This is a genomic window from Sporomusa aerivorans (assembly GCF_041428895.1).
GTDB classification, from domain to species: domain Bacteria; phylum Bacillota; class Negativicutes; order Sporomusales; family Sporomusaceae; genus Sporomusa; species Sporomusa aerivorans.
In genome coordinates this window covers 995,243-1,225,928 of record NZ_CP156926.1, presented here as the reverse complement: position 1 = coordinate 1,225,928, position 230,686 = coordinate 995,243, and the positions used below count along the sequence as shown (strand labels likewise).

Below are 230,686 nucleotides of genomic sequence, written 5' to 3'. Positions count from 1 at the left end.
TCATTCTGCACCCGGGCTACGGCTGCATACAGGCCGAACCTGTCAAGAATTTGCGCTGTTAAAATACCTTCCTCCGGATTCATAGTCCCAACAAGAGTACAGGCTGCTTCATGCAGACAGGATATTCCCTCGCGTTCTACCCTATGTACTCCGGTCACTGCCGCATCCAGCAGACTGCCGAGAAAGTCGCGCCGCAGTAAGTTAACTTCATCTATATAGAGGATCCGGTTATTTGCCCTGGCAAGTATCCCTGGCAGAAAACGGCGTTCACCGCATTCAATAGCATGCTGCATATCCAATCCGCCGAAAACCATATCCTCGGTGGCATTAAGCGGCAGTTCTATAAGCTGAGTTTCGCCGGTAACTTCAGCCAAGGAGCGAACCAGTGTGGATTTGGCGGTTCCCTTTTCGCCGGCAACTAAAATACCGCCTGCCCTGGGATTAACAACGGCAATCAAAAGGGCTTGCTTGACGTCTTCCTGACCGACAACAGCCGCAAAAGGAAAAACCTGGTGCTGCATTCATCATTCCTCCTGACGCTCATTGCTGCGTAAACACAGCCTCTACTTTGTCCCAGTCCAAAGTCCCGTCTTCAAACGGGCGCCGTCGCATCCGGTGAGGCAACGCCAGGCGCGCGGCTTTTTTTATATCCTCCGCCAGAGCCTGCCTGCGTCCATCCAGAGCAGCCAGCGTCATAGCCGTCTTAATTACAGTAATATCGGCCCGGTGGCCGTCGACTTCGAGAATAATAGCCAATTTGGCAACAAGGAGGAGAAGCTCGTCAGAAATAGTTACCTCCGGCAGCAGCCGGCGCGCCTGCATAATACTTGCGGCCAGCTTTTCCTGCTCTTCCTGGTATTGCCTGGCGAAACTGCAGCTGTCCTGTTCATAAGCCAAACGGCGTTTAATAACCTCCACCCGCCATTCGGGCTGATTTTCCCCCGCCACCGCCACCGACAAACCGAAGCGGTCCAAAAGCTGCGGCCGGATATCGCCTTCTTCCGGGTTCATAGTGCCTACCAGCACAAACCGTGCCGGATGGGAATAGGATACGCCCTCGCGTTCCACTGTGTTAACCCCCATGGCGGCGGCATCCAAAAGCACGTCAACAACATGGTCGTCTAAGAGGTTGATCTCATCCACATACAAAATATTACGGTTGGCCTGGGCTAAAATACCGGGATCAAATTTCTTTTCCCCATGCTTGATGGCATGCTCAATGTCCAGCGTGCCGACAACCCGGTCCTCCGTTGCACTTACCGGCAGCTCCACCACCCGCATCTTGACTGACTGGACAGACAAATCCTGGCCCTGACCGGTTTTGTCCCGGCAACTGTCGCACAAATGCGCAGCATCAGACGGATCACAGTGGAACGGACAATTTTTACTTACCTTCATCGCCGGCAATAAATCAGCCAGAGCTCTGACGGCTGTTGACTTGGCCGTACCCTTTTCTCCTTTAATCAATACCCCGCCCAGCAACGGATTGACTACATTTAGTATAAGTGCCAGTTTCATGTCTTCCTGGCCGACTATGGCCGTAAACGGATATACAGCAGTATGTTGCAAAATCCTCTCATCTCCTCGTTATGTAATGGTCAAAAATTGTAAAGAGGCCCCTCTCACATAGTAAGGAAGGCCTCTCTTCTTGCCGTCAATTATTAAATATCGTCCTGCAAATAATCTCCTCCCCATGCCCCGTGGGTAAAACGGCGACCGATAGTCAGGCTACGCCCTCACGGGCGCCTAACCCTGTCAGTATTCTGTTCAGTGCAATATTTATGATTACCTTCCAAGAATGGAATTATTGTAAAAGGGAGGGCTTTCGCCCCGGCGCAAGACGCGCACAAGTAGTAAGGAGTGTTTAAAACATGCAATTTATCCTGTGACCAACCCGCGCTAAGACTCCTGCCTCCTGTAAGCGGAAGTTAAAAACGGACAAGTCCCCGGATAAGGGCAACTGACCTTCATTGGGGTAAAACCCACCTGAAGATAAGTTTGCTTTATAGAAAACTCCCGCTTGCTTAAAAGCAACCGGGAGTGTCCTAACAGTAAGCCAATAAAAAACTCCTGATAGAAACTATCAGGAGTGAATTAAGCCAAAATCGCATACTTTCTGAGACTGCCCCAGAAGATACGCTTAACTGTAATCCCCTCCCCATACCGCGTGGGTGAAAAAACGGTGATTGTCAGCTAGGTAGTTCTCCTGGCTCCGGATCATAACTTGCTTAAACCTTCCCAGAACAATGGTTCCAGTGGCATATCTTAAGCTTGCTCCCCGTTACAGTGGCGGGACCGCGCCGGTGTTTCACCGGTCTTCCCTATTAAGCCTTGCGGCGCCTAACTCAATAATATTAACTTTACCAGTACTTGTATATCATACTACAAAAAAACAGGTAATTTGTCAATAGCGAATTACCTGGCCCGCTTCAGCAGGCTGATTTCAGCCTCCTGCGCAAGCAGCCGGTTGTTGAGAATATCTATTTTAGCTTCAATGCGCGGTATGGCGTCGGTTTTCTCCCCCAGGAGCTGAACCATGCCGGTCAACCCGGCAAAACCGCGGTCCACTTTGCACTCCAGACTGTCCAGCCTGATCTTCAGGCTGCTTACTTCCGTTTCCAGTGTGCCTACCCTTGCGTCCAGGCTGTCTACCTTAGTTTCCAGAATGCTTACCTTGGCTTCCAGGCGATCTACCTTAGCTTCCAGATTATCTACCTTGGTTTCCAGACGATCCATCCGCTGACACAACTCTTCGGTAACAGCATTATTGTGCCCTACCATGTGAATAAGCTGTTCCAGCATTCTTTCCAGACTGTCAAACCGCTCCTGACTCATCTATCGTTACCTCCGGTACAAATTCATTCCGGTTTGCTTGTACGCTGTTACCTGTATGTTATATGTCATTATTTTAGGTTAAGCAATGCACAATCCCTCTGTACCACCGCTGTATAGGTACATGCCCTCAGCTTGTCCTGAGGCCGGGCAGGGAATCAGCACATCCGCAAAGCCATATCAAAAATTGGGGTCGTCTTGTTGCGGTGCTCCAAACAGGATTTTCATGTAGTCCCGTCTGCCATAGAGAATACGCACGACATAAATGTTTTCGCCCTCATGCCTGTAAAATACAAGATAACTGTTGCTCACCAAAAAGCGGTAATCGGTTTTCATATCTACAAGGGCTGACAAGGGTGCCCCGCTATTAGGAAAATCCTTAAGCCTGCGAATGGCCTGTATTATCTTGGAAACTGTATCAAGGGCGGCCATAGGATGGTCAAGTTCCATGGCAATATAGTTTTTAATGTCCTGTAAATCATACTGTGCTTCAGGTGATATCCGGACCTTCATGTTACACCCCTAAAGATTTCTCAACTTCCTCAATAGTGAGCCAGCCTTTTTCGCGGCCGGACTTTTCACCCTCAGCCAACTGTGACATGAGCTTAATAGTGGCCTGTGTTTTTTCATAATCGGCAATATCAACAAGCGCGTAGCGTCCCCTGCCGTTCTTTGTCAAAAAGACCGGCGCGCCAACAGCCACATCCCGTAGCACTTCATTGTAATTTCGCAAGTCTGAAACCGGTTTAATGTTCGGCATAAAAATCGCGCTCCTTCGCTTTGTTGATATTATTATAGGCTAATTATTCGTAAAATACAACAGCATTTAACCTCCAGTACATTCCCTTGCCGCCCGGATGCCGCCGGCAACAATTTTAGTCCCCTATACCGAACAGGGGAACCTGCCCCGAGTCTTAACCGGACTCTCCGGCATTTTTTCAAATAGTCAGCCGGTAGAAAATTTGGTATACTGGTAAAAAGTCCCTGAAAAGACAGAGTAAAAGGAAGCATGCAACAAATGACAGTAAACGAATGGGAAGAATTAAGACAAGGCCTGCGGCAGCAAGGCTATATTGCCGACAACAATACGGCGATGCTGCTGCAGATATCGGTATTGCTGAACAAACCCGTATTGATCGAAGGACCTGCCGGCGCCGGCAAGACGGAATTGGCCAAGGCCTGGAGCCAATACCTAAAGCGTAAGCTCATCCGCTTGCAATGCTATGAAGGCATTGACGAAGCAAAAGCCCTATATGACTGGAATTATCAAAAACAATTGCTGTACATCCAGGCCCAGGGGACTGCACCAAAGAACTGGTCGGATACGAGCCAAAGTATCTACGCTAAGGAATTCCTGCTGACAAGACCTTTATTGGCAGCTATCACCAGTCAAGCTCCATCGGTTCTTCTTATTGATGAAATCGACAAAAGCGATGAGGAATTTGAAAGCTTCCTGCTGGAGATACTTTCCGACTGGCAAATATCCATTCCCGAGACCGGAACCGTGACAGCCGCCAGTATACCCTCAGTCATCCTGACCAGTAACAATACTCGCAGCCTGAGCCATGCACTGCGCCGGCGATGCTTATATCTATACCTGGATTATCCCAGCGAGCAAAGTGAACTCGATATACTGAAGCTGTATTTCCCCCAGCTTAACGAAGCAATGGGAAAGCAAGCGGTCGCCTTTGTCAGACGGGTGCGGCTGGAAAAATGCAAGAAACACCCCAGCATCAGTGAAGTCATTGACTGGGTAAATGTGCTAAACCGTCTGGAAGTGCCGGAATTGTCCGCCGATATTGTGATTTCTACTGTAAATATCCTTTTGAAGTACCGGGAAGACTGTCTTAATATTATCGAAAAAGTCAAGCAAAAGGACTGGTTTACATGGACTACCTGATCTTTGACCTCGCCCGGCTGCTCCGCAAGTCGGGTTTCGCTGTCAGTACCCGTGAAATAGCTGACTGCGTTCAGGCGCTAAACGTATTGAGTGCAAATAAGCTCACTAAGTATGACGTTTATAAACTAATGAATGCCACCCTGCTGAAAACCGAATGGGGCGCGGCCTATATCCAGCAGCTTGCGGAGCTTTTTTTGGAGCCAGACCCTGAGATCCTGGCAGATCACGCCGGTGTACTGTCGCCCACTAATTCTTCATCCCGGGAAACAGGTGAAGGCGAATCAGGCTGTGGCCGGGCGGGCAGCGGAGCCGCTATGTCGCTGCTGACCGGCGCAGTATTGAACCAAGACCTTGACTTGCTTTACGCCCTGATAAGACGCCATGCGCTAAGTCTCAGTCTGCTCTGCGAAGACCGGGAGACGGCGCTGCTGGATTTCAAGCTGCAAAGCGGCTGGTTGCAGGTGGCCGCTATCATAGAAGAAAAATATCGCTTGGGCGAAATTCTCCCGGCTGATTATCACAGCGCTCTGACAAGCCTTAGCCAATGGGAGAATTTTCTCAAAGAAGAGTCTGAACGCCTGCAAGTGAGAAATATGAGCCGGGATTATTTGAGTCAGCTAATGAAACAGCATAACCCCAGATATCTCAAATTTCTGGACGTGGATGACGCTGATATTTCCGTCATATCCCGGGAATTGGCGAAGCTGGCCAGAAAACTGGCTGTAAGAAAAGGGCGCCGCCGGCAAGAAGCGAAGCAAGGCCGGATCGACATCAGCCGGAGCATACGGCGCGCCATGCCAACCGGCGGTGTCCTCCTCAAGCTGGCAAAGATGGCGAGAAAGCAGGCTAAGCCCGATCTTTGCCTGTTATGCGACATGTCCAATTCCGTCAGGAAATTCAGCTACTTCATGCTGTTATTTGTCTACACCTTGCAGACACGCTATTCCCATATCCGCTCATTTTTGTTTGTCGATCAATTGCTGGAGACCGCCGACTATTTCAAAGAGCGGGATGTAGACAGCGCCTTGGGAAACATCGGCAGTCTAAAAGGATTTAATCTGTCCGGCTTCTCGCATTACGGCAATGTAATCCACCAGTTTACCGCTCATTACCTTAATGTAATACATAGGAACACAACCGTCCTGATCCTGGGTGATGCGAAAAATAACTGGAATACAGTGGACGGCAGCGAAGTTTTGCCTAAAATCAGCGAGCAGGCCAAGGCACTGTACTGGCTTAATCCCGTGGAGCAGGAGCTATGGAACCGGAATGACTGTATCATGGAAAAATACCGGCCAAGCTGCACCGGTGTCTACCCCTGCGCCAACCTCGAGCAATTAGAGCGGTTTGTTATTGAGGCCCTGTAATACTAAAGCGTACTTCCCCGGCAGCCGGCCTAGGCGATTTCTCCCTGATCAATCATTACCAGAATCCGGCCGGCAAGGTCGGCATCAGCCAGCTTAGCGGCAAAAAGCGGCGCTATCTGCTTCCATACCTCCGCCGGGTTGATTGCCAGCGCCCGGCCGTTCAGCCACTCGCCGTCCGCGCCGGGCAGGCCCTTCCACTTGCCCTGGAGGGAAAGACGCTCTTCATACTCGGCTTTGAGTGCGGCCGCTACCCGGGTTTTGTCCACATAAGTCAGATCATCGGACTTAAAGACGGCCAGCATCCCGGCCCGGATGACGGCGTCACCCGCAGTTCTGTCGCTCATGCCTTTTTCAATGGCGGTGTAGAGCAAACTGTTATATTCAGTAAAGTAGCGGAAATCATCCCGGTACAGCGCCGCTTCCACGCTGAACAGCATATAGTCGTAGCCGGTGAGCGGCTTGGCCGATGCCAGATCATCGCCGGAACAGAGCTGCGAGTTCTTCACAACCAGTTTTTCCGGGTTGAATTTGCCGGCTTCGGCGGCGATAACGGCGAAATAGCCGCTCTCCAGCGATACGCCGCCCAACTGGTCCGAGCCGGCGTATTCATTGTGATAGACCAGCCGGACTTCCTTGTCGCCGCTGTCCAAGAGGTCCTGCAGGGCGCCGGCCGCACTGTCGGCCACCTTGAGGGCGGCGGACAGCTGGCCGCTGGTCAGCAGGCTGGAAACGCTGTTAGCCAGCGACAGGAAAGACGCAAAATAGTCTTTGCTAACATAAGCCAGCAAGGCGGCGTCGATGGATATCGTACCGCCGCGGTACGGCACCAGGTTCGTCAGCGAATAATTGAGCTGCACGCCTTTTCCCAGGGCGCTTTCATTCAGGTTCAGCGCCAGCGGCCCGGCCACGTTGGGCAGCTGCTGCGCGGCATTGTCGCCGAAACTCAGGCTGACGACCGAGGAAACCACCGGCACCAGCTTGCGGAAGAGCTTCCGGTCATCTTTTAAAAACATTTCCGCCAGGCGCAGGCGGAAATAATGCTGCCCCTCCTGGAACACCAGCTTTTCCACATCGGACGCTACCGGCGAAAAAACATAATGCTTGGCTTCTTTCACAAACAAATTGGCAAACCAGTCAATAAGACTCATACTGTCCCTCCTGCTGCCCGGCGGTAAAGCTCTTGCCGCCGGCATTGCTATTTTTTCGGTTCGATTTTGAAAAAAGCATTATAGTTGGCAACTACCTGGTTGGCGCTTTCAATGGCGGCGTTTCTTTCCCGGATCACCAGATTGGCGTCGTTGGTGGCCGCGTCGATAAACTGCTGCGCGGCTTTTAAGTAGGCGTCCACAGCGGCGATATAGGCGGCGGTGGCTTTGGCGTCGGTCAGCGAAGCCGGCGGCGCCGGCACCGGCGGCAGCTTTTCTTTTACTGCCGGATAAGCCGCGGCAAAATTGGTGGCGGCTGCGTCAGCGGGGGCCGTCAGCTGTTCCTCCGCCGCATAAACCATAGTCGCCGCAGTTAAACAAAATAGGCTCATAGCCAAACAGATCATTTTCTTCACAGTCTTTCCTCCTTAACGATTGCAAACACAGTTCCTGTCCCCATGTTTTTTTGCCATATTTTTTCCAGCCGTTGCATATTTACCTGCGTAAATGTATAATATAAAAAGGCTGACGTGCTCGACACGCCAGCCCGGCAGGCTGCCTAACCGGAAAACGGTTAGCCCACAGCTGAACGGTATCGGAAAATAACCGCATCCTTGGCCGGGGCGGTTATTTCCGGTTTATAACGAGTACAATCAGTGATGCAAATGCAATCATGAGATACATCGCCTCAAAGATCGACATCCCTACCACCTCCTCCCCTGAAAGGAAGAAGCTAACCGTCTTCTGCGCAGCCTATGCGACTATTATATCACGTTTTCCACATAAAGGAAATTGCCCTTTTTCGCTTAACAGCAACCAGCAGACCGCCCACGCAAAGGGCGGTTTTTTTTTGTCCTGCCGGCCCTGGCTACATGCCGAACTGGTCGGTGGCGATCCACTCCATATTGAGGAGCGACCAGAAATCGGCCGCCAGCTTATTAAGGACATACTCGTACGGCAGCCAGCCGTAGCCGGCTTCGCCCCAGGAAGCGCCCCAGGAGTTGCGGATGAGAAGCGCGCCGGTGGTTTCCCGGTTGTAGCGGGTATTGGTGATTTTGAGGGTATCATCATAGCCCACAGCGGCCACGGCGTGACCCCACCGGGCCTTTTCGTCCGGGCCGGGAGCGGGAATGCCGCCGGAGACATCGGCAGCGCAAAATGAGGCGAAGCCGTAAAAGCCGAACATGGCGGGCACGCCGGCCGCCAGGTATTTTTTTACGCTGCAGAGGACCTCGGCGGGCGCCGGATTTACAGCGGCCGCGTCATGGCAGAAGTACTGCAGCGCCTCGTAGTTGTCGGCAATGGCATAGACAAAGGCGTTCGGCTCCCGGTCAAAGTCCGGGGCCTGATCGGTATAGGGCCAGTATTTTTCCGGCGGCACGCCGCACAGGGCCAGGGCGCCCATGATATCACGGATGTAGGAACCGCTGTCGCCGGTCACGCCCTGCAGGCTGCGGGCATTTTTGTAGATAAAGAGCCGCGAGGCGGTGAAATGCCGGCCAAAAGCCCGGTTCTGAAAGTATTCGATAATGGCGGCCGCCGCATGGGCGGTGCAGGCGCCCAGCTGGCCCTGCTCCGGCACCGGCGTGCTGCACCACTCGCGCAGATCGGCCTTGTCCGGCAGCGGCGCGGTGTCGTCGATCCCCAGCTGTTTGATGGCTGCCTGCAGGCTGGGATGGCATTCGGTGTAATCGCGCAGATCAGGCAACGGCGGCCGCCAGCCGGTGCCTACCGTGCGCTTGTCCGGTAAGATTACCTGCAGTTTCATGTGATAATCCCTCCTTCAGTGGAAGCAGGAGAACCATCCCCCGCTTCCTTAATATGATTCCGGGAAAATATCAGAATGGTGGAGGGGAGAATTCCCCTCCACGGAAAACCGGGTGTTAGGACTTGGCTTTGGCTGCCGCCACTTCCTTGATAAACCTTTCCCGTTCGAAGAGGGCCTGCGCCGAATTGGAGGCGAAGGCCGGCGCGACATAGCTCTTGAGGGTAGTCACAGTGGCCGTCTCGCCCTCGTAGATGGTGGCGAAGTTGAGGCCGTCTGCAACGCTAGTGAAGGTGCTGAGGGCGGTGATGCCGCCGGCGCTGACAATGGAGCCTCCCATATCGTAAACGGCAAGATCATTGCCCTGGGCCATCCAGGTCTTACCGGTGCCGTTGGAGAACCACAGCGCCCAATAATAGCCGTCTTCCCCCACCGTGGAAGACACTTCCGATACCTTACCAGCCGCAACCAGACTGCTTAACAAAACATTGCTGGCACCGGTAAGGGTGGCCATGCTGGTCGCATAGAGATACCAGTCCATGACCCAACTGGAATTGAACGTGCCAATCAGGATGTACGCCGTGCTGCCGTCGCTACTGAAGCTGAGCGCGCGGAAGTCATATTTGTCCGAAGCAGGATCACTGGCACTTTGCGCCGCTTTGAGCAGATTGGTTACGGCCAGTGTGCTCTGGTTTACTTTCTGGATGCGGGAAGCGGTGTTCCATTGCCCGCTGGTTGTGCCGCCATGCTGCGGGCCGCCCACGGCCGTCAGGATCAGATCGCTGCCATAGGCCTGAATGCTGAAGGCGTTGGGGGCTGGCCAGCCTGAGCCTGTCAGCGAGGTATAGGGGCCGATATAAGCTACCGGCGTGGTGCTGAGCGCGAAGTCCAGCTTCACCACCGTGCTGTCCACGTAGGCGGCGGTAGGCGCCCCGGCCGACAGGTTCTTGCCGTTGATGAACAGGGCGTACACATATTCGCCGGTGATCTCCAGGTCCACGCCATAGGACTCATTGTCGTCGGTCAGGTCCGGGAACACATAGGCGCCGGACTGGACGGTGTAGGTATCGCCGTTGGTGCCGCTGCTGCGCACGCGGAAGACAAACTTACCGTCATAGTCGATGCCGTAAATGTCCACAACACCGCTGCTGACCTCTCTGGTCCTAATGCAATAAGGGTTGGTAACGGTTTTTGTGCCGACCGTCAGGGTGACCGGCCCGGCTACGGGATCGCCCCAGGTATTGGGCGAGGTGTTGTCTGCATCGGCGGCATAGAACAGCCAGGTGCAGGTCGCTGTGGTACCTGACCATACAAGCGAAGCCACCGCGGCCCGGTTGAGGCCGGCGCCGTTCTTGAAAAACAGGGGTTTGGGATCAGGGCCGATCGGGGTGCTATTGGTGCTGCTGTAGGTCGTCCTTACCCCCTTGTGCACGGTAAGGGAAGAGGCGGAGTCGTCAAATGCAACCGTGCCGATATCGCCGCTGGCGGGAATTATCGAATAACTGTACGTACCATACATCAGTTTGCTGTCAATCGCCATTACAAATCACACTCCCATTTTTTTATTCTGCTTTACCCTGCGACCGTCAGCAGCCTGCGGGCTGCTGAGGCCGGTTCCTTGCTGACCATGGGAAAACGCCTCACCTCCTTGTCGAATTTTCCTTATCCTTTAGAAGAAGTACTGGGCAGTCATGTAGTAAGTCCGGCCTTGCTGCGGATACTGGACATTGCCGGAACCGGTTACAATATAAGACCCCGTTGATCCTGAGCGATAGCCCCAGCTGTGCCATAGCTGGTTGGGTCCTTTATTAAACAGGTCGTTGACACCGGCAGTCAGCTTAATCCGGCTGCTCAGGTCATACTTCAGACCAACATTGGTGATGCCCAGCGCATCATACGTGGTGGAGTTTTCGTCGCCGATGCCGAATTGCGCCACTTTCCCCAGATAATGGTATTCAGTAAAGGCGCTGAGTCTGTCGCCGGGGAAGCGATAGCCGAGGCGGACATTGTACTCCCACTCCGGTATCCAGGGGAAGGTCGATCCGGCCCGCCAGGACGGCCCGGTCACCAGCGAGGCTTTGGAGCCGCTGGCGGTGATGACCGAATCATTCCAGGTGGCGGCCAGGAGGAGATCCCAGCGTTTCCACCTCATTTTACTTTCCAGCTCCAGACCCTGAATGTTGCCGGCGGCCAGGTTAGTATAGTAGCCCCAGCCGTAGAAATCAATCGAATAGCTTGATAGATTCTTCGCGCGGCGGTTGAAATAGGTCAGCGTCACATCGGTGTCGGCCGCAAGCGCCTTGCCCTGCCAGTTGGCGCTGACGTCCCAGCTGGTACCGCGTTCGACAAAGCTATTCAGCAGATACTGGGGCTGGCCTGCAATATTCCGGTACATTTCCCAGCGGGATTTGACATTGACGCCGTCGCCGAAAAGCTCATACCAGTTGGGGAATTTGTAGTAGGTGCCGTAGGTGCCGCGGAAGGTCCAGTGCTCGTTCTGCACTTTTTTCAGTCCTAAGCCGTAGGAATACTTCCAGGAACCGAGATCAGGATCGCCCAGATCAACATCCATATCCATCTTCTGCGCCCGCAAAATCGGGGTGAAGAACAGGCTGCCGCTCTTGTTGAGCGTCATAGTATCCTGCACCTGCAGATGATAGTTGTTGGTCTGGTAATGCTCTTTAAAATATTTTTTGTAAAAATCCCCGTCATTGCCCACGCTGGAAACCTTAGGCGGCCATCTATCTAGATTATGGGTATCGACATCCATGGTTTCGCGGGAACCCTTGAGTAAAAATTCCACCAGATGATTGTCCCCCGCTTGCCAGCTCCCATCGATAGTGCCTTCGTAGCGGCGATTGCGGAAATCGTTGTCGGCGGTCAGGAACCAGGCGCCGTTGGCCGATTTGGTCTGCGAGCTGGCGGCGCGTTTGAGCTGATAGGAGGTATCCAGCTTCCAGCCCCACTCCAGATTGCCGTCCGTCTGCCGCCGGCCGAACTGGAATTCGGTCGTGGTGGTATTGAGCTGCCGCTGACGGTATTTATTATAGATACCGCCAAAGGGAAGACCCTCATCAATAAGTTCCTGCAAGGGCACGTCGGCATATTGAGTATAGGTCGATTCCGGGAAGCTGGTTTTATTCTCTTTCCAGGTCAGTTTGGCAAACCAGTTGTCATCCTGCCATTTAAGAAGGGCGTCGGTGTTCTGGTAGTCGTTGTACAGGCGATGGCGGTCCTGGGTGGCGGGGTCGTATGCCTGCAGCGCGTGCAGATTCTTATAGCGAAAATCGCCTCTGGCCTGGTCGCGGTTGAGGGCGAACAGCAGGCTGCCGCTGCCGGCGGGCGCCGTCAGTTCCAGGTTGCCGGTGTAGCCGCCGAAGGAGCGCACGCCCTGGGTGATGCTGCCGCTGGCGTCCTGCGGCTTTTTGGTGACGATGTTGATGGCGCCGCCAATGGGGGCGCCGGCGAAACGGGCCGGCACATAACCACGGTAGACCTCGATGCGTTCGACGTTCTCCACCGGGATGGTGGCCAGGTCGACGGCCACGTCGGCGTTGGAGTTGACCAGCACGCCGTCAATGTAGATGTTGACCTGACCGCCGGTTGAGCCGCGGACGCGGGCCACGGTGTAGTGGCCGGTGCCCTGCAGGCGCTGCACATAGACGCCGGGCACGGTCTGCAGGAGGTCGGGCAAATTCTTCATCTCACCCTTGTAGTCGGGCACATGGATAACCGAGACGGTGCCGGGTGAGAGCTTTTTCTCCCATTCGGGGCGTTTGGCCTCGACGACCAGCGGGGCCAGGGCGTAGCTGCCCGGCTCACTGTCAGCGGGCACGTCCCGGGCCACGGCCGGTGAACCGGCAGGCTCCGTTGCCGGCTGAACCGGGCTTTGGTCCGTTGCCGTCGCCGCCGGGCTGTCCCCGGCAGTATCCGGTTCGGCAGCAGGAGCCGTACCGGCTGCCGCTGCGGCTTGGCCGGCCTGGACCGACGGCTGGGCGGAGCTGTTTATGGCAGCAGCCGCCGCCGTGACAGCAGCGGCCGTTTCCGGCCGGCCGGCTGCCAGGTTCCGCTCTGCCGCGGCCGCGCCGGTATCCGCCGCCGGGGCGGCTGCGTCCGTGGTTTTCCTGCCGATCACGGTCTTAGCGGCCAGCGCTTGCTCCCAGTCTGTCAGACTGCCTGCCGGGGGCGCGCCGCGGGCTTTCTCCGGCCCGTTGAACCGCCAGGCCATGCCGGCGTTGACCTGCCAGTCGGTGTTGACCTTGCCGCCGGCCGTCTTGGTCAGCTCGACAAAGGCGTTCTGGTCCCGGCCGGTCTCAAGATTGGCCCCTACGGCGAATTCATACCAGGTGTCCTTGCCGTTCAGGGTGTTGACCGGCAGGCTGGTCACCGCATGATATGTACCGCTGCTGTCCCACGCGCCGGCGTCGGCGCTGGCGCTGCCGCCGTCCTTGAAGTCGTGGTTGACGGCGGCCTTGGCGTACAGTACGCCCTTTTTGCCGTCGCTGGCGAATTTGCGGCCGGCGGTGACGCCGAAGCGGCCAATCAGCATGTCCATCTTGTCCTGATTATAGCGCATGCCGTTGTCCTGGATGTAGCTGTAGCTTTTCATGGTGCCGTAGCTCAGGCCGGCCTGGGGCTCCAGGTACCAGCCGCCTGCCAGCTCTTTCTGCAGGCCGTAGCGGAGACCGGCGCCGTAGGTCCAGGTGCCGTAGTCGTTGGCAAAGAGATTGCCGTCCGAGTCAGAGAATTTATACTTGTTGCTCAGCTTGGAGCCGCGGACGGTGACATCAAGATAATGGCCCTTGTCCCCCAGCCAGCTGGTGTAGAGGCCGAGTCCGCCGCTTTTCAAGTCGCCGCCGGCGCTGCTGTACAGGCCGTCAGCCGTCCGGTGGAAGTCGGCGTTGGAGTTGAGCTGGCTGAGGAAGAGGCCGGTGTAGAGCCTGCCGCCGTAGAACTTACCCTCACGCTGCTTGTCATAACCGACCTGGATGCCGTTATAGCTCTGGGCGAAATCAGACCCGTAGGCGCCGGCGAAATCATATTGGCCGCGCCAGACCTGCGCCCAGGCCCCGTCGGCACCGCCCGCTTTGCTATGCTGGCCCAGTTGGCTGGCGGCACGCAACGTTTCGCCCCGCTTCCAAAACAGGCCGTCCTCCATCCGCCACAGGTTGCGCATCGCCAGCTGGGCGTTGGCGGCGCTAAACACGCCCTGGGAGACAAACTCACTGCGGGTGGCCGTCCAGTCGATGCTATAGTATTTCGTGGTGTTGTCGGTAATGACCCCGGTAGCGGCATCGGTGGTGGTGGTAGTGCTGGATGTTGAATTCAATACCGGCACAAAGTAGTACTTGTTCAGTGAGCTGTCAATATAGTACGGCTGGTCGGCGGTAAAGGCAAGACTGCTGGCCGGGCTGGTGGTCAGGACGGTCCCGTCCGCCGCCGTGGTGGAGATAATATTGTATACGTTGACAACATTGTTGATGGTTCCCGTCACCACCGGTGCGGTGGTAAGCGCCCAAACATCGGTGGAAGAGAGCGCGTTTGTCGCATTCAAACCGCCGCCGGTATTTTTGTTGTAGCGGATCTGCAGCAGCACCGTGGCCACGCCGTCCGGCAGTTGTATCTTATCGCCATAAAACGTGACCTTATCGCTTTGCAAGGTATCAGTTCTTACGCCTGTATCACTATTTATGGCATACTTGCCGCCGCCCACATTCAGACGAATGATGGCGCCATTGTGCAAAATGGCCTCGCCTACGGTCAAATTCCGCACATAGGCTCTTGCGCCATTGTTATTAACCGTCCAGTAGGTGGCGCCGGCCGGGTAGGTGCTGCTGTCGCCCAGCGCCTCCCCGTATTTATAGGACAGATCCAGGATGGCGCCGGATTCCAGTTCCAAACTTGTTACCCCAATGCTACCACTTACCGCATCCATCGGCCGCCAGATGCCACCGCTGAGCACAACAATTGTACCGCTATAGGTGACATTCAGCGGGATGCTGGTAGTAGTGGAACTGGTATCGCTGTTCTGGTATTTCAGCGCATAGGTGGTCAGGGTCGAATAGTCCTGACCGGGGCCGATGGTAAAGCTTCCGCCGGCCATGGAATTTTTGTCCACAGTCTCGCCGGTTATTTTCGGCGAAGCCTGCACCGGCGCCGCGGCCAGGAGCGCGGCCGAGACGCAGGCCACTAACAAAGCGCGCCGCTTGTTGCCCGCGGCGCCTGATTTCTTTCTTTTGCTCTTGCGCAAAACTTTCTCTCCCTCACTGCATAAACGATAAACTAAATACGATTCCGGGAAAATATCAAAATGGTGGAGGGGAGAATTCCCCTCCACGGAAAGCTAAAGTTAGGACTTGGCTTTGGCTGCCGCCACTTCTTTGATAAACCGTTCCCGTTCGAAGAGGGCCTGCGCCGAATTGGAGGCGAAGGCCGGTGCGACATAACCCTTGAGGGTAGTCACAGTGGCTGTCTCGCCCTCGTAGATGGTGGCGAAGTTGAGGCCCGGATATTGTCCCGAGGTAAAGGTGCTGAGGGCGGTAATGCCGCCGGCGTTGACGATGGAGCCGCCCGTATCGTAAACGGCAAGATCATTGCCCTGGGCCATCCAGGTCTTGCCGGTGCCGTTGGAGAACCACAGCGCCCAGTAGTAGCCATCCTCGCTAGCCGTGTCGGCCACCGGCGATGCCTTACCTGCCGTAACCAGACTGCTTAACAAAACATTGCCAGCGCCGGTAAGGGTGGTCATGCTGGTCGTATAGAGATGCCAGTCCATAACCCAACTGGAATTGAACGTGCCAATCAGGATGTACGCCGTGCTGCCGTCGCTACTGAAGCTGAGCGCGCGGAAGTCATATTTGTCCGAAGCAGGATCACCGGCACTTTGCGCCGCTTTGAGCAGATCGGTTACGGCCAGCGTGCTCTGGTTTACCTTCTGGATGCGGGAAGCGGTGTTCCATTGCCCGCCGGTTGTGCCGCCATGCTGCGGGCCGCCCGCGGCCGTCAGGATCAGATCGCTGCCATAGGCCTGAATGCTGAAGGCGTTGGGGGCCGGCCAGCCTGAGCCTATCAGCGAGGTATAGGGGCCGATATAAGCTACCGGCGTGGTGCTGAGCGCGAAGTCCAGCTTCACCACCGTGCTGTCCAGGTAGGCGGCGGTAGGCGCCCCGGCCGACAGGTTCTTGCCGTTGATGAACAGGGCGTACACATATTCGCCGGTGATCTCCAGGTCCACGCCATAGGACTCATTGTCGTCGGTCAGGTCCGGGAACACATAGGCGCCGGACTGGACGGTGTAGGTATCGCCGTTGGTGCCGCTGCTGCGCACGCGGAAGACAAACTTACCGTCATAGTCGATGCCGTAAATGTCCACAACACCGCTGCTGACCTCTCTGGTCCTAATGCAATAAGGGTTGGTAACGGTTTTTGTGCCGACCGTCAGGGTGACCGGCCCGGCTACGGGATCGCCCCAGGTATTGGGCGAGGTGTTGTCCGCATCGGCGGCATAGAACAGCCAGGTGCAGGTCGCGGTGGTGCCTGACCATACAAGCGAAGCCACCGCGGCCCGGTTGAGGCCGGCGCCGTTCTTGAAAAACAGGGGTTTGGGATCAGGGCCGATCGGGGTGCTATCGGTACTGCTGTAGGTCGTCCTTACCCCCTTGTGCACGGTAAGGGAAGAGGCGGAGTCGTCAAATGCAACCGTGCCGATATCGCCGCTGGCAGGACTTACCGAATAACTATACGTACCATACATCAGTTTGCTGTCAATCGCCATTACAAATCACACTCCAATTTTTTATTCTACTTTACCCTGCGACCGTCAACAACCAGACGGCTGCTGAGGCCGGTTCCTTGCTGACCATGGGGAAACGCCTCACCTCCTTGTCGGATTTTCCTTATCGCAGCCTGGCCGGGCGCCGTTATCGCGTCCGGTCAGGACGAACAGGCTCTATTATGCTGTCGCCGCTGCTGCTTATGGTTTTAGTTTCGCAATTACGTCGGCGGTAATGTCGGTGCCGCCGTAGGCCACACTTGCTGCGTCAATAACGGCTGCCAGTCCCTTGTCTGCAGCCACGGCCTGGATGGCCGCGCCGATTTTATCGCTGACAGGCTGCATGAGGGCGTCTTCTTTTTGCGCTTCCGTGCGGGCGATTTTATCATTCAGGGCTTGCCTGGCCTCGGCCGGCAGGTCTTTGGACTGTTCGTCGTACTCTTTTTGCGCCGCCTGGCGCAGGGTCTGAAGCTGTTGCATAAGCTCCTCAATGCCGGGATAGGCGGCGAATACCTGCTGCCGGTTGACGTAGCCGATGCCAGCCTCCTGCTTGTCCTTGGCTTTGGCGGCCAGCGCCGGCGCGGGCGCTGCCAGGCCGCATACGAAAACGGCAGCGGCAATGAGGGAAATCATTCTTATGGCTTTTGCGATTTTTTGCATGTGTCTGTTCCTTTTTCCATATTTTTATAGATTTTCGGGGACAACCGGGCTTGTACGCCGGCCAGCCGGTACATACAGCCGGATTGTATACGATAATGCCAATAAAGAAAACACGGCTTGCGTCGAGCCTTTGGCGAAAGTTATACTTTCTATCAGGACAAAAAAACTCCCGTGACGGGAGTGTTACGGCAGCCTGGGAAGAACCTTTCCCGGCCGTGCGTAATCCCCTCCCTGTCTCTCGCAGGTACGATTGGTGATTGCCGGACAGGCAGTTCTCCTGACTTGCGGATCATGGCAGTTGCCGCGCCTTCCCAAAGCCCAGGCTCCAGTGGCGTATTGCGGGACTGCTCCCCGTTACAGTGGCGGGACCGTGCTGGCTTTGCACCAGACTTCCCTATTAAGCCCCGAAGGGCACCTATCCCTTACCCTATGCGGTTGTGTTATGCCTATTGCCAGCCTATGCCGGCTGTCATAAAAATATAACGATAATATAGCGCTAATTATTTGCCCGTCATTCTACACTTGACGCCAAACGCCAGGTATTCTTCGAGCGCCTCAATGATGACATTCTCCTGTGAGTCGCCTGCAACGGCGCTCTCCAGGGCTTCGCTGACAATGTGCCTGATCTGCTCGGCGTGATAGCCGCAATCCAGCAATTTGCCGGTTAACGTTTCAATCTTTTGCTGTTTCATCCTCTACCCCTTCAACCGGACAGCAGAGCCTCACTTCCTTCTCCCTGTCTTATGCGTAATGCTTTCGGCCTGGCGCTTGGCTTTTTTCCTGTTCTTGGCCGGCCAAGCGCCAGTATCTCAGGCTGCTGTCTTCCCCACCCTCCTTTTCGCTCTGCTTGCACTGTGCCGATAAAGAAATACACAGCATGGGCGCTGCCGCTATGCGCCTGAACATAACGGCCACCGCGCAATCTTCTCCCTGTCAACCGCAGTTCATCAAAAGATTGTCGGTACAGGCAGTTCTCCTGGCTCCAGATCCTCCTCAGCCCGGTCTTCCCGGCAGGTTGTCTACCTCTATCGCCTGCCAGTGACATGGTCGGACTGAATCCCTGTTACAGTGGCGGGACCGCGCCGGCATTTAACCGGTCTTCCCTATTAAGCCTTGCATGGAAGGCACCTGTACCCGCTATTTACAACCACCCGGCTAAAACCGCGTTTTGACACAATTGTGTCGAAACGCAACTAAGTTAGGTGTAAAAAATCCGTTCTCCTTGAAAAGTTCTCTATTGTACGCTCACAACCGGCAAATTAAAAAGAAGCCTCCTGTGATAACAACACAAGGAGGCTTCCGCTTGAATTCCCAAAGATACCGTCGGAAAACACGCATCGAATCCCCTCCCCATACCTCGCAGGTCAACGGTGATTGTCATACAGGCAGTTCTCCTGGCTCTGGATCGTCACTCGGCCAAACCTTCCCAGGATTGTATCCCAGTGGTATTTCATGGCTCTGCTCCCCATTACAGTGGCGGGACCGCGCCGGCTTTGAACCGGACTTCCCTATTAAGCCCCGTAGGGCACCTGCACCAAAGTATTAAATTTTTCCTTTGTTTGACATTATCGTAGCACAAATATTCCCGCTTGTCACACTTTTTCGCTCGTCTTATTTTGACATTTTTCACTGTTTTTCCGCATAAAAAATAGCGGCATGACAGCCACTATTCCTCATCAAAGCCTGTTGGTCTGTTGCATATTTTACAGTCTATGGGTATAATATAAGAAAAGGACTGACGTGCGCTAACACGCCAGCCCCACAGGCTGTCTAACCGGAAAACGGTTAGCCCAAATTCGTTGTTATTTAAGAAATAATCGCCGCTATTTGAGCACAGGGGCGGTTATTTCTTTTTGGTCGTGACCAATACCATGAGCGCGGCAAATGCAACCGCAAATTTCAATGCCTCATAGATACTCATCTTACCACCCCCCTTCCTTAAAAGGAAGGGGCTAACCGTTACCCCGGGCAGCCTGTACTCTTAGTATACCGTATTTTCCCAGAACGAAAAAGAGATTCTTGATACTACGCGCCGCCTCTATGCAGGCGGCCTTTTGCTTTCCCGCCGCCGGGGCACTGCGGCACTGGTTACAGCCACTTCTCCATATGGACAAGCTCAGCGCTGCCACCTTCGTCAAGGGTTATGACAAAGCCCTCTTTTTTCCAGAAGTTGAAGCCGCCCGGTAAAAATCTATGAGTATGCAGGTACATGATGGCATATCCCTGTTCCCGGCAAAAGGCTGTCATTTCTGCCAGCAGTTTAGCGCCCAGCCCCTGCCGCCGCAGGCGCTGATCAATATAGCACCGCCCTACTTCCGCCGTTACCGGCAGGTTATAGCGGCCTTTCAGCAGGGCAATCCGGTCATTGTACGTACAAATTGCGGCCGTCCCGGCAACTTCGCCTGCCGGGGTGAATATTCCCCACATATTGCAGTTTGCCGGCTCTACATACCGTTTCTCCAGCCCCCAGACATCCTCGGTCATAGCCGGCTGGCCTTCCTGGGAGAATAGTTCTTTAAGCTGCCGCAGTAAAAAGCTTTGCACAGCCTTAATATCTGCCGGGCGAATAGGACGGATAACCAGGTCTTCTTTGTTCATGGCGAACAACGCTCCTTTCAGATGCGAATCCTGTTCAAACAAACGGGAAATATGTCGAATTTTTTTCAGCGCTGCACGCCTGCGCTGTCAGTTCATAATTGGTGGCGGCTATGCCGCGCAGTCATAGGCTTTAGTCGCTGTCAGCCTACAATTTGACGGCGGCGGACAGCCTGTCCACAGATTTATTCAGTCCCGGCAAATACAGCCATAAAAACAGCGACCGCCCCAGGCTGAAAACAATAAAGGCCAGCCATACGCCGTGGTTGCCCAGGCCGGGCACACCTGCCCACAGGCAGATAAAGTAGGCGGCGAGAGAGTACAGCATGGAGTTTCTGACCGGACCGGCTGTCGTGGCGCCCGTAAAGATGCCGTACAGTTGCAGTCCCCAAAACGCGGTCAGCGGAAATACGGCGATCCAGGGCATATACTGCTGCGCCGCCTGCCGAACCTCCGGGATCGTGGTAAACAACCGGATGACCGGGTCCCCGAGGAAACTGGCGCTCAGGGCCAGCAGCGCTGCCGTCAGCCCGCCCCAGAAAGCCGTCAGCGTAATGGTTTTGCGGTAGAGCGGCCGGTTTTTCTCGCCAATGGCCTGTCCCACAAACACAGTGCCGGCATTGGCGATGCCGCCGAGTAAGTTGGCCATGACAAAATGGAGCTGCATAAGCACGGCATTGGCCGCTAAGACCGTGTCTCCGTAGCGGATGCCATAAACGGCGACAAGGTTATATACGGTAAGCAGGCAAGCCGTCCGGATGAACAGGTCCCGGTTGACTTTCATCATAGTCAGGAAGGCGTCCGGGTCAAATAACATCGCTGGCGTAAGCCCGTCCAGGCTGACCACATGCAGGTTGCGTATCAGCACAAAGCCGATACAGGCGGTTGCCATTTCCGCCAGCAGAGTCGCCGCCGCCACGCCGTCGGCATCCAGGCCGAAGCCGATAACCAGCAGCAGCGCCAGCAGGATATTCAACACGTTCATCAGCACCTGCAGAAAGAGGGAAAGCTTGACTTTGGCCATGCCCAGCAGCCAGCCGTTCATTACATAATTGGCCAGCACAAACGGCGCTCCCCAGATCCTGATATCGTAGTAGGCGCCGGCCAGAGCGCCCACGGTTTCACCGGGGGACAGCAGGGCAAACGCCACGGTTTTGATCGGCCACTGCAATAGTACCAGCAGCACGCCAAGCAACAGGGCAATAAGCATTGGTCTGACAAGCGCCAGCGTAATGGCCTGCTTGTCGCCGCGACCGCATGCCTGGGCGCTGAACCCGGAGGTGCTGACGCGCAGAAATCCCAGCAGCCAGTATAATGTGTTAAAAATCAGCACGGCAACGGCAACGCCGCCAATATAGGCGGCCTGGGGAAAGCGCCCCATGATTGCCGTATCGGCCACCCCCAGGAGCGGCGTGGAAATATAAGAAATGATAAGCGGTATGGCTAAACCCAGAAATTTTTTATGATCCTGCCAGTTGATGCTTGTAATGGACTGTTGCATTATCGCCTCCGTGAAGTATTGTAAACCGGGAAATCGTATATTCCGGCAAGGTTTTAGAAACTCTCTATTGACTTTTCTATCAATCAACTAAGCTCTTTGGCATAATACAAGCGGGAAACTTTTTGTATGTAGTCTATAAACTGTTCACAAAGCCAGGGATCAAGCTGTGACCCGGCCAGACGCCCGATTTCCGTTAGCGCCTGCTGACCGTCCAGGTTATCTTGCTGCTTCTGGCGGTTTGTAATTTCATCAAATACGTCACATATGGCGATCATTCTGCTTAAAAAAGGGATTGCCGCTTCTTTCAGACCTTGCGGATAACCGGCCCCGTCATACCGTTCGTGGTGGTACAGTACAAACGGGCTTATTTCCGCCAGGCCAAAGGCCTTGAGGATGGTTTCGCCATATGCCGCATGAAGCTCAAACACCTCGTGCTCCTGCTCCGACAATGCTCCCGCTTTATTTAGCAGTACAGTCGGCAGGCAGTATTTGCCGATATCATGCACCATTCCACAGACAAAGGCCTTATTCATTTCCGTTGTAGAAAAATCCATGCAGGCCGACCACTCGAACATATGCATGGCCACACTGTGACAATGCCTGAGCGTAGCGGGATGATGCCTGCCCAGCAGCGGCAGCAAGTAATCAATGCCTTTCATAATATTACTAATACCTCCGTTTCTAGAGACTCTTGGCAACCTAATTCGTCCCCCGAAGGGCAGGCGGAGTGTATCCAGCCGTTATAAAGAAAACACGGCTTGTGCCGAGCCTTTGGCGAAAGCGGAAGCCGATGTTGCCCTTATCCAGGCGAAAGTTATACTTTCTATCAGGACAAATAAAAACTCCCGGTATGAACCGGGAGTGTAGTGCAGTATGCCACCTTTGTAATGGAAAATATCCAGCAGAGCAGTAAACTGTAATCCCCTCCCCATGCCTCGTGGGTAAAACGGCGACTGTCAGCTAGGCAGTTCTCCTGGCTCCGGATCATGGCTTGCTTAAACCTTCCCAGGACAATTAATCCCAGTGGCATATCTTAAGCTTGCTCCCCGTTACAGTGGCGGGACCGCGCCGGCTTTTAACCGGACTTCCCTATTAAGCCCCGTAGGGCACCTAACTCATGGTATGTAATTGTTGCCAATTAAAATATATACTGGATTCACCGGGAAGTCAATAGCTCTAACTTTCCTTCTTATTTGCTTCCAATATTTCAGAAAGCCTTTCCAGTCCCTTTGTCATGAAATTTTTTTGTTGGTGTAATCCCCTCAACCGTCTTTTTGCTTTTCCTATTCTTTTAATACTTCACAAATCTTATCAATGCACTTTTCAAAAATGGCTATTTCCTGAGCCGTTAGCCGGGTGCTGAGTTTATCATAAAATTGTTGATTTAACTGTTCATGCGCCAGATAAGCCTGTCTGCCCTTTTCAGTCAGCGAAGCCAGCGTCGCCCGGCTGTCAGTGGCATGCGACGTGCGCTGAACGCAGTCCTTAGCCTCCAGACGGCAGACGAGCTGGGTTACCGCTCCCTTAGTAACCCCCAAGTGCGCCGCCAGTTCACTCATCAAAATCCGGCCGTCAGCACCAATCTCATCAATGATATTTATTTCACTGGGCGTTAAGCAGCCCGCGGCGCCAAACTGGTACGAGTGCCGGTTAAGGCGCTTGAGCTGCATAATAAGCCGGCCGATACGGGCGCTTCCCTGCCTGGAATCACAGCTTTCCGACTGTGGCTGCATTGTCCTGACCTCCCCAAATAGTTTAAAATATAAACTATTTGCTGCAAATTACATTTTTATCCTGTAACTAGCCCGCACTAAGGCTCCCGCTTCTATAAGCGGGAGATAAGGGCGGCTAAGTTCCCGGATAAGGGCGACTAAACTTCAGGTGGGGTTAAAACCCCAGCTGAAGCTAAGTCTGCTTTAGCCGGAACTGCCCATAAGAACGGACAGTTCTGGATCCTTACTAGAAACTCCAGCGCATGCCTGCGTCAAGACGCCATTCTGTAGCCACATCCCCGCCTACGCTCTTTTCCAGGTTGGCGTATGCATAGGCGTTGTTGCTTACTTTTGTGCTGCCGCCCAGTTGGAATACGGCCCAGCTGCCGCCCAGGTCCACACGGCTCTTTTTGGCTTCCTCGGCTATAAAACGGCTGCTGAAATCCCCGCTGAATTCATGCGCCAAAAAGGCTTTGGCGTAGATGCTGCTTTTCTCGGTCAGACGGCCCACGCCTACACCGATCCGCCCTACCAGGCTGGTAAAGCCGTCCTGGCTGATGTTCATGGTCCGGTAGTTGCCGGCCCCATCTTTTACGTCACTGGTGGCTGTGTAGTCTTTGCCCTGCAGACGGCCCCAGCTTAGCTGCATCTGCGGTTCTACGTACAGGCCCTTGCCGTATTCGATCCGCCGCCCGTATTCCGCGCTCACGGACAGGCCGTTGGTTTTGTAGTCGCCTTCTACTTTATGACCCATCTCGTTATAGACGGTGAAGTCATTTTTTATCTGACCGCCTTTTAGGACGATGTCGCTGTAGTGGCCTTTGTCTCCCTGCCAGCTGCCGTATAATGACAGGCTGGTGGCCGTGTTGTCGCCCCGGCCTCCCAGGATGTAGTCGCTGTCGCCGTCGGTGTGGCTTACGGCCGCGCCTACCCGCCAGCCACTATTTACTTCTTTGTCATAGCCGATCTGGACGGCTTTATAGCTGGTGCTGTACCGGGTGTTGTTCTGGTCGTATTTGGATTTCCCGCCGTAGACGTTGGCCCAGATGCCGCCGTTCTCCGGCGACAGACGCAGTTCGCCCAGCCGTTTTTGCAGGTCGTTGTTTTCGGTACGCCACAGCATGGCTGACGATACCATGGCCGATTTGGCGCCGCTCATGACCATGGTTTCATACTGGCCGTATTCGATGGGGTTGTCCGGGGTGATTACGGAGCCGGACGCCAGGCTGCCGGTCGCGCTGTTAAACTCGATATCGCCCACTTTCCACAGGATGCCGGGCGCGGTCAGGCCTTCGCCGATGGCCACTTTGCCGGTCAGGTTGGCTTTGGCGGTCTGGTAGCCGTCGTAGGTCAGTTTGCCGGCCAGGGCGTTCAGTACTTCGTTGACGGTATTCTCTTCGGCGACGTTGATGCCGCTGCTGTCGGTCATGAGCGTGATGGCCGAACCGGTCGCCGCTTTTTCGATGCGGAGACCGCCGCCAATGATTTCTGCGGGGTTCTGGCTGTTATGGCCGTAGATGACCATGGTGTTGCCGCTGTAGTTGTCGATAGCGATGCCGGTATTGCTCTTTTGCTGGATGATGCCCCGGGTCGCGTCGCTGTCGCCGCCGGTGAAGCTGGTGACATGGCTGATGTTGTCAAAGACGCCCTGCAGGACTCCCGCATTGGTCTGATTATAGGTTTTTCCCTGGGAATCATTAATCCATAGCGCGCCGTTCTTTAAATACAGGTTGAAGGTGCCCAGCTTGTCGGCGCCGGCGTTGTCGGCAACGCCTTTCCAGTAGGATTCACCGGTGGTCAGGGCCATGTTAACCGTACCGTCGAGCAGATTGTTGCTGGTAGCCGAGGTGGCGGTATTTTTCATGGTCAGGATGTTGCCTTCGACTTCGACTTTGGTGTTGCCGGGAGTCAGGGCGGCCGCAGCCAGGGCCTGTGCGGCCAGGGTTTGCGGCTGCCCGGTTGTCATATTCAGGTTGACGGCGCCGCTATAGGCTGTCAGCGCATGGTTGTTGACCGCCTCATTTTTGGTGGTAAGAATTCGTCCGCCTTTTAAGTTAATCACGCCGCTGGCATCAACCGGGCAGTCGGCGATCACACCGGTGCCGTTGATATGGAAATCCACCAGACCGTTGATATTGATAATGCTGCCGTTGGCCTCTTTGTTTAAGATGCCGGCAACTTTTTCTGCCCGGGGAGTTGACGCTAAACCGGCAACACCCGGCGGGTAATCAATGTCCATAGCCAGATTACCATTAATAGTGGCAATTGCTTGTGCCCCGGCTACATTGCCTTTCAAATCCTGCACAATACCCACGATCCGGGTAGAATTCGACTCGTTAATCAGATCAATGTCGACATTGCCGTCGATGGTAAGTTCTGTGCCGTTGCCGCTGTAGATGCCGGCCTTGGTACCAAGATTAGTGATTGGGGTACCATCGATCCGCAGGCCGTTTTTAGCCTCAATATTTACTTGCTTATAAGGCCCTTGCGCTGTTGACGTATAGGTTTGAACAGCAATCATATTGAAAGCATCACTGGTAGACTTTGCGCCTAACTTAATGACGGTAGCTTTATCAAACACATATTTGCCGTCAATAAGGGTACCGGCCTTTCTATAGGCCTTATCCAAATCACCGGTAATCGACACATCAAAGCTTGTTTCCATTTGCCCCAGAGGATTGGCGGATACTCTGCCAACACCGGTGTTTTCATCAAAAATGATGGACTGCTGCTGAAAGATTTTTGATGAAGTCAGACCTTCGGCAATTTCCGCATAACCGGTCAGGCTGCGTTCTCCGGTCATATAATTGGTGTAGCTGAGTCGACTGGCCAAATTATCCAGGACTTTGGTTACCAGGGCCTTATCCTCAACATTGATGCCGCTGTTATCGGTACGCAGGGTGATGACCGCATTGTCATTGCCGGTTTTTACGGCCGAAGTAATTTCCAGATAGCCCCCGAGGATTTTCGCCGGGTCGGTGGCATCATGTTCATAGTAGGCCAGCGCATGGCCCTGGTAGTTGTCAATGGTAAGCGTACCGGTTTGCTTCTGAGCAATCAGGCCGCGGCCGGCTTCGCTGTTCCCGCCGTAGAAATTGGTCACACGGCTTTCGGCATCATTACCCAGGGAAACGCCGGCACCATAGCTGAAACCGCCGTCCCGATTGATCCAGGTGGCCCCGTTCTGCAGAAACAGGTTGATGGTGCCGCCAGCAGCGGTGTTGTCCGCCAGGCCGGCCAGATAGGATTTGCTGTTGGTCAGGGCCACATTGATATGACCGGGCGAGCCGGCGCCTACCCACTGTCCGGTTGCTTTCAGGTTGCCTTCGATTATGACGTCGTTGCTGCCGGCTGCCAGTGTATCGCCGCTGCCGCTGACATTGATATTGACGGTACCGTCGCCGTAAGCATCAATCGAAGGATAATTCCGGGATACGATCCGGCCGCCGCCAAGGTTGATATAGCCGTCGTTGCCAATGGCGCTCAGGCACCAGGCGCCGTAGGATTCGAGATCGACCAGGCCTTTAATGACAATATGGCCATGCTGAAAGGCTTTCATTGCAGTCCAGTTGATATTGAAGATACTGCCGGAGCCTACGCCGCCCATGCCCATCACGCCCCTGATGCGAACGGCATGGTCCCAGCTGTTATCATTATTGATGGTCACTTCACACGGATAGTTATCCGTAATGTTTTGCTTGCCAGCGGCAATCCCGCCGGCGTAATAGGACTGGGAATAGGTACTCAGATCAATAGCACCGGGGTTGTTGATGGTGATCGAGGTATCGCTGTTCAACGCATAGAGGACGGCCGAGGTGGACTGGGCCATCTTCCCTTGCCCGATATTGTTTTTAATGGTCAGGTTATGGCCGTTCATATTCAGCACAATATCTTTTGTGGCATCCGGAGTGACTGCAACCGCGTATTTCATATTGCCCGGATCGGGGGTGGCGCCTTCGATGTCAACCGAGTTGTTGATAATGGTGTCCTGCGTAAAGTTGTAGGTGGAGGTATTGCCGCTCACGCTCAAAACGCCGCGGTCTACGAATGCTTTATCCTTGACGCTGTCACCGGTAATAACGGCGTTAAACGGTGCAAGCCCGGCATTAGTTACGCCGCCGGCGCCGGTGGCTTTATTGAAGGTAATTTCGCTGACTCTATAGGAAAGAGCGCCGGCCGTCAGGCCTTCGGCGATCTCCGCATAGCCGGCCAGATTGGTTTCGCCGGTTATATAGGCGCTGTAGGTCAGCTTTTGCGCCAGGCTGTTCAACACGTTTTTCACAACGGCGTCATTGGCAAGGTCAATCCCGGCACTGTCGGTCCGCAGGGTAATGGCGGCATCTTTGTCAGCCGCTTTGATGGTTACCCTGCCGCCCTGGATGTTGGTGGGATTGGCGGCGTCATGGGTATAGTACACGGCCGCCATGCCGCTGTACTTGTCGATGGTCAGATCAGCGGCGCCACTGGTAATGCTGCCCTTCAGCCCGTCGATAGTAGCGCCGGTAAAGCTTTTGAGCGTTGCCTCCTTATCGCCGGTATTCACCCAGTTGGAACGCCCGCTCAGGGTAAGCTTGCCGGCCGCTTGCATGGCGCCGGTCCATTTTACTTTGTCCAGCAGCACCAGGCTTGCTCCGTCCCTGACAATATTGCCATCCCAGCTGCCGCTGGCAACGCTTAACGTGCCGTCGCTGTCAAACCGGCCTTGCCAGGCTTGCGCCGGTTTGACAAGATCCACATTCACATGGCCGATGGCGTTGCCGTTCCAGGTTCCGGGATACGCGCCATAGCCCAGCGTAATGTCAATGCTGCTGCCGTCGCCTTCCGCCACCGCGTCCCCGTTGATTAGCCCGGCGCCGGTAAAGGTAATTTTACCGCCGTCTTTGGCATACAGCGCCACTTTTCCGTTCGCATTGATGGCACTGTCGGCCCTCTGTGACAGATTAAGATTGACCACGCCGCCGTTTTCAGCGACAACGCCATAGCCACCGTCTGTGACGATATTCAGGATAGCGGCGCTGTTAATTACCCCGTTCTTAATCGCCTTAATGCCGGCAAAATCACTGCCTGTACCATTGACATTCAGGGTGGTAACATTTAAATTTACGGTGCTGGCGCCCTGCCCATTGGCATTGCCGGCAAAGACCCCGCCGGCATATGTACCGTCAGTGGTGCCGACGATGTTCAGACCGCCATAGCAATATACATCCGTGCCTGCAGCCTGATTATTATAGATGCCGTACACTTTGCCGCCGTTGGTTTTAATACCGGTCAGATCCAGGGTAAGCAGGGTATTGCCGGAACTGCCGGAATTAACAAAGAACTCCTTACCGGCCGCCGGCATAATGGCGGCAAAATTGCCGCCGGCTGCCGTACTGGTCACAGCAGGCGCGATCGTGGTGTAGCCTTCTACAACATATTCAACTTGCCGGAAATCCGTGGTACTATCCGGATTCTTTTTGATATACAATTTATATTGGGTATCTTTTTGTTCGTCACCGGTGAGGACGGTGGTAAAATTGTTATACCCGATAGGCGTACCTGCGACTCTGCCCACACCGGTAGCAGTTTCAAAACTCAGGGTCCCCTTGCGCATAGTGAGAGACGCCTGGGTCAGGCCTTCGGCAATCTCAACAGCACCAGTCAGATTCCTTTCGTTGCCATTCACTTTCACATAGTTCTTATAGGTCAGTTTTTGCGCTAAGGCATTCAAGACTGCACTAACCGTAGTTTTATCGCCAAAATTAATGCCGCTGCTGTCGGTGCGCAGCGTAACAAAAGCCTGTTGACCGGCTGCGTCTTTCCCCGCCGAAACAATGGTAAGTTTGCCGCCATATATAGTGGCTGGGTTGGCACTATCGTGCGTGTAAACATATACGCCGGCAGTGCCGGTATATTTATCAACGGTGATGTCTGCCGAATTTTTGTCCATGAGGACAAAGCCCGGGCTGTCACTGCTTACCGCCGCAACGGTTGTCATTAGACTCCGGTTTTGAAAATACGGCAGCGCAGGGTCAGTCTGTTCCTTGCCGCCGCTGATAGAAATTGCAAACTGCTCAGCCGCTTCTGCCTGGTCGGCAGCCAGGGCCGAGCCCCAGGGAGCAACGCTGCAACTAAGCGCAACTGCCACCATTAAGGCCAGATTACGGGTTTTGCGGGTGAACTTCTTTCTTTTCACCTGTTTACCACCTCTTTCTAGTGCCCTAAGGCATCTCTGACTCTTCCCTGCTGAATAAAGCCAGGGTTACTTTTAAAATTACCTTACACCAAACAAAAGAAGTCTCTCTGTGATGATCCCCAGAGAGACTTCTGCGTTCCTATGGCAAAACTGCCTGTGTACATCTTCTCCCTGTCTGTTGCAGGTTGAATAGCGGCGATTGTATTTTATTCTTTATTTTGCTACTTCAGTAATTACTGCCTCAGTCAGGTCTTTACCGCCAAACACTATCGTGCTGCTGTCTAAAACCGTCCCAATCCCCTGTGCTTTGGCAACTTTTACAATTGCTTCGCTAATCTTTTTCTGAATGGGTCCCAGCATTTCTTTTTCCTTGCTGTTAACCTGTTCCGACAGCTTTTTGTTCAAATCGGCTTTGCCGTTGTCGTCCAGAGATGCACTCTGTTCATTAAACTGTTTTTGTGCGTTTTGACGTTCTAAATCAATTGCCGAAATAGCCGACCTTACATCCGGATAATTATTAAATACTTTTTGCACATTAACATAACCGATCTGTTCAGCAGCCAGAGCCTCGCTCGGTGCGGCCATACCGCACACGCCAAATAATGCCAGTACGAAAAACAGGGAAGCAAGCAACTTCTTTTTCATTGTTTTTCTCTCCTTATAAAGAAACTAAGTCTTCTTTTTTGATTAGCCCAAATTTGAGTTCAGACGTTACTCCGTCCAAATTTTACGCATAAAGTTAGGATATTCCTCATTCAAATGCTGCAGGATCTGATCCAAAATCCCGATAACCAGCTTCGGCTCAAAGTTATCATGATCGGATGCCACACAACAGCTTAGAGCAAGGTTTCCTTCCGGTGTCACCTGATATTTCAGCATCCGGTAAGTCTGATTCAATTCATTGGCATATATGGCCAGTTCCTGCGGAGATTTGCCGCTGGCGGCGCCGCTTACCGCCTGTATCTGAATCATGGTATAGACACTGTCGTCAATGATAACGGCGACCGGCAAGTTTTGCCCCTTAACAGCCAGATTACTGTGAAAAACCACGCTGTTTAACTGATCGGTTACCGCCCTGGAGGCAAATCCTTCTACCTTGTTATCAATAAGATACTTTTCAAAGGCTGTAACTTTTACGTTTTCTTTTACTGTTTCTTTTACGCTTTCTTGATTTTCTGTCATTAATCCTCATCCTCTTCTTTACTATATTTACGTGTTATGATGCATAAGCTGCCGTATATGATTATCTTGCAGAACCCACCACCGGGCACTTCCTTAGAAACTCCAGCGCATGCCTGCGTCAAGACGCCATTCTGTAGCCACATCCCCGCCTACGCTCTTTTCCAGGTTGGCGTATGCATAGGCGTTGTTGCTTACTTTTGTGCTGCCGCCCAGTTGGAATACGGCCCAGCTGCCGCCCAGGTCCACACGGCTCTTTTTGGCTTCCTCGGCTATAAAACGGCTGCTGAAATCCCCGCTGAATTCATGCGCCAAAAAGGCTTTGGCGTAGATGCTGCTTTTCTCGGTCAGACGGCCCACGCCTACACCGATCCGCCCTACCAGGCTGGTAAAGCCGTCCTGGCTGATGTTCATGGTCCGGTAGTTGCCGGCCCCATCTTTTACGTCACTGGTGGCTGTGTAGTCTTTGCCCTGCAGACGGCCCCAGCTTAGCTGCATCTGCGGTTCTACGTACAGGCCCTTGCCGTATTCGATCCGCCGCCCGTATTCCGCGCTCACGGACAGGCCGTTGGTTTTGTAGTCGCCTTCTACTTTATGACCCATCTCGTTATAGACGGTGAAGTCATTTTTTATCTGACCGCCTTTTAGGACGATGTCGCTGTAGTGGCCTTTGTCTCCCTGCCAGCTGCCGTATAATGACAGGCTGGTGGCCGTGTTGTCGCCCCGGCCTCCCAGGATGTAGTCGCTGTCGCCGTCGGTGTGGCTTACGGCCGCGCCTACCCGCCAGCCACTATTTACTTCTTTGTCATAGCCGATCTGGACGGCTTTATAGCTGGTGCTGTACCGGGTGTTGTTCTGGTCGTATTTGGATTTCCCGCCGTAGACGTTGGCCCAGATGCCGCCGTTCTCCGGCGACAGACGCAGTTCGCCCAGCCGTTTTTGCAGGTCGTTGTTTTCGGTACGCCACAGCATGGCTGACGATACCATGGCCGATTTGGCGCCGCTCATGACCATGGTTTCATACTGGCCGTATTCGATGGGGTTGTCCGGGGTGATTACGGAGCCGGACGCCAGGCTGCCGGTCGCGCTGTTAAACTCGATATCGCCCACTTTCCACAGGATGCCGGGCGCGGTCAGGCCTTCGCCGATGGCCACTTTGCCGGTCAGGTTGGCTTTGGCGGTCTGGTAGCCGTCGTAGGTCAGTTTGCCGGCCAGGGCGTTCAGTACTTCGTTGACGGTATTCTCTTCGGCGACGTTGATGCCGCTGCTGTCGGTCATGAGCGTGATGGCCGAACCGGTCGCCGCTTTTTCGATGCGGAGACCGCCGCCAATGATTTCTGCGGGGTTCTGGCTGTTATGGCCGTAGATGACCATGGTGTTGCCGCTGTAGTTGTCGATAGCGATGCCGGTATTGCTCTTTTGCTGGATGATGCCCCGGGTCGCGTCGCTGTCGCCGCCGGTGAAGCTGGTGACATGGCTGATGTTGTCAAAGACGCCCTGCAGGACTCCCGCATTGGTCTGATTATAGGTTTTTCCCTGGGAATCATTAATCCATAGCGCGCCGTTCTTTAAATACAGGTTGAAGGTGCCCAGCTTGTCGGCGCCGGCGTTGTCGGCAACGCCTTTCCAGTAGGATTCACCGGTGGTCAGGGCCATGTTAACCGTACCGTCGAGCAGATTGTTGCTGGTAGCCGAGGTGGCGGTATTTTTCATGGTCAGGATGTTGCCTTCGACTTCGACTTTGGTGTTGCCGGGAGTCAAAGCCACCGCTGCCATAGTCTTGGCCGCCGGTGCCGGATTCATATTCAGGTTGATGGTGCCGCTGTAGGCTGTCAGGGCATGGTTGTTGATGTCCTGATTTTCGTTGGTAATGATCCTCCCGCCTTTTAAATTAATCACGCCGGTGGCGTCGGTTGGGCTGTCGGCCATCACGCCGGTACCGTTGACGGTTAGATCCAGCAGGCCATTGATATTGATCTCGCTGCCGTTAGACTCTCTGTTTAAAATGCCGACAACATACTCGGTCCGCGGGGTAAGCGGCTGAATCACAGCATCGTCAGCCCGTTCCTGTTTGATGTCCATTGCCACATTGCCGTTGATGGTAATCGTTGCTTTTGCACCGGCTTGCCAGTTCTGGAGATCCTGCAAGATACCAACTGTCGTCCCGTAACTGGGTTTGCTAATCAGCTCCATGCCGATATTCCCGTTAACGGTAAGTGCGCTGCCGTTACCGCTGTATATGCCGGCATTACTCGTATTGGCCTTCGTGCCATCAATCTTTAAGCCGTTTTTGGCCTCGATAGTTACTTGCTTATAAGGCCCTTCATTATTACCTGCTACCGGTGTATAGGCTTGAATACCGGTAGCATTATAGGCATAGCCGCCTTTGGCTGAATTTTCGCCTATGGCAATGACTGTGGCTTTTTCAAATACATATTTGTTGTTAATAATGGTACCGGCTTTGCGGTATTGCTCGTCCACCGCCGAATCACCGGTAAGAGACGATGTAAATTTCGTGACGATCTGTCCCAGGGGTTCTGCCGATATCCGGCCGGCGCCGCTGTTGTCGTCAAAAATGATTTTTTCCTGCCGGACTACCTTCGACGAAGTCAGGCCTTCGGCGATTTCCGCATAACCGGTCAGGTTGCGCTCACCGGTCAGGTAGTTGGTGTAACTGAGTTTACTGGCCAGATTATCCAGGACTTTGGTTACCAGGTCTTTATCATTTACATTGATGCCGCTGTTATCGGTGCGCAGGCTGATGACCGCATTGTCGCCGCCGTTTTTCACGGCTGAGGTAATTTCGAGATCGCCGCCTATAATTTTTATTGGATCGGCGGCATCATGTTCATAATAGGCTAAGGCATGGCCCTGGTAGTTAGCCAGCATAATTTTGCCGGTTTGTTTCTGGATGATGATGCCGCGATTGGCCTCGCTGTCACCGCCGTAGAAATGAGTGACCAGGCTCTTGCCATTATCATCAAAAACAGAATTGTTGCCATAGCGGAAACCGCCGTCCCTATTGGTCCAGGTGGCCCCGTTTTTAAGGAACAGGTTGACTGTGCCGCCGGCCGGGTTGTCCGCCAAACCAATTAGATAGGAGTTTTTATTAACCAAGGCCACATTGATATTACCGCCGCTGCCGGCGCCCACCCACTGGCCGGTTGCTCTCAGGTTGCCTTCGATCACGACATCATGGTTGCCGGCTTGTAGACTATTGCCGCTGCCGCTGACATTGACATTAACGGTACCGTTATTATAAGAATCAAGCGCAGAATAATCCTTGGACACGATCCGGCCGCCGCCAACATTAATGTAGCCGTCACTGCCAATCGCACTCAGGCCCCAGGCGCCGTAGGACTCGATATCCACCAGTCCTTTAATGTCGATATGACCATGATCGAATACTTTCATACCCGTCCAGTTGATATTAAAAATACTGTCCGAACTGACGCCGCCCATGCCCATAACGCCTCTGATTTTTACGGCATGCTCCCAGCTGTTGTCATTGTTGATAATGACTTCACAGGCTTTAGCGTCTGTGGCAAATCTGCTGCCGGCGGAAATCCCGCCTGCGTAATAGGCTTGTGAAAACGTACTGAGATCAATGGCTCCCGGGTTATTGATGGTTACCGAGGTATCACTGTTAAGCGCATAGATCACTGCCGATGTCGACTGGGCCATTTGTCCCTGGCCGATATTGTTGCGAATGATGAGGTCATGGCCGTTCATATTCAGAACAACATGCTTATTGGCATCCGGATTGATCGCAACGGCATATTTCATATTGGTTGGATCAGGCGTAGCGCCTTCCACGTTGATGGTATTATTAATAATGGTATCCTGTGTAAAACTGTAGGTGGAGGTATTACCGGCCACGGTAAGAACTCCGCGGTCGGCGAAAGCTTTATCTTTTGTACTGTCACCGGTAATGACGGCATTAAACGGTTTAAGGCCGGCATCGGCCACGCTGCCCGCACCCGTGGTTTTGTCAAAGCGAATGGTGCCAATTTTCTGAGCCAGGGATCCAGCCGTCAGACCTTCGGCGATTTCCGCATAACCGTCCAGATTGTTTTCACCGGTTACATAAGCACTGTAGGTAAGCTTTTGCGCCATACTGTTCAGTACATTTTTCACGACCGTGTCATTGGTAAGATCAATCCCGGAATTATCTGTCCGCAAGGTAATGGCGGCATCTTTATCCGCCGATTTGATGGTTACCTTCCCCCCCTGAATATTAGTGGGATTGGCGGCATCATGGGTAAAATATACGGCCGCCTGACCGCTGTATTTATCAATGGTAAGATCGGCGGCACTGGTAATGCTGCCTTTTAAGCCGTCGATGTTCGCACCGGAAAAGCTTTGGAGGATTGTTGCCTTATTACCGGTATTAACCCAGTTGGAGCGGCCCATCAAGGTAAGATTACCCGTCTTTTCCATTACCCCGTTCCAAATTGCTCTGTCCAATAACAGTACGTTTGCTTTGTCTCTGGCGGCATTTCCTTCCCATTTGGCGGCAGTAATGGCCAGGGTGCCATCGCTGTCAAAATTGCCTTTCCAGCCTTCCGACATATTGTTTAGCTTTACATTAACATGGCCAACAGCATTACCGATCCAGCTGCCACTGCCTACAGCAAGGTCAATGCTGCTGCCTTCGCCTTCCGCCACAGCATCCCCATTGATTGTTTTAGCGCCAAGGAAAGTGATTTTACCGCCGTCTTTCGCATACAAAGCCACTTTCCCGTTCGTATTGATGATACTTTTCGTGTCTGCTTTGTTAAAGTTAACAACACCGCCGTTTTCGGCAACGACGCCATAGCCGCCGTCAGTTACGATATTTACCCAGGTGTTGCTGTTGATTACGCCGTTCTTAACCGCCTTGATACCGGCAAAATTTTGACCGCCGCCACTTATATTCAGAGAATTGTCATTATATATCTCGTCAATTTCAACGGCGCTGGTACCTGTGCCATTGGCGTTACCGGCAAAGATACCGCCTGCATACGTGCCGTCGGTTGTGCCAATGATATTCAGACCGCCGTAGCCATATACCTTCACGGCGGCAGCCTGATCATTATAGATGCCGTACACTTTGCCGCCGTTGGTTTTAATACCGGTCAAATCCAAAGTAAGTGATTGATTGGAAGAGCCGCCGCTGGTAACAAAAAACTCTTTACCGGCTGCCGGCATAATAGCGGCAAAATTACCACCGGTGGCCGTACTGGTCACAGCAGGAGCGATGGTAGTACTGCCTTTAAAATTATATATAACCTTACGGAAAGGATCGGGATTAGCAGGATCTTTCTGAATATAATCTTTGTAATCGGTATCTTTTGCTTCGTCACCGGTAAGGACAGCATTAACTTTGTTAAAAGAATTAAAATAGTAGACGGTTCCCTGACCGGTTTCCCAGTCAAAAAAGAGGTCACCCTGTTTCTTTACAAAAGACCCCTGTGTCAGCCCTTCGGCGATTTCCGCATAACCGCTCAGGTTGGATTCACTGGCGTAGTTACTATAAGTCAGTTTTTGCGCTAACGCATTCAAAACTCCCAAAACAACACTGTCATCCTTGACCAGGTCAATACCGCTGCTATCGGTGCGCAACCTGACAAAAGCGTTTTTACCGTTTGCATCTTTGTCTGCCGAAACAATGGTAATTTTGCCGCCATAAATAGTTTTGGGATTTGCTGCATCATGGGTGTAAACATAGACACCGGATGTGCCGGTGTATTTATCAATGGTAATGTCAGCAGAATCTTTGGCCATGGTGACAAATCCAGGACTGCTGCCGGCCGCCGCCAGCGTTGCTAAAAGGTTCCGGTTTTGGAAATACGGCAGCGTAGGATCGGCCTGTTCCTTGTCGCCGCTGATGGAAATTGCAAACTGCTCAGCCGTCTCCGCCTGTTCGGCAGCCAGAGCCAGGCCCCAGGGTGAAACGCTGCAACCAAGCGCTACAGCCACCACTAATGCCAGATTACGTGTTTTGCGTGTGAATTTTTTTCTTTTCACCTGTTTACCACCTTTCCCATATTGCCCCTAAGGGGCATCTCTGACTCCATTCTGCTGAATAGAGTCAGAGATTTTTCCGCTACGTTAGAACGTCCAGCGCAGACCGGCGTTTGCTTTCCATTTGACGTCAATATCACCGCCAACGGTTTTCGTAAGATCTGCATACAAATACGTGTTTTTACCGATCATCCGGTTACCGCCGATATTGAATTCCCACCAGGTATCGCCAAAGTCCTGAGATACGCTGCTCGTCGGTTCATTCACTGCCGAGAAGGCCGTCGTCATATCGCCACAGAATTCATGAGCCAGTGATACTTTCGCATACAGTCCGCTCCGGTCGCTATTTTTGCCGATACCTATACCCAGACGTCCTACCAGGCTGTTCATGCCGCCTTGTTCCACATGCATGTCCTTGCCGCCGCCAAAATCGCTGTGCGCATTGTAGCCGGCGGAATTCAGCCGCGCATAGGTTAACTGAGCCTGCGGTTCAACGTAGAAGCCATTGTTGCGGCTGATTCTTTTGCCGTATTCCACACTGAGCGAAGTGCCCCAATTATCATAATCGCCTGCCAGTTTATGTCTCATATCGTTATAAACGGTGTACTCATTCTTCAGCTTGCTGCCTTTTAAGACCAGGTCTAAATACTCTCCGCCGTCGCCAAGCCATGTTCCGTACAGCGCCAGGCTGTAAGCTTTGTTGTCGCCCCGGCCGCCCAGTTCATATTTGCTGTCACCATCCATGTAGCTGAGAGCGCCGCCGGCATGCCAGCCGCTATTGCCGACCGGCCGGTCATAACCGATCTGCACCGTTTTGAAGTTGTTACTGTAATTGGTATTATCTTTGTCGTATTTGTTTTCACCGCTGTAAACACGTGCCCAAATCCCATCTTGATCCGCGGTTTTGCGCAAATCACCGAGGCGTTCGCCCAAATCACTGTTTTCGGCACGCCAGGCCAGTATCGAGGAGGTCATGGCCGTTTTAGCGCCGCGCATCATCGCTGTTTCTTTAGAACCATAGATAATTTCCGGATCGGAAGGCTGCGCCGGCGAAATAATTGAGCCGTTTTTCAAGCTGCCGGTGCTGCTGTCGGCAAAGATGACAGTGCCGCGTTTTGCAACCGCTGCCGAAGTTAACCCTTCGGCAATTTCCACGGATCCGGCCAGCCTTTGGTCCGTATAGTTTGTATAGTTCAGTTTGTTCGCCAAAGCTGCCAGTACAGCTTCAACCTTGTCGCTGTCGGCGGTATTAATACCGTCATTATCAACCCGCAGGGTCATACTGGCATCCTTGCCGTTTGTCCGCTCGGCAGATTCAATCGTAATAGCTCCGCCAATAATCTTAGTCGGGTCGCCGGCATCATGTCCGAATACGGCGAGTGTGTGACCGCTGTAGCTGCCAATAGAGAGACTGCTATTATCTTTCTGGATAATGACCCCCCTGTTGCTGTCACTGTCACCGCCAATCAGTTTGTTGATTCTGCTGCCGGTTAAACCGCTGTTTACGGCTTGGTTAGTCCAGGCTGCGCCTTTGTCAAGTATCAGGTTAATTACACCGCCCTGCTGATCAGCTGCGCCGGTCCATGAGGAATCTTTGCCGGACAAGCCCAGATTAACCGTGCCGGCGCCGGCGGCAGCGGCGGCTCTGGCCAGCGTATTGTTCTGAAGCAGGATATCACCGTTGACAACCACTTTGTTACCGGCGGTCTTCATATCGTCACCGCTGCCGGTAACATTGATATTGACTGAGCCGCTGCCGGCTACACGGATTGCGGTTCCGTGAGCGGACGATAACGTACCGCCGCCGATGGAAACAGAACCTGAGTCTGCGTGAATTGCTTCAGCAGCAGTAATATCTACCAGTCCGGTTACGGTAACGCTGCCGCCGTCAGACGCTTTAATCCCGGTATACTGGTTGTTCTTGGCGCTGCCTGTAATAGTTACCGCTTTGGCCGCCGCATTATCGTTATTGATGGCAATGCTGCTATTGGCGCCGCTTGCATACAGGCCGGCCGCTTCGCCGTCGCTGTTTTGGGCGTTTATTGCGACTGCGCCGGCATTGTTGACTACAATCCGGTGGCCGGCTGTGGCGGCCATCCCGCTAACAGCTGTATCCGCTGCCGCAAATTTGTTGTTAATAACCAGTTTGTTTTTGCCCATATCAATTGTAACGGCGTTATCTTTCGCCAATACGGCCGCTTCGCCCGCAGATTCCAGGCTGATTGAAGTTTGCTGCTTGGTGAATTTGTACGTGCCGTCACTTTGCAGGACGCCATTTCGCTTATATTCCTTATCGGTTTGCGCATTGCCGGTGATGGCGCTGGTAAAGGTTTCTTTGGACTGCTCGCCCGGATACGTGTAGCCCGGCTGGAGCGAGCCCTCCTTAAGATTGCCTGTCCCGTCCGTCTCACTGAAGGCGATATCGCCGGTCTGCTTTGCCGCCGACTGGGCCGTCAGCCCTTCGGCAATCTGTACGTAGCCGTTCAGATTGCGTTCGCCCTGCGTATAGCTAGTATAGGTCAGCTTGCCGGCCAACGCGTCCAGAACGGCAGTAACCGCATCTTCGTCCGCCGTATTGATGCCGGTATTATCTGTCCGCAATGTTATAACGGCATTGGCGCCGTTTATTTTATCAGCCGAGGTGATGGTGATGCCGCCGCCGCTGATGCTGGTGGGCGTAGTTTCATCATGTTTGTAAAGAACAGTAGTACTGCCACTATAGTTATCAATTACAACATTGCCTGCACCGATCGTTGTCATATCAATATAACCAGTCTTGCCAGTACCAGTGCTGCCAATAAAATATTTTATCTTACTGTTATCAGCTGTAGTGTTTGTATTGTACCAGATAGCGCCATCACTCAAATTCAAAGCGAAGTTATCACCAATGTTATAACCGTTCCAGGTTGCACCACTGGCCATAGTTACATTCATCGTGCCCTTAGTGTAGCCGGTCCAGTTAGCTCCGTTCGACATAAACAAGTTAACATTGCCTAATTGTCCTGGCGTTACGCCATAACCGGTAACGTCGGTATAATCACCTTTCCAGTAGGAATCTGCCGTACTCAGGCCGATGCTGACCCTGCCCTTTGTACCCATACCGCCATTGGTAACAATATTCCCCTCAATAACGGTCTTGTTTTTCCCGGCGCCGATAACATTGCCGCCGCTATCTTTGACAACATTAACATTAACCGTACCGTAATTATTGGAAACGAACTCGCCATAAGCGCGGATAGCGCACCAGGCGTCATTAATAGCCTTGATGCTGCCGCCGCCAATATCAATTGTTGAGGCCACCGCGCTGATCGCTTCGTTGGCTCCTTTGCCGTCAGTAGTGTCACCATCGGCTATCACGTCCACCAGTCCGTCAATTATGATGCTGGATTCCTTGCCGCTGACCCCGTTCATTGCTTTAATAACCGCGCCATTGGCTTTTGCCGTAGTATCGGCTCTTAAAGTAAGGACCTTGTCCCCGGGATTGTCACCACCGTTATGGATAACGATATGTCCGCCGCCGTTCGCATACAGGGCGGCTGTCTGTCCGCCGCTCGTACTCTCGGCCTGAATGGTAATCTTGCCGGCATTATTAATTTCCACCTGGCCGTCGCCAATAGCCGTAATGCCGGTAGTATGGGTATCAGTAACCGTATTGATGGTCAGTTCCTTGTTATTCAGATTGATGCTGACGGATTTATCCGCCGTACTGCCGGATATGGCCGAACTGATTTGAGGCATCCAGGCGCCAGCGGCAATCAGATGTTTGGCCGGTGTAAGCGTAGTCTTGTCTGCAGTGAACACATAGCTGCCGTTGTCTTTCTTTACGCCGGCAGCCACATATTCTGCATCTGCTGTCCTCTCGCCGGTAATAGCCGTTATAAATTTGATCTTATTCTGGGAATCAGGAATATCTATCGCCGGTGTATACTCATATTGCCCCTGGCCCCCCTCCCTGTAGGTAAGGGTTTCGGTCCGGCTGGCCGACTGGGAAGTAAGCCCTTCGGCAATTTCCACCTTCCCCGTCAGATTCCCCTCTGTTTTGTAACCGGTGTAATACAGCTTGCTCGCCAGGGCGTTCAGCGTTTCGCTGACCTTGTTCTTATCCGCCGCGGCTGTCGAAGACGTATTCAACCCGCCGTTATCCGTCCGCAGTGTGATAGCTGACCCTGCCGCCGCACTGCTGATCCGGAGATCTCCACCCTTGATATTTGTCGGGTTTGCTGCTTCATGGTCATACCAGACACTGGTATAGCCGCTATACTTATCAATGGTGATGTCACGGCTGTCTTTCTGATAGATATAGCCCTGTCCCCCGGCGGATGAGCCGCCGGCCAGGCTTGCCAGGTGGCTTCCCTGGAAGGTTTGCAGTTGATCCGAGGTTCCGGACTGTACTTCATTCGTCCACATAGCGCCGTTCTGCAGATACAGATTGAAAGTCCCCGCATCGTGGGCCGTAAACCCGCCTGTGCCGTAATCACTCCGGTCGGCCACATACGTGGCCGCGCCGGTCCAGAAAGAATCCTTGCCAGTAAGGGCCACATTAAGGACGCCCTTGTTGTCAAAGTCTACCAGCTGCCCGCCGCTATACTCTACCACCTTCTGACCGTATTCACGGGTTACATAGAGGTCGCCGGTCAGTTTGACCGTCTTTTCGCCCGCCTTGTCCCCGTTCATGTTAATATTGATAGTCCCCTTATCGGCCCGGGCCGCATAGTACTGCTTGGTATGATCCGCATCCGCCGCCGCCGTGATAGTGCCGCCGCCCACGGAAATTTCCGTATCCGCCCCGACGGTATACAGACCGCTGCCTTTAATGCCGGTGATATCCACTGCATCATTGACGATCACTTTGGAGGCGTCGGCCGTCACTCGGATGCCGGCGGCATTGATGCCATTCCCGCGTCCTCTTTCCGCTGTGATATTTTTGATAGTAAGAGGTCCGTTAATAGTCACTTCGCTGCCTGCTCCGCCGCCGGCGCTGCCCGCGCCCTGAATAGCGATCCCCGCGACGCTGTCGCCCTTGGTATATATACCGTCAATCTCTACAGGACCGGCAATAGAGAGGTGCGCGTTGCCGCTGACATAGATTCCGTTCGCCGCACGGGTATCTTCACTGTGCGCGGCATGGATAACCAGCTTTTTATCCGCCTGGGTATTCTTTATTTCAATATACTGGTTTGTTCCGGCATAAAGACCGGCCAGGATGGCTTGGTCGCCAGCGGCATTCAAAGTCAGGTTGTGCCCGTTCAGGTCGACCACCATGGGATTGGTCCTGGAAGTATTGGCGTCACTGTACAGTGCGCTGACAAGCAGGCTGCTGGAAGGGCCCTGCGCGTTCTTCTCTGTTGCTTCCGCAAGGCGGTCTTCCGTAAGCACGGTATTCTTGGTTATAGCGCCTTTTTCCGGTTCGACAGCCGGAGTGAACTCATACTGTCCCTGGCCGCCCTCCTTGTAGGTGATAGTTTCCGTCCGGCTGGCCGACTGGGCTGTGAGTCCTTCGGCAATTTCCACCTTCCCTGTCAGATTGCCCTCAGTTTTATAGCCGGTGTAGTAAAGCTTGTTCGCCAGGGCGTTCAGCGTTTCGCTGACTTTGTTCTTGTCCGCCGCTGCTGTCGAAGATGTATTCAGCCCGCCGTTGTCCGTCCGCAGCGTGATGGCTGACCCGGCCGCCGCACTGGTGATCCGGAGATTGCCGCCCTTGATAGCTGTTGGGTTTGCCGCCTCGTGGTCGTACCAGACGCTGGCATAGCCGCTGTATTTATCAATGGTGATATCATTGCTGTCTTGCTGATAGATATAGCCCTGTCCCCCGGCGGAAGAGCCGCCGGCCAGACTGCTGATGCGGCTGCCGCCAAAAGCAAGCATGGAGGAGGTTGCCTTATTGGTCCAGGTCCCGCCGTTTTTTAAGTATAGATTGACCGCACCGCCGTCATAGTTGTCCACCACACCGGTAAAGGAAGAACCGGCACTGCCCAAACCCAGATTTACTTTGCCGTCTTTCAGGACATAGACTTCGCCTGTCACGGCAACATTTTTCCCGCTCACATCCGTATCGCCGTCATTCATGCCCATATTGAAGGTACCTGCGGCAATACTTAATGCTTTAAAATCATCTGTTGAGCTTTCAGGTGTGATAATGCTGCCGCCGCCAATTGTGACCTTGTTGTTCTTGCTGCCCCGCATATCCACGCCGGTGCCCTTAACGGCAATATCGGCATTGCCGGTAACGAGCAATTCCGCCCCGGCGGTGTCATAAATGTAGATACCCTTCGCCTGCCAGACCGGCGTACCGTATCCCCCCTTGCTTGCTGAGATAATGCCGTACGCATCGTCCCCGGTGCCGTTGCCTTTCATCGTCAGGTCGCCGTGAATAGTCAGTTTTGAACCGCTGTTGTACAGATATATCCCGGTTGCCGACCCGGCGCCGGTATGACGGGCCTGGATAGAGACATTGCCGGTAATATCGCCCTGGCCGCCATCCTGGAGGAAAATCCCATAGGCCGTCTGGCCGGCGGACGTACTGGCGATACGCACATCCTTCGCCGTCAGCTTCAGGTTTTTGTTCGCGTAGATGCCGATCGCCTGGTTGGAGCTGCCCGTACTGGCAGCAGTAATTCCCAGCGTTTTGTCTGCGGCATTGACCGTGATGTCATTGCCGCTGCCCAGGATACCGGCGACTGCTTTGTAATAACCGATGTTGCCGGCCGTGACGTCACCGTCATCGGTGGTAATGGTGCTGTCCTTGGTGAAGGCATAGGCATTGTCCTTCAGTACGCCGCCATTTTCGTATTCCGTATCCTTGGCTTTCACCCCGGTCAGCGTCGTGGTAAATTCAGTCTTCGTCTGCCCCGTGGGCGGCTCCGGCGCTCCGGTGCCGTAGCTTCCCTTGCCGCTCGCGCTGTCGAAGGCCACAGTGCCCGTGAATTTTACCGCTGACTGAGCCGTCAGCCCTTCGGCTATTTCCACCTTGCCGTCAAGGTACCGTTCCCCGTTTTTATAATTGGTATAGGTCAATTTGCCGGACAGGGCATTCAGAACATTGCTGACCACACTGGTATCAGCCGTATTAATGCCGGCATTGTCCGTCCGCAGCGTCATTACCGCGTTTTGCCCGTTGGTTTGTCCGGCCGAAGTAATCGTTATGCTGCCGCCCTTGATTTTTGTCGGGTCAGAGGTGTCATGTTCATAAATGGCCAGCAGGTTGCCGGTATATTTATCAATGGTGATGCCCTTGTCATTTTCCGGAAAGATCACGCCTCTGCCGGCACTGCTGCTGCCGCCGTACAGGTTGGTAATGTGGCTGGCGCCATTAGAACCGATATCCTCATTGTCATCAGTGTAACGGGTGTTTTGCGCCCTGTCCGTCCAGGTCGCGCCGTTTTGCAGCCACATATTGACGGTGCCGCCGTTATCCACGATGCCTTTTAAATAAGAGTTTGCCGTAGTCAGGCCAACATTGACCGTGCCGGTTTTGAGCGCAAAAATATCACCGTCCAGCCGCACATCTTCTGTACCCGGAAGGTTACCGGCATCACCCGTATTCATATTGATAGTTCCCAGATAAGAGGCCAATGTATAATAACCGTAATTTTTGCCGGACGGCACGGCGATATGCCCGCCGTCAACCGTAATTTTACTGTCCTTGGCAACAGTGGCAATACCATTACCGTAAACAGTAAGATCTACCTTACCGTTCACATCAATTTCACTGTTATCAACGGAAGTATATAAGCCGGCCGAATTAAAACGTGAATACACATTCTGTGAATTTAAAGGTACGCCCCAGCTGCCGTCAGTGCCGGCGATCGTTACATCGCCATTGATAGTAATCCTGGATTTAGCGGTAGCTTCCGCGCTGCCTTCTCCCCAGCGGTCTTTTTTGGTGACGGCAATGCCGTTGCCGCCCTGTCCGCCGGCCATAGTAATATGTACCGGGGCATTGATGGTAATACTGCTGGCGGTATCTTTGGCGGCGTCATTCCAAATGGCGTTAGTCACCATTTCGCCGTTAGCGTAAGTGGCGGTATTAATATTGAGCTGTCCCGCATTCACTGTGACATTCTTACCGTTGCCGGCGTAAATTCCGGTAGGATTACCGGCATTATTCTCCACATTCAGCGTTAAAGCGTGAGTGCCCGCATCTACCGTGATATCCTGTCCATAACGGGCAAAGACCGCTGCCAGGATATTGGTTTTGTAATCACCTTCGGCACTGGCCTTTAAACCGAGAATGGTATCCTTGTTAAACTTGTAGGTTTTGAAATCAGTTGTAACGCCTTTGGTCTGATATTCGGTATCCGTATATTCAATGCCGGTACCGTTATTATATTGCTGCAGCCCCATGATCCGGGTTGTATAGTCCGGTGTGCCGCTGATGGCATTAGTGCCATTGGACGAAGCATCCAGTTCAGGCAGAATGATGGTTTTGGAAATTGTCGCCGTAGGCGAGGTTAAGCCCTCGTTCACCTCTAGCTGCATGGTTTTGCTGTTGCCATTGGCCACACTGTCAGGGGTAATGAAGGCAAAGCCCCAGGAGTTGAACTGGTTCAAGCCTTCTTTAGTCGCAAACTGGGAAGCGGCAAATTCCAGCGGCTTTGTGCTGCCGTCCTGATAGATTTGCAGCTTGTTGCCGGCCAAAAACCATAGACGCCGCGGATTGGACTCAACTTCTATATCCCAGTTGAACCCGGGCCAGTCGTTTATTTCAATCACTTTTTCCCAGGCAACCGGTTTATCTGCCAGCAGATTGGTTACCGTTGTTTTATAAACGTTGCCGATAATTCCGCCATAGCTCGCATCATAATAACCGCCAAAAACATAGGCCGTACCGTCATTGGTAATCGCCATATCCCGGTACTCGCCTTTTACACCGGCAGGAATAGTAATTTTGCGGGAGGAGTTCAGGTTACCGTTATTAATATTGACGGCATGAATGGCTGTCTCCGCATTGGGGTAGCCCATTTGCTGATAACCGCCTGAGGAACAGGTAAACAGCGTATCATTGAAAGGATGAACATTAAAAGTATTTTTGCCAATGCGCTGCGCATCCACGGCTACCAGACTGCCATCACTTTTAATTACATATTGCAGCAAATAACCGTCGTCATATTTATCATAGCCACCGTCAAGGTTTACACTGGTGATAGCATAGAGATAATTATCTTTAACCACCAGTCCTTCGCCATGAAAAGTAGTTTTATCATCATAATGTATGCCGGTTACCTTGGCAGCATCTTCCTTTAAACTATGATGCTCATTTTCACTCAGAATGGCTTTGCTTAAATTGGCAACAGCAATATTGCCAAAATCGTAGTCTGTAGCATAGAGATAATCCCCATAAGTAGCGGCAGCATGGATATTAGGCACACTTTTTAGTTCGCCGGTATTTACATAATCAATCCAATTCGTTTTGACAGGGTTGATAACGGTGACTGCCTTCAACTCTGTTGTGCTATACGTATACTGCCGCAGCAGCAGCCGGCTTTGCCCGTTGTAATTGATGGCAAATACGGAGGGATCCCGGTTGAGTTCGTCAATTTTCATGGTTGCCGAAGCCGGATCAATATAAGCCGTGACTCTGGAACCGCTCAAAATCCCGAGCTGGCTGTTATGAAAGTCCGACGGCACTACGGCGGCCAGCTCAGCCCCCAGCACCTGATTGCTGCTGAGCAAACAGCTTAATAAAACAGCTGCCGCTAAATTCTTCTTGGTATAGCGTTTTTTATGACGATGTACCATTTGGTCTTGACACTCCTTTCAAGTATCCTGGCTTTATATACTAAAATTCATAACGTACCGTGGCATAATAAGTCCTGCCCTGAATAGGAAATTCCGGATTAATATAGCCATCCACCGCAAAAGCCGACGGACTGTAAATTTTCATCTGCGGACCTTTATTAAAAATATCATTGCAGCCGATGGTTACCTGCACGGTTGTATTGGGTTTCCATTTAATCCCGGCATCCACCGTGGTTAATGAATCCACCGGCTTGCCGGACAGGTAGGATGCTTCGCCGCCAAGCTTGCTTTTTGAATAATCGGTAAAATATTGATCGACGTATTTGACTTGGCCAAATATGGCCAGCTGGGCGGTGGGATGGTAGGTCAGACGCGCCGAGCCTTCCCATTCCGGTGCATAAGTCGGCCAGACGTTACGCCAGGGTCCGATTTCGCCGTAATCGGCAAAAGTGCTGTTGCGCCGCTGCAGCTGTACCTTGGTATAAGTAGCCTGCAGGTCGAAGGATACCTTCTGCCAGTTCAGCCCGGTCTGTATTTCCACACCGTGGGCTTTACCGCGATTGTCGTTAAAGTAGGACCAGTAATCCAGTCCCCGGCGCGCCAGCTGCAGCATATTATCGGAATCCCGCCAGAAATAAGTCAGCGTCAGGTTGGCGTCGGCGTTTAGCGCTTTACCGCTCAGCAACGCGCTGATATCAAACTGTTTCCCCTCTTCCGGCAGGGGAAAAGCGGTGCCGGTTGCGGCGGCGCCGCGCGGCGGCGGCAGAATGCCGGCTCCGTCGCCGGCTATTTCATACAGATTCAATAACCGGTAATAGGTGCCGCCGGTCATACGCATGGTAAAATTGTCGGTAAACTGCTTTTTCAAAGCCAATTGCCAGGTAGCCTTACCGTTGGTCTGGTCATCCTCTTTTCCGAACCATTGATGGGCGTCTTCCTTCTGCAGGCGTGTACTGCGTCCCACAATGCGGGATTGATTGTAACGGCCGCTTGCCGTCAGCCATAACGTCTCCTCCTGGTCCATGGTGAAGGTATCCTGGATTTGGACATTCAGCAGTTCCTGCCTGTAATAATTGCGGAATCTGGCCATCAGACTATCTACCGGCTGGCCTGTGTCGCCCTTGGAGTAATCATCCATCCCGGAGCCGCGGACTTTCATTTTTTCACTGGAAAAGTTCGACTGAAACTCAAGCAGCTGATGGTCTGTCAGCTTATAGCTGCCGTCCAGCTGGGCATTGTATTTATTTGACTTATAATTGCTCCATAACCGCAGAGGCGTTTTCCAGTTTATCGAATCCAAGTCGTACGCCTTTTCCGTATTGTATTTCTTATCCTGATGCAGGTAGTCGAGCATCCAGCCCCATTCCAGTTTTCCTGCCGTATCCCGCCGCTGCACTAAAAATTCCTTGGCATCAAGCACCTGTCTGCGGCTTTCCGCATAGTAGATATCCTTGGCATCCACATAACTGCCAAGCTCCACCGCTGTACCGGCACCTTCGACCCACAAGCTGTCCGGCAAGTGACGGTCAATTTTCTTCCAGCTGGCTTTGATCATCCAGTTATCATCCTGCCACTTGATCAGCGCGTCGGTATTTTTGAAATCGTTGTACCGGCGGTGCCGTTCATCTTCTTCCAGCATTTGTATCTTCTTTTTCCATTCCGTTAACTCTTTACTTTTCCCGGCCATATCAGAATTCGTTTGCGGGTCGGCTTTACTGACTGCATACTCTGCCTCGGCCTGGGCATAATCACGATAGACCTCAGCCTTGGCGGCTGCATCGGCGCTTGCAAAGAAATTTTTAAAATCAGACGCTTGGGAGAACCTTCCTGCCCATTTCTCCGTATCTTTGATAGAAGCCCATAGGATGGTCGCATTTTGCCCCGGGGCGGCTGCATAACTTCCTGCATACGCCCGGCTGTAAAAGTTATCCTGACCGGCCGTATCGTCCCGAACAAAGTTCAGCCATTGATCGGTATTGGCCTTAAAGGTTGCTTTCTCAGTTGCCGTTAAGCTGACATTATACCGCTGACCGGCATTATCAATCATATCGCCGTTAAAATTATCAAATTCCGCCTGGTAACCGTCACGCATTTTAGCGGCATACTGCAGATTGCGTTCGGCGGCATAGTTCTTATAGGGAAAATCACCGTCGCTCTGCTCACGGTTGAGCCCCACCATCAGGCTGCCGCTGCCTAACGGCGTATCTATCTGCATGGAGTAGGTCGCACCGCCGTAAGCGGCCCGTCCTGCCTCAGCAGACACATTGGCTTTGGTAGGCCGTTTAGTGACAATATTGATGACGCCACCCATATAGGTACCGCCAAACCGGCTGGGAATATAGCCGCGGTAAACTTCAATGCGTTCTACATTTTTGACCGGTATTGTCGAAATATCCACAGCAGCGTCGCCGCCGAGATTGGTAAGCACACCGTCGATAAAAATACCGACCTGGGCAGCTGTTGACCCCCGGATGCTGACCGTAGTATATTGACCTTTGCCACCTACCTCGCGCACATGAACGCCAGGGACATTTTTCAGTAAATCAGGCAATGTTTTTTGTTCGCCTTTATAATCATCGGGACGGATAACCGTAACCGAACCCGGCGATAATTTGCTTTCCCAATCAGGCCTTTTAGCCTCAACGGTAACTCCTTCCAGGGTAAAGTCCGGATTATCCGCATTCGCGCTTTCTTCGGCTTGCACCGTCTGCAAGCACACACCCAGGGATATCGCCACTGCCAATGCCAGGCTCAGCCTTTGTCCGGAGGGAAAGTTATTGCTTCCAGCTGCCTTTTTACTTTTTTTCATAATATCTCTCCACCAACAAATTTCGGTACAACAGTACAGTTCTCGCGCAACGGCACACGCTTTCATTTTCGGCTTACAGGTAGCATCATTTTTGCACAGACAGACGCTACACAGGCAAGCCAGCACTCATTCTCATCACATTTTCAAATAAAAAAACCCCCTTCCGGGAGTTGGACGCTTACGTCAGCAATCAGATGGTGTATCCTTTCGCTTGCCGTAATCTCCTCCCCGTCGCTCGCAGGTCCAAATGGTGATTGTTGGATAGGTAGTTCTCCTGACTCCGGTTCATTGCGTTCCTGCGCCTTCCCAAAGCATATGCTCCAGTGGCATTTTCGCAGGCTTGCTCCCCGTTACAGTGGCGGGACCGTGTTGGTTTTGCACCAATCTTCCCTATTAAGCCCCTAAGGGCACCTATCCCTCGCTATTCACTTGTGACAAACATCTCGGCCTTACTTAAATACGAATAAATTTTCAGTGATTTTAAAAAATCCATTTACACCGGTGAATATATTCACAAGGAAAACTTATTTAAACTAAAAAACCGCTATAATCATTAGCTTATTTGAAAAAATCGATTTACTTTATGTTTTTGGCCCGTGTTTTTGCCAGCTTTCGTGCCCTTATCCAGGCAATTAGCAGTAGTTTATGATGGATAATGTTTCCTCTTAGAATATATTGCATAACTCCTATACCGTAAATCCCCCAGGTGAGGTATTTTGCAAGAGCTGCATTTTCACTATTTCCCGCGCAAAACCGTACGAAATAAACACAGCTTGCGCTGGGCTTTAGCAAAAGTGGCAGCCGAGGTTGCCCTTATCCAGGCGATAGTTATCCTTTCTGTCAGGATAAAAAAAGAAGCCTCTCCGGATGTGTTGTTCTCATCCGGAGAGGCTTCTTTTTTCGACAAAACCGCCTGAGTAAATGCCACAAATACATATAAATCCCCTTCTATCACTCGCTAGGTATAGCAGTAATTGCTGTTCAGGGAGGTTTTTAGCGCTCTTGTTATAGTGAATATGTTTACAATTCATTCTAATTTAAAAATATTCTCATTTTATCAGGATATAAATGCCTCATTTGAGGTATCGGGGAAGAATTTTTTTTACAAGATATATTCGCCTGAGCACCATACTGCTCTATTTTTACTACATTATTTAGGCGAATTATGGCAGCGAATAGCAAAATCGACATACCCCTGCAAGGTTTCCAGTAACTCATTATTTTGCGCAATTGTAAGATTAGATAGATCCAAAGTGCCTACTGTCTCTTCAATTATTCTATTGAGTTGATACTGATTGTATCCCAGACTGTTAAGCTGGTTAATCAAATCCTTAAATTTCGCGTCCTCGACCATGGCTTAGCAACCCCACTTTCTAAAACTACCAATTCAAATTATCCACCGGCCTTATCCACCCATGATGCTCTGCCATCACAGCGGGAATATTGAAGTTTTCCGATCAGTTCAACCCGGGAACTTGTGCCTGTCTTAGCAAATAAATTGCGAATGTGAGATTTTACTGTTTCCAAACCAATACACAACATCTTGCTTATCTCTTTATTTGTCTTTCCCATCGCCATAATTTGTACAATTTCCCGTTCCCGGGGAGTAAGAACTATGTCAGTGGCGATTTCGCTTTCCAGCAAAGGAACAAAATCAAAAATAATAAAAAAACTCGTTCTTTCCGCTTCGCCAAGCCGCAGGCAGCTAAAACTAGCAGTGCCCGGTAAATAGTGAAGTGTCCCGCTATAGCTAATCAAAGGATTATCGACGTCATTATGAATTCCACTAAAATTTTTACAGATTTTAATGAATTTGGGGAATAATTCGGGACATTTTTCTTCAAAAATCTCTTTGGCACTCTCATTTTGATATTTTTTTTTGAATTGCCAGTTTAAAATGCAGATCCCTTGATACAGTTGGTGTACTGGCCGAAAAACATGTTGGGGCATCATTTTTAGCACCTTCAGCCTTTAATGTTTTTAATAATTGATTCCGCACTTGAATATAAAAAGCTCTCTGTGGACAAGAGAGCATATACGTTATACTGCCAATAGGAATAAAAGTCTATTCACAGGTTGCGTAACCTCCTTCCCATCATTCGCAGGTCAATCGGCGATTGTCAGATAGGCAGTTCTCCTGGCTCCGGCTCTTCGCTCCTCCGCGTCTTCCCAAAGCTAAGCTTCAGTGACATCTATGCGGATTCACTCCCCGTTACAGTGGCGGGACCGCGCCGGCTTTTAACCGGCTTCTCTTTTAGCCTTCAATAGCGCTGAAGATACTTACGCATTTTCCAGCCAAGTATCTTCAGATCATTCTCATTAGGCACCTATCCCAGCAATATTATTTTATTAGGTCACCGATTGATCTTTAACCAGCAGTATTGTCTCTATTTAAGATTAGGCTAAGCAGGGTAAGGCGTAAATACCTCATATGAGGTATTTTGTAAAAAATTCCTTTATATAAATCTGCAAATTTTGTATATTTTTAGGGAAACAAAGTCCCTGTCCCCGTGTTTTAGCCCTGTTGTCAGGGCATGCTTTGCGCGAATTTTTCTTTTATGGCTGCGCCGTTTTCATTCCACTGGAGGGTAGATCCGGCGGGGAATTCTTTATGGGTGCCGTCTTCGGCCAGCAGGGTGACCGCATCCTTGACCGTACCTGCGGTCAGTTCGCCCGTTTCGTTAAAGATGGCGTTTTTACCTTTGCTGAATTTTATGTACCCGGCGGCATCATTGCCTGTAAGCAGCTTTTGCCAGCCAACCGGTCGCAGGTAAGTATCCTCATCCAGAGTGCCGGTCAAGACTGCCCCTGAATTGTAAAAGCGCAGCACGGTATCTTCCTTGAAGGTTACGTAGCCGTATTTACCCTCTATTAGCCGCAGGGTAGCCTTATGGGCTATGGTCCCCGAGACAACTTCGCCCTGTTCGCTAAAAGTCACCACTGTGCCGCCTTTATACAGCAAATGGCCGTAACCGGGGATGGCGACAGGATAGTTCCGGCCGAAAAACGGGCGGGTCCCAAAGCGGCCAAAATAGGGGCCGGTGCCATCGTAGACCGTGGCAAAGTAATAATCATCAATAACCCGGCTCCAGCCACGCGGCGCTAGCAGCGTATCCTTGTCCAGCGTCCCGGTAACGACTTCCTCCTGGTCATTACAATTGACAACGGTATTTTTTCTGAATTGGACAGGATCACCGGCAGCCCAACCCTGCGGATGAAGTTTTGTGTCTTTCGGCAGCACTCTGGTTGTAGCCCAGGCATCGGGCATTGCCACTGCAAATGTTGATCCCCACACAATTATGCCTACCAATATACGAACAATAAAGCGAACCGTCATACTTTATCATCCCCCTTGTAATCTTTTCCTATAGTATAGCAAATTGCTGGCTAAATAACATTACTATGACGCGTTAGCACCTTGCCTGTTCCGCCAGTTTTTTCCTGACAATCGCCAGTATTAAAGTGTGCCAGGCTTTCAGGCAGGAATCGACGCCGGTGCCGGTAATAACCGGCGCTTCCATCCGGTATTTAGCCGCCGCCGCGGTTAACAGCTCGTTGCCTGCCTGGCGCACCTCGACGCCTGACAGCAATTCCCATTGCAGCTCATCCAGCAGATGCACATAGGAGGCAGCATAAGTCACCAGGTAATTATCACCGTCCAACTGGTAGAGTGCATCCATGAATTTAGGCTTAAGCAGTGTCTTCTCGCTGCTTTCCGTATAGACCTGCCACAAACTTTCTTCGGTAATGCCATACCGTTTGATGCGGCGCAGCATACTGTGCTGCTGGCGTGGCGACAGACCGGTCTGCTTATACAGTGCTTCCTTGACAGCCGGCAATACCGTCCGGCCGATGAGTTCGCCGAGCTTGGAATGCTTGCCGGCGCTTTCCAGGTACAGTGCCGATTGAGGATTGGCTATGACAATGGTCTGATCGGTACCCGAGCCGGTTGCCAGTCCTGTCGAATAGTTGCTGCCGGCCATAAGTTCCTGCAACGCTGCGGTCTTAGCCTCCGTGCAGGTTACCAGGGCACGGTTCAAGATGCCTGGCGGCAAGTCAGCGTCGATAACCAGAATAATGTTGATGGTACCGGGTTTTTCAATAGAATTCTTGTCAATAGGCTGGAAATAGTCTGCCGGATCGCCGGCCCGGCCGCCGTTGACCTCAACTCCGCCGGTCACAATAGCCGTTACGGTCAGGCTCTCATAGCTTTGCGTATGTATGGCTACATTCTCCATGGAAGCTGCTGTTCCCATTCCAGCCGTCGTCGCGGGATCAAGACCGATTTCCTCCGTAATGAGCCGCATATGCTCCTGATAGGTGGGGGCCCGCATGACGCAGGCCATCCCGGCCCCGGGATTGCAGTCATTATTAAATACCGCCGTCAGGTCTTCCCTGTACCCGCCATTAACGATGGCGGTGCTGGCTACCTTACGGGGCTGCTCAAACGGAATAACAATGCTTTTATAATAACGATAAACTGAATCACCGGTACTTAAAGTACTTAATTTCAAGGCTTGTTCCCTCCCTTGTAACCAACTGCTCATATTCTCATCCTCTTTTCAAAAGCTGATCATAATTTCTCGACACGAAACGAATTAGATGGGGTGCACTGCTCCTTAAAGTCCCAGTCAAACAAGAGTACGGCCGGCTTTCCGCTGTATTCGAGCCGCATCTCACCGCCGACGATGACGGTGCTCAGCGCCTGGGAAAAGTCCAGGCGTTCCTGTTTGCCGGTCTGATTACATACCCATAGCGGCCTGCCGCTGACAGCCGAAGCTTTTTTCCAGGCGTTTTCCGGTGGATCGTCGCAGCCACCCGGCGGCCAGGCCGCCGGCACAACAATGACCTCTGCGCCTTTATCCGCCATAGCGATTGCATTTTCTTCATACCAGGTATCGGCGCAAATCAATACTCCCGCTGTGATATCGCCGCACTGGATTGGTTCCAGGTGCTCACCTTTACTGGCCCAGCCTTCGGATACACCGCTATGAGCCTGTTTTTTCCGGTGCCGTCCCAACACCTGGCCATCAGGTCCAATCACCAGGCAGCTGTTATAGTATTTGCCGCTGACCTCATCCTGCTCGGCGCAGCATAGGAATACAGTAGTCTGGCGCATAGCCGCCAGCTGCTGAATGGGCCTCACTGCCGTCGAAGGCTGCACGGCTACACTAATGGGCTTGGTCTCGCGCTCACATGCAAAGAAATAGCCTTGTACGGCTGTCTCCGGCGTTACGATCCATTTGGCGCCGGCCTGCGCAGCCAGTTGAATACCGTTGGCCAAAATATCTAAATTGCGGCTTGCCGGACCGCCGCTAACATCTACATGCAGCAATGCAACCTTCACGGTCTTGTCTCCTTTGTTCGTGATGTTCCAGATACCATTCTATCGACACCTGCTTAAGCGCACATTCGACATCATAGCCCTGACTGCCGCAGTTGGCCCCGTACCAGCGGGCGAAACACGCCCCGCCGCACAGGGAGAAAGACGGGCACTTAAGGCAAAAGCTCATTCCGTCCTGAATCAGCGCCGCAACCTTTTGCAGTTTTCCCTTGTCCAGGCCTGTTCTCACATGTCCAAGATAAAAATCCTGATTGCCCGCCAGGGAAGAACAGGCGTAGATACCGCCGCAGGCATCGACAAAAGCCGCCTCGCCGTTCATGGCATGACAATGGGCAAACCCCGGCATTCTGTCAGCCGACAGCATTTCCACCCGCTCCAGTTGGGAGAACAGCATGGTTCTGCCGGTTTGTCCGGCCAATACTTCCGCCGTCTCGTATGCTTCCCTGACACCCTGCCACACGGCTGACGAAGAAGGCGGCTCCATCCCGCCGCCTTTCCCCTGGGCCCGCAGGATATCAAAACCGATCCGCCGGACATTGCCCAGGTAATAGGCCATCTCCACAACCCCACGCAGCGAGGCGGCATTCTCCGCCGTAACAACACAGGTGATGCCGGTGGCGACACCCTGTGCCGCCAGCTGGCCGGCTCCTTTGAGAATCTGCCTGCAGGTTCCCTGCCCATCTGTAAGACAGCGCTGCTTGTCGTTAATATCGGGTCTGCCGTCCAGACTGATGCCGACTCCCACCTGGCCGGCCCTGAGAATGGCGGCGGTTTCCCGGGTAATCAGTGAAGCGTTGGTCTGGACCTGCATGATGGCCGGTAAGCCATTTTCCTTGACATAGCGAATGACTTCCGCAATGACATCAATGTTAAGCAGGGGTTCACCGCCGCTAAACTGCAGCACAAAAGCCTGTCCGTCAGCCGCCGCCATGTCAACGGCGGCAATGGCTGTGTCTTTGGTCATGGTTTCAGCCGGATGTTCATGGGCATAACAATATTTGCAGGCAAAGTTGCACTGCCCGGTCAATCCGAGTATTAGCATTTTAATCATGTCGTTTACCTGTCACCCCGTTCTTCCAATTCACCGTCAATAGCCAGATACATTTGCCGGAGTTCCTGAACAACCGTAGCATCAGCCTGCCACAAACCGCGCTGCTCAGCCTCCAGTAGTTTTTCAGCAATCCGCTGCAAGGCCCAGGGATTTACAGCGCTCATCCATTCGCGCATATTTCTGTCAAGCGCGTATTTATCGGCCAGTCCCTGGTACATCCAGTCCTCCATGACAGCACTGGTAGCGTCCCACTCATAGCAATGGGCCACAACGGCGGCCAGATCGGCAGCCCCTTTATAGCCATGCTGCTTCATGCCTTCAATATATTTCGGGTTCATGGTCTCTCCCCGGAACAAACGCTTAAATTCCTCAGCCAGACTCCTGAGCCTGACCTGGCGGCGGTTGGAACTGTCGCCGCAGTATGAGCGCGGCGCCACGCCTTTCAGACTGCGGACAGCAGCGATCATGCCGCCGTGGAAGGAATTAAAATCATCGGAATTAAGCATGTGCACTTCCCGGTTATCTTCGTTTTTCACGGTAACATCAAGAGCTGCCAGCCGGCGGCTGAATAATTCCGGCACAAATGCGCCACTCGCCCCGGCGCCATATGCATGGGCTCCCCAGCGAACATACACTCTTGCCAAATCATCGACGGTTTCCCAGTTCTTTTCTTCCAGGAGGTGGCTGACACCGGCGCCATAAGTGCCGGGAGGGCAGCCAAATACCCTATAGCAGGCCTGTTCCCAGGCAGCAGCAGGTTCTATTCCCTGCTCTTTCATCAGTTCAGTATCGTTCAGGACATGCTTGCGTACATAGTTAACCTCAGGGCCTTCTTCCAGCCTGGCGACAAGACTGACCGCCCTGTCCATCCATTTTACGGCCATGGGCATGCTGTCGCGAAATAAACCGCCAATGCGGGCCGTTACATCAATTCGCGGCCGCTTAAGCTCGGCAGGCGGAATAACCTCCAGGCCAACGACCCTTTGACTGCCGCGCTGCCATACCGGCCGGACACCCAGTAAATAGAAGAATTCAGCAATGCATTGTCCGTGACTGCGCATATTGGCGCCGCTCCAGAATATCATGCCGATATTTTCCGGGTAGCGTCCCTCATCGGCAATATAGCGTTCAATCAAACTATCGCCCAGCGTCTTGCCCACTTCCCAGGCAGCCGCTGTCGGCAAAGTGCGCGGATCAACGCCGTAAAAATTGCGGCCAGTCGGCAGGATATCGGCCATCCCGCTGGTCGGCGCTCCGGCCGGGCCGGGTTCAACATACCGGCCTTCCAGGGCGGACAGCAGATTGGCGATTTCCTGCTCTGTTTTCATGACGTTCGGGTAAAGTGACTGGCAAATATAGCCTGCTACTTGTCTTAACTCTGCTCTAAGCTCCTGATTGAAGGCTGCCAATTCGGTCCTGTCTGTAATCGCTTCCGCCTGCTCAGGTAAAAAGTCATGGTTATACAGCCATTCAATAATTTCCCGGCATTGCTGCCGGATTTCATCAAGCAGTGCGCCGCAGGTTTTACTGCCGTCCGGCAGGAGCTTGCCGCTTTGCGTCAGCAGTTCATCGTAATCATAACCATGGCTGGCAGCTACCGTTTCAGTGAGCGAGGGTATTTCTCCGTTCGCCTGCTGGGTCAGAGCCAGCAAATATTCAATTAATACTTCCCCCTGTGGCGGGCAGCCGAGCGTATGCAATCCGACCCGGATTTGCATGTTTTTGATGTCGGTTATGTAATTGTGCAGGCGCTGTACGTAATCGGCAAACAGCTCGCCTTCGGCCTGCCCCATGTCGTCCTTCAAATTGGTTTCCATTACTTTTTGTTGGATCAGTTCGGCCACAACCTGGACATTCCCGGGTTGATTCTGCAGGAAATGGCAGTATTCATCAAGCAACTTTTCCAGTTCCGCCAACTCATCATAGGTGCCGGCCTGGCTGACCGGCGGCGGCAAATGGCCGATCAGACAGGCGGCGCCCCGCCGCTTGGCCTGTATTCCCTCACCGACAATGGTAAGCAAAAACGGGTAGACATTAGGCAGGTCACCAAGCGCCAGATCCGGATAGCAGGCTGCTGACAGGCCGGCGCCTTTACCCGGCAGCCACTCTAAAGTGCCATGCGTGCCGACATGGACAACGGCGTCCGCCTGCCAGATATCTCTAAGCCAGTGATAATAGGCCAGATAATGGTGGGTGGGAGCACAGTCCGGTGAATGATATATTTTCGCGGCGTCTTCGCCAAAACCGCGCGGCGGCTGAACGGTAAGAAATATATTGCCGTTTAGCAGACCAGGAACCAACAGTTCATTTTCATACCGGAAAACCTCACCCGGCGGTTGCCCCCAGTCTCTGATAAGCTCCTCCTGAATCCACGGCATAATAGCATCAAACCAAAAACGGTAATGATCAGCCGAAAGCTTGCCCGGAGCCTGCTTAAGAACACACTCGGACAAAAAGCGTCGGTCGTTGGTGGCAGCCGCCAGCAGGGAATCCATGAATGCCCGGCTGTCAGGCGGAATATCCGCCACCTTATAGCCCCGCTCTGCCATCCGCTCCAGCAGCAGACGGATGCTGGCCGGTGAATCCAGGCCCTGCGCGTTGCCGATATGGGCATTGGTGGGCGGATAATTATGAAAGATAATGGCAATTTTTTTCTCACTGTTGGCCCTGCGCCGCAGTTTCGCCCATTTAGCCGCTTTCGCGGCAACCCGTTGAATCCGCCCGGGCAGCGTCCGGTATTTTACCGTTCCGTCAGGACTAACCTCTTTGCCGGCAACCGGTACGGCATGAATAACGCCGTCAAACTCAGGCAGGGCAATGTTGCAGGTAATTTCCATGGGCGAAAGGCCTTCCGGACTGCAGCGCCAATCCTCGCGTGATCTGAGCATCACATAAGCCTGCAGCACAGGCACGCCCAGGTTTTGCAGGAAGCGGCCATCCACCGGTTTTCCTACGGTCAGCGAAAACTTGAAGGTGTTAATTAAGACGTCAATAACCGGCAAACCCTGCTGGAAGAAGAAGGCGCTTACGGTATCATCCACCCCGGCAGCGTTCAGTTCGTTATTACGCGCCCAATGACTAAACGCCGCAATAACATTAAGGCCCTGGGCCTCAATTGCCTCAATTAACTCTGTTTGATAGGTCAAATCGGACCAAATCCATTCATCCCGCGGAAAAATAAGGCCGACAGTTGCCTGGTCCGGTTTACAAAACAGCCGCCGGTATTCGGCCACATCGGTAAAAACCTTACCGGCCCGGGGATGAAAGATGCCGTTCCATAATAATTGCTGCGGCTCTTCATACTGGCACGTCTGCCGGCAATACCTGCTATTTAGCCATAGCCAAAAATTACGGTAGTTTCTGATGCCGCTGTATGCCAGATATCTGCGCATCTTATTTCGCTCTTCGGGCGTTACGCCGCCAAACGTATCTTCCGGCTGGATTTCCGTAGCCAGCATAACATGAGCAAGCTTATTCTTCCGCAAAAATTCCGTGGCCTCTCTAAGAAACAGCGTATCGCGCCCCATGCCCATCCAGGAAAACAACACCAGCCGGCTGTCGGCAAATTGCTTTTGCCACTCCCTATTCCAGACAAGGTTGTCCTGCAAATAAATAATGCCGCCTGCTTCCTTTAAATGACCTTCGGCGCTTAATTGCCGCCTGGCATTTTCCAGCATGACGCACTGACGGTCAATGTTGGACAAAAACAGGATGTTCCCCATGGTCTGTCTCTCCTCCCATGCTTACACTGCCAACTTATTTGTCTTTGAAATATTCCGGATACGCGGCACGGGCTACATCCCGCACAGCCTCGACAATATACTGCGAGTTACAGGATAAATGGCTGTCGGGAACAGCAACCAGCCGTCTGTTTTGAATGGCTTTTACCGGCTGCAGCGCCGGATCATTTTGCATATCCTCGCCAAATTTCTTCAGATCGTTCTTACCGCTGTAATCCCATAACGGCAAGAAAATAACATCGGGATTAATTCTGACTATTTGCTCCTTGGACATAACCTCGTTCATAGTCAGCCCAATCATAGCCGCTCCGTCCTCAACCCCGGCATAACGGCAAATATCTTCAAAAGTGCTGCCTTTACCGCCATTGTCCCCCATCAGGTTAGACCGTATCGCCACTTGCCGCTTTTCCGCCGGTATCTGCTTTACAATCTCACCAATTCCCGCCAGTTCTTTATCCATGTTCTCAATGACCCGGCCGCCGGCCGCTTCTTCCCCGACCACGCGGGCTATGGCTGCAATCGATTGTTTGACCTCAACCAGATTTGCGGGCGCTTTATATACATACACAGCAACGCCTGCCTCCCGGAGGGTCTGGATTAAGGTCACCGGCTGCCAGTCCGGAATAATCACCAGATCCGGCTGGAGGGCAATAACGACTTCGGCGTTGGCCTTAATCCGGCCAGGTACCGCTTTGGCCTGGTCGGCAATATTGGAAATACCGCTGTCATCAACTAAATAGCTAAAAGCGGCAATACGCTCCGGCGCTACCAGGGCCATGAGAATTTCATCGGTGCTAATAGACAGCGAGGCAATCTTCTGTGGCTTATGCTGAAGTTTCAGCACTGTCCCGGTATCGTCCACAATTTCGTAAGCACCGGCAGTCCCTGCCGGCTGGGGTGCATTACTGCCGGCGCCGCTGCAGCCGGCGGCTAAAGTCAGTGACAGTCCAAGAAAAGTTACCAGCAGGAGCCGCAGCAACAATACCTTTGCCTGTGCTCTTAATTCCATAGCTTCATCTCCGTAACTTTAATTTCGCAGGCGGCGCATCGGCCGGTCTATATAGTATCCAATAAAGCAGACTTAGCTTCAGGTGGTTTTTAGCCCTATCTGAAGGTCAGTCGCTCTTATCCGGGATTTAGCTGCTCGCCTGTGCCTGTAGGGGTATAACTCCCACTTGGAGAAGTGGGAGTTAAGAGGCGGGTTAGCCGTCGGATAAAGATTACTGGCGGCCAGTGAGTAAAAGCGTAGTTTTAGCACAAGCGTCGAAGCGTTGCTCACTGCCCGCCTGGGGAAAAATCTTTATAGGATTTCATAGCAGCGGCTACTGCCGGTTTTGCTTAGCCAGAAGAATGAGTTTATACTCGCCGATAATCTGCCCGTCGTCCAGTTGGATTGGGGCTTCGATCCCGGCGGCATACCGTCCGTCAGCGCTGATAGCCGCAGCAACACACGGGCCGGTGGTAGCGGCATAATCCACCAGACGGGCTTCCGGTATGGCAACAATATACAACCCATGTACGGACGGGTCCTTGGAGCGGACATTCCGGCCGCCGGCCAAAGCAGCCTGATGTTTACCGGTAGAAATTTGCTCAATCATCCCGCCGATTTTATAGTTATTTACCAGATTGCCCTGCAAATCAAACACAAACAAACTGTTGGAATTGGGGTTTTCCACCGGGGTTGGCAGCTGCCAGTTGGCGCGGTTATATGTATTGCCTGTCGTAAATATAGCATATTCACCTACAATCTGACTGAAATTGCCGGTGGAGTTAATATAGACACCGGCAATCTTCTGCGGCTGGGTAATGCTGCGCCGCCACAACTCCTCTCCCTGCTCACCGTCGAACAGAAAACACCGCCCGTCACTGGCAATACCGGCCACATACCCGCCATTGCCGCTAATTTCAAGGCCTGTACGCATGGTAACATTCGGGTACGGCTGGATGGCATCCAGATAACGGCTCCACAGCACGGTCTGGAGCGTCCCGTCCAGGCAATACACATTCTGGTCATAGGTATATTTAGCCATATCAAAATTTGCTGTGGAAAAAACCACTCTCCCGCCGTCATCATCCACGCCAAGCCAGCTTACCCAGCAGTCCAGATTTTGATCACTGGGGAATGCGCCTGCTTTCCTGCCGTCGTGCGTATACTTGTAAATCCGCCCGACATACTGGTTACGCCCGTCAGGATGTTTTATATACCGCTGCGCCACAGCGTAAATCATACCGGCGGAATCTGTCCGGATAGCTACCATTCCGGGAAATGTTTTTTCCCTGATATCTACGCCCAGTTCATTAACACTGGCTTGCCGCCACAATTCCTTGCCGTCCGTTACGTCTAGACTGAATAAACACCCCTGTTGGCTGGTATCGCCAACAAGTACTGCCCGGCCATCCGGGGTAAATTCAAGGGCGGAGAGCTTGCCTAAGCCGACCGTATTGCGCCAGATAAGGCTGCCCCGGGTATCATACAGCAGCACCTCGCCAGCTTCTGAACCGGCAGCCAAGAATCTGCCGTCAGGGGAAAACCGGATAAAACCTTTATTAAAGCCCATACGCTGGTAGTTAAATACCTCAGTTTGACCCAGCCCGGCTTCCAGCACCTTAACATAAGCGCCTGTTTGCGTGCCGTTTTGCTGACGGGAAAAACTCACCTGGCTGCTCTGTATGCCAAAAATTTGCACGGCCAAAAGACCCAGAGTACTTATAAACAATATGGCAAGTCCTGTTGTAAAAAACTTTTGCATTATCTTTACAGCCACTCTTTCATAACATCATACAATGCCCGCCAGGACGACACATATAACAGGCCGTTATACTGCAGCGCATCAATCAATTTCAATACAATGACGCCAAGGACGATAAGCAGCAGGCTGTAACAGAACAACCGCTCCGGACCAGGCCAGGGAGCCAGGGGCACTGCTGGCACTTCCCGGCCAAAACCGCGGCTTTCCACCGATGCGGCCAAGGTAGCGGCCCGCCGCTGCGTTCGCGCCAAAATAGGAAACAAGGTCTGAAAAGCAGTTTGAATCAAACGCCGGGGTGAAAGCGCCCGCAGCGGATTGAAGCCTCTGAGACGCTGGGCGGTCAGTACAATGACTGTCTCCTGAAAAATCACCGGCAGGAATCTAAGTCCGGTTATCAGCATGAAGCCCAGTTCATACGGCAAATGCCAGGACAGCAGACTGCGCAGCATGTGCCGCGGATCGCTTGTCCAGTTAAGCAAGAGTCCCAAAGTCAGCATAGTACCGGAACGCAGCGCCTGAACAGCGCCATACTCCAGACCCTCCCGGTAAATGTACACCCCGCCGGTCAGCGCGCCAATAACAGGGGTTGCCGGTGGCAGCAGGCAGGCGATAACGGTCCGCGGCTCCCGGGCGTAAAACAGCGCCTGGCTTGTCATCGAGCCCCAGATACCCAAGAGTACAAACACCATCAGTACCCGCCACCTGGCCGGCGAGGAGCGGGCGACTCCGTGCAGGCAAAGCGACAGACAAAACAGGAGAAACAGGAGACGGGGACTGTCCACCAACAAAACCATGGCTGCCAGCAAAAGCAGAATCACTATTTTGGAGCGGGTATCCAGTCTATGAAGCAAAGTCTTCCCGGGAGTAGCTTCCCACACCTGCCGATCGTACATACGCCACCACCTCCTCTACAGTCAGCGCCGCACCGCCGTATAAAGCCCGGGCTGTAAGCAGCGCCGCCGGCGGTTTCAGGCCGGCCGATGCCAACATAGTCTGATCCTGAAAGACCATCGCCGGCACGTCGTCGGCTATAATCCGCCCCTGACGCATAACAATCACACGGTCGGCAAACCGGGCTGCCACCTCGGTGTCATGGGTGCAAAAAACAATGCTGCCGCCTTGCCGGGTGTATTCCCTAAGGAGCAGGACGATATCCTCAATGTGCCCGATATCCTGACCGGTTGTCGGCTCGTCCAGCAGCAAAACCTGCGGCTGAGAAGTCAAGACAGCGGCAATGGCTACCCTGAGACGCTGTCCGCGGCTCAGTGCCAGCGGGAAATCAGCCTCCAGGCCTGCCAGACCAAGTTTACCGGCAAAGAATTGACAAATTTCCGGCCAGTTCCCGTCATCCGCTTGCTGCTGACGCAGACTAAAACTGATCTCCTCCCGTACCGTACTGTTAAAAAGCATAAAATCGGGATTTTGCAATACCATGCCGACCGACGGTGAGATAGCGGCAAGCTTTTGCCCCAGGACCCGGATTTCGCCCGTGACCGGCCTGAGCAACCCGCCGATCAGGTGCAATAAGGTCGATTTGCCGGCGCCGTTATTACCCATAAGCGCAACAAACTGTCCTCTTGCAATAGTTAGCGCAAGATTATTCAGCACCAGATCCCTGGAATTGTCATAGGCAAAGGATAATTGCCGGACCGTTACCGCCGGCTCATCTGTCGGCCTGAGCGGCGGGCCTGCCGCCGTTGCCGGCTCATATATGGGAACGGTATAACATTGCCGGATAGCCGCTACCACATGACTGACTTCGGCCGATTGCACCGCAACCCCTAATTTGTGGCAAATTGTCACTGGCTGCGGCAGCCTGAGGCCAAGTTCCGCAAACAGGTCCTGGCAGGCGTACGCTTCCGCACAACTGCCCTGCCAGTGGAGCTGTCCGTCCTCCATAACAGCCACCCGGTGGCACAGAGGCAACACCTCGTGGAGGCGATGCTCGACTAAAATTATGGTAATTCCCTGTTCGCTGTTAAGCTGCTTAAGCACCGCCAATAGTTCCAAAGCTCCTTGCGGATCCAGCTGGCTGATAGGTTCGTCCAGCGCCAGCACCTGCGGTTTGGCCGCCAGTACGGCCGCCACAGCCAGTCGCTGCTTCTGCCCGCCTGATAAAGCGTGAACACTCGCCTCCGCCTTATCGGCCAGACCAACCAGTTTTAGCGCTTCCTTAACCAGTGGCTCAGCCCCGGCTGCTGTCATCCCCATGTTTTCAAGTACAAAAGCAACTTCATCATATACCGTGGTTGAAAAAATTTGATCCTCCGGATTCTGAAAAACCAGCCCAACCGTGCGGCTCATCGCGGACACGGCTATATTCTGAGTAGAGCAGCCACCCACAAAAACTTCACCGGTAAGCCTGCCCCCGCTTTCCTGGGGAATCAGCCCGTTGAGCATCTTCAGCAAAGTACTTTTTCCACAGCCTGTCGCCCCTGTCAGCAGCAGAAATTCGCCTGCCTTAATCTTGAGACTGACATTTTTCACACTGGGTGTATCGCGATGCCGGTAGGTAAACGAGACATCACGTAGTTCTACAATATAATCCATCTTCAGTCTCCCCCCACTTTGGCCAGCCGGCTGCCGAGGAAGCTACCGCAGACTGCGCCGACGGCAGTATAGATAAAACCATTGAGAGCCAATACCAAAGCAATGTACCAGGCGGCATAATACATCCGGTATAAAACCGCCATAGCCTGCAGCGCTGCATAGGTTGCAATAGTGTCGGCCACACCGCAGCTAGCTGCCAACAGTGCAATCTTACTCCAAGACAGATTGTGTTCCTGGCGGTTCTGCAGCCAGCCGTACAGTCCGCTGCTGTAAATCAAAAATTCCAGCCAAAAGGCTTGCAAGCCGTATGACAACAAACTAATGGGAGAAATCTGCCCGAAAGCCAACATCCCCAAAAGCATGCGAACAACCGTCATCAGCGCCACCACACCCGGACGGGGAATTAAGATTACCAGCGCCACCACCATCATATACAGAAATACACCGCTGAATAAACCGGTGATGATAAAGCCGAACGGCCCCAACAGAATATGGAAGAAGTCATTTAGCAAGGTAGAAGGCACATTGACAACCGCAAATGCCGCCGCGCCAAACAAAGCGATGGTTACCAGCCAGCGCGTTTTCAGCACAGTGAGTACCTGCCGGCAACGGCGCAGCGCCATCACCGCCCCCAGCGCAACCGTCATTACCGCCAGGCTGACTACCAGCAGCGCCCTGCTGTCTTTTTTGACAATTGTAAGCTTTTCTTCCCAGATTAAAGGCGGCGCCACCCCGTCACTTACCTCGGTCCTAAGAATATACTCCCCATCCGTTAAATCGCGCTCGTCGGCGTACACCGGAATCTGCAGCCGTTGACTGACATCCCCGTCTAGGGCCGTAAAGGCTTCCAGAAAGTTCTTTTGCCGGTCCATTGCTCCGCCATTGACATCCTCGCTGGTCGCACCAGGGGTAAACAGACCTTGGACCGGTAAACGGCTGGCGGCGTCCAGCAGGCTGACACTTACCACAACCAGTTTCTGCACACCGGACGGGTTGGCAATATCCACTCCCAGATGAGTCACCGGGTGGATGGCCTCGATTTCCTGATTTGACGCACCTTTGCCTGTCAGTACATTCTTGTAGTAGTCCCACTGGCGGTCCCTGAGTACTAAGACATTGCGGCCCATGCGTTCATCTGTTTTTCCGTTTCTGTCCAAAGGCAGCACAAGTCCGGTTATGGCAACCGGTTTAAGAGCCTCACCCTGACCGGCATTCACAGCTACCGGCACTTGCTTTGTTTCACCGCCAACGCTGGCAGTGGCTGTATACACACCTGCCGGCAGTCCGTCTGCGACCTCCAAAGGCAGTAGGTCATACCATTGATCATAACCGCCTGCCAGTGTAGCTTGCCTGGTCAGCCGGTAATTCCCGCCCTGTCTGTGTATTTCCCATTCCCCCAGGGAACCGGCGGGACTAAAGCCTGGCGGCAGGTCAATTGTTATTAATGCCTTTTTCCCGCTGGGAGTACGATTTTCAATACTGAACAATGCTGCCGTTTGTGTACCGGGAGTGACAGAATCCCTGACTTTTCCGAAGTAATACGGAATTTGGCAGGAAAAAGCCACACCATCACGGGCCTGACCGGCAACCGTTATGAAGAACACAAGCAACACTGTCATTAACCCGGTCAGTGCTTTGCTGATGGTCAAACTTCTTTTCTCCTTTGCAGTAAATATTACTAGTTCTCAGTTCACAGCAAATAAGGGTATTATCGAAACGCTGTCGCGGCCGTTAATGTCATTACGAACAAATACACTTATAAAGTAAACTTAGCTTCAGGTGGGGTTTTAGCCCCATCTGAAGGTTAGTTACCCTTATCCCGGGACTTATCCGCTCTTACTCCCGCTTACAGAAGGGGGAGTCTTAGAGCGGGTTAGTCACAGGATAAACTCTAATACATTAAGAAAAAAACATCTCCTTATTTAAAAGGAGATGTTTTTTAGTCCCACTATGCATCACCAGATACAACGTTACACTCGCCGCATATGGTTATACTTATAACGAAATAAGCTTAATCCCCTCCCCATACCTCGTGGGTTAAAAACGGTGACTGTAAATTAGGCAGTTCTCCTGACTCTGGTTCATAGCGCATCCAAACCTTCCCAGGACTTCTCATCCCAGTGGCATCTCATGGACTGGCTCCCCATTACAGTGGCGGGACCGCGCCGGCTTTTAACCGGACTTCCCTATTAAGCCCGTAGGGCACCTAACTCTTGGTTATTCAGTTGTCAGGTATTAGAATTAATGTTTCTTGGCTACAGGGCTATTCAGGTCGGCAATGGCATCTTTAACATGCTCAACATAGATATCCTGAATGGCGGCATTTTCACCTAAACCATGGATATAGGTATCCACTTTGAAACCGGCGGCAATAAGCTGGCTCTTGAAGGAGTCTTTTTCATCACCGGCCATATCATTGTTGGCATGATCGCCGGCCACCAGCATAAACGGCATCAGGGTAACTTTTTTGACTTTATCGGCTTTAAGCTTTTCAATGGCGCCTTCGAAAGTCGGATAGCCCTCTACCGTGAATACATACGCATTCTTATAACCGGCATCATTCAGTTTAGCCTGCAGCACACCATAGGCAGCGGTTGCCGGATGCGGACCGCCGTGTCCCATCAGCATAACGGCTTCATTCTTTTTCAATGCCGGGAATTGGGTAGCTACCGCTTTAACGGCCGCCAGATAATCATCGTTTTGTCCTTCTTGTCCCATATAGTAAAGTACCGGCCGGCCAATGGCAATTTTTTCAAAATCCTTGGCTGCCTGTGCATGTTTCACCACACCGGCAATCAGTTCATACTCTTCGCCGGGAGTTATTTGCATAGGCTGGACAATTACTTCGGTATAGCCTTCGGCTTTCAGACGGTCAAGCGCCTGTTTTTCCGTGTCAACTTTTATACCGTCCCGTTCAGCCAGCCTTTTGATGATGATACGGGAGCTGAACGCACGGCGAACTTCATAATCCGGGAACTCTGCCCTGATTTTATTTTCCGTTGCCTCAATCGTTGTTTTCATAGTTTCAGGAAAAGTAGTGCCAAAACTTACAACCAGGATGGCCTTTTTACCGGCGTTGGCCGGTGCAGCGGCCGCCGGCGAGGGCAGCAGGCTTACACAACCGAATACGGCCAGCAGCAAGATGCCGGTAATGAGTGAATAAAGATTTTTCATGCAAAAAACAACTCCTTTGTTTTTAGTAATCCTGATGTTCTGTTGTTGAAAAGGTTGCTCATGGGCTCATAGCGAATTTCCCAGGTCCCGGTATACATTCCATAGCAGCAGAAACTCCCATGGCAGGATCGACCTGTGCCAACAGTACTTACATTTGGCAAAAACCGCCGCAGATTGCCTAAAAATCAAAACTCCCAACCGTCTGCAGTTGGGAGTTTAAACAGTTGACTAAATACAAAACTCCTGGTCAGAAACCAGGAGCGAATTAGCGAATGCGCCTGTAAAAGCGCCTACTGTAATCCCCTCCCCATACCTCGTGGGTAACAAACGGTGATTGTCAGACAGGCAGTTCTCCTGACTCCGGATCATAGCTTGCTTAAACCTTCCCAAGACGACCGTCCCAGTGGTATATCTTAAGCTTGCTCCCCGTTACAGTGGCGGGACCGCGCCGGTCTTTAACCGGACTTCCCTATTAAGCCGCAAGGGCACCTATCTCCATGATTCGATTATGATATAACTATATGTTATCTGGGAACGCTTGTCAATACTTGAAAACAATTTTAGATACAGGCGCAGCGTGCTCCTCTCTGGGTTTTGCCACCCTGATCACGTTACCAGGTATATAAAAAAAAATAGGGTCAAATGACCCGTGCCTAACGGCATAAATTGAAAGGAGCGTTTTGAGAAAATGGCATTAATATTAAAACTCTCAACCGTTATAGTTGAGAGTAATAAACAGCATGCTAAATAAAAACTCCTGGTTTTGGACCAGGAGTGAATTAGCCAGACGCACTACGAGAGTGCTTACTGTAATCCCCTCCCCATACCTCGTGGGTAACAAACGGTGATTGTCAGATAGGCAGTTCTCCTGGCTTCGGATCATAGCTTGCTTAAACCTTCCCAAGATGGCACATCTCAGTGGCATATCTTAAGCTTGCTCCCCGTTACAGTGGCGGGACCGCGCCGGCTTTTAACCGGACTTCCCTATTAAGCCCCGTAGGGCACCTAACTCTGATATGAAATTATGTATTAATAATAGCATGGACTATTACTTGTTGTCAATAGCTGAATATTCTTTCAAGTTATCAGGCCTCCATCACCTGATAATGCCTGCGTTTGTTTTCGTACATACGGGCATCCGCCGTCTGCACCAGGCCGCTTGAACTAACTTCACTGTTGTCGGCTGCGCCGATGCTTACACTTAAGCTCAGTTCGCCGCTTTCATCTTTATACCGCCAGCGGCTTACACTGTGCTGTATGCGTTTGATGATGATCCGGGACTGCTCCAGCAAAATGCCGGGAATGATAACTACAATTTCATCTCCGCCATAGCGAAAAGCGCAATCGTCGGCACGGATGCTTTTAGTAATTATGTGCGCGGTCTCTCTGATCAACAGGTCGCCTGCCACGTGCCCCAGACGGTCGTTTACCGCTTTTAGCCCGTTAATATCAATCATTAATAAAGTCAGCGGCAGCTTTTTCAGATCAGCCTGCAGACAGTAACCGGAAAATTGCTTGTCAAAGGAATGCCGGTTAAAGAGCCCTGTCAGTTTGTCATACTCCGCCAAATACTGTACTTCCTCATGCAGCCGGGCATTGTGGACAGCAACCGCCGTCTGGCTTGCCAGCGCTTCCAGCAGTTGCAACCGTTCCGTATAATCCTCACCCTGACAGACCTTTTCCATATAGAGAACTCCCAGCAGTGTCTCCCTGAATACCAGGGGGATGTGATATTTAATTATATTGCCGCCCTCACGCGTAGCCAAAGTCTTTAGCGAATTGCGTAAAACCGGCACTGCCCAGCGGCAATCAGCCAAACAATTCTCCCTGCTGCTTTCCGGATATACAGCGGCAATATCGTTACCCGGCTCCTCAAGCAGGCATATAGCGGCCTGCCTGACTGCCATGCTTTGGATGACTATTTTCAGAATACCTTTTATTACCTCCGCAATATTAAATGCGGATGCAATAATTTGAGCCGCCTGATACAAGGCTGACTGACGCTCCAAAGCCATGTTCAGCATACGGTTAACCCGCTCACGCTCAGTCACATCAATGGTAACAAGCACAGTACCGATATATTTTCCCGCTGCATCGGTTACCCGGGAATACCGATTTTCAATGAATTTTCCGCCCCTTCCCATCAGGCGGTACCATTCTGTTTTTTCACCTGTTTTTAACTGCGACAGCTTTTCTTCTAAGATGGTCCGCCGGTGCTGCGGGTAGTTTTCCAAAAAATTCTTGCCAAACAGCTCGCCCGCCGGTAATTGCCGCATTTTCTCGGCATACGGGTTGCAAAAAACAACTGTGTTGTTTTTGTCCAGACAGATAATGCCCAGGTTGGATATATTGGCCATATAATGGCTGATGCTGTCAGGCAGGACAACTTCATCGGATTCTTCCTCAGGGATGAATTGGCGGGCAGGTGATATTTTATTGATTATGTCAGGCCCAAGGCTTACGAATATATCGACCAGCCGGGGGTCAAACTGGCTGCCGGCTTTGCACTTAAGCTCAGCCAGCGCCATATCGCGGTTTTTCCATTGCTGATAATTTTGAACGGTTGTCATAACATCAAAAGCTTCCACGATATGAATAATTCTGGCCGGCAGGGGTATTTCCTCCCCGTGCAGCTTTTTGGGATATCCGGTTCCGTCATACCATTCATGATGATACAGTACACTATCGGTTAAATGACGCATTTCTTTTGAGCGCAGCAAAATCTGGCCGCCATATACCGGATGTCGTTCCATTTCCGAACGGTCATACCGGTCATAAATGCCTTGCTTATACAGAACCTTTATCGGCACATTCATTTTGCCGATATCATGCAGCAAAGCTGCAGCGCCAATGTTTACTATCTCCTCGTCCGTGCAGCCGATATGCCGGGCTAGCGTGACCGCATAGCACGCCACGCGTTCCGAGTGTCTGAACACAAAGTTAAACTGGTGGGACAAAATCGCCATATAAAAGTTAAAATCTTCCTGTGTTTCCCAATGAGTCATAACTGATTTTAACATTTCGGTTTCCTCCCCCGCATACTCCTATAAGGCGTCAGCTTTTTTAAATACAAAAAATCCCCACCCAAACAAGGCCGGGAGTGGAAAGAACAGTATGCCAAATAAAAACTCCTGGCAATATTACCAGGAGCAGATCTGCAAACAGACGCCAAAGAGCAAGTCCGCCAGCGCCTACTGTAAATCCCCTCCCCATACCTCGTGGGTCAAAACGGCGATCGTCAGCTAGGCAGTTCTCCTGGCTCCGGATCATAGCTTGCTTAAACCTTCCCAGGAGGTAAATCCCAGTGGCGTATCTTAAGATTGCTCCCCGTTACAGTGGCGGGACCGCGCCGGCTTTTAACCGGACTTCCCTATTAAGCCCGTAGGGCACCTAACTCATAATATGTAGTTGATTATTTCCAAGATAACCGTATCATATCCGGATATTGTTGTCAATACAGGCTCCGCAAGTATGCCTGAAGCTTGTTACGGATTGACATTTAAGGCAAAACAATTTATATTTAGACTAGTAGTTTGAATCATGAAGATTCAACAAGCCGGTATGAAACCTGAGGATATCTCCTCCTGGATTTTCATGCCTTTTTTCAATTGACCGCAATAATCAAAGAAGGTGACATATATGTGCAACACCAGGTTCTGGACTGACGCCTGGCAGGAAGTACGCGAAACGTCCTCACAGGCGCCAAGCTATGGCAATAAAGAAGGCTGGCAGCAGTTTTGGAATACCTATGCCGAACTGCACGCGCTGCGCAACCGCCAAAGCCGTTCCATATATAACGCAGTTGTCGACGGGCTCATCGCCGACGGAGTAATCAGCGCCTTTAGCGAAGTTCTGGATATTGGCTGCGGGCCCGGCACCTATACCCTGCCGTTAGCCACCAAGGCCAGACATGTAACCGGTCTGGATACCGCCGGCCAGATGCTGGCTATGCTTAGGTCTGAATCCATTCATGAGGGCCTTACCTGCCGGCTTACGCCCCGGCAGGGCGACTGGTTGGATTTCCCGTCCGAACCGGCCTATGATGTGGTGTTTGCCGCTAACACGGCGGCTATTAACGACTATGACAGCTTAATGAAAATGAATGATGTTTCCCGCGGCGTCTGCTGCCTGATCGGTTTCGCCGGTACATATCATATAAAAGTCCGCACCCTCTTGTGGGAACATTTGATGGGAACGCCGCCCGAACACGCTGCATTTGATATTCAATATCCCTTTAACATTCTCTATCAGGAGCGTTATCTGCCGAATATCAAGTTCTACAGCTACCGGGAACGGTACCGGGAAACCCTGGCTTATATGATTGAATACTATACCAGTTATTTCAAGCTGTTCGGACTGGAAGGCCCGGAAATAACGGCCAAGATCACCGAGTTCCTGGCTAACCGGGCTGTTGAGGATTACTGCACAGAGCTTATAAATACCACTATTGGCGTGCTCTGGTGGCGCGCTGACCGCAAAACGGCTGCTTTAGAATAATGCCAGAATAGCATAAAGAAAACACGGTTTGCCCGAGCCTTTGGCAAAAGTGGAAATCGATGTTGCCCTTATCCAGGCGAAAGTTATACTTTCTATCAGGAAAATAAAAACAACCCGTGCCGGGTTGTTTTTATTTCACCATGCTTTACACTGAACAAGCTCGTTTACTTTAGCAACCGCTTCTTTTATCGAATTGACCAGCGGCCGGCTTTCCAGTCCGATAATATCAAAGTGTTGTTGATTTACCGGTATTAATACTTTATGTGCATCAGCTGAGGCGACAGCTTCGGCAATTCTGGGTGTAATTTCCCCCATCAGTGAATTAGGAATAATAATACCAATTGGACCTACCACCACATCCACTTTGCGTATGGAAACAATAACGGCATTTTCTCCGGTCGCGCCGCGCATGGCTCCTGCCCGCACCATGTTGTTGGTCGCTAACGCATTGGTGCCTAAGGCGATAATATCCGCTTTTTGTCCCAGTTGTGCTGAAAGCTGGGAAACCAACTGCACCCCAAGGCCCCCGCCCATACCATCAATAACTGCAATTAACATGACCTTTGTACCACCTTCCGCTAAACTGGACGATTGACGTATGTAATTCGTCAGCAAAAATTAAACTCCTGCTGACCTTTCATCGCCTGTTACTGAACGCAAGCATAGCATGCCACTCCATAAAAAGGCATTGGTGTGATCCGGCAAATCGGCCAGCACAACTGAAATAAACTTGCATTAAAAAAGCCATTAAAGACACCTGCTTACGCAGAAGCCTTCATGGCTGCTTAAATTTTCATTATAAATATTTCGGCGCTAAAGATTTCATTGAAAAGCCGCCTTCTCGCGGCCCAAGACAGCTTCAGCTGTCTTACTGTATTGAATTGTAACAAAATTCACTAATGTTGTCAATCAGCCGCTGCAAATTATCCATTTGACAATATTACCCACATAATTGATAATATAGTTATCCTAGTAAAAATCATTGTACGTGGAGTTAAGGTATGAAACCTTTTTTAAGAGCGTAAGTTCTTTTAACGGACATGCCTTTTTTTATTCTCAATATATTAAGCGGGAGGAATGAATATGTCTCATTTTCCTACAGACTACCAACAGGCCGTTGATTTCCACGGTCACAGCTGCCCCGGGCTGACTATTGGCTATTTAGCGGCCAGGATTGCCCTGTCCCGCCTCAAGGTAGAGAAGGCTCAGGACGAAGAACTTGTCGCCATTGTCGAATCTGACGGCTGCGGCATTGATGCCATTCAGGTCCTTTTAGGCTGTACCATCGGGAAGGGGAACCTGATTTATAAAGATGTCGGCAAGCAGGCCTATACCGTTGGCAACCGCAGGACCGGACAAGCCGTGCGGGTAGTAGCGCAAAATACTTCTGCGCCGCTTACCGCTGAGCAGGAAGCCATGCGGGCAGCCGTATTCAGCGGCCAGGCTACTGCTGAGCAGGAAACCGCCTGGCAGCAGCTACAGCAGGAACGTATTGCCAAGTTGCTGGCCACTCCGCCCGAAGCCCTCTTCAAGATTCATGAGGCAAAACTTAAACTGCCGCCGGAAGCTAAACTATTTAACTCTGTCACCTGTGAGTACTGCGGCGAAAAAGTCATGGAAGCCCGCGCCCGCCTGCGGGATGGAAAAATCGCCTGTCTGGCCTGCACGGAAGATTATAGCCGTGGATGGTAAGCCGCATGTATAACGCACAGTTTTGGGCTAAAGCCTGGGAAGAGTATAGCAGCAGCACCCGCAAACGCCGGCCAGACCCCGAGGCCTGGAAGGAGTTCTGGAATAGTTTCTCCGGCCGTTACGCTGAACATAATGCGTCCAATAAAGAAGTCCATGAGAAAATCATTAATGATCTTGCTGCCCAGGGAGCTTTCCGGTCTGGCGACAGTCTGCTGGATATTGGCTGCGGACCGGGAACCTACGCCTTGCCGTTAGCCGCGCGCGAAGTCAAAGTAACCGCTATGGATACCGCTGCGCAAATGTTAGCCGTACTTAAGAGTCAGGCTGAGCAGGCGGGTTTAGCAGAGAACATCCGGCCTTACCATGCCGACTGGCATGATCTGCCGGCGGAACCGGCATTTGATATAGCCTTTGCCGCGAAAAGTCCGGCCATTCGCGATTATGACAGCCTGATGAAAATGACCAAGATAGCCCGCAAAGGCTGCTGCCTCATCGGCTTCGCCGGCCAGCATGATTTGGACCTGCGCCGCCTGTTGTGGGAGAAGCTCCTGGAAGAGCCTGCGCCCGGTCCATCCTTTGATATTATCTATCCGCTCAACATCCTCTATCAGAAGGGGTACCGGCCGCATGTTTCGTTTTACAGTTATAGCCAGTCTCAGGACGAACCGCTAGGCTATCTTATCGATCACTATACCCGTTACTTTGCCATGCTGGGTGTGGCCGGTCCGGAAACGGCCGCCAAGATTCACAACTTCTTGCAGGAACGTGCCGTCAATGGGTATTGCACTGAGCAGTCAGCGACAACCGTTGGGGTTATGTGGTGGGAAGTAAAACAGGAAAAGGACTGAACGTACACGCTACGTTCAGTCCTCTCCTGTTTTTCCTGCCAATACTGCGATTTTTACTAACCTTCTGAGTTATTAAGAATATTCTTGTTTAGTTCCCATATAATGTATCAAAATCCTATTGCCCAGGCAGGAGGTTTAGTATGCAAGAGTTCAATACCATTTTTCTCAGTATCATTATGGAGGCACTGCCGCTAGTGCTCGTTGGCGTTTTTGTCTCCGCCGCCATTCACTCCTTCATTCCGCCGGAATGGATCCAGCGCTTATTGCCGCGCACCCGTTTTGGGGGAATTATCGCCGCTTGTTTACTGGGTCTTATCCTGCCACTGTGTGAATGCGGCATGGCTCCGGTTGTAAGACGGTTAATTCAAAAGGGTATTCCGCCGTACATTGCGATTACCTTTATGCTTTCTGCCCCGATTATCAACCCGCTTGTCGTCTGGTCAACTTACCTGGCGTTTTCCTCATTCCCCTCCATGGTCATCTACCGTATGGCCGGAGCTTTTTTGTCGGTTGTCATAATCGCTTTTATCATCAGCAGTATGCGGCAGCGCGCCGTCCTGGCCGGCGGCGATTTAGCGGCGACTCAATGCTGCAGTCATCATGAACATCATCAGCCCCACCTTCCCGCCAACTTTACCGGCCGGATTCGCAATATGCTGTATCATGCCTGCGACGAGTTCTTTGATATGGGCCGGTTTCTGCTGATTGGCTCTTTCCTGGCCGCATTAATTCAAGTGACAGTCCCCCGCCTGTCTTTACTGTCGTTTGGGCAGGAACCAATTTACGCAGTTGGCGGTATGATGGGCTTTGCTTTTCTTATCTCGGTATGCTCCCAGGCCGATGCGTTTATTGCCGCGCCTTTTCTGGAACACTTTACTACCGGATCGCTGGCAGCGTTTCTCATCTTTGGTCCCATGCTTGACGTCAAAAATACAATTATGCTGTTTACCGTCTTTAAGCCTTCCTTTGTTATAAAGCTCGTGCTGGTTATTACGGCTGTCGTCTTTGCGGTAAGCCTGTCTATGGTATATCTGCCTGAAGTCTGGGAGGTGATCTGCCGTGTTCCGTTATAAGCCGCTGGCGGAAAATCTACTAAAACTCAGTGTGCTGCTGGGCTTTAGCCTGCTATTTTATAACGCGCTGACAGAAGAGAGTCTGACCCGGATTATTAACCCGCAGTTTATCGGCAATATAAAATTGGGTTTGGCGCTCTTAATCCTGCTGACAGCAATTCAGACACTAAAAGCTTTTGACCGGCGGCATAACAAGGCCTGCAGCTGTCACCATACCGTCGGTCAACTATCCTATATGATCTTTATCGGCACCCTGTTTCTCGGTCTGATGATTCCCGCCAGTCCCCTCGGCTCAGCAACAGCAGAACAAAAAGGCCTAAAATACATTCATGCGGCTTCCGCCGCCCCGGTTAGTTTGCCTGCAGTCTCCCCGTCTCAGCCGGCTGTAATAATAAACGATGAAAATCACATCAGGCAGGTGACTGCCTTATACGAGAATACACCGGCTTTTGTTGGCAGAGAGCTCCAGATTCGCGGCTTTGTCTACCATCCGGATCAAATACCGGCCAACCATTTTATGGTCGCCCGCTTCGAGATATCCTGCTGTGCCGCCGATGCCATACCAAGCGGCCTGTTTGTTGAATGGAACGAGGAACGCAGCCTGAAAAACGACAGCTGGGTGGAAATTCAGGGTAAAGTAGACACTTTCGTTTATCTTGGCAATAAACTGCCTGTGATTAAGGCTAACCGGGTCACTCCGATCAAACCGCTGAGCAGCCCTTATGTCTATAGCAACAAATAATATATGAAGCTCTTTCCGGGATAAGCCGAACAGCAAAAACTCTTTTGTCGTTCATCCACAGGGCGAATAAACAACAAAAGAGTTTTACCTTATTGTTTAGATTGATTACGCTGTGACTGCTTAGTTTTCCGCAGCGTGTCAGTCAGACACCAGACCCGTAGTAAAAAAGGCCCGCCAAATAAGAGAATGATCAAAAGCATACTTAAAAAGCCAGCATGCGAGCCGCTAGGTTCAGACAAGTTATCACCCTCCTTTGTTTTTAGTGAAGGTTTTCACTTTATTGGGTAATACCTCCTCTCCAACAATTACTTATTGTAAAAAGGCATGAAGCTAAAAAGGATGTATAATCCTTTTAAGGCTTCATGCCTTTTTTACAAGGTCAACGGTTACCGCGAGCTTCAACCTATAGCCGGAATTATTACAGTATATTAATGCAAATAAACTTATATGCAGTGCTGATTATTATCTTTTTTTGCTGCCAGCTCAGCAGTATTATATGACGCATGTCGCTCCTGATCACCTTGACTGGCGCAATCGTGCGTCCCCCTAACTTCGCAATAGCGTCTTAGAGATTTTCCTTTCATTAAGCTTTTAGCCCTTTTATGAAATAGCGATCATTATCATCAATTGTCTCTCCCACCGTAAAGCCATTTGCTAAAAACAGTTCTTTTACAGCTTCAGCAGGCGCTAGCCTGTCGTCTTGAACTACCTTACTGCCTTGGTGAATGGCATTCACCTGCTCTCTTGAAATATCATGCATAATGACAAGTTGCCCCCCTGGCCGCAGCATATCCCGCATCCTTACCAGAAACTGAGGCTTATCCTTGATATGGGGGAAAAAGTTGAAACAGATAATCGCATCAAATGCTTTGCCGGCAGTATATTGCATAATATCAGCGACAGCAAATTCAATACCCCCGAGGCCGCCGTGTTTTTCTTCGGCTTTGGCCAGCATGTTACCGGAGAAGTCGACCGCGGTAATAGTACCGCCAGTACCGACAGCCCGCTTCAAAAAGGGCAGCAGCACACCGGTACCGCTCCCGGCGTCCAACACCCCGGAACCGGGAATGAGACCGATCAGATCTACAAGCTGATTGATTTTTTCGGCATCAGCGGCCCGCATAGTATCCCACTGCCCGGCGATAGTATCGAAAAATTCCCGTTCATGAGTCATGTGCATTCCTCCTTACAGTCCCCGCAGCCTCCAGCTTTTTAACCAGCAGCGGGACAAAGACTAACTGAATAGCTACTCCCGGAATACCGGTAGTAATAACACCGGTAATATAAGTCATTGGATTCATTGTAAGGCCAAAGAGACCGGCAAGGCAAGCGACAACACTTAAAGCCGCCATACGTCCGGCAATCATGGCTGCCACTAATGCCCCTATGAGCGGCAGCTTACGCTCCTTATACAAATATCCGGCCAAAGCGCCATAAACACCGAGTTCTGCTGCCATAACGGGCAGCATTGGCAATAAAGGAGGCATACCGGTCATGATGCTGCTGACTACCGGGGTGAGCGCACCTGTAGTTAGCCCGCCTCTTATCCCCAGTAACAGGCCAGCCATAAATACCGGAATGTGCATAGGTAAAAACACGGGGCCGGCGCCGCCAACCAGGTGAAAAACCATAGGCAAGGTCAACCCCAGCGCGATAAATATGGCGATGTGGATCAGATTCCGTGTATAACTCATAACACACCTTCTTACAGTGAGCAGTCGCGTTTATATTTTCTGGGTCAGGCTGACATAGTACGCCCGACCTGGCATCGGATAACCCAGTTGCTCAACATACTGCTTATCAAAGATGTTATCAACATAAAAGCTGATATTCCTTGTTTTATCAAGCTCTCTTACTATCGCCAGGTTATGGACGGTATAACTGCTAATAGTGCTTACCGCACTATTGTACCACGCTTTTTGCTGACCGGTGAAATTCACGCTGTATCTTACCTGCCAGGGCCTGGCATCATACTGGTAGGCAAGCGAGGCTTTATGCTGAGGGCTGTAATCCAGCTCATTAACCATACCGGCGTCAGGACGGATTGCGCCGCTTTTGGAGGTATGCTGATTGGTGTAATTCAAGATAATCCTGTTGGAGTCATCCATTTTGAGGACATTTTCCCATTCGGCGCCCCATACCTTGGCCTGATCAATGTTATAGCAAAAAAACGGGAAAGAATGCTGGAAGTTTATATAGTCATCAATATCCTGGTAGAAGAATGTAACCTTTGTGCTGTATTTCTCACTGATCTTTTTCTCAATACCGGTCTCATAGCTGTATCCCTTTTCCGGTTTAAGCTGCTGCTGGTAGCCTGGGTTAACGTTACCGGCTTTCACTGCCGCATTATAATTCTGGGACCACCAGTAGTATTCCGCCATAGACGGCGAACGCCATAACCGGTTTACCGAGATAAAGGTATTGGTAGTATCATTATTACGGAATGATAAGCTTAGTTTGGGAGACAGGGAATCAGCATCGTAATCACGCATTGCCGTTGCCCGGCTGTCATCCTGGCTGGCTGATAAGTGGTCATACCGTAAGCCAAAATATGCCGACCATCTTCCGTTCAGTTTCCAGCTGTCATCCACATAGGCTCCCCACAGGTCAATCTTTTGGGACGGATAGATCTGATCAATGCTGCCCACCGGACGGATATCATAATAGCCGTAGCCGTAACGCAGGCGTTTGTATTCACTACCATAGCCAATGGTATGCCCGCTCACTTTGGTTTGACCGGAGAAGCCAATATTGTCGGATTTATCACTGACTATGGTGCGATCCATATCCACTGCCGTACCGGCAGCATTGTAATTAACTTCACGGCGTTTTTCGTTATTCTTCCAGTAGTCGATTTGCCAAAAGCCGGTTTCCGTCTTGTGCCGGTAGGCAAAGTCATAATAAGTGTTGTCTTTTTCCCAGTACGCCCCCGGGTTAAGTGGATATGAGGGAATAGAGGGACTAAAGGATGGGGCTGGCGACAGGCTTTCGCCGTCACTGACCGGATATCCGGGGTCATAATTTCCCGCCTTATTTTCAAGAATATATCCCCGTTTGGCCTCCGTACGGTTTACACCGGCAGAGATGCTGTTTTTGCCGTCGATATCATAATTCATCCTCAAGCCAAACTGTTTGGCATCATAGTCATTGTTGCGCAGGTATGCGTCTGCCCCGGTCTTATTGGCAATTACGTTAAAATCGAGTTTTCCGGCTGAGCCGCTATAGTTGAATAAATAATCATACCGGCCATTGCTGCCGGATAGAATATTGATCTCACCGCCATTAATGCCTTTATCCCGGGTAATAATGTTGATAACCCCGCCCAGGGTATTGCCGTGCGCGGCCGATTTGCCGCCTTTGATAATCTGAATTTTTTCCACTGTATTGAGCGGAATGGTTGTCCAATCCACATACTGTCCGCCCATAACCCCGGCCGAATTAATTTGCCGGCCGTTTAGAAGAATGGTATATCGCCGTGCGTCAAATCCCCGCAGCTTGATCGTACTGTCCTGATTGTCACCGGCAATAGCCCGCTGATGCACGTCAATACCCGCAGAACTGCGCAAAAGCTCGGGAATAGTGGCGGCCTTGCCGGGACTCACCGTTTTTACGCTGACGGTAGTGTCTGCATTATCTTTGCTGACAGAATCGGCCTGAATTATAATTTCCTCCAGGTTGTACGTCGGTGCGTCCTCGGCCATAACCGTCATACCTGCTAATAGCAGTCCGGCTGTAACTGCAACAAGTGCTTTCTTATTTAATTTCACTCTTCTCTCCTCCAACATACCCAAAGTTACTTTCTGTTTTGATAAGAAAAGACTTGGCTTGTGTCAAGTCCTTCAGGACGCCGGCAGAAGCCTTAGTCGTTCTTACTTATTATCAGAAAGGGGATATACTTTCTGATAATGTAAAAAAAACACGGCTGGCGCCGAGCCTTTGGCGAAAGCGGAAGCCGATGTTGCCCTTATCCAGGCGAAAGTTATACTTTCTATCAGGATAATATAGCCGTCAAGGCCTTGCTATCATATACCCATCTGCCATCCTCCTCTACTTTAGAAAATAAAAAAGGTATGAAAACCGGCAGGAGCTATACGCCCCCAAAGGTTTCATACCTTAATCGACAATTTTCACTTTATGGCCGACAATACTTTGTAAGAGTTTTCACAACCCTTTTTCCAGGGTTAATTTTACACTATTGGGAAGCTTTTGTAAATACTAAAGAAATAATTAACTTTTACCCCAGTGCACAATGTAACTCATGTTCTCCCTGTTGATATCCGGCGACTTCTGTGGAGGGTGTGCTCAGATTATAGGACAACTGGCTTAGGCACGAAGTTACATTTATTTGACTTAAAGTAACAGTGTCCGGAACCGTAACCGAAGCCGACGAAAAGTTGGCTATGCCTTTAATACCGGCCTTAATCAACGCGTTGGCAACTGCCTGCGTTTTCTTGGGAGGCACAGCAATTATCCCAATGGAAATATTACCGGATTTTATTACATTCCCTAATTTCTGCGGGGAATGTACCGTCAAATTTAAGCCGGAAATTTTATGCCCTTGATTCTTGTTATCAAGGTCAACAACTGCCTTGATTGTAAAACCGGGCGGTAACAGCTGGCTATAGCCGGCTGCACCGGAAAACGGAATTCCCATCCCCACAAATACCGAGTTCCATATAGCATTATACCCCAGGATCTCCCCTACCCAGGACATTAGATAATCTACCTCATAGCCAACTCCTTTGGTGCCAAAACCGCCAAAATACGCCAGATCACGGCGAATAACCGAAGACGCAATGCCTGTACGCTGGCCTAATTGAGTGGATGCGCAAACCAACTCTCCTTCGTCCTTCATTTTTTTCAAGGCCGAATAATAAACTGCCATTCGCGCAATAGTGAGCTTGGATACTTCTTCCCGTGCCTTAATCATTAATAATCAACTCCTGGATGTAATATACTCAAAATAAAAGGCATGAAGCAGCGACAGTACCGTCGGCTTCATACCCACAATTCTCCAAAATATAAAATTACCCTAATTCAACCTAAATACGACTGACAGTGTCGTAAAACATCTTACAGTTCGGCCGCCGACTGCTTCCTGTGCAGGCACAAACCGCCATTTGCGGACAGCCTGCAAGGCAGCCTCGTCGAACGACTGACGGCCTGAGGAACGTGCAATCTGCACCTCGCCAGTGCGTCCGTTTTCCAAAACCTCAATTTTTACACCTACAATACTGCTAAATGAGGATATCATCCCAATAACGGTACCCAATAGTCCCAAGGAGGCGCCATGGCCGCCTGAGCTGCAGTGCTGGTCATGGCACTCTATAAATCGCAGGCGTCAGAACGAATGTTAAGCAAACCGTTCGACAGCATTGCTGCCGTAACGCCGCCGGTACTTTCACACACCCTGAGCGCTCCTTCTCAGTCATACCGCTTAAGTCTGGGTTCCAGTTCTGTCATAAGGCTATTTATATCTGTTGCGGCCTTGCGGAAATACTGGTAGCGCTCGACTGCAATTGCAATTACTAGCAAAGAACAGACCAGCAGCGGATACATAACATAGCCGCCTTTTTGAAAAAGTTCAATACTACTATTAATAACGTCCATAATCTCCCCCGTTATATTAGTGCTGCTGCAGTATTTCCGTCATTATCACCTCCGTCGGGTAAATAAAAAAGGCATGCAAACCAATGAAAACTTCACGTTTTCTTAAGGTTTCATGCCCTAATCATTACTATAAAATTTTATAGAATTTTATAAAATTATCATTCAGTCCTATTCTGTAAGAGTTTTCACAACCCTTGTATCAGCACTTATTTTACACTGTATTCAATATTTTGTAAATAGTTTACTTTTAAAGCGACGCACTCCCCACTCCCAAAACATGCCGGTAATAAAACATCTCAAGTTGACAACTCTAATAGTAAGGATGGATATGAAAGGATGGCTGCCATGACCGACATCATCGAGTATGCCTTGCGAACCGTGCTTGCTTATGTGATCCTCTTGTTCGTTATCCGGACACTGGGTCGCAAAGAAATTGCCCACGCTACCTTATTCGATTTTGTCAGTACCGCCACCCTAGGCTTATTAACGGTTTCCACCCTGGTTGTCCAGACCGTCCCCTTCACAGCCGGCTTAACAATCCTGGCTATCTGGGGCACTTGCATCCTGACCGGCAACCTGATAACGATTCGAAGCCAACCGGCCCGGAAGTTTCTTGAAATGGATCCGGTCATGGTTATTCATAGCGGCAGAATTCTGGAAAACAATCTGAAAAAATCCAGATATAATGTCAACTGTCTATTGGAACAGCTGAAGCTTAATAACATTGCCGATCTGTCCCAGGTAGAAATCGGCATTTTAACAACAGACGGGGAACTTAACCTTATAACCAGGGCAGCTCTGGAGCTACCGGCTGCAGTTATGGGGAATTTCACCGGTAAGGAGTTAATCATAGACGGCCAGGTGATTGAGACTGCTTTGCGCCGTAACGGTTTCACCCGGGAGTGGCTGCAGTACGAGCTTGACAAACGCGCCATTGCCAGCATAGCCGATGTGGCATTGGCAACGATTACACCGACCGGCAGACTGTATATTGATGTTAAGGATGATACTCCGGCTAAGAGCTGACTGCTTTTAGTTTCAGCAAAATCACACCGGCAGACACGGAATTTTAACAGTAAAGGCTGTTCCTTTCCCAGGTGTGCTTGTCACTTCAGCCTCAGCCCCATGCAGACTGATTATTTCCCTGGCAATAGCCAACCCCAGGCCGGTGCCGCCGCCGGCACGGGTACGGGCTTTGTCTGCTTTATAAAACCGTTCCCAAATATATGGCAGGTCTTCTGCCGGAATACCGGCGCCTGTATCGGCAATGACCAGGGTTATGTTCTTAGCGTCTGCTGTTACATCGACAGTAATGGCCCCTCCTGCCGGAGTATATTTCAGTGCGTTATCCAGCAAAATAACAACCAGTTGGGTAAGCCTGTCGCCATTACCGGTTATTTCCGGTACATTGCCGGCAATATGGGCGACTAGTTTTACGTCCTGAGACAAGCTTTTTTGACTAAACATTGTCACAACGTTATGGACAAGCTCACTTAAAGAAACCGGCTCTTTCTCTAAAGCAGCCGTATTTGCTTCTAACTGACTCAAGTCCAATAGTTCGGCGATAAGTTTTTCCAAGCGTACGGTTTCGTCCCGCATAATTTGATGATATTTGGCCATTTGTTCCGGTCCGGATACCGTTCCGTCCAGGAGCGCTTCATTGTAGCCGCGGATAATAGTTAGCGGCGTTCTCAGCTCGTGCGACACATTAGCCACAAAATCCCGCCGGAGTTTGTCGGTCTCTTTGGTTTTGTCGACAAAGTCGCCAAGGGCTTTGCCCAGGGAGAGAAGCGAACGGCTTAGGTCCCCCACTTCGTCATTGGTTTCGACTTTTACCCGGGCGGCATAGTCACCGTCAGCCATGGCGGCGGCCACTGCCTGCATAGACTTGAGAGGACGAATAATGCCTGCCGCCAGATAATTGGCGATACATACGGTGATCAGGACAGCTAAAGCCCCGGCAGCAGCAAGATACCAGTATATCCGGCTGAGAAAGTCGTCAAAGCCAGCTAACGGGGCATGAATCAGGATGGTCCCTTTCCTCTCGGTACCGGCTGTCAGCGGTACCCCCACCACCAACATATTCTCCTCATAATAAGGATGATAAAAAGTAACATCCCAGGCTGTCGTCCCGGCAGTTTCTACCTGCTGTTTGATGATTTCCAGCCCCTGAATATCCGTAAGCTTCCGTTCCGGATTCCGGGGCAGCACAGTATCGGAAACACCGTCCTGTCTGTTCATCATTCCCCGGTGTTTGCCCATACCGGAGCCATGATGCATCCCGCCTGCCTCCTCCTCACCAACTGCACAGGCCATGGAAGAGCCCATAGGGCTTTTTTTCATCATACCGGACCGGTAATGGTGAAATCCACCGGTTACAGGCTGTTGCTCCACAGAGGCCGCGATGATCGTAAGGGAACTGTCCGTAACCCATACCCGGGCGCCAAGCAAGCTGTCAATACTGTTAATAAAACCAGCCAGTTGGCTGTAGGATATCTGGCCCGCGTAGTAGCTTTCCACCACCCGGGCCGTTTCATAGGCCTTGTCGGTGAACTCCCGCTTTTTGCTGGCTATAAAATAGTCCCGGATAAGAAGTGAAACGCCGGTGGAAACGCTGGCCAGCACCAGCGCAACAACTATGATAAAACTTCCCAAGAGTTTGTATTGGAGCGACAGCCTCACTTTTTCACCTCAAACTTATAGCCTATGCCCCAGACAGTTTTGATGTCCCAGGGAGAGCAGGCAGTAATCGCCAGTTTTTTCCGGATGCGTTTTATATGGGTGTCAACAGTCCGGGTATCCCCGCAGTAGCTGTAACCCCATACACTCTCTAACAGCTGTTCCCGCGAAAAAGCCAGGCCTGGATGAGAGGCCATATGCCATAACAGTTCCATCTCTTTGTTGGCAAAGGGAATGTCCTGTTCAAATACAGTTACCGAATGTCTGGCCATATCGATCAGCAAATGCGGAAAACTCAATGCGGCTGCCGGCGGTTCCTGCTGCGCCGCCTGCCGGCGCAGCACTGCCCTGACCCGGGCGACAACCTCCCGGGGATTAAACGGTTTAGTGACATAGTCATCGGCCCCCAGTTCAAGCCCCAGGATACGGTCATCGTCTTCGGCCCGTGAAGTCAGCATGAGCATCGGTATATTCGAGAACTTCCGGATTTGCCGGCAAACCTCGATACCGTCCAGGACCGGCATCATAATATCCAAAATAATAATATCCGGTTTTTTCTCCTGGTGTTTGATAAGCGCCTCAGCCCCGTCAACTGCTTCTTCAACTAAAAAGCCTTCCTTGGTAAGATACAAGCCCAGGAGTTCCCTGATAGACGGCTCATCATCCACCACCAGTACCATTTTATCATTCACGGTAATTCACCTCACTGCTAAGAGTACCGCGTCAACCCTAATGCTGTGGCTACTGCCGGGATTCATTTATCCGACGACTTAGCTTTAAGCCGGGGTAAAACCCCGCCTAAGCTAAGTCTACTTTATCCACAGTTTTTAACGTTGTCACAGTACTAGCATACCATAAGCAGGCCACTAACCAAAGCAGCCTGCCGCACTTTGCCGGCAGGCTGCCTAACCATATTTTTTTATTGCGCTGATCCCGGCGCACTGTAATTACCGCAGCCGCCTTGCATGTGCATGGATCCCATTCCCTTACCGTGACCCATCATGCCCGGTCCCCGGAAATTCCCGTCGCGGTGGTGTTGTTCCAGCCAGTTAATTTGCTGGTCGGCCTGTTCCTGGGTTAACCAGCCCCATTCCACCTGTTTCTGCAGGACTTGCTTGCGGTGTTCCAATCCTTCCTGGCGCCAGGTTTCGATTTGCGCTTTTTGCTCTTCAGTCAGGTTAACCTGCTGGCTATTGGGTCCCCATGCCAGGCAAAAAGCGCCGGACTGATCAGGATTCATTGCCGGAGCAGCAAAAGCGACGGCGCCTGCCAGTGATACCACCAGAACGCCAATAAGGGCCGCTATAGTTGTCTTGCTCATGTCACTCACTCCTCAGCTTTATTTGCCTTAAGTATAGCTGATTTTTCCGCTGAAGGTGTGACGAAACTGTGAACAATTTGTGAAACTGTCTGGCTATGACCCATACATTGACTTATCACCATTTCGCCATTAAGATTAAAGTTGGCGGGCACAACCGCTTGTAATATTTTCATATGCAGATATTTTCCTATTTACAAACAATATTTATTAAAGTATAATGTTTTTCGGTTTGTGCCACAATCACAGGGAAAGGTGGTTTTGTAATGCCAGAGAAGTTTGATATTGGTATTGTCGGTGGAGGACCGGCCGGCATATTTGCCGCTTATGAGCTTGTTAGCAACAATCCGGATGTTAAAATTGTACTTATAGAGGCCGGACACGATATTTATTCCCGCAGTTGCCCCATTTCCGATAAGAAAGTGCCCTCCTGCATCAAGTGCAATCCCTGCGGCATTATGCGCGGTTTTGGCGGCGCCGGCGCCTTCTCGGATGGTAAATATAACTTTACTACCCAGTTTGGCGGCTGGTTGAATGAATATCTCCCCGACCAAAAAGTGCTTGATCTCATCGACTACGTCGATCAAATCAATGTAAAATATGGTGCGCCGGCTGAATACTTCAGCACCCTGAACAGTAACCTCGGTAAAGAGGCGCTAAAATATGACCTCCATCTTTTAGATGCCAAGGTGCGGCATTTAGGCACCGAAAACAATTTAAGAATTATGCAGTCCATCTACGATTATCTGCAGGAGCGCATTACCATGCTGTTCGGCGTTACTGTAAGCTCTATCCAGAAAAAGGATTCTCAGTTTACCCTGGAGACAGCCAAGAATGGCAGCATCGCCTGCGATTATCTCATAGCCGCCCCGGGCCGGGCCGGCTCGGAATGGTTTGCCAACCAATGCCGCGAACTTGGATTATCACTGACCAACAACCAGGTGGATGTCGGCGTACGGGTGGAAATTCCGTCCGAAGTATTCCAGCATATTACCGACGATGTCTACGAAGCCAAATTAGTATACCGGACCAAGCAGTATGGCGACTTAGTCCGCACCTTCTGCATGAACCCCAAAGGATATGTTGTCGCCGAAAATACAGACGGCATCGTCACCGTTAACGGCCATAGCTACCGGGATGAAAAACTGCATAGTAAAAATACTAACTTTGCCCTCTTAGTAAGCAACCGCTTTACCGAACCCTTCACCGAGCCGCATCAATACGGCAAACGTATTGCCTCGTTCTCCAACATGCTGGGCGGCGGCGTACTGGTGCAGCGTTTCGGCGACCTGTTAAAAGGCCGCCGCACAAACGAACACCGGCTTGGTAAAAGCTTTACCCAGCCGACCCTCAAAGCAACGCCCGGCGATTTGAGCCTGGTACTCCCCAAACGTCATCTTGACAATATAATTGAAATGATTTATGCGCTGAATAAATTGGCGCCCGGCATGACCAACGACGACACCCTGCTATATGGAGTCGAAGTCAAATTCTACAGTTCCCGCTTGAAACTGACAGGTGAGCTGGAAACCGAGATTGACAACATGTTTGCTGTCGGCGACGGCGCCGGTATTACCCGCGGCCTTTCGCAGGCAAGCGCCAGCGGTGTGCATGCAGCCAAAGTGATTGCCGAACGGTTAAAGAAATAGAAAAAACGCCAAGCAGAGCAGACAATACTCGGGCTTGGCGTTTTTTCCTGTAACTAACCCGCACTAAGACTCCTGCTTCTATAAGCGGGAGATAAGTGCGGTTAAGTTCCTGGATAAGGGCGACTAAACTTCAGGTGGGGTTAAAACCCCATCTGAAGCTAAATCTACTTTATTCTTACTAAACGGGTTCCTTAATTCTAACTAACTTTAGGCCTGTTAAAATACTCGGAAGTACGTTGATAAATACCAGTTTCCCCTACCACAACAATTCTGTCATGAGCCATAATGATGGCATTGGGTCCCGGCGATATGACGATCTCTGTCCCTCGCCGGATGGCAACCACGGTCGCCCCGGTATGCTGCCACAGGCGCAGCTCGCCAATAGACTGGCCCACTATATGGGCATCGACATTTATGGAAATTTCCACCGGGTTATAGGGTGTTAGGTTTCTTAAGCGATCAGAGTAATTGATGATATCTGTCAGCACTGCTTCCAATCTTTCATCAAGTAGCCGCTTTTCCTTTAACAAGAGCTCGATCTCCTGCCTGAGCGAATAAACCGATTCGGAACTTTTGTAGCGCTCAATAAAATCATACGCCTTTTCAACTGAGCATATGGCTACTTCCTTACCTTGCGAAACCTCAACAACGCCTCTGTCCTTTAAGAGTGAAATAGCTTTACGGATGGTCTCGGGCGACACGTTATAATGCCCGGCCAGCAGCGTCCTGCCCGAAATCTTACTGCCTTCCCCAAACTCACTATTGATAATCCGTTGTGCTATGTCAAGTGCAATAGCCCGAAAAATCGGGACATTTCCCTTCATCCTGCATCCCCCAGCCTGCCGCATTGATAAATATTAGTTTGTATTTATCCGAGGACTAACCTGCGCTAAGACTCCCACTTCTACAAGTGGGAGTTATACCCCTGCGGGCACAGGCGAGCGGCTAAATCCCTGGATAAAAGCGACTAACCTCCAAATGGGGCTAAAATCTCACCTGAAGCTAAGTCTACTTTATAACATACTCTGCGCGTCAGTCTTTTTCCTGCATCGGATTACCTGTTTAGCTCCAAAAGATTTACAGGCAGGGTATCAGTAACAAGCGTAGCGTTGAAGCGTCACTTCCCCCCTGCCTAAACGGGATCTTTACTTAATATCACATATCAGCTATTGGCGGGAAATGCTTCCTGGCTAAGCTTGCTTTTAAACCTATCTCTGGTGAGGATCATCACCAGTCTGTCCTCGCCCTGCCCGTATTCGTTTTCTCTAAAGCCGGTAATTTCAAAACCCAGCTTCTCTTTATATACCTTAATTGCGGCAGCGTTGTTAGCTTCCACGGTCAGTTCCACCTCTGCAATCTTATCAGCAAACAGGCGGTTAAGACTCTGGGTGATAAGCCCGGTGCCTATTCCCTGACCGCGCGCTTCAGCTGCCACGGAAACGCCAACCATATAGGCCAGTTCCGGCCGCTCCCAATCCAGTATGTATTGAACTGCCCCCAGCACCTCAGCATTATTTCTGCTAACAAACACCCTGCCATGACGTATGATAGGGACAAGATGCCACTCGTTCATGCCGCCGGCGCCAAAAGCCGCTTGTTCCAGTTCAACCAGGCGCGCAAGTAATCGTGGTTCTATTCTAGAAACTAACTCAACCATATATTATCCTTTCTAAACACTTTTTTTACATATTTGGATTGGCTTACGGAAAGCAGCCCGGAATAAGTAACATGAAAAGTCAGCTCGTCGCCAACGCGCACTTGCCGGGTAGCGTCGGTGATATCAAGGATCATGTGATCACTGCTGGCTCCCAATATCGATAGCCCCTGGTCAACAGGAACCAGTCCTTCAATATAAGCATCCTGTTTGCCTAATGCAACTATGGCCCTGTTCCGGATGCCGACATCTATGAATTCAGGAATATTGCCAAAAGAATCCCGTCCGATATTACCGATAGGGACAGACGGCTTTAGTTTAGCTTCAATAACTTCAGCTTTCAAAAGAAATGCATCATTTTTCAGCCACTCTATGTTCCGGCTGTTAGTGGTGTCGGTTCCCAGCAGCATGCCTTCGCCTATCCGCAGTTGATTAATGCCTGCGGGAATTTCATTGCGTTCCACAAGAAATAAGGAAGAAGTGCCGCCACCGGAGAGGACTTCCAGCTTAATACCCAGTCTGGTTTCAATCAGTTTACCGAGATTTACTAAAATGTTGAGATTACTGTACTCTGGCAAAATTCCGCCGAAACAGCCCATATTGGTTCCCAGACCTACAAGCCGGATTCCCTCCAGGCCAATTACCTGGCGAACTGTAGCCAGAACATTTTCCGTCATAACGCCTTCGCGCAAATCACCTACGTCCACCATCAAAATAATTTGGTGCACTAATCCTTTTTCCTTAGCCGCCTTCCCCAGGGCCCGGATCACAGCCACTTCGGAATTGACACTTACATTACTGTATGTAACAACGTTTTCTACATTGCTCAACTGCGGGATGCGGAGTAAAGTGATGGATTCGGAAAATCCTTCATTTCTTAATTCAATGATATTTTCCATTCTGGCATCGGCCAGGCCATCCACGCCGCCTTCCAGCATAGCGGCGACAATTTGCGGAATCGCAGTAAATCCTTTAGTTACTCCCAATACGGCAATACCATGACTATGGCATAATTCAACGACTTTAGCCGCATTGTATTTAATCTTGTCTAAGTCGACTTCCAGTCTCAATCCTATACTCATTGTCTTCTCCTCCTGGTCACCAACGTTCAGGCCTGACATGAAGCTGAATATTTCATAACCGCCCAGAGAAACCTATTATCCTAAAAATCCGAATTTAAACAGACAACTTAATTATAATACAGAATTGTTAGTTTTTCAATTATCATCAAAATCATACAATAATCAAAAGTTGTATGTCTGGCTAATCATCATGCGGCCAATAATTCTAATCGTATTAAGACAATGCGCAAAGCCTGGCTCTAATCCATAACACCCACAGAAGACTATGGCGGTATAGTGAATGAGTACAAAGAAAAAAATTCCATTGCCAGTATGGCTTGCATCAAACCGCAAGCCACACTGGATAGCTTAGACGAATCTAACCATTTGTATTCGCAGTTTAAATCAGATACCGCACATAAACGTAGATGCTTGCTATGAGCACAGATAACAAAGTGAGCGGAAAACCCACTTTCATAAACTTCATGAATGACAAGGGGTATCCCTCCTGCGCAGCAAGGCCGGCGACAATCACATTGGCACTGGCGCCGACTAAGGTTCCGTTTCCGCCTAAGCATGCCCCCAGCGCCAGGCTCCACCAGAGTGGCTCCAGATTAGTAACGCCCAGCGTTCCCATATCCTTGATCAGGGGAATCATGGTAGCTACAAACGGAATATTATCGACAAAGGCCGAAGCAATAGCACTCAGCCACAGAATGAGCATAGCCGTGGTGGCGGGATTACCGGCAGTCAGTTCCATGGATTTTTGGGCCAGCAGGGAAATCACCCCGGTCTCGACCAGTCCGCCTACCAGAATAAACAGACCCACAAAGAATAACAGCGCTACCCACTCAACCTTATGAAAAATGTGTTCTAATTCATGATCGGAGTTTTTGCCGGCGAGAACAATCAGCAGCACGGCGCCAAAGATAGCTACAGTAGCCGATTCCATATGCAGTGGTTGATGAAAGAAGAACATGGTAACCGTAAGCGTCATAACTGCTAAACATATTTTAAGCAGTTTAGGATTTTTAATTTGCTTTCCCGGGTCAAGACTTCTGATTTTTTCACTTAGTTCGGCAGTTGTTGTAAGCTGCCTGCGATAGATTAACGCCAGCAGAGCTATGTTTACAATAAGAATGAGCATGGCCACTCCGGCCAGATTATTTACAAAGGCCAGAAAGTCCAGTTCTTTAACAGCACTGCCAATCATAATATTGGGTGGATCGCCAATCAGCGTGGCTGTGCCGCCAATATTGGAGGCTATGATTTGCGAGATCAAATAGGGCGCCGGTGCTACATGCAGCTGCTTAGTAATGCTTAATGTTACCGGTACAGTTAACAGCACGGTGGTTACATTATCCAGCAAGGCTGAGCATAATGCCGTAATGACACTTAAGACAATCATTAACTTCAGGGGATTGCCGTCGACGGCTTTGGCCGCCCAGATAGCCAGAAACCGGAATAACCCGGTCTCGCCGGTAATTGCGACAATAACCATCATGCCAAGCAATAAACCCAGCGTATTAAAATCAACATGCCGGAGTGCCTGTTCCTGGTTTATAACCCCCAGCATGATGACCAGCACCGCACCGGCAAGAGCCACAACAGTGCGATGAATTTTTTCAGAAATAATTAAGCCATATGCCACCAGAAAAATCCCTATGGCTATAGCGGCCTGATTACCACCCATGTATTTCACTCCTTTAATTTTATTATTTCTCCGATTTCATTTCTTAAAAATAAAATATCAGGGAGAAGCCCCCGCAAAGTTCCTCCCTGATCATTTGCCAAAAATACAGAAGGAGCCCTTGGTGACAGGCTCCTCCTTAAATAATCTTATTTTTTTGTAGTTATATAATATACAAAGACACTCTGTATTGTCAAGCTTTCCTTAGGGAAACTACAGTTGACTCTGCCTGAGATATATCATATCATTTTTGGTAACGTATATTTTTGAGAGAGAGTCTTTAATCGGACTCTATCGGCTCTTTGCAGCAGACTTGGTTCCGGGAGGCGCATTGATGTGCAGGATATTGCTTTTTGGGGTTCAATTATAATTTTCCTGACAACCTACGGTTTAATCATCTGGGAGAAAATTCATCGCATGGTGGTTGCCATGGCCGGCGGTCTGGTTATGCTCTTGCTCGGCTTTTTAACCCAGGAAACGGCGCTGAAGGATGATATTGACTTTAATACCATCGGCCTCTTGACCGGCATGATGATTTTGGTGGCTATCACCCGGCGGACAGGCGTTTTTGAGGCCATCGCCATCTGGGCGGCCAAAATAACGCATGGTCAGCCGCTACGGCTTTTGGCCCTGCTTTCCTTCATTACCGCGTTTGCTTCGGCATTTCTCGACAACGTTACCACTGTACTGCTTATCGTGCCGGTTACGCTGACCCTGACTGATAAATTGCAAGTCACGCCGGTACCCTTTCTGATAGCAGAGATTATTGCCTCCAACATAGGCGGCACGGCGACACTGATTGGCGACCCGCCCAACATTATGATTGGCAGCGCCGCCAATCTTGATTTTAATGCCTTTATCCTTCACTTGGCCCCAATCAGCCTGATTGTATTGGCAGTAACTGTCGGTTTGCTGCTCTTGCTATATCGCAAAGACTTACAGGTTGAGGATCAGAGCCGCCTGTCCGTTTTGGAACTTAATTTTAAAGATGAAATTAAAGACTGGCAATTACTAAAAAAGTCGCTCACTGTATTAGGAATAACCATTGTCGCTTTTATCCTGCACGGCTATCTTCAGCTGGAATCTGCCACTATCGCCCTGGCAGGAGCTATTTTACTCCTGCTGGTCAGCCGTGAGGAGCCGGAAGATGTTTTATTACAGGTAGAATGGCCTACCATCTTTTTCTTTATCGGTCTGTTTGTACTGGTTGGCGGTCTGAAAGCCGCCGGCGTCATCGGCGAGCTGGCCCATTGGTGTCTTACTGTAACCCAGGGAAACCTGCTGCAGACATCGCTATTGGTGCTATGGGTTTCAGCCATTGCCTCAGCCTTTATTGATAATATTCCGTTTGTGGCCACTATGATTCCCATGCTCCAGGAAATAGGACAACTATCCGGCATGGCGCTGGAGCCGCTGTGGTGGTCACTGGCATTAGGCGCCTGCCTCGGCGGCAATGGTACCCTGATCGGCGCCTCGGCTAACGTTATTGTGGCCGGAATTGCCGAGAAAAACGGTATTGGGCTCTACTTTGTCCCCTATCTGAAACTTGCCTTTCCCCTCATGCTTGTTTCCATTATTCTCTGTCATGCGTACATATTGCTGCGGTATTTTTAAAAATGTATGCAACGCAAAAAAGAAGCTGCTATTGGCAGCTTTCTTTCAGATCGTAAACAAACTAATTTCTTGATTTTTTGCTATAAATAAATAGAATGTTTATACAAGCCAAATGCACGGAAAACGCTCCGTGCATTTGGCTTGTATAATTCAATAAATTGAATTCTATTAACTTAATGTTATACGGATAGTGTGTAAAGTATAAACTGGAGGCTGTCCAACTTTATGTTTTATATAATAATTTCATAATCAATGTACTCACCCGAAAAAGCAGCATCACCTTTATTTTCCCTTTTCTGATGGAGCTTAAAGCCAACATTTTCATACATATGTTGTGCTGGAACTAATCTGCTATTTGTTGTTACAATAACTTTTTTAGCATCATCCTGAAGAATTCTATGAATGGCTTCCTGAAGTTGTATTTTCCCATAACCATTGCCTTTATATCTGGATGCAATGCAGTTATGTCCAATTGCCACATATTCAGGCCTATTTCTTGGATCCCAGGAAATATGTCCAATCGGCTCATCATTTAATGTTGTTATAAAACCAGATTTATCTGCGATTCCTAAATTATCAAAGAAAAAATTATCAAACTCTATCCAGTCCGGCTCAAAACGCTTCTGCCATCTGCTATCAAAGGAATAACCATCCACCAATAATCGGTGCAGTATCCCTCTATCAAAATTGCTTATTTTTCTGAATATAAGACACATATATCATTCCCCCGCAAACTATGATTTTCCAGTATTACCAACTCCTATTTCCTTAATTATACCAAAGATAGAAAAGAAGTATATTAATGCATGCTTATTCTTAAAATATACAGTGCTAATGGCGACAACTCGACTTTGTCTACAATCTGAAAGAAGCTGCTATTGGCAGCTTCTTCTTTTGGATGAGAGAACTAATAGCCAAGCAAACTTCCCGCCTGATATATAGCAAAAGCTAACAGCCAGGCCAACAGGGTGGTATATACTGGGCTGAACAGCGCCCACCGCCAGGAATTGGTCTCCCGTTTAATAACGGCAACGGTTGCCAGACACGGTGAATATACCAGCACAAACACCATTAAGGCGTAGGCCGCATCGCTGCTTAAAGCCTGCTGCAGATCTACCGCAATCTCGCCGGTCTGGCTAATATTATAGAGTGTACCTAAAGTGCTGACAAGCACTTCCTTGGCGGTAAAAGCCGATACCAGCCCCACTCCCAGCTTCCAGTCAAAGCCTAAAGGCAGTATCCACGGCTCAACCAGTTTTCCCAGTTGTCCTGCGTAACTGCCGGCAATATGATCGGCTGCCGGGTAATTTACCAGGAACCATACTAAGATCGACACGGCCAGTATAATGGTGCCGGCCTTTCGCAAATAGAGCAGGCTGCGCTCCCACATATGGATGAATATGCTTCTAAAGGTTGGCAGGCGATAAGGCGGCATTTCCATAACGAAAGGCTCGCTCTCGCCCTTAAACACCAGGGTACGGAACAGCCGGGCCACCAGCACCGCCAGTAAAATACCGAGCAGGTAGAGAGAAAAGAGCACAGTTCCCGCCATACTTTCCGCAAAGAAGGCTCCAGTCAAAACAGTATAGACCGGCAGGCGGGCGCTGCAGCTCATAAACGGGGTAACCAGTACAGTAACAAGCCGGTCACGGGGATTCTCCAGGGTCCGCGCGCCCATAATGGCCGGCACACTGCAACCGAAGCCTAGGAGCAGGGGAATGAAGGACTTGCCATGAAGCCCAACGGCCCGCATGATCCTGTCCATAATAAAGGCGGCCCGCGCCATATAACCGGTATCCTCAAGAAAAGCAATGCCGAGAAACAGGATGAGAATATTGGGCAAAAAAACAATAACACTGCCGACTCCGCCGATAATTCCGTCGACAAGCAAAGACCGCAAATCATCATCTGCCAGCAGGGGGCTGACAAAACCGCCCAAAGCGTCAAAACCCTCTTCGATCCATTCCTGCGGGTAAGCCCCTACAGTAAACACAAAATTAAAAAGCAGCCACATCAGACCGAAAAAGATGGGCAGTCCGGAGTATTTTCCTGTCAGGACCATATCCAGCCTGTCGGAAGTACTCAAGGTGTTATCCCGGGTTTTGGCAGCAACTTGTCCATATATCCCGGCAACAAACCGGTGCCTTTGTTCAGCAATCATCAGCGCCGGATCACCGGACTGTCCGTCCAGTTCCCGGTTGCAAACGGCCGCTGTCAGAATGGCCTCATCTCCCCCGGCTATATGGCGCAAATATTCACGGGCTTCCGGATCATCCTCCAATAGTTTTAACGCCAGCCAGCGCCGGGGAAAACGCAGCCCTGTTTTGATCCCCGCCAAATGTCCGCTAATCTTGTTGATAGCATTTTCAATAGGTTCACTGTACCGGAAAGTGGACCCTGGCGCTGCCCGCTCGTCGGCGGCTGCGGCAGCCATGGCCAGAACCTCTTCGGTCCCCCGGTTTTGCCGGCCAATTGTCCGGATTACCGGTATACGTAGCAATTCACCTAACCGTTTGTCATCAATCTGTATGCCATTATTTTCAGCAACATCCACCATATTCAGAACCATAACGACAGGCCGTTCCAATTCCAGCAACTGGAGGCTAAAATACAGATTACGCTCCAGGTTGCTGGCATCCACGATATTGATAATGATATCCGGTTTGTTATGAACAATAAACTGGCGGGCAACAAGCTCATCGGCCGCATGAGCCATCAAACCGTAAGCCCCGGGCAAATCCACAATAAGAAACTCTTTACCCTGATATTTTGCAAAACCTTCCCGTTTCTCGACCGTGACGCCGGGATAGTTGCCTACATGCTGTTTTGCCCCGGTGAGGTTGTTAAACAGGGTTGTCTTGCCGCAATTAGGATTGCCGGCAAGCGCTAGTGTCAGCTGCAAATTCGTCATTCCACAGCCACCTCGATGAATTTTGCCTCGTTTTTACGCAAAGACAAATTAAATTCCTGAATCTTTACTTCCATGGGATCACCTAGCGGCGCATATTTCCGCACTTCTACTTTGGTGCCGGTAATGACTCCCAGATCAAGCATGCGCTGCAAGAGGGGCCCCTTTCCGGTCAGCTGGGTTACCCGCCCCTTCTCACCCGGACGCATTTCACTAAGGGGTTTAACAGCCGCCAGTTCCGCCGGCCATTTGGTATTTTGGCAAAGCGCAACAAAGGCGTTGGCAATATCGGGATCAAATTGTGTCCCCCGGCAGCGCAACACCTCTTTCACGGCCTCTTCCTGCGACATCCTCGCCCGGTAGGAACGGGCGCTGGTCATTGCGTCAAAGGCATCGGCCAGTGCAATGATCCTGGCTCCTAAGGGGATGGTCTTACCGGCAAGTCCGGCGGGATACCCGCCCCCGTCCCAGCGTTCATGATGATGCCGGACGATTTTGGCAATAGGCCGCAGTAACGTGACCTTGTTAAGTATTTCAAAACCCATTTGGGGGTGACTCTTAATTACTTCAAACTCTTCGGACGATAACCTGTCCGGTTTAAGCAAAATATGATCGGGAATACCGATTTTCCCGATATCATGCAGATGGGCGGCCACATGAATACTATCCTGCGTGGCTTTGCTCAGTCCCAGCGCTTTGGCAATGGCCGCCGCTATTTCGGCAACCCGGTCGGAATGCCCCTTGGTATAGGTATTTTTAGCATCAAGCGCCGCCGTAAAAGCCTCCACAAACTCATGCACACCGGTGCTTTGGAGCAAAGCTTCCATCAATGTGTCACACCTTTCTGCTCCAGCAAGTCTGTTACGTGAGCCAACTCGCTTACCGGTTTCTCACAGGTATAACAAACTACCCGGTCCCGGCCGGTATTTTTGGCATTATACAGCGCCAGATCGGCGTATTTATACAACAATTCGGTTGTACTGTACTCATTTGCCGCATTGCCGCAGACCCCGACAGAACACGTAACCCGGATGCTTTGTCCATCACCGGTTTGAAACAGATATTCTTTGATACTGTCCCGTATTTCATCGGCTACTTCCACAGCTTTGGCTACATTGGTTTCCGAAAGCAGAACCGCATACTCCTCGCCGCCGATCCGGGCGGCCATGTCACTGCGCCTGAGCCGGTTACGCAAAATACGTGAAATGCCGATTAAAACGGCATCGCCCGACTGATGCCCGTACGTATCATTCACCTTTTTGAAGTAATCCACATCGAGAATAAACAAAGATATCGGATGAGCGCTGCGATTGGACCGGCATACTTCCTGTTCCAAATGGTCAAAGAAGTGCCGTCTGTTGGACAATCCGGTCAAAGGATCGGTCATGGCCATTTCATTCAAGCACTGATTGGCTGCTTCCAGCGCTTTTTTCTGCTCAATTAATTCCTGCTGAGCCGTATCCAGTTCGCTAATGGCTTCTGTTAACTGGCTTTCCCGTATCTTGATTTCCCGGGCCATCCAGTTCATGTCCCGCTGCACTGAAACGAATTCATTCTCCCCGCCTTCGTGCGGCGCTTCATTCGGCAATGCCATATGTATCAGGTACTTTCCTTCCCTGACCAGTTTACAAAAGTTCCTGATCTCCTCCAGATCTCTGGTCACCAGCCAGCGAGCCGCCAAATACGGCCCTAAAAGGCCGACCAGTGCGGCTGTGCCGGCGCCAATCGCCATCTGATCCATCAGTATAATCACTGCGACAGGGAGCGCAGTGGCCATAGTCATCAGTATTTGCAGTTTCGTTGTTATTTTCACCGGCATCCCTCCCGAGTATAGTGATAATTATTATCGATTTAGCCTTAAAAAAATACCGGCCTTTAGCCAGTACTTTATTGATAATTATTCTCAATTATTATTTTAGTATAATTTATTACCATTGTCAATGAAATTTTTACCAATATGTATTTTTTATCACAATTTATACTTTTGTCATGCAAGCACAAATCACTTGCCGGATTTTTCTGCGAATCACCGCAGGTCTAACGCTTGCTCCAATATTTCGGCAATATCCAAAGTGGCCATTGTTGCTTTGCTTTCCAGTGACGCGATTCCTTCCCCCAGCATGGTCAGACAGAATGGACAGGCGGTGGCAGCCATTTCGGCGTTCACTGCAGCCGCCTCCTGGGCGCGAATCCTATTAATGGCTTTGCCCGAACTTTCTTCCAGCCACATCCGTCCGCCACCGGCACCACAGCAAAAGCCTTTTTCCCCGGATCGCGTCATTTCTCTTAGGGTCAGCCCCACTGACGCCAGCAATTCCCGCGGTTGCGTGTACAGTTGATTATACCGCCCCAGATAACAGGAATCATGATAAGTGACCGTTTTTCCTGCCAGGCTGTTTGCAGGCAGCTTGCCTGTTTTCACGAGCTCCAGCAGGTATTCCGTGTGATGAACCACTGCAAAACGGCCATCCAGTTGTGGATACTCTTTCTTCAAAACCTGGAAGCAATGCGGACATTGGGTCAGGATTTTCTTTACGCCATACCCTTTAAGTACGGCAATGTTTTCCTGAGCCAGCATAGAGTAGAGATATTCGTTGCCCAGCCGTCGCGCCGAATCACCGCAGCATTTTTCCTCGTTCCCCAGAATGGCGAAATTTATTTTGGCCGTCTGCAGCAACCGTACAAGGGAACGGGAAACTTTCTGGCTGCGGGCATCAAATGCGCCAAAGCAGCCTGGCCAGTACAAAATATCGGCAGCCGGGTTTTCTTCGTAAGTCAACACACCCAGGCTCTTAAAGAATTCAGCCCGGGTACTTGAGCCAATCCCCCACGGATTGCCATTCCTCTCCAGGTTGCGGAACGCATGTGCAGCTTCCGGCGGGAAGGGTTTTTCCATCAATACGATATTACGCCGCATTTCCACGATGTTATCCACATGTTCAACAAAGGCCGGGCACTGCTGCTCACACGACCGGCAGGTAGTACAGGACCAAAGGTCCTCTTCAGCCACAACCTCGCCAATAAGCGTCCTCAACGCGGGCACCGGAGAAACTTCAACGGCAGCGGCTGTTTCACGCTCACCGGCTGTAATTTGTTTCTTGGGGGCGGCTTGCGCCTTACCAAGCTCCTCCATGTGGCTTTTAAGAGCCTGTGTCATGCTTTTCGGGCTTAAATGCTTCCCGCTGGCAAAAGCGGGACAGTGGTCCTGACAGCGCCCGCAACGTACACAGACATCCGTGTCAAACAGAGTTTTCCAGGAGAATTCAGCCAGCTTCCCTTTCCCGTATGATTCCAGGCTTTCATCGTCAAAGTTGATGGGCTCCGGTACGCCGGTATCACTCCTTTTACGCAAAAAATGATTCAGCGGTACCAGCAGGATGTGAAACAGCTTTGAATAGGGAAAATAGCCAAAGAATATCATCACCAGCCCGGCGTGAAACCACCAGAGAAACTGATGTATGGTCGCCAGGAAAGAACTGTCAAAGCCTGCCAACAGCACAGCAAGCCACTTACCAGCAAATGCCCAGCTGGCCAAAGGCTCGGGAACTGCCGCCATCCGGACTGCCTGCAAGAAGAAGCCGGTCAGCAGGATGGAAAAAATCAGCCAAATTGTAACAGCGTCATCCGCCTGATTATCCAGCCCCGGTGGATTTTCCACATAACGGCGCCACGCTGCCAGCACCACTCCCGCCAAGGCCAGCAGCCCAAACAGATTGGCGCTGAACTTGACAAACATATACAGGAAGCCTTGATATATAGGCAGCCCAAGGTCTGCATGGATGGCAACGGTAACGGTCGCCATAAACAAAAACGCGAAACCCCAAAATAGGAAAAGATGCATCCGGCCCGGATACGGCTCTTGCAGGAGCCGCTTGTGCCTAAAGCCATAGACAATGCTGTCGCGAATGGCTTCCCGGATGCTGCACCACCGGTTATCCGGCCGGCCCAGCCGCCAGAGCGAAAGACGCCGGTAGACACCATACACGAAAAATCCAATCGCAATGATAAATAACAGATAGAGCCAACTATGCCCTTCGATATTCCAGTAAATTTGCCGCCCAGCCATAGCTTACCTCGCTTTGCGCCTGCCTTGGCAGGCTGTAGTTGTATATATTGCAGCTTAAAGTTTTACACCTGCGGATACGCCGTTTTCCGGAGCTGCTGTGTTAACATCGGCACTACTTCAAAGACATCCCCGACAATACCGTAATCGGCTATTTTAAAAATGTTTGCTTCCGGGTCGTTGTTAATGGCCACCACACATCGGGCTGATCCCATCCCGGCAAGATGCTGGATGGCTCCGGAAATACCGCAGGCAATATAGAGGGTGGGCGAAACGGTTTTGCCTGTCTGCCCCACCTGATACTCATGTTCAACCCAGCCTGCATCCACCGCCACTCTGGAGGCAGCTACCGCCCCGCCCACAGTATCGGCAAACTCGCCAAGCATGGCAAAATGCTCCGGCCCTTTCAGACCCCGGCCACCGGCGATAATAATGTTAGCCTCGGTCAGTTCAGGACGCTTGGAGCCAGCCAGCACTACTTCCCTGATAATAACGCTAAGCTCGGCAGCCTCTGACTCAACCGGATATTTTACCACCACAGCCTGCTGCTGCGGCACACGGGCAACAGCCTGAAAGGTGTTAGGGCGAATGGTGGCGACAACCGGACGAACCTTGGACGACACATAGACCAGAGCCTTGCCGGCATAAACCGGACGCTTGAACCGCAAAAAGGTATCGGCAGCATACTCCAGGCCGGTACAGTCGGAAGCCTGCCCTACACCCAGACGTTGAGCCAGGCGGGGAGCCAGTTCCCGGCCGGTGGCCGTATTGCCCAGTAAGACGGCTTGCGGCTCTTCCTGCCGAATGATACTCTTGAGGACCCGGGTATACGGCCCGATAGTATATTTCTCAAGCTGCGGCGCATCCGCCACAATTACTTTGTCCGCACCGTATTGTATCGCCTCATCCGCCAGATTTTCGATATTCTGGCCTAAAATGACGGCAGTCACTGCTTCGCCCGCCTGACCGGCAATCACACTGGCCTGACTTAAGAGCTCTAACGATGTTTTACGGATATTTCCCTGACTTTGTTCTACAAAAACCATGATACCTTTTGACAAAATTAGCACTCCCTTCACAACACCTTAACGTCGGTTTGTAAAATATGAATTAACTCTCCTACCGCCTGCGGTATATCGCCTGCCAGTTTCCGCCCGGTTTGACGCGGCTCGGCCAGCATGTACCTCTCAATGTTCATTTTGGGCAACAGGTCTTTTACATCAAGTCCCAGGTCGGCCAAACTGAGTGTTCTTATTTCTTTCTTTTTGGCTTTCATGATGCTCATTGCCGACGGATAGCGCGGTTCGTTAAGGCCTTTTTGGGCAGTCAGTACCGCAGGTAGACGGATTTCCAGTTCCTCGGTACCACCGTCAATCTCCCTGATAACAGTCGCTGTCTTCTCGCTGATACTTAGCTTAACCACGCTGGCAGCCGCAGGAATGGCTAGCTTTTCCGCCAGCCGGACCGCTACCTGGGCTGAACCGTCATCGATAGCCACCCGCCCGGCCAGAATCAAATCATAAGACAGCGTGGACGCGGCTTTCGCCAGGATTTCGGCGACAACCCACTCGTCGGCAGCCATAAGCTCCGGAGCATCGATCAGCAGGCCTTTATCGCCCCCCATGGCCAGCGCCGTCCGGAGTGCGTCCTGGGCCCGGCTGCCGCCGATGGTGAGAACGGTAACTTCACCGCCAAACTTTTCTTTAAGCCGCACTGCCTCTTCGATGGCATATTCATCATACGGATTGATAACAAGATGAATGCCGCCAGCATCAATTTGGCCATTGACGGTGAGCGCAATCTTGGCTTCTGAATCAAAGGTTTGTTTTATACATACGAGAATGTCCATTTCTTTTTCCTCCTCTTGCTAGGCAAAACGCGTGATACTGCAACGGTCAATGGGTATGGACGATTCGCCCTCGGTGATTAGTTCCGTTACAATGGCCCCGGCCAGGGGCGATAAGGTAACGCCGCTATGCATTACGGCAATATAGAGATTCTCAAAACCTGGAATATGGCCGATGATGGGAATTTCATCCTCAGGCATAACCCGTAAGCCGGCAAAACTGCGCACAACTTTGGCTTTGGCCAGAACCGGCACAACCTTAACTCCAAAATTGGCAGTTTCTTCCATGACATCCAGCGTGGTGCTCCGGTCAAAACCGGCATATTCTTTGGTGTAACCGATCAACACCTCTCCGTTGCTTGCCTGCCGCATGGACGACAACGTGTGTTTGAACAGGGGAGCCACCGGCTCAGTGACAATAATTTGTCCCCGCACGGGATATACAGGGATGTCAAGCCCCAGCATTTTTCCTATGTCGCTGGTCCACACACCTGCGCTCAGAATCAATTTTTTGCAGCAATAACTGCCACGCCGGGCTGTCACCAGGTAAGACCCTTGTTTCTTTTCAATCCCGGTAACCGGATTAGAGTATTCATAGGTTACACCATTCTTTTTGGCCGCTCGCATATACTGTTCCACGAGACGCATGGGATTTACGTTGCCGTCGATGCTGCAGTACGTGGCGCCCAGTATCTCAGGGGACAAGGCCGGTTCAAGCGCCAGGGTTTCATCCCGGCTGAGAATATCAATCTGTATCCCCACTTCTGCCTGCAGCTCAGCCAGACGTTTGGCCAGTTCCCGCTCCTCTTCCGTAAAAAAGGGACCTATGCCGCCGGTACGTTTGTACTCAATATCACCAATCCTGCGGGGCAGGAACTCGTAGAGATCGGCGCTGAACATCGACAGTTCCCCATACCAGGAGGGAACCTTGCTCTGTACCCACACCCACCCCTGCGTTGAACCGGAGGTTCCGTTTAAAGGGAATTCTTTATCCAGGACTAAAATTCCATCGGGTTGCACCTCGGAAAGGTGATAAGCAATCCCGCTCCCAATGACACCACCGCCGATAATAATCGTATCATACTCCATTCTCAACTTACTTCGCCTGCCCTTCCTGTGTGGTAGGATGCGAAGTCGACTCCGCCAGCAGCGATCTTGTCGTCGAACCGCCGGTATGGTGCGCTGCCAAGCTGCCTACCGTAATGGGGCGGAGCGGCATTCTCTGCCGTGGCACAGGAATTTCGTCTACTGATTTTCCCCGATACTGCGCGATTAATTCTGCTATAATCAGCCGGCAGGTTTTACCCTGACAAAGGCCCATGCCGGCCCGGGTCAGCCTTTTCACATCATCAAAGGTTTCCGCCCCTTGCGCAACGGCGTTTGCTATATCTTCCGCCGTCAATTCCTCACACCGGCAAACGATTGTCAAATTATCCAAGTTTTGTGCCCCTCCTTCTTGTTGGGTGTCTGCGGTTATGCCACCGTCATACTCATTGCCGGATCAAATGCCGATATGAGCCATTCGTGCCTGCCAGCGAGCCGGATACCTGGCTGATTCCAATGTCATCAAGCCATCCCAGTGTGCTTGTTTGGCGGCTGAATGCGCTTCTGCTGTATTTTCTGCTGTATTCTGCTTAAGATAACTGACGGCACCGAGACCGGCAATGGCACCAGTCCGGTATACTCCGGCCTGGGAGGTTATTCCTGCCGTTTGTCCTGCGACAAAAATGCCGCTTATAGAGGTCTCCAGACTGGCGGAATAGCAGGGCAGCCAGCCCCCCAGTTCTTTGCGAAAGGCCAGCCGGCAATTTAAAGCAGAAATGGTCTCAAGTACCGGATGCCTGCCGCCGTCAAGACAGACAAGATCTACCTCATACCTGGTATCCCTCCGGGTTGCACCGGAAGTCAGAATTATTTCCTCCACCCGGCTGCCGCCGGTTGCGGCTATTGGCTGCGAGTGCAGCAGGACCGGTATGCCACTCGCCCGGAAGGCCTGGAGAATAGTCTCATCGGTCGCAACAAGCGCCGCAGATGGTTCGGCCAGCGCGACTACCTCGATGCCAAGCTTGCGCATTTGGCAGATAATCTCCAGGGTCATGTCGCTGGAACCGAGCACCACAGCCTTTTTCCCCGGATAGATTCGTTCACGGTTCATGAGGATCTGTGCTGCCCCAATGGTCATGATGCCCGGCAGCGTCCAACCACGAAACGGCAGAGCTGACTCCGCAGCTCCGGTAGCGATAATAATACAGCCGGGAGTGATCTTTTCCATCCGACCGCCGCAGGCAACGCCCACACTGTTGTCGGCATATACGCCAATCACGTCATGCTGCAGCAGGCTTTGAACAGGCAGGTATTGTAACCGCTCTGCCAGTGTCTGCGCCAGTTGACAGCCGCTGAGTCCGGCATAAGGAACAGGCATATCAGGAATTGTCTGCGTTTGCTGTCTAAGCTGACCGCCAAGGCTCCAGCTTTCATCGGCAATAATTGCGGAATAACCGTTTGCCGCCACTTCGTGAGCCGCAGCAAGCCCGGCCAGCCCGCCGCCGATTATTAATACATCAGTTTTCATGCATCTCTCTCCTGACGTCCGGATCACCGGCATATTTGGTAATCATCATGCCCTCCCGGACCAGAGTGCTGCAACTCTTCACATGTTCTATCCCGTCAATGGTAACAAGACAGCTCTGGCAGCGCCCGTTGCCGCAGTAAAGTCCCCGGGCCTGCGATAAATTCCGGCTGTGGCCGAAGGCATAGAAACCATGTGCCATTAAAGCCGAAGCTACGGTTTGACCTTCCCTGGCGGACAGCCTGATACCCTCAAAATAGATGGTAACAGGTCTGCCCGGCACACGCTCGCCAAATATAGTTTGCTGCTGAATATCCATCCGCTTCCCTCCTCTGTACCAACTCAAACTACTGAGTAAACAGGTTCAACAAATTCATGATAATGGCAACTATGCCGCCGGCAATCAGCGGTCCAACCGCCAGCCCCTGCAAAAAACAAACGCCGACAATGGTACCGACAATCAGGGATGTCGTGGCTTCCGGTGATGCCTTCAGAAAATATACGCCTTGTGTTGCCAGCCAGGACACAAATATGCCGACAATAATAGCGATCAGGCCTGGCTGTGTTTTGAAGGCTACCAGCATATCGCCTGCAGATACACGGCCTTGAGCCAGGGGGGTCAGCACGGCCATGGTCAAAATGATGATCCCGGCATTGAGGCCATGATTCTCTATATAAGGAAACCAGACTGTGCAACCCATCAGTTTTATAAGCAGAAGTCCCGCGACAGCCAGGGATACCGATTGGTTGTTACCGATAACTGCCAGCACAAGAATGATTAGTAGCGGCATATTGTCCCAGCTCATATTTCACATCCTATGCAGTAAGATTTAGTCATTCCCGGTGTGTAAATCAAGAGCATTCCGCCCGCCAAAGAAAAAGCGGCAGCCACCATGTACTAGGGGCTACCGGCATAGTGAAGAGGGAAGTCTTACCCCAAGTGCGATAGCTCACCATCCGAAGATGACAGTGCCGTACCTGTTGAGTACGACCCCAGTGCCGGAAACTGGCAGTTCCCGGCACTTCGGCGATCCGCCCTTTCCCCGCAGTTCATTACAGCCAGTTCCCTGCAAGTACTATTGCGACTCGCGCCTCTACCATACCGATTTGCTAGATTCTCAATTGCTTTTAAAACAAACCTGCAATACTAAATACTAATTACCCGCCATTATCCTGCTGCCACAATGTTTTGCACTACCAGAAAGTCCATCCGGCGTAAAGACTCCACTGTGTAAGAACCCACATGCGCAGTAGCTACTACATTATCCAGATCCTCTGTAATAATAGGGTCATTTACCGCAGGCTCCTGCTCGAATACATCAACCGCCGCACCGGCAATTTTTTTACTTTTCAGCGCGGCCAGAAGCTCACGCTGACATACCAGACCGGCCCGGGCGGTGTTAATCAAATATGCGCTGGGTTTCATTAACCCGAACTCCGGCGCGCCAATCATATGTTTCGTTTCTGCGGTTAATGCACAATGCAGACTGACAAAATCCGATTCGGCCAACAGCTCTTCTTTAGTGCACAGGGAAAGACCGTGTGCTGTAACAAAGGCTTCATCCGGATGCCGCGTATTCACCAGGATTCTCATATCAAAACCTTTAGCCCGTCTGGCAACGGCTTTGCCAATGCGCCCCAAACCGAATATCCCCAGTGTCTTACCCCAAACATCACTGCTTATCGGGCGATACCAGCCATTTTTTCTTAGGTTGGAGTCAATCTGCGGCACCTTCCTGGCCAAAGACAGCATTAAGGCGAACGTTAAATCGGCCACCGTCTCATAGCCAGGCATTTTATCGGTTGTTTTTATTTGCACCCCTGCTTGCTGCGCTGCGCTGACATCGATGTTTTCAATACCTACGCCATGCCGCGAAACCACTTTCAAATTCCGGCAATGCTTGAAAACTTCCCGGCTAATTTCATCAGAGCTGGAATACACCAAAATGGCGTCAAGCAATTGCCGGGCATTAAGCTGAATGATATCTCCGGCAGTCATTGCCGCTTCTGTTGCATTCCACATAATCTGCCAGCCGTTTTCAAAGAAATACTGTTCCAGATTTCTCCTGTGCTCTATATCGATCTGGCTGCCAAATTCTTTTGATGTGATTAATACTGTTTTCATACTATCCAATCCCTTCGCTCTCGCATAGTATCGTTCCGGTGTATCTTGCTGCCGCCAACAGGCTGTAACAGCTTGACATACCAGACTAAGGATACTTTCACTAAGTCGAATAGGGTCAGATTCCTTCTTCACTAGGCCCAAGGCGCCGTCCAGGCGCTTTGGCTTGACTCTGGCTTTTACCTGTTTATTACATTCTGCGGCGGCTCGCCTCGCATCGCTCTTGCAAGGTTCTCCAGGGCGGCCTGCAGCATTTTGCTCATTGTAAGTACGGTAACCCCTGCTATATGCGGGGTGACCACCAACCGCTTCCTAGCAGGCGCTGAAAGATTCAGCAGCGGATTTTCCGGACCGGGCGGCTCCGGCGCAAAAACATCGATTGCGGCTCCGCCAATGTGCCCGGATTCCAAAAGCTCCGCTAAGGCCTGCTGATTGATTACTTCGCCGCGCGCGGTATTAATCAGCAGGCTGCCGGGAGACATGAGTTCGAGTTCCCGGCGGCCGATAAGGCCGCGCGTTGCATCAGTAAGCGGCACATGCAGGCTTACGATATCACTTTGTGCCAGCAAAGCATCCAAAGGGCTAAAGGTTATCTGCAATTGCTCCTCGTCAGCCAGTGGCTGGCGTCTGCTATCATAGTAACTGACGGCAGCGCCTAAAACATGTAAAATTTTAGCTGCATGCCGGCCGATGGAGCCTAGACCAACCAGCCCGATCTTACTGCCTTCTATTTCCCGCAGCCCCTGCTGAAATAAAGTTCTCCGCACCTCGCCATACCTGCCGGCTTTTACTTCCCCGTCTGCCACGACGATCTGCCGCTGCAGCGCAATCATCATGCCAACCGTGAATTCAGCCACTGATTTGGCGTTCTGCCCCGGCACATTGGCCACCGGGATTTTTAAAGCGGCCGCTGTATGTGTATCAATACGGTCAAAACCCGCACCCACACTCTGAATCAATTTGATATGCGTAATATTGTTTAAGATGTTGGCGTTGATTGCCGGATTGCTGGCCGGCACCAGCAAATACTCGCCTTCCTTGCAGGCCATAATCAATTCTTCATCATTGGACGGGGTAATAAACCGGATATCCCAGTCTTTTGGCAGTACCACCTGTGATGTGTCAAATCGCCACTTGGGCATGGCGCTTATTACGATAGCCATTTTCTCTCCCCTAACTGCATTTTTGCGCAAGCGTTTTCATGGCTTCTGCAATTCGTTCCAGGCCTTCACGACAATCTTCGTAGGCCACAGCGTAGGAAAGCCGGAAGTGGCCATTGCCTTTTTCACCGAAGGCCAGGCCATCTACTACGGCAACACCCGCATGATCCAATAAGTAATCGGCTACCTGCGCGGAGGTTATATTGGGCAGCGTTATCCGGGGAAAAGCATAAAACGCGCCGCCGGGAAATCCGTCCAACTGCAGGCCTGGGATGTCATGGATCATTGCCAGCACCAAATTACGGCGGCGGGCGAATTCACCGGCCATAGTCCGCACACAATCCTGCGGACCGGCAAGTCCGGCCATAGCCCCATACTGTGCGAAACTGCACAAGGACAGCATAATATTCTGCTGCAGCCGGATGGCGGCATTAATGACCGGTTCAGCGGCGGCAATATAGCCGATTCGCCAGCCTGTCATTGCGTACGTTTTAGAGAGTGAGCCGCACAGTATGGTTCGCTCCCGCAGCCCTGCAAAACCAGCCGGCGATACCCGGCATCCCTCATACACCAGATTGTCATAAGCGTCATCGCAGATCAGCCAAATCCCCCGCTCGGTTGCCAGTGCAGCCACTGTTTTTAGTTGGTCTTCCGACCAGACTCCCCCGGTAGGATTATGGGGTGAATTGACAACAATGGCTTTGGTTTTGGGGGAAAGCGCTTTTTTAACGGCAGCAAAATCGTAACAGTAGTTTTGCTGCGGCTGCAGCCCAATTTTGACTGGGACACCGCCAGCCAGGCGGACGGCCAGGGGAAACGGGCCAAAACAAGGGTCAGGCAGAATTACTTCATCTCCCTCATTGAGGATGCTCAAAAAGCTTAGATACAGAGCCTCCTGTCCGCCGGCGGTCATAATAATTTCCGTATCCGGACTGTACGTTAAGCCTTTGTCAGCGTTAAGCCGGCCGGCCAAAGCCTGACGCAATGCCGGCAGCCCGCTATTTGGAGTATAATGGACAAGACCTTGGTCTAACGCCAGCTTCGCTGCCGCTTTGATATGAGCCGGCGTGTCGAAATCGGGCCGGCCTATTTCAAAATGAATTACCTTTTGCCCGCTTGCCTCTAATTGATTGGCTTTTTCGAAAACTTTCCGTATGCCCGCAAAGGGAATCGGGTTCAGTCTCTCAGCCACTGTTACATTTGTCACAGCCAGGCCTCCCACCATCATTAGGTATGAATGCTCCTGCAGAAACATTCTCGGCATATATTCCTTGCAAAAATCATGCCAACAGCAGACTGTAGTCTACTGTATATTGGTACTGTCAGTAACCTTAGCTTTGCGTCTTGCCTGCTCAAAAACACTTACAGCCAGAGTAATAACGGCTGACAGGCAAATTCCCGGTATGATCCCCCCGCCAAACGTCTTGGCAAGTTGTGGTACATACTGAAATACCGCCGCAGTTCCCCCGCCTAGAATGAGCGAAGCTTTGGCGGCATTTTGGGTAATATAAGTGCCGCCATTTTTGTCCCGTAATAAAAGGCCAAGTACCAGCGGCATAAACAGACCGCCGCCGGTAACCGCCAGACCAAACAGGGCGGCCGATAGCACCGACGGAAAAGAAAATGCCACCCCGACGGCTCCGACCCCCAGGACAAAAGTCAGCCATCTTCCCATTTTGATCAGTTCTGCATCGCTGGCGGTTGGCTTGAAAAAAGGCTTAATTACGTCCATGAGCAGCAGTGTGACCCCCGAGTTCAGCAGACCTGCCGAAACCGTCATGTCAGCGCCGATAATAGTGACAACCAGCAACGCGGCCAGGACCGGATTCAGCCAGGAAGTAAGCATCCAACTGAAGGCCATATCCGGTCTCGGCAGGTTGGGATTAATGGTATAAGCCGCCATGCCAACCATGATACTGGCCGAACACATGAATATGGCAAATACAGCTGTCCAGAAAAAGCCGCGCTGTGCAGTTTTAGCGTCCTTTGCCGAAAAGCAGCGCTGCCACCAGGCCTGAAAAGTAAACTGGCCGCAAAGAGGAGTCAGAAGCAAGGACAAGGCAGCCCCGAAGCCAAGAGAGTTCATAGACCAAAGCTCCGGTTTGGCGGCAGTAACAGCCGTTTTTATCCCGCCAATGCCATCCACGCCCATATATACGACTACGAAGAATACAGCACCGACAACAATCCGTATTAGTCCTTGCAGCAGGTCGGTCCAGACAATGGCCCACATCCCGCCCATAACGGTATATAAAATTGCAGTCAGAGAAGCCGCCCAGATACCGGATACCGGATCTATGCCCATAACCACTGAAAGCAAAGTGCCGATACCAATAGCCTGCGCACCGGTCCAGCAAATCATAGGCAAGGTCATCATAATGCCGCCTATGGCCCGCAGCCACTTATCATGGAACAGTTCTTTCTCCAAGAATTCATTAATGGTGGTATAGGCGTACCGCCCAATCATTCCGGCAAGAAAAATGGCGAAAATCATCTTGCTCCCCTGTTCACCGGCCAGCATCCAGAACTGATTCAGGCCGATCTCATAGCCTTTGCCGGCATAGCCAATAAAATTGCCTACGCCCATAACGGTGGCGAAGTCGGCAAAAAAAACCAGCACAAGCGGAAGCTGTTTACCGCTAATAAAATAGTGACTGGCACTCTGACCGCTTTTACGGGCTACGACCGCCCCGATAATAAGCTGAACGGGAATTAGAATGGCCAGAATCCACAGGGCAATTGTTCCGATTTGAGTTATTGACACAGTTTATCACTCCTTTGACATTTAGTTAGCGATATGTATTGCTGCTTTCTCACTTCTCCTTTCAGGCACAAAAAAAGCTCCAGCGTTGTAAGAAATACAACACACTGAAGCTTCATTGCTCACTAAATTGGGGAATACCTGAACAACTAACCGACTTACAAACACCTTACTATAGTTGCTCAAATAGTAACGTTAACCAGGTATAATGCAAAAATCGATCCACTTTTCAGCAAAACCATAAAAAAATTATAAAAAGCTGCGGTGAGGTTCAATAATTCCCAATTCTGTTGCTATTCGCCTCTTCCGGGCACAGGCATACCACTTATTTTACTAAGATGCTCTCTTCATTACGGCCATAATTTCTAATAATTTCTAGAAAATTTCTAGAAATTATATAAATTTTAGAAATTTTCTCCATTTTTATAAAAAAACACCACCATTAGTCTTGTACTTGACCTAATATCAATCCGGTCAAGATGCCAGCTTTGCTAATGGTGGTGTTTTCAATACTTTGCAGCCCTTAGATAATCGTGCAATTTGTAATACTTAAGTTTATTGTATAACGTAGCCAGCGACATATTCATCATCCCGGCGGTCCGCCTTTTGCCCTCAACGGTACAGCCATAGGCCTCCAGATAATTAATAATTCTCATCTTTTCGTTATCTGTCCTGTGCAGCTTACTTTCACATGCTTCCGGCAAGCGGATATCCGACTTTTTGATAGTGGTTCCCTGGCAGAGAAAGACGGCTCTTTCCAGTACATTTTCAAGTTCCCGCACATTTCCCGGCCAGGAATACGCTTTAAGTAAAGCCAACGCATCACTGCTAATTCCCTGAATGTGACTTTCAAGCCTGTTGCAAATCTTTTGAATCAAGAAATTTGTAATGACTTCCAAATCATCAATCCGTTCCCGCAGCGGCGGAACATGAATGTTAATGACATTTAGCCGGTAGAATAAATCCTCCCGGAATTTACCCTGTTTAATCAAGTCCACGAGGTTACGGTTTGTGGCGGCAATAATCCGGACATCCGCTTTAACCGATTTTGTACCGCCAACCCGTATATATTCTTTATCCTGCAGCACACGCAGCAGCTTCGACTGCAGGCTCTGATTCATTTCACCAATTTCATCAAGAAACAGTGTCCCCGTATTGGCTAAATCAAAAAAACCCGGTTTACGGGAATTAGCCGAGGTAAAAGCCCCTTTTTCATAACCAAAAAATTCACTTTCCAGCAGTTGTTCCGGAATAGCTGCGCAATTTACCGGAATGAATGGCCGTGAACTGCGATTACTGTAATCGTGGATAGCATGCGCAAAAATCTCTTTGCCTGTGCCGCTTTCACCCTGGATAAGAATGGCCAGATCACCGGCGGAGGCTTTGCGGGCAACACTTAGTACTTCCTGTATTTTAGGAGTGTTCCCGATAATATCCGCAAATTTGTACTTAGCTGGAGCCAATCGCCCTACTTTGCCATCAAGCAAGGCAACCTTTTGCTTGTTTTCCTCCAGTTCCCGGCTCATCCGGCACAGTTCGGTCACATCATAAGCCACAGTGACCGCCCCATAGAAGTTGCCGTTAATATAAATAGGACCGGCATTACTGATAATATCCACATCTGTACCATGAGGATGGTTGCGGATGTTCTTAACAGCTGTTTTTTGCTGCAGTACCCGGGCCATGCCGCCATCAGGTGAAACATCATACACACTTTTACCTAACCGGTCTTCCATCTTAAGATTGGTCATTGCCAGTAAAGACTCATTGATAAAAATTTCAACCCCCTGCGCATCGGCAATTTGAATTCCCTCTACGGTAGAATTTAGAGCCTGGAAGAACACTTCCCGTTGCAGAGCCTGCTCTTCCAGTTGTGTGAGAAACCCCCACACCAGTCTCCCTGCCGTTTTTTCCAGAAGAGTGATCTTTTTAGCTTGCAACTGCTGCCGTAATTTGAGTGAAAAGGCCTCATTCTCTTCAAGATTGAGCACATATCCGTTCTCAATAACTGCGCAAAACTGTTCCACATCCGAAAATACTTCTGCCTCAAAATAACTGCGGACATGTTCCTCAGTTATTACATTATGTCTAACTCCGGTAATGCAAACAGCGCCAATATTTAGAAAAAAAGGCTTGGGTCCCCAGAACCGTATAGCCGACAGTAAATCATCCACCGGCATAATTAAACCCCACGGGCCTTTTATAAACTCTCTCTGCACAACTTTTCACCTCTGAAAAAAAAGCACCGTAAAACTACGGTGCTTGAGCGTCTTTGGTCAATTAACCGGCAAACCTTACTTGATATTATACTATGGAAAACAAAAAATGGAAATGCCAATAGGTTATTTAGTTACTATTTTGGAACAACATAGGGAATAGTCAGCGGCCCCAGTGGCATAACAGCAATCCTGGCTTCTTTACCGTACTTTTGCTGCAGGCTGGTTATGGTCGCCTCCACACTGGTGATAGGTATAAACATGGCTTTACGGACAGTATCCGCATCCAGCATGGAATAGAGATAGCAATCGGCCTTCAGCTGAATCATGGCCTGTGCTTGCACTTGCCACTGGTCGAAAACAGAAAAGCTTTCGTCGTTGATCATATCCAGCAGTTCCTGCGGAGTATTGCGCATTTGCAGGATTTTGGCGTAATTCCCGTGATTGGGGACGCCGTCGGAGCACTCCGAAACACTGATAATGCTGCCGCCTTTTCTGACTATTTGCGCGGCTGCACTCATCCCTTTTACGGTCTGATACAGGTTCTGGTCCAGGGGATAGCCTGAGTTAGTGGTAATAACAATATCGAAAGACGCATCCACTGCATACATAGCGTGTTCTTTGACAAATTCACAGCCAACACGGTGAGCCTTAATTACATCGCCGCCAAAGACATTGGTGATTTCCTTATTGTCATTCAGGGTAACATTCAGCATAAAATCCGGTTTGGCCATTAGGCAGTTCTGGGTGGCGGCATCCTGCAGGATATTGCCTTCAATCAAGCCCCAGGTACTGTTGGGATGACCAATCATCCTGGCATTATGGAAGTTGAGAATTGTCCTGATACCGGCAATTCCCGGATTTATGGCCTTAGGTCCGCCCGAGAAGCCGGCAAAGAAGTGAGGTTCAATAAAGCCGAGAACAATTTTACAGTCACATTCTACATAGGTTTTGTTGAAAAAAACCTCTGAACCATAGCTGTTGGTGCCGACCTTAACCAGTTCACCATCGTCAAAGGCATCATGATTAATGACTTTGACAGTATCAACGATTTCCTGTCCCAGCATCTGGATAAGCTCGTCCCGGGTATTGGCACGATGACTGCCGGTACCGTTGATAATCACAAATCTGTCCTTAGGGATTTCGGCCAGTTCTTCCAGAATCCAGGGCACTAACTTATGGTTGGGGGTGGGTCTGGTTAAATCGGAGATGACAATGGCAATTCTTTCTTTATTCTTAACCAGTTCTTTGAGCGGCGGCGTACCGATAGGTTCACGAAGTACGGCTAAAACTTTGGCTTTCTCATCAACAAGCTGCGGTAAGTTACGCGGTTCAATGACAACTGCCTCGTCAGGAACTTCAATCATAAGTCCGTGCTTGCCATAAGCTAGTTTTACCTGTTTCATTATGGTTCCTCCTTCATTTGCCTTTTGTTTTCCATCATAACTGTTTCCGGCATCGCCGGCAAGAATATTCTGAGCCCCGGCTTCCGGGCAGCTGTTACTGCAAGTGCGTCAGTCTAAGCCTGATTAGCCTGCCTGGAGTTAATCCATTTTGCATATACGGCGGTAGCTAACGGCACTAAAATTGCCGTTACAATAACGCAGGTTGCCACCAGCATAGTAGCCGACGGAGCAATAGCAATATAGCTCTTGTCAATAGAGGCAATGGCGGCGGGTACGGCGGCCGCATTGCCGGCCGTAGAAGCGGCGGCTATACCGGCGATTCCGTTACCGCCGGTCAGCCTGTCGGCCAAAATTAATACCGTGCCGGAAACTGCTACTACACCCACACCCAGTAGTATGCCAAGCAATCCCGATTTCCAAACAGTCTCCAGGTTAAGCGTATTGCCAAGTCCAAATGCAAAGAAGGGAATAAGAATAGGTATGGCCGGCTTCACAAAATCCCGCAATTCATTATCAAGGTTCCCTAAAATCATACCCACGAGGAGCGGCAGAATCGCACCCACAAAAGCTTCCCAGGGGAAAGCGGCCAGTCCGGCGATGCCCAGTGTCAGCATAGTAAAGAACGGACCGGATTCCATGCTCATCAGCGTGTAGGCCCCACCGTCCTCTTTTTTGCCGTATTGTCCGATGAGCGCCATGTATAAACCGCCATTGGTATCATTCATGGAAGCGACGATAGCCAAAACGGATAAGCCGGCAAACAGCCCGGAATCTACCATACCTGTCGGCATAAACTGGGCGGCGATCAGTCCCAGCGCCGTACCGGCCAAGATCTTCGACCCGAGCAAAGCACCGCCTTTTTTGAGGATATAGGGTGTTGCCTTAAAATCAATGGTTGCTCCCATACAGAAAAAAAATACCGACAATATCGGCAGCGCCCCTGTCATCATGGCCCCGGTAAACGAGCCAAAGGTTTTAGCAGCCGTAGGAAAAAGAGTGTTGATTACTGAGCCAAGCAACAAAGGCACCATCATCAGACCGCCCGGGATTCGCTCCAGACCCGCTTTAATTCTCATTATCCATCCTCCTCAATAAATTATATTTTAATTCGTCTTGTCACCGCGTCCGCGGCAGCTTTCCAGATTATGCACGTGAACGTGTTGTCCTTTTTTTATGCCGGCAGTGGCAATGCCGATAATTTCACCGTATTTAATAATAGGTTGCCCTGCTTCAATGTCTTTGAGCGCAAACTTATGGGCAAAAGGAATAAATTCAGTAACCGGAATTACTGTTTGCTGCCCTGACACTTCCACTGTTATATTGCTCTCAGGTGTAACCGGTTCCACAACAGTTGCCACGTTGTCTGCCGGTTTCATAACAATTGCACTTTTTCTGACCAAGATCGAGCCTCCTCACTTCCCCTGTTTGCGGCATTACATGGTTGGTCCAATACGCCGTATGGCAAAATCGTTGAATCCAAGAATTTCCGCCTTGGCAAGCCGGCCTGAAGAAATCTCCAGCATCTCCTTAAATATACGCCGGCCTACTTGTACTACCGACTCATCACCGCTAATAATAGTCCCGGCATTGATATCCATGTTGTCATTCATCTTTTCAAACAACTCCGTGTTTGTCGCCACCTTGATTGTCGGGACAATGGGCGAACCGCAGGGAGTACCCCGGCCGGTTGTAAAGACCACCAGTTGGCAGCCGCCGGCAACCATTCCGGTAATCTGTTCAATGTCCTGACCTGGCGTATCCATCCATACCAAACCTTTTTTAGTTACAGGCGCACCATATTCAATAACATCCTGGAGCGGCTTCGTCCCGGCCTTGTAAATGCAGCCCAGCGATTTCTCTTCAATTGAGGACAGGCCACCGGCAATATTGCCCGGCGTAGGCTGACCGCCACGCATGTCAACTCCCATTTTGTTAGCGGCCTCTTCGCACTGCGCAATCAGCTGGTAACCTTTTGCCGCCACCGCGTCATTAACTGCCCGGCCGGCAATAATATGTTCGGCGCCGATAATTTCGGTTGTCTCCGCCAGAATTACTGTTCCCCCAGCGTCAATAAGCATGTCACTGGCTTCTCCCAGGGCCGGATTGGCCGACATGCCGGAGCAGGCATCCGAGCCGCCACACTCGGTTCCCAGAATAAGTTCTGCGGCGTCAAGCCATTCCCGCTCCTGGGCGGAAGCCCCGGCAACCATGGCCCGCGCGGCGCTTGCTCCCGCAGCAGTTGCTTTGACCGAACCGCCCTGGTCCTGAATAATGACAACTTCTACCGGTTTATAGGGGCATTGTTTTTTGATAGCAGCGGCAATATCCTGGGCTCGTATTGTTTCGCAGCCAAGTCCGACAACCACTACGCCGTACACATTGGGATGTGTACCGTGGGCTGTTAAGATATGGCTGGTAAGCTCAGCATCAGCCCCCAACTGCGTACACCCGTGCTGATGTTCAACCCAGGTAGCGCCCGCAACTGTCTGGGCTATGCCTCGGGCAACTCTGTTGGCGCAAACAACAGACGGCAGAATCAACACATGGTTGCGAATCCCCACAGCGCCGTCCGGTCTCCGAAATCCTTTAAACCTCATGGTTTCTCCTCTCTAAACGAATTTATTAACACAACTGCATTAAGTGCCGGTGTTACTCTGATAACTTGCAACAATCGTGCCAAGCCGGAATTAGTATTTCCTTGCAGAATACCAATGCAGCTTTGTTGAGAAAATCCACAGCAGGTGCGTAAAAATTCTGCAATCACAAATATTTATCCAGTGTCGCCCTGTCGATGTTGAGTCGCCGCGCAGCCCGGCTTTTGTTCTGATCTTCCTCCGCCAGCACCGCCATAATAATCCTTTGCTTAATTTCCTTAAGTGACCCACGGAGAAGTTCTTCGGTTCTGCCCGGCGCAAAGTCACCCGGGTTATTCCCTAAATCCTCCATAATAAGCCGCAGAGTTTCAGCATCGGCCAAGCCGCCGTCAGGGGCTGAAATAGCAATTCTTTCGGCCATATTCCTTAGCTCGCGGATATTTCCCGGCCACTGATAGTTAAGCAGTCCGTCAACGACTTCCTCAGGTAAAAATACGGTTTCCTTGCCATACTTCTCACTGTATTTATGGAGAAAATAATTTAACAGCTGTTTGAGATCGCCTGGCCGCGCCCGCAGCGGCGGCACTACCAGATTTAAGATATTCAGGCGATAAAACAGATCCAGCCGAAAATTCCCCTTGGCAACTTCCTCGCGCAGATTGACATTGGTAGCGGCTATAATCCTAATGTCAACCGGAATGATAGTATCAGAGCCCAGTCTCATTACCTGCTTTTCTTCCAGCACCCGGAGCAGCCGCGCTTGCACTTTTCTGTCAATGTCACCAATTTCGTCGAGAAAGATTGTACCGTTATGGGCGACCTCAAACAATCCGGCTTTTCCGCCTCTTTTCGCTCCTGTAAAAGCCCCCTCGGCGTAACCAAACAGTTCACTTTCCAACAGATTCGCCGGTAACGCCGAACAGTTTAGCGCTACAAACGGCCCATTTCGGCGTTCGCTTTCCTGATGAATGCTTTGGGCTAGCAACTCCTTACCTGTGCCGCTCTCGCCCTGAATAAGGATTGTTGCGTCTGTCCCGGCATAGCTTTTGGCTATTGTTAATAACCGTTCCATTTGCCGGTCGGTAGTATAAATATCAGCAAAGCTGTATCTTGCATAAAGACCCTTGGCGTAAAGATTCTGGCGAATCTTTTGCTCTGCATTCTGTATCTTAGTGACTTCCTGAAAGGTTGCCACAACCCCTTTAATACCGCCCTCCACCTGAATCGGAACCCTGTTGGTCAGAATATGCCCGTCAGGAATTTTTTGCAAGTCCTCCAGTTGAGCAACTCCGGTTTGGAGAATTGTGTCGATGCGCGTATTGGGGATGACATCGCCAATATATTTTCCCACCGCCTCTTCCTTTGACAAATGGAAGATATGCTCGGCGACCGGGTTAAGCAGCGTAACAATGCCCTGTTCATCTGTGGCTATGACACCGTCATGGACAAAATTCAGTATTGTTTGCAACCGTTCGGCCTCGCGTTTCTCCATTTCGCGGACAGCAATAATTTGTCCGGCTTCTGCAACGGCCTGGAGCAATGCTTCCTGACCGGAGGTTATCAGTTTTATATTGATATTTTCCAGGCATAACTTGCTTTGGACAACCACATCACCAACGACTTCGGTTATACCGTTATCTTTAAGCAGTTGGTTGACCTGGCCGTTGATAACCGGCCAGTCATATATCTGCTCTATTTTTACATTTAATAGGAATTCCCTAATTGTTATATTTAAAATCTGACTGACTGCCCGGCAGCCAAGTACCACGTTATCATAACCTACGATAGCCACAGTGGCGGCTGTTTCGCGGTAGGGATATAGCACCCGCAGGATATCGTAGCCTGTTACCTTGATCTCCACCACGGGGATATTGACATATTGCCTGATAATGGCGGCGGTTCCGCCCCGGCTGATTATGGCCTGATAGCCGGCTTTCTCAGCTGCTGAAGCTACTGCAATGGCCTCCTCCAGCAGGGCTACCTCAATGTCAAAATCTAACGCAAACTGTGACCTTACGCTGATTGCCAAACCCGCCAGATCCTCATACGGAGCTATTAATAGTATCTTATTTCCCATAACTATTTGAATTTTGCCCTTTCGATAAACTAATTTCGAATTTAATAGCGGCAAAGCCGCCGCACCCCGGGGAAATATCCGGCAGCGGACGTATTATTTGCTTTTGCATAATGTATCTCCTTATTGTAATTCGTGTATTTCTTTTGCCAGGGCACTCCGGCGCAATCAGTTAAGCATTCGGCGGCTGCAAAGCGCCAGCTCGCCGCACAGCGTATCGGAGATTTTCTCCGCTACTTTTGTATTATAAGAATAATTTCTTTTGTTCTCATTTGACAGTAATCCGAAAATCCCTTTTCTTATAGGTAGACAGTGAAAACAAATCAATATGTAAACGCGGCTTGCGCCGAGCCTTGGTGAAGGTAGAACCCGTGCTTTGTACCCAGCACCCTTTGTTTTATATGTTCTCAGCGATTCGCAAAACTTATAATTTCTGATACAAAAAAACTGTAAGCCACTGTTCTTTACAGAGCCAGTGACTTACAGTTTGTAATATTTCGTTAGATGGGATGATTAAGCTTGTTGTACACCTAAATAGGCAAGACTGCTAAAAACCCGCTCCATAGGCTTATCCCCGCCTGGAAACTCCAGGGCCATCAGGCCTTGGTAACCACTGGCCTGAATACGTGCTTTCAGGCCTTTTACATCGACAAGCCCGGTGCCGGGATAGCTATGCTTTAAGCTGGCGTTCTCGCAAATGATATCTTTGAGATGAACATACCCTACCTGGGTAAGAAACAGATCCAGGGCCACTTCCGGCCGGGCGTTGGCATACAGCCAATTGGCAGTGTCATAGGTCAGACTGAGAGTTGGCAAAGCAGTAAATATTGCCGTAAACAGCAGCGGGTCGCCTTTTTTGGCGTCCGGGCCGTTCTCGACCGCCAGTGTAATAGACAAATCCTGCGCTTCGGCCAGTACCGGCCGCAGGGCATCTATCCACCACTCCTGACCGACAAAGCCGGCGTCAAAGGGTCCATTGGCAGCATTAAAGCGTAAGACTTTGGCGCCAAGCCGGGCAGCCAGTTTAAGACCGGCCTGCAAGGACTGGATAGCCAGCAGGGTTTCTTCCTTTGTCGCGGCTAGGATTGCTTCATTGGAAGCATAGGCGCATACAAAATTATATTTGGCCAAAGCAGCTGTAACTTCGGGGATTTCTTCCTCGATATTGGTCCAGTAAGGACGAAACTCCACACCTTGGCATCCGGCCTGCCGGGCCAGCGGAATTAACTCCGCCTGACGCATGCCTGCTTTCAACTCTTTGTCCCAGCTTGCCGCACTAATAATAAGAGTCATCGACAAATACCTCCGTTAGTTGAGTCAAGTTAAATCTTGAGAATGTCAAACATCAGCCAGCTGAGGATGGTACCGACAACCGCCATGGCAAAGCCCCAGATCATCAGGTTGCGGAACAGTTTCTGCTTGTCGGTTTTTGGGCCGGCGGCGCCAACCAGGAGCGCACCGTTAGTTGACAACGGGCTGACATCGACCAGATGACCGGCTAACACAATGGTATAGATCAGGGCCAGCGGATCGCCGCCGCCAATTTTGGCGATCAAGTCAGGAACCAGCGGTATAAACGCAGGCAGGATAACGCCGGAGGTGCTGGCATACGCTGAAATAACCGCAGCAATGAAGCCAACAACCAAAGTAGCCGTTGCCGGCGTTGAGAACTTAGCAATCAGCTGAGTGAACAAATCCATGCCGCCTACATTTTTCATTAAACCAATCAGGATAGTAACACCACACACCATCATGATGGTATTCCAGGGCATACTTTTTACTGCCTGGTTCTCATCAGCTGCATTCAGCATTGTCAAAACAGCGCCAATGGTAAAACTGGTGAGACCAACATCAAATTTGAAGCCTAAGGCCAATACCATTAATAAACCAATACCAGTCAGCGTTATAAGCTGCTGGCGGTTAAACGCCTCTACCACGATACTGGCAATAGCGCTGGCTTTGGAATTAGTAGAGCCTTGTTTCCAAAGTTTAAGACCGCCAAACACCAAATAGGCCATTATGGCTATCGCAAAATGCCCGAGGGCATTATTAAAGAACACAGGAAAGGCTATGCCGGCAAAACCGATTTTGGCAGCTAAGCTGTTTACAATAACCCCTGTGGGAGCTATCGGGGAGACGCCGCCGGCCTGAGCACCGTTACCAACCATAAGCGCCATGAGGAAGGGGCTGATGCCTGCTTCCTCGGCCAGCAGCATAGCGGCAGGCGCCATGAGAGCAATGATGGAAATATGGCCCGGACCAATAGCAGACAAGACGAAAGCAACAAAGAAAAATACGATAGGCAAAAGGGCAACATTTCCACGCACAGCTTTTACGGCATATTTGGTAATTTTGTCAATAGTACCGTTAACTTGCGCAATGCCAAACAGGTAGGTCACGCCAGCCAGCGTCATAAACAGACTAAGCGGAAAACCGGCAATAATTTTATCAGGCTTGATACCACCCAGAACGTTGCCGACAATAAAAGCAAGGCCGATTGCCAGAATACCGATGTTTTTGGGCGAAATACAACTAATAATTATCGCAACTAATAAAGCAAGCAATGATAAGATAGATACATCCACTAATGTCTCCTCCATTTTCTAATAAGTTGATATTAGGAAATATTGTGTTGGGCCTTGTTTTGTTTCTTGCCTGCGGCATAAGCTTGCGCCACTAATTCAATAGTGTGCATTACGTTCTGGGATTCATGGTTTTGCTCCAAGCCGTCGGTCAGATGCATCCGGCAGGAACCGCAGCCGGCGATGACCAAATCGGCGCCCGTACCGGCAATATCGGCAATTTTCCGGTCATTGATATCCCGTGACAGTTCATAATGAACCAGATTGAAACTGCCGCCCGAACCACAGCACCGTCCCGGTTCTTTCATCTCGGTGATAGTGACTCCCGGAATAGCGGAAACCAACTGGCGAACTTGCTTGGTAACACCCATTCCTCTGGCGCCAAGGTGGCACGGGTCATGGATGGTAACATGCGCCTTAACCTCACCCATAGTTGTCGTATCCAGCGGCATAACTTCGGTCAGGTACTCGGCTATATCGTACGTTTTCTTGGAAATAGTCGCCAGCTTTTTCAAATATACTTCGTCACCCTCCAGCAGCCGCTGATATTCGTGCCGCCAGGCACTGCCGCAGGAACCGCAGATTGTGACCACTGCATCAACCTTTTGCTCGAAAAAGACATCAATATTGTGTCTGGCCAATAAGCGCCCGCCTTCGGCATCGCCGGAAGTAAATACCGGATAGCCGCAGCAATGCTGGTATTTAGGCAACACTACCTCAATATTATTGGCAACGAGCACATCAATGGCAGCTTTACCGGATCCGGTATAAATATAATTGGCCATACAGCCGGTGAAAAAAGCTACTCTGGCTTTGGGACGGGCTACCTTAATCACTTCAGGGTACTCTTTGCGCAGTGACCGTGAGGCAAAAGGCGCAATAACCCGTCTCTTGGCAAGCCCCGGCATTGGGAAGCGGGAAATAGCCCCCAGCCGTTTACCCGGCAGGCGCTTGATGCCAAAATCCTGTCCCAGGGAAGCCATGCTCAGACAAAAGTCAAATAGGGCGCGGCGTTTGAGCAGACTGAAGACAGCCTTCTTGACAGGAGAAAGTCCGTTCTTTTCCGCCAGCTTTTCGCGCCCGGCCAAGATTAGCTCATCAGCGGCAACACCGCTAGGGCACTGAGCCGAACAGGTCTTGCACAGCAGGCATTTACCCAATATTTCCTGCAATTCTTCGGTTGGTACATCCTTGCCTTCCAGAAAACTGCGCAGCAGCGCAAGTTTACCCCGGGCAACCGCAGCCTCATCGTTTAATTCCTTAAATACCGGACAGGCTGACCGGCACTGACCGCACCGGACACACTGATTGACAACACGACGTAATGCGTCCGCATTCATGTTATTCACCTCCTTCTACAGTCCCATTTTGCCGGGATTTAAAATGTTGTTGGGATCAAGCGCGTGTTTAATGGTACGCATAACATCAAGCGCCGGTCCATGCTCACGCTCCATGTATTTAGCCCGCACGATGCCGACACCATGTTCACCCGTTACAGTACCGTTAAGTTTCAAAGCCATTTCGTGGATCTCGTCGCCAACTTTTTTCACCCGTTCAATCTCTTCCTGACTTTCCAGGTCAATAACCGGAGCCGAGTGGAAGTTGCCGTCAGCCACATGACCGTAGGTAACAATAATGGTATTGTACTTTTTGCCAATGGCCTGGATTCCTTCCAAGGCTGCGCCGACATTGGTTATCGGCACACAAATGTCTTCACCGATATAAACCCTGGTTGCGCCCGGGCGTACCCTGCCGCTGGCTGCGCCGACAACACTGCGCGCTTCCCACAGGCTCTTAACCTGCGCGGGATCATCAGTCCAGTTAACCTCCATGGCAATCGGCTTACATACTTCGGCCACTTTCTGAGCCTGATAAGCCACTCCCGGCGGCGGACCATCCACTTCAAAAAACAGTACTGCGGCAGCATTGTCCGGCAGTTTAATAGACGGCTTATACATGGTGGCCGCCTTAATGGCCGACTTATCCAATATTTCAATGGCCGAAGGTACAATCTTGTTGCGGAATACTTCTACAACCGCCTTACCGGCATCTCCCAGTTCTTTAAATGCGGCTACGGCAATCCCTTTTTTCTCTGGCAACGGCATAATCTTGAGACGGGCTTTGGTAATGATCCCCAGAGTACCTTCCGAGCCCACGAACAGCTTGGTGAGTTCGTAACCGGAAGCTGTTTTCAGCGAATGGCAATTCATACCACCGGTAGTGATAATACGGCCGTCGGCAAGTACCACTTCCAGCCCCAGCACATACTCCCGGGTAGTGCCGTACTTCATGGCCCGCATCCCGCTGGCATTGTAGGAAATCATACCGCCAATGGTAGCCATTTTAGTACTGCCGGGGTCAGGCGGGAAAGAGAAGCCCAGCGGCGCTAATTGCTGATTTAGGTCGGCATGCACAACACCTGGTTCAATAATGACCTGCAAATTATCGGTGTCCACCTCAATTACGCGGTTGAGCGCCGACACATCTATCACCAGGCCGCCGCCCGAAGCCACCGAACCGCCACACTGTCCGGTACCTGCCCCGCGAGGAACTACGGGAATTTTGTGCTCGTTGCAATATTTAAGCACCGGGGGAATAGCTTCGGCCGACCGGGGTGTAAAGACGGCGTCAGGCATATATTTATTCAGTTGTGAATCCAACGAAGAATCATAGGCATAACACATTAATTCAGCCTGCTCGGTACAGATGCTGTCTTTTCCGGCAATTTTCACTAACTCGTCAATATGACTCATTATTATATACCTCCTAAAAAAACTAATTTTACCCCAAGGTTATCTAATGCAAGTTGCGTGCCAAACCATTTTTGGCAAAAGCCAATTTTTGGCAAAAGCCTCCTAACTATGATAAATTCTGAACTTACTTGCGTTTTACCTGCTACCAACGATAAATGAAAAGGAGATACTGTTTCAATTGAAACAGTATCTCCTTTTCATTTATGATACACTATTCAAATTTTTTTAGCTTGCGCCAGAGCGTAGCTCTGCCAATTCCCAACAACTCAGCCGCCTTTTGCTTGTTGCCGTCTGTTTGCGCCAAAGCTTCCCGGATGGCGGCAGCATCCACTGTTCGCGCATACGGCTGCAGCCCGGAGACAGTATGCTGTTCAAAACGCAGCCTCCTTTTAAGAACACGCCGCACTTCCTCAACTCCGATAACAGGCTCTGTAGCCTGTGCTGCCAGCCGCCCGACAATATTGTACAGCTCCCGGATATTTCCCGGCCAGTCATATTGCAGCAACAGTCTCATGCCGTCCTGATCCACCCCTTCGACAGTTGTATGGTATTTGGCATTAAACTCGGCAATAAACGACCCGATGAATATCTCAATGTCGGCTTTACGTTCTCTAAGCGGCGGCACTTCGACTGTCAGCACATCAAGGCGGTAATAGAGATCCTCACGGAATTTTCCGGACTGAACCATCGCGTCCAGGTCCCGGTTAGTAGCGGCGATTACCCGGATATCAACGGGAGTGACGCGATCATCGCCCAGCCGGTACACTTCATGTTCCTGCAGCACTCTGAGCAGTCTGGTCTGCAGGTTCTCCGACATTTCCCCTATCTCATCCAGAAAAATGGTGCCGCCGTGCGCCTGTTCGAACAGCCCTGTTTTGCCGCCTTTTTTAGCACCGGTGAAGGCTCCTTCCGCATAGCCAAACAATTCACTTTCCAGTATATTTTCGGGGATGGCCGCACAATTCACCGCAACAAACGGCCCGTTTTTTCTATCGCTGGCCAAATGAATGGCGTGGGCGAAATATTCCTTGCCAACACCGGTTTCACCCAGAATGAGCACAGTGTCATCATAACGCGCAAACCGCCGGGCGTCGGCGATGGCTGTACGCATGCCAGGACATTCTGACTTGATATCCAAAAAACTATATTTTGCCATACGCCCCCGCCGGGCCAGCTCTTCGCGGGTTTTCCGCTCCACCGCCTGAAAGTGCCCTAATTCCTGCAGCGTAGCTACCCCGCCAATAACCTGGCCGCCGGAGATAATGGACTGGTAGTTAACTACTACTTCCACATCCGGGGCAATCTTTTCGATAATGCCAAGATGCCGTTCGCCTTCAGACATGCATTGGTGCAAACGGGTAATGAGCGTTTGCCTGGCGGCGCCTTCAAGACCGGCTAAATTGAGTATCCGCTCAGCCTCACTGTTGATTGCGGTAATGCCGGCCTGATTATTTATCGCCAGAATACCATAATCCACAGCATTAACAATGGTTTCTATCTGCTGCGCATTGGCATCGCGCAGCTGTTCAACAGCCAGCAAATGTCTGGCTGTTAAAAAGGCCCTGCTGAGCGCTTCTCTGCCGGAGCCGATGACAATGCCGCATAAGCCTCTGGCAATTGCCCGCTGGCTGACAGCCTGATTGCCGACAATGCAGCCTGCCCCGGCCGCCGCCGCCTGATCAATGCCGGCAGCATAATCCTGGTAGCTGTCGATAATTATTTTAAGACTTTTTTCTTTTATGCCAAGGATATCCTCAATACTGCCGACCCCCTCCACAACCGCCCTGGAGTCGATAATGGCGATGGGTTTGCCGATTTTTACAGCTTCCAGATAGGCCCGCAGGATGTCATAGCCGCCAAATTCCAGATCAACCAGGGGAATATGCGGCAATTTTTCCGAAATCATATGGTGAGTAAAGCCCCGGCTGATAAGCACCCGGGCGCCGTTTTGCACGGCAGCCTGCGCCGCTTTTACCCCATCCTTCAGGCGCGCCGCTATAATCTCGATATCCTGCTGACCGGCCGTCATTTTGGCAGCCAGGTCAGCCGCTTCAGTACTAGGTGAAATAAATACAATATAGTTACGCATCATTAAAATATAGCTCCTGCTGTGATAGTTTGGGGAAAGAAAGGAGTTTTGTCAATCTTTACGAATATGTATGTGTATCTTATCCAAAAAGGAGTACTCCGCTATGAAGCTAGCCAGTCGTTTATCAAATCTTGGTACCGAGAATGCATTTGAAGTATTAAATGAGGTGAACCGTCTCAAGGCAGCCGGCCGCGATATTATCAGTTTTGCCATCGGCGAACCGGATTTCGATACTCCTGACAATGTCAAGCAGGCCGGCATCCGGGCCATCAAGGACAACTTTACTCACTACAGCCCGTCAGCCGGCATCCTGCCGCTGCGTGAAGCCATAGCCCGCCATATTGCAAACACGCGGGCCATACAGGTAACTCCTGACGAGGTAGTTGTGACTCCCGGCGGCAAACCCATTATCTATTACATTCTGCACGCACTGGTGAATCCGGGTGATGAAGTAATCTATCCCAATCCCGGCTTTCCTATCTACGAATCTGTTATTCGCTTTACCGGCGGCATTCCGGTACCTGCCCCGATCCTGGAGGAACGGGATTTCAGCCTGGATACCCGCGAGCTGGAAAAGCGCATTACCCCCAGGACTAAGTTAATTATCCTTAACAGTCCGCACAACCCTACCGGCGGCATGCTTACACCCCAGGACCTTAAGCATATTGCCGAATTAGCCTGCCGACATGATTTGTGGATACTGTCTGACGAAATATACAGCCGCATCGCCTACGCCGGCAGCTTTGCCAGCATCAGTTCCCTGCCTGGCATGCAGGCCAGAACTATCATCCTTGACGGGTTTTCCAAAACCTATGCCATGACAGGCTGGCGGCTGGGTTATGGCATCATGCCGCAGGAACTGGCCGTTCATATTGCCCGTCTTATCACCAACTGTGAATCCTGCACCAATACTTTTGTTCAATACGGTGGCCTGGAAGCGCTGACCGGTCCGCAGGCCTTCGTCGAGGGCATGGTCGCAGAATTTAAGGCCAGGCGTGATTTAATTGTTGCCGGCTTAAACAGTATCCCGGGGGTTTCCTGCAAAGTGCCCAAGGGCGCATTCTATGTTTTCCCCAACGTGACCGAGGCATGCAAAAAATTACGCCTTGCCGACGGCAAAGCCCTGCAGCAATACCTGCTTCATACCGCTAGTGTCGCCGCCCTGCCCCGCTCGGCCTTCGGGGAGCGAAACACCGGCGAAACCCAGGAATATCTCCGGTTCTCCTATGCCACCTCGCGCGAAAACATTGTCAAGGGCCTGGAACGCATTGCCCAGGCTATGGCTTTAATACCGTAGCAACCTTAAAACTGTAGGAAAGTATCCAGTCATATCCACAGGATTAGGGTTGTCACGGTCCATACTGCCCTGGAAAAATACCACGCCTAGCAGAAAGAGTGCCATGATGACTGCGCGTACAGCTGTTGCCGTATTCGCATCCACCGACTGCAGGCCGATCTTGCCGAAGATACCAACCAGAGCCGCCATTGCCGCCGATAGTAACCCGTATATGAGCCACATATCAAGCTTCCTCCCTACGATGTAGTAATAACTAACTCCCCTTTATTTCGATTTCTACATCAGATTTCCTTTATGTAGTAAATCAACTTATGCTAATTCCTTTGGTGCCAGCGTAAAAAATTTGTCCTTATCCACAAAGGACCATTAAAAATGCACTTGTCGGGGACTGCCGTCAAGTGCATTTTTATCGGTTATAACTTAAGAAGATTCATCGTTTTTTCATCAGTAATACCTGTCTCCGGCAGTCTATTATCCCGTTGGAAAGCCCGGAGAGCCGCCTCGGTGTCTTTGCCGAATACACCCTTGGCCCGTTCCTGGTAATAGCCCAATTGTACCAGTTTTAGCTGCAGCACGACAACATCAGGGCCGGCTACACCCCGCCTAAGTGTTCGTTCAATTCTGGGTTTCGGGCCGATGATATCGACCGGTGTGCCGACAGGCACCCACTCATACAGTTCTTCCGAATCATGATTCCGCATGCGGATACAGCCATGACTGGCAAAGCTGCCAATGGACCAGGGCGCGCTGACAACATGGAAATAAAGGTATTCAGATTACAACTCCACATACCACCGCTTCTCATAGTCATCATAAAATAGATACACCTGCTTATTCATGATCCGACATATGTACCTCATACCATACCCGCCCGCTTTGGTAGACGCAGCCGGCCGAGCGTCCAGTAGGCGGTCAACATCGAAGTCCCTGCCGTCCGGCCAGTGGATTGCCAGCGGCTTAATGTTGCCTGCTGCATCGTGTTTGGCTGTTACGCCTACAGGTATTTTGTGTTTATTTTCCATATTGTACCTCGCCACAGAACATTTGTTTGGTTTTAGTTTAGAGCATGCGTTCGAAAATTACAAGCGGTAAACGGCTGGAAATAAAAAAAAGACCCGGCGCTGTAACCGGGCGAAACTAGGTAAGTATGGTTTCAAAGGAGATGAACTCATTATATTGGGATGATATTTGAATTGCCTTTAAAAATAAAAAAGAGCCCCGGTCATTACAACCGGGGACAAAAATGGGTGCACGTAAAACCAATTTTCTTATCGCTCGCTAACCTTAGAATTAGCTTAAAAATATAAGATATTAATTCACAATTAAGTAAACAAGCTTCATCCATGCGAATGGCCGCGAGATATCACATAAAAAAGGACCCGGCTATAGCAGCCGGGTAAATGAGGAGACTATTCATGAAAAAGCACTTTCATTATAATAGGCTAATTTTAGGATTACCTTTAAATAAAAATAAAACCGCACCCCGGAGGATGCGGCTAGTTTGGCGGAAACAGTGTAACTGGCTTACTTTCGTTATTGGGTAAGATTTCAATTACCCTTAATACAGAATGTCTTTCGTCAATGACTTCATAATTTTTACCATAAGCAGCCAACGATTTAACTTCTGCCCTTATAGAATCACCATGCCCAATATAGAATAGTCGATTACGAAAGTCCTGCAACCATTCTTCATCTAAAATTTTAGCATCGATAGTTTTATTGCCAAATTTGAGAGTCCACTGCGATTCGCCAAGAAAGTCAGGCTTTTTCGCTTTCAATATTATAATAGCTGTATTCTCAGTAGTTTCACTAGAAATAATCTGTTGGGCAACTTCTGCAGGAATGTCGAATTTTGGATTAAACATAGAACACGCCCCATTGTTTGTGTAAAAAGTAACTCGATCTGTTGCTGCAAGTTGCTGAGTAGCAACAGTTATATTCTTTAAGTCAGATATTAAATGCTCCCATTTCAAAGGCGTATAACAGTTTAGTTGACTTAATTCAGTATCTTCAGCTAATGCTTTTATTTCTCCTTCAAGGGGTATAATATCTGCTTCGCAAGTAATTGTATTATTTTCCTCTAAAAATCGAAGAATTGAATGCTTTCCTTGAACCAAAAAATGACCAAGGACTTTCTTCCACTCTCCATCTTTTATTACGGCATCAGGAATGTCTTTTAACTTTTGCGCAATCCATACCTTGATTGACCCTTTTTCTATATCTTCCAACACAAGAATGGGCTCAATATCTGTATCAACACATGTCACTAAGTGACGATCAATCTCTTGAAAGCTTTTTATTAGCTTTGCTATACTATCGAAAACACGCTCGGGATTCGGTGCAGTAGGGTCAAAATCAATATGAATACAAAAATCTTCAATTAAATCTGTTTTGCCATCATTACACCTCCCATCACGGCTTTGACAAGTTTCACTACTTTCAGGACGATAATACACTTCAATACCTTTGACGCTTTTCTGTGGCAATGCCCAGGAGCAATGTATCACAGATACCACGGTCCCGTCTTTTTGGTGGTATGTTTCCTGGGCAACCCGTACAACAGTAGTAAGCTGTTTATAATCTTTCGGTCCCACCCACACGCGCGCCACTTCTATTGTCCAAGTTTCAACGGGAGCCGTTGAATAGCAAGTTGCCCCTGCGATACTTGTAGATGCCACATATGTACCATTACCCAGCCAAGGAACCCATTCCCCGCCTTTAATCCGGTATTCTGCCGCAAGCCTGACCCATGCTGATTCAAGCCCGCCGTTATCGTTCATGTGATATAAGCCATTCGGGAATTCAACATCAATCCGCAATCCTTGGCCTGCATTGCCGTCTGTCGCCTGGGTAGACCACGTACTTTCTTGCAGTTCGTAACTTAGGCTTTGGTTTGCATAGGTGTCTGAAAAGTTAGTTATTGGTTCCTGATCATTGGTTCCCAGGCGTACATCAACCTGCACGCCGGTATAGTTTTCTACCGGGTTGCCGTTGATTTCGATGTCTGTTATTTCGTCAACCGGACCCTGCCCACCGGTATAAAGGACGCTTAAATATTGCTTATCTCCATCCACGGTAATGTCTCTTGACAGTTCAGTTCCCGCGGTCACCATAGCACCAAAGCTTTTTCTCCTGACGGAAGTTCAACTATACACGCTATGTCAGTTAACGAATTGCGAATCTAACACTGTTGCCTTTTTAGCATATTTTTTCACCTCCTCACCCTGTTTTCTGTAGCTTCTTGGGTTTGTCGCCGATTAGGTCGTCAATAGTTACTCCAAGAGCATCGGCAATACGTTTGGCAACTGGCAATGTTGGTTGTTTCTTGCCGTGAATTATGTCTGAAATATGGGATTGACTTACATCTGATCTTTTAGCAAGCTCATAGCCTGACATATCTTTTAATTTCATGATTTTAGTTAGGTTTTTCATGTTTTCACCTCCTGAACTCATAATACTACGCCTATGAGTAGTATATTAATAGTAAAAGCGGAGTATTTTATATTTTTTATTTTTAATATACAATAGCAATAGCGAAGTATAAAAAGAGGTGAACATTGTGAGTTTTTCGGAAAAACTTAAACTGATACTTACCGAAAAAGGTATTTCACAATATAGGCTTTCTAAATTATCAGGCATAAGCCAATCAACATTAAGCGACATTATAACCGGTAAAAAATCACCTAACGGTATTACTCTTCGGAAAATATGTGATGCTTTGGGTCTGTCGTTAGCTGAGTTTGATGAAAATAAAAAAGAGGCAGCAGAATTGCTACCTCGCATAAAAGAAAATATTGAAAAAAGAAACCTAAGGGAAACAAACGAATTTGTTTATGGCCTAATTGACAATATGTCTCCAGAAGAACTTGAAAAAGAAATTGCAGAATTAATTCCTATAGCGGAAAAAATAAAAGGCCTCTCTGCTAAAAACAAAGAGGCTATTATGACAATTATCGATTCACTTGCTTCGCGCGAGACATAAGCTTAATAATAAGTAATTTAGTAATAATATCTATAGTTTCTTCATCATATTTTTTGTCTTTACATTCGTTTTTTTGATTAACATCCCTCTCCACTTAAGCTCCCCCAATCACATACATAAGTACATATAAGTGTAATAACAACTCCGAACGTTTCCGAACATATGTTCTGTGTTAATTATACCTCTATACCAATTTTGGAGCAACTTATTTTTCAAACAATTCCTCCTTGCTTGTCAAGTTTTTAATGCTACACCACCGCATTTCCCAGTCCCACCAAGCGCATTGTTGTCGGCAACATGTCACAAGTTTTCCCGACCCAATGCTCGAGATGGGGCATGCCACTTCGTGGACACTTCCTAAATAAACGTATAGCTCTTCAACCGTTTTGTTTAATAGCTTTGCAATAACTGCCATCTCTTTTGGTCTAATTGTTGCTTGTCCGTTGATTATTTCCGATGCCCTGCGGTGGCTCAAATTTATGCCGTCCTCTGCGGCTGCGTCGACTAAAGTTTTAGGTCTAAGGCCAAAGTCTCGTAATATCATAGATACACCTTCCTGATTGGAGTGTATCTATTATTTGCACATCTTTACCATCTATCACACCCCCCCCTTAAAAATTTAAGCCTTCTTCTGGACAATAAATTATTTTCCTGCCTATTTTTACATAATTTTACCAATTAAGCAGGGAAATTTTCCGACAATTTAGCTTATGATTATTCGCATTCGACATAGAGATATATCAAGTTTTGTTGAAAAAGTGTAAAGGTGTAGCACCTTTCTATTATTTCGACAAAAATAGACTAAATAAAACCACAGCCTATTCGCAGCAGCAAAGGCCGTGGTTTGTTTATTAGGAGGTATTATATGGATAAGGTCCCTAATTGGTTAAGATGGATTCTGTTTATCCCTGCATCGTTTACAGCTTTTGTGATTATCAGACTAATAAATCGTCTAACGTTTTTGTTCTTGTTTGATCCATATAGTTTTCTTTTTAAAGTATTGAATTTAGCAGTTGAGGGTACTTTGGCTACCGCCGCCTTGTTAATAACGGCCTATTATATCGCGCCGCATAATAAAAAAACCGTAGTAATTGCTTCTTCTGGAGTTGTTAGCGCCATTTATTTGGTTGGGATCACAATAAGTTTAACCAGTAATGTTCCGGTGCCTATTTGGGAAATAACGCTAGTAGGACTGTTGACTATAATTACATGCATTGTTACAAGCATTCAGGTATCAAAATATGAAAGCAGTACAGGAGTCAAATAATGCAAGCTATTTACTGCCGCGTAAGTACAGAGGACCAAGCAAAAACAGGATATTCACTACCAGATCAGATAGCCTCCTGCAAGGCACTGCTGCACAAATTAGGCAAGACAGATAAGCGAAAGGCTATTAATTGTAAAACCGGGATAGATAATTTGCAATTATTCAAAATAAGTACGCCTAGCAAGGACATGCTTGCAATTCGAATCTAAATAGAAAAATTTACCATTTATGGAACTTTGTAAAATATTCCAATTTGGCTATAATGAACTTGAAATTCATATTGCGAGGAGGGGTCCTGATTGAACCGGAAAATTTATATTTCCCTGGCAATCCTCTGCGTACTGGTGTTGAGTCTGCAAGCAGCGTGCTTCGCGCGAACGCCCGACAAACTTCCCAATGTCAAGATTCTGGCCACAGGCGGAACCATTGCCGGTTCCGGCGCGACCAACACGACCACGGTAGGCTACACCGCGGCAGTTACTCCTGTGGATGCCTTAATCAACAATGTTCCTGAACTTAAGAAAATAGCCAATGTCAGCGGTGAACAGATTTCCCAGATCGCCAGCGAGAATATGACAAATGAAGTTTGGCTTAAACTGGCCAAACAGGTCAATACTTTGCTCTCGCAGGACGATGTCGACGGAATTGTCATTACCCATGGTACTGATACACTGGAAGAGACGGCCTACTTCCTCAATTTAGTTGTAAAAAGCGAAAAACCTGTTGTCGTAGTTGGTTCCATGCGTCCGCCCACTGCTATGAGCGCTGACGGCATGCTTAATCTCTATCGCGCCACAATCCTGGCCGGCAGCCGGGAAGCTGCCGGCAAAGGCGTACTTGTAATGCTTAACGACACTATCCACGCCGGCCGCGACGTCACAAAAACCATCACTGACCGCGTAGACACCTTCCGCGCGCCGGAAATTGGTCCACTCGGTTTCTTTACCGGGGATAAACCGGTATTTTATAGGGCTCCGCTGCGCAAGCATACCGTTTTTACCGAGTTTGACATCAGTCAGCTAACCGATTTGCCCCGGGTCGATATTGTTTACCACTACGCCAATAATACCGGCGATGTAATAAAAGCTCTGACCCAGGCCGGCGTTAAGGGCATTGTCCACGCCGGTACCGGTAACGGCAGTATCGGCAAGGTTGAATACCCCGCAGTTGAAGCTGCTCAGGAAAAAGGAGTCGTGATTGTAAGAAGCGCCCGCGTGGGTAATGGCATTGTGGCCCGCAACGGTGAAGCCAATGACGACAAATATAACTTTGTCGCCGGCGATAATCTCAATCCGCAAAAAGCGCGCATTCTGCTGATGCTGGCTCTCACCAAAACCAGCAACCCTGAAGACATCCAGCGAATGTTTTGGGAGTATTAGAAACAAAGAACTCCGGGCTCAGCCCGGAGTTCTTTGTTGTCAAGCAGGAAGTGGCGCTACGCCTGCCTATTCATCTTCTCTTTATTGTTAACGATAGTTTGCCTGCTGCGCCAGCTTATGAGCTTCTCAGTGATCTTTTCCACCACGACAAAAAGCACAGGAATCAGGAATATTCCCATTGCCGTTGCGGCAAGCATACCGCCGACAACGGCTGTTCCCATCGAATTTCTGGCACCGGCGCCGGCGCCGGTGGCGGCAGCCAGGGGAATGCAGCCAATAATAAAGGCTAAGGAAGTCATAAGAATGGGCCGCAGGCGGATTTTCGCCGCTTCAATGGCTGCCTGAACCGGCGCCATCCCATTATCGACCCTTACTTTGGCAAATTCAACGATTAGTATCGCATTCTTGGCCGCCAAACCGATGAGCATGACCAGCCCGATCTGCATATAAACACTGTTTTCTAAATTGCGCACATACTGGAACAGGAAGGCGCCGAAAACCCCGGTCGGTACCGAAAGTAAAACCGCAAAAGGAACACTCCAGCTTTCATACAGAGCTGCCAGACACAAAAAGACAAAGACGATAGCCATTGTGAACACCAGCGCCGTTCGCGAGCCGGAAAGCTTTTCTTCCCGGCTTTGCCCCGACCACTCGTAGGTATAGCCGCTTGATAATGTTTGTTTGGCGACTTCTTCCAGTGCGGCCATAGCCTGCCCGGAACTGTAGCCGTCAGCCTGAGTGCCGTTGATCTGCACGGCCTTCACCCCGTTAAAACGGGTAATGGTCGTGGGCGCGTTAATCTTTTTCGGTTTAATTAGCGTATTGAGCGGTACCATTACGTCACTGGAACTTTTTACATAAATGAACCTTGTCGCATTCACATCATTGCGGTAAGATGTTTCGGCCTGAACCGTTACCTTATAGGCCCGGCCAAACTTATTAAAGTCATTAACCTGCTGGCCGCCTAAATACACTTGCAATGCAGTAAACACATCATCAACCGCGACACCCAGTTGTTCCGCTTTTTCACGGTCTACCTCAAATTCATAACCAGGCGTATTGGTTTTAAAATTTGAGGAAATCGAAGCAATCTCCGGGCGCTCCTTGGCGGCGGCCACAAACTTCTGGGCCATGCTGTCCAAATCGGTCAGCGAGCCGCCGCTCCGGTCCTGCAGCATCAGTGTAAAACCGCCTACCGTACCCAGACCCGGTAAGCTGGAGGGAGCAAAGGCCAGAACCGTGCCCTCCGGAAACTGGGCGCCACTCATAAAGGTCTTGCCAATCGCGGCGTTAAGCTTTAGTTCGGCTGTCTGCCGCTTATCCCAGGAGTCCAGGGATACAAACATAGCCCCGGTATTAGACTTGGTGCCTCCGCCCAGCAGATCAAAACCCGCGATCGCCATAGTATTGGTAACGCCGGGCAGCGCACTTACCTTGGCAGTAAACTGCTGCAAAACATCAATGGTCCGATTTAGACTGGACGCCTCAGGCAACGTAATGGCCGTTATGTAATACCCCTGATCTTCCTGCGGTACAAAGGAAGTCGGCACCAGCTTATATAAACCGCCGGTCAGGATAAGCAGCACCAGCAGCAAAACAAGACACAGCCGGGCCTTGGGCATAAGCTTGTCAAGCCCTTTGCCATACCGGGCAACATTGCTCTCAAACCAGGTATTAAATTTACTAAAGAATCTGGCCAATAAGCCATTATGCGCCTGCGGATCATGCGGCGTAAGCAGCATTACGCACAGCGCCGGCGTAAGCGACAAGGCCACCACGGCCGACAAAGCCATGGACACCACAATTGTGAGGGCAAACTGTTTGTACAGAATCCCTGTAGTGCCGCTCAGGAAAGCAACCGGAATAAATACCGACGCCAGCACGAAAGCGATTGCCACAACCGGGCCGGAAACTTCGCTCATGGCGCGTTTGGTAGCTTCACGCGGCGAAAGGCCGGAATAGCGCATATGATGCTCGACCGCTTCAATAACAACGATAGCGTCGTCAACAACAAGTCCAATGGCCAGCACCAGCGCAAACAGGGTCAGGGTATTAATGGTAAACCCCAGAGCGCTAAAGGCGCCAAAGGTACCCAAAAGCGAGACTGGGATGGCCAGAACCGGGATCAGGGTAGCCCGCCAGTTCTGCAGGAAAACAAACACTACAACAATAACTAACAGCAATGCTTCCAGGAAAGTTTTAACTACTTCCTGCATGGATTCGCGTACAAATTCGGTATTGTCAACAACAATTTTATACTGCAAATCACCGGGGAAATTCTGAGACGTTTTTTCCAGTACAGCGCGCACATTGCTGATGGTCTCGAGCGCATTGGCGTCACTGGTAAGTTTTATACCAAAGCCGGCAGCCACATGCCCGTTCATCATGCTGTTAAAATTATAATCCTTGCTGGCCAGTTCCACCCGGGCGATATCTTTTATCCGGACAAAAGATCCATCGGACTTGGCCCGGACAATGATATCCTCAAACTCCTTTTGATCGGTAAGGCGGCCTTTTACTCTGGCAGTATACTGAAATTGCTGCTTGGAATCTGCCGGCATTTTGCCGAATGCTCCGGCGGCTGCCTGTACGTTTTGGGTTTCGATCGCCGAAGTCACTTCACTGACTGCAATGCCTAGCTGCGCCATTTTTTCCGGCTGCAGCCATATCCGCATGCTGTAGTCGGAGCCAAAGGCCGACACTTCGCCGACACCTTTGACCCGTTTGATATCATCAACCATGTAAATAGTGCCGTAGTTTTTCATGAATTTGCTGTCATAACTGTCACTCGGCGACCAAAGCGTAAATATCAAAGACATATCCTGGGAAGATTTCCGGGTCGTAACCCCGGAGGTTTGCACGGTACTGGGCAGAGAGGCATTGGCCTGCGCAACCCGGTTTTGGGTCTGTACAGAGGCCGTATCTGAGTTTTTCTCGGTCTCAAACTGCACATTGAGTGAATATGAACCGGAGTCGGTGCTGGTTGAAGACATATACACCATGTCTTCAACCCCGTTGACTTGCTCTTCAATGACCTGGGCCACCGTCTGGTCGACAACATCGGCATTAGCGCCCTCATAGGTAGCACTTACGGAAATTGTCGGCGGAGAAATTTGCGGATATTGGGCTATCGGCAGAGTAAAGGCGGCGGTTACGCCTACCAAGGTAATAACAATCGATAAAACGATAGCGAAAACGGGGCGGTTAATAAAGAAATTGGCCATAATAACGCCCCCCCTATTGGTTGACCGGAGTCTGGTTTTCCGGTTGTATCATGGTAACGGTAAGCGCAGTTCCCTGTTTAACCTTATCAATGCCTTCCACAACAACCCGGTCGTCAGCCGTAAGGCCCGATTCCACCAGCCACATATCGCCAATTCTGTTGCCTAATTTCACTTGCCGGCTTTCAGCCTTGTTGTCAGCCGTAACCACAGTAACAAAGGTATTTTCCAATACTTCCTTAACTGCTTTCTGCGGAATCAGTAAAGCTCCCGACCTCACGCCTTCCTGCACAACCACCCGGGCGAACATCCCCGGCAGCAGGAAAGTCTGAGGATTATCAAAACTGGCTTTGATGGTAATGGTACCGGTCGTGTCACTAATCCCCCTGTCGATTTGCTCCACACGCCCTATGGCCGGATATTCCTTGCCGTCGCTCAGCACAAGCTTTAAATGCTCTTTAAAACTAGGCGGCAATACGCCGTCGCCGCTGCGTATGTAGGTCAAATACTCCGTCTCACTCATGTTAAATTGTACCCAAACCGGATTAACGGACGATACGGTAGCCAGGGTCGTTGAACCGGCAACTACATAATTACCAAGACTAACATCATTCACATCAATCCGGCCGTCAACCGGGGAAAGAATTAAGGTATCCTGCTCGTCCTCAATCGCTTGTTGCAAACTGGCCCGGTTAACTTCAACCGAAGCCGCATCTTCCTCGGCCTGGGCGATATAAGCATCCAGGGTTTGTTGCGAAACGCCCTTGATTGCCGCCAATTTTTGATAACGTTCTACGTCTTTTTGAGTATTATTAAGCGTTGCCTGTGATTTGGACAGTGCCGCCCTGGCCGAATTGATTGCCGACCGGTATTGCTTATTATCAATCTGGAACAATGGCTGCCCCTTATAGACCGTATCACCGCCATTGACCATCTTGGTCACTACATTGCCGGCAACCTTGGACATAATCTTTATTTCGCTTTTGGCTTTTACCTGTCCCACATATTCACGGGTAAGCTCCGTATCGCGCGTTACTACTTGCATGGCTTTTACAACTACAGGCCCTGTACCCATTCCCGCCCCCCCCATGCCGGTTTTGGTCAGCAACCCGCTGCGATAAATAGCGCCACCAAACAAAACAGCTATCACAAAGATACCTATGTATAATTTTCTTGATCCTTTTACACTCATTTGTATGCCTCCTATCTTAGCGCGTCTATTGCACCGGCAGGCCCATAGCCTGCTCGAGTTTTGCCTTGTTGGTGTTAAAATCGTACAACGCCTGGCTATAATCCTTTTTCGCAGAATCCAGCGACAATACCGCGTCACGCAAATCAAGATTGGTGCCAATACCAACTTCATAACGTGCTTTCTGGATCATTAGACTTTCTTCGGCCTGTTCTACCGATACCTTGTTGGTATCAATTCTTTTTTCAGCTTCGTACATACTAAGATAATACTGACGCACATTTAGGAGGATAGTATCGCGCTGCTGCTTTGCCTTATCCATCACCATATCCACATTATACCGGGCTTGCTTAATTTGGGAGTCGGTGATACCGGCATCAAAAACATTAAGTGATGTTGTTATTTTCAGCAGCCAGTTACTGTTTTTTGACCCTATCAAATGACTGTCATACCAGTCCTGCTCAGCAGTCAATTCAACCGACGGCCGCCGGCCGCTCTTCGCGATATCTACATCATATTGGGCGCTGGCCACTTTGGCCTCATATTGCGCCAGCTCAGGCCGGTGCTCCAGAGCATGCTGCAGGCATTCCGCCAGAGACTTGGGGTACTTTGCATAGGTAAAATCATCTTTAAGCGCAATTTCGGTACTATGCGGCAAACCAAGATCATTATTCAGGGCTGCCACTGCATTTGTGTAGTTATTTTGGGCTGTAATCAAATCGTCCTGCGCTTTGGCCAAATCCACCTGACTTGACAGCACATCGGTTTTAGCGACTAACCCTAAAGCAAATTTATCTTTAACCAGTTGCAGATGCTCTTCATAATTCTTAACTGTCTCCTGATTGATCTGTACTTCAGTGCGGTATTCCAAGACGGTAAGGTAGTCGCTCACAACCGTGAGCCTAAGTTGCTGCTTAGCAGTCTCCATGTCCAGGTCCGCGACCTTAAGATCCAGCTTGGCCTGTTCAATCTGCCCTTCCAGTTTACCGCCGGAATACAAGGGTACAGAAAGTGTCAGCTGATTATCAAAATTATTCGTGTACACATAGGAAGATGTTCCGGTCTCCGCCGGCGGAGTGTTATACCGCTGATCGGTATGAGTTAAATTGACGGAAAGTCCTTTATTTTTTTTGGCTTCTTTCATAGCCCAAAACGATTTTTCCCTGGCTGATTTTGCATATTTAATGTCATAATTATTTGTTAAGGCCAGCGCTATACTGTCCTCTACCGATAGTTCCACCGCGGCGGCAAACACCGGTTGGGCTGCCGCCAGCAAAAGCATGACAGGAATGCTTATCAGTAAATGCTGTAGATATCTTCTCATACGAAACCTCCCAAAACTATTCTGATTGCAAACGATTGCCCCGTTTGATAAACATAGCCATTAACACGCCGATAACCGCTAACCAAAAACCAAACGTGAAGGCAGCTTGAATGCCGGCAATTAGCCCATCGCTAAGTTTTGACATTCCTGGTTCTGTTAGACTTGCCAAATAACGGTGCTGACCAACATTCATAACGGTGATACTCAAAGCCGTTCCAACCGCCCCGGCCAATTGCTGAATGGTATTCATGACAGCGGTTCCATGCGGATACAGCTTGCGTGGTAACTGATTAAGCCCGTTAGTCTGTGCCGGCATCATAATCATGGACACGCCAATCATCAGAAAGCAATGCAGTACAATAATTACAGGCAATGTTGACGTATTTGTTACTCCTGAGAAAAAGCCTAACGTTACTGCAACAATTGCCATACCGGGAATAACCATTCGCTTAGGACCAAACTTGTCAAACAGGTGTCCGGTAAGCGGGGATATCAGGCCGTTAAGAACGCCACCAGGCAAAAGCACCAGTCCGACCGTAAAAGTAGAGTATTTAAGCCCATTTTGCAGATATAAAGGGGTAAGCACAAGAAAGGAGAATATGATCAGCATCGCAACCATGACTAACAATACGCCAAGCGCAAACATCGGATACGTAAATACCTTTAAATTAAGCAGGGGCTCTTTCATCACTAATTGCCGCCAGATAAAAAGTATCAACACCACTATGCCAATCGCCAATGAAAGTATGGCTGCCGGCAAAGAGCTGGTCGCAGCGCCTTCTCCCAGGCTGCTTAACCCGTACACCAAACCGCCAAAACCTATGCTTGACAGTACAATAGACAAATAGTCGATTTTGACTTTTTTTATTTCTGATACATTTTGCATAAATTTATAGCCAAATACTAAATCAAAAACCAGAAATGGAACCAGCACCCAAAAGAGCCAATGCCAGTGCATATACTGCAAAATTAAACCAGCCACTGTTGGCGCAATAGCTGGAGCAAACATTACAATCAGTCCTACCGTTCCCATGACCGAACCGCGCTTCTCCACCGGACTAATGAGTAATATTGTGTTAAGCATTAACGGTATAAATAGCCCGGTCCCGGCTGCTTGAATGAGCCTGCCAAACAAAAGCGCCTCAAAACAAGAGGAAACGGCGGCAATTAATGTTCCTCCCGTAAAAAGGCCCAACGCACATAAAAACAATTGTCTGGTAGAAAATAACTGCAGCAATAATGCTGACACGGGAATCAATATACTGATAACAAGCATATAACCGGTTGTCAGCCATTGGACTGTTATGGCTGACACATTCAAATCCTGCATTAAACTCCCTAATGCAACGTTTAGTGACATTTCACTAAACATGCCAAGAAAAGCCCCCAGCAACAATGAAATCATGATTGGCAAAGATTCCACTTGACGATCATACTGACTAACGAGAGATGGGATCATAGATTGCTCCTTTAAATATCTTAGAATTTACCTGGCGTTGTCAAAAAGTATAATTTTAGATAGCTGCTACAAATCATGGTATAATAATTTTATTAAATATTTATTTACAGTTAACATTCATATATAGTAAATAGTTGTTTACTATATATGAATGTTAACTTATTTATGGTATACTGTCAATAAAAAATCAGGAGGTTTTTCTTTGCGTAATCTAAAAGCGGCGGAAAAAATATTTTATTTAATGCCTCTTCTGGAGAAAAAGTTTGTAAGACCGCTTGAGCAGCAATTTAAACCTGCTCTTAGCCCGATTCAAGTCCATGTTCTGTCAAGTCTGCAGGAAAAAAGGCATACTATGACGGAACTTTCCAGAGAAATGCTAATGTCCAAGCAGCAAATGACCCCTATCATTGACAAGCTTGTTTCACAGGGATTTGCCCAGAGAGAATATGACAGTACCGACCGCAGAATTATTCAAATAAGTATAACTGCATCCGGGCTAGAGTTTCTTGCTGCCCTCAGAGAAAAAATATTCATTATATTAGAGGAAAAGCTCGGCTACCTGGAGGAGCAGGATGTAATCCGTCTGAGCAATGCTATCACTGAATTACAGGATATACTGCTCAAAATACCTTAATTAACTAATATAGGCTGATTCTAAATATTTTTCCAACAATCAAATGCGACAATAAAAGAGTCTAATCGCCAAAAATAATCGGCCATGCCCATATGAGGTGCATCCTATGAAAATAGTAGCCGTTGATATTGATAATGTACTAAATAATTTCTCAGATACCTTAGCGGGTTCTGTATTTACATTCAGCGATTCTTACGGACTGTCGTATGAAGAATTTAATACCTATCTCGAACTGATCAAACACGATGCCTTCGCCACAAGTGAATTTTTAACATCTAAATTCTCGGATTTCCGCTATCGCATACATGAAGAGTGCTATCGCTCGGCACAGGCTAACCTGGCTGGAGTACAGTTTATGCATTGGTTAAAAAACAATGGCTGGAAAATCGTTATCTGTACAAAACGAAATTTGCGATTAACGGGAGAAGCTACTAAAAAGTGGCTGCAAAACAATCATATTCCTTATGATTACTTATTTATGGCCCTTAACAAAATTGTCTTTTGTAAGTTATGGAGCGTACCTTATTTAATTGATGATGATAATTTAAATATTATCCATGGTGAGCAATATGGCATTGCGGTGTATTATCCGATTATGCCTAAGCACCATAGTTTACCTAAACCTCTTACGGCAAAAGGATTTAACCATTTTGAGGAGATAAAGCAATGGCTGCCAAAGTAGAACTGCTGGAAGCATTCTATCGAACAATGCGCAGGGATAAAGTTAAGATAGAAACTAAAAATTATGGTTTTGATTTTATCCAACAACTAACAGGTAATGAGATAACGTTAGATTATGTACAAATGGAAAACAATTTTATTCATAAGTACAGGCTGTTACAGGTCTCGGAGCAGCATAGAAGAAAACTGCTGCAGGGACATGTAAATCAGGATTATAATGTATGTCTTTATTTTGATGATACAGCCAATAATACGCTCTGCTTCAATTTAGACAACAACTTTAAAGTCAATAATAATGAGCATATACCGGCAGTAGACCTTACCGCAGACTTTTTGCAGCAACATCTGGGAGAGTACGGCATGGAAACCGTAAATATAAAGAGCGGACGCGGCTACCATCTATGGTGCTGTTTTGCAAGACCGATTGCTAACCAGCTTCTATTGGATTTTATGATAAGAATTTCTGCGAAAGCGTTGGCATCATTACATTTTAATAAGTGTGATTACCATACCGTTAAAATTAACATGAGTCCCAACCCCAAGTATGTAAGTTCTCTGTCGCTGCGCGCCTTCGGCTCCAGACATATCCGGACAGGTACCTTTTCCTATATAAAAAACCAGAGCGGTATCTTAAATGAAGAAGAATCCTGGCAGTATTTTGAGGACTATATGAAGAATAAGACCATTTCAGAACAGCAGTTTATGTTGGCGCATGCCAAGCTTACCAGAGCTATCCCTTTAGCAAAATAAAAGCCTGCGGTATCATCATTAACCCATATTACTATTACTGGGCAGCGGAAAAACAAAAACTAGAACTCTCGTACTCGGGAGTTCTAGTTTTTATTTATACATAACACTAATATTTAAATTAGCTGATTTTTATTTACGCGCCTTATCAATGCCGTCAAGCGCCTCTTTGAAATCGGCGCTGTATTTGTCAATAACCGGCTTAACAGCTGCCTGCCAGGGTTTCAGGTCCTTTACTTCGGTAATGGTTACCCCGGCATCACGCACTTTGGCTTCTGCTTCTTTTTCGGTTTTAGCCCAGATGTCCCGTTGATAATCTACCGAATCCAATGCCGCCTGCTTTATGAGTTTCTGATCTTCCGGCGATAACTTATCCCAGATAACTTTACTGATCAAAAGCACTTCAGGAATTCTTTGGTGAGCATCTAGTATATAGTGCTTTGCTGACTGATAGTGATTTTGCGCTACAAAAGTCGGGTAATTGTTTTCAGCGCCATCAATTACACCGGTTTGTAATGCGCTGAATATCTCACCGGCCGGCATAGGTGTTGCGCTGCCTCCCAGAGCAGCAACCATATCCATATTTATTTTATTTTGCATAACCCGGATTTTTAAGCCCTTCAGACTGTCTATGCCGGTAAGTGGCTTAACCGAATAAAAACTCCGTGCTCCGCCGGTATAATAAGCCAATCCTTTCATTCTGGACGGCTGTAGGTCATTCAACATCTTTTCGCCCATTTCACCTTTAAGAAATTTCCACATATGCTCTTCACTATCAAAAAGATAAGGCAGGGAAAACACACTCATTTGCTTGTTAAATTCGCCTAAGGGTGATGCGCTTACCCGTGTAAATTCTATAGCGCCTAACTGCACTTGTTCCAGCACTGCTTTCTCTTCGCCTAACTGGGCGCCGGAAAAGACATCAATCGTAATACGGCCATTAGAACGTTCTTTAACCAGCTCGGCAAACTTTTTATCGCCCAAGGTTACCGGATGCTCTGCCGGGTTACTTTCAGCCAGACGAAATTTGTACGCAGCTCCCTCCGGTTTGCTTCCCGCTTGTTTGACATCCTTCTGTCCGCAACCAGCCAACAGCATGGAACCGGCCACCAGCACAGACATCGCAGCGGCTAAAAGTCTCTTTTTGTTCATATACTGTCCTCCTTGTTATTTTCTGGGAAAATCGCCCTGTGTTTCACAATGTGAAACTTTTTTTTATTCTACGGAAAATATACGCTGTGGAGCACAAAATATCCTGCCATTAAATTCAAAATATAAAGATATTTCGCAATATGAAATCCTATGCCAGATGTAAAAAAGCATAAGCGCCATTCCTCACAGTGGAATGGCGCTAAAAAATGTTTCTTTATCCGGCGAATAACCTTCAGATGAGGTTAAAACCCCACTGAAGCTAAGTCTACTTTATCTATCTGCATACCCAAGCGATTTGGATATTTCTCCGGTACATTCCAGCAACCTACCGGCAACTTGGCTTTCAATATAGTCCCTGGCAAATCGTGAAGCCAAACCCGAGATACTTATCGCCGCAATCACTTTACCGGTATTATCATAAATCGGAGCACCTATACACCGGCCATCCAGCTCACTTTCACAATCGTCCAGCGCATATCCCAGGCGACGGATTTTCGTCATCTCGGTAAGAAAAGCATCCGGTGTACACAACGTGAATTCCGTTCTCTTTTCCATATCTTCGGCTTCCAGCATCTCCCTGATTTTTGCATCATCGTGTTTTATCAGCAGCGCCTTGCCCAATGCCGTACAATGCATAGCGTTGGTAGTGCCAAGTTTGGCAACAAGCCGCAGAGCATGAGGGCTCTCCACAGTATCTACATAAAGCACCCGGTTCTTCGCCAAAATCCCCAGATGAACTGTTTCTTTCGTCAATTCGTTCAACTGATGCAAATACTTTCTGGTCAAATGTTTGATATCAAAATTCTGTTCAGCGCGCTGGCTCATCATCAGCAACTGAAGGCCCAGCCGGTAATTGCCATTGGTGTCGCACCGGACATAGTCCCGCTTCTCCAGATTGCTCAGAAGGCGATAAACAGTTGATTTCGGCAACCCGGTTGCATCTGTGATATATTTGAGACTAACCGGAGTAACGCTGTTGCCGACAACTTCCAAGATGTCAAATGTCCGCTGCAGAGACTGAACTTCTAAGCTAGCCACCAACATTTCTCCCTTCATAACTCCATAGAAACGGTTTACCACTAATAATACATTATTTTTTACTTTTTTGCCAGCGCTCGGTCTTATCGTAATTGATCCATTTTAATCTTTAATACCACTTTACGCACTTTTACACCAGGCTGGCTTACACAGCCAGGCCGATGAATGTCCCAGGGGAAAAACACAGCAAACATTCCCTGCTTTACGGTTATATCAATTTCTTCTTTAACCGTCGAATAAAAGGTAGCATCCTTATCCGCCAGGTAGCCCTCCGGCTTTTCCGTACCGTTTGCCAGATCGGCGAAACCCATAATCTCCTCACCGGCCGCTATATATTGGATATCAATATACTTATTGTGAGTTTCCGCTTTCCGATTTTCCTTTACATCAGGAACATACTCCGAAACAATGGCAAACATATTGTCGCCGTCAATGCTATGCTTGCCGATCTCCAGGGTTGAAAAATCGGTATCCCGCAAGTACTGCAGCCCCTTTTGCAACGCTGGCAACTTTACAATAGCTTCTTTTTCAGTATTACCTACATATCCTAATATCACTTATATCACCCTTTATGTCATATTCCTTGCTTGTGCGCGCCCCCTTATGCCGAGGCGCTCGCATTGATTTTTGCCAAGCGGCTAAGCTTACTTGTGTAAGCTTGTTGATCCTAAATTTATTATCGGGCTAACCAGCCGCCATCGACAGCTACCGTATAACCATTAACATAATCGGAAGCCGGTGCGGCAAGAAACACCACCGGGCCGGCTAAATCCTCCGGCGTACCCCAGCGGCCTGCCGGTATTCTGCCCAAAATTTCAGCGCTGCGCTCTTCGTCGGCCCGTAGCGGCGCCGTATTGGCAGTAGCCATATACCCTGGCGCAATGGCGTTGACATTGATGTTATGTTTAGCCCATTCATTGGCCATTAGGCGGGTTATACCCATAACGCCGCTTTTGCTGGCAGTATAGGAGGGCACCCGGATACCGCCCTGGTAGGAAAGCATCGAGGCGATATTGATGATTTTGCCGCCGGCGCCTTGCTTAATAAATTGTTTTGCAGCAGCCTGACTGAAAAAGAAGACGGTTTTAATATTAATATTCATTACGTCGTCCCAGTCTTTTTCGGTAAAGTCCACAGCATCCGCCCGGCGAATTATGCCGGCGTTGTTAACAAGAATGTCAATATGGCCAAATTCGGCTACTGCTTTGTCAATAACACCCTGAATAGGTTTGGTGCTGAATAAATCGGCATCTACAGCCAGACATTTGCGGCCGGCGGCAGCTACCTTCTGTACCGTCTCGGAGTGATCCCCAATGCCTACACTGACAATATCGGCGCCGGCATTAGCCAGGCCAGCAGCCATACCCTGGCCTAAGCCTACGGAACCGCCGGTAACAATAGCTACTTTACCTGTCAAGTCAAACATTTTCATTGCTTGATACCACCCTTCATATTATTGGCATGACATAGTTACTTGATATCTTTCATCGCAACATGATCCATGTCATCAAAGGTCTGGTTCTCGCCGGCCATCCCCCAAATGAAGGTGTAGCAGCTGGTGGCGACACCCGAATGGATAGACCAGCTGGGTGATATAACAGCCTCTTCATTTCTCATGACAATATGCCGCGTCTCATTCGGCTCACCCATTAAGTGGAACAAAGCAGCATCTTCCGGCAGGTTAAAGTAAAAATAGACTTCCATCCTGCGATCATGGGTATGACAAGGCATACTGTTCCACATATTGCCTGGCTCTAAAACAGTCATGCCCATTACTAACTGACAGCTTTTTACGCCCTGGGGATGAATGTATTTGTAGATATTGCGTTCATTGGAGCTCTCAATAGCACCAAGATGGGCCGGAGTAATGCTTTGGCGTTCAATCTTGACAGTTGGACAGACAGCATGCGCCGGCGCACTATTAAGATAGAATTTGGCCGGCTTAGCCGCATCGGCACTTGAAAAAATAATTTCTTTTGCACCTTGGCCCACATACAATCCGTCAGTGGCTGCCAGCGCATATTCGGTGCCGTCAACTTTAACCACACCGGCTCCGCCGACGTTGATTACCCCTAATTCTCTTCTTTCCAGGAAGTATTCCGTTCCCAGTCCTTTGCCGACTTCCAGGGGCAAAGGCTGAATCGGACAGGCACTGCCCGCAATCATGCGATCAACATGGCTATAGACCATTTTAATTTCATCAGGCTGAAACAGTCCTTGAATCAAAAACCGTTCTCTAAGTTCTTCAGCCGTTAATCGTTTTACATCTTCCGGATGAACTGAATGTCGGATTTCCATCTTAAGTCCTCCTAATACACGTTATGTGTTATTTTGAACTATACCGGCTTATAGCAACAGTAACATTGCCGCAGTTGTTCCACATTATAAACCGCAATGCTATCTTATGATGTATCTAATACGCTTTATGAGAAAAAATTCCTTCAATACATTGCTGGTGTCTACGTTATATTTCACCATACGGAACAAAAGTCCAAAATAATCAATACTGCTTGTACAGATACATTAAAATTAATGAAGGAAATCTTTTTCAGGATGTGGTATATAGTATGGATAAACATGCCGTATATACACGCACCGGTGTTGAGGCAATTCGCAGGAGGCAAGCATGTTTCAGAAGTTGCGCCTTAAACTTACGCTAATAAATGTATCCATTATTCTTGTCCTGTTTCTAATGCTCATTGCCAGCGCCTACTGGTTTGCGCAAATAAATCTCAACAGGCACACCCGGTCGCTGGCACAAAAACTTATGACCGACATCCAGGCAGGCAAGCTGACCGATTGGCCGCCTCGCCGTAATATTCGGGACAGGGCGCCTGAAGGACCGCCAGGCGCTGGTCCGGCGCCTGTAGTTCCGCCGTTGGGTCCCCCTGACACTCCTTACGGTGGCCCACCCGGTCCGAATTTCTTTTTTGTTAAAACCAATCCGGCCGGTGCGATCACTTTTCAGTCATCCGGCCAGCCGCTCGATTCGGCCAATCTGGAATCCCTCGCGGCATTGGTGCTGGAGCAAAGTGTTCCCGAAGAAACTCTTGCTTTTGGGCAAACCTCTTATTTCTATTTAAAAGCGCCGCTCGCCAATGAAACAGGCACAGTTATTCTCCTTCATGATTTTACCCAGGAAAACGACATGTTGCGGTCAATTCTTACGGCCTTATTAGCGGTGGGAGCCGTTTGCGCCGTGTTGTCTTTCGGAGCCAGCTTTTTTATGGCCAGCCGTGCTATGATTCCTATTAAACGCGCCTGGCAGCAACAGCAGGATTTTTTGTCTGATGCTTCCCATGAGCTGCGCACCCCCCTAACCGTCATCCAGACCAACCTGGATATTGTCCGCGCAAGCCCTGATGAAACGGTGGCCAGTCAGGATAAATGGCTGGAAAACATCCAGGAAGAGTCTCTCTGTATGCAGAACCTTGTCAATTCCCTGCTGTTTCTGGCCCGGGCCGACTCCAATCACCAACCCCTGGCTAAGCAGAACATTTGCCTGTCTACAGCCCTTATCCAGGCTGTCGCCCCTTTTGAGGCCGTAGCCATCCAGAAAAAGATTCATCTTGCGGTCGACGCCCCGCCGTTCATAGAAGTATATGGCGATGAAGCCCGGCTAAAGCAGGTAATTGCTATCCTGTTAGATAACGGACTCCGTCACACCCCTCCCGGCGGGAACATGTTGCTGGTGCTTTCCCACACCGGCAGTAAAACTATCCTTACGATAACCGATACCGGTGAAGGAATTGAAGCTGAACATTTAGATAAAATATTTAACCGCTTTTATCAAGTCGACCAATCCAGGCAGAAGGGAGGATCCGGCCTGGGGCTGGCTATTGCCAGGTGGATTGTTGAAAGCCATGGCGGTTCAATAACAGCGTCCAGTACGCCGGGAGCAGGAACTACCTTTACCGTTGAAATCCCGGGCAAGAGCAATACGTAACTTTTAAAATAAATATTAGATTTAAATATATTTCTAACATTTATCTGCGAAAATAGATGTAGACACCAAGGATGGAAAATTTCTCACAAGGTAGTGGTTTAAAGGATGTCTTTACATGAAATTATTACTGGTGGAGGACGAAAGTAAACTTGTAGAATCATTATCTCACTTATTACGTAAAAACGGTTTTGTTGTTGATAACGCGCTTGATGGTCAGACTGGGCTGGAAATGGCGTGCACCGGCGTGTATGATATAATTGTTTTGGACCGGATGCTGCCTTATCAGGACGGTGTTTCCTTACTAAAAGAATTTCGCGCCCTGGGGCATGATACGCCAGTTATCTTTCTGACTGCCAAAGACTCTCCTGAAGACCGGGCCGAAGGTCTGGATGCAGGCGCCGACGATTATCTGGTTAAACCTTTTTATTCTGTAGAATTGTTAGCACGGCTTAAAGCGCTAACGCGGCGGCAAAATAAGACTTTGTCGGAAAATGTACTGGCTGCAGATGATATTGTGCTTAACCCGCTTCGCTGCCAGGTTGTGAAAGGCAGCGAAGTAGTACAGCTTACACTAAAGGAATCACAGCTTTTAGAGTTATTAATCCGCAACTATGGCCGCGTAGTGACCAAGGAACAAATCATCCAAAAGGTATGGGGCTATTTTTCCGAGGCTGAGTTTACAACAGTTAACCTTTATATCCATTACCTGCGCAAAAAGCTTAATCTTTCCAACCTCAAAACAGTATGGGGCGTTGGCTATTACCTGCAGAAAGACAATACAACCTCAAATACGGCAAATTAGCCAAAAACAATATATACATTAATACATAACGAAAACTTCCTTACGGCAGCTATCTGCCGGCAAGGAAGTTTTTTTATTGGCTTTAATTCATAATAACCGCTATACGCACTATGCCTTTTTTAGCCAGTTCCATAATACTGACAGCGTCAAGCACAGATTTCTGCCGCTTCGGTATCGGCAAACCAGGATTGTCCAGTTGATTTCCCAAGAGATTTTGAATACCGTCGGATTTTATAGCAAAATTAACATTTTGCGGAATGATGCCTGTCTTATCAACAAATTTTCTGCCCAGTTCCGCCGACACCACTCCGATTACCTCGCCATTTTCGTTAAGCAGCGGACCGCCGCTGTTGCCCGGCTGAATGGGAGCGCTGATTTCAAATTGCCGGGTGTCTCCCCGGTAGCCGACAGTCCCGCTGACAATCCCCTCGCTGATCTTGGCCGTTAGACCGATATAGGCCGTCAGGGGAAAGCCTACGGCGTAAATCCGCATGCCTTCCCGGACCGTGTCTGATTGCCCCAGCGCCAGCGGAACAACGCTCTGCTCGAGGCCATGCACCTCCAACAGGGCCAGATCATTAGCGGGGTCAACACGAATGACTGTGGCGGGCGCTTTCAGCTCATTGTTGTAAATGACTTCAATTTGCCTGGCGGCATTCACCACATGATTATTTGTCACTATCAGCGTAGGGGTTATGAAGAACCCTGTGGCGGTAGCCTGCCTGTTGGCAGACGGCGCTTTTGGCTCTCCGCCGGCGGCAGCGGCGGGATTTTGCGCAAGATAGCGGGTAACCGCGCTCAAAAGCGCCGCCTCCGCGGAATTCCCGGCAATCGCTTGCCAGATCGCCTGCGGATACTCCCTCTTTTCGACTACCTTACCATCAGCGCTTAAGGTTGCCGCCGCCAGCAACCTGTATTTTTTCTCCCCGGTGTTAAACACAACGGCGAATACCTTTTTGGCGGCGCCGCCCCGCTCAACGCTAAATTCCCGCACGGCGGATACAAAGATGTTGTTGCCGCCTGTTTTGATGGATTCCGTTACAAAATAATACTTATCCCCCAGCGAGTTTTTGGCATACTCCACATTCTGCGCATTGGCGGCGTACAGCGGGAGGAAAAAGAGAATTAGGAAAAGAGATAAGATGCGTTGCATATTTCCACCTTCTGTATTCAGTACCTGATCTGAATTCTTAATTTGATTAGCTTTATATAGTCGGTAAATAAATATTGGTAAAAATATCCGCAATATTCATAGCTAGCAAGACACCAGGAACTGTCACCTCATCTATTTCCTCGCAAGTTTGTTCCTCATTCAATATACATGAAAGAACACGAAGGAAAAGTCCTTGATGCATGAATACGAACATTGGGTAATCCTAATACTTCTTTGAGTGCAATAGTTTCTCCGGGAAATCCTGAATAATTAAGTTCATCAAAACCAATTATACTTCCCTTTGCCATATGTGGTAGTATTCTCTTTAAGCACTCCTTTGCAGGCTCATACAAATTAATATCAAAATAAGCTAGCGCGATCATCGTATGAGGATTATTCTCCAGATATTCACACAATGTATTGCACACATCACCCTTAACAATTTCGTATTTTTTTATATGAGATATGGGACTTTCTTTTTCATGATACCGTAAAATATAGTCCAGTATTTCTTCATAGTTATCCGGCATATCATATGCACCTTTTTTCATAAAGGCGGCATTTGATTTATTAATGTCGCTCTCACTTACATCAGGATACCCGCTGAAAGTATCAAAGCCAATCACCTTTCGGTTATTGCGATACGGCTCGTACATTCCTCTAAAATTTTCGAAAAGAGCAAGATTTGTCCCCCATCTAACCCCAAACTCCATTATTACACCTGGCACATCTAGGATTTTTTGATATAATTCATTCATATATATAATACGGCTTAGTGTTTGGCGATTAATATACAAACCTATATTATAAAACAATTCCTCTTTCGGTACGGGATTCTTATTCAGAAAAAATTCTAAGAATTCATTACGCATTTGCTTTTCTTGATCAGAGTGCTTTCCAGGAGATACAATAAACTTGTTTTCCATAATTAACATACCTCTTTCTTCTCAAAAATATCATTACTGTGGTCAACCGGATACTTTAACTAACAGTTTGCGAATTGGCCGACTGTCATAAAAGGCTAATCCGGAATAAGCGTAAGCATTACCATTGTCTCTATTGCCAATTAACATATTAAAATAGGTAATGAAGTATATTACATCTTCATCAAATATTCTAATGGCTATAATTTTTTGCAATTCATTCAGTGCTGCTTCCAAATTATCCTTCTCAAAATTTACCAGAATTGAATGCTTTATTTGAAGAATGGCATTATAATTAGCTTGATTAATTGTTAGGGATTTTATGGCAGAATTAATTTGCTGAATATATTTATCATCCAGAACATTTTTACCAATTTCTTGAATATATTGAAAGTCGCCGTTCATTAGAGCACAAAATATAGATGGATAATTCATTAGATTTATAATATTCAAGTTATATTTTGCAAATAGATTAATCATCCATTTGGGTATAGCATTGCTTTCATATTCCTTAAAATATTCCATTCCCCACAAAGTAGAGTTATCTTTATCACAAAGAGCGGAAAAATAAAGTATCGTACAAAGCGGTCCAACCATTTGATCTGAAATTTTAATTTGATTAGCTTTATAAAGACGGTAAATAAAGTATTTATAACAAATTTCGGATGTATCATCATTAGATAGTATATCCAACATTAACCTGCTTATTTCATCATGTAATGTTCTATCATTTAACTGCGCTAATCCGTACTGAAGTATTTTATTAGTAACTATATTTTGAATAAACTGCAGCTTATCTTCAATAGCTATATTTACATTTAATAAAACTCGGATGCAATCTATCATAGAGTAATAATGTACACTTAATATAAAACAATGATTTGAGGGTGTTAGACCATTCCACAATTCTAGCAGTCTTCTTGCTTCAAAATATAATAGATCGTAACATTTCCAACGTTCTGAATGAAAATTTGAAGAGTATATGGAATCATTTCTAATCATATATGAATGAAGTGATTCATTTAAACAAACGACTTTTTGGGCAACGCTTAAAAATCTTAAGCAAAAAAATGTATCTATACCATTCATTAAATAACCTGGAGCATCATGAAGATATTTTTTATGCTTAAAATAGATAGCTACTTTAAACAACTTTCCCCACAGAGTGCGAAATGATCCATAAAAGGCAGAGAAATTTGTAGTCATCTCTTTAGGACTTCCGCAAAAAGCGGGTGGTATTCTCTCACCTTTACTCATAGGATATTTTTCTTTAAACATAGTTGTACCGGCAGCAGCAATATCAGCATCATTATCTAGAGCAGCGTCAATTAATTTTTTTATAAAATTCCTGTCTAACGTATCATCACTATCTAACGTGGTAAAATACTCCCCCTCTACAAACTGCATCATATCAATCCATTTGTTAATTGTTTGATTCTCATCAGGAAATATAACATAGTTTTTTTGATTCACGATTAACTTAATTCGTTTATCTTTTTTTATGTATTTTTCAATAATTTTTCTGGTATAATCTGTGCATCCATTATCTAACACAAGCCATTGGATATTATTATAAGATTGATTCAAAACGCTTTTTGCACAAGCATGAATATACTTTTCTGCATTATATGCAATTGTGATAATTGTTACTTTATAGTTCATTTAGCTTGGCCTCTCTTTTAACCTAGATTCGAAAGAAAACTTACTAAGTTTAGATTTTTCATAGCTTGGAAGGTTATAAAAGCTGAAAAGAATTTTTCTCTAGACAGCATATTTACCCAATTTTAGTATTTTACTTTCCGAATCTAAGTTTAGTCATGACCACCCGTAAAATGGGCGGCTTGCTTACGTCCTATATGGGCATGGTGTTAGCTGAGTCTCAAAACTCGCCGAACAATCCAGCTTTTGCATACCTGCCCTACTGCTCTTCAAAGAGCAAATTTATTATAGGCAGTTGGGGCAAGTTGCTAAAATTCAGTTTTTCGCCATGACATAATTTCTTATTTCACACCGTGACTTTATTCTTGTAATTTCGCTTATATTGTTGCCGCGTTTTGAAATACATTCCTATTCTAGGTCTTAAAACTTTTATAAGTTTTTTGGAACCCCACGCCTAACGTGTGGTATCCTGCTTATGCAATAGAAATTCAACAACCCAAACGTTGTAGTATTTCTTTCTCATGCCCATCTAGAACATCTTCTTGATGCAACAAATATTCAACGTTTTTACAATTTCTACATTTAGAAATATTTCTTAACTTTCCAGTTAAATTAGTTTTCATTAAATTTCGACGTATGTCACCATTCCAAATGTCTTGAAGTGCAATTTTTGATATATGAAGATTTTTATCAGTAAGACCATCCGGACAGCACAAGGTCACACTACCATCCCAACGAATATTTATCCGATAGAATAACAATGAACAAACAGAATACTTTCTTAATTCGCTTCCAAAGCGGTTACAACAATGATCTGTATTTAAGACCGACTCACCAGTAACATCCAAAAATTGATCATATATGTGTTCGATACTAATATAATTACATATATTACCAAATAAATCAAAAAATTTTTCCCGTTCATTATCATCCAAAGAAATATCAGCTATTTTAATTTTTATACAACAATTCCCTCTATTTTCATATAGGTATTTAAGAGTTTTGTAGAAATTTGTAAAATCAATTATTGCTCCGCAAGTTTTTTTATATGCATCATTTGTTATTCCCTGAAGCGAAATTTTAATCTCATCTAATCCTGACGACACTAATTCATGTACTATATCCGGAGTCATAAGTAAAGCATTTGTATCAACTAAAGTTTTCTCTGCAACATCCGCTTTTTTTATTTCCTTTATCATATTTGGCAATTGTTTGTGTAATAAAGGCTCTCCTAACCCCGCAAAAGCTATTTTTTTAATCTTTCTTGGAAATTTATCCATTTGTTTTACAGCTTCTTGAAAAACATTCCAATTCATTGATCCCAAGGTAAATCCGGTTCTCTGCAAAGCGGTTGTACTAAGTGAGTGTACACAATATTTGCAATTAATATTGCAAAGAGATGTTGGTTCAATGTTTACATTAAAGGGAGTATCTAGCGGAACCTTTTCATAAAGTAATTCTCTATCCATATCAAATGCATTTAATTGAGCCATCATAATTTCCCCCCTAATTTTTTAAGTAAATCCATATCTCTCTCCGTATGATACTGCACATAACTGCTAAACTCATCCAGATTATTTTCCAGTTCCTTCATCATGAAATCATATACTGACCGACTCTCATTCATGTTAAATGCATCAAATTTATCGCACATTGACAAATAATATGACCATTTTGAGTAACGCAGATAATTTTCCAATCCGGGTAGCCGCTGCTTCAAATATGCATTGCGCTCCTCTATTGCAATAATATATTCATTTAGTTGTTCGTTCATCCACTGATTTGATTGAATAAAACCAGAATTATTATTTCCGTGCTTCGCAAAAGAATATTTCGGAATACCGTAAGCAACCGTTTTCGTGGCCTTTTCAAAAATTTTATACGTCATAGCAATATCATCAAATTTTCCTGATACTTTAAACCGGATTTCGTCAAATAACTTTTTTGAAAAAAGTTTTGTCGGCGTTGCATTGTTATACCGCTTTCTTTCCAGAAGTTCAAAAACTCCTTGTTCTTTATCTAAAAGCAGTAATTTGTCAAATATATATTTAGGTGCAAACGTTTGAGTAGTTTCAAAAAAATAAGTACTGCCACAAATAGAAATATCGGCCTGATGGCCTACAGCAAGATTATAGAGAAACTCTAACATATCGTGTTCACAATAGTCATCATCATCTACAAAGGTAATATAATTTCCGCGTGCTTCATCCAAACCAACGTTTCGTCCATAGCCAATATTTCCCCCGCCGGTGTGTACTGCACGGACACGCTTATCAGTTTGCGCATATTGATCACATATCTCGCTGCTGCCGTCATTCGAACCATTATCAATCAGTAGCAGCTCAAAATTGCTAAAAGATTGTTTCAATACACTTTCTATTGAGCGCGGTAATAAATGCTTTCTGTTATATGTCAATATAATTACACTGATTTCTGTCATACTAATCGCACACCTTTACTCCAAATAATACCTGCAATCAATCCATTGCTTATCCGGAAACTTCCTGTTTATTGCAGCAAATTGCGGCCAGGCGGTAACCAGTGCAATTGTGTCCGACTTATTACAAAGTTCATCCAGGCTTGAACAATACTCAATGTGATCAAATGCATAACATGACGCAAAAGCATCATTAGCTACCGGATCATACGCTTTCAGATTCGTATAGCCGTGCTCACGCAATAAATGAATAATTTTCGCAGCCGGTGTGTCTCTCACATCATCTGATTCAGGTTTAAAGGATAGCCCCAAAATACCAATTGCTTGTTGGGGTGAAGAAGTATTTATTATTTTTTTTACCGCAGAGTCTGGCATAGAAATATTAATATCCATTACACTTTGTAAAATTTGCGGCTTATAGTGATGCTTCTTAGCTTGAAATATCATGGACTCCAAATCCTTAGGCAGACAATACCCGCCAAAGCCACAGCCGGGATATACATAACTTTGCATAGAGCAATCCACCCAGCGCTTGTCCTTATGCAGTATGCGAAAAGCATCTCTAACGGCAATATCACCAATTGTACCGGCGATAATAGACATTTCATTAGAATAACTTATTAAGGTAGCCAAAAATGTATTGGAGAGATATTTTATAAATTCTCCTGTATTCAGCGATACTGCATAGAAAGGTGCATTAAAAGAACTGTATAAATTCCGCATAGCCTGAATTGCTTCTTCCTGTGAAGCTCCGCATACTATTCGGTCAGGATATAAAAAATCATTCCAGCAATTACCTTCTCTTAAAAATTCGGGATTGTTTACAACAGCTGCTATTGCACCTTTTTCCGAAAGGTAGGGAATAATCTTATCACGAGTAGTAGACGGTGGGACAGTTGATTTAATAACAACAACCCGGAACTTATCGCCCGCTAGCACCGGAATGATGGAATCCAAGGCCGAATACACATAGTCTAAATTTGTTTCTCCATCAACCCCGGCCGGCGTACCCACACATATAAAAATAACATCACTTTTTCGTGCTACTTCAGCGAGATCGTATTGTATGAAAAATGTTTCATTTAAATTACGGTTTAGAGCATCTTCCAACCCTGGCTCTAAAAACGGAACCGTACCCGCTAAAAGCGTGTCATTGCGGGATGTATCTGAATCAAAGCCATATACGATATTTCCTTTTTCCGCTAAGCCTAAAGCCGTAGTAAGCCCTACAAAACCTAATCCTAGTACAAGTATATTCAAAGCAGCATTCTCCTTTTTCTCCCGCTTCCCACCTACTCCCAGAGCTTCCAAGGCGCCTCATCAGAATTCCATAACTTCTCCAGATTGTTTTTCTCACGCATAGTATCCATCGGCTGCCAAAAACCGGTATGGCGATAAGCCGCTAATTGTTCATGCTGTACCAGTTGTTCCAGGGGTGCTTTTTCCAAGACTGTATCATCACCGCCAAGATAATCGAAAAACTCTGGCTGGCAAACAAAAAAACCGCCATTGATCCAGCCTCCATCCCCTTCGGGCTTCTCTTGAAAAGCTTGTACATTACTGTTTGCCGCCAAAGCCAGCGCACCAAATCTGCCAAGCGGCTGTACGGCGGTAATAGTAGCTATCTTGCCATGTTTCTTATGAAAGCTTAGTAACTCATGAATATTAACATCACTTACACCATCGCCGTACGTAAGCATAAACGGTTCATTGCCCACATAAGACTGTATTCGCTTGACGCGCCCTCCGGTCATTGTAGTCCTTCCGGTATCTACAAGCGTTACTTTCCAGGGTTCAGCCTGATGGTCGTGAATAATCTGCTGGTTTCCCACCCGAAAGTCAAAAGTAATTGTAGATTCCTGCAAAAAATAGTGAGCAAAATACTCTTTGATATAATAGCCTTTATACCCCAGGCAAATGACGAAATCATTAAAACCATAATGTGAATAGATTTTCATAATATGCCATAAAATTGGCCGTTCGCCGATCTCGATCATAGGTTTTGGCTTCAAATGCGATTCTTCACTGATCCGCGTGCCAAAACCACCAGCCAATATGACTACCTTCATGTCGTCATTCCTTCCTCGTGAGATTTTAATCCACATCCCGGTATGAGATTGCAGTTTATCCTTTTCCCTTGATTTTAGCTTTATATAGACAAGCGGTTCTTAAATACTGTATAACTCTTTCAATATCTTGAATTTTTCTTTGATTGCTTGCTCACGGCATTGCTGATATGACCAATCTAAAAAATCAAAAATATAATGCCGTCTGTCCCCCAGTTCCAGGGCTTGTTCAAAATATCGCGCCGCCCCGGCAAAATCTTTTAGCCGGTAACAGCAATAACCGGCATCACAATACAGCAGGCTCAATTGCTTGGATTCCAAATGTACTTGATTAACATAATTCAAGATCATATCCAATGTATAGCCAAAAAAGCGCTGGTGCAAAAGGAGTGTGCTTATGCGGGTAAAACAGTTGTTGCTTAAATAAAATCTTTTTCCCATTTCCAGTATTTTTTGCATTTGCTGCTGGCTGCCTAAATACAGTAATTCGCCGACTAAGTCGCAGAAAACCGGCAAATCCCCGTTTCCCAACTGAGCGGCTGAATCAGGCTGGAAATAAAGGGCCAGAATGTTTTTAAGCGACGGGTTAACGTTTGGTCCCAGCACCTCGGTTCTTTCAGAACAATCATTTACAATCAGCGCTGCCACTGCCAATAATTCCACAGTATAACCGCCTTGTTTACGGCCGGCATCTATGAGAACCGGCAGTACGGTCTCAAGACTACAATTCGTTAACAATACCAGCGCGTTAAGGGTTTTATCATTAAATGTATCCCGTAGAATGTGGTGATAAAAATCAAGTACTTTTTTCACTTTAAGCTCGGACAGGTTTGTGACCAGAAAGCGGATGTCCGCTTCTGACGCAGTGTCATATATCATATTCAGAAAATAAATGACATCCGCAGGCTCTTGTTCTCTGATTAAGGAAACCAGTCCGTGGAAGGCTTCCTTCTTCAGTTTATTCCGCTGCAGTACCTTAGCATAGTAATCAAGCGCCTTGGCAGGCTGATTCTTCATTTCATAAATTTGCGCAATAGCGAAATAAGCATCCGGGCTTAAGCCAGGAAAATCATTGTTCCGGTTAAAATCACAATAAGTATCGTTCAGCGCCAGCGCCTTCAGCAAGGAGGCCAACGCTTCCTCACAACGGCCAATACTCTGGAAATAAATTCCTTGAAACAGCCATATTTCCGGATGATGGTGGAACCTCGCCACGGCCTCCTGGCAACTGGCCGTAACTTCATCTTCCTGATAGGTTTTTAGACGGGTCATACTGCTTATTAAAAACACATACGGCTTATAATCGAATTCTGTCCTTAAGCCCTTCATCTGTTTAATCGCTTGTTTGGCAAATTCTATGGATTTCTCATATTCGCCGCTTCGCCAGTAACCATCACTGAGATAACAGTAGGTTAATGTACGAACTCCACCGCTTGCCAGTTCTTCTTCCAGTAGCGCTGTGTTGCGCCTCACCTTTTCCAGAATGGTGCTGTTTGTATAACCGGTATGACAGACGGTAAGCAAACGGTTCGTCACTTCTATCGGTTTAAGCGGTTTACCGCCTTTGTAGACTGCTTCATGGATACGGCCGCGGTAACGGATCAGAGGGGAATTGCGGAAAATCCGGATGGTTGGATTGGAACTTCTGACCGGCCCGTCAATTCCCTCAAGATTATTCATTTGGCACTTCACAGCTTCGATCTTTCGGTTACCATGAATTTTCTCAATTAGCGGCCGGACATTCTTAACGGTCCCGACAGCAATATATTCATCGGCATCCAGAAAAACAACCCAGGCGCCGCTTGCCTGCGCCAGGGCGTAGTTACGGGCTGCCGCAAAATCATTGCTCCATTGGTAATGAAATATTTTGGCCCCCAGTTGTTCGGCAATCATTACCGTAGCGTCTGTGGAGCCGGTATCGACAACAATAATCTCATTGACTATACTTCTGACGCTTTGCAGGCAGCGCTCAATATTTTGAGCCTCGTTTTTTGTTATTACACAGGCGGAAATTTTCGCCACTATAATTCTCTCCTAAATCAAGACTTTACGATCTCTTATTTCATGACATTAGTCGACTCTACTATTGATATCGTAAAACTTGTTATAATTTTATTAAATTGATTTATTGCTCCGTAAACCAATGTTACTGCCAAAAAGCGCAAAAGCCCTGCAGTAACAGAGCTTTTGCGCTTCGATCATATAATTGCTGATTTATATTTATTAGCCTTGTAACAGAGTCAATACTTGTTGCGGCTGCGAGTTGGCTTTGGCCAGCATAGCGGTAGCCGCTTGAGTGATAACGCTCAGTTTGGTGTACTCCGCCATTACGGAAGCCATATCGGTGTCGCGGATATTGGATTCGGCGGAAGTCAGGTTTTCACTCTCGGTATCCAGCATGTTGATATTGCTTTCCAAGCTGTTCTGAACGGCGCCCAGATTGGAACGTTCAGACGCTACCTTGCTGATGGCTTTGTCTATGGTGCTGATGGCGGAAGTAGCCACTTCGGCGGAGCTGAGGTCAATACCGGTATCGGAGGTGCTGCCGGCCACACCCAGCGAGTTCGCATCCATATCGCCGATGGAAAGAGACATAGTCTGGCTGGAGTTAGCGCCAACCTGGAACGTCAGGCTGCTGGAGGCGTCCACATTAACGCTGGTGGTTGCAACACTCAGAGCGGCCACGTCTTTTACTTTGCTTTTGTAGACATCTAACAAGCCAGTGGACGCAGTCGATATTGAAGCATCAGTAGAAATCGACGCCTGCTTAAGCAAGGCCTGCAACGCGTTATTAATAGCGGTGGCGTTTCCGTTGGAAAGAGCGTCCTTATAGGCAGTAGCCGCCGCTACATCATCAACTGAGGTGGATGCAGTGGAGGCGGACATGGCGCTGACTAAATCATCCAGCGCATCCGTAACAGCTGCAATGGTAGAGGCATAACCGGTGGCGCTGGCTGCCGCAACCGCCAGTTTCGAATCATCGCCGGTAACGGTAATGCCAAAAGCTGACAAGGTGTTGCCGTCGCCCAAAGCAACAGCTCCGTTGATGGTACCGGTCGCATTTGTGCCGTATACCGTAACGCTGGTGGCGGTGGATGACGAGCTGTCAATCGCCGCAAACAGATCCTGCAGGGTATCGCTGTCAGCTTCTAAAGTAACCGATGATTTGCTCCCGTAGGTGCTGTCGGTCAACTTGACATAGTAGTTGCCGCTGGCGTCGGTAGCCAGCGAGGCTGTTACACCGGTGGTATCGGATTCATTGTTGATTTTCTCGATAAGGCCTTTAACAGTATCGCCGGACTCAATGGTGATAGTCGTGCCGTTGATTTCGATATCGCCGGCATAATCACTGATAACGGTAGCGGCAGCGCTTGCAGCACTTGTGTTATCAATAGTTGTTGTAATGCCGCTGACTCCTGTCGTGGCCTGCGTGGCAATCGAGGTGTATACTACGTCATAGCTCCCGGACTTGGTATTATTGCTGGCTGTTGCCGTGGTGACAATACCTGCTACACTGGCGTTGGTCACAGCCACTGAAGCGCCGCTGCTGCCATTGAGCAGTTTAATGGTATTGTACTCGGTGTCATTGGAAATACGGTCGATTTCCTGGCGGAGTGTGTCCACTTCATCCTGGATGGCGCTCCGGTCATCGTCTGTCAAAGTGTCGGAAGAAGCCTGAACAGCCAGTTCGCGCATGCGCTTTAAGATCTCATTGGTTTCGTCAAGAGCGCCGTCAGCTGTTTGCGCCAGTGAGATGGCGTCCTGGGAGTTGCTGCTGGCCTGATCCAAACCTTCGATTTGCGCACGCATTTTTTCGGAGATCGCGAGACCTGCGGCATTATCGGCAGCGCTGTTGATGGAATAACCGGATGACAGTTTTTCCAGTGCGGAGTTCATAAGTGTCGAGTTTTTGTTTAACTGATTGGTGGTGTTCAATGCGGACATGTTGGTACTGATTACCATTGCCATAATAGAATTCCTCCTTGATTTTCCTTTTGTTTTAAAATTTAGCTTCCGTGCACCATTTTCGTTAGTATTTTGCTATGAGCGACTCGCTAACGACGAGTCTGCGGTGGCTATGCGCCTCCTTCCTGCTTGTCTACTATAAAATTCGATGGCGAATATTAGTAAATTGTTCAAAAATTTATTTAGTTTTTATTGATTTGTTCTTTTATTTATCCTGTTACTAACCCGCACTAAGACTCCTGCTTCTATAAGCAGGAGATAAATAAAAAAACAAACGCCGGACAGTATAATGTCTACATTACCTGCCAGCGCCTGTCCTTTTAACACGTAGCCCACATTAGTTAATTCTGGGTACGGCCTTTTTTTAGTTGATCTTCGTATAATTCCCCGCGGATAATATTGGTCGATTTTGGCGCATCGATAGCCAGCCGCAAATTGCCGTCATCACTTCTGATAACTTTAACCATGATGTCCTTACCGATCATAACATATTCGCCTGGTTTTCGACCTAAGACCAGCATCCCTGCATCACCTCGCACTGAAGTCCTTTTCTTGCCTGTCCGTATTATCTTTAGGCCTTGATCACACCTGCGCCGCTATTATTGCCGGCAGCCTGATCCACCCGCGCCGCTTTCATAGCCTGAGCCCAGGTATCACGAAAATCCATCAGGTACTTTTTGGCCTCTTCCAATTGGGTCTTATCTTTTCTTATATTGCCCTGCACCAGGCAATGCAATATATATTCATCGATTAAGATCCACTTTTTGGAGAGTTCATACTTCATGTCAGTTGTCAGCATCAGTTCACGCACAATTCTCTGCGCCCGCATATTGGCAGCATGAGCCTTTTTAACTTCCTTCTTATCAACAGCCTGAATGCTTTCAGTTACAAAACGGATAGCTCCGTTATACAGCATGAGCGTCAGTTCCGCCGGCGTAGCCGTCAAAATTTGCTGCCGTTTATAAGCATTGGCTGTATTGGCTGTATTGGCTGCATTCACATCCAGCCCCCCAGTTCTCCGAGTTAATCCTATTAAAATAAGCTATTGGGTTGTTTACTAACCTTTTTTGTTAAAGCGGCAGCCTGGTAACATCACTGCCCAGGGAGTGACATACTGGTTGTTAATCTGCCGTTTGACCCGGCTGTTTCTTAATTCCCCGGCAATATATTCTTTTTCCGTGATGGCCTGCTGGAGCAGTTGCCGGCAGTGCTCCAGCACTTCCTGCTGCTTATCGGCCGCTTCCTTAATGAGCGGCGCTAAGCCCGGCGCGTTTTTCCAGTTTGGGTTGCTGTCCCATTCGTCATTTACCGCAGCAAGCTCATCAATAAGCGCCTGCCTTTCGCGCAGAACCCGCCGGAGGCCTGTCATCTTGCGGTCATATACAAAACGGCTTAACGTCTCGTGCTTGGCAGCCATTTGTTCAAGAATGTACAGTTTACGCCGCAAAAAGTCGTGTGCCGATACTTCCTGCCCCATGTGATCCACTCCTCAGACATTCTCTATGAAGTTTTAACTGCTGGTAAGGGAGGAAATGGCCGAAAGCTGGGAATTCATAGTATTGATATATGTCTCTAATGCTGTGTATTTGGTATAGAGTTTTTCCTGCAGTTCATCCAGCCGGTCCTCCTCGTCCTCCATGGCGTCTTGATATTTCTCAATTAGAGTGGACAGTGTGTTGTCCGTGTCAGAAGTATCACTTTCTATTCCCGCTTTTTCCAGGAGTGTTCCCTTATTGCCCGCGCTGTCGCGTTTGGTGGAGATAACACTCTCCAGAATATCGTAAAAGCGGTAGGCCAGGCCTTCTTCCTTGTAACGGGTGCTCAGGTCGGTCGCGTTCAAGGAACGCAGCACCGAGTTATTGCCTAGCGACTTGCCGGCGACCGAGGAGGTGGTGGCCGTTGAGGTGGCTTTTTTGGTGAACAGCTCCATAATTGCTGTCGGATCGCTTTGTATGGCGGAAGTCAGCGTGTCTTCATCAATCTCCAGTGTGCCGTTGTCACCGTAATCGCCGGTGGTTATACCAATAGCGGCCAGTGTGGTCGATCCACCGGAAATGGAGTCAATCAGCGCTGTCCGCAAATCGCTTAGCAGATCCCGCAGAATGGAGTCACTTTCCAGGAGACCCACCTTGGCTTTGGCCTCCCAGGCGGTAATCTCATCATCGGTCATTTCCTCTTTTTGGTCATCGGTAAGCGGTGGATAATCCGAGTCTGAATCCTCATTGATCAAGTCGGTAATACTGCTAATCAGTTCATTGTAGGCATCCACAAAGTTCGAAATCAGATCATAAATGCCGTCTGTGTCCTGCGTTACTGTCACGGTGGCTTTCTCGTCGGTGGTGTCGTTCGCCGTATACGTCACGCCGTCCACAGTAATTGAGTTGGTGCTGCGCGTCATTTTTAACCCGTCAATGGTAAATACAGCATCGGCGCCGTCTGTCTTCACCGACAGCAGTGAGCTGACAAAATTGCCGCTCCCTGAGTCGGACAGGGTCAACGTATTGCCGGCCCCGGTGTCGTTTGCCGTCAGCGTCAGTTTGCCGGTAAGCGAATTATAGGCAAGCGTCGCCCCCAGGTCGGCATCGTTGACGGCCGAAATTACTTCAGCCAGAGTATCATCTTGATCAAACGTCAAGGTAGTGCCGTTGATCGTGATCTGAATTTCCCCGTCGTCATCAAACGTCAGCGCCGTGCTTAACTGATCGGAAATGTCCGCCAGCGTCGCAGATGTACTCAAGCGGTTGGAGAGAACAGGATCGCTCCCGAAAAGTGTACTTAACCCTTTATCAGTGGTGGAAGTGGCACTGATGGTTATCTTCTGCACGCCCGAATCATCCTGGGCGGCGATTTCCAGATAACCGCTGGAATTTTCACTGACGGTGACCTTGGTGGTGGAACCGACGGCATCGTTGATGGCGTCCTGCAGGGAGTCCAGGTCGGTTACATCGTCCAAATCGACGGTATAACTTGTACCGTCGAGCGTTATGACAAAGCTTTTATCGGTGAGACTGCTGTAATCTGGCGCCGCCGATCCCTGCACCTCTTTGGAAATACTGCCGCTGCTCGCGTAAGTGGCCTTGCTGGCCAGCTGGCTGACAGACACCGTATGACTGCCTGCTGTCGCCGAGGTGGAACTGGTCACCGTAATGGCGCTGCTGCTGCTGGTGGCAGTATATTTTAAGAAGTTGCTGGCTTTCATGATACTGCTGGACGAAGTGGTGCTAAGATAGGTATCCTGGAACTCCGTCAAATCGGAAATAACGCTGCGGTAGGCTTCCTGCGTCCATTCGGCGGTTTGTTCCTTTTGCTGCAGTTTATTAAGCTTTTTGCTTTTTTCCGCCGATATCAACTGTTCGACAATACCATCAACATCCAAACCTGAAGACAAACCGGTGATTCGCGTGGTGCCATTCACCGTGGTTGCGGTTACGCCGCTGCTTGAGGACATATCGGCCCCCTCCTCTCATCAACAACATTAGGCAATATAATCAATTAATGACTTGGAAATCACCTTGGCGCCGACAGCCAGCGACGCTTCGTAGGTATACTCGGCGCTGGTCAGTTCGGTAGTCGCTGTCGCCGTATCAATATTTTCATTGTCGGTCATAAGCGACTTATAGGCTTCATAAGCGTCATCCAACCGGTCCGATATGGAGGACACTTGATTCATCCGGACTCCCAGCGTGCTTTGCGCTTTGGTCACGGTGCTAAGCGCGGCCGACAATTCGTCAATCAAATCACTGATGTTAAGGTCATGGGTGGTAACAGTGACATTGCCCGAGGAATCCATAGTGGCGGTTTTATAAGTGGTATCGCCGTTTAGCGCCAGCAACAGCTTTTGGATTGTATTAAAGAGGCTGCTGTCGCCTTCGCCGGTAACATCCTGTCCTTCAATATTGACAGTAACCGAAGTGCCAAACCCGACATTGTAGTTGATGCTTTGGGCGTTGGCATTGTCGGCGGACGTTAATGTTTTATACGTGTTTTTAGCCGCCGCCGCCGCATCGGTTAAGCTGGTTGTACCGCCATAGGTAGCTACGGCTGACGCCAGGGCATCGGAAGTGGCCTTAGCCTCTTCCGCCGCTTCCGATAAGGTTGCTGTGCTGCCATAAGTGGTTACGGCCGCCGACAGGATATCATAGTTAGTCTTCGCGGCGGTAGCCGCGTCGGCTAAGGTTGTGTCGCTGGGATCGGCATCGGCTGCCGCCTGCGCTGTATTATAAGCGGTTAATGCCGAGTTGGCGGCGGACGTTAACGTAGTGGAATCACTATAAGTGGTGATCGCAGCAGTTAATGTGTCGGTGATCGCCTGCGCATCGTCCGCCGCGTCACTGAGCGTAGCCGTACCGCTATAAGTAGTAATGGCGGCCTTGATGGTCACATAGTCACTCTCAGCGGAGGAGGCTGCGTCAGTCAGGTTGGCAGTACCGCCATAGGTGGTAACCGCGGCTGATATAGTATTGTAGGTGGTAAGCGCCGCAGTGGCTTTAGCCGCCAGAATAACATCCGTGGGATCGGCGTCAGCCGCCGCCTGCGCCGTGGTATAAGACGAGTAAGCACTACTGGCCGCCTCGCTCAGGGAGTTGTAAATCTCGCCGGCGCTGCTGGCGGCGGTATAGAAAGCTTCAATATCAGCATCCGATATGTCGGAGGATAGCACACTGCCCAGACTTAGGTATTGCCCTTTAAACGTCACCAGATCGCCAATATCGGTGGTCACGAGTTCATACGGTTCCGTGCCTGTGCTGTAGCCGCCGAAGATATAGCTGCCGGTTTCATCCGCATTCATAATGGTAATAATATCCTGCAGATAGGTTTGCACCTCTGTGGCATAATTTTCCCGTTCTTCATCCGTAACCGTATCACTGGCGGCTGCAGTAGCCAGTTCTTTTAGAGAGGTGATATCCTCACTCAAGGACGCTAAGGCGTTATCGGTAGATGTCTGCCAGGCAGAGGCAAGGTCGGCATTATCCTGATATTGCTTGACCTGGGCGACATAGCTGCGGTAGGTTACCGCCCGTGTGGCCACTGTCGTGTCATCAGAAGCCAGCTGTATCTTCATATTGGAGGACACCGCTTCATTGGCCTTGGCCAGCCTGGCGGCGGCTGCGCTGATATTCCGCAGGGTATTCTCGGCTATCATGCCGTTAGTTACACGATGCATAATTCTCCCCCCTTCTAATCATCTACCATATTGATTGTAACATCATAGATTTCGCTCCAGGCGCTCACCATAGCCGCCGATGCGGCATACGCCTGCTGGTAAATACTCAGATTAACCGTCTCCTCGTCGCTGGAAACTCCGGATACCGATGTCCGGCTATCATTTATATAAGTGGCTGTCGCGCTCCTGCTGGCATAGGCCGTTTGAGCGGAAGCACTGTCACCGGCCACAGTGGCGACAATGACATTGAACATTTCGGTGGCCGTGGAGTTGCCGGAGATAGCAACGGTGGAGCAAATATCGATAATATCGTCAAGCACACTGCTGTTGCTTTCCTCGCCGGCGGCGGAAGAGGCGGCAATCTTGTCGGTATCCTCCTTAATATCCTTGGATACCGAAATATTGGCGGCCGTAATATTGCTATAGGCAGCGCTGAGGTCTGATCCGCTGCTCACAAAGTCTTCCGAAGACAACCCGTCGTAAGTAAAGAAACGGATACCGGTTGTCTCGGCGCTGTCAATGCCATATCCGTCGGCATGACCGCTGTAGGTGGTCGAACCGGAAGTAACCCCTTCATTGAAGGCCTGGGCAAAAGTCCGGGCAAAATTGTCCAATTGATTCATGTAATAGACAATCCCCTTATTGTCCGCCGTACTGCCGTCCCTTAGCTGCAGATAACCGTTAAGCGCACCGGAATCACCGCTGTTGAATTCCTTACCGCTTGAAGACCAGCGGATACCGTACATGCCGTAGGCATCACTGTCGGTATCGGTAACGGTGTAGCACTCCAGTTGGTTAGCCTTATCCCCCTTGACCAGGGTGACGCCGTCCACCGTAAGGGTATAGGAACCGTCATCGGCTGCCGTGACGCTAATGCCGATCAGGCTGGATAATTTGTCAACAAGCAAGTCCCGCTGGTCTTCCAGCTCATTCGTAGAAGCCCCTGAGGCCGAGGCGGTAGTGATCTGACTGTTCAGCGCCGCAATTTGCGAGGCATACGAATTAATGTTTTGGACGGCAGTGTATACTTCATTATTCAAGTCGTCGCGTAGTGATGCCAGGCTTTCCGCCGCATAGTTGAGCGTCTCGCAGAAGGTTTCCGCATAGGACAGTACGGTAGCCCGGGCCGACTCATCGGTTGGGTCATTCGCCAGCGTTTCCAATTGGGCCTCAAAATCGTCCAGCGCTGTGGAAATCTCACTGGAATCCGTACTGCCGAAAACTTCCTCGATTTGTTCCAGATAACTGGACTGCGCTTCCAGCTTGCTGGCGGCGCTGTTTGTCTGCCAGTACTTTTGATTGAGACGGAAACTGTTCACCCGGTCGACCGAAGTAACCTCGACCCCGCTTCCGACCAAACTGCTGCTATAGACAGCCGCCGGGCCGATGGAGGTCTGGCTCACGACCTGCCGGGAGTAACCGTCCGTATCAATATTGCTCATATTGTTGGTAGTCACCGTCATGCCGACCTGCGCCGCGTTCAAACCCCGGCTGGTAATGCTGAGTCCTGCAAAAGTTGCAGCCATTTCACTCCCCCCTTATCCTAATTAAAATACCGCCAGCAAGCTCTCCAGCATGTTGTCAATGGTACTCACAACCCGGGCGCTGGCGGCATAGGCTGTTTGATACTTGATCATATTCGACATTTCCTCGTCAATCGAGATGGCCGAAACGGCCTGCCGCTGGTAGTCCAGCTGCGAGGCCAGGGCGGCCTGGGTTGCATAATTGCCGGAAACTGTATCGCCGGCCGACCCCAGCCAAGTGGTGATCGCCGCATAAAAATTAATAATATTAAGCGACGAACCCGCATTCTCAAAGAGGGACGTATCGCTTAACAGATCGCAAATGGCGCTCGCGATACTGTAATCGTTGCTGGCGCTGCTGGTCGAGGTAACGACTTTATTCGAATCGCTCACCAGTTCCGGATTGACCTGAATATTGGTGATGCTTAAAGGTTTACTGGCGTCAATGGCTGTAAAGAAGGCCAGACCGGCATTGCCGTCAGCGTCTACACCTGAGGTAGTCAGCGAATTGATGCTGATAGCCAGGGTTGTGATTAAGGCATTCAGCGTCTGCCGCAATGTAGTGATGGAACTGGTTGCAGCGGTGTTAAAGTCATAGGGCAGGTCACTGGCGTCAATAGTTTCATAGCCGGTCTGATCGGCATCCTCCAGGTAAGCCGCAATACTGCCGCTGGTAATATCCGCTTCATTGCCGGAAGCAGCCCATATTACCTTCAGCGGATCGTCGGCCGAGCCGTCGCCGTCCACCGCCAGCGTATTGGCCTTATCGCCCTTGACCAGCGTCCCGCCCCCTAAAGTGACGGTCACCGAGCCATTGCTTTGTTCAGTAACAGTAATATTGACCAGGGACGACATCTCATCCAGCAAGGCGTCCCGCTGGTCCCGCAGGTAACTGGCCTCGCTGCCGCCGGTCTCGGCCTGCACAATTTGCTTGTTCAGCTCCGCCACCTGCGCGGCTAAATCATTTAATGTATCCACACCGTCTTCCACCGCTGTCACAGCGTCGGCCTGCAATTGCTGCAATTCCCCGTCAATCGCCGTCAGCAGTGTAATTAAATCACTGGCAGCAGTCACCACCGCCACCCGGTTGCTGTCCTCATTGGAACTTTGCGACGTACTCAACGTTTCCCAGGCCGAGAAAAAGTCATTAATGACCGTCTCCACCCCGGAAACCGTCTCGGTATTGCCGTCGTCGTCGGTGGTAACCGTATCGTATTCACTCAGCAGCGTATCAATGTATTCAATATTGCCACTTTTTACTGATAGATATGTGGAATCGGCATTCGCCGCCCGGTAGGCGCTGTCAAGATAGATGTTGCGCGACCGGGTGATGCTCGCTACTGTAACGCCGCTTACCGCCGTGTTCCCGTCTGACCGGGTGGTCGAGGTGTCGGCGCTGGTTACCTGCACTTTGGAAGCGCCGGTCGTATCCACGTTGGCCAGGTTGGTGCTTGTCGCCAGCAACGCGGCCTGATTGGTATACATGCCTGAATAGGCAGTGCGATAGGTGCCGAAAGTCGACATCCTGTAACTCCTCCTCTATCCGGTGCAGGCCGGCTGCGCCGTCCTTGCGCCGTCAGCCGGCCTGTCAATTATCCAATACTTTTTTTGTTTTAGCCGACCATGTTAATCAGCGACTGCAGCATATCATCCGCTGTGGAAACAACCTTGGTATTGGCCTGATAGGCCCGCTGGCTGATCAGCATATCGCTAAACTCCGACGCCAAATCAACGTTCGACAATTCCAGCGCATACCCGGTCATAGTTCCCGAACCGCCTGTTCCGGCTACCACAAAAGTGCGATCGCCGGAGCTTATGGTTTGCGTATACAGGTTGTCGCCGGTTTTACTCAGTCCTTCCGCATTGGTGAACACCGCTAAAGCGATTTGACCGACCGACAAGGTTACATCATTGGAATAAGTGCAGTAAATCGTACCGTCGGAAGAAATCGAATAGGACGACGGAGTCCCTGAGGTATAGCCGTCCGTATCATCTGACAGTGAACTGCTGGTCAAAGCTTTTGTCGTAAGCCCCGAGAAATCCAGCGCCATGGTAATATCATCCGTACCGGCGTCTGCCGGGGTTGTGATGGTGACATTTGCCGTGGTGTCAAACGTGTGAGTAGTTGACGCCACAGTAAACGTCGTCGTACCCGTCTGAAAATTATCCGGCGCAGACAAAGTAATGGCGGAGGTCCCTGAGCCAAAGGTCGCCGAACCATCGGTGGAAGTCACTGAAGAAGTTGTCCCGTCGGGATAAGTCAGGGTAACCGTATATGAGCCGCTTGTTCCCGTTACAGCGACAGTATAAGAACCTGCCGCTACAGCAGTGCCAAGACTCACGTTGGAATACTCATAATTCGCCGCGCTGCTCGTTACGCTGTCGGACGCGACAGTAACAGCCGTTGTACCGGTTGAAAAAGACGAAGGCTTGGTAAAAGTGAGTGTTCCCCCTGACGATAAACTAACCGATCCCGAACCATCAGTTGAAGACGCCGATCCCAGTGAAGTTCCCGAGCTGTCGTATACCGTGATGGTATAAGCACCGCTTGTGCCTGTCACCACGACGCTATAGTCACCGTCCGTCACACCGCTTGCCGCAACGGCGGCAGCGGTATAGCCGGCAGTGTCGTCCACTGTCGCCGAAAGTGTCGTAGCAGAATCAACTATGTTACCATCTGAATCAAAGGCAATGTAGCCGCTGGACGGGCTTATTGTCACCTCGTCGGAACTAAGTTCCCAGTACCAGGTCGTTATGTTGCCTTCGACCGCGCATTTTTTCATGTTCACGGTAACATCATAGTCGTTGCCTTGTGAATCGTATACAGTTATCTCTGTCGTGGCGTCAAAACTCAAATCCGTAGTGTCGCCAATAGAGGTCAGTCCGGTGGCTCCATCCGCCACATCCTTTTTCGAGCTAAGATACCCGCCAATACTGGAGGAAGTGGTGGCCACAGGCGTCAGCGTGTATTTGTTGCCGGCGTAACTGTCACTGTAAATATTGATAGGTTCAATATCGCCGCTGGTATTGTAAACAATGTTGCCGTCGTCATCCAGCGTGTAGGCCTGCCAGCCGCACACGATATAGCCGTCGATAGTCAGGTTGCCTTCCGAATCGACGCCCATGCTGCCGTTCCGGGTATAGGCGTAGCTGCCCGAACTGGTCTGGACGACAAAATAGCCGTCGCCGGTCAGCGCCACGTCAGTCCAGTTGCTGCTGGACGAAGTGCTGCCCACCGATGTGTCGGTAGAAGTACCGGACACACTGACCCCCAGTCCGACCTGCGCGGGATTGGTGCTGCCGGTAGTGGCGGTAGCTGCAGTTGCGGCTTTAATGGTCTGACTCAGGATATCGCTGAAGGTAACCGATTGCGACTTATAGCCAGTGGTATTAACGTTGGCGATATTATTGGCAATAACGTCAAGAGCCGTCTGTTGGCTTTTGATGCCCGATACCGCCGTGGATAAGGCGTTCATGATAGCCATAAAATAAAAACCCCCAAATAATTAATCACTATTTCATCAGTCGTTCAGAAATAGAAATAACCTCCCTGTCCGGGTCCGGTTACTTTTAGGTCGAAGAGGTGGTCGTGGAATCGCTGCCTACCTGGTAAATATCGGTGTAATTGACTGTCGTGCCGCCGACATTGACATAGGTATTGCTGCCGGAAACCGTTACCGATAATACGGTCCCTGAGCCAGTGACAGTGCTGCCGGACGTACTGGTAGATGAATAGCTTACCGTCTTCCCGATCAGACTAAAGGCCGAAGAATTGGTGACCGAGGTGCTGATGTCCGACAAGGCCGACAGGGAACTGATCTGAGCCAACTGAGAAACATATTCGGTGCCGCTGACCGGATCGTCCGGATTCTGATACTTTAGTTCGGCAGCCAGAATCTGAATAAACTCGTCAAAGTCCAGGCTGGCTGTCGCAGACGTACTGGAAGTGGTGGAAGTACTGGAAGTAACCGATGAAACACTACTCATTTTTGAAATTCCTCCCTTTGCAAGCTTTTTTTTGCCTGATAATCAGAAAATACCATTCGAATAGTAAATCCCATATGTAGTTTCGCATTTACATATTTTCTTTTTGTTAAGAAAAATGTTAATAAAATATTAGTACAGACATATATCGACAATAACTATGGCCCCTACTACACTGTAAAACGAATCCCTGACTATAAAGAGCCACATGGAGAAATAAAGGTCTCCATGTGGCTCTTTATAGGTCATAGTATTAAGTCAACTGTTCCAAGTGTATTTCAACAATTAAAAAATTTAGTAAAACATAGCAGGATAACCTGATTTTAAAAAGAATTATTATTAATAGACATTATTGTAAATTGCTATTAAACGGAGGGATGCATTTTGGCTAATTACATACGCTGCCGCGCCTGCGGCTATGTTATGGATGAAAATCATTTGAAGGAGCTCTGTCCGGCTTGCGGGTTACCAAAAACAGTGTTTGAGCCTTATACAAAAAAAATAGCGCCCAGACGGAAATTTCTGCTTGACCAGCATTTCCATCCCATTGCCGTTCACTTTCCCCAGGTCTTTCTGTTACTGGCTGCATTTATGCCGCTTTTATCCCTGTATGCAGCTGACCCGGTGCGTTCGGAATTTCTGGCGATTGCCAAATGGTCTGTACTGGTCTTACCGTTTACCGTGCTGGCAGGTTTTCTGACCGGATTGTTTGACGGTCAGCTCCGTTTTAAGAAAATGAAAACACCGCTTTTAATTAATAAAATGATTGCCGGCACGATTTTTCAGCTTCTGTCCATTGCCGCTTTTATCCTGTACCTGATGAACGGCTTTGCCGGCAACAGCTTTTGGATCATTGTCAGCTTAAACCTTCTGTGTATTCCGCTTTCCATTTACTTAGGCAGAGCCGGCTCCAGCATGTTCGACTCCTTTATTGCCGGCTAGTAAATTTTCGCCGGCTAAAGCGCAGAGATGAAAACACGGCTTTCAGTCTTAGTGAAGGCTGAAAGCCGCTGTTCCCTTCTGCTACAGGAAATATGCTTTCTCCAGTAAAAAAGGAGGCTGTGCCGAATCTAAGCGTTTCAGCACAGCCCCTTTCTTTTTCCCAACGTTCCCGCAATCAAAAAATGCAACTACAGGCTCATGTTACTCATACCGCAAGGCATCAATCGGATCAAGCAAAGCGGCTTTTCTGGCCGGATAAATACCAAAAAACAGCCCCACGGCAACCGATACGCCAAAAGGTACCAGAATTGACAACGCCGAAATTACGGTATTTAAACTCCCAAAAGCCGAGATAGCAAAGGCTGCTGCAATCCCCAGCCCAACGCCGAAGATACCGCCAAGCACACCGATGACCACCGATTCAATCAAAAACTGCAGCATAATATCGTTATACCGTGCGCCCAGGGCTTTCCTGATACCGATTTCCCTGGTCCGTTCCGTCACCGACACCATCATGATGTTCATAATGCCAATACCGCCGACCAGTAGGGATATAGCGCCGATACAGCCCAGGAACAGGGTAATGGTTCCTGTCGTTTCGGTCATCATTTGCATGATGCTGGTCAAGTTGCGTACCGTGAAGTCATCTTCCTTGTTGCCGCTGATTTTATGCCGCTGCCGTAAGAGCTCGGTGATCTGCGCCTGGGCCTGATCCATGCCTTCCAGTGTGCTGACCTGAATACTGATGGAATTAAGATAAGTAATGCCCAGCAGGCGCTCCTGCGCTGTTGTCAGCGGCACCAGGACGATATCGTCCTGATCCTGGCCCATGGAGGACTGGCCCTTGCTGTCAAGGATACCGACAACCTGGTAGGGCGTATTGTTGATCCGGATGTTCTGTCCGGTCGGGTTCATCTCGCCGAATAAGCTTTCTGCCACGGTGGCGCCAAGCACGGCCACCCGGTTACGGGATTTGATATCCTGCTCGGAAACAAAACTGCCGCTGCCGACCGTCAGACTCTTAATGGCCATATATTCGGGCGTAATGCCGTAAACCGTCGTTGTCCAGTTTTGATTGCCGGCGATAATCTGGTATTGCTTACTCACACTGGGCGCCACATAGTCGATGCCCGATACCGTCTTTTTTATGTACTCCGCATCTTCCGCCGACAAGGTTATGCTGCTGCCGGAAGCCGAGCGCACCCCCTGGGAAGAGGCTGCTCCCGGCGTGACAATCAGCATATTGCTGCCCAGACTGGCAATGGAGCTTTGTACCTTTTCCCGCACGCCCATCCCGATGGATACCATGGCAATAACGGCGCCCACACCGATAATGATCCCCAGCATGGTCAAAATCGAGCGGAGCTTATTGGCCAGCAGAGCCCTGAGGGCAATTGCTATGCTTTCTTTAAACATGTTTCAGCTCCCTTTCCCCTACGCCTCCACCTGTTGCAGGCCGTTTTATAATGTCACTTGCTGCTACATGGGAGGCGGCGGACCATTATTCTTCTGACTCGAAGATGTTTGACTCTGTGACTTGGTATAAGAAATAATCAATTTGTCGTTGTCCTGCAGCCCGCTGATAATTTCAACTTTGTCGCTGCTTGTCAGGCCAACTTCAACCGGAACATTTTCACTCTTGCCGTTATCGCGCAACACTACAACATACTGGCCACTGGTACTGGTTTTTAAAGCGGCCAGGGGAATCAAGAGGGCGTTGTCTTTCTCGTCAATCTTGATGGTAACCCGCGCCGTCATTTCCGGCTTAAGCAGATTATCCGGATCTTCAACAGCAAGTGTCACATAATAATAGACGACACTGCTGGAAGACGATGAGGAGGAAGACGACGATGAAGACGACGAAGTAGCAGAGGTTGTACTGGTGGTGCTTGTCGAAATTTCCCCAATATTGCTGACACTGCCGGTAAACGTATGGTTTTGATGAGCGTCCACTGTGAAGGTTGCCGGCTGGCCGACTTTTATCTTACCAATATCGGTCTCATCGACTTTGACCTTTACCTTTTTACGCGAAATATCTCCAATCATCATAACTACCGTTGGGTCATTAACGCCTGCCGTCACCAGCGTCCCTACCGCCACCGGTTCCCCCAGAACAACACCGTCCATAGGCGAAACCAATATGGTCTTGTCAACATCCGCCTTGGCCTCATTGTAGGTAGCCTCAGCCGTCTGATAGTTTAAGAGCGAGTCTTCCAGGTCAGCATCCGATTTTGCCCCGATGGAATGCAAAGACTGATACCGCTTATATTTGGCGGCGTAATTGTTCATGGCGTATTCGGCTTTATTCCTGGTGGATTCCAAAGACGTATCGTCTAATATCGCTAGCACCTGACCAACCTTAACCCGGTCATTTTCCTTGACTTTAATCTCTTTGATCAAGGCGGTAACCTGCGAGGAAATATCGACCGCGTCAACCGGCTTTACCGTTCCGGTCGCCGCTACGCTGGAGACAATTTTGCCTCTGGCTGCCGTTACTGTTTCCTGACTGGCCGTTGTCTTCGCCTGCTGGGCTTGCTGGTAATACCAGCTGCCGCCGGCAATCCCCAGCAAAACGGCAATCCCGGCCGCCAGCAGTTTTTTGTTTATTTTTTGCCACATTTGTTCCTGCCCCCTAGTCCATGCCCATGGCATTTTCTAATTTTGCCTTGTAGGTCACATAATCGTACTGTGCGGTAATATAATTGTTCTTCGCTGTTGTCAATGCCAGCTGGGCATCGATAACATCCAGCAAAACGCCTTCTCCCACCCGGTATTTAGCCTCGGCGATAAAATAATCCTCTTCCGCCTTATGTACGGCCAGTTGCGTTGTCTCCATCCGCTTCTCGGCTTCCTTCACACCGAGGTAATATTCTTTTACCGCCAATTCCGCCGCATCTTCCTGGGCTGTCAGCTCCAGTTGGGCGGTGTCGACATCGCTCAAAGCTTGCTTAACTTTTCCCCTGGTGACATGACTGTCAAACAAATTCCAACTGCTGGTCACGCCGACATAGACATCCTTATCATCCTTGGGCAATACACTGTCGCTCCAACCGGTTCCCGCGGTAAGCGACACCGACGGTTTCTTATCCGCCTTGGCAACATCAACACTTTTCTCGGCCGCATTAATGGCAAGCCGGTACTTTTTCAGATCGGGACGCTGCTCCTTGGCAAGAGTTACGCACTCTTCCATCGTCCGGGTTACAGGCACATACTGAAATTCGTCAACAAACTCTATCGCTTCGGCGCTTTTCCAGCGAATCATGTTTTTGAAGGTATTAACCGCCACCGCATGGGAATTTTGGGCCTTTATCAAGGTCTGCTGGGCATCTGCCAGCTCCACTTCCGACCGCAGAACATCAGCCTTAGCCACATTGCCGGCGCTGTACTGGGCCTTGACGTCTTTCAGGTGCTGTACATAGTTATCGACAGTTTCCTGATCGACCGTCTGCGTCTTGTGGGCTTCAATCACATCATAATAGGCGGCCGTGGTGTTTAGTTTCACGTCCTGCCTGGTTTTTAGCAGGCTTAGGCCCGCCATCGACACATCGGTTTTGGCAATCTCGATGTTGCCTTCATTCTTGCCGCCGGTATACAGGGGCAGTGACAGCGTAAGATTGCTGGTACTGTTGTTTGCTGAATCGCTGACCCGTTTTAGATAAAAGGTATTGGACGCATCAATGGATAGCCCCTGGCTGCCCTTTGTGCTCTCCAGCGCATATTCGGCCTTTTTTTCACTGCTCAGAGCCTTCTTAATATCCAGATGATTCTCCAGCGCCATATTAACAGCCTGTTCCACGGTGAGGGGAGCGGCAAAGCCCGTCGCAGCCTGAACCAGTAAGTATAGCCCTAAAATGCCGGAACTCCCCTGTTGTATGTACTGTTTCCACGAATTCATGCAAATCCCCCTTATGTCATGGGCTCCAGGCATTGTCATACCTGCCCTGTTGTTTGGAAACTGTTGAGCATTAATCTAGTTGTAATAGTAACATACTAATGTTACTAATTTGTTACGGCAGCAGCGGAAAATCCATCCTTTCAGGTTTTGAGCACAAGCATCGCGCCTGCCGGTTCTTTTCATTCCGCTCGCTTCATATTAAAATAATTATATAAAGTAGACTTAGCCTCAGGTGAGGTTTTAATCTCACCTGAAGCTAAGTCGCCGGATAAACAGAATGCAAAAGGAGACCGCCTTATGGCCAAAACCGTTTTAGTTGTTGATGATGAGCTGCGCATGCGGAAGCTGGTTGCCGATTTTCTTATCCGCGACGGGTATCATATACTGGAAGCTGCGAATGGGCAGGCGGCCTTAGAGCTCTTAGCCCGTGAAAAAGTCGATTTAGTCATTCTTGACATCATGATGCCGGTCCAGGATGGCCTGACAGTATGCCGTGAGCTCAGGAAAAATACTGCCATTCCCGTTATTATGCTGACTGCCAGGGAGGACGAAGCCGATCAGCTCCAGGCTTTTGAGCTGGGTGCCGACGAATATGTTGTCAAGCCCTTTAGTCCCAAAGTCCTGACAGCGCGGGTAAATGCACTGTTTCGCCGGCTGGATCAGGATAAAGAGGCAACCGCCGGCACCGGCGGTTTGGCGATTGACAGAGCGGCCCGTCAGGTATCAGTCAATGGCCGGCAGCTTGAGTTGAGTCCGAAGGAGTATGAACTTCTTACCTATTTGGCGGATAACACGGGGACCGCCCTAAGCCGCCAGCAAATCCTTGATCAGGTATGGACCTATGATTATTGCGGCGACCTCAGAACGGTTGACACGCATATCACCAGGCTGAGAACCAAACTGGGCGGCGAAAGCTCTTTGATCCAGACCATCCGGGGCTACGGTTACCGCTATGAGGCTAAAAAATGACAACATCCATTCGCACCAAGCTTTTTCTTGTATTAAGCGGCCTGGCCCTGTTTTTCATCTTGATCTCTTCAGTGCTTACCGGGTTTGGCCTGGAAAAATTTTATATCAGCCAGAAGCGGGACAGCATTATTGCCAGCAGCCGGGTTATCGCCGAACTGTATAACAATAATCCCGGCGAAATCTCGCTGGAGCTCGAACGGACAGCCAATACGCTGGGTGCGGCCATTCTAATTTTTGCTCCCCAGGGTGCCATTAAATACAATTCGTTCGGCCGTATGGTAACTGACCAGCCACCCGCTCCGATTAATCCGCCCAATACCCAAACCTCGTCCCCAAGCCGCTTTCGCGTGCCGCCCAACTCTTTTCAGCTGGTGAAGAACAGCCAGGCCATTGATGACCAGACTGTTTTGGAAACTCAGTTTGATCAGTTGTTAAAAATTGATTTTTTGGTACTGGAGCGCCAGTTGGCCAATCACGATATCCTGATCATCCGGCAGCCCTTGGCGCCCGTGTCGGAAAGCGCCATTGTCACCGCTCAGTTTTTGGCGTTCACCGGAATATTGACCCTCTTGGCAGGCTGCGGCTGGGCTTTCTTCTTTGCCAAAAAGTTTGCCGCCCCTATCCTGGAACTTAACCGCATTGCTCTCGGAATGGCCCGGCTTGATTTTTCGCAAAAATGTACGGTTAACCGCAATGATGAGCTTGGTCAGCTGGGCATAAGCATCAATCATTTATCCGGTCAGCTGGATGCCGCCATCTCGGAACTGAATAAGAAAAACCGGCAGTTGCAGGCCGATGTGGCCAAGGAACGCGCCCTGGAAAAGATGCGCAAAACTTTCGTGTCCAATGTCTCTCATGAACTAAAAACCCCGCTTGCGCTCATCCTTGGTTATGCGGAAGGCCTGAAGGAAAATATCGCCGGCGACGAGGAAGATAAAAACTTCTACTGTTCGGTCATTATGGACGAGGCGGGTAAAATGGATAAACTGGTCAGGGATTTGCTCAATCTGTCCCAGCTTGAATCCGGCCTCTTTCAGATTAATAAAACGGATTTTAACCTAACCGTCTTATTACAGGATATGGCGAAAAAATACCAGTCTATCCTGACGGACAAAGGCATTATGCTGGAGCTTAACGCGGCCGGTCCGCTCTTTGTCCACGCCGACGCCCTGCGGACCGAGCAGGTTCTCTACAACCTTCTGACTAACGCCATGGAACATGCTAGAGACGCTAAGCTAATTCGCATCCAGTCCCGGGAGACCGGTGACAAAATCAGGATATGCATCTATAATTCCGGCCTCCCTATACCGGCAGACAGCCTGGATAAAATCTGGACAAGCTTTTATAAGGTCGACGAAGCCCGCACGCGGGAGTATGGCGGCTACGGGCTGGGCCTCTCCATTGTGCGCGCCATTCAGGAGCAGCATGGCAATGGCTATGGGGTGGAGAATACAGCAGGGGGGGTTCTGTTCTGGTTTGAGCTTTGTAAAGGTACAATGCCAACTGAACAGGCGGATCACACATAATTTTTCCCCGTAGTGTCATACTACATTTGCACTTTAAAAAGTGGAGGTGAATATGTATGACGTTATCAGGTGTAAAATGTACAGTTTCCAACTGTAAATACTGGAAGTCAGGCGAGAATTGCGATGCTTCCGCCATCCAGGTTAATGTTGATGGCGGCGGCGCAAGCGCACGGCAAAGCGAGCAGACCAATTGCCAGACCTTCCAGTCGAAAAATTCCTAAGTCACAGCAAAAGCGCCAAGTATGAACTTGGCGCTTTTGTTATTTATTTATGATGTAGCCCGCTGTGAACGGAAGTTGTCCAGCCATCTGACAGCCGCATAGTCAAGCGGCAGGGTTGTCAGCGCAGCTTGCTGCCACCCGGGACGCACAGCCATTTGCCGCAGATCGGCGGTTTTGATATAGCCATGACAGGTAAGACACACGGCGGCCGACCAGCCGGGAAACTCCTCAGCAGTTAATACTCTCAATTGTTCAGGCTGTTCTTCCCCGCAAAAGGCACAGCCAATTCGTTTGAAACGCCAGTGTGTGAAACAACTGCCGCATACCAGGCTGCGCTGTCCCCCTTCGCCTTCTAAGCTGGCAAACGCGGGCAGTGTTCCGCACACCGGGCATTCCCTGTGCTGCCAGTCGGCTAACGGTATATTTTTAGCCACAGTCTCGGCCGCTCTGGCCAACGCTGTCTGACAAGCCAAATGTGACCAGGCTTCACCCAGCTTAGCGGCAATACCGTTTTCCTGCCACAAAGCGCCGGCTGCTTGTTCTGCTAAATAGTGAAGGATCAATTGCTCGGCAGCATCCTGTGTCAAATCCCGGCCCTGCTCATGTCTGGCGATTCCAATTAAGAAATAGGCAGCATCCGTTACCGGGAATTCTGTTTCGTCAATGGCCGGCTGGCCTGACTTAAGCCGCCTTCTCCAAGCCGCCGCTTTTCTTTCGTCAACAGGCGCCGCGGCAATGCAACTTAGCATTTTGTCAAGCACATGCAAAACCTGCGTAACATTCTGTCCAGTCATTATTTACTTTTCTCCTCTCCGGCAACCTCGCGATACCATTTGGCATGATGCGCTTTGGCGAAAGCACGGGTTACGGTGCCCCGCAGCATGCCATTGATGGCTTCCTTAGACCCCGGATGCAGCAGCCCCAGATACATATGGGCAATAACAACAGCCGCCATCAGGAGCGCCAGTAAATTATGCAGGGGATACGCCCAGCGGACGATGCTCAGCGGCATGGCATCGGCAAACCACATCATCAGGCCTGTCGTCATTAAAAGAGCGCCGCCTATCAGAATAAACAGCGAGTTAACTTTTTCACCGGAATTAAACCGGCCCTGCTCCGGCAGATTGGCATGCCCTCCCAAAAATTCTTTGGGAAATTCTTTTAAAAAGTCGAAATCTACTTTCCCCCAGGTAGTAATGTCTTTAAGCCACCGCCAGAAAGCTTTATGATCACCAAGAACAAAAATCAGCACAGTACCAAAGGAGAAGACAACGCCGGCTAGCTTGTGGATGATGCGGGCATTCTGCACCCCGCCGAATAACGCCGACAAAAACAGAAATTTGTGGGACATAACAATTAAGCCGGATAGCAGCAAAGTAAAGAAACTGGCAGTATGCACCCAGTGCGCAACCCGTTCAGCTGGTGAAAACCGGAGGATACGGTCATTATCCATGCTTACTCACCCCTTTATCGTTTGAACTGCCGGCATCATGCGCATTGTTCTGCCCTCTGGTCTTGATAAAGCCAACGGCAGTTGCCAGTAACGCACCGGCAATGGCGAAACCGCCAAATGGACGGATAACATCTTTCCAGGCATCGACAGAAAAGGGTACTGCCGGATCTGCCGGCAAACCATAATACTCCGGTTTTCTTAGCAGGATATAAGTAAAGTTTACGCCGTTAAGCTGAGGGGCAGCATAGAGCACAGCCTGCGAATGGGTTTTCTTAACCTGTTCAAACCGTTTTTGGGTCAAAGCCATAATCTCCTCGCGTCTGCCGTACACCAGCGCCTCGGGCTGGCAGGTCTGCACGCAGGCCGGCTTTAGGCCGTTCAGAACCCGGTCAGGACAGCCGGTGCATTTATAGGCTTTATTGGTTTTAGGATCAACCCGTGGTATATGGAAAGTGCAATTGGTTACGCAGTAACCGCAGCCGATGCATTTTGTATGGTCTATAACCACAAATCCCTGCTCGGTATGGGCTATGGCCTGATGGTTGCAGGCTTTTTCACAGGCCGCTTCCCCGCAATGCATACACTGTTCTTTCCGGAACAGCCACTCTACCTTGTTGTTTTCCCAGGCTTCCTTAAAGGCGATATAGGTCCAGGTCCTGGGAGTAAAATCCTGGTGAGTCTGGTAGCTGCTGGTCAGGGTCGTTTTTTCCGCCGGCAGCGCATTCCATTGCTTGCAGGCAATCGAGCAAGCCTGACAAGCAGTACATTTCGATGCATCGAATAATACGCTCATGCGTTCCGCCATGTTACTTCACCTTCCTTACATCAACCAGCTGCGCTTTAAATTCCGGCGTTCCCGACGGCGGATCAAACGAGGCATGGGTAATAACATTGACACTCGGACCTGTGCCCAGACCGGCAAAGCCCCAGCCAAACGGCATGCCGACGGTGTGGGTTTCCTTACCGTTTATTAATAGCGGCTGAATGCGTTCAGTGACCATGGCTTTGACTCTGACGGCGCCCCGCGCCGAAACCAGCTCTACCAGCTCACCATTTTTGATATTTAACTTTCGCGCCAGTGCGGCGCCTATCTCCAGAAAAGCTTCCGGCATAAACTCGACCAGCCATGATAAATTGCGGGTCAGCGAGCCGCTGCAGAAATGTTCGGTTCCGGAAGCATAACTTGTGAGCACATACGGGAATTCACTTACGGTGCCGATGGTTTGTTTTCCTTTTAACGCCTGGCGGACTTTAGCCAGCGGATTGGTGGCTACCCTGGGATGCAGCACATTAGACGTGGGACTCTCAATCGGTTCATAAAACTCAGGCAGCGGTCCGTCAGGACAAACCCCGGATATAGCCTGGGGCATAGCGTCTCCGGCCGGTTTACTGGTATAGGGGGCCGTAAATAGCCGGGCCAACCGTTCGGCATTCATACGGAAGGCCGTTTTGCCCTCCGGCGTGTCAGGTCCTTTAGACCGGTCAACAACATCGGGAACATCATTGCCTGTCCACTGTCCCTTCCCGCTATCCCACCAAATGAGCTTACGGGCGTTGTCAAGCGGCTGCCCCTTATCGTCACAGGAGGCCCGGCTATAAAGAATACGGATATTGGCCGGCCAGGCAAAAGTCCAGCCGGGAAAAATCCCCAGACCGCTTGGATCTTTGCCGTCCCGCCTGTAGGCTAAATTGCCATTGCCGTAGACCCCGGAATAAATCCAGCAGCCACAGGATACATCACCGGCCGGCGCCGCCAGATATTCGCCTAAAGTAGTCAGTAGTTTTCCTGTTTTCACATTATAGCCGTTGATTTCTTTCAGTACGTCTGCCGGGTCCGGCTCGTGGCCATAGTCCCAGGCCGCATGTAAAATGGGAGCATCTTTGGGCTGGGTGCTGCCGGCGTAGAGTTCACGGACTTTCCTGAAAATCAGGTCAAAGATGTCCAAGTCGGATTTACAGGAGCCCTCCGGCTTCAGGGCCGCCGGCTTCCACTGAATCCACCGCCCGCTATTTGTCAGACTGCCGGCTTTCTCATAGAGGAATGCCGCCGGCAGAAAAATCACTTCTGTTTTAATATCTTCCGGTCTGCTGCCCGGAGCCTTCCAGAAAGAAGCCGTCTCGGTTTCGAACAGGTCTACGTTGACCATCATGTCAAGCTGCTCCAGGGCCGCCCGCACAATGTGATTGTTAGGGATGCTGACCATAGGGTTGATACCGACATTTAACAGCATTTTAAACTGGCCGTTGGCCATATCCTCCAGCATGGGAATATAGGTAATGGCTTTGCCGGTTTGCATACGGGGCAGGTACTGGTAGCAGAAATCATTTTCCGGCGCAGCTTTGCTGCCGAACCAGGATTTCAGCAGCGAAATGAGATGCTTGCGCGCTGCCGCACCATATTTAGCCCCATAGGCGGCGGTATCTTTTTCGCTGTCAGCAGGTGTACTGATGTAGCCGGGCAGTGTTGTCGCCAGGTTGGAAAAATCCGTGGAGCCCTGTACGTTCGGTTCACCGCGCAAGGCATTGACGCCACCGCCCATCAAGCCGATATTGCCGAGCAGCAACTGGATAATGGCATAACAGCGAATTCCCTGCGTACCGGTGGTATGCTGCGTCATCCCCAGTGCATACATAATGGTGCCAGGCCTGTCTTTTGCCATAGTCTGGGCAATCTGCCTGATGGTTTCGGCCGGAATACCCGAGATAGCCGCGCCGGTTTCGAGCGTGTACCGCTTAAAGTGTTCTCTCATCAGGCTGAACACGGTGCCCGGCTCATCTAACGAAGCCGCTTTGACCGGCTGGCCGTCTTCGCCCAGCACATAACTCCAGGAAGCTGGATTGTAACTGCTTTTAGCGCTGTCAAAGCCGGAAAACAAACCGTCGCTGAACGTATAGTCCGGGTTTACTTTGCAGGCGGCGTTGGTAAAACGGGTCACATAATCCAGATTATAAAGCTTGTTCTCCAAAATATAATTAATAATAGCTGCCAAGTAAGCAATATCTGTACCAGGCCGGATCTGCGCGAACAGGTCGGCTTTGGCCGCCGTTCTGGTAAAACGGGGGTCTACAACAATAATTTTGGCGCCTTTCTCCTGCGCTCGCAGCACGTACTTCATGGCAATCGGATGATTTTCCGCTGCATTGGAACCGGCAATCAAAAACCACCTGGCATTTTCAAGGTCTGTCCAGGAGTTGGTCATAGCGCCACGGCCAAATGAAGGTGACAAACTTGTCACCGTCGGAGCGTGTCAAACACGGGCCTGATGTTCGTTATAGTTACTCCCCATCAGGCGGATAAATTTCGTCATGATATAGCATTCTTCATTATCAAGCTCGGCCGAACCCAATAGTCCCAACGCATCGGTACGGTTGCCGCTTTCTATCCAGTTGGCGTCGCGAACCGATACAATCTTTCTGGCAATCTTATCGATGGCCGAATCCCAGGAAATTTCCTGCCACTCCTTGCCTCCTGGCGGACGGTACATAGGCTTGACAATCCGGCGCGGATTATCGCGTACCTGCCCCAGGGACGCGCCTTTGGGGCAAAGACTGCCTTTATTGGTGGGATGATCCGGGTCGCCTTCCAGATTAATCAGTTTTTCATCCCGGACATGAAGGATAATCCCGCAGCCGCCTGAGCAAAAGTGGCAAATGCTCGGATACTCGGTGGCGTCGCGCAGTTTCAGATTGTAGCCTGACGCCCTGGCATGTTCGGTATCAAAATCAAAGCCAGACGTCAATACAGCCACTGTTGAAAGCGATAGCTTAAGAAACCGTCTTCTCGATAAAGTCATCCAACACCCCTCCTGGTTCATTATCTCATTCTAAAAACAACTATTCTCCGTTAATTTGAATATTTCGATAGAAAATAATGAACTCCTGGCGACAAATATCTTACATCTTTGTCATAATTGGTCACAAAAAGTCATGAAAGCAGAAACGGTTCCGGGCTAACCGGAACCGTTTCTGCTTTCATGTTAGAATTTAATGTTGGTAACCAAATGATAAGATGGCTTATAGTCGCCAAAGCCGGCTTTATTTGCATCATAGGGTTTCAGATTGTAATAGCGGGCTTCCACATTGGCGTTTTTGGCATACACATACTGTACACCGAAACCATAGCCTTTGGCGCCGGCGCCGCCAATGCCATTACCGCCGGAGACTATTAAGGTGCCCGGATTATTGGCTGAATCAACTGCATAATTCCCCAGGCTCAGATAATCAAAATTAACGCCAAATGTACCTGGTTTGCTGTTGTCAATACCTTTCCATTGCACCCGGCCCCAGTAACCATGTTTTTGGGCATTCGCCGGCAATTTGCCGTCATTGTTCTCAACATATTCACCGGTAACAGTAACGTCGCCTGTCTGTGTTTTAAAACCATATGCCGTTTGATTAAAGTTATAGCCCGCAGAATTAGTCATGGTATCCAGGTGCGCAACCGTCAGATTGGTATTCAGACCGACTTTGACATTCAGGTTTGCCAGGCTGGCATTGATCGTAGCTGCACTGCCTGTATAGGCGGCCAGATCACCATAACCGGCAGATAATTGGCTATTTCCGAAATCATAGGTCGCGTAAGCCCCGTCAATAGAGTTGCCGTCCCAGATAATTCCCTGGCCTAATGAAGGTAAGATACGGCCCAGGACAACATTTGTCTGCTTGTTTGTCCATTGCAGTTCAGCCCGTTCAAAGGCCGGACTGACATAAGCTGAGGTTTTGCTGGTGCCATTGACAGTTCGCTTATTACTGGTATGGGTTGCCGTGATGCGGCTATTGAACTTAACATTCTCGGTAACATCGGCCGCAATATTTACTCTTACGCGTTCCTGCAAGCGTGTACCGGCGGCCGTATCACTGCTTTTTGCTTTTTGATCCCAGTTAGTCTGGTAGCGGATACGAACATCACCGCTGGTGATTTTGACCGGCGACACGTTCTTTTCCAGCTTGTCCAGCCGTTTGCCAACATTACTTGCTTCATTGCCAGTTTCACTCAGGCTAAATTCGGGCGCAAATTCCTCTTTAAGCTTGGCCAGCGTGGCCTGGGCCGTCGCATCAGCATTGGCTGATTTTGCCATGGCTTTAGCTACAATAGCGGCCATTTCGCAACGGGTCAAAATGACATTTTCCTTGTAGGCGCCGCCGCCGAAGCCTTCGACGAGACCGGCATCGGCCAACTGGCTGAGAGCACTATAAGTCCAGTGTTTTTCCGGCACAACAGCAAAAAGATTCGCCGGTGCGGTCAGGGCCGTACCGGCCATGCTTAAACTGAATACGGCGCACAGAGCAATAATCGTTTTCTTTTTCATGACATCTCCCCTATCCCTTCCGATAATATAAGTTTGCAAACGCTGACACCTTAAACCCGGATGAAAGTTACTTTAAATGTGCTTTCAACCAGCAACTCTCCGTTTAGGGCTTTAAAGAGACAAAATCCGCAAGTACATTTTAGCCTCCTTTGCGGGGGCTAATTATAAATTTATGAAACAAAATGACAGGCAGCGCTGTGGCCTTTAGAAAGCTCTGTAAGCACCGGCTTTTCTTGCCAGCATATCTCCCTGCTTTCCGGGCACCTGGTCTGAAACGGACACCCTGGCGGCAACGCGAGAGGACTTGGTATCTCCCCCGCCAGCGGCCGAACCTCTGCCGCCCCTTTTTTCCTCACCGGGAAAACCGCCTGCAGCAGCGCCTGCGTATAAGGATGCTTTGCTTCATTCAGCGCGCTGCCCGCAAGCACCTCGACGATATTGCCGAGATACATAACGGCGATGCGATGACTGATCTGCGATACCAGAGCCAAATCATGACAGATGAAAATCATAGCCAGATTCTTTTCCTGTTGTACTCTGACCAGAAGTTCCACGATTTTTCTCTGCACGGAAACATCCAGCGCACTTGTCGCCTCATCACATACGAGGATTTCCGGTTCAATCGCCAGCGCACGGGCAATCCCGATGCGCTGACGCTGCCCGCCGCTCATATTGCCGGGATAGCGGTCGGCAAATTGTTCCGGCAGCTCAACCAGGCGCAAAAGTTCTTCCGCCTTTTGCCCTGCCTCGCGGTCTTTTACCAGCTTGAAGTTGCGCAGCGGTTCGCAGAGGATGTCTTGTATCTTCATCTTCGGATTGAAAGCCTGCGCCGGGTCCTGAAACACCATCTGGATATGCCGCCGGCTCTGCCGCATACGTTCTCCCTTGAGCCGCGTAAGATCCTCGCCCCGATAGCAGATAGCCCCGCTTGTCGGCGCATACAGCTGCATGATCAGTTTGACGAGCGTACTTTTGCCGCAGCCGCTTTCACCGACAACACTCAGTGTTTCTCCCTGATAAAGCGACAGCGATACATCATCGCAGGCTGTCAGCATGCGCCCGTCGGCTACCGGGAAACGTTTTACGACATGCTCGATTGTCAGGATTTCTTCTTTCTCAGCCGACATATCTTTTCCCTCCGACCTGCGGTACCGCAGCTAAAAGTTCTTTGGTATACGCCGACTGCGGCCGGGAGATAATCTCGTCCGTTCCGCCGGATTCGACGACTCTTCCTGCTTGCATGACGATCAGTTTATCCGACATATAGGCTGCCACTCCAATATTATGGGTAACAATAATGATTGCCGTTTTATCCTTCCGGCAGATCTCCATCATTTCCTTTACCACTTGCGCCTGCGTCGTCACATCCAGGGCCGAGGTCGGCTCATCCGCCAGCAGCAGGCGCGGTTTGAAAAACATGGCCATGGCCACACCGACACGCTGGCGCATGCCGCCGCTCAGTTCAAACGGATAGCTCTTCATAATATTTTCCGGGTTGGGCAAGTGCATCTTCCTGAGCATGTCCTCTGCGGCCCTGGCTGCTTCCTGTTTGGTCAGCGGCGAATGCTCGCGGATATACTCTACGAATTGGCTGCCGATACGCCGGATTGGATCCAGCATATTGCCACTGTCCTGAAAAACCATGGCAGCCTTTGTTCCACAGAGGCGGCACCACTCGGCAGGCGTATTCTCCAATACATTCCTGCCTTCAAAAAGTATCCTCCCGCCAGTCACACGCCCCTCATGCGGCAGGCAGCCCAGGATGGCGCGAATAACCGTTGTCTTGCCGCTGCCACTTTCTCCCACAATTGCCAGGATTTCTCCTGCATCGAGCGATAAATTTACATTCCGGACGATTTCATGTTCCGCGTAGGATACCGAAAGCTCCGATACCTCTATCAACATCTCAGTTCTCCTTCACGCGATCTATTTTTTTGCCGGTCTAATCTTATTGGTCAGCCAGTAATAATCGGACGGATACATCTTCGCGCCTGCAATCGAGGTCGAGCTGATGATGTTGGTTTCCGGATAACCCAGGAAAAGAGCCGCGCCATCGTTCATGATGATCTGCTGAATGTCGACGATGAGCTGACGGCGCTTTTGATGGTCGAACTCTGTGGAGAGCTGGGCAAACTTCGCATCCAGCTCCGGATTACTATAGCCTGAGCCATTCTGGGGGTTATCGCCGTTTTTATTCGTTCGCCAGTACCAGTTCAAAAAGATCTCCGGATCACCGGTATTTGCCGTCGTGATATTCGATATCAAAAGGCCATAATCGCCGTTAATCCCCATTTTGTCGATCAAATTATAATCTACTGTCTTGATTTTTACATCAAAGCCAACCTTCTTCGTATCTGACTGCACGGCCTCAGCATAAATCGGCAGCTCCGCGCGGCTGTTGTACACTACAAAATCTACAGTGAGCTTCTTGCCGTCCTTTTCGAGTATGCCATCGCCGTCCGTATCTTTCCAGCCGGCTTGAGCCAAAAGCTGTTTCGCCCGTTCAACATTGTAGCTGTTCGGATCCTTGAGCTGGTCAAAGCCGTAATCCATAGACGGCGGTACAGGCGCCTTGCCTTCAATAAAAGTTCCTTTCAGAATAACCTCATTGTACGCCTTTCTGTCGCAAGCGCTGATGAAAGCCGCACGAACCTTGGGGTCGCCCAGGACTCCCTGCTGGCTAATACGTGCAAGTACTGTGCGCAGCGAGGAAATTCTGTCGATATGAAACTTTGCGGTATCATTAAAGAGGCCGATGTCGCCTGCTGCAATGTTAACTGCCATGTCTACCTCGCCGGACTGCAGAGCCATCGCCCTTGTGTTCGGATCGTCAATGGACGGGATCTCAACTGTTTCATACGGCACTTCGCCGTCCCAGTAGTGCGGATTTTTTACCATGACCGCTTTATCCTTGACGAAGGACTGGCACATATAAGGACCGGTGGTAATCGGACCTTCTTTGGCAAAATTACGTCCTGCTTCAGCCGATACATCTACAATCAAGAAAAGCGGATCGGCTAAGAATCCCGGCATATTCGGCTCCGGCTTTTCCGTACGGATGGTAAGCGTCTGACCGTCAGCATTCATGTCCTTATACTTAAAGAAAGTCGTCGCGCGCTTATTCTTGGCAAAGGCTCTTTCCAGAGAAGCCTTGACAGCGGCAGCATCCAGCGACTTTCCGTTTGAAAATTTCACCCCGTCTCGGATTTTGAAGGTCCATGTCAAATGATCAGCGCTGATCTGCCAGCTTTCAGCCAGCCACGGCTGTACATTCATTTTTTCATCAAATTTTGCCAGGCTTTCCCCCATGCCATAACGCATGACCACCCAGCCAAAATAATTTTCCGTCGGTTCCAGCGAATCCGCAAAATTTGTTACACCAATTTTCAGTGTCTTTTTGTCGGCTTCCTTTTTACCGCTGCCGCCGCAGCCTGCCATAAAGACCGCCGACATGCAAATCATCAGCAACACACAAATAAATCTTCCCAAGCCCTTCATAAACCTCACCCTTTCTATGTTCTCACTCAGTTTGCCCGCTGCGGATCCATGATGTCGCGCAGGCTGTCTCCCCAAAGGTTAAAGATTGCTACAACTGCCAGAATCGCAGCCCCCGGATAAATCATCAGCCAGGGAGCCGTCTGGATATGCTGTCTGCCCTCGTTGAGCATAAGCCCCCATTCCGGTGTCGGCGGCTGCGCGCCAAAGCCCAGAAAGGACAATCCGGCAAGTTCCATGATCATCGTACCGATATCCATGGCGGCCGTCACAACAATGGTTGGCAGGATATTCGGCAAAATATGGCGCCAAAGGATGTGGAGCGGTCTTGTTCCATTGGTTACGGCTGCCGCGATAAAATCACGTTCACGCAGCTTCAGGGTAAGGCTGCGTCCCAAACGCGCATATTTTGTCCAGCTCACGGCCGCCAGCGCCAGAATTGTATTGAGTATATTCCCGCCCAGCATGCCGGCAATGGCAATAGCCAGCACGATGCCCGGAAAAGCCAGCATCATATCCACAATGCGCATAAGCACTGTATCCACCTTGCCGCCCGAGTAGCCGGCGACCACACCAACGAATGTCCCTATCACCGAAATAATGGCGACTAGCGATAGCGTCATTAAAAGGGAGGTCCGCGTCCCGTAGAGAATTCGCGATAAGCAGTCACGCCCGAGCTTGTCCGTACCGAACAGGTGCTCCGCCGACGGCGCCTGCAGCGACTGCCGCATCACCGCATCATACGGGTCGTAAGGAGCCAGCCATGGCGCCAATACCGCCAGGCCTGCAATCATTAGAACCAAAAACGTAAACAGTCCAAACAGGAATTTATCTTTTGTCCAAAACGACACTCAGCGCCCTCCTTTCTTCAGCCGCGGATCAAGATATGTATAGGAGATATCAACCAGCAGATTAATCCCCATATACAAAACAGCAATCCAGAGGACAAAGCCCTGTACCAGCGGATAATCACGCATCTCTATGGCATGTACAGCCATCTTGCCAAGTCCCGGCCAGGAGAAGACCATCTCAATAACAGCCACGCCGCCCAACAGCCAGCCAATCGACAGGCCCAGGAGCGTAATGAGCGGCAGACATGCATTCGGCAGCACATGCCGCCAGAGAATTTTCCGCATGGGAAAGCCTCGCGTCCGGGCACCAATGATATAATCCTGTCCCAGTTCCTCCAAAACCGCCGTACGCACCTGCCGCGTGTATTTAGCCGACATCGCAATGGCCAGCGTTAACGCGGGAAGCACCATCCGGTCCGGCGACACCACACCGCCTGCTATCGGGAAAAGCCTCAGCTTCAGCCCCAAAACGTACAGCAGGATAAGCCCTACCCAAAAGCTCGGCATAGACACGCCTAAAAACGAAATGCCGCGAATCAGATAATCAGCGGTACGGTTTCGATATACCGCCGACAGGATCCCGCACGGAACCGAGATCAACAGCATCATTACCAGAGCCGAGCCTGCCAGTACCAACGTTCCCGGCAGGCATTGCCAGAGCCGGTCGGCTACCGGCATCTTCGCCGAATAGGACATGCCCATATCCCCCTGCAAAACACCGGCAAGCCAGCGGACGTACTGTACATGAAACGGCTGATCCAGCCCCAGCTGTGCCCGCGTCTCGGCAATCGTTTCCTCCGAAACAATGGTATCGCCCACCTCCAGCAGCATCTCTACCGGATCTCCCGGCGACAGATACATCAGACAAAACGTCAGGAAGCTGACACCGAGAAGAGTAATAACCATCTGCGCCAAGCGATGCACAAGCTCTTTTCTCTTCAAATCACCATCTCCTCTCTGTCAAAAAATAAAAATCCGTATAGAATCGTTTTCTTAACTAAAAGAAAAGGATTCTATACGGATACAGACAGACTGCCCATTCAGGCGCAGTGCAGTTATATGCAGACAATCAGAAAAAGCATAGACTGCGCCTACACATCCATTTCCTTATCACTCGTAAGTCAACAATGAATCTTATTATAAGCAGGCTTTCTGGCTCATAGATCATAACCTTCGCTTCCGTCTTCCCAGAGTTTCCTCCAGTGACGCTCTTTTGAAGCAGGCTCCCTATTTACAGCTGCGGGACAGCACAGGATTTTCACCCGTTTTCCTCTCATCGCTCAGCAGCAAATGCTGCCGACACTTATAACGTTCTATATAAAATTGTCATTAATAAGCAAAATTAGCCATTAAATATTATGTTTACTATTATATAAATGCGCTTTGGCATTTGTCAATCCAATATTTTACTATATTAACTATAAATAATCAATATATCCTTTGTTTTTATTGACGATGACGATTTTTGATACAAACTACACTACGTGAGTTATAACTCATTTATCCTGTAACTAACCCGCACTAAGACTCCTACATCTATAAGCGGGAGATAAGTGCGGCTAAGTTCCTGGATAAGGGCGACTAAACTTCAGGTGGGGTTAAAACCCCATCTGAAGCTAAGTCTACTTTATCGTCTGTATTGCAGGCGATTGGCGACAATGCGTCGCTTTTTCCGCAACATTTATCATTGCATTTTATTCTGGATAAAAAAAATCTACTGCCAATTTGTCAGTAGATTGTATAACTATTTTATATTTATTTAATTATTCATACCGCAATGCATCAATCGGATTCAATAGTGCGGCCTTCCGGGCAGGGTAAAGTCCAAAAAACAGGCCAATCCCAACGGAAAACGCGAATGATATGATAATCGGCATGGATGTAATCACGGTATTCCAGCCGGCAACAGAGGAAATGGCATATGAAGCGCCAATTCCTGTGGCGATGCCGATTGCCCCGCCAATGACGCCGATAACAATGGCTTCAATGAGAAACTGCATGAGGATATTGGCATATCTGGCTCCCAGGGCCTTGCGGATACCAATCTCCCGGGTTCGCTCGGTGACAGACACCAGCATAATGTTCATAATGCCGATACCGCCGACCAAAAGGGAAATGGCCGCTATACTGCCTAACAGCAGGGTAATGGTCGCTGTCGTTTCCTGGGCGGTAGCCATGACGCTGGCCAGATTACGCACGGTAAAGTCATCGTCTTTGTCGGCGGTAATGCCGTGACGGGCCCGCAAGAGGCTGGTAATGCCATCCTGAACCTGGTCCACCACTTCGGCATTAGCGGCCTGGACACTGATGGTCTGCACGTAGGTAATCCCCATCATGCGTTCCTGAGCGGTGGTAAGCGGGATGATGACCGTGTCGTCCTGGTCTTGCCCGCCGGCCGACTGCCCCTTGCTTTCCAGCACACCAATTACCGTAAAGGGTGCGTTATTAATACGAATACTCTTACCGATCGGATTTTGCGTGTCAAACAAATTGGCGGCCACTGTAGTACCGATGACGGCTACCCGGTTACGGCTGTCCACATCGTCATCGGTAATAAAGCTGCCGGCCTGCACACTTAAATTACGGACTTCTGTATATTCCGGCGTCGTCCCCTGGACACTGGTAGTCCAGTTCATATTGCCGGCTACCATCTGATACTGCTTGCTGACACTGGGCGCAACAGCGCCGATGCCGTCAACCTCCCGGGCAATCGCCTCGGAATCCTTCAGCGTCAGGGTAATATTGGAGCCGGCGGCCTGCCGCACCCCGGAGGAAGAAGCCGCTCCCGGCATAACAATAATCAGGTTGCTGCCCAGGCTGGCAATGGAGCTGGATATCTTATCCCTGACCCCCATACCAATCGACACCATGGCAATAACGGCGCCGACCCCGATGATGATCCCCAGCATGGTAAGGATTGAGCGTAGCTTGTTGGATACAAGTGCGTCTAAAGCAATCTTGACACTTTCCCAGAACACATTACTCAATCCTTTCTGTATCCCGGACGATCAGCCCGTCCCGGACATGAATCACCCGCTTGGCATGGGCGGCAATATCAGGCTCGTGCGTTACGAGAATGATGGTACGTCCATAAGAATTGAGCGTCTTAAAGATATCCATAACTTCGTCACCCGACTTGGTATCAAGCGCACCGGTAGGTTCGTCCGCCATGATAATAGTCGGCTCATTGACCAGCGCCCGGGCAATGGCCACCCGCTGGCGCTGACCGCCGGAAAGTTCGTTCGGCAGGTGATCCATTCTTTTTTCAAGGCCGACCGACGCCAGGGCGGCGGCGGCCCGCTCTTTCCGTTCCTTGGCTGCAACCCCGGCGTAAACCAGCGGCAAAGCCACATTGTCAAGCGCCGTAATCCGGGGCAGCAGATTAAAATTCTGGAACACAAAACCGATCTTCTTATTCCGGGTTGACGCCAGTTCGTCGTCACTTAAGGTGGCCACTTCCTGTCCGTCAAGCTTGTAAGAACCGGTAGTCGGCCGGTCTAAACAGCCCAGAATATTCATTAACGTTGATTTACCGGAACCTGACGGACCCATGATCGCCGTAAATTCTCCTTCACGGATATCAAGGCTGACTCCCGCCAGAGCGGCCACCAGCGTGTCGCCCATTTGATAGGTTTTCGTTATATTGGCTAATGCAATTGTCACGTTATGACCTCCTTAATCCAGCTAGCCCTGTTCTTAGAACATTCGGCCGCCACCCTGACGGTTTCCCTGACTGCCTGTTTGTCCCTGCGTCTGTACTTTTACCTGCGCTAAGACAACCTTGTCGCCTTCGTTTACGCCACTCAAAATCTCAACTCTGTCATCACCGGTATTGCCGGTTGTCACAGGCTCATTCCTGGTCTGACCGTTTGGTCCGGCAACCACTACATATTTACCGTTCTTATCTGAACGGATGGCCGACAGCGGCAAGGTCAGCGCACCTTTACTCTCACTGACAGTGACCGATACTCTGGCAACCATACCCGGGTTCAGGAGATTTTCGGCATTGGTAACGTCAATAGTTACCGGGTAGTAGGTAACATTTTGGGAAACTACGGCTTTACGGGAGATAGTAGTAACAACTCCGCTAAACTCTTTTCCGGGATAAGCGTCAACCGTAAAGCTAACCTTTTGCCCCATAGCAATTTTACCAATATCGGTCTGGTCCACGTTGGCTTCAATTTGCATCTTGGACATATCGGCCACAGTCAAAATAACAGTCGGATTATTGACCCCCTGGGCCACCAGTTCCCCGGCCGACAGCGGCTTGCCGATAACACTGCCGGCCATTGGCGACACAATAATGGTATCGTCAAGTTTTGACATTACTTCATCATAATTGGCCTGGGCGATCTTATAGTCCATGCTGGCGTTATCAAGCTGCTCCTTGGTTGAACCGCCAATACCGGTCAGGTGGGAAGTCCGCTGGTATTTTATGGCGGCATTGTCAAGCCGCTCCTTCGCCTGGGTTACCTGCGCCTGCAGGCCGGTGTCCTCCAGAATAACCAGCTCTTCTCCCGCCTCTACCTCTTCATTCTCTTTAACCTTAACCTCTTTGATGTGAGCCGTTATTTTAGAGCTGATATCAACCGAGTTTACCGCTTTAATGGTGCCGGTTGCCGCAACTACCGAGGTGAGATCCCGGCGTTCGGCCTGAATGGTCGTAAGCGGCGCAGTTGCCGTCTTGCTTTTACTTTGGTAGTAATACCAGCCGCCCGCACTTGCAGCCACGGCAATAAGAGCTACAACAAGGATGGTCTTATGGTTTTTAACTTTTTGCCACAATGTGTTCACAAAAAATTCCCTCCGCCCTTATAGGCTACCGGCTTTTACGCCCATAGCTTTATCCAGTTTGGCCTTGTTGACATTGTAGTCATACAAAGCCTGAACATGATTGGTTTTGGCCTGCGTTAATGCCAGTTGCGCGTCAAAGACGTCAAGATTAGTGTTCACACCGGCTTTATACGTTTCCTGGGCAATATAGAGATCCTCGTTGGCCTTATTGACGGTTACCTCTGTCGTTTGCAGGCGTTTCTCAGCCTCTTTCATGCTAAGATAGCTTTGACGGACTTCCTGCTCGACAGCATCTATGGTCTGTTCGGCCTGCAATTTGGCCTTGGCTAAGGAAGATTCAGCCTTGTTGACCTGCGACTTGGTTACGCCGGCGTCAAAAATGTTCCAGCTGGCTGAAGCCCCCACCGACCAGTTATCTTTGTCGCTGCCCTTAGGCACTACCGAATCGTTCCAGCCGGTAGACGCCGACAGGGAGACAGACGGACGTTTGTTGCTTTCGGCAATCTCGATGCCCTTATTGGCGCTGTCGATACTTAGTTGCGCCTGGCCCACTTCCGGCCGGTTTTGCTTGGCCTGGGTAATGGAGTCTGCCAGCGTTCTGCTGTCAGCCAGGTAATTAAGTTCACCCTTGAGTGTAATTTCAGTGTCGCCATCCATATTTAAGGTTGTAAGCAGGCTGGAGACCGCTAATTCATACTGGTTTTGCGCTTTAATCAGATTTTGCTCGGCGTTGGCGACCTCAACCTCCGAACGCAGAACCTCTGATTTGGCGGCGACACCCTCCTGGTATTTCGCCTGCACGATATTGGCGTGAGCCCGCAGGTTGCTGACGCTCTCTTCATTTACGGCCAGCATGTTCTTGGCTTCCAGCACACTGTAGTAGTTGGTGGTTGCGTCAAGCACAAGCTGCTGTCTGGTCTTTTCCACATTGAGGTCGGACGAAGCAACACCAAGTTCGGCCTGTTTAATCTTAGCTTCTGTTTTACCTCCGCTATAGAGTTGCCAGCCCATACTCAAGCTGTTGTTCAAACTGTCTGACCGAGAAGCACCCTGAGAAGCACCCTGTTTAGTATATCTGCTCCCCAGAGAGACACTAGGCATCTTGCCAGCTTTGGCTTCACTAACACTGAATTCAGATTGCTTTTTATCTTCGCTGGATATCTGTACCGCCGGATTACTCTTTAGGGCGTACGCAATACTGTCCTGCAGGGACAATTCGACAGGAGCGGCAAAAGCAAACGTATTTTGTAATAGAATGACCCCGGCAGCAATGAGCGCAGCATTATGTTTTAAGTTTGGCATAACTAAAGCAGCCTCCTACTGTAATTGTTTAGATTTTATTAAGTGACCATATGGTCATTCTATATTATAAGTTTTAGATTGTTTTTAGAAAACCCTTTAAATAAAGGAAAAGTACTTGCCAAAGACAAGCACTTCTCACATACTGTACCAACAATACCGCTAAGTAACTTTTTTAGCAGGTAATGTCACACTGAACCTGGTACCGCTGCCCAGCTTGCTTTCTACGCCAATTTTGCCGCCATGCATTTCCACAATCCAGTTGGCAATCGCCAGTCCCAGACCGGTGCCGCCTTTCTCCCGCGAGCGCGCTTTATCGCTGCGATAGAACCGGTCAAATACCCGCGGTAAATCTTCAGTTGGGATTCCCTGACCGGTATCTTCCACCGTAACCACAATATTACTCCCCTGCCTGCCACCGGTAATTTTAATATTTCCTGGTGACGGAGTATATTTTATGGCATTATCCAGGAGGATTACCAGTAACTGGTGCAAGCGCTCCCTGTCTGCGGTTAGTTCCAGTTCCTGGCTGGCTTCAGCCTGCAGCATAAGTCCGTCCATTTCAGCCAGCGGCACGAACTGTTCGGCCACAGTGTCAATTATCTCACCCATATTAACCGGCTCAAGCTTAAGTTCCGTCTGGTTAACATCCGACCTGGCCAGAGTCAGGAGGTCGGTAACCAGCTTGGTCATTCTTCTCACTTCTCTGACAACATTCGTAACCCGGATGCTCTCTTCTTCCACCGTATGCTCAGGATGTCTGAGCATAAGCTCGGCATTGCTTTTTATAACTGCCAGAGGCGTGCGCAATTCGTGGGAAGCGTCGGCGACAAATTGCTGCTGCTTTTCCCAGGAAGCCTGAATGGGGACCATAGCCCGCCGCGCCAGGTAATAGCCGGCAAGAATAATAATCAGCATGCCCATTACCAAGCCGCTGGCGATAATAATTAACAAGTCCTTTAGCGAAGCCACTTCCGAATCAACAATACTGATCGCAATAATGCTGTCTATCGGAATAGGCCCGCGGTCAGTCATCAAAACCCTTTCCTCATACCGGTAGGGAATATTAATCATGCGATAGGCGTGATCTTCAATTTCCTTTGTCAAAATATGCTCTGGCGGTATTTGAGTTACCAATTCAACCAGACGCTCAACATCTATGTCTTCATTATTCGGCATATTCACAATCCGGCCCTGATTATCCCGCAGCAGAATGAGAATACGCGGGTCAAAAAGAAACCGGTTTCGCCCCGGCGGGGCTATTCTGCCGTTAACAATGCGAATGTTATAGGCCTTAAAACGCATAGCATCATCGACTTTATCAAACAGCCGGTAGGAAACAAATCCGTAAATCACTGTCCCAAAAACCATAAAAATCAGCAGGAATACAATTGAATTCATGGCTGACAACTGGCGCAGGGTACGCTTAAACATAACTATTTCTCCTTGAACATAAAGCCGGCGCCCCGTACTGTCCTTAAGAGACTGTCATACCCGGACGGAGCCAGCTTTTTGCGCAGATAATGAATATATAAATCCACCACACTCATGGTTGTTTCTGACTCAAAGCCCCAAACCCGGTCAAAGATTTGTTCTCTTGTCAAAATCTGTTCCTTATTTAAAATCAAAAATTCCAGCAAGTCATATTCTTTGGTCGTTAACCCCAGGGCCTGATCGGTTATAAAACCATCACGCATCTTACTGTCGATCATTACGCCGCCATAAGATATTTTCCCATCATTGGCCATGGAGCCGCTGCGCCTGATAAGCGCCTTTATTCTCGCTAACAGTTCCTGAATAGCAAACGGTTTCACTAAATAGTCGTCAGCGCCTGTTTCCAGGCCAAACACCCGGTCAGCGACACTGTCCCGCGCCGTCAGGAGTAAAATTGGCACCGTACTGTCACCGGACCGGACCTGTTTAACAATTTCCAGGCCAGTGACTCCCGGCAGCATAATATCCAGAATCAGCAAGTCATAGATCCCCTGCTGTGCAAAATACAATCCTTCATCTCCGTCGCCCGCTTCATCAACAAGATAGTTCTCCTCTTTTAACAGGGACACAATGGCTTCGCGCAACGGGTTATCGTCTTCAACAACCAGTATTCTCATGAAACTCCTCCCAGCTAGTATCTATGTACTTCCCATAAAGCCCTTGCCGGTCAGTGTTGGCATGAAAGTAAAAATGCATTACAAAATCCCGCCCGGCAGAAATCTCTTTATTGGGTGACATATAGATAATATACATAGTTATTTACCCCAAGAGTATGGTATTATTTGTCTAATGTCAAGCTCCTCCCGGCTTCCTGGTCCTCTTTATGATCATTCGCAGCGGGTTTTTCCATGATTTTTTCCGGTTTTTTCTCAGGAATAAAAATTTCAGGCTGTCCGGTAATAGAAGCGGTGTACAGTATCGACCTCGCCTCCACGATACCGAATCTTTCCATCGCCACCCCAGGCTCTGTTGCATAGATTACAGCCGCCACAGGGGAAGCCATAATTAAACCTGTTGTAACTAAACTAAGAAAGCCATTGAACATACGGTGTACCATTTTTTTCATGCTTCTCACCCCTCTGACAAATTTATTGGCGCTCACCGTTCGCCGGTTATGTAGTCATTATAGCGGACAATTTTTAGGATTCTTTTTGAATATATAATAACCGATAAAGATTTGCAGGCAAAAACATATCCTCAAAAAAAAAAACAGGAGGCACATGGGTAAGTACCTCCTGTCTGAATCAGCAGTCAAGCTTACAGATCCATAATAATCGGCAAGATCATGGGTCTGCGGCCGGTTTTGGTAAATAAATACTTGGACAGCGCTTCGCGGATACCGGACTTTAAAGGGGCCCATTCCGTAATTGGCTGATTCTCAAAACGTTCTAACACCGTTCGCACGATTTTGCGGGATTCATCAATAAGCACATCGGAATCCCGAACATAAACAAATCCCCGGGAAACAATGTCCGGACCGTCTAAGATACTGCCTTTGGCTTTATCCAGCGTAACAACCACGATCAAAACCCCGTCCTGTGACAGTTGCCGCCGGTCCCGGATTACAATATTGCCGACATCGCCCACACCCAGGCCGTCAACAAAAACCTTACCGGCCGTTACCTTGCCGGCAAACCGGCCTGTCTCAGCCGTAAATTCAAATACATAGCCATTTTCGCCGATAAATACATTTTCTTGCGGCACACCGATTTCAGCGGCTAGCTTACCATGCTGCCTAAGCATCCGGTGTTCGCCGTGCACAGGAATTAAATATTTAGGACGGACTAAGTTCAAGATTAATTTAAGTTCTTCCTGGCTGCCATGGCCGGATACATGGATACCCGACAATCGCTCATAAACGACATGCACACCCAGCCGCATTAAAGCATCTATCGTTCTGCCGACAGATCGCTCATTGCCGGGAATGGGCGTAGCCGCAATCAGTACACTGTCTCCCGGCGTCAGTTCCAGACTGCGGTGACTCTTGGAAGCCAGGCGGCTAAGCGCCGCCATCGGTTCACCCTGGCTGCCTGTAGTCAGTATTAGAATTTGGTTATTAGGGTAGCGGTTAATTTCTTCGACCCCGATCAGAACCCCTTCCGGAATGGTCATATAGCCAAGCTCTGTTGCCTTGGTTATCACGGTGACCATGCTCCGGCCTAAAAGCGCCACCTTACGCCCATATTTACAGGCCGAATTAATGGCTTGCTGCAGCCGGGATACGTTAGAAGCAAAAGTCGTCAGTATGATTCGTCCCTTGGCCTCACTAAAATAGTCATCCAGCGATTCGCTGACTGTCCGTTCTGATTTGGTGAAACCCGGTCGCTCGGCATTGGTGCTGTCGGATAAGAGCACCAACACCCCCTGGTTGCCTAACTCAGCGAATTTATGGATGTCAATCATGTTGCCGTCAACTGGTGTCTGATCAATTTTGAAATCACCGGTATGCACCACTGTCCCCACCGGTGTTTTTAAATAAACGGCCAGTGCATCGGAAATGGAATGGTTTACCCGGATAAAGCCAACCTCAAATTGTCCCAGCGTAAGGGAATCCCCCGGGCCGACGGGACACAAATTGCGGTCGGAAACGTCGTATTCTTTCAGCCGGCCTTCCACCAGGCCCAATGTTAGCCGGGAACCATAGACAGGCACATCCACCTGCCGCAGCAAATAGAACAAGGAACCGATATGATCCTCGTGCCCGTGGGTTAAGATAACTGCCCTGATCTTTTCTTTGTTTTCAATCAAATACGTCATATCAGGAATAACTAAATCAATTCCCAGCATGTCTTCTTCCGGGAATGCCAGACCGGAGTCGATGACAATTATATCATCGCCGTAGCGAAACACCGTCATGTTTTTGCCGATTTCACCAAGACCGCCCAGTGGTATAATGAGCAATTTTTCGTTCTTATTCAAGGAAACCTGAACCTCCAATAGTAGATTATTTATTTTTAGTAATATAAAGTAGACTTAGCTTCAGGCGGGGTTTTAAGCCCAGCTGCAGGTTAGTCGTCGGATAAAGAGAACACGCCTCTCAACCGGGCCTGTGGCGAAGTTGGCAGCCGCTGTTGCCCTTATCCAGGCGAAAGTTATACTTTCTATCAGGATAATAGAAAACTAGGATCTCTTAGATCCTAGTTTTTGCTCAACGTTACATTATCATCCGCACAATATGATTAAAACTTAACGCCGATCACTTACTAGTCTCTTTATTATATACAACCAGCGGAACAAATGCAAATTTATCCTGTAACTAACCTCTACTACTCACGCTTAGCCAAACCTCTATGCAAAGTATTTTCCTTTCTATTATTTCCAAAATTTTGAAAATATCGTACTATACCGATAAAAAGTTTTAACATCTGCCTAAAATAATTTCCTTAGAAATCATAAGAACTTCTAAGGAAATTATTTATAAATATTGTCTTGAAAGCTCCACTCGTGAATAAGCGGAAAACCCAACGTCCGCAGGAATATTGCTCTTTCCGCTTCTGTCTACTGGTACTGCCAGCCGCATATTTTTCGTTCCAGGTAGTCAATCGTACTGAATAAGGTAAGGCCGATACTGCTCAAAGCCACAATTCCCGAGTACATTTCCAGATAATTGACCCGCAGCCAGGCATCCATAATAAAATAACCCATCCCATATTGCGTTCCGAATGTTTCAGTGAAAAACAGCACCGAGACGGCTGTCGCCATGGCCACTCTCAGCGAAGTCAAAAACTTGGGCATGGAAGCGGGGATAAGAATTTCCCGGAACACATCCAGATAACCGGCTCCCAATGAGTAGAGCGGATAATATGTTTCCTTAGGGATACTCTTGACTCCGTCCCTCACGGCTACGATTACCTGAAAAACAATAATAAGGAATATCATCAGTATTTTCGACAACTCATCAAGGCCGAAAATCAGCATAACAACAGGCAGGAGCGCAATTTTCGGTATGGGGTACGTCAAATACACCAGGGGTGATAACAGCTTGTCCCAGCGTGGAAAATATCCCATACAGAGTCCCAGCGGTATACCAATTAAAACCCCCAGGCAGACCCCCGCCAGAATTCGCCACAGGCTGTACAAACCATGAATTGCGATTTGCGGCAGGAAGATATTAAATAAATTGACCATTACGATTCCCGGCGGCGGGATAATGGGCAGCCTTACCCAACTGGCAATTACCTGCCATAACACAAAGAAAATAATGGTGCCGTATATATACCAGACTCCCGGTCCTTTTCTTCTCACTTTGACCAATCCTCTTTTATCATCTTGCGCAATTCAAGACAGAGCTGAAAAAATTCCTGCCGGTTACGGGCATCCTGAGTGTCAAACAAGGGATTCTCGATAATCTTGCTGACTGTACCCGGCGCAGCCGAAAGAATGACAATTTTTCGCCCCAGATACACGGCTTCCTCCACATGGTGGGTTACCAGAATGGTGGAAACTGAATGCCGGCGCCACACCTCTAAAAACACATTCTGTATTTCTTCCCTGGTCATAGCGTCCAATGCCGAAAACGGTTCATCCATTAACAAAAGATCCGGTTTGAGCAGAAAAGCTCGGGCCAGAGCAACCCGCTGCTGCTGGCCGCCGCTCAATTCTCCGGGAAAACGGTGTTCCAGACCGTTTAGTCCCAATAGTTGGATCATGGCCGCCAGATTTTGTTCATTGTCACGCTGATTCCTGTCTTTTATTTTCACACCCAGCCGGATATTCTCCGCAATGGATTTCCAGGGCAGCAGCCCATAATTTTGCGGTATGAAGCCAATTCTTTGGTTTTGCGGCATAACCGGCTGGCCGTTAATTTCGACAGTTCCCGCAAATTTTTTAAGAATCCCGGCCAACACTTTTAAGAGCGTGGACTTGCCGCAGCCGGAAGGACCAATAATGGCGCAGGTCTCACCGGCGGCAAGTTCCAGGTTTATATTCTTTAAAACATCGTAATTATATCCTCTGGCTTCATAAGCAATATGTAAGTCCTTAATCCGGATCATGACTGTTTACCTGACAAAGCGGGCGTCAACCAGCTCTGAATAATTGTACTGTTTCTGAATGAGTTTTCTTTCCAAGAGCCAGGCGATAACACCGTCCACATCCTTTTGCTCCGGAGCTGCAGCCTTGGTATACTTGGGCAGGACAAGCGCATCTCTGACATCTTTGGGGAAACCGCCTTTTTCTACTATTAAATCGATATAGTTCTCTCTGGGTTCTTTCGCTAAATATTCTATGGCTTTGCTATAAGCCCGGTACATAGCCTGAATCTCTTTCTCCTTTTCCGTAACAGCCTTGGTAGTAAAGATCAGGACACCGGGATTAATGCCCAATTGATCGGAGGAGTTCACCAGTTTAGCCCCATTTTTTATCGCCACGGTTGCCAAAGGTTCCGGCAGGGTGGCTGCCGCAATCTTACCGTTCTGCAACATTTCCAGGCGAGCCGGAATCTGCGGGATGACAACCTTATTAATGCCATTGGCCGGCAAACCGCCTTGCGCCGTTATCCGGTCGGTGACATATTCAATAATGGTATTTTTCGAGATGGCAACATCTTTGCCTTTGAGGTCCTGGATAGATGTGACTGTTTCATTTTTACCGGCAACCATTTTATAGCTTCCGGTCGACAACGAGGTAATCACCGTATCAAAGCCACCCGCTTTGGCGAAAGCCTCGGCCAGCATATCGGAGATGGCGCCGTCCAGATTGCCGCTTTGCAGGGCGCTATCCCGTTCCATCGCACTCTTGAACTGTTTGAGCGTTACTGTCAGGCCTTCCTCCTTAAAATACCCTTTTTCCTGGGCAATAATAAACGGAATGGAGTCGACGTCAGGCATAAGACCGACGGTAATATTTTGCAGTTGGCTTTGCTTAGGAGCCGGGTCCTCTTTTTTGTTGCCGGCGCAACCCGTGAACACCAGCGTCAATATTGTTGCAAGCATAATAACGACAAGCTTCTTCATACATCAACCCTCATTTCTTAAGTTTCTGGCCAGCACATTAATTTTCGATTAATTGTTTTCTGGTCTGTCTAATTAAATATAATATGTAAAAAGCAATAAAACAAATAATAACATTGGCTGCGTAAAAATAGACCGCCTGATAGCCCGCCTGACCGGCTACTATTCCGAGAACAATAGCGCCTCCGCCTACGCCTGTATCAAGCGCGTTAAAAAAAGTCGCACTGGCGATACTGCGCCGCTCAGGGACAGCCATATTAATCATCCAGGTCTGCAAGGCGGGAAACAATGTCCCGGTTCCAAGCCCATAGCAAACCGCCGCCCACAAAAATAATGCCGGCGAGGAAACTTTAGACAAAAGCAGCATGCCGGTAAGTAATATTATAGCGCCGGGGATAATAACCCAGGCTGGTCCCTTGCGGTCAAAGACCTTACCTACTACCAGGCGTACTAAAAAGACATTCGAGGTAGCTATTAAAAAGAAATAGCCTGCATTGGCAATATGCACCTCCCTGGCGAGTAAGGTTACAAAACTTAATACCCCGCCAATTGAGACACCAAACAGCAGACTGAGAAAAGCCGGAAATACAGCTTTGCTCTCCACAAACCGGTCCAAACCTGATTGTCCGGTTTGTGCGGCGGCATAGCGGGCGGCAGGCACCCTGGCAGCCCGGGTCCAGTATAACGCAAAAATCTGACTGGCAGTGGCCATGCAAAATAAAATGGCAAAACCATAACTTTCAACTATCCAGACGCCAATAGCCGGCGCCAGCGCCATCAGCAAGGTGGTGCCAAGTCCAAAATACCCCATCCCCTCACCCCGGCGGGACGCCGGAATAAGATCAGACACTATCGTGGCATACATGGTTGTGGCTATTCCAAAGCCCACCCCGTGCAAAATCCTCACTGCCAGCGACCAGGCTACACTGTCGGCCCAGTAATAGCCCACTGTTGCCAGGAGGCAGATCACAATGCCGCTGACCAGAAAAGCCTTCTTGCCCATTCGCCGAATTCCTACCGCCGTATAAAAACGAATTAAAATCGCGGAAAAGGTAAAGCTCCCCATAATGAGTCCGATTTGCGCGTCTGTTCCCCCATAGCTGGCAATAAACAGCGGCAGAGTTGGAATCAGAATGTGAAATCCTGAAAACAATAGCGCATTCGAAACCGCCAGAAAAATAAAATCTTTAGACCATAAACGTTCTTTTCCTGCTGCATCCATCATACTGCGACCGTTACCTCATACCTTCCCTGACCCCAAATTCACAAGCAACATATTTGACTGAAACAATTCCCGGAGTATATCTTTTTCGACACATACCACGCTCTCCCTGCTAATTTCATTAATATTTCCCATTATAGCGGGATCAGAAACCATCACAGAATCATAAAACTCGCGCCGCCCTTCTATCGAAGCCCAGCGCGAGTTTTATACCATCATTACCCAGTAGTTAGGTTACCCCGCTTCTTCTGTCACCGCCAGCCTGCCGCCACTCATCTGGTCATTGACAAGCAGGGTCAGGCCAAAAGCCACCAATGGCAGAAAAGCCAAAATATCGAATACGGCCGGCAATGACCAGATATCGGCAATCCGCCCCAGCAAAAGCACGCCCATACTCCCCAGCCCGACACTGAAGCCGAGCGTCAGTCCGGAAGCCATACCGACATTTCCCGGCATCATGCGTTGGGTCAATACCATACTGCTGGCAAAAGCAGCCGATAAGCAGGCGCTAATAATGGATAATACAGCATACACGCCCACCTCAGGTGCCAGATTAAACACGGCCAGCAAAACACTTACCGGTATTATCGACCATAGCATAATCTTTTTGCTGCCAAACCGGTCGCTTAATACGCCGCCGGCCAGCGTCCCGGCAGCGCCGGCGGCCAGAAACACGGTCAGCAGCGATCCGGCATACATAGCATCCCCTTTTAAATACGAAACATAATATAGCGGGATAAACGTACTGATACCTGAGCTGACAGTGGCCCGCATCAGTACAACTCCCAGAAGCGCTAAAAGCGACACAGAAAACATGCCCTTGAGCCCGCTGAGGCTTTGCACACCTTTAACCTCTGACGGCGGTAAAGCAGCCACCAGTTTATACAGGAACAGGCTGGTCAGCATACAGGGAACGGCGTAAACCCATAAAAAGCCGGTGAACGGTTCTGCCAGCAGCAGTCCCATAATGAGCGATCCAAGGGCAAAACCGGCATTGCCGCCTACGACGAACATACTGACACCCTTGCCCTTGGCCGCCCCGCTTAACCGGTTGACGGTCTTGGCCCCCTCCGGATGGAAGGCTGCGATACCCAGGCCGGTGCAAGCGGTGCAGATAAGCAGCTGCCAATAGCTCGGCACCAGGAGTGAGGCCAGCATAGCCAGCCCGGAAAAAAGACAGCCGACCGCCATAAGCCAGGGCCGGGGATTGCGGTCGCTCCAGTAGCCAAATACCGGCTGTATCACTGAGGAAGTCAGATTCTGCATCAGTGCAATCGCCGTTACTTCAGCATAACTCAGCCCAAATTTGGCCTTAAAATAGGGCAGGGCCACCAGAAGCGCCCCCTGCGACAAATCGGTTACCATATGGCCCAGGCCAACCAGGGGAACCCCTCGCGGCACTGCTCTCATCATTGCATTTATACTCATATTCACTGTCTCATATCCCCCAGATACTTTATCTTTATATTATCACATAGTTCAGTCCTGTTTGCCTAGAGGCGGCGAATAGAATACACATCAGTTGCATTCATGCACTTTTTCGCTCAGGTATCCCTCCGGTGCTGACATTATTTATCCGGCGACTAACCTCCAGATGGGGTTCCCTCCACCTGAAGCTAATCTGCTTTATAGCAACGTATTGCTGCTGCTAAGCGCTTGATTCCTTCATAGATTCGCTCTTCCGGCATATTGGAATAATTCAGCCTGAGTGTATTCGGGACATGCCTGTTGGGGAAAAAAGATTCTCCGGGCACAAATGCAACCTTATGCCTGAGGCTTATGGTTAATAATTGAATTGCATTGATACTCGGCGGCAACTCTACCCAGGTAAACAAACCTCCCTGCGGCCGGGTATACTGGATATCGCTGGGGAAATGCTGCTCCATAGCGTCCAGCATAGCATCCCGCCGTTGGCGGTAGACAGCGATGATCTGCTGGATATGCTGTTCAAAATCATATAATTCCATATACTTGGATATCTGCCTTTGACTCATAGAGGACGTATGCAAATCAGCGCATTGTTTAATCATTATATATTTTTCAATAAATTTAATATCCGCCGCAATCCAGCCAATTCTTAAGCCCGGGCAAAACGTCTTCGAAAAAGTTCCCAGTGCTATTACCAAACCTCTGGTATCCAATGATTTAATGGATGGCAAAATTTCGCCTTCGAAGCGCAACTCGCCGTAGGGATTATCCTCTAGAACCGGAATCTCATATTTATTGATTATCTCAACAAACTGCCGGCGGCGCTGCCAGGTCCAGGTCCGGCCGGTAGGATTTTGGAAATCGGGAATAACATAAATAAACTTAACATTTGCCGTTGACGCAAGAACCTTTTCCAGCTCGTCGGGAATCATGCCCTCATCATCTGTCGGTACTTCCACAAATGTCGGTTTATAAACCCGAAAGGCGCTGATTGCGGTTAAATAGGTCGGACTTTCGCATAGCACAACATCTCCCTCGTTTAAGAACAGCTTACCGGAGAAATCCAACGCTTGCTGCGATCCGCTGGTAATCAGGATATTCTCACAGGCAAAGTCTGTTTTGAATTTGCGGTTCATCCTGGCGGCGATCTGTCTGCGCAATGGCGTAAACCCTTCTGTTGTCGAATACTGCAGCGCCTGGCCGCCGGCCTCCTCCAACACCTCAATAGTAACATTTTTCATTTCTTCTACAGGAAAAAGCTCCGGCGCAGGCAACCCGCCCGCCAGCGAGATGATTTCCGGACGTTCGGTAACTTTCAGTATTTCTCTTACAGCAGATGTTGTCATCAAATCCATACATTTTGCCAAAGCAACAGCCATACTAACTCCCCCTCTTGAGCCCCACAAAAATATTGTATTCATTATACGTTCCTCATTCATTACTGTAAATATCCAATTTCCAGGCATTTTTTATTAAAATTGGATACTAATATTATATATTTTCAGTATAAACGTGCATTTCTGCGTTACTGAAAAATCCAGCCTGTTTGTTCACTGCACAGGCTGGACTTTTTTTGCGTGCTGTTACAGGAGTGAGGCTGTACGGTCGAGAATAAGAAGCAACAAGAAACCGTTGGGGAGTGAAGTAATGACTTTGAATCCATTAAGCTGGTCCTTGCCGGATATCCCAATGCTGAAATCATTCGGTCAGCAGTTGGCTGATTTTAATCAGCCCTATACAGCCAAAAGCATCTTTGAGCAGTTGATTCAGCGCGTCCAGGGATTTGAGGCTCAGTTGGACCAGGAACACGAAGTAGGTATGAGACTGGTAAGCTTCGGCAAATCGACAGAATTCAGCGTAACCCGGCTTGGTTACTTAAACCCGTGTCTAATCTGGTTTGAAGGCACGTTGCCCGACGGCTCGGCTGTTGAACTTGTGCAGCATGTCAGCCAGATTAATTTTTTACTGTTAAAGTTAAGGCGCCAATCGCCACTTGAGCCACGTTGCCCGATCGGTTTTTGCACAGATCTGCCCCTACCCGCCAGTGCGACGGCAGAATCCCCAGCCAGCGAGCCGCCCGGTTCTCCCCCTAACAACGGCTAAATCACCGGACAATTACTATCTTTCACCATCCCGCCGCGCGGGATTTTTTATTTTGCTAGGACGTCCGCAATATTATTTACCTGCGGCTACATACTAAAATAACGCATTACCGTGTTCAGTACATCAGGTACAGCCATAGAGGCTAATAACAGCATCGTCAGCAATATAAGCATAACGGTAAAAATCCAGCAAACGCCATTATAAACGGCGGAATTGGCGTAATCTCCCATTATGCTCCTGTCACTCGCAATAAACATCATAAAAAGCAGGATAGGGGGTAATAGCACCCCGTTGACCACCTGAGAAGTAAGCATGACATGATACAGCGACAGCCCCGGCCAGAGGACCAGGCCGGCGCCAACCACAATCAGCGATGTATATAACCCAAAGAATATTGGCGCTTCTTCATAGGACTTACTAATACCGCGTTCAAAGCCAAAGGCTTCGCAAACCGCATAAGCAGTGCTCAGCGGCAGAATAAATGCTGCCAGGGTTGATGCGCCAAATAGCCCGAAAGCAAACAGCATACTGGCATATTTCCCGGCCAGCGGTTCCAGTGCCACTGCAGCATCCTTCACCGTTTCGATTGCGATATTATTACTGTATAAAGTGGCCGCAGTGGCGACAATGATAAAGAACGCAACCAAACCGGTAAAGAAAGAGCCTACAAAAACATCCCAGCGGGTATATGCATAGTCTTTGGCCATGATTCCCTTGTCAACAATGGAAGCCTGCACATAGAACTGTCCCCAGGGCGTAATCGTCGTGCCAATCACCCCTATCGCCATCAGCAAAAATTCGGTATCACGGGAAAAAGACGGTGTTACTGAGGCAATAAGCACTTCGTGCCAAGGCGGGTTAACAAGCAGGCCTGAGACTATATAACTTATAAACGTTACACACAAAGCAAGAAATATTCTCTCAATCCGGTCATAACTGCCTTTGACTACCAGCCACCAAATGATGCCGGCCGTTACTGGTACCGATATATATTTATTAACCCCAACGATTTCGAAACTCGTAGCAATGCCTGAAAACTCGGATGCCGTTGTACCAATGTTGGCAATAAGCAATACGACCATGGCAAACAATGTCCACCTGACACCGAATTGTTCACGGATAAGGTCCGCCAGCCCTTTGCCGGTGACAGCTCCCGTACGCGCTGAAATTTCCTGGGCAATAACCAGACAAATAGTAGCAACAAACATAGTAAACAGCAGGGTATAGCCATATTTGGCGCCGGCCGCCGCGTAGGTGGCAATTCCACCGGCGTCATTATCGGCAAACGCCGTTATAATTCCCGGTCCCATTACTGCAAGAAACATACCGATACGCCCGCGAATACCTGTAACCAGCTTCATGGCTTACCACCTCCCGAGGCGCCTGTTGATAATTAAGCTAACCCCTACATCACCCCGGCCGCGCTCAGGTAAAAGCTGCGCCAGCACATCATCGACCGTAATAATGCCAAGCATCTTCCCCTGATCGTCAATAACAGGGACTGCCAGTAGTTTATATTTGTTAATTATATCGGCCACCTTGCGGTGGCTGTCGCTACAGTGCACACTTATCACTTTTTCCTGCATGATACCGGCCAGATTGTCTCCCTGTCTTGCCAAAATAAGCTCCCGCAGCGAAACTACTCCCAGCAGCGCTCCGCCGGCATCAAGAACATAAATAGAATAGATAGTCTCGGCAACAGGCGCCAGCTCACGGATCTTATCAATAACACCGGCGACAGTATCCTGAACGCGCAAGCCGAGATATTTGGTAGTCATTAAAGCACCGGCCGTATCGTCAGGATAGCTCATTAACTTCTGTACATTTACAGCAGAGTTGCCGGGCATTAACCGGAGCAATGCCCGGGATTTGTCGTCCGGCAGATCTCTTAGTATAGCAGCCGCGCCATCCGGCGGCATATTTTCCAGAAACTCCACTGCCTGCTCCTGGTCCAACTGGCTGATAATTTCGAGTTGGGTCGCCGGTTCCATATCCGCCAGCGCCTCAACAGCCTGCTGTAAATCAAAATTGCGTAAAAAGCCGGCGCGGCTGTTATAGTCCATTTGCTCAACAATGTCGGCGACATCGGCAGGATGCAGCTGCCGCAGCTGCTCTTTGTCGCGCGTTAACTGCAGGCTGGAGGTTGTATCCTGCAAAGGCTTAATATGCTGCCAGCCAATAAACTTATGCGCCATATTTCTGACTAAAAACTCCAGACCAAGACGCCTCAATAAGCCCCGCACGCCAATGTCCACAGCCACCATTTCTAAACCCGCCCGCGGGCCCCAGGCCAAAGTTATGTCATTAACCCGCACAAGTCTGGCCCCTTTAATATCAATGATCTGTTTGTCAAGCAGCCATTTCCGGACGCTTATTTCAGTATCCAGTATGGATCTTGCAACATTTTCACCTGCTTCTCCGGCCAGTTGCACCTGCTTCGCGCCGACTTCCGCCACAAACTGTATTGGCACCAATTCCAGTTCATTTCTCCCTGTTTTAATTCCGGTAACGCTTGGCGCCGCCCCGTCCCATTTAACCACCATATCTTTGACTTTACCAATACGCCGCCCGGCAGCGTCAATAATCGGCTTGCCCAGAAGCTGGCTAAAATAATACACTCTCTCAACTGTATTCAAAAAAGCGCACCTCCCACTCCGCCTAACTCCGCCTTTCTGTCGCACTTCATCAGTTTCTCGCATAGGAACTTCGAATATCTGCAAAAAGATAGACCTCTTCCGTAACTGAAAAAGGTCTGTATCTGTTCAGTGTTTTTATAGTTTATGATTTGTCGGAAGTAAACGATTCCATTTCCGGCAATATTTTTAGCTTGCCGTCCATAATCCCGGCAGGACTATTCCTGCCATCCGCGTCCTTTCCCCGTATTTATCCAGAGACTTAGCTTCCGATGGGGTTAAAATCCCTTCTGAAGCTAAGTCTGCTTTATCTGTAAAGCACCGCAATAAAGTTCGCTGAAGCCAGGAGATAAGCGGATGAAATAGACGGTTAGGGAAATGCTATATACAACGCATTAAAGTCTTGCAGGCGAATGTGTGTTGGCAAAAGCAAAAGCCAAGCGCCAGCGCTGGAGTGTTGCCAATGTACTTTCCGCCTGTGTCTGCAAAGTATTTACTGCGGAATATATTGTTTGGGATGTGATTGCTCTGGATACTGAAACAACCCTGCAAACAGAGTCCCCTGAGGCTGCGGACAACGACAAACAAACCACCCTAGCCGAAAACGCTGCCGTAAACCCGCAACATAGCTTACCGGAAGAAATGGTTAATTTCTGTGGGTTCCCTTCGTAAATCCCGCCTGGCGGGATTTTTTTACATTAAAAAGCCTCAGCGAGAGTCTCCTCCGTCTCGGTTTATCCTCAGACTGGACGTTTTTATTTTTTGTCATAACCGCTTATGGTGTTGTCCGGGAATTTGTTGTATGATAGGTGCATAACTTTAGGTTTATTCTAATTAGATTGAGGTGTATGCATGAATAACTCAACTTCTTATACACCGGAAGAAGTATCGAAAATCTTGAAGATTTCCCGTTTTACCGTTTATGAGATGATAAAGCGCGGCGATATTCCCTCCTATCGCATTGGCCGGAATATGCGAATTGATGCAGCCGATTTGGACACATATATCCGCAATTCTAAAAAACATGCCACACCCCAGTCCAAATCACCCGCAGAAAAGCAAATGCAGGAGTCCGGTGATTTTATCATTTGCGGTCAGGATATTGTCTTGGACGTTCTGACAAGGCATCTTGAAGCCCAAATGCCGCACATGAGATTTTTACGCAACTATATTGGCAGTATGAATGCCTTGTTTGCGCTGTATCGAAAGGCGGCCAGCGCAGCTACCGCCCATTTGTGGGATAGCGACTCCGATACATACAATACCCCTTACGTACGTCGTTTACTGCCCGGACAGCATACACTTATTTTTAATTTGGTTTACCGCAACGCCGGATTCTACGTTGCCAAAGGCAATCCTAAGAACATTCTGGACTGGCAAGATTTAACGCGTGACACCGTTCGGCTGATTAACCGCGAAAGCGGCGCCGGCGCCCGGGTTTTGCTGGACGAAATGCTGTATAAACTGGCCATCGACTCTAACCGCATTACCGGTTATGCCCAGGAGGAAATGAGCCATCTGGCAGTTGCCAGTTCAGTCGCCAGAGGTCAGGCAGATGTTGCCGTAGGTATCGAAAAGGTCGCCCTGCAAATCAGCGGCGTGGATTTCATCCCGCTGAAACAAGAGCGGTATGACATCGTTATCCGGCAGGATGATGTGGAAAAACCGGCTTTCCAGGCGCTCCTGTCAATTCTTAAATCCCAGGCGTTTTTTGACGAAGTTTCCGGCATGGGCGGCTATGATCTGTCTCAGACCGGCAAACTTATGGCACAGTTATAATCCATAGCAGCTAATATTTACAAAAAATTCAGAATCAATGCTTGACGGATTTTATAATGGCTGTTAAAATATTCACAAAGGTATATTGATCTGCATTACTGACGGTTAAGTGGAGTTTACCACGTGGAGTGCAGGTTGTGAGAATTGTCGACCGTCTGGGCAGCATACACATCGTTGTGTGCCCGGACGGTCTATTTTATTGCCTACCCGGGATTATTTTAAACAGGAAGGAGGGACCCGGTTTTGTTCGAACTCGCGGATGTTTCCCGACATACCATTCACAGAATGGCTTTATACCACAGTGTTTTAAAGATAATGAAAGAGAATGGTGTATCTATTGTTGTTTCCAGCGATCTCGGCAGGCGTACAGGTATTCAGCCACATGTAGTTCGTAAGGATTTTTCCTGTTTTGGCGAATTTGGCACCAAAGGCGTCGGATACCAGATTGAATACCTCCTCCGGCGGATTGAAAAGATCCTGGGGTATGACACTGTCTGGAATGCTGTTTTGGTTTGCCATGGCATGCCTGCCTTACCATCTGTGGTTTATTCATACTGGCCGCCGGCAGTAAATATTCTTTCAGTAATTGACCTGTCCGGACAAAACGTCGGCTTGCCGGTTGACAATCTGGACCTGGCGGTTGAGCAGTGCGAGAATCTCGTAGAAATTATTAATACCAGAAACATAAGCATTGGCATAATCTCCACGCCGCCGTCGTATATCCAGGAAACAGTAAATCACTTGATCAAAGCAGGTATACAGGGCATTGTCAATTTTTCTGCCTATCCGGTTTTTGTCCCCGACTCGGTAGCCATTATCCAGGTTAACGTGGCCTCTTTATTCAGCCAGATGACCTTCCAGCTAAAGCATGTGCCGACAAAGGTGCCGGCAACGGAAAGAAGCGCCGCAGAGTAACCGGTTTATTTACCTTCCGCCAGCTACAGGCAAGGTTGAGTGGAATCCTCCCGGTTCTTCTTGAAAAAGAAAAAACAACTTGCTATAATTAAAATCAGGTAAATCAAATGAGCCTAGTGCCACTGGGATTAGAAGATTTGCCTGCGCTTCATGGGTATTCGTGGTACCCATGAAGCTTTTATATTTATTCAGCGTCTTTATTCCTGGTCGCTCCCCGCCGCAGCCCCTTTGCATGCTTCAGCTACCAACCGGCTTAGATCAGGCAGCAATGCCCGCTTGATACCGGTGTCATGCCTATAAAGTTCTGACAATACTTCAACCACCTGTTCCAGGCCAGCGTTGCCCGCCCGTTCGCCAATCCCGCCCACGGTAACACTGGCCATAGGCACACCGGCCTGGACGGCGGCAACGGTATTGGCCGTAGCCAGCCCGAAGTCATTATGCACATGAATCTCAATGGGCAGGGCGCAGCTTTTCACAAGCCTTAGCATAATTTCGTAGGTATTAAGCGGTTCCATGCAGCCCACCGTGTCGGCATAACGGATATATTCCGCCCCCATACCGGCTGCGGCTTCGGCCACCTGCAAAAAGAAGGTTTCATCAGCCCGCGATGCATCCTCAGTGCCCACCGATACGGTACAGCCAAAACTGCGTGCATACGCCACCGAGTCGGCTAGTTGCCGCAAAACGGTTTCCCTGGTTGTTTTCAACTTATATTTAAGGTGCAAATCCGATACCGGAATCGATATATGAATACAGGAAAAACCACAATCCACCGAGGTCAGTACGTCTTGCCTGACAGCCCGATTCCAGGCTATGACCCTCGCCGACAGCCCCGCATCAACAATGGCTTTTAAGGTACGCTGCTCCTCCACCCCCATGGCCGGTGTCCCCGCCTCAATGGCAAATACGCCTGCACGGTCCAGAGCCTTGGCAATAGCCAGTTTTTCCGTCTGGGAAAATGCCAGACCGGCCGCTTGCTCGCCATCACGCAGGGTAGTGTCGACAATGCGTATTTTTTTCACGACGCCGCCTCACAGACCAGTTTCTGTAATTGCTGATCGGAAACAGGCGCTTTTTGCCCAATTGCCAGGGCCCGGGCTTTCTCCAGTATCAGCGGTACCACTGCAGGCTGAATGACAATACTCATTTCCTTCAGTTTCATTTCAATCGCGGCTTTACCCGAATGTTTGCCAATAATAATTTTCCGGGGCAAGCCCACCGTCTCGGGAGTAAAAGGCTCATATAAATCACTTTTTTTATTGACGCCATCTACATGAATACCTGATTCGTGCGCGAAAATATTGGCACCGATGATCGGCTTGGTAGTATGGACACGCTGCCCGACATACTTTAATATTTCTGCACAGCACGCTGCCATGTTTTCCGGCACAGTTAGCGGCAGCTTCAGTAAATACCGCGCGCCCATCAGTACTTCTTCCAAGGCCGGGTAGCCGCCGACCCCGCCGCAGGCAACGGCAATATGGCCAATACCGCTTCTTATGGCGCTAAGGGCATTGCCCGCCGCCAATCCTTTACTGTTATTGCCATAATACTCCACACCACAGGGTATTTCCCGCTTAAGCGACCGCAGTGTCCGGTAGGTCACCATGGGGTCCAGTTCACCCTGCCGGTCATCAACAACAAAGCTGGTTATATTATTATATATTCGCACCAGCCGGGCAATCTGATATAGCCCGCTTGCCGAGTAGCGGCAACAACCGGCGATATGCAAGGCTACCGTCATTTGTCGGGCCTCGGCCAGGCGCAATGCTTCCTTAACCGCTGCCGGCAACGTTTTTACTTCCTGATAACTCAGGCCCATTTTTATCTGCCGGCACCCCAGGAGATACGCCCTGTCAACTTCGTCGGCAGCAGGCCGGACACCAACGCGTATATTTTCCGTACCCATGCCGTCCGCATGCATAACGACTGCATATGCCGCCAGGGTCAGGTCGAACAGCACAGGGGCCAGGGCTGCCAATTTCTCTTTTACGTGGCTACAGGCCGAACTGTCTACATATTGGTTCTCCAATGCATAACTCAGTGTCTGGTCAATAAACACAATGTCCGTTTTCATCCTACTACCCTCTTTCCTACATTTTCTAAATTACCGGTAATTTTCAGATAGCGCGCAATACATTTTCTGCCTGCTCTTTCTCATGCCGCAATTGATGGAAAGCCTGGAGTAAGCCTTCTGTCACACTGCTGCAGGCTTCCACTACCGCAATTCCCTGTTCCTTGATCCGCTGCTCTGCCTCGTGGCCAATGCGCATAGTCAGTATCGCATCACAGTCGGCGATACCCTGCAGTACCCTAGCTTTTACTGCCACAGCCTCGTCACAGCTTTCCGTACCCAGACAGTATTTCGGAGTCGGCCTGGTTTCAATAAACCGGCACTCCACACCGTCTGTTTCGTAAATATGAAACTCTTCGGCGTGACCAAAATGCAAATCCACCAGTTTCTTATACCGGGAAGTGACCGCCACTCTATACGACTGGGCCCGCAGACCGGACTTCTGCGCCGCCCCCGGCTGGATACTGCGGAATTTCATCGCCTGGTCTTCGGCCAGCAGGCCGATCGCATCAGCCCGGCATTGCTGGCAATGGCGCATCTGGGGCAGGTGGGTCTGACACAGATCCCGCATAGCATTTACCGCCTTCATGTCAGTCTGGGGTAAACTCTGAAACGCGCTGCCGGGCGCCGGAATGAGTGGCATGATATTGGTCATAAACGCTCCCAGGCTCTTTACTTTTTTTACTACGTCCGGAATCTGCTTTGCATTTATATCCTGAATCATAACTGTATTGACCTTTACCAAAACACCGCTTTCGGCCAGCAGCTTAATTCCCGCCAGCTGGTTATAAATCAGTATTGCCGCGGCATTCTCCCCAACACAATATTTACCCTGATAATGGATATGATGATAGATTTTAGCGCCAATGGCCGGTTCCAGACAATTTACCGTAACAGTCACATGTTTAACGCCAAGGTCAATGATATCCTGCCCATAATGCGGCAGCATCAGGCCATTAGTAGATAAGCAGAATATTGTCTCCGGCGATTCCTCCCGGATTAACGTCAGACTGTGCTTTACGGCTTCCCAATTGGCCAGGGCGTCACCCGGACCGGCAATACCGACAACGCTCAAATGCGGCAGGGCCGCTTTTACCCGGACAAACTTTTCCAGGCTCTGCTCGGGGGTAAGCACTTCACTGGTTACGCCCGGCCGGCTCTCATTGACGCAGTCATATTTCCGGTTACAGTAGTTGCAGCTGATATTGCATACCGGCGCCACCGGCAAATGCATTCTGGCGAAGGTATGCTGGGCATCGGCAGCATAGCAGGGATGTTGGGCTGTGATTTTGGCCAGTTCCTCATTCATATTTCGCTCACCCCTTTTTATCCGCGAAACATGTTCGCTTCATCAACCGGGTTCTCTTTGGCAGTCAGGTCTTCCGGCTCAATGCAGTATACGGCTACCGCCTTGTCATCAAAGGACGAACGGTATTTATCGACAAACTGCGCCGCCAGTGGTGTCTTAAAATATTGCGGCATGAATTTCTCCACAATCTGAATAAGCGCCTGGGTCTTTTCCGTCAAATCCTCTACCGGCAAAGCTTTCCCGAAAATAACGACACTCAGGTAAGCGGTATCACATTTAGCCGGCACAGCATCAGCCACAGTGCCGAATTCTTCAAAAACAGTAAAACACACCGTTCTGTTAACAGCCAGTACATCATTCTTTTTGCCGCTGCCCATACCATGAATATATACTTTGTTGTTCCAGTAGACATAGTTTACCGGCACAGCGTAAGGCCGGCCACCCTCTTCACACATACTTAAGGTTCCAACTCTTTGCTCTTGCAAAAAGCGGGTTATTTTTTCCTTATCACCGCAAATCCGTTTTGTGTATTTTATCTGCTCCATTGATGCTCACTCCCGTTTCAGATAGTACTGTTCCAGCCGGTCAAGAAATTCATCCATCAGGGCATTGACTGTTTTTAAACAACCCATATTATCCAAAATCTGTTTTTCAGTTTGCAGGTAGGGGCCATCTGTCAGTTCATCGGCACAGTGCCGGAGCAGCGACCGGATGCTGGCTTCGCTGCACTCCATATGAAACTGAAGACCAATAACGCGGTCCTTATACACAAAGGCCTGGTGCCCGCAGGCCTCACTGCCGGCAAAACAAACACAGCCCTCCCCTAGTGTGCTGAAAGTATCGTTATGCCATTGAAATACACGGACTGTTGCCGGAAAGCCTGTAAAGAGCGGCGATTCTAAGGCTTCACCGTAAAACTGTACCGGCAGCCAGCCAATTTCACCCTGCGGGTTTTTGGTAACCTTGCCGCCTAACACATCGGCGATAAGCTGGGCGCCAAGACATATCCCCAGGACCGCTTTCTTCTTGTCTATGGCTGCTTTAATGAATTGTTTTTCGGCGGCAAGCCAGGGATATTCATCCTCCTGGTAAATGTTCATGGGTCCGCCCATGATAACCAGCCAGTCAAACTGTTCCAGGCCTGGCAATGCTTCATAATTATATAAGTGAGTGCCGGTAAGACTGTGGCCTCGTTGCCGGGACCAGGACACAATGTTGGCAGGATCTTCAAAGGGCACATGCTGCAAGTAATGTATTCTCATAATAACCTCTCAGACTTTTTCCATCGCCGCTTTGACGGCCGCCATTTTCGAGGGATCGAACAATTTTCTGACATCGTCGCACATTCTCAGCACCCGGTCGGTGTCAACCGGTTCCGGTTCACCATGATAGTAATTTTCGATCGAACATATGCCAAAGATGGAGTCCAGTGACCGTATTTCCTCATTTAGCTGACCGGGAATCGCGGTAACCTCTTCAACGGCATCCATCAGACAGGTGTAGTTGTGATTACTTGGCTCCACGCCAAATAAATGACACAAAGCGATAAGATAATTCTCCAGGGCAACAGCCGCCACATTAAATACCACGCTGGGGTGCTGGCCTTCCTCCAAAAACTGGTTGGCCCGGAAATGATACATCCTGGCACTCCGGTAATCTTCTTCAAATGCCTCTAATGCAAGTTGATTTATCATTGTCCCGCCCTCTTTGTAATATGATTCTGCCAGAACCCATAAAGCGACCCGGGAACTGGCAGAATCAAATAATGTAAACCTATTATAAAGTAGACTTAGCTTCAGATGGGGTTTGAATCCCACCTGAAGGTTAGTCGCCCTTATCCAGGAGCTTAGCCGCTCTTATCCCGCTTTTAGAAGCGGGAGTCTTAGAGCGGGTTAGCTACAGGATGAAGCGGTTCGCCGGTTTACCGGCCGGTCTCCGGCCCTATTACCAGACATTAAGTACCCATTCCTTGTTTTTCTTGTATTCCATATCGGTAAAGATTGTGTTGGCCATAGCTTCGGCCAGCCAGATGGCGCCGGCATAACCGACAACCGGATGACGGTACAGTCCCGCCCGGTCATAGGTAGGGAAACCTACCCGCACCATGGGAATGTTATTGTCAATGGAAACAAACCGTCCTTTGGAATGACCCAGAATCAGATCAAGCTCCAGTCCTTCGTTTTTAATGCGGTTCTCCAGTTCCCACAAATCCGCATTAGTAATAATTTCCATTTTGTAATCCACGTTTTTTTGCAACTCTATAATACGGGGATCATCCGGATAAGAAGTATTGTCATCACCCAATAAGAGCAGCACCGGCTTCATTTCCAGATCCAGGCAGAATTGCGCCAAACCGATAACCAGGTCGGGATGTCCGTAGATGGCGACTTTTTTATCAGCCAGGAACATGTGGATCAGGTCGGTCAGGGCATCAATGGCAATGCCCCGCTCTCTCACAAGGGATTCCGGAATGGGTTTGCCGGTCATTTTTTTCAGGTTGTGCAAAAAGGTATCGGTATTGCGGATACCGATCGGCGTCGGGCCGATAACAGCCGGAACATCGAATTCGCTTTCCAGGTACCGGGCGGCTTTGCCGCCTTCGTACCGGTTGAGGGCAATGGTGCCCAGCGCGTTGGCCGTGTCTGTCAGATCCGCAATCGTGGTATCCCCGTGGGAAACATGGTTTCCATCCGGCATCAACGGTGAATCAAAGCTTTCGATTTCGAACAGTACGGTCGCCGGCACCTGCATTTCAGCCAGCAGATGCTTGAGCGCGGTTACGTCCCCGGGGTTGACCCAGCCGGTAATTAAATTGATTTTGCCGTTTGGCTCACTTTTCTTGGCAAAGTGACTGACAAAATCCAGCACGGCAACATCATAACCGGTGACCTGGCTGCCTTTAAAGCTTGGCGTATGAATGGGAATGAGGTGCACTTCCCGGCCGGCATATTTTTCTTTTAACAAACCATTATTAAGCTTCAAAACAACGCCGTCAATATCGTCGCCGATGACCTCGGTCGAGCAGGTCGAGATAATAGGTATAACCTTCACATGCGGATAGCGCATCAGAAGCACATCCACCGCTTCCTCTACCCGGTGAGTGGCGCCAAATACCGCGCCATCCTCATGCAGGGAGGAAGAAGCCAGTTCAAAACTTTCCTTGAAGTGCTGCGAAAACAGCAGGCGGACAAACATAACGCACCCCTGGCCGCCATGAACGATCCCTATGCACTCCTTAATCCCTATGCTGGCATACTGCGCACCACAAGGCTGACAGGTAAATATCGGATTGATAACACCGATACGTTCTTTTGCTTTTACTTCACAAAACATAGCATTACTCCTTTTTCTTTTGTTTTGCTCTGTGTCCGCCATAGTAGTGGCACAGCTTTTTTATTATCTAGGTTAATACCGTTGGTCTTTAAGCTCTTCATTCAGTGATCCGGTAATGGTCAGGAAATCAAGACGCTCTTTGAGTCCTTGCATAACTTCTTTGATTTCGTCCTTACTCATGTCGGTCAGCCAGGTGTAGCGGCTTTTATAGGCATCCGCCAGACAAACGGCATCCACCCAGTAGCATTTATCGGCAGGCGTTTCCTTTTCAACCGGTTCATCACACAATAGCTGCATGGTCCTGGTCAGAATCTCCTGATTTTGCCGCTCGCGGTCCCAGGCGCGGGAATGAAACTGCCACAGACATTTTTTCATAATATAATCCAGAAGCTGTTCAATTTTTTCTTTATTTTCCATAGCTTTCATCCTCCGTTATACCGCCGGAAGCTGTTTGACTTCCCGCGGAAATTCAGGATAGGTCTTTTTGCGCAGGTCGGCAATAATGTCATATTTACCATCGTACTCCCGCAGCGTTTCCGAAGCGGTGATTTCTTCACTTAAGTTCACATCAGACAGCATTTTTTGCGTTTCAAAGCCTTTATCTGCGGGAATTTCATCTTTGCTGATATCCAGAAAAGCAAGCTTATTCATCGGCGAATAAATGGCGTTGTAGATATCACGGGCAAACCGGACCCAGCCTTCAAAACCTTTCCAGGGACCATTGTGATAGGCGTGGGCGTTAAGGTAGGGGACGCGGATCTTCTTGGCGACTTCACCCGGACGTTTGCCGGTAAAGATGATATCCGGCTGCAGCATTTCCATGGCTTCAAGCCCTTCCAGCTCGTTGGGGTCGTCAATAGCCAGCGCGCCTTCCTCGCAGCGGGAAATGCCTTTTTCCATATCGCCCTGATGGCCGAACTTGGTATATACCGAAACTACTTCGACGCCCATTTCTTCATGGATGACATTCGCCCAGTGCCAGAGCTTGGAACCGCCCGGCCAGAGACATACTTTTTTCCCTTTCAGGCGTTCTTTGTACCAGTCCAGCGCTGGCTTCCATTTGGCGGTTTCCTCGTCAATAATGGCCTGGGCCCGTTCCTCAATGCCAAAGAACATGGCGACCTTCCGGAGCGAGGCCGATAACGGCTCAAAGCCAAAGCCGTCGATATCAAGCCGCGGTGTCCCGTACCGTACTCTAAGTTCGTTGCAGATATACTCGGCGGAACGCGCGCATTCCAGTACATTTAGCTGGGCCCGGTGCATGGACCGGAGGTCGTCATAAGACCCGTTGCCGGTAAAGGTGGACAGCACCTGAATGCCCATGCGCCGGAAATAATCCTGCATAACTTCCTGGTCACCCTGAATGTTGTACTCACCCACATAATTGAGAACATAATCGCTGGTGATTTTCGGTTCCACATTACCGACCTTCTGGTTAATCCAGGCGATGTTGATCTTGTGATGGCCCCCCGACTGGCTCGGACCGCCGAAGCCGGGAGAGTTGCAGACGAAGATATCCACCTCCGGCATTTCCTCCATGACTTCCTGGGCCACCGCATCCATATCATCCCCGATCAGCGCCGAGGCGCAGGTCTGGTAGATGGTCATCCGCTTGATATTGGGGAAGGCCTTGAATGCTTCAATAATATTTTGTTTCAGGACCTTTTCGGCGCCGAACACAATGTGTTTTTCTTTCATATCGGTAGCATAAGTATATTTAAGCTGGAAATTATCATTTTCACTGATATAGCGTTTGGTTTGCCAGGTGTCATAGGTGCACCCGACCGGCCCGTGGCTCATATGGATAACATCCCGCATTGGCGTACCGATAACATGCTTGGCGCCGCAGTAGGCGCAGCCTCGTTCCGAAATCGACCCGGGAATGGTGTTAAGATAGCCGAGCGGCAGGGCATCGGCCAGAGTCTCGCCGGGTCCTTTGATAACGGCATGTTTTTTTCTTTCGGGAATGCATTCGCTGCATTTAAACAAATGATAAGGCATTATTTGTTCCTCCTTTGTTGAATAGCATCATCAGGCACCTGGGCGAGTTTGTTGATTCACGTTAATCAGCAATACCGTATTTAACAACCATAGCCTCTAACTCATCCATGCTAAGCGGCTTGGGAATGACAAAATTCTTGTTCTCAATAATCTTATGAGCCAGTTCACCGTATTCTTTGGCCTGATTGCACTCAGCATCAAATTCGACGACTGTTTTTTTGTTAAATTCCGCTTTCTGAACAATATTGTCGCGCGGTACAAAGTGAATCATCTGGGTGCCGATAGCAGCCGTGAATTCTTCCAGGAATTCTCTTTCCCGATCCACTTTACGGCTGTTGCAAATGATGCCGCCAAGACGGACACCACTTTGTTTGGCATATTTTACAAGACCTTTGCAGATATTGTTAGCGGCGTAAATGGCCATCATTTCGCCGGAGGCTACAATATATACTTCCTGAGCCTTGCCGTCACGGATCGGCATGGCAAAACCGCCGCAAACAACGTCACCCAGTACATCAAAGAATACAAAGTCCAAATCCGGTGTATAGGCGCCGTTCTTTTCCATAAGATCAATGGCGGTGATTACACCACGGCCGGCGCAGCCTACGCCTGGTTCCGGACCGCCCGACTCTACGCAGCGGATTCCCTGGTAGCCGGTTTTTACTACCTTATCGGTAGTAATTTTTTCTTCGCCTTCATCCCGCAGCATATCCATTAATGTTTTTTGATTCATCCCGCCCAGGATAAGCCGGGTGGAATCCGCTTTGGGATCACAGCCGTGGATAAATACTTTTTGATTATAAAAATGAGCCATGGCCCCGGCCGTATTTTGTTGTGTCGTGGATTTTCCGATTCCGCCTTTACCGTATATCGCAATTTTTCTTGGCATGTTGCATTCCCCTTTTCCCTTTAGTAATTTGATATGTCCTATAAAAATCAAAACGCCGCTCTGCCTCGATGCATACAGAGCAGGCGCCGTTGCCTGTTTACCTAATATATACTTGTATCCGGATCTTATAGCTTATACTCCCGCTTCGCCGCTTTCACCGGTTCTGACGCGGATGGCGTCCAGAACCGGCAGCACGAAGATCTTGCCGTCGCCGACCTTGTAGTCGGTCCGGTTGACGCTGATGATGGCCGCCACAATCTTATCCACATCTTCATCATGGGCCAGGATGGTAAACAGCCGGCGCGGAAATAAACGCGTACCGTCCAAAAACTGAACAACCATCTTTTCCACTTGTTCATTGCCTTTACTATCGCTCATGGACAGCAAGGTTTTACGTCTTTCCTCAATAACCGCCAGATCATCAACCAGCCGGCCCCGCCCCATTACCTTAAAAGCGGTAAAGCCCGCAATACCGACATCCACCAGAGCTCTTTTTGTGGCGCTGACCTTGTTCATCCTGATTACGGCAATAATTTCCTTCACATTTACTCCCCCTTACAGTCCTTTCGCACCGGTGGAAACTGTATATACCTCTTCAACAGGGCTAATGAAGATTTTACCGTCGCCAAATGCTCCTGCATCGCTGCTTTTGGCATATTTCAGGATGAGCGACACGATTTCGTCTTTTTGGGCAGCCGGGACTGCCATCATGATCAGGCTTTTAGGAATTTCATCATAGAGCACATCGCCGATTTTTATCCCCATCTGCTTGCCGCGGCCGACAACGTCAACAACAGTTGCGGCATGAAAGCCGGCAGACGATAATTCAGCAAGCAGTACATCTTTTTTTTCCGGCCTTACTATGGCTCGAACCAAAATCATATAAGTATCGACTCCTTTATTTAATAAATTAGTTGCCCAACTACACTTTGAACAACCGTTGCCTGTTGCGCCGGTGTATCGTCGTTCCCGCTTTAAGAAAGCCGTCAATCAAGTCTTCAGATTTCCGGGTATCTTCTGCACTGACCAGTGAAATCAAATCGGCCTTCCAGGCAGTAAACTGCCGCTGAGCTTTGACAGCAGCCGGAACAACAAGCCCGGAAACATGCAAACCGTTTTCGATATATCCCGTATTGGCATCCTGTTTGCTGCCTGTTTGTGCAGCCTCTCTGTTCACTCTATTATTCCTCCCTGTTTTTTCTTGAAAAACTAAAATAGATTTGTTATAATGTAAGATGGGTAAATTAAATAAACCTAGTGCCACTGGGCTGAGAAGATTTGCCTGGACTTCGTGAGTATTCGTGGTATTCATGAAGCCAATCATGCTGTGGACAACGAATTTTCTGTTCACCTCCTTTCTTTGCGGATTACTCTCAAAACTTAGCAACAAACTGTGTGGCCGGACTGCATTGTCTGGTGAAATCAGTTTATTGTTAGGTTTATATTGATATTGCCCTTTACAACAAATCCCAAAGATGACCATTCTCAAATTGTAAAAAAGCAACTTGCAAAGCTATTTGCGCCAAAAAAGGGTAAACTAAATAAACCTAGCGCCACTGGTAATAAGATGCTTGTGCAGCTGTGTAGATATTCGTGGTATCTGCACAGCTTTTTTTATGACATAGCCTGTATGGTTGCCAGAATATTTCCGTGTTAAGCCGGAAATAAAAAGAATCAATCAGTCGCACTGGTAAGCAACCAATTGATACTTCTTTGTACCTGTACCTGAAGTTCTATTTACAACTAAAATACACCAAATTCAGGTCGCAGTCAATAGCTTTTTTGAAATTTTGTCTAAAACAAACCAAACTAAACCAAACTAAACCATTATAAAAATATACTGATAATTATCGTTTAATTTGTTTTAGTTGTATTAAGATTTTTTTATAAACTCCAATATTGTATGTTTAAGATCGATAGAGACATGTCAAAAACCGGACAGCGATACATGCTGCCCGGTTTAATATTTTTTCCATGTACTAAGATTACTTGAGCACCATCATTTCGGTAGCCTTAACCAGCGCCGTAACTTTATCCCCCGGCGCCAGATCCAAATCCTCTGCAGAGTCAACAGTGATTGCAGCTACCAGTTCAACGCCCTTGTAATCCATAACAACTTTAGCCATAACAGCACCTTTTATTACCTCTTTCACTGTAGCTTCCAATTTGTTTCTGCCGCTGATTTTCATGTTATCAACACTCCTTATTTTAAATTTATACAGCACAAACATATCTACAAAAACAAACTAAATCAAACTCAGCATCATAATTTATTAGGTTTTACTTATTTTAATTTATTTAATACTTGCCGATAAGCAAATTGAGTTATATAATTAAAGTAATTATATAATAGGTTTGATCACACAATGAAGTGCTGGTGGATTTATCTGCCGGCGTTTTCTATTTTTAAGGAGGCATTTAACATGTTGGCTCAGACTATTTCATCCACTTTGCAAGAACCCAGCGGGTTACAGCTCCTTTTGCTCGAGAACACAATTGACGAGACTGTTTCACTGGCATCAGGGTTCCCATCCTCCGTCACAGCCAATGAGCCCCCGCACCAGTCAGGTTCGCTTGGTACGGCGAGAACACCCATACACCGTCAGCTAATCTCGCTTTGCCTTAATAATCCTTATTGGAATGACTTCCGGCTGCTCCATCACTGTCAACGCCGCGACACCTCTATAACCATGAAACATCTGCAGGTTCTGAAGGCGCAATGCGGTCTGGACAACCGCGAATCCATCTGCAATACCCTGATAAAGCTATCTCTTCATGGCGGGTTAAAGCTGAGCGACCGGCAAATCAGCTTCATTGAAAAGTGCAAGCCGGAATTTCGCGACCGTGATCTGCAACCGCTTAAGCCGGGCGAACTACTAGTCTATGAATGCCTGTTTGGCCGGGGAATGGGAAAACTCGGCCGGGTATATGTGCACTTTTTTATAGATATATTCACAGGCTATGCCTTCGGCGCGGTAAGCCAGCAACGCTCGCTGGAAGATGGCCTGGATATTTTGCTGCACACTATCCTGCCATTGTATCTTGCCCATAACTACCCGGTACATACCGTTTTACATTCATCCAGAGTCGTGAATGATATCAAGGAATATAATGAACTGGAAGCAGCTGAAACCTATTCCCGCCGGGGACTGCACTGGGTGCCCACTCGCCGTAAGTTCGGCGCCGTTGAAAAATTCGAAAAAAGTTTCTTGGCAAACCGCTTTTTGGAAAATGCCAGAAAGAACGCTGATTCACTGTCATCCATTCAGCCCTTGCTTAATCAATGTCTGCTAAAATACAATTCCTCAAACCGGTTATTCGCAAAGCGTCTCCTTCTGGAAGACTAAGTATTGCCTCTTAGCCGGCCTGGCTGTCATAGTTAAACTGCCACTCAATGCCGAACTTATCGGTTAAACTGCCGTAGCATTTGCTCCAGAAGGTTTCCTGCAGGTCCATGCCTACCTTGCCACCTTCTGTCAGCTTAGTAAACCAGGCTTTGATTTTATCCATATTGCCGCTGGCTACCGTAAGGATTATATTGTTGCCTGCAACTAACGGCATTCCCGGAAACACATCAGAAAACATGACTGTACTGCCGTTAATATTCAGCCGGGTATGCATGATTAAATCCTTGGCCGCCTCAGGTAACTCCCCCTCCGGGTTAGGCGGAGCATCGCCGAAGGTCATAAGCTGGGGCGCTTCGGTTTCAAAAACCTTGGCGTAATATTCAACTGCCTGGCGACAGTTACCGTTAAAATTTATATAAACACTGATAGGCACGCCTGACACTCCTTAGAATTTATTTACTAACATTGGCAATAGAATATCCACTTCTACAATAATTATGAGGTCTGTTTCCTTATGTTTGGAAACAGACCTCTAGTCTGGTATTCAGCGTATTTCCTTTGTTGCGTTGTTTCTATATTGCTGTATTTCATCAGTTAGCTTATAATCATTCTTTTTGAGTATGTTAAGATACCCGCTCATAACTTGGGAAAAACTACCGTTAGCAGCGTCAAACAGGGTTGCTGAATAGGCATTCTTTGCATCTGCGGCCATTTGTCCGGTATCGTAACTGAATAGCGGGGTATTGTTGGCGCCATACAACGCAAACGCCGTATACCGGTTCAACAGTTGGCGAATATCTGCCACCTTCACGGAATTACCGTACTCTTTGATAAACCGTTCCTGCGTTAAGGCTCTATTGAGTATATCAGCCCAGCTGATCACCAGGGCCGCATCCTTACTAGGGGTTTTATCCGATTCAATTGCCATAATATCAATAAAGGCTGCCATATCTTGGGTTACAACGCTTTGATATTTCCTGTAGAGACTATAGTCAATAACCGGAAAGTACATGCCTTCGGCAGTTTCTATTTTAAAACCGCCGTTTTTTGTCTCCAGTAACAACTCTTTCACAGCTTGATTATCAACATTACTGATAAAGCTGTCGGTAACCCCGCTCACCGGGCTTTTTGCCAGTACCTTCTGACTGGCTTCACTAGCCGCGAACTCATCCTGCAGCTTAGGCAGTTTTTCCTTTTGAATTTTTTCAAGACCAATAACCATAGTTGATGCATTGTCCGCCGAAACGGTTGTAATATTATTATCAATAAACTCAACCACTTCCGCGGCAGTTGCCTCCTTATTCCGGATAAGCACGGTAAAGTTGCCCATAACCGACTTTTCTTTAGCGGCCGCATCATTTGCAATCTGTTGTCGGAGAGATTCTTGCACGGGGCTGGCGTCTTTATTGGCACAGCCGCTGAAT

At 49.4% G+C, this 230,686-nt stretch carries 186 protein-coding genes, 1 pseudogene and 14 riboswitches (2 of these 201 cut by a window edge); of the genes and pseudogenes, 29 read left to right on the top strand and 158 right to left on the bottom strand.

The annotated features are described in order from the left end of the window. The 5 genes from SATMO3_RS05410 to SATMO3_RS05390 all read right to left on the bottom strand — a co-directional run. Positions 1-521 carry the 5' portion of a VWA domain-containing protein gene (locus SATMO3_RS05410; protein WP_371378598.1) on the bottom strand. The gene continues 1,360 nt to the left of window position 1, outside the view, so the window shows 521 of its 1,881 coding nt (coding positions 1-521); its start codon is at positions 519-521; the stop codon falls past the left edge of the window. Between the two features lie 19 nt (positions 522-540). Beyond that, positions 541-1,569, bottom strand: coding sequence for an ATP-binding protein (locus SATMO3_RS05405; RefSeq protein ID WP_371378596.1), 1,029 nt, complete (start codon positions 1,567-1,569; stop codon positions 541-543). Positions 1,570-2,178: 609 nt separating this feature from the next. Beyond that, a riboswitch (cobalamin riboswitch) is annotated at positions 2,179-2,359 on the bottom strand. Positions 2,360-2,415: 56 nt separating this feature from the next. Continuing rightward, the gene (locus SATMO3_RS05400) at positions 2,416-2,835 is read right to left on the bottom strand and encodes a hypothetical protein (protein WP_371378593.1); all 420 of its coding nucleotides are present in this window, start codon (positions 2,833-2,835) and stop codon (positions 2,416-2,418) included. A gap of 177 nt (positions 2,836-3,012) precedes the next feature. Continuing rightward, the gene (locus SATMO3_RS05395) at positions 3,013-3,345 is read right to left on the bottom strand and encodes a type II toxin-antitoxin system RelE/ParE family toxin (protein ID WP_371378589.1); all 333 of its coding nucleotides are present in this window, start codon (positions 3,343-3,345) and stop codon (positions 3,013-3,015) included. Between the two features lies 1 nt (position 3,346). Further along, positions 3,347-3,592 (bottom strand): type II toxin-antitoxin system Phd/YefM family antitoxin, encoded by a 246-nt coding sequence (locus SATMO3_RS05390; RefSeq protein ID WP_371378586.1) that lies wholly within the window; start codon positions 3,590-3,592, stop codon positions 3,347-3,349. Positions 3,593-3,850: 258 nt separating this feature from the next. Between SATMO3_RS05390 and SATMO3_RS05385 the strand changes: the two genes are divergently transcribed. Together SATMO3_RS05385 and SATMO3_RS05380 are read left to right on the top strand one after the other, a co-directional pair. Then, positions 3,851-4,732 (top strand): AAA family ATPase, encoded by an 882-nt coding sequence (locus SATMO3_RS05385; RefSeq protein WP_371378583.1) that lies wholly within the window; start codon positions 3,851-3,853, stop codon positions 4,730-4,732. Further along, entirely contained in the window at positions 4,720-6,099 is a 1,380-nt protein-coding gene (locus SATMO3_RS05380; RefSeq protein ID WP_371378580.1) for a VWA domain-containing protein, read from the top strand. The genes SATMO3_RS05385 and SATMO3_RS05380 overlap by 13 nt, the downstream gene beginning before the upstream one ends. Before the next feature lie 29 nt (positions 6,100-6,128). On the opposite strand, the gene SATMO3_RS05375 is transcribed toward SATMO3_RS05380, so the two are convergent. The 20 genes from SATMO3_RS05375 to SATMO3_RS05280 all read right to left on the bottom strand — a co-directional run bounded on the left by SATMO3_RS05375 (position 6,129) and on the right by SATMO3_RS05280 (position 49,155). Further along, positions 6,129-7,247 carry a hypothetical protein gene (locus tag SATMO3_RS05375; protein ID WP_371378577.1) on the bottom strand — a complete coding sequence of 373 codons (1,119 nt, stop codon included), beginning with the start codon at positions 7,245-7,247 and terminating at the stop codon, positions 6,129-6,131. Positions 7,248-7,294: 47 nt separating this feature from the next. Next, complete coding sequence (locus SATMO3_RS05370) at positions 7,295-7,660, bottom strand: hypothetical protein (RefSeq protein ID WP_371378574.1); 366 nt, start codon at positions 7,658-7,660, stop codon at positions 7,295-7,297. Positions 7,661-7,871: 211 nt separating this feature from the next. Beyond that, on the bottom strand, positions 7,872-7,946 hold the full coding sequence (locus SATMO3_RS05365) for a putative holin-like toxin (protein WP_371381672.1): 75 nt from the start codon (positions 7,944-7,946) through the stop codon (positions 7,872-7,874). A gap of 166 nt (positions 7,947-8,112) precedes the next feature. Continuing rightward, positions 8,113-9,012: a C1 family peptidase gene (locus tag SATMO3_RS05360; protein ID WP_371378571.1), complete on the bottom strand. Its 900-nt coding sequence runs from the start codon at positions 9,010-9,012 to the stop codon at positions 8,113-8,115. A 115-nt stretch (positions 9,013-9,127) separates the two neighbouring features. Further along, complete coding sequence (locus tag SATMO3_RS05355) at positions 9,128-10,549, bottom strand: hypothetical protein (protein WP_371378568.1); 1,422 nt, start codon at positions 10,547-10,549, stop codon at positions 9,128-9,130. 129 nt (positions 10,550-10,678) lie between these two features. Continuing rightward, positions 10,679-15,259, bottom strand: coding sequence for a TonB-dependent receptor domain-containing protein (locus SATMO3_RS05350; protein ID WP_371378565.1), 4,581 nt, complete (start codon positions 15,257-15,259; stop codon positions 10,679-10,681). A 99-nt stretch (positions 15,260-15,358) separates the two neighbouring features. Further along, positions 15,359-16,783, bottom strand: a complete 1,425-nt coding sequence (locus SATMO3_RS05345; protein ID WP_371378563.1) for a hypothetical protein — start codon at positions 16,781-16,783, stop codon at positions 15,359-15,361. A 198-nt stretch (positions 16,784-16,981) separates the two neighbouring features. Next, entirely contained in the window at positions 16,982-17,440 is a 459-nt protein-coding gene (locus tag SATMO3_RS05340; RefSeq protein WP_371378560.1) for an OmpH family outer membrane protein, read from the bottom strand. 249 nt (positions 17,441-17,689) lie between these two features. Further along, positions 17,690-17,874: riboswitch (cobalamin riboswitch) on the bottom strand. A gap of 66 nt (positions 17,875-17,940) precedes the next feature. Then, entirely contained in the window at positions 17,941-18,132 is a 192-nt protein-coding gene (locus SATMO3_RS05335) for a hypothetical protein (RefSeq protein WP_371378558.1), read from the bottom strand. Between the two features lie 11 nt (positions 18,133-18,143). After that, positions 18,144-18,377, bottom strand: a complete 234-nt coding sequence (locus SATMO3_RS05330) for a hypothetical protein (protein WP_371378555.1) — start codon at positions 18,375-18,377, stop codon at positions 18,144-18,146. Positions 18,378-18,388: 11 nt separating this feature from the next. Next, positions 18,389-18,587: riboswitch (cobalamin riboswitch) on the bottom strand. A 219-nt stretch (positions 18,588-18,806) separates the two neighbouring features. Next, positions 18,807-18,988, bottom strand: a riboswitch (cobalamin riboswitch). Positions 18,989-19,528: 540 nt separating this feature from the next. Continuing rightward, the gene (locus SATMO3_RS05325; protein ID WP_371378552.1) at positions 19,529-20,038 is read right to left on the bottom strand and encodes an N-acetyltransferase family protein; all 510 of its coding nucleotides are present in this window, start codon (positions 20,036-20,038) and stop codon (positions 19,529-19,531) included. A 145-nt stretch (positions 20,039-20,183) separates the two neighbouring features. Next, on the bottom strand, positions 20,184-21,536 hold the full coding sequence (locus SATMO3_RS05320) for an MATE family efflux transporter (protein ID WP_371378549.1): 1,353 nt from the start codon (positions 21,534-21,536) through the stop codon (positions 20,184-20,186). 83 nt (positions 21,537-21,619) lie between these two features. After that, positions 21,620-22,195, bottom strand: a complete 576-nt coding sequence (locus SATMO3_RS05315) for an HD-GYP domain-containing protein (protein WP_371378547.1) — start codon at positions 22,193-22,195, stop codon at positions 21,620-21,622. Positions 22,196-22,481: 286 nt separating this feature from the next. Next, positions 22,482-22,665, bottom strand: a riboswitch (cobalamin riboswitch). A 154-nt stretch (positions 22,666-22,819) separates the two neighbouring features. Beyond that, entirely contained in the window at positions 22,820-23,269 is a 450-nt protein-coding gene (locus SATMO3_RS05310; protein ID WP_371378544.1) for a MarR family winged helix-turn-helix transcriptional regulator, read from the bottom strand. A 226-nt stretch (positions 23,270-23,495) separates the two neighbouring features. Next, positions 23,496-29,423 (bottom strand): autotransporter outer membrane beta-barrel domain-containing protein, encoded by a 5,928-nt coding sequence (locus SATMO3_RS05305; protein ID WP_371378541.1) that lies wholly within the window; start codon positions 29,421-29,423, stop codon positions 23,496-23,498. A 213-nt stretch (positions 29,424-29,636) separates the two neighbouring features. Beyond that, positions 29,637-30,068 carry an OmpH family outer membrane protein gene (locus tag SATMO3_RS05300; protein WP_371378538.1) on the bottom strand — a complete coding sequence of 144 codons (432 nt, stop codon included), beginning with the start codon at positions 30,066-30,068 and terminating at the stop codon, positions 29,637-29,639. Between the two features lie 66 nt (positions 30,069-30,134). Next, positions 30,135-30,605, bottom strand: coding sequence for a hypothetical protein (locus SATMO3_RS05295; RefSeq protein ID WP_371378536.1), 471 nt, complete (start codon positions 30,603-30,605; stop codon positions 30,135-30,137). 93 nt (positions 30,606-30,698) lie between these two features. Next, a complete protein-coding gene (locus SATMO3_RS05290) occupies positions 30,699-36,611 on the bottom strand; it encodes an autotransporter outer membrane beta-barrel domain-containing protein (protein ID WP_371378534.1) in 5,913 nt (1,970 codons plus the stop codon). An 84-nt stretch (positions 36,612-36,695) separates the two neighbouring features. Next, on the bottom strand, positions 36,696-46,346 hold the full coding sequence (locus tag SATMO3_RS05285) for a hypothetical protein (protein WP_371378531.1): 9,651 nt from the start codon (positions 46,344-46,346) through the stop codon (positions 36,696-36,698). Between the two features lie 40 nt (positions 46,347-46,386). Then, positions 46,387-49,155, bottom strand: coding sequence for a TonB-dependent receptor (locus SATMO3_RS05280; RefSeq protein ID WP_371378528.1), 2,769 nt, complete (start codon positions 49,153-49,155; stop codon positions 46,387-46,389). 246 nt (positions 49,156-49,401) lie between these two features. Next, a riboswitch (cobalamin riboswitch) is annotated at positions 49,402-49,585 on the bottom strand. 286 nt (positions 49,586-49,871) lie between these two features. On the opposite strand from SATMO3_RS05280, the gene SATMO3_RS05275 reads away from it, so the two are divergent. After that, positions 49,872-50,072 carry a hypothetical protein gene (locus SATMO3_RS05275; protein WP_371378526.1) on the top strand — a complete coding sequence of 67 codons (201 nt, stop codon included), beginning with the start codon at positions 49,872-49,874 and terminating at the stop codon, positions 50,070-50,072. Between the two features lie 233 nt (positions 50,073-50,305). Here the strand turns inward: SATMO3_RS05275 and SATMO3_RS05270 are convergent, their stop codons facing one another. From SATMO3_RS05270 to SATMO3_RS05205, 14 genes are all read right to left on the bottom strand, one after another. After that, entirely contained in the window at positions 50,306-50,509 is a 204-nt protein-coding gene (locus SATMO3_RS05270) for a hypothetical protein (RefSeq protein WP_371378523.1), read from the bottom strand. A 38-nt stretch (positions 50,510-50,547) separates the two neighbouring features. After that, on the bottom strand, positions 50,548-51,108 hold the full coding sequence (locus tag SATMO3_RS05265) for a response regulator transcription factor (RefSeq protein ID WP_371378521.1): 561 nt from the start codon (positions 51,106-51,108) through the stop codon (positions 50,548-50,550). Between the two features lie 156 nt (positions 51,109-51,264). Continuing rightward, a riboswitch (cobalamin riboswitch) is annotated at positions 51,265-51,454 on the bottom strand. Between the two features lie 228 nt (positions 51,455-51,682). Continuing rightward, on the bottom strand, positions 51,683-52,492 hold the full coding sequence (locus SATMO3_RS05260; protein ID WP_371378518.1) for a hypothetical protein: 810 nt from the start codon (positions 52,490-52,492) through the stop codon (positions 51,683-51,685). A 73-nt stretch (positions 52,493-52,565) separates the two neighbouring features. Next, positions 52,566-53,669 (bottom strand): adenosylcobinamide amidohydrolase, encoded by a 1,104-nt coding sequence (locus tag SATMO3_RS05255; RefSeq protein ID WP_371378515.1) that lies wholly within the window; start codon positions 53,667-53,669, stop codon positions 52,566-52,568. Between the two features lie 59 nt (positions 53,670-53,728). Beyond that, complete coding sequence (locus SATMO3_RS05250) at positions 53,729-54,502, bottom strand: carbon-nitrogen hydrolase family protein (protein WP_371378512.1); 774 nt, start codon at positions 54,500-54,502, stop codon at positions 53,729-53,731. After that, positions 54,471-55,550, bottom strand: a complete 1,080-nt coding sequence (locus SATMO3_RS05245; protein ID WP_371378509.1) for a radical SAM protein — start codon at positions 55,548-55,550, stop codon at positions 54,471-54,473. The genes SATMO3_RS05250 and SATMO3_RS05245 overlap by 32 nt, the downstream gene beginning before the upstream one ends. A gap of 5 nt (positions 55,551-55,555) precedes the next feature. Then, complete coding sequence (gene cobN, locus SATMO3_RS05240; RefSeq protein ID WP_371378506.1) at positions 55,556-59,272, bottom strand: cobaltochelatase subunit CobN; 3,717 nt, start codon at positions 59,270-59,272, stop codon at positions 55,556-55,558. A 34-nt stretch (positions 59,273-59,306) separates the two neighbouring features. Next, positions 59,307-60,299, bottom strand: a complete 993-nt coding sequence (locus tag SATMO3_RS05235; protein ID WP_371378504.1) for an ABC transporter substrate-binding protein — start codon at positions 60,297-60,299, stop codon at positions 59,307-59,309. A gap of 313 nt (positions 60,300-60,612) precedes the next feature. Next, a complete protein-coding gene (locus tag SATMO3_RS05230; RefSeq protein WP_371378502.1) occupies positions 60,613-62,040 on the bottom strand; it encodes a PQQ-binding-like beta-propeller repeat protein in 1,428 nt (475 codons plus the stop codon). A gap of 5 nt (positions 62,041-62,045) precedes the next feature. Then, positions 62,046-62,933: an energy-coupling factor transporter transmembrane protein EcfT gene (locus tag SATMO3_RS05225; RefSeq protein ID WP_371378499.1), complete on the bottom strand. Its 888-nt coding sequence runs from the start codon at positions 62,931-62,933 to the stop codon at positions 62,046-62,048. Next, positions 62,881-64,590: an ABC transporter ATP-binding protein gene (locus SATMO3_RS05220; protein ID WP_371378495.1), complete on the bottom strand. Its 1,710-nt coding sequence runs from the start codon at positions 64,588-64,590 to the stop codon at positions 62,881-62,883. Before SATMO3_RS05220 ends, SATMO3_RS05225 begins: the two co-directional genes overlap by 53 nt. Positions 64,591-64,592: 2 nt before the next feature. Further along, on the bottom strand, positions 64,593-66,239 hold the full coding sequence (locus tag SATMO3_RS05215) for a hypothetical protein (RefSeq protein WP_371378492.1): 1,647 nt from the start codon (positions 66,237-66,239) through the stop codon (positions 64,593-64,595). A gap of 393 nt (positions 66,240-66,632) precedes the next feature. Continuing rightward, positions 66,633-66,815, bottom strand: a riboswitch (cobalamin riboswitch). Between the two features lie 16 nt (positions 66,816-66,831). Beyond that, the gene (locus SATMO3_RS05210) at positions 66,832-67,764 is read right to left on the bottom strand and encodes a sirohydrochlorin cobaltochelatase (protein ID WP_371378489.1); all 933 of its coding nucleotides are present in this window, start codon (positions 67,762-67,764) and stop codon (positions 66,832-66,834) included. 326 nt (positions 67,765-68,090) lie between these two features. Next, a riboswitch (cobalamin riboswitch) is annotated at positions 68,091-68,272 on the bottom strand. Positions 68,273-68,604: 332 nt separating this feature from the next. Next, positions 68,605-68,788: riboswitch (cobalamin riboswitch) on the bottom strand. Between the two features lie 61 nt (positions 68,789-68,849). Further along, complete coding sequence (locus SATMO3_RS05205; protein ID WP_371378486.1) at positions 68,850-70,784, bottom strand: diguanylate cyclase; 1,935 nt, start codon at positions 70,782-70,784, stop codon at positions 68,850-68,852. 207 nt (positions 70,785-70,991) lie between these two features. Further along, positions 70,992-71,173: riboswitch (cobalamin riboswitch) on the bottom strand. Between the two features lie 230 nt (positions 71,174-71,403). Here SATMO3_RS05205 and SATMO3_RS05200 point away from each other — a divergent pair. Then, a complete protein-coding gene (locus tag SATMO3_RS05200) occupies positions 71,404-72,261 on the top strand; it encodes a class I SAM-dependent methyltransferase (RefSeq protein ID WP_371378482.1) in 858 nt (285 codons plus the stop codon). Positions 72,262-72,396: 135 nt separating this feature from the next. Here SATMO3_RS05200 and SATMO3_RS05195 read toward each other — a convergent pair whose 3' ends face one another. Beyond that, a complete protein-coding gene (locus tag SATMO3_RS05195) occupies positions 72,397-72,876 on the bottom strand; it encodes a DUF3842 family protein (protein ID WP_371378479.1) in 480 nt (159 codons plus the stop codon). Positions 72,877-73,344: 468 nt separating this feature from the next. On the opposite strand from SATMO3_RS05195, the gene SATMO3_RS05190 reads away from it, so the two are divergent. The 4 genes from SATMO3_RS05190 to SATMO3_RS05175 all read left to right on the top strand — a co-directional run bounded on the left by SATMO3_RS05190 (position 73,345) and on the right by SATMO3_RS05175 (position 76,616). Next, complete coding sequence (locus tag SATMO3_RS05190; protein ID WP_371378477.1) at positions 73,345-73,953, top strand: FmdE family protein; 609 nt, start codon at positions 73,345-73,347, stop codon at positions 73,951-73,953. A 5-nt stretch (positions 73,954-73,958) separates the two neighbouring features. Further along, positions 73,959-74,801: a cyclopropane-fatty-acyl-phospholipid synthase family protein gene (locus SATMO3_RS05185; RefSeq protein ID WP_371378474.1), complete on the top strand. Its 843-nt coding sequence runs from the start codon at positions 73,959-73,961 to the stop codon at positions 74,799-74,801. A gap of 140 nt (positions 74,802-74,941) precedes the next feature. Next, positions 74,942-75,874 (top strand): permease, encoded by a 933-nt coding sequence (locus SATMO3_RS05180; RefSeq protein WP_371378472.1) that lies wholly within the window; start codon positions 74,942-74,944, stop codon positions 75,872-75,874. Next, the gene (locus SATMO3_RS05175) at positions 75,861-76,616 is read left to right on the top strand and encodes a TIGR03943 family protein (protein WP_371378469.1); all 756 of its coding nucleotides are present in this window, start codon (positions 75,861-75,863) and stop codon (positions 76,614-76,616) included. Before SATMO3_RS05180 ends, SATMO3_RS05175 begins: the two co-directional genes overlap by 14 nt. Before the next feature lie 583 nt (positions 76,617-77,199). Here the strand turns inward: SATMO3_RS05175 and SATMO3_RS05170 are convergent. The 6 genes from SATMO3_RS05170 to SATMO3_RS05145 form a co-directional block, all read right to left on the bottom strand. Continuing rightward, positions 77,200-77,790, bottom strand: a complete 591-nt coding sequence (locus SATMO3_RS05170) for a class I SAM-dependent methyltransferase (RefSeq protein WP_371378466.1) — start codon at positions 77,788-77,790, stop codon at positions 77,200-77,202. Next, complete coding sequence (locus SATMO3_RS05165) at positions 77,780-78,310, bottom strand: ECF transporter S component (RefSeq protein WP_371378463.1); 531 nt, start codon at positions 78,308-78,310, stop codon at positions 77,780-77,782. The genes SATMO3_RS05170 and SATMO3_RS05165 overlap by 11 nt, the downstream gene beginning before the upstream one ends. A 30-nt stretch (positions 78,311-78,340) precedes the next feature. Next, positions 78,341-80,383: a TonB-dependent receptor plug domain-containing protein gene (locus tag SATMO3_RS05160; protein WP_371378460.1), complete on the bottom strand. Its 2,043-nt coding sequence runs from the start codon at positions 80,381-80,383 to the stop codon at positions 78,341-78,343. Between the two features lie 467 nt (positions 80,384-80,850). After that, positions 80,851-81,546 carry a redox-sensing transcriptional repressor Rex gene (locus SATMO3_RS05155; protein ID WP_371378457.1) on the bottom strand — a complete coding sequence of 232 codons (696 nt, stop codon included), beginning with the start codon at positions 81,544-81,546 and terminating at the stop codon, positions 80,851-80,853. A gap of 102 nt (positions 81,547-81,648) precedes the next feature. Beyond that, positions 81,649-81,897, bottom strand: a complete 249-nt coding sequence (locus SATMO3_RS05150) for a TonB family protein (RefSeq protein WP_371378453.1) — start codon at positions 81,895-81,897, stop codon at positions 81,649-81,651. 143 nt (positions 81,898-82,040) lie between these two features. Then, on the bottom strand, positions 82,041-82,226 hold the full coding sequence (locus SATMO3_RS05145; protein ID WP_371378451.1) for a hypothetical protein: 186 nt from the start codon (positions 82,224-82,226) through the stop codon (positions 82,041-82,043). 345 nt (positions 82,227-82,571) lie between these two features. Between SATMO3_RS05145 and SATMO3_RS05140 the strand changes: the two genes are divergently transcribed. After that, the gene (locus tag SATMO3_RS05140) at positions 82,572-83,252 is read left to right on the top strand and encodes a YetF domain-containing protein (protein WP_371378448.1); all 681 of its coding nucleotides are present in this window, start codon (positions 82,572-82,574) and stop codon (positions 83,250-83,252) included. A gap of 21 nt (positions 83,253-83,273) precedes the next feature. Here SATMO3_RS05140 and SATMO3_RS05135 read toward each other — a convergent pair whose 3' ends face one another. The 3 genes from SATMO3_RS05135 to SATMO3_RS05125 all read right to left on the bottom strand — a co-directional run bounded on the left by SATMO3_RS05135 (position 83,274) and on the right by SATMO3_RS05125 (position 86,226). Continuing rightward, a complete protein-coding gene (locus tag SATMO3_RS05135; protein WP_371378445.1) occupies positions 83,274-84,908 on the bottom strand; it encodes a sensor histidine kinase in 1,635 nt (544 codons plus the stop codon). Then, positions 84,905-85,597 carry a response regulator transcription factor gene (locus SATMO3_RS05130; protein ID WP_371378442.1) on the bottom strand — a complete coding sequence of 231 codons (693 nt, stop codon included), beginning with the start codon at positions 85,595-85,597 and terminating at the stop codon, positions 84,905-84,907. The genes SATMO3_RS05135 and SATMO3_RS05130 overlap by 4 nt, the downstream gene beginning before the upstream one ends. Positions 85,598-85,824: 227 nt before the next feature. Beyond that, positions 85,825-86,226, bottom strand: a complete 402-nt coding sequence (locus SATMO3_RS05125; RefSeq protein ID WP_371378439.1) for a DUF2680 domain-containing protein — start codon at positions 86,224-86,226, stop codon at positions 85,825-85,827. 263 nt (positions 86,227-86,489) lie between these two features. On the opposite strand from SATMO3_RS05125, the gene SATMO3_RS05120 reads away from it, so the two are divergent. Continuing rightward, positions 86,490-87,872: an NAD(P)/FAD-dependent oxidoreductase gene (locus SATMO3_RS05120; protein ID WP_371378436.1), complete on the top strand. Its 1,383-nt coding sequence runs from the start codon at positions 86,490-86,492 to the stop codon at positions 87,870-87,872. 197 nt (positions 87,873-88,069) lie between these two features. Here SATMO3_RS05120 and SATMO3_RS05115 read toward each other — a convergent pair whose 3' ends face one another. From SATMO3_RS05115 to SATMO3_RS05100, 4 genes are all read right to left on the bottom strand, one after another. Beyond that, positions 88,070-88,696 (bottom strand): TrkA C-terminal domain-containing protein, encoded by a 627-nt coding sequence (locus SATMO3_RS05115; protein ID WP_371378433.1) that lies wholly within the window; start codon positions 88,694-88,696, stop codon positions 88,070-88,072. A gap of 338 nt (positions 88,697-89,034) precedes the next feature. After that, positions 89,035-89,529, bottom strand: a complete 495-nt coding sequence (locus tag SATMO3_RS05110; protein WP_371378430.1) for a GNAT family N-acetyltransferase — start codon at positions 89,527-89,529, stop codon at positions 89,035-89,037. Then, a complete protein-coding gene (locus SATMO3_RS05105; protein ID WP_371378427.1) occupies positions 89,517-90,608 on the bottom strand; it encodes an alanine/ornithine racemase family PLP-dependent enzyme in 1,092 nt (363 codons plus the stop codon). Before SATMO3_RS05105 ends, SATMO3_RS05110 begins: the two co-directional genes overlap by 13 nt. Positions 90,609-90,987: 379 nt before the next feature. Beyond that, on the bottom strand, positions 90,988-92,280 hold the full coding sequence (locus SATMO3_RS05100) for an ArsB/NhaD family transporter (protein ID WP_371378424.1): 1,293 nt from the start codon (positions 92,278-92,280) through the stop codon (positions 90,988-90,990). 333 nt (positions 92,281-92,613) lie between these two features. Here SATMO3_RS05100 and SATMO3_RS05095 point away from each other — a divergent pair, with 333 nt between their 5' ends. Beyond that, the gene (locus SATMO3_RS05095) at positions 92,614-93,891 is read left to right on the top strand and encodes an ArsB/NhaD family transporter (RefSeq protein ID WP_371378422.1); all 1,278 of its coding nucleotides are present in this window, start codon (positions 92,614-92,616) and stop codon (positions 93,889-93,891) included. Positions 93,892-94,121: 230 nt separating this feature from the next. Here SATMO3_RS05095 and SATMO3_RS05090 read toward each other — a convergent pair whose 3' ends face one another. The 27 genes from SATMO3_RS05090 to SATMO3_RS04960 all read right to left on the bottom strand — a co-directional run bounded on the left by SATMO3_RS05090 (position 94,122) and on the right by SATMO3_RS04960 (position 127,037). Next, the gene (locus tag SATMO3_RS05090) at positions 94,122-94,607 is read right to left on the bottom strand and encodes a GNAT family N-acetyltransferase (protein ID WP_371378420.1); all 486 of its coding nucleotides are present in this window, start codon (positions 94,605-94,607) and stop codon (positions 94,122-94,124) included. Positions 94,608-94,798: 191 nt separating this feature from the next. Next, positions 94,799-96,802 (bottom strand): ferrous iron transport protein B, encoded by a 2,004-nt coding sequence (gene feoB / locus SATMO3_RS05085; RefSeq protein ID WP_371378418.1) that lies wholly within the window; start codon positions 96,800-96,802, stop codon positions 94,799-94,801. After that, on the bottom strand, positions 96,799-97,626 hold the full coding sequence (locus SATMO3_RS05080; RefSeq protein ID WP_371378415.1) for an HD domain-containing phosphohydrolase: 828 nt from the start codon (positions 97,624-97,626) through the stop codon (positions 96,799-96,801). Before SATMO3_RS05080 ends, feoB begins: the two co-directional genes overlap by 4 nt. After that, positions 97,626-98,612, bottom strand: coding sequence for a GGDEF domain-containing protein (locus SATMO3_RS05075; RefSeq protein ID WP_371378413.1), 987 nt, complete (start codon positions 98,610-98,612; stop codon positions 97,626-97,628). Before SATMO3_RS05075 ends, SATMO3_RS05080 begins: the two co-directional genes overlap by 1 nt. A 213-nt stretch (positions 98,613-98,825) precedes the next feature. Beyond that, positions 98,826-100,865, bottom strand: coding sequence for a heterodisulfide reductase-related iron-sulfur binding cluster (locus tag SATMO3_RS05070; protein ID WP_371378410.1), 2,040 nt, complete (start codon positions 100,863-100,865; stop codon positions 98,826-98,828). A 62-nt stretch (positions 100,866-100,927) separates the two neighbouring features. After that, a complete protein-coding gene (locus tag SATMO3_RS05065; RefSeq protein WP_371378407.1) occupies positions 100,928-101,923 on the bottom strand; it encodes an electron transfer flavoprotein subunit alpha/FixB family protein in 996 nt (331 codons plus the stop codon). Positions 101,924-101,937: 14 nt separating this feature from the next. Continuing rightward, positions 101,938-102,711 carry a hypothetical protein gene (locus SATMO3_RS05060; protein ID WP_371378404.1) on the bottom strand — a complete coding sequence of 258 codons (774 nt, stop codon included), beginning with the start codon at positions 102,709-102,711 and terminating at the stop codon, positions 101,938-101,940. An 18-nt stretch (positions 102,712-102,729) separates the two neighbouring features. Continuing rightward, on the bottom strand, positions 102,730-103,797 hold the full coding sequence (locus SATMO3_RS05055; RefSeq protein ID WP_371378401.1) for an NAD(P)/FAD-dependent oxidoreductase: 1,068 nt from the start codon (positions 103,795-103,797) through the stop codon (positions 102,730-102,732). 7 nt (positions 103,798-103,804) lie between these two features. Then, the gene (locus SATMO3_RS05050) at positions 103,805-104,146 is read right to left on the bottom strand and encodes a (2Fe-2S)-binding protein (RefSeq protein ID WP_371378398.1); all 342 of its coding nucleotides are present in this window, start codon (positions 104,144-104,146) and stop codon (positions 103,805-103,807) included. Positions 104,147-104,209: 63 nt separating this feature from the next. Next, the gene (locus SATMO3_RS05045) at positions 104,210-105,280 is read right to left on the bottom strand and encodes an NAD(P)/FAD-dependent oxidoreductase (RefSeq protein ID WP_371378395.1); all 1,071 of its coding nucleotides are present in this window, start codon (positions 105,278-105,280) and stop codon (positions 104,210-104,212) included. Further along, on the bottom strand, positions 105,270-105,596 hold the full coding sequence (locus SATMO3_RS05040; protein WP_371378392.1) for a (2Fe-2S)-binding protein: 327 nt from the start codon (positions 105,594-105,596) through the stop codon (positions 105,270-105,272). The genes SATMO3_RS05045 and SATMO3_RS05040 overlap by 11 nt, the downstream gene beginning before the upstream one ends. Positions 105,597-105,624: 28 nt before the next feature. Continuing rightward, positions 105,625-106,083 (bottom strand): DUF441 domain-containing protein, encoded by a 459-nt coding sequence (locus SATMO3_RS05035; protein WP_371378389.1) that lies wholly within the window; start codon positions 106,081-106,083, stop codon positions 105,625-105,627. A 132-nt stretch (positions 106,084-106,215) separates the two neighbouring features. Then, positions 106,216-106,382, bottom strand: a riboswitch (Lysine riboswitch). A gap of 63 nt (positions 106,383-106,445) precedes the next feature. After that, positions 106,446-107,402, bottom strand: a complete 957-nt coding sequence (locus SATMO3_RS05030) for a phosphoglycerate dehydrogenase (protein WP_371378387.1) — start codon at positions 107,400-107,402, stop codon at positions 106,446-106,448. Positions 107,403-107,578: 176 nt separating this feature from the next. After that, the gene (locus SATMO3_RS05025) at positions 107,579-108,562 is read right to left on the bottom strand and encodes an NAD(P)-dependent oxidoreductase (protein WP_371378384.1); all 984 of its coding nucleotides are present in this window, start codon (positions 108,560-108,562) and stop codon (positions 107,579-107,581) included. A gap of 10 nt (positions 108,563-108,572) precedes the next feature. Then, the gene (locus SATMO3_RS05020) at positions 108,573-109,766 is read right to left on the bottom strand and encodes a pyridoxal phosphate-dependent aminotransferase (protein ID WP_371378382.1); all 1,194 of its coding nucleotides are present in this window, start codon (positions 109,764-109,766) and stop codon (positions 108,573-108,575) included. A 96-nt stretch (positions 109,767-109,862) separates the two neighbouring features. Continuing rightward, complete coding sequence (locus SATMO3_RS05015; protein WP_371378379.1) at positions 109,863-111,323, bottom strand: sodium:solute symporter; 1,461 nt, start codon at positions 111,321-111,323, stop codon at positions 109,863-109,865. A gap of 503 nt (positions 111,324-111,826) precedes the next feature. Further along, positions 111,827-113,539 (bottom strand): sigma-54 interaction domain-containing protein, encoded by a 1,713-nt coding sequence (locus SATMO3_RS05010; RefSeq protein ID WP_371378376.1) that lies wholly within the window; start codon positions 113,537-113,539, stop codon positions 111,827-111,829. Between the two features lie 134 nt (positions 113,540-113,673). Beyond that, positions 113,674-114,942, bottom strand: coding sequence for a nickel-dependent lactate racemase (gene larA, locus SATMO3_RS05005; protein WP_371378373.1), 1,269 nt, complete (start codon positions 114,940-114,942; stop codon positions 113,674-113,676). Between the two features lie 113 nt (positions 114,943-115,055). Beyond that, a complete protein-coding gene (locus tag SATMO3_RS05000; protein ID WP_371378370.1) occupies positions 115,056-116,018 on the bottom strand; it encodes a 2-keto-3-deoxygluconate permease in 963 nt (320 codons plus the stop codon). Positions 116,019-116,045: 27 nt separating this feature from the next. Then, positions 116,046-116,342, bottom strand: coding sequence for a UxaA family hydrolase (locus SATMO3_RS04995; RefSeq protein ID WP_371378367.1), 297 nt, complete (start codon positions 116,340-116,342; stop codon positions 116,046-116,048). A 33-nt stretch (positions 116,343-116,375) separates the two neighbouring features. After that, positions 116,376-117,539 (bottom strand): UxaA family hydrolase, encoded by a 1,164-nt coding sequence (locus SATMO3_RS04990; protein ID WP_371378364.1) that lies wholly within the window; start codon positions 117,537-117,539, stop codon positions 116,376-116,378. A gap of 163 nt (positions 117,540-117,702) precedes the next feature. Beyond that, entirely contained in the window at positions 117,703-119,565 is a 1,863-nt protein-coding gene (locus SATMO3_RS04985; RefSeq protein ID WP_371378361.1) for a sigma 54-interacting transcriptional regulator, read from the bottom strand. 558 nt (positions 119,566-120,123) lie between these two features. Further along, the gene (locus tag SATMO3_RS04980) at positions 120,124-120,903 is read right to left on the bottom strand and encodes a sugar phosphate isomerase/epimerase family protein (protein ID WP_371378359.1); all 780 of its coding nucleotides are present in this window, start codon (positions 120,901-120,903) and stop codon (positions 120,124-120,126) included. 29 nt (positions 120,904-120,932) lie between these two features. Then, the gene (locus tag SATMO3_RS04975; RefSeq protein ID WP_371378355.1) at positions 120,933-122,195 is read right to left on the bottom strand and encodes an SLC13 family permease; all 1,263 of its coding nucleotides are present in this window, start codon (positions 122,193-122,195) and stop codon (positions 120,933-120,935) included. A 32-nt stretch (positions 122,196-122,227) separates the two neighbouring features. Next, the gene (locus SATMO3_RS04970) at positions 122,228-123,532 is read right to left on the bottom strand and encodes a (Fe-S)-binding protein (protein WP_371378352.1); all 1,305 of its coding nucleotides are present in this window, start codon (positions 123,530-123,532) and stop codon (positions 122,228-122,230) included. Positions 123,533-123,547: 15 nt separating this feature from the next. Continuing rightward, positions 123,548-124,945 carry an FAD-binding oxidoreductase gene (locus tag SATMO3_RS04965; RefSeq protein WP_371378349.1) on the bottom strand — a complete coding sequence of 466 codons (1,398 nt, stop codon included), beginning with the start codon at positions 124,943-124,945 and terminating at the stop codon, positions 123,548-123,550. A gap of 211 nt (positions 124,946-125,156) precedes the next feature. Beyond that, positions 125,157-127,037 carry a sigma 54-interacting transcriptional regulator gene (locus SATMO3_RS04960; RefSeq protein ID WP_371378346.1) on the bottom strand — a complete coding sequence of 627 codons (1,881 nt, stop codon included), beginning with the start codon at positions 127,035-127,037 and terminating at the stop codon, positions 125,157-125,159. Between the two features lie 100 nt (positions 127,038-127,137). Between SATMO3_RS04960 and SATMO3_RS04955 the strand changes: the two genes are divergently transcribed. After that, entirely contained in the window at positions 127,138-128,331 is a 1,194-nt protein-coding gene (locus tag SATMO3_RS04955) for a pyridoxal phosphate-dependent aminotransferase (RefSeq protein ID WP_371378343.1), read from the top strand. On the opposite strand, the gene SATMO3_RS04950 is transcribed toward SATMO3_RS04955, so the two are convergent. The 6 genes and pseudogenes from SATMO3_RS04950 to SATMO3_RS04925 all read right to left on the bottom strand — a co-directional run bounded on the left by SATMO3_RS04950 (position 128,320) and on the right by SATMO3_RS04925 (position 131,763). Further along, positions 128,320-128,553 (bottom strand): EamA family transporter, encoded by a 234-nt coding sequence (locus SATMO3_RS04950; RefSeq protein WP_371378339.1) that lies wholly within the window; start codon positions 128,551-128,553, stop codon positions 128,320-128,322. The two genes, SATMO3_RS04955 and SATMO3_RS04950, sit on opposite strands and share 12 nt — an antisense overlap. 191 nt (positions 128,554-128,744) lie before the next feature. Continuing rightward, the gene (locus tag SATMO3_RS04945; RefSeq protein ID WP_371381671.1) at positions 128,745-128,996 is read right to left on the bottom strand and encodes a peptidoglycan-binding protein; all 252 of its coding nucleotides are present in this window, start codon (positions 128,994-128,996) and stop codon (positions 128,745-128,747) included. Then, positions 128,982-129,089, bottom strand: a pseudogene (locus SATMO3_RS04940) (L,D-transpeptidase); the annotation flags it as partial. The gene SATMO3_RS04945 and the pseudogene SATMO3_RS04940, both read right to left, overlap by 15 nt. A gap of 18 nt (positions 129,090-129,107) precedes the next feature. After that, the gene (locus tag SATMO3_RS04935; RefSeq protein WP_371378336.1) at positions 129,108-129,353 is read right to left on the bottom strand and encodes a hypothetical protein; all 246 of its coding nucleotides are present in this window, start codon (positions 129,351-129,353) and stop codon (positions 129,108-129,110) included. Positions 129,354-129,827: 474 nt separating this feature from the next. Further along, a complete protein-coding gene (locus tag SATMO3_RS04930; RefSeq protein ID WP_371378333.1) occupies positions 129,828-131,405 on the bottom strand; it encodes a hypothetical protein in 1,578 nt (525 codons plus the stop codon). 145 nt (positions 131,406-131,550) lie between these two features. Beyond that, positions 131,551-131,763 carry a helix-turn-helix domain-containing protein gene (locus SATMO3_RS04925; RefSeq protein WP_371378330.1) on the bottom strand — a complete coding sequence of 71 codons (213 nt, stop codon included), beginning with the start codon at positions 131,761-131,763 and terminating at the stop codon, positions 131,551-131,553. A gap of 127 nt (positions 131,764-131,890) precedes the next feature. Here SATMO3_RS04925 and SATMO3_RS04920 point away from each other — a divergent pair, with 127 nt between their 5' ends. The 3 genes from SATMO3_RS04920 to SATMO3_RS04910 all read left to right on the top strand — a co-directional run bounded on the left by SATMO3_RS04920 (position 131,891) and on the right by SATMO3_RS04910 (position 134,959). Next, the gene (locus SATMO3_RS04920; RefSeq protein ID WP_371378327.1) at positions 131,891-132,313 is read left to right on the top strand and encodes a helix-turn-helix domain-containing protein; all 423 of its coding nucleotides are present in this window, start codon (positions 131,891-131,893) and stop codon (positions 132,311-132,313) included. 865 nt (positions 132,314-133,178) lie between these two features. Next, a complete protein-coding gene (locus SATMO3_RS04915) occupies positions 133,179-133,580 on the top strand; it encodes a hypothetical protein (RefSeq protein WP_371378324.1) in 402 nt (133 codons plus the stop codon). Positions 133,581-133,879: 299 nt separating this feature from the next. After that, positions 133,880-134,959 carry a type II asparaginase gene (locus SATMO3_RS04910; protein ID WP_371378321.1) on the top strand — a complete coding sequence of 360 codons (1,080 nt, stop codon included), beginning with the start codon at positions 133,880-133,882 and terminating at the stop codon, positions 134,957-134,959. A gap of 56 nt (positions 134,960-135,015) precedes the next feature. On the opposite strand, the gene SATMO3_RS04905 is transcribed toward SATMO3_RS04910, so the two are convergent. The 4 genes from SATMO3_RS04905 to SATMO3_RS04890 are packed head-to-tail and all read right to left on the bottom strand — an operon-like array spanning position 135,016 to position 142,152. Next, positions 135,016-138,183 (bottom strand): efflux RND transporter permease subunit, encoded by a 3,168-nt coding sequence (locus SATMO3_RS04905; RefSeq protein ID WP_371378318.1) that lies wholly within the window; start codon positions 138,181-138,183, stop codon positions 135,016-135,018. Between the two features lie 13 nt (positions 138,184-138,196). Further along, positions 138,197-139,372, bottom strand: coding sequence for an efflux RND transporter periplasmic adaptor subunit (locus SATMO3_RS04900; RefSeq protein WP_371378315.1), 1,176 nt, complete (start codon positions 139,370-139,372; stop codon positions 138,197-138,199). A 25-nt stretch (positions 139,373-139,397) separates the two neighbouring features. Next, positions 139,398-140,693: a TolC family protein gene (locus SATMO3_RS04895; protein WP_371378312.1), complete on the bottom strand. Its 1,296-nt coding sequence runs from the start codon at positions 140,691-140,693 to the stop codon at positions 139,398-139,400. A 16-nt stretch (positions 140,694-140,709) separates the two neighbouring features. After that, positions 140,710-142,152, bottom strand: coding sequence for an MDR family MFS transporter (locus SATMO3_RS04890; RefSeq protein ID WP_371378309.1), 1,443 nt, complete (start codon positions 142,150-142,152; stop codon positions 140,710-140,712). 202 nt (positions 142,153-142,354) lie between these two features. Between SATMO3_RS04890 and SATMO3_RS04885 the strand changes: the two genes are divergently transcribed. The 3 genes from SATMO3_RS04885 to SATMO3_RS04875 all read left to right on the top strand — a co-directional run bounded on the left by SATMO3_RS04885 (position 142,355) and on the right by SATMO3_RS04875 (position 144,217). Then, positions 142,355-142,786 (top strand): MarR family winged helix-turn-helix transcriptional regulator, encoded by a 432-nt coding sequence (locus SATMO3_RS04885; protein ID WP_371378306.1) that lies wholly within the window; start codon positions 142,355-142,357, stop codon positions 142,784-142,786. 106 nt (positions 142,787-142,892) lie between these two features. Beyond that, positions 142,893-143,468, top strand: a complete 576-nt coding sequence (locus SATMO3_RS04880) for a hypothetical protein (RefSeq protein ID WP_371378304.1) — start codon at positions 142,893-142,895, stop codon at positions 143,466-143,468. Next, complete coding sequence (locus tag SATMO3_RS04875) at positions 143,453-144,217, top strand: hypothetical protein (protein WP_371378301.1); 765 nt, start codon at positions 143,453-143,455, stop codon at positions 144,215-144,217. Before SATMO3_RS04880 ends, SATMO3_RS04875 begins: the two co-directional genes overlap by 16 nt. Before the next feature lie 129 nt (positions 144,218-144,346). On the opposite strand, the gene SATMO3_RS04870 is transcribed toward SATMO3_RS04875, so the two are convergent. The 5 genes from SATMO3_RS04870 to kduI all read right to left on the bottom strand — a co-directional run bounded on the left by SATMO3_RS04870 (position 144,347) and on the right by kduI (position 148,702). Then, a complete protein-coding gene (locus SATMO3_RS04870; RefSeq protein WP_371378298.1) occupies positions 144,347-145,366 on the bottom strand; it encodes a TRAP transporter substrate-binding protein in 1,020 nt (339 codons plus the stop codon). Between the two features lie 270 nt (positions 145,367-145,636). Then, positions 145,637-146,410, bottom strand: a complete 774-nt coding sequence (locus tag SATMO3_RS04865; protein WP_371378296.1) for an IclR family transcriptional regulator — start codon at positions 146,408-146,410, stop codon at positions 145,637-145,639. Positions 146,411-146,487: 77 nt separating this feature from the next. Continuing rightward, complete coding sequence (locus SATMO3_RS04860; RefSeq protein ID WP_371378293.1) at positions 146,488-146,961, bottom strand: YhcH/YjgK/YiaL family protein; 474 nt, start codon at positions 146,959-146,961, stop codon at positions 146,488-146,490. Positions 146,962-147,080: 119 nt separating this feature from the next. Further along, positions 147,081-147,836: a 2-dehydro-3-deoxy-D-gluconate 5-dehydrogenase KduD gene (gene kduD, locus SATMO3_RS04855; protein ID WP_371378290.1), complete on the bottom strand. Its 756-nt coding sequence runs from the start codon at positions 147,834-147,836 to the stop codon at positions 147,081-147,083. Positions 147,837-147,874: 38 nt separating this feature from the next. Beyond that, on the bottom strand, positions 147,875-148,702 hold the full coding sequence (gene kduI, locus SATMO3_RS04850; protein ID WP_371378287.1) for a 5-dehydro-4-deoxy-D-glucuronate isomerase: 828 nt from the start codon (positions 148,700-148,702) through the stop codon (positions 147,875-147,877). A gap of 328 nt (positions 148,703-149,030) precedes the next feature. On the opposite strand from kduI, the gene SATMO3_RS04845 reads away from it, so the two are divergent. Beyond that, positions 149,031-150,350: a sensor histidine kinase gene (locus tag SATMO3_RS04845; RefSeq protein ID WP_371378284.1), complete on the top strand. Its 1,320-nt coding sequence runs from the start codon at positions 149,031-149,033 to the stop codon at positions 150,348-150,350. Positions 150,351-150,465: 115 nt separating this feature from the next. After that, positions 150,466-151,152, top strand: a complete 687-nt coding sequence (locus SATMO3_RS04840; protein WP_371378281.1) for a response regulator transcription factor — start codon at positions 150,466-150,468, stop codon at positions 151,150-151,152. 82 nt (positions 151,153-151,234) lie between these two features. Here SATMO3_RS04840 and SATMO3_RS04835 read toward each other — a convergent pair whose 3' ends face one another. The 18 genes from SATMO3_RS04835 to SATMO3_RS04750 all read right to left on the bottom strand — a co-directional run bounded on the left by SATMO3_RS04835 (position 151,235) and on the right by SATMO3_RS04750 (position 174,030). After that, on the bottom strand, positions 151,235-152,305 hold the full coding sequence (locus SATMO3_RS04835; protein WP_371378278.1) for a S1C family serine protease: 1,071 nt from the start codon (positions 152,303-152,305) through the stop codon (positions 151,235-151,237). Between the two features lie 155 nt (positions 152,306-152,460). Next, positions 152,461-153,231, bottom strand: coding sequence for a hypothetical protein (locus tag SATMO3_RS04830; RefSeq protein ID WP_371378275.1), 771 nt, complete (start codon positions 153,229-153,231; stop codon positions 152,461-152,463). 42 nt (positions 153,232-153,273) lie between these two features. Continuing rightward, the gene (locus tag SATMO3_RS04825) at positions 153,274-154,890 is read right to left on the bottom strand and encodes a glycosyltransferase family 2 protein (RefSeq protein WP_371378272.1); all 1,617 of its coding nucleotides are present in this window, start codon (positions 154,888-154,890) and stop codon (positions 153,274-153,276) included. 485 nt (positions 154,891-155,375) lie between these two features. Then, positions 155,376-156,383, bottom strand: coding sequence for a radical SAM/SPASM domain-containing protein (locus tag SATMO3_RS04820; protein ID WP_371378270.1), 1,008 nt, complete (start codon positions 156,381-156,383; stop codon positions 155,376-155,378). After that, on the bottom strand, positions 156,380-157,327 hold the full coding sequence (locus SATMO3_RS04815) for a glycosyltransferase family 2 protein (protein ID WP_371378267.1): 948 nt from the start codon (positions 157,325-157,327) through the stop codon (positions 156,380-156,382). Before SATMO3_RS04815 ends, SATMO3_RS04820 begins: the two co-directional genes overlap by 4 nt. Positions 157,328-157,342: 15 nt before the next feature. Continuing rightward, a complete protein-coding gene (locus tag SATMO3_RS04810) occupies positions 157,343-158,584 on the bottom strand; it encodes a UDP-glucose/GDP-mannose dehydrogenase family protein (RefSeq protein WP_371378264.1) in 1,242 nt (413 codons plus the stop codon). A 32-nt stretch (positions 158,585-158,616) separates the two neighbouring features. Continuing rightward, on the bottom strand, positions 158,617-159,393 hold the full coding sequence (gene rfbF / locus SATMO3_RS04805) for a glucose-1-phosphate cytidylyltransferase (RefSeq protein ID WP_371378261.1): 777 nt from the start codon (positions 159,391-159,393) through the stop codon (positions 158,617-158,619). A gap of 99 nt (positions 159,394-159,492) precedes the next feature. Then, a complete protein-coding gene (locus SATMO3_RS04800; RefSeq protein ID WP_371378258.1) occupies positions 159,493-161,412 on the bottom strand; it encodes a glycosyltransferase in 1,920 nt (639 codons plus the stop codon). Positions 161,413-161,613: 201 nt separating this feature from the next. Next, positions 161,614-163,359, bottom strand: coding sequence for a flagellin (locus SATMO3_RS04795; protein ID WP_371378255.1), 1,746 nt, complete (start codon positions 163,357-163,359; stop codon positions 161,614-161,616). Positions 163,360-163,697: 338 nt separating this feature from the next. Then, positions 163,698-163,877, bottom strand: a complete 180-nt coding sequence (locus SATMO3_RS04790) for a carbon storage regulator (RefSeq protein WP_371378252.1) — start codon at positions 163,875-163,877, stop codon at positions 163,698-163,700. 50 nt (positions 163,878-163,927) lie between these two features. Beyond that, positions 163,928-164,356 (bottom strand): flagellar export chaperone FliS, encoded by a 429-nt coding sequence (gene fliS, locus SATMO3_RS04785; RefSeq protein ID WP_371378248.1) that lies wholly within the window; start codon positions 164,354-164,356, stop codon positions 163,928-163,930. 57 nt (positions 164,357-164,413) lie between these two features. Beyond that, positions 164,414-164,833, bottom strand: coding sequence for a hypothetical protein (locus tag SATMO3_RS04780; protein ID WP_371378245.1), 420 nt, complete (start codon positions 164,831-164,833; stop codon positions 164,414-164,416). A 33-nt stretch (positions 164,834-164,866) separates the two neighbouring features. Next, entirely contained in the window at positions 164,867-166,804 is a 1,938-nt protein-coding gene (fliD, locus tag SATMO3_RS04775) for a flagellar filament capping protein FliD (protein ID WP_371378242.1), read from the bottom strand. A 27-nt stretch (positions 166,805-166,831) separates the two neighbouring features. Continuing rightward, positions 166,832-168,520, bottom strand: coding sequence for a flagellin (locus SATMO3_RS04770; RefSeq protein WP_371378239.1), 1,689 nt, complete (start codon positions 168,518-168,520; stop codon positions 166,832-166,834). Between the two features lie 14 nt (positions 168,521-168,534). After that, complete coding sequence (gene flgK / locus SATMO3_RS04765) at positions 168,535-170,046, bottom strand: flagellar hook-associated protein FlgK (RefSeq protein ID WP_371378236.1); 1,512 nt, start codon at positions 170,044-170,046, stop codon at positions 168,535-168,537. A gap of 21 nt (positions 170,047-170,067) precedes the next feature. Continuing rightward, positions 170,068-171,567 (bottom strand): flagellar hook-associated protein FlgK, encoded by a 1,500-nt coding sequence (gene flgK / locus SATMO3_RS04760; protein WP_371378233.1) that lies wholly within the window; start codon positions 171,565-171,567, stop codon positions 170,068-170,070. 89 nt (positions 171,568-171,656) lie between these two features. Then, a complete protein-coding gene (locus SATMO3_RS04755) occupies positions 171,657-173,528 on the bottom strand; it encodes a flagellar hook-basal body complex protein (RefSeq protein WP_371378230.1) in 1,872 nt (623 codons plus the stop codon). Positions 173,529-173,613: 85 nt separating this feature from the next. Then, positions 173,614-174,030: a flagellar hook capping FlgD N-terminal domain-containing protein gene (locus SATMO3_RS04750; protein WP_371378227.1), complete on the bottom strand. Its 417-nt coding sequence runs from the start codon at positions 174,028-174,030 to the stop codon at positions 173,614-173,616. 381 nt (positions 174,031-174,411) lie between these two features. On the opposite strand from SATMO3_RS04750, the gene SATMO3_RS04745 reads away from it, so the two are divergent. Continuing rightward, the gene (locus SATMO3_RS04745) at positions 174,412-174,969 is read left to right on the top strand and encodes a rubredoxin-like domain-containing protein (protein ID WP_371378224.1); all 558 of its coding nucleotides are present in this window, start codon (positions 174,412-174,414) and stop codon (positions 174,967-174,969) included. Positions 174,970-175,170: 201 nt separating this feature from the next. On the opposite strand, the gene SATMO3_RS04740 is transcribed toward SATMO3_RS04745, so the two are convergent. The 3 genes from SATMO3_RS04740 to SATMO3_RS04730 all read right to left on the bottom strand — a co-directional run bounded on the left by SATMO3_RS04740 (position 175,171) and on the right by SATMO3_RS04730 (position 178,864). Beyond that, the gene (locus tag SATMO3_RS04740; protein ID WP_371378221.1) at positions 175,171-176,385 is read right to left on the bottom strand and encodes an ABC transporter permease; all 1,215 of its coding nucleotides are present in this window, start codon (positions 176,383-176,385) and stop codon (positions 175,171-175,173) included. 63 nt (positions 176,386-176,448) lie between these two features. After that, on the bottom strand, positions 176,449-177,588 hold the full coding sequence (locus tag SATMO3_RS04735) for an efflux RND transporter periplasmic adaptor subunit (protein WP_371378219.1): 1,140 nt from the start codon (positions 177,586-177,588) through the stop codon (positions 176,449-176,451). 13 nt (positions 177,589-177,601) lie between these two features. After that, positions 177,602-178,864: a TolC family protein gene (locus SATMO3_RS04730; protein ID WP_371378216.1), complete on the bottom strand. Its 1,263-nt coding sequence runs from the start codon at positions 178,862-178,864 to the stop codon at positions 177,602-177,604. A gap of 297 nt (positions 178,865-179,161) precedes the next feature. Here SATMO3_RS04730 and SATMO3_RS04725 point away from each other — a divergent pair, with 297 nt between their 5' ends. Genes SATMO3_RS04725 through SATMO3_RS04715 form a run of 3 tightly spaced genes read left to right on the top strand, consistent with a single transcriptional unit; the run spans position 179,162 to position 181,580 of the window. Next, complete coding sequence (locus tag SATMO3_RS04725; protein WP_371378213.1) at positions 179,162-179,833, top strand: response regulator transcription factor; 672 nt, start codon at positions 179,162-179,164, stop codon at positions 179,831-179,833. Beyond that, positions 179,830-181,359, top strand: coding sequence for a sensor histidine kinase (locus tag SATMO3_RS04720; RefSeq protein WP_371378210.1), 1,530 nt, complete (start codon positions 179,830-179,832; stop codon positions 181,357-181,359). Before SATMO3_RS04725 ends, SATMO3_RS04720 begins: the two co-directional genes overlap by 4 nt. Before the next feature lie 56 nt (positions 181,360-181,415). After that, positions 181,416-181,580 (top strand): DUF1540 domain-containing protein, encoded by a 165-nt coding sequence (locus SATMO3_RS04715; protein WP_371378207.1) that lies wholly within the window; start codon positions 181,416-181,418, stop codon positions 181,578-181,580. Positions 181,581-181,627: 47 nt separating this feature from the next. Here SATMO3_RS04715 and SATMO3_RS04710 read toward each other — a convergent pair whose 3' ends face one another. The 24 genes from SATMO3_RS04710 to SATMO3_RS04595 all read right to left on the bottom strand — a co-directional run bounded on the left by SATMO3_RS04710 (position 181,628) and on the right by SATMO3_RS04595 (position 210,255). Next, positions 181,628-182,374: a formate dehydrogenase accessory protein FdhE gene (locus tag SATMO3_RS04710; RefSeq protein ID WP_371378204.1), complete on the bottom strand. Its 747-nt coding sequence runs from the start codon at positions 182,372-182,374 to the stop codon at positions 181,628-181,630. Then, positions 182,374-183,033 carry a formate dehydrogenase subunit gamma gene (locus tag SATMO3_RS04705; protein WP_371378202.1) on the bottom strand — a complete coding sequence of 220 codons (660 nt, stop codon included), beginning with the start codon at positions 183,031-183,033 and terminating at the stop codon, positions 182,374-182,376. The genes SATMO3_RS04710 and SATMO3_RS04705 overlap by 1 nt, the downstream gene beginning before the upstream one ends. Next, positions 183,026-183,838: a 4Fe-4S dicluster domain-containing protein gene (locus SATMO3_RS04700; RefSeq protein WP_371378199.1), complete on the bottom strand. Its 813-nt coding sequence runs from the start codon at positions 183,836-183,838 to the stop codon at positions 183,026-183,028. The genes SATMO3_RS04705 and SATMO3_RS04700 overlap by 8 nt, the downstream gene beginning before the upstream one ends. A gap of 1 nt (position 183,839) precedes the next feature. Further along, positions 183,840-186,827, bottom strand: a complete 2,988-nt coding sequence (gene fdnG, locus SATMO3_RS04695; protein WP_371378196.1) for a formate dehydrogenase-N subunit alpha — start codon at positions 186,825-186,827, stop codon at positions 183,840-183,842. A gap of 183 nt (positions 186,828-187,010) precedes the next feature. After that, positions 187,011-188,342 carry a hypothetical protein gene (locus tag SATMO3_RS04690; protein WP_371378193.1) on the bottom strand — a complete coding sequence of 444 codons (1,332 nt, stop codon included), beginning with the start codon at positions 188,340-188,342 and terminating at the stop codon, positions 187,011-187,013. A gap of 170 nt (positions 188,343-188,512) precedes the next feature. Beyond that, positions 188,513-189,469, bottom strand: a complete 957-nt coding sequence (locus SATMO3_RS04685; protein ID WP_371378190.1) for an ABC transporter ATP-binding protein — start codon at positions 189,467-189,469, stop codon at positions 188,513-188,515. Further along, positions 189,459-190,247 (bottom strand): ABC transporter ATP-binding protein, encoded by a 789-nt coding sequence (locus tag SATMO3_RS04680; protein WP_371378186.1) that lies wholly within the window; start codon positions 190,245-190,247, stop codon positions 189,459-189,461. The genes SATMO3_RS04685 and SATMO3_RS04680 overlap by 11 nt, the downstream gene beginning before the upstream one ends. Before the next feature lie 21 nt (positions 190,248-190,268). Further along, positions 190,269-191,840: an ABC transporter substrate-binding protein gene (locus SATMO3_RS04675; RefSeq protein ID WP_371378183.1), complete on the bottom strand. Its 1,572-nt coding sequence runs from the start codon at positions 191,838-191,840 to the stop codon at positions 190,269-190,271. A 26-nt stretch (positions 191,841-191,866) separates the two neighbouring features. Beyond that, positions 191,867-192,688, bottom strand: a complete 822-nt coding sequence (nikC, locus tag SATMO3_RS04670; RefSeq protein WP_371378180.1) for a nickel transporter permease — start codon at positions 192,686-192,688, stop codon at positions 191,867-191,869. Continuing rightward, entirely contained in the window at positions 192,689-193,630 is a 942-nt protein-coding gene (nikB, locus tag SATMO3_RS04665) for a nickel ABC transporter permease (RefSeq protein WP_371378177.1), read from the bottom strand. 182 nt (positions 193,631-193,812) lie between these two features. Then, a riboswitch (cobalamin riboswitch) is annotated at positions 193,813-194,010 on the bottom strand. Between the two features lie 441 nt (positions 194,011-194,451). Beyond that, a complete protein-coding gene (locus SATMO3_RS04660; RefSeq protein ID WP_371378175.1) occupies positions 194,452-195,666 on the bottom strand; it encodes an ABC transporter permease in 1,215 nt (404 codons plus the stop codon). Between the two features lies 1 nt (position 195,667). Further along, positions 195,668-196,351, bottom strand: coding sequence for an ABC transporter ATP-binding protein (locus tag SATMO3_RS04655; RefSeq protein ID WP_371378172.1), 684 nt, complete (start codon positions 196,349-196,351; stop codon positions 195,668-195,670). Between the two features lie 33 nt (positions 196,352-196,384). Continuing rightward, positions 196,385-197,482 carry an efflux RND transporter periplasmic adaptor subunit gene (locus tag SATMO3_RS04650; protein ID WP_371378169.1) on the bottom strand — a complete coding sequence of 366 codons (1,098 nt, stop codon included), beginning with the start codon at positions 197,480-197,482 and terminating at the stop codon, positions 196,385-196,387. Between the two features lie 18 nt (positions 197,483-197,500). Beyond that, positions 197,501-198,784 carry a TolC family protein gene (locus SATMO3_RS04645; RefSeq protein ID WP_371378166.1) on the bottom strand — a complete coding sequence of 428 codons (1,284 nt, stop codon included), beginning with the start codon at positions 198,782-198,784 and terminating at the stop codon, positions 197,501-197,503. 159 nt (positions 198,785-198,943) lie between these two features. Beyond that, complete coding sequence (locus SATMO3_RS04640; protein WP_371378163.1) at positions 198,944-200,215, bottom strand: sensor histidine kinase; 1,272 nt, start codon at positions 200,213-200,215, stop codon at positions 198,944-198,946. 2 nt (positions 200,216-200,217) lie between these two features. Next, the gene (locus SATMO3_RS04635) at positions 200,218-200,892 is read right to left on the bottom strand and encodes a response regulator transcription factor (protein ID WP_371378161.1); all 675 of its coding nucleotides are present in this window, start codon (positions 200,890-200,892) and stop codon (positions 200,218-200,220) included. Between the two features lie 161 nt (positions 200,893-201,053). Continuing rightward, the gene (locus tag SATMO3_RS04630; protein WP_371378159.1) at positions 201,054-201,341 is read right to left on the bottom strand and encodes a hypothetical protein; all 288 of its coding nucleotides are present in this window, start codon (positions 201,339-201,341) and stop codon (positions 201,054-201,056) included. Between the two features lie 191 nt (positions 201,342-201,532). Beyond that, a complete protein-coding gene (locus SATMO3_RS04625) occupies positions 201,533-203,194 on the bottom strand; it encodes a ribonuclease J (protein WP_371378156.1) in 1,662 nt (553 codons plus the stop codon). Positions 203,195-203,773: 579 nt separating this feature from the next. Continuing rightward, a complete protein-coding gene (locus SATMO3_RS04620) occupies positions 203,774-204,520 on the bottom strand; it encodes an ABC transporter permease (RefSeq protein WP_371378153.1) in 747 nt (248 codons plus the stop codon). After that, positions 204,517-205,269: an ABC transporter ATP-binding protein gene (locus SATMO3_RS04615; RefSeq protein ID WP_371378150.1), complete on the bottom strand. Its 753-nt coding sequence runs from the start codon at positions 205,267-205,269 to the stop codon at positions 204,517-204,519. The genes SATMO3_RS04620 and SATMO3_RS04615 overlap by 4 nt, the downstream gene beginning before the upstream one ends. Positions 205,270-205,275: 6 nt before the next feature. Further along, positions 205,276-206,229: an ABC transporter substrate-binding protein gene (locus SATMO3_RS04610; RefSeq protein ID WP_371378147.1), complete on the bottom strand. Its 954-nt coding sequence runs from the start codon at positions 206,227-206,229 to the stop codon at positions 205,276-205,278. 37 nt (positions 206,230-206,266) lie between these two features. Further along, positions 206,267-207,451 carry an MFS transporter gene (locus tag SATMO3_RS04605; RefSeq protein WP_371378144.1) on the bottom strand — a complete coding sequence of 395 codons (1,185 nt, stop codon included), beginning with the start codon at positions 207,449-207,451 and terminating at the stop codon, positions 206,267-206,269. Between the two features lie 231 nt (positions 207,452-207,682). After that, positions 207,683-208,876 carry an MFS transporter gene (locus SATMO3_RS04600; protein ID WP_371378141.1) on the bottom strand — a complete coding sequence of 398 codons (1,194 nt, stop codon included), beginning with the start codon at positions 208,874-208,876 and terminating at the stop codon, positions 207,683-207,685. A 188-nt stretch (positions 208,877-209,064) separates the two neighbouring features. Continuing rightward, positions 209,065-210,255: a PLP-dependent aminotransferase family protein gene (locus SATMO3_RS04595; RefSeq protein ID WP_371378138.1), complete on the bottom strand. Its 1,191-nt coding sequence runs from the start codon at positions 210,253-210,255 to the stop codon at positions 209,065-209,067. A 268-nt stretch (positions 210,256-210,523) separates the two neighbouring features. Here SATMO3_RS04595 and SATMO3_RS04590 point away from each other — a divergent pair, with 268 nt between their 5' ends. After that, positions 210,524-210,979, top strand: coding sequence for a DUF6173 family protein (locus SATMO3_RS04590; protein WP_371378134.1), 456 nt, complete (start codon positions 210,524-210,526; stop codon positions 210,977-210,979). A gap of 86 nt (positions 210,980-211,065) precedes the next feature. Here the strand turns inward: SATMO3_RS04590 and SATMO3_RS04585 are convergent, their stop codons facing one another. Both SATMO3_RS04585 and SATMO3_RS04580 read right to left on the bottom strand, forming a co-directional pair. Continuing rightward, positions 211,066-212,340 (bottom strand): Nramp family divalent metal transporter, encoded by a 1,275-nt coding sequence (locus SATMO3_RS04585; RefSeq protein ID WP_371378131.1) that lies wholly within the window; start codon positions 212,338-212,340, stop codon positions 211,066-211,068. A 3-nt stretch (positions 212,341-212,343) separates the two neighbouring features. Next, complete coding sequence (locus tag SATMO3_RS04580; RefSeq protein ID WP_371378128.1) at positions 212,344-213,615, bottom strand: magnesium transporter MgtE N-terminal domain-containing protein; 1,272 nt, start codon at positions 213,613-213,615, stop codon at positions 212,344-212,346. A gap of 417 nt (positions 213,616-214,032) precedes the next feature. On the opposite strand from SATMO3_RS04580, the gene SATMO3_RS04575 reads away from it, so the two are divergent. The 3 genes from SATMO3_RS04575 (at position 214,033) to SATMO3_RS04565 (ending at position 216,306) form a co-directional block, all read left to right on the top strand. After that, entirely contained in the window at positions 214,033-214,284 is a 252-nt protein-coding gene (locus tag SATMO3_RS04575; RefSeq protein ID WP_371378125.1) for a hypothetical protein, read from the top strand. Between the two features lie 180 nt (positions 214,285-214,464). Then, complete coding sequence (locus SATMO3_RS04570; RefSeq protein ID WP_371378122.1) at positions 214,465-215,391, top strand: substrate-binding domain-containing protein; 927 nt, start codon at positions 214,465-214,467, stop codon at positions 215,389-215,391. Positions 215,392-215,475: 84 nt separating this feature from the next. Next, positions 215,476-215,559: riboswitch (ZMP/ZTP riboswitch) on the top strand. A gap of 75 nt (positions 215,560-215,634) precedes the next feature. Beyond that, complete coding sequence (locus tag SATMO3_RS04565; RefSeq protein ID WP_371378120.1) at positions 215,635-216,306, top strand: redox-sensing transcriptional repressor Rex; 672 nt, start codon at positions 215,635-215,637, stop codon at positions 216,304-216,306. 197 nt (positions 216,307-216,503) lie between these two features. Here the strand turns inward: SATMO3_RS04565 and SATMO3_RS04560 are convergent, their stop codons facing one another. The 14 genes from SATMO3_RS04560 to SATMO3_RS04495 form a co-directional block, all read right to left on the bottom strand. Then, a complete protein-coding gene (locus tag SATMO3_RS04560; RefSeq protein ID WP_371378118.1) occupies positions 216,504-217,331 on the bottom strand; it encodes a homocitrate synthase in 828 nt (275 codons plus the stop codon). Then, the gene (locus SATMO3_RS04555) at positions 217,328-218,386 is read right to left on the bottom strand and encodes a hypothetical protein (protein ID WP_371378115.1); all 1,059 of its coding nucleotides are present in this window, start codon (positions 218,384-218,386) and stop codon (positions 217,328-217,330) included. Before SATMO3_RS04555 ends, SATMO3_RS04560 begins: the two co-directional genes overlap by 4 nt. 43 nt (positions 218,387-218,429) lie before the next feature. Next, the gene (nifB, locus tag SATMO3_RS04550) at positions 218,430-219,692 is read right to left on the bottom strand and encodes a nitrogenase cofactor biosynthesis protein NifB (RefSeq protein ID WP_371378112.1); all 1,263 of its coding nucleotides are present in this window, start codon (positions 219,690-219,692) and stop codon (positions 218,430-218,432) included. Between the two features lie 17 nt (positions 219,693-219,709). Further along, entirely contained in the window at positions 219,710-220,237 is a 528-nt protein-coding gene (locus tag SATMO3_RS04545; RefSeq protein WP_371378109.1) for a pyridoxamine 5'-phosphate oxidase family protein, read from the bottom strand. A gap of 6 nt (positions 220,238-220,243) precedes the next feature. After that, positions 220,244-220,954 carry a type 1 glutamine amidotransferase gene (locus tag SATMO3_RS04540; protein ID WP_371378107.1) on the bottom strand — a complete coding sequence of 237 codons (711 nt, stop codon included), beginning with the start codon at positions 220,952-220,954 and terminating at the stop codon, positions 220,244-220,246. A 9-nt stretch (positions 220,955-220,963) separates the two neighbouring features. After that, complete coding sequence (locus tag SATMO3_RS04535; protein ID WP_371378104.1) at positions 220,964-221,386, bottom strand: hypothetical protein; 423 nt, start codon at positions 221,384-221,386, stop codon at positions 220,964-220,966. Positions 221,387-221,636: 250 nt separating this feature from the next. Continuing rightward, positions 221,637-223,025, bottom strand: a complete 1,389-nt coding sequence (gene anfK / locus SATMO3_RS04530) for a Fe-only nitrogenase subunit beta (RefSeq protein WP_371378101.1) — start codon at positions 223,023-223,025, stop codon at positions 221,637-221,639. A gap of 72 nt (positions 223,026-223,097) precedes the next feature. Then, the gene (anfG, locus tag SATMO3_RS04525; protein WP_371378098.1) at positions 223,098-223,442 is read right to left on the bottom strand and encodes a Fe-only nitrogenase subunit delta; all 345 of its coding nucleotides are present in this window, start codon (positions 223,440-223,442) and stop codon (positions 223,098-223,100) included. Between the two features lie 15 nt (positions 223,443-223,457). Beyond that, the gene (gene anfD / locus SATMO3_RS04520) at positions 223,458-225,026 is read right to left on the bottom strand and encodes a nitrogenase iron-iron protein, alpha chain (protein WP_371378095.1); all 1,569 of its coding nucleotides are present in this window, start codon (positions 225,024-225,026) and stop codon (positions 223,458-223,460) included. Positions 225,027-225,087: 61 nt separating this feature from the next. Continuing rightward, a complete protein-coding gene (gene nifH / locus SATMO3_RS04515; protein WP_371378092.1) occupies positions 225,088-225,915 on the bottom strand; it encodes a nitrogenase iron protein in 828 nt (275 codons plus the stop codon). Positions 225,916-226,047: 132 nt separating this feature from the next. Next, complete coding sequence (locus SATMO3_RS04510; RefSeq protein ID WP_371378090.1) at positions 226,048-226,458, bottom strand: P-II family nitrogen regulator; 411 nt, start codon at positions 226,456-226,458, stop codon at positions 226,048-226,050. A 12-nt stretch (positions 226,459-226,470) separates the two neighbouring features. Continuing rightward, entirely contained in the window at positions 226,471-226,797 is a 327-nt protein-coding gene (locus SATMO3_RS04505) for a P-II family nitrogen regulator (protein WP_371378087.1), read from the bottom strand. Positions 226,798-226,837: 40 nt separating this feature from the next. Then, entirely contained in the window at positions 226,838-227,092 is a 255-nt protein-coding gene (locus SATMO3_RS04500) for a hypothetical protein (protein WP_371378084.1), read from the bottom strand. 808 nt (positions 227,093-227,900) lie between these two features. Continuing rightward, positions 227,901-228,104 carry a molybdopterin-binding protein gene (locus SATMO3_RS04495; protein WP_371378082.1) on the bottom strand — a complete coding sequence of 68 codons (204 nt, stop codon included), beginning with the start codon at positions 228,102-228,104 and terminating at the stop codon, positions 227,901-227,903. Positions 228,105-228,338: 234 nt separating this feature from the next. On the opposite strand from SATMO3_RS04495, the gene SATMO3_RS04490 reads away from it, so the two are divergent. Then, complete coding sequence (locus SATMO3_RS04490; RefSeq protein ID WP_371378079.1) at positions 228,339-229,262, top strand: hypothetical protein; 924 nt, start codon at positions 228,339-228,341, stop codon at positions 229,260-229,262. Between the two features lie 10 nt (positions 229,263-229,272). Here SATMO3_RS04490 and SATMO3_RS04485 read toward each other — a convergent pair whose 3' ends face one another. Together SATMO3_RS04485 and SATMO3_RS04480 are read right to left on the bottom strand one after the other, a co-directional pair. After that, positions 229,273-229,695 carry a VOC family protein gene (locus SATMO3_RS04485; protein WP_371378076.1) on the bottom strand — a complete coding sequence of 141 codons (423 nt, stop codon included), beginning with the start codon at positions 229,693-229,695 and terminating at the stop codon, positions 229,273-229,275. A 111-nt stretch (positions 229,696-229,806) separates the two neighbouring features. After that, positions 229,807-230,686: the 3' portion of a hypothetical protein gene (locus SATMO3_RS04480; protein WP_371378074.1), read on the bottom strand. 56 nt of this gene lie beyond the right edge of the window; only the last 880 of its 936 coding nucleotides appear in the window; its start codon lies off the right edge, out of view; it ends in the stop codon at positions 229,807-229,809.

Coding starts and splice junctions, on each gene's coding strand:
- SATMO3_RS05400 (WP_371378593.1), bottom strand. CDS start 2,835: ATGAGTCAGGAGCGGTTTGACAGTCTGGAAAGAATGCTGGAACAGCTT.
- SATMO3_RS05395 (WP_371378589.1), bottom strand. CDS start 3,345: ATGAAGGTCCGGATATCACCTGAAGCACAGTATGATTTACAGGACATT.
- SATMO3_RS05390 (WP_371378586.1), bottom strand. CDS start 3,592: ATGCCGAACATTAAACCGGTTTCAGACTTGCGAAATTACAATGAAGTG.
- SATMO3_RS05385 (WP_371378583.1), top strand. CDS start 3,851: ATGACAGTAAACGAATGGGAAGAATTAAGACAAGGCCTGCGGCAGCAA.
- SATMO3_RS05380 (WP_371378580.1), top strand. CDS start 4,720: ATGGACTACCTGATCTTTGACCTCGCCCGGCTGCTCCGCAAGTCGGGT.
- SATMO3_RS05375 (WP_371378577.1), bottom strand. CDS start 7,247: ATGAGTCTTATTGACTGGTTTGCCAATTTGTTTGTGAAAGAAGCCAAG.
- SATMO3_RS05360 (WP_371378571.1), bottom strand. CDS start 9,012: ATGAAACTGCAGGTAATCTTACCGGACAAGCGCACGGTAGGCACCGGC.
- SATMO3_RS05355 (WP_371378568.1), bottom strand. CDS start 10,549: ATGGCGATTGACAGCAAACTGATGTATGGTACGTACAGTTATTCGATA.
- SATMO3_RS05345 (WP_371378563.1), bottom strand. CDS start 16,783: ATGGCGATTGACAGCAAACTGATGTATGGTACGTATAGTTATTCGGTA.
- SATMO3_RS05340 (WP_371378560.1), bottom strand. CDS start 17,440: ATGCAAAAAATCGCAAAAGCCATAAGAATGATTTCCCTCATTGCCGCT.
- SATMO3_RS05335 (WP_371378558.1), bottom strand. CDS start 18,132: ATGAAACAGCAAAAGATTGAAACGTTAACCGGCAAATTGCTGGATTGC.
- SATMO3_RS05325 (WP_371378552.1), bottom strand. CDS start 20,038: ATGAACAAAGAAGACCTGGTTATCCGTCCTATTCGCCCGGCAGATATT.
- SATMO3_RS05320 (WP_371378549.1), bottom strand. CDS start 21,536: ATGCAACAGTCCATTACAAGCATCAACTGGCAGGATCATAAAAAATTT.
- SATMO3_RS05315 (WP_371378547.1), bottom strand. CDS start 22,195: ATGAAAGGCATTGATTACTTGCTGCCGCTGCTGGGCAGGCATCATCCC.
- SATMO3_RS05310 (WP_371378544.1), bottom strand. CDS start 23,269: ATGCAGCCACAGTCGGAAAGCTGTGATTCCAGGCAGGGAAGCGCCCGT.
- SATMO3_RS05300 (WP_371378538.1), bottom strand. CDS start 30,068: ATGAAAAAGAAGTTGCTTGCTTCCCTGTTTTTCGTACTGGCATTATTT.
- SATMO3_RS05295 (WP_371378536.1), bottom strand. CDS start 30,605: ATGACAGAAAATCAAGAAAGCGTAAAAGAAACAGTAAAAGAAAACGTA.
- SATMO3_RS05285 (WP_371378531.1), bottom strand. CDS start 46,346: ATGGTACATCGTCATAAAAAACGCTATACCAAGAAGAATTTAGCGGCA.
- SATMO3_RS05280 (WP_371378528.1), bottom strand. CDS start 49,155: ATGAAAAAAAGTAAAAAGGCAGCTGGAAGCAATAACTTTCCCTCCGGA.
- SATMO3_RS05270 (WP_371378523.1), bottom strand. CDS start 50,509: ATGGTCGAGGACGCGAAATTTAAGGATTTGATTAACCAGCTTAACAGT.
- SATMO3_RS05265 (WP_371378521.1), bottom strand. CDS start 51,108: ATGATGCCCCAACATGTTTTTCGGCCAGTACACCAACTGTATCAAGGG.
- SATMO3_RS05260 (WP_371378518.1), bottom strand. CDS start 52,492: ATGACGGTTCGCTTTATTGTTCGTATATTGGTAGGCATAATTGTGTGG.
- SATMO3_RS05245 (WP_371378509.1), bottom strand. CDS start 55,550: ATGATTAAAATGCTAATACTCGGATTGACCGGGCAGTGCAACTTTGCC.
- cobN (WP_371378506.1), bottom strand. CDS start 59,272: ATGGGGAACATCCTGTTTTTGTCCAACATTGACCGTCAGTGCGTCATG.
- SATMO3_RS05235 (WP_371378504.1), bottom strand. CDS start 60,299: ATGGAATTAAGAGCACAGGCAAAGGTATTGTTGCTGCGGCTCCTGCTG.
- SATMO3_RS05230 (WP_371378502.1), bottom strand. CDS start 62,040: ATGCAAAAGTTTTTTACAACAGGACTTGCCATATTGTTTATAAGTACT.
- SATMO3_RS05225 (WP_371378499.1), bottom strand. CDS start 62,933: ATGTACGATCGGCAGGTGTGGGAAGCTACTCCCGGGAAGACTTTGCTT.
- SATMO3_RS05220 (WP_371378495.1), bottom strand. CDS start 64,590: ATGGATTATATTGTAGAACTACGTGATGTCTCGTTTACCTACCGGCAT.
- SATMO3_RS05210 (WP_371378489.1), bottom strand. CDS start 67,764: ATGAAAAATCTTTATTCACTCATTACCGGCATCTTGCTGCTGGCCGTA.
- SATMO3_RS05205 (WP_371378486.1), bottom strand. CDS start 70,784: ATGTTAAAATCAGTTATGACTCATTGGGAAACACAGGAAGATTTTAAC.
- SATMO3_RS05200 (WP_371378482.1), top strand. CDS start 71,404: ATGTGCAACACCAGGTTCTGGACTGACGCCTGGCAGGAAGTACGCGAA.
- SATMO3_RS05190 (WP_371378477.1), top strand. CDS start 73,345: ATGTCTCATTTTCCTACAGACTACCAACAGGCCGTTGATTTCCACGGT.
- SATMO3_RS05185 (WP_371378474.1), top strand. CDS start 73,959: ATGTATAACGCACAGTTTTGGGCTAAAGCCTGGGAAGAGTATAGCAGC.
- SATMO3_RS05180 (WP_371378472.1), top strand. CDS start 74,942: ATGCAAGAGTTCAATACCATTTTTCTCAGTATCATTATGGAGGCACTG.
- SATMO3_RS05170 (WP_371378466.1), bottom strand. CDS start 77,790: ATGACTCATGAACGGGAATTTTTCGATACTATCGCCGGGCAGTGGGAT.
- SATMO3_RS05165 (WP_371378463.1), bottom strand. CDS start 78,310: ATGAGTTATACACGGAATCTGATCCACATCGCCATATTTATCGCGCTG.
- SATMO3_RS05155 (WP_371378457.1), bottom strand. CDS start 81,546: ATGATTAAGGCACGGGAAGAAGTATCCAAGCTCACTATTGCGCGAATG.
- SATMO3_RS05145 (WP_371378451.1), bottom strand. CDS start 82,226: ATGGACGTTATTAATAGTAGTATTGAACTTTTTCAAAAAGGCGGCTAT.
- SATMO3_RS05140 (WP_371378448.1), top strand. CDS start 82,572: ATGACCGACATCATCGAGTATGCCTTGCGAACCGTGCTTGCTTATGTG.
- SATMO3_RS05125 (WP_371378439.1), bottom strand. CDS start 86,226: ATGAGCAAGACAACTATAGCGGCCCTTATTGGCGTTCTGGTGGTATCA.
- SATMO3_RS05120 (WP_371378436.1), top strand. CDS start 86,490: ATGCCAGAGAAGTTTGATATTGGTATTGTCGGTGGAGGACCGGCCGGC.
- SATMO3_RS05115 (WP_371378433.1), bottom strand. CDS start 88,696: ATGAAGGGAAATGTCCCGATTTTTCGGGCTATTGCACTTGACATAGCA.
- SATMO3_RS05110 (WP_371378430.1), bottom strand. CDS start 89,529: ATGGTTGAGTTAGTTTCTAGAATAGAACCACGATTACTTGCGCGCCTG.
- SATMO3_RS05105 (WP_371378427.1), bottom strand. CDS start 90,608: ATGAGTATAGGATTGAGACTGGAAGTCGACTTAGACAAGATTAAATAC.
- SATMO3_RS05100 (WP_371378424.1), bottom strand. CDS start 92,280: ATGGGTGGTAATCAGGCCGCTATAGCCATAGGGATTTTTCTGGTGGCA.
- SATMO3_RS05090 (WP_371378420.1), bottom strand. CDS start 94,607: ATGTGTCTTATATTCAGAAAAATAAGCAATTTTGATAGAGGGATACTG.
- feoB (WP_371378418.1), bottom strand. CDS start 96,802: ATGACGAATTTGCAGCTGACACTAGCGCTTGCCGGCAATCCTAATTGC.
- SATMO3_RS05080 (WP_371378415.1), bottom strand. CDS start 97,626: ATGGAAGCTTTGCTCCAAAGCACCGGTGTGCATGAGTTTGTGGAGGCT.
- SATMO3_RS05070 (WP_371378410.1), bottom strand. CDS start 100,865: ATGGCTGGGCGGCAAATTTACTGGAATATCGAAGGGCATAGTTGGCTC.
- SATMO3_RS05060 (WP_371378404.1), bottom strand. CDS start 102,711: ATGGACATTCTCGTATGTATAAAACAAACCTTTGATTCAGAAGCCAAG.
- SATMO3_RS05055 (WP_371378401.1), bottom strand. CDS start 103,797: ATGGAGTATGATACGATTATTATCGGCGGTGGTGTCATTGGGAGCGGG.
- SATMO3_RS05045 (WP_371378395.1), bottom strand. CDS start 105,280: ATGAAAACTGATGTATTAATAATCGGCGGCGGGCTGGCCGGGCTTGCT.
- SATMO3_RS05040 (WP_371378392.1), bottom strand. CDS start 105,596: ATGGATATTCAGCAGCAAACTATATTTGGCGAGCGTGTGCCGGGCAGA.
- SATMO3_RS05035 (WP_371378389.1), bottom strand. CDS start 106,083: ATGAGCTGGGACAATATGCCGCTACTAATCATTCTTGTGCTGGCAGTT.
- SATMO3_RS05030 (WP_371378387.1), bottom strand. CDS start 107,402: ATGAAAACAGTATTAATCACATCAAAAGAATTTGGCAGCCAGATCGAT.
- SATMO3_RS05025 (WP_371378384.1), bottom strand. CDS start 108,562: ATGGCTATCGTAATAAGCGCCATGCCCAAGTGGCGATTTGACACATCA.
- larA (WP_371378373.1), bottom strand. CDS start 114,942: ATGAAACAGGTAAAACTAGCTTATGGCAAGCACGGACTTATGATTGAA.
- SATMO3_RS05000 (WP_371378370.1), bottom strand. CDS start 116,018: ATGAGAATTAAAGCGGGTCTGGAGCGAATCCCGGGCGGTCTGATGATG.
- SATMO3_RS04990 (WP_371378364.1), bottom strand. CDS start 117,539: ATGAGGTTTAAAGGATTTCGGAGACCGGACGGCGCTGTGGGGATTCGC.
- SATMO3_RS04980 (WP_371378359.1), bottom strand. CDS start 120,903: ATGACTCTTATTATTAGTGCGGCAAGCTGGGACAAAGAGTTGAAAGCA.
- SATMO3_RS04970 (WP_371378352.1), bottom strand. CDS start 123,532: ATGAATGCGGACGCATTACGTCGTGTTGTCAATCAGTGTGTCCGGTGC.
- SATMO3_RS04965 (WP_371378349.1), bottom strand. CDS start 124,945: ATGAGTCATATTGACGAGTTAGTGAAAATTGCCGGAAAAGACAGCATC.
- SATMO3_RS04960 (WP_371378346.1), bottom strand. CDS start 127,037: ATGATGCGTAACTATATTGTATTTATTTCACCTAGTACTGAAGCGGCT.
- SATMO3_RS04955 (WP_371378343.1), top strand. CDS start 127,138: ATGAAGCTAGCCAGTCGTTTATCAAATCTTGGTACCGAGAATGCATTT.
- SATMO3_RS04950 (WP_371378339.1), bottom strand. CDS start 128,553: ATGTGGCTCATATACGGGTTACTATCGGCGGCAATGGCGGCTCTGGTT.
- SATMO3_RS04935 (WP_371378336.1), bottom strand. CDS start 129,353: ATGGAAAATAAACACAAAATACCTGTAGGCGTAACAGCCAAACACGAT.
- SATMO3_RS04925 (WP_371378330.1), bottom strand. CDS start 131,763: ATGAAAAACCTAACTAAAATCATGAAATTAAAAGATATGTCAGGCTAT.
- SATMO3_RS04915 (WP_371378324.1), top strand. CDS start 133,179: ATGGATAAGGTCCCTAATTGGTTAAGATGGATTCTGTTTATCCCTGCA.
- SATMO3_RS04905 (WP_371378318.1), bottom strand. CDS start 138,183: ATGGCCAATTTCTTTATTAACCGCCCCGTTTTCGCTATCGTTTTATCG.
- SATMO3_RS04900 (WP_371378315.1), bottom strand. CDS start 139,372: ATGAGTGTAAAAGGATCAAGAAAATTATACATAGGTATCTTTGTGATA.
- SATMO3_RS04895 (WP_371378312.1), bottom strand. CDS start 140,693: ATGAGAAGATATCTACAGCATTTACTGATAAGCATTCCTGTCATGCTT.
- SATMO3_RS04890 (WP_371378309.1), bottom strand. CDS start 142,152: ATGATCCCATCTCTCGTTAGTCAGTATGATCGTCAAGTGGAATCTTTG.
- SATMO3_RS04880 (WP_371378304.1), top strand. CDS start 142,893: ATGAAAATAGTAGCCGTTGATATTGATAATGTACTAAATAATTTCTCA.
- SATMO3_RS04875 (WP_371378301.1), top strand. CDS start 143,453: ATGGCTGCCAAAGTAGAACTGCTGGAAGCATTCTATCGAACAATGCGC.
- SATMO3_RS04870 (WP_371378298.1), bottom strand. CDS start 145,366: ATGAACAAAAAGAGACTTTTAGCCGCTGCGATGTCTGTGCTGGTGGCC.
- SATMO3_RS04865 (WP_371378296.1), bottom strand. CDS start 146,410: ATGTTGGTGGCTAGCTTAGAAGTTCAGTCTCTGCAGCGGACATTTGAC.
- kduD (WP_371378290.1), bottom strand. CDS start 147,836: ATGAAAATGTTTGACTTGACAGGTAAAGTAGCTATTGTTACCGGCGGT.
- kduI (WP_371378287.1), bottom strand. CDS start 148,702: ATGGAAATCCGACATTCAGTTCATCCGGAAGATGTAAAACGATTAACG.
- SATMO3_RS04845 (WP_371378284.1), top strand. CDS start 149,031: ATGTTTCAGAAGTTGCGCCTTAAACTTACGCTAATAAATGTATCCATT.
- SATMO3_RS04840 (WP_371378281.1), top strand. CDS start 150,466: ATGAAATTATTACTGGTGGAGGACGAAAGTAAACTTGTAGAATCATTA.
- SATMO3_RS04835 (WP_371378278.1), bottom strand. CDS start 152,305: ATGCAACGCATCTTATCTCTTTTCCTAATTCTCTTTTTCCTCCCGCTG.
- SATMO3_RS04830 (WP_371378275.1), bottom strand. CDS start 153,231: ATGGAAAACAAGTTTATTGTATCTCCTGGAAAGCACTCTGATCAAGAA.
- SATMO3_RS04825 (WP_371378272.1), bottom strand. CDS start 154,890: ATGAACTATAAAGTAACAATTATCACAATTGCATATAATGCAGAAAAG.
- SATMO3_RS04820 (WP_371378270.1), bottom strand. CDS start 156,383: ATGATGGCTCAATTAAATGCATTTGATATGGATAGAGAATTACTTTAT.
- SATMO3_RS04815 (WP_371378267.1), bottom strand. CDS start 157,327: ATGACAGAAATCAGTGTAATTATATTGACATATAACAGAAAGCATTTA.
- rfbF (WP_371378261.1), bottom strand. CDS start 159,393: ATGAAGGTAGTCATATTGGCTGGTGGTTTTGGCACGCGGATCAGTGAA.
- SATMO3_RS04795 (WP_371378255.1), bottom strand. CDS start 163,359: ATGGCAATGGTAATCAGTACCAACATGTCCGCATTGAACACCACCAAT.
- SATMO3_RS04790 (WP_371378252.1), bottom strand. CDS start 163,877: ATGCTGGTCTTAGGTCGAAAACCAGGCGAATATGTTATGATCGGTAAG.
- SATMO3_RS04780 (WP_371378245.1), bottom strand. CDS start 164,833: ATGGGGCAGGAAGTATCGGCACACGACTTTTTGCGGCGTAAACTGTAC.
- fliD (WP_371378242.1), bottom strand. CDS start 166,804: ATGTCCTCAAGCAGCGGCGTAACCGCAACCACGGTGAATGGCACCACG.
- SATMO3_RS04770 (WP_371378239.1), bottom strand. CDS start 168,520: ATGCATCGTGTAACTAACGGCATGATAGCCGAGAATACCCTGCGGAAT.
- flgK (WP_371378236.1), bottom strand. CDS start 170,046: ATGGCTGCAACTTTTGCAGGACTCAGCATTACCAGCCGGGGTTTGAAC.
- flgK (WP_371378233.1), bottom strand. CDS start 171,567: ATGTCGACTTTCGGCACCTATCGCACTGCCTATTCAGGCATGTATACC.
- SATMO3_RS04755 (WP_371378230.1), bottom strand. CDS start 173,528: ATGGCTATCATGAACGCCTTATCCACGGCGGTATCGGGCATCAAAAGC.
- SATMO3_RS04750 (WP_371378227.1), bottom strand. CDS start 174,030: ATGAGTAGTGTTTCATCGGTTACTTCCAGTACTTCCACCACTTCCAGT.
- SATMO3_RS04740 (WP_371378221.1), bottom strand. CDS start 176,385: ATGTTTAAAGAAAGCATAGCAATTGCCCTCAGGGCTCTGCTGGCCAAT.
- SATMO3_RS04735 (WP_371378219.1), bottom strand. CDS start 177,588: ATGTGGCAAAAAATAAACAAAAAACTGCTGGCGGCCGGGATTGCCGTT.
- SATMO3_RS04730 (WP_371378216.1), bottom strand. CDS start 178,864: ATGAATTCGTGGAAACAGTACATACAACAGGGGAGTTCCGGCATTTTA.
- SATMO3_RS04725 (WP_371378213.1), top strand. CDS start 179,162: ATGGCCAAAACCGTTTTAGTTGTTGATGATGAGCTGCGCATGCGGAAG.
- SATMO3_RS04720 (WP_371378210.1), top strand. CDS start 179,830: ATGACAACATCCATTCGCACCAAGCTTTTTCTTGTATTAAGCGGCCTG.
- SATMO3_RS04715 (WP_371378207.1), top strand. CDS start 181,416: ATGACGTTATCAGGTGTAAAATGTACAGTTTCCAACTGTAAATACTGG.
- SATMO3_RS04710 (WP_371378204.1), bottom strand. CDS start 182,374: ATGACTGGACAGAATGTTACGCAGGTTTTGCATGTGCTTGACAAAATG.
- SATMO3_RS04705 (WP_371378202.1), bottom strand. CDS start 183,033: ATGGATAATGACCGTATCCTCCGGTTTTCACCAGCTGAACGGGTTGCG.
- SATMO3_RS04700 (WP_371378199.1), bottom strand. CDS start 183,838: ATGGCGGAACGCATGAGCGTATTATTCGATGCATCGAAATGTACTGCT.
- SATMO3_RS04690 (WP_371378193.1), bottom strand. CDS start 188,342: ATGAAAAAGAAAACGATTATTGCTCTGTGCGCCGTATTCAGTTTAAGC.
- SATMO3_RS04685 (WP_371378190.1), bottom strand. CDS start 189,469: ATGTCGGCTGAGAAAGAAGAAATCCTGACAATCGAGCATGTCGTAAAA.
- SATMO3_RS04680 (WP_371378186.1), bottom strand. CDS start 190,247: ATGTTGATAGAGGTATCGGAGCTTTCGGTATCCTACGCGGAACATGAA.
- SATMO3_RS04675 (WP_371378183.1), bottom strand. CDS start 191,840: ATGAAGGGCTTGGGAAGATTTATTTGTGTGTTGCTGATGATTTGCATG.
- SATMO3_RS04645 (WP_371378166.1), bottom strand. CDS start 198,784: ATGCCAAACTTAAAACATAATGCTGCGCTCATTGCTGCCGGGGTCATT.
- SATMO3_RS04640 (WP_371378163.1), bottom strand. CDS start 200,215: ATGTTTAAGCGTACCCTGCGCCAGTTGTCAGCCATGAATTCAATTGTA.
- SATMO3_RS04635 (WP_371378161.1), bottom strand. CDS start 200,892: ATGAGAATACTGGTTGTTGAAGACGATAACCCGTTGCGCGAAGCCATT.
- SATMO3_RS04630 (WP_371378159.1), bottom strand. CDS start 201,341: ATGAAAAAAATGGTACACCGTATGTTCAATGGCTTTCTTAGTTTAGTT.
- SATMO3_RS04615 (WP_371378150.1), bottom strand. CDS start 205,269: ATGATCCGGATTAAGGACTTACATATTGCTTATGAAGCCAGAGGATAT.
- SATMO3_RS04610 (WP_371378147.1), bottom strand. CDS start 206,229: ATGAAGAAGCTTGTCGTTATTATGCTTGCAACAATATTGACGCTGGTG.
- SATMO3_RS04605 (WP_371378144.1), bottom strand. CDS start 207,451: ATGATGGATGCAGCAGGAAAAGAACGTTTATGGTCTAAAGATTTTATT.
- SATMO3_RS04600 (WP_371378141.1), bottom strand. CDS start 208,876: ATGAGTATAAATGCAATGATGAGAGCAGTGCCGCGAGGGGTTCCCCTG.
- SATMO3_RS04595 (WP_371378138.1), bottom strand. CDS start 210,255: ATGGCTGTTGCTTTGGCAAAATGTATGGATTTGATGACAACATCTGCT.
- SATMO3_RS04590 (WP_371378134.1), top strand. CDS start 210,524: ATGACTTTGAATCCATTAAGCTGGTCCTTGCCGGATATCCCAATGCTG.
- SATMO3_RS04585 (WP_371378131.1), bottom strand. CDS start 212,340: ATGAAGCTGGTTACAGGTATTCGCGGGCGTATCGGTATGTTTCTTGCA.
- SATMO3_RS04570 (WP_371378122.1), top strand. CDS start 214,465: ATGAATAACTCAACTTCTTATACACCGGAAGAAGTATCGAAAATCTTG.
- SATMO3_RS04555 (WP_371378115.1), bottom strand. CDS start 218,386: ATGAAAACGGACATTGTGTTTATTGACCAGACACTGAGTTATGCATTG.
- nifB (WP_371378112.1), bottom strand. CDS start 219,692: ATGAATGAGGAACTGGCCAAAATCACAGCCCAACATCCCTGCTATGCT.
- SATMO3_RS04545 (WP_371378109.1), bottom strand. CDS start 220,237: ATGGAGCAGATAAAATACACAAAACGGATTTGCGGTGATAAGGAAAAA.
- SATMO3_RS04540 (WP_371378107.1), bottom strand. CDS start 220,954: ATGAGAATACATTACTTGCAGCATGTGCCCTTTGAAGATCCTGCCAAC.
- SATMO3_RS04535 (WP_371378104.1), bottom strand. CDS start 221,386: ATGATAAATCAACTTGCATTAGAGGCATTTGAAGAAGATTACCGGAGT.
- anfK (WP_371378101.1), bottom strand. CDS start 223,025: ATGTTTTGTGAAGTAAAAGCAAAAGAACGTATCGGTGTTATCAATCCG.
- anfG (WP_371378098.1), bottom strand. CDS start 223,442: ATGGAAAATAAAGAAAAAATTGAACAGCTTCTGGATTATATTATGAAA.
- anfD (WP_371378095.1), bottom strand. CDS start 225,026: ATGCCTTATCATTTGTTTAAATGCAGCGAATGCATTCCCGAAAGAAAA.
- nifH (WP_371378092.1), bottom strand. CDS start 225,915: ATGCCAAGAAAAATTGCGATATACGGTAAAGGCGGAATCGGAAAATCC.
- SATMO3_RS04505 (WP_371378087.1), bottom strand. CDS start 226,797: ATGATTTTGGTTCGAGCCATAGTAAGGCCGGAAAAAAAAGATGTACTG.
- SATMO3_RS04495 (WP_371378082.1), bottom strand. CDS start 228,104: ATGAAAATCAGCGGCAGAAACAAATTGGAAGCTACAGTGAAAGAGGTA.
- SATMO3_RS04490 (WP_371378079.1), top strand. CDS start 228,339: ATGTTGGCTCAGACTATTTCATCCACTTTGCAAGAACCCAGCGGGTTA.